The 230,686-nt window shown below is 46.1% G+C and carries 221 protein-coding genes, 4 tRNA genes, 1 pseudogene and 1 CRISPR repeat array (2 of these 227 only partly in view); of the genes and pseudogenes, 102 read left to right on the forward strand and 124 right to left on the reverse strand.

The features are described from left to right. From CAN90_RS03410 to CAN90_RS03445, 8 genes are all read right to left on the reverse strand, one after another. On the reverse strand, positions 1 to 1,201 hold the 5' portion of the coding sequence (locus tag CAN90_RS03410) for an ABC transporter ATP-binding protein (protein ID WP_085832431.1). The gene continues 341 nt to the left of window position 1, outside the view; the window shows 1,201 of its 1,542 coding nt (coding positions 1-1,201); it begins with the start codon at positions 1,199 to 1,201; the stop codon falls past the left edge of the window. 93 nt (positions 1,202 to 1,294) lie between these two features. Beyond that, complete coding sequence (locus CAN90_RS03415) at positions 1,295 to 2,383, reverse strand: BMP family lipoprotein (protein WP_085832432.1); 1,089 nt, start codon at positions 2,381 to 2,383, stop codon at positions 1,295 to 1,297. A gap of 143 nt (positions 2,384 to 2,526) precedes the next feature. Then, on the reverse strand, positions 2,527 to 3,237 hold the full coding sequence (gene deoD / locus CAN90_RS03420) for a purine-nucleoside phosphorylase (RefSeq protein WP_085832433.1): 711 nt from the start codon (positions 3,235 to 3,237) through the stop codon (positions 2,527 to 2,529). Between the two features lie 20 nt (positions 3,238 to 3,257). Further along, the gene (locus CAN90_RS03425) at positions 3,258 to 4,427 is read right to left on the reverse strand and encodes a phosphopentomutase (protein WP_085832434.1); all 1,170 of its coding nucleotides are present in this window, start codon (positions 4,425 to 4,427) and stop codon (positions 3,258 to 3,260) included. Positions 4,428 to 4,432: 5 nt separating this feature from the next. Then, complete coding sequence (locus CAN90_RS03430) at positions 4,433 to 5,431, reverse strand: LacI family DNA-binding transcriptional regulator (RefSeq protein WP_085832435.1); 999 nt, start codon at positions 5,429 to 5,431, stop codon at positions 4,433 to 4,435. A gap of 340 nt (positions 5,432 to 5,771) precedes the next feature. Further along, positions 5,772 to 6,608: a YjjW family glycine radical enzyme activase gene (locus CAN90_RS03435; protein WP_085832436.1), complete on the reverse strand. Its 837-nt coding sequence runs from the start codon at positions 6,606 to 6,608 to the stop codon at positions 5,772 to 5,774. Beyond that, a complete protein-coding gene (locus CAN90_RS03440; RefSeq protein ID WP_085832437.1) occupies positions 6,605 to 8,110 on the reverse strand; it encodes a YjjI family glycine radical enzyme in 1,506 nt (501 codons plus the stop codon). The genes CAN90_RS03435 and CAN90_RS03440 overlap by 4 nt, the downstream gene beginning before the upstream one ends. Before the next feature lie 71 nt (positions 8,111 to 8,181). Beyond that, entirely contained in the window at positions 8,182 to 8,889 is a 708-nt protein-coding gene (locus CAN90_RS03445) for a Crp/Fnr family transcriptional regulator (RefSeq protein WP_085832438.1), read from the reverse strand. Between the two features lie 319 nt (positions 8,890 to 9,208). Between CAN90_RS03445 and CAN90_RS03450 the strand changes: the two genes are divergently transcribed. Both CAN90_RS03450 and CAN90_RS03455 read left to right on the forward strand, forming a co-directional pair. Beyond that, entirely contained in the window at positions 9,209 to 10,291 is a 1,083-nt protein-coding gene (locus tag CAN90_RS03450; protein WP_085832439.1) for a PfkB family carbohydrate kinase, read from the forward strand. 67 nt (positions 10,292 to 10,358) lie between these two features. After that, positions 10,359 to 11,285, forward strand: coding sequence for a pseudouridine-5'-phosphate glycosidase (locus CAN90_RS03455; RefSeq protein WP_085832440.1), 927 nt, complete (start codon positions 10,359 to 10,361; stop codon positions 11,283 to 11,285). 69 nt (positions 11,286 to 11,354) lie between these two features. Here CAN90_RS03455 and CAN90_RS03460 read toward each other — a convergent pair whose 3' ends face one another. The 7 genes from CAN90_RS03460 to CAN90_RS03490 all read right to left on the reverse strand — a co-directional run bounded on the left by CAN90_RS03460 (position 11,355) and on the right by CAN90_RS03490 (position 15,649). After that, complete coding sequence (locus CAN90_RS03460; RefSeq protein WP_085832441.1) at positions 11,355 to 11,636, reverse strand: hypothetical protein; 282 nt, start codon at positions 11,634 to 11,636, stop codon at positions 11,355 to 11,357. Positions 11,637 to 11,650: 14 nt separating this feature from the next. Continuing rightward, the gene (locus CAN90_RS03465; RefSeq protein WP_085832442.1) at positions 11,651 to 11,869 is read right to left on the reverse strand and encodes a hypothetical protein; all 219 of its coding nucleotides are present in this window, start codon (positions 11,867 to 11,869) and stop codon (positions 11,651 to 11,653) included. A gap of 80 nt (positions 11,870 to 11,949) precedes the next feature. Next, positions 11,950 to 12,462: a hypothetical protein gene (locus CAN90_RS03470; protein WP_085832443.1), complete on the reverse strand. Its 513-nt coding sequence runs from the start codon at positions 12,460 to 12,462 to the stop codon at positions 11,950 to 11,952. Between the two features lie 143 nt (positions 12,463 to 12,605). Further along, positions 12,606 to 12,821 carry a hypothetical protein gene (locus CAN90_RS03475; RefSeq protein ID WP_085832444.1) on the reverse strand — a complete coding sequence of 72 codons (216 nt, stop codon included), beginning with the start codon at positions 12,819 to 12,821 and terminating at the stop codon, positions 12,606 to 12,608. A 12-nt stretch (positions 12,822 to 12,833) separates the two neighbouring features. Further along, entirely contained in the window at positions 12,834 to 13,703 is an 870-nt protein-coding gene (locus tag CAN90_RS03480) for a hypothetical protein (RefSeq protein ID WP_085832445.1), read from the reverse strand. A 138-nt stretch (positions 13,704 to 13,841) separates the two neighbouring features. Continuing rightward, positions 13,842 to 14,540: an early set domain-containing protein gene (locus CAN90_RS03485; protein ID WP_159450353.1), complete on the reverse strand. Its 699-nt coding sequence runs from the start codon at positions 14,538 to 14,540 to the stop codon at positions 13,842 to 13,844. Positions 14,541 to 14,995: 455 nt separating this feature from the next. Next, entirely contained in the window at positions 14,996 to 15,649 is a 654-nt protein-coding gene (locus CAN90_RS03490) for an HD-GYP domain-containing protein (RefSeq protein ID WP_242953563.1), read from the reverse strand. A gap of 154 nt (positions 15,650 to 15,803) precedes the next feature. Between CAN90_RS03490 and CAN90_RS03495 the strand changes: the two genes are divergently transcribed. The 4 genes from CAN90_RS03495 (at position 15,804) to CAN90_RS03510 (ending at position 19,889) form a co-directional block, all read left to right on the forward strand. Beyond that, the gene (locus CAN90_RS03495) at positions 15,804 to 16,148 is read left to right on the forward strand and encodes a helix-turn-helix domain-containing protein (RefSeq protein WP_085832447.1); all 345 of its coding nucleotides are present in this window, start codon (positions 15,804 to 15,806) and stop codon (positions 16,146 to 16,148) included. A 341-nt stretch (positions 16,149 to 16,489) separates the two neighbouring features. Next, positions 16,490 to 17,584 (forward strand): class II glutamine amidotransferase, encoded by a 1,095-nt coding sequence (locus CAN90_RS03500; protein ID WP_085832448.1) that lies wholly within the window; start codon positions 16,490 to 16,492, stop codon positions 17,582 to 17,584. Beyond that, positions 17,584 to 19,092, forward strand: coding sequence for a glutamate synthase-related protein (locus CAN90_RS03505; protein ID WP_085832449.1), 1,509 nt, complete (start codon positions 17,584 to 17,586; stop codon positions 19,090 to 19,092). Before CAN90_RS03500 ends, CAN90_RS03505 begins: the two co-directional genes overlap by 1 nt. 65 nt (positions 19,093 to 19,157) lie before the next feature. Next, positions 19,158 to 19,889, forward strand: a complete 732-nt coding sequence (locus CAN90_RS03510; RefSeq protein ID WP_085832450.1) for a GltB/FmdC/FwdC-like GXGXG domain-containing protein — start codon at positions 19,158 to 19,160, stop codon at positions 19,887 to 19,889. 114 nt (positions 19,890 to 20,003) lie between these two features. Here CAN90_RS03510 and CAN90_RS03515 read toward each other — a convergent pair whose 3' ends face one another. Further along, positions 20,004 to 20,402, reverse strand: a complete 399-nt coding sequence (locus tag CAN90_RS03515) for a (deoxy)nucleoside triphosphate pyrophosphohydrolase (protein ID WP_085832451.1) — start codon at positions 20,400 to 20,402, stop codon at positions 20,004 to 20,006. A 239-nt stretch (positions 20,403 to 20,641) separates the two neighbouring features. Here CAN90_RS03515 and CAN90_RS03520 point away from each other — a divergent pair, with 239 nt between their 5' ends. Further along, the gene (locus CAN90_RS03520) at positions 20,642 to 21,118 is read left to right on the forward strand and encodes an SAM-dependent methyltransferase (protein WP_085832452.1); all 477 of its coding nucleotides are present in this window, start codon (positions 20,642 to 20,644) and stop codon (positions 21,116 to 21,118) included. 234 nt (positions 21,119 to 21,352) lie between these two features. Here CAN90_RS03520 and CAN90_RS03525 read toward each other — a convergent pair whose 3' ends face one another. From CAN90_RS03525 to CAN90_RS03575, 11 genes are all read right to left on the reverse strand, one after another. Further along, entirely contained in the window at positions 21,353 to 22,627 is a 1,275-nt protein-coding gene (locus CAN90_RS03525) for a hypothetical protein (RefSeq protein ID WP_085832453.1), read from the reverse strand. Positions 22,628 to 22,713: 86 nt separating this feature from the next. Continuing rightward, positions 22,714 to 22,938: an acyl-CoA carboxylase biotin carboxyl carrier protein subunit gene (locus CAN90_RS03530; protein WP_085832454.1), complete on the reverse strand. Its 225-nt coding sequence runs from the start codon at positions 22,936 to 22,938 to the stop codon at positions 22,714 to 22,716. A 105-nt stretch (positions 22,939 to 23,043) separates the two neighbouring features. Continuing rightward, positions 23,044 to 24,420: an acetyl-CoA carboxylase biotin carboxylase subunit gene (accC, locus tag CAN90_RS03535; RefSeq protein WP_085832455.1), complete on the reverse strand. Its 1,377-nt coding sequence runs from the start codon at positions 24,418 to 24,420 to the stop codon at positions 23,044 to 23,046. Positions 24,421 to 24,453: 33 nt separating this feature from the next. Next, positions 24,454 to 25,821 carry a 5-oxoprolinase/urea amidolyase family protein gene (locus CAN90_RS03540; protein ID WP_085832456.1) on the reverse strand — a complete coding sequence of 456 codons (1,368 nt, stop codon included), beginning with the start codon at positions 25,819 to 25,821 and terminating at the stop codon, positions 24,454 to 24,456. Positions 25,822 to 25,857: 36 nt separating this feature from the next. Further along, a complete protein-coding gene (locus CAN90_RS03545; protein WP_085832457.1) occupies positions 25,858 to 26,811 on the reverse strand; it encodes a 5-oxoprolinase subunit C family protein in 954 nt (317 codons plus the stop codon). Continuing rightward, positions 26,808 to 27,548 carry a 5-oxoprolinase subunit PxpB gene (gene pxpB, locus CAN90_RS03550; protein WP_085832458.1) on the reverse strand — a complete coding sequence of 247 codons (741 nt, stop codon included), beginning with the start codon at positions 27,546 to 27,548 and terminating at the stop codon, positions 26,808 to 26,810. Before pxpB ends, CAN90_RS03545 begins: the two co-directional genes overlap by 4 nt. Before the next feature lie 17 nt (positions 27,549 to 27,565). Further along, positions 27,566 to 28,765 carry an NRAMP family divalent metal transporter gene (locus tag CAN90_RS03555; protein WP_085832459.1) on the reverse strand — a complete coding sequence of 400 codons (1,200 nt, stop codon included), beginning with the start codon at positions 28,763 to 28,765 and terminating at the stop codon, positions 27,566 to 27,568. Positions 28,766 to 28,789: 24 nt separating this feature from the next. Continuing rightward, complete coding sequence (locus CAN90_RS03560; protein ID WP_085832460.1) at positions 28,790 to 29,560, reverse strand: LamB/YcsF family protein; 771 nt, start codon at positions 29,558 to 29,560, stop codon at positions 28,790 to 28,792. Positions 29,561 to 29,830: 270 nt separating this feature from the next. Next, complete coding sequence (locus CAN90_RS03565) at positions 29,831 to 31,192, reverse strand: sigma-54-dependent transcriptional regulator (protein WP_085832461.1); 1,362 nt, start codon at positions 31,190 to 31,192, stop codon at positions 29,831 to 29,833. 24 nt (positions 31,193 to 31,216) lie between these two features. Then, entirely contained in the window at positions 31,217 to 32,833 is a 1,617-nt protein-coding gene (locus CAN90_RS03570; protein ID WP_085832462.1) for a sensor histidine kinase, read from the reverse strand. Continuing rightward, on the reverse strand, positions 32,811 to 34,295 hold the full coding sequence (locus CAN90_RS03575) for a sodium:solute symporter family protein (protein WP_085832463.1): 1,485 nt from the start codon (positions 34,293 to 34,295) through the stop codon (positions 32,811 to 32,813). The genes CAN90_RS03570 and CAN90_RS03575 overlap by 23 nt, the downstream gene beginning before the upstream one ends. 368 nt (positions 34,296 to 34,663) lie before the next feature. Between CAN90_RS03575 and rpoN the strand changes: the two genes are divergently transcribed. The 3 genes from rpoN to CAN90_RS03590 all read left to right on the forward strand — a co-directional run bounded on the left by rpoN (position 34,664) and on the right by CAN90_RS03590 (position 37,813). Beyond that, positions 34,664 to 36,010 carry an RNA polymerase factor sigma-54 gene (rpoN, locus tag CAN90_RS03580; protein ID WP_085832464.1) on the forward strand — a complete coding sequence of 449 codons (1,347 nt, stop codon included), beginning with the start codon at positions 34,664 to 34,666 and terminating at the stop codon, positions 36,008 to 36,010. Between the two features lie 156 nt (positions 36,011 to 36,166). Then, positions 36,167 to 36,508, forward strand: coding sequence for a DUF6176 family protein (locus CAN90_RS03585; protein ID WP_085832465.1), 342 nt, complete (start codon positions 36,167 to 36,169; stop codon positions 36,506 to 36,508). A gap of 201 nt (positions 36,509 to 36,709) precedes the next feature. Further along, entirely contained in the window at positions 36,710 to 37,813 is a 1,104-nt protein-coding gene (locus CAN90_RS03590) for a glycerol dehydrogenase (RefSeq protein WP_085832466.1), read from the forward strand. Positions 37,814 to 37,901: 88 nt separating this feature from the next. Here CAN90_RS03590 and CAN90_RS03595 read toward each other — a convergent pair whose 3' ends face one another. Then, the gene (locus CAN90_RS03595; protein WP_187138291.1) at positions 37,902 to 38,342 is read right to left on the reverse strand and encodes a DUF3842 family protein; all 441 of its coding nucleotides are present in this window, start codon (positions 38,340 to 38,342) and stop codon (positions 37,902 to 37,904) included. 381 nt (positions 38,343 to 38,723) lie between these two features. Here CAN90_RS03595 and larB point away from each other — a divergent pair, with 381 nt between their 5' ends. The 6 genes from larB (at position 38,724) to CAN90_RS03625 (ending at position 45,085) form a co-directional block, all read left to right on the forward strand. Continuing rightward, positions 38,724 to 39,491: a nickel pincer cofactor biosynthesis protein LarB gene (gene larB, locus CAN90_RS03600; RefSeq protein ID WP_085832467.1), complete on the forward strand. Its 768-nt coding sequence runs from the start codon at positions 38,724 to 38,726 to the stop codon at positions 39,489 to 39,491. A gap of 142 nt (positions 39,492 to 39,633) precedes the next feature. Then, positions 39,634 to 40,638 (forward strand): ABC transporter permease, encoded by a 1,005-nt coding sequence (locus CAN90_RS03605; RefSeq protein WP_085832468.1) that lies wholly within the window; start codon positions 39,634 to 39,636, stop codon positions 40,636 to 40,638. Beyond that, the gene (locus tag CAN90_RS03610; protein WP_085832469.1) at positions 40,626 to 41,531 is read left to right on the forward strand and encodes an ABC transporter permease; all 906 of its coding nucleotides are present in this window, start codon (positions 40,626 to 40,628) and stop codon (positions 41,529 to 41,531) included. The genes CAN90_RS03605 and CAN90_RS03610 overlap by 13 nt, the downstream gene beginning before the upstream one ends. A gap of 44 nt (positions 41,532 to 41,575) precedes the next feature. After that, a complete protein-coding gene (locus CAN90_RS03615; protein ID WP_085832470.1) occupies positions 41,576 to 43,171 on the forward strand; it encodes an ABC transporter substrate-binding protein in 1,596 nt (531 codons plus the stop codon). 16 nt (positions 43,172 to 43,187) lie between these two features. After that, positions 43,188 to 44,204, forward strand: coding sequence for an ABC transporter ATP-binding protein (locus CAN90_RS03620; protein ID WP_085832471.1), 1,017 nt, complete (start codon positions 43,188 to 43,190; stop codon positions 44,202 to 44,204). Beyond that, positions 44,201 to 45,085 carry an ATP-binding cassette domain-containing protein gene (locus CAN90_RS03625; RefSeq protein ID WP_085832472.1) on the forward strand — a complete coding sequence of 295 codons (885 nt, stop codon included), beginning with the start codon at positions 44,201 to 44,203 and terminating at the stop codon, positions 45,083 to 45,085. The genes CAN90_RS03620 and CAN90_RS03625 overlap by 4 nt, the downstream gene beginning before the upstream one ends. An 82-nt stretch (positions 45,086 to 45,167) precedes the next feature. On the opposite strand, the gene CAN90_RS03630 is transcribed toward CAN90_RS03625, so the two are convergent. Genes CAN90_RS03630 through CAN90_RS03640 form a run of 3 tightly spaced genes read right to left on the reverse strand, consistent with a single transcriptional unit; the run spans position 45,168 to position 48,699 of the window. After that, positions 45,168 to 46,547: a penicillin-binding transpeptidase domain-containing protein gene (locus CAN90_RS03630; protein ID WP_085832473.1), complete on the reverse strand. Its 1,380-nt coding sequence runs from the start codon at positions 46,545 to 46,547 to the stop codon at positions 45,168 to 45,170. After that, the gene (locus CAN90_RS03635; RefSeq protein ID WP_085832474.1) at positions 46,544 to 48,232 is read right to left on the reverse strand and encodes an FtsW/RodA/SpoVE family cell cycle protein; all 1,689 of its coding nucleotides are present in this window, start codon (positions 48,230 to 48,232) and stop codon (positions 46,544 to 46,546) included. The genes CAN90_RS03630 and CAN90_RS03635 overlap by 4 nt, the downstream gene beginning before the upstream one ends. A 41-nt stretch (positions 48,233 to 48,273) precedes the next feature. Next, a complete protein-coding gene (locus tag CAN90_RS03640) occupies positions 48,274 to 48,699 on the reverse strand; it encodes a PPC domain-containing DNA-binding protein (protein WP_085832475.1) in 426 nt (141 codons plus the stop codon). A 326-nt stretch (positions 48,700 to 49,025) separates the two neighbouring features. Here CAN90_RS03640 and CAN90_RS03645 point away from each other — a divergent pair, with 326 nt between their 5' ends. The 10 genes from CAN90_RS03645 to CAN90_RS03690 all read left to right on the forward strand — a co-directional run bounded on the left by CAN90_RS03645 (position 49,026) and on the right by CAN90_RS03690 (position 60,264). Beyond that, positions 49,026 to 50,444 (forward strand): sigma-54 interaction domain-containing protein, encoded by a 1,419-nt coding sequence (locus CAN90_RS03645; RefSeq protein ID WP_085832476.1) that lies wholly within the window; start codon positions 49,026 to 49,028, stop codon positions 50,442 to 50,444. A gap of 589 nt (positions 50,445 to 51,033) precedes the next feature. Continuing rightward, entirely contained in the window at positions 51,034 to 52,449 is a 1,416-nt protein-coding gene (locus CAN90_RS03650) for a hypothetical protein (RefSeq protein ID WP_085832477.1), read from the forward strand. 167 nt (positions 52,450 to 52,616) lie between these two features. Next, complete coding sequence (locus CAN90_RS03655; protein WP_085832478.1) at positions 52,617 to 54,065, forward strand: 4-hydroxyphenylacetate 3-hydroxylase family protein; 1,449 nt, start codon at positions 52,617 to 52,619, stop codon at positions 54,063 to 54,065. 79 nt (positions 54,066 to 54,144) lie between these two features. Next, positions 54,145 to 54,447 carry a NifU family protein gene (locus CAN90_RS03660; protein ID WP_085832479.1) on the forward strand — a complete coding sequence of 101 codons (303 nt, stop codon included), beginning with the start codon at positions 54,145 to 54,147 and terminating at the stop codon, positions 54,445 to 54,447. Positions 54,448 to 54,460: 13 nt separating this feature from the next. Then, a complete protein-coding gene (locus CAN90_RS03665) occupies positions 54,461 to 55,762 on the forward strand; it encodes an acetyl-CoA hydrolase/transferase family protein (protein WP_085832480.1) in 1,302 nt (433 codons plus the stop codon). A gap of 134 nt (positions 55,763 to 55,896) precedes the next feature. Then, a complete protein-coding gene (locus CAN90_RS03670) occupies positions 55,897 to 56,130 on the forward strand; it encodes an acyl carrier protein (protein WP_085832481.1) in 234 nt (77 codons plus the stop codon). A 2-nt stretch (positions 56,131 to 56,132) separates the two neighbouring features. Continuing rightward, positions 56,133 to 57,554 (forward strand): AMP-binding protein, encoded by a 1,422-nt coding sequence (locus CAN90_RS03675; protein WP_085832482.1) that lies wholly within the window; start codon positions 56,133 to 56,135, stop codon positions 57,552 to 57,554. Further along, entirely contained in the window at positions 57,511 to 58,632 is a 1,122-nt protein-coding gene (locus CAN90_RS03680) for a LuxE/PaaK family acyltransferase (protein ID WP_242953564.1), read from the forward strand. The genes CAN90_RS03675 and CAN90_RS03680 overlap by 44 nt, the downstream gene beginning before the upstream one ends. Continuing rightward, positions 58,616 to 59,812, forward strand: coding sequence for an acyl-CoA reductase (locus CAN90_RS03685; RefSeq protein WP_085832483.1), 1,197 nt, complete (start codon positions 58,616 to 58,618; stop codon positions 59,810 to 59,812). The genes CAN90_RS03680 and CAN90_RS03685 overlap by 17 nt, the downstream gene beginning before the upstream one ends. Before the next feature lie 56 nt (positions 59,813 to 59,868). Continuing rightward, a complete protein-coding gene (locus tag CAN90_RS03690) occupies positions 59,869 to 60,264 on the forward strand; it encodes a MaoC family dehydratase (RefSeq protein WP_085832484.1) in 396 nt (131 codons plus the stop codon). Between the two features lie 60 nt (positions 60,265 to 60,324). On the opposite strand, the gene CAN90_RS03695 is transcribed toward CAN90_RS03690, so the two are convergent. The 6 genes from CAN90_RS03695 to CAN90_RS03720 all read right to left on the reverse strand — a co-directional run bounded on the left by CAN90_RS03695 (position 60,325) and on the right by CAN90_RS03720 (position 68,300). After that, positions 60,325 to 61,332: an aromatic acid exporter family protein gene (locus CAN90_RS03695; protein WP_085832485.1), complete on the reverse strand. Its 1,008-nt coding sequence runs from the start codon at positions 61,330 to 61,332 to the stop codon at positions 60,325 to 60,327. Between the two features lie 248 nt (positions 61,333 to 61,580). Further along, positions 61,581 to 62,084, reverse strand: coding sequence for a chemotaxis protein CheW (locus tag CAN90_RS03700; RefSeq protein WP_085832486.1), 504 nt, complete (start codon positions 62,082 to 62,084; stop codon positions 61,581 to 61,583). Next, positions 62,081 to 63,796 (reverse strand): methyl-accepting chemotaxis protein, encoded by a 1,716-nt coding sequence (locus tag CAN90_RS03705; protein WP_085832487.1) that lies wholly within the window; start codon positions 63,794 to 63,796, stop codon positions 62,081 to 62,083. The genes CAN90_RS03700 and CAN90_RS03705 overlap by 4 nt, the downstream gene beginning before the upstream one ends. A gap of 387 nt (positions 63,797 to 64,183) precedes the next feature. Then, entirely contained in the window at positions 64,184 to 65,359 is a 1,176-nt protein-coding gene (locus CAN90_RS03710) for a tyrosine-type recombinase/integrase (RefSeq protein WP_085832488.1), read from the reverse strand. Between the two features lie 494 nt (positions 65,360 to 65,853). Beyond that, positions 65,854 to 67,332 (reverse strand): FAD-binding oxidoreductase, encoded by a 1,479-nt coding sequence (locus CAN90_RS03715; RefSeq protein ID WP_143750791.1) that lies wholly within the window; start codon positions 67,330 to 67,332, stop codon positions 65,854 to 65,856. A gap of 197 nt (positions 67,333 to 67,529) precedes the next feature. After that, on the reverse strand, positions 67,530 to 68,300 hold the full coding sequence (locus CAN90_RS03720) for an IclR family transcriptional regulator (RefSeq protein WP_085832489.1): 771 nt from the start codon (positions 68,298 to 68,300) through the stop codon (positions 67,530 to 67,532). A gap of 329 nt (positions 68,301 to 68,629) precedes the next feature. Here CAN90_RS03720 and CAN90_RS03725 point away from each other — a divergent pair, with 329 nt between their 5' ends. The 9 genes from CAN90_RS03725 (at position 68,630) to CAN90_RS03765 (ending at position 76,494) form a co-directional block, all read left to right on the forward strand. Next, positions 68,630 to 69,553 (forward strand): dihydrodipicolinate synthase family protein, encoded by a 924-nt coding sequence (locus tag CAN90_RS03725; protein WP_085832490.1) that lies wholly within the window; start codon positions 68,630 to 68,632, stop codon positions 69,551 to 69,553. 73 nt (positions 69,554 to 69,626) lie between these two features. Further along, on the forward strand, positions 69,627 to 70,940 hold the full coding sequence (locus tag CAN90_RS03730; RefSeq protein ID WP_085832491.1) for an ABC transporter substrate-binding protein: 1,314 nt from the start codon (positions 69,627 to 69,629) through the stop codon (positions 70,938 to 70,940). A gap of 85 nt (positions 70,941 to 71,025) precedes the next feature. Continuing rightward, positions 71,026 to 71,961, forward strand: coding sequence for a carbohydrate ABC transporter permease (locus CAN90_RS03735; protein ID WP_085832492.1), 936 nt, complete (start codon positions 71,026 to 71,028; stop codon positions 71,959 to 71,961). 3 nt (positions 71,962 to 71,964) lie between these two features. Beyond that, a complete protein-coding gene (locus CAN90_RS03740; RefSeq protein WP_085832493.1) occupies positions 71,965 to 72,798 on the forward strand; it encodes a carbohydrate ABC transporter permease in 834 nt (277 codons plus the stop codon). 6 nt (positions 72,799 to 72,804) lie between these two features. Further along, complete coding sequence (locus CAN90_RS03745; RefSeq protein WP_085832494.1) at positions 72,805 to 73,845, forward strand: sialidase family protein; 1,041 nt, start codon at positions 72,805 to 72,807, stop codon at positions 73,843 to 73,845. 12 nt (positions 73,846 to 73,857) lie between these two features. Continuing rightward, entirely contained in the window at positions 73,858 to 74,316 is a 459-nt protein-coding gene (locus CAN90_RS03750) for a NanQ anomerase/TabA/YiaL family protein (RefSeq protein ID WP_085832495.1), read from the forward strand. A 129-nt stretch (positions 74,317 to 74,445) separates the two neighbouring features. Then, a complete protein-coding gene (locus tag CAN90_RS03755) occupies positions 74,446 to 75,444 on the forward strand; it encodes a ribokinase (RefSeq protein WP_085832496.1) in 999 nt (332 codons plus the stop codon). A gap of 16 nt (positions 75,445 to 75,460) precedes the next feature. Next, positions 75,461 to 76,075: a KpsF/GutQ family sugar-phosphate isomerase gene (locus tag CAN90_RS03760; RefSeq protein ID WP_085832497.1), complete on the forward strand. Its 615-nt coding sequence runs from the start codon at positions 75,461 to 75,463 to the stop codon at positions 76,073 to 76,075. Positions 76,076 to 76,089: 14 nt separating this feature from the next. Continuing rightward, positions 76,090 to 76,494, forward strand: coding sequence for an RbsD/FucU family protein (locus tag CAN90_RS03765; protein ID WP_085832498.1), 405 nt, complete (start codon positions 76,090 to 76,092; stop codon positions 76,492 to 76,494). Positions 76,495 to 76,650: 156 nt separating this feature from the next. Here the strand turns inward: CAN90_RS03765 and CAN90_RS03770 are convergent, their stop codons facing one another. After that, a complete protein-coding gene (locus CAN90_RS03770) occupies positions 76,651 to 78,540 on the reverse strand; it encodes a collagen-like protein (protein WP_085832499.1) in 1,890 nt (629 codons plus the stop codon). Between the two features lie 334 nt (positions 78,541 to 78,874). On the opposite strand from CAN90_RS03770, the gene CAN90_RS13815 reads away from it, so the two are divergent. The 7 genes from CAN90_RS13815 to CAN90_RS03805 are packed head-to-tail and all read left to right on the forward strand — an operon-like array spanning position 78,875 to position 81,177. After that, positions 78,875 to 79,240 (forward strand): phage minor head protein, encoded by a 366-nt coding sequence (locus tag CAN90_RS13815; RefSeq protein WP_085832500.1) that lies wholly within the window; start codon positions 78,875 to 78,877, stop codon positions 79,238 to 79,240. Positions 79,241 to 79,284: 44 nt separating this feature from the next. Further along, the gene (locus tag CAN90_RS13820) at positions 79,285 to 79,470 is read left to right on the forward strand and encodes a ribonuclease domain-containing protein (RefSeq protein WP_242953565.1); all 186 of its coding nucleotides are present in this window, start codon (positions 79,285 to 79,287) and stop codon (positions 79,468 to 79,470) included. 14 nt (positions 79,471 to 79,484) lie between these two features. Beyond that, positions 79,485 to 79,778, forward strand: coding sequence for a barstar family protein (locus tag CAN90_RS03785; protein ID WP_085832502.1), 294 nt, complete (start codon positions 79,485 to 79,487; stop codon positions 79,776 to 79,778). A 58-nt stretch (positions 79,779 to 79,836) separates the two neighbouring features. Next, positions 79,837 to 80,130, forward strand: a complete 294-nt coding sequence (locus tag CAN90_RS03790; protein ID WP_143750792.1) for a barstar family protein — start codon at positions 79,837 to 79,839, stop codon at positions 80,128 to 80,130. Between the two features lie 55 nt (positions 80,131 to 80,185). Then, positions 80,186 to 80,479, forward strand: coding sequence for a barstar family protein (locus CAN90_RS03795; RefSeq protein WP_085832504.1), 294 nt, complete (start codon positions 80,186 to 80,188; stop codon positions 80,477 to 80,479). 55 nt (positions 80,480 to 80,534) lie between these two features. Continuing rightward, positions 80,535 to 80,828, forward strand: a complete 294-nt coding sequence (locus tag CAN90_RS03800) for a barstar family protein (protein WP_085832505.1) — start codon at positions 80,535 to 80,537, stop codon at positions 80,826 to 80,828. A 55-nt stretch (positions 80,829 to 80,883) separates the two neighbouring features. Next, entirely contained in the window at positions 80,884 to 81,177 is a 294-nt protein-coding gene (locus CAN90_RS03805) for a barstar family protein (RefSeq protein ID WP_159450354.1), read from the forward strand. A gap of 152 nt (positions 81,178 to 81,329) precedes the next feature. On the opposite strand, the gene CAN90_RS03810 is transcribed toward CAN90_RS03805, so the two are convergent. The 6 genes from CAN90_RS03810 to cysE form a co-directional block, all read right to left on the reverse strand. Beyond that, positions 81,330 to 81,414, reverse strand: a tRNA-Tyr gene (locus CAN90_RS03810). Positions 81,415 to 81,475: 61 nt separating this feature from the next. Further along, positions 81,476 to 81,551 (reverse strand) — tRNA-Thr (locus CAN90_RS03815). Positions 81,552 to 81,697: 146 nt separating this feature from the next. Then, the gene (locus CAN90_RS13680; protein WP_187138293.1) at positions 81,698 to 81,874 is read right to left on the reverse strand and encodes a hypothetical protein; all 177 of its coding nucleotides are present in this window, start codon (positions 81,872 to 81,874) and stop codon (positions 81,698 to 81,700) included. 86 nt (positions 81,875 to 81,960) lie between these two features. Continuing rightward, complete coding sequence (ybaK, locus tag CAN90_RS03820; RefSeq protein ID WP_085832507.1) at positions 81,961 to 82,440, reverse strand: Cys-tRNA(Pro) deacylase; 480 nt, start codon at positions 82,438 to 82,440, stop codon at positions 81,961 to 81,963. Positions 82,441 to 82,533: 93 nt separating this feature from the next. After that, positions 82,534 to 83,937: a cysteine--tRNA ligase gene (gene cysS, locus CAN90_RS03825; RefSeq protein ID WP_085832508.1), complete on the reverse strand. Its 1,404-nt coding sequence runs from the start codon at positions 83,935 to 83,937 to the stop codon at positions 82,534 to 82,536. A 69-nt stretch (positions 83,938 to 84,006) separates the two neighbouring features. Then, positions 84,007 to 84,678: a serine O-acetyltransferase gene (cysE, locus tag CAN90_RS03830; protein WP_085832509.1), complete on the reverse strand. Its 672-nt coding sequence runs from the start codon at positions 84,676 to 84,678 to the stop codon at positions 84,007 to 84,009. A 632-nt stretch (positions 84,679 to 85,310) separates the two neighbouring features. On the opposite strand from cysE, the gene CAN90_RS13440 reads away from it, so the two are divergent. Further along, the gene (locus CAN90_RS13440) at positions 85,311 to 85,562 is read left to right on the forward strand and encodes a hypothetical protein (protein WP_143750793.1); all 252 of its coding nucleotides are present in this window, start codon (positions 85,311 to 85,313) and stop codon (positions 85,560 to 85,562) included. A gap of 33 nt (positions 85,563 to 85,595) precedes the next feature. Here the strand turns inward: CAN90_RS13440 and CAN90_RS03840 are convergent, their stop codons facing one another. The 12 genes from CAN90_RS03840 to CAN90_RS03895 all read right to left on the reverse strand — a co-directional run bounded on the left by CAN90_RS03840 (position 85,596) and on the right by CAN90_RS03895 (position 98,148). Beyond that, the gene (locus CAN90_RS03840; RefSeq protein WP_085832511.1) at positions 85,596 to 86,333 is read right to left on the reverse strand and encodes a hypothetical protein; all 738 of its coding nucleotides are present in this window, start codon (positions 86,331 to 86,333) and stop codon (positions 85,596 to 85,598) included. A 237-nt stretch (positions 86,334 to 86,570) separates the two neighbouring features. Next, entirely contained in the window at positions 86,571 to 86,768 is a 198-nt protein-coding gene (locus CAN90_RS13445; RefSeq protein WP_143750794.1) for a hypothetical protein, read from the reverse strand. Positions 86,769 to 88,279: 1,511 nt separating this feature from the next. Further along, on the reverse strand, positions 88,280 to 88,642 hold the full coding sequence (locus CAN90_RS03850; protein WP_085832513.1) for a hypothetical protein: 363 nt from the start codon (positions 88,640 to 88,642) through the stop codon (positions 88,280 to 88,282). A 73-nt stretch (positions 88,643 to 88,715) separates the two neighbouring features. Beyond that, positions 88,716 to 89,303, reverse strand: coding sequence for a CDP-diacylglycerol--glycerol-3-phosphate 3-phosphatidyltransferase (gene pgsA, locus CAN90_RS03855; protein WP_085832514.1), 588 nt, complete (start codon positions 89,301 to 89,303; stop codon positions 88,716 to 88,718). After that, positions 89,300 to 90,637 carry a 30S ribosomal protein S12 methylthiotransferase RimO gene (gene rimO, locus CAN90_RS03860; protein ID WP_085832515.1) on the reverse strand — a complete coding sequence of 446 codons (1,338 nt, stop codon included), beginning with the start codon at positions 90,635 to 90,637 and terminating at the stop codon, positions 89,300 to 89,302. The genes pgsA and rimO overlap by 4 nt, the downstream gene beginning before the upstream one ends. Next, complete coding sequence (locus CAN90_RS03865; RefSeq protein ID WP_085832516.1) at positions 90,628 to 91,263, reverse strand: regulatory protein RecX; 636 nt, start codon at positions 91,261 to 91,263, stop codon at positions 90,628 to 90,630. The genes rimO and CAN90_RS03865 overlap by 10 nt, the downstream gene beginning before the upstream one ends. Next, entirely contained in the window at positions 91,263 to 92,402 is a 1,140-nt protein-coding gene (gene recA / locus CAN90_RS03870) for a recombinase RecA (RefSeq protein ID WP_085832517.1), read from the reverse strand. Before recA ends, CAN90_RS03865 begins: the two co-directional genes overlap by 1 nt. A 227-nt stretch (positions 92,403 to 92,629) precedes the next feature. Further along, complete coding sequence (prmC, locus tag CAN90_RS03875) at positions 92,630 to 93,484, reverse strand: peptide chain release factor N(5)-glutamine methyltransferase (RefSeq protein WP_085832518.1); 855 nt, start codon at positions 93,482 to 93,484, stop codon at positions 92,630 to 92,632. After that, positions 93,481 to 94,434, reverse strand: a complete 954-nt coding sequence (locus tag CAN90_RS03880) for a DUF1385 domain-containing protein (RefSeq protein WP_085832519.1) — start codon at positions 94,432 to 94,434, stop codon at positions 93,481 to 93,483. The genes prmC and CAN90_RS03880 overlap by 4 nt, the downstream gene beginning before the upstream one ends. Continuing rightward, on the reverse strand, positions 94,427 to 95,896 hold the full coding sequence (locus CAN90_RS03885) for a sensor histidine kinase (protein WP_085832520.1): 1,470 nt from the start codon (positions 95,894 to 95,896) through the stop codon (positions 94,427 to 94,429). Before CAN90_RS03885 ends, CAN90_RS03880 begins: the two co-directional genes overlap by 8 nt. A gap of 134 nt (positions 95,897 to 96,030) precedes the next feature. Next, positions 96,031 to 96,735, reverse strand: a complete 705-nt coding sequence (locus CAN90_RS03890) for a response regulator transcription factor (protein ID WP_085832521.1) — start codon at positions 96,733 to 96,735, stop codon at positions 96,031 to 96,033. A 24-nt stretch (positions 96,736 to 96,759) separates the two neighbouring features. Continuing rightward, positions 96,760 to 98,148, reverse strand: a complete 1,389-nt coding sequence (locus CAN90_RS03895; protein WP_085832522.1) for an FG-GAP repeat domain-containing protein — start codon at positions 98,146 to 98,148, stop codon at positions 96,760 to 96,762. Between the two features lie 457 nt (positions 98,149 to 98,605). Here CAN90_RS03895 and CAN90_RS03900 point away from each other — a divergent pair, with 457 nt between their 5' ends. The 6 genes from CAN90_RS03900 (at position 98,606) to CAN90_RS13685 (ending at position 105,472) form a co-directional block, all read left to right on the forward strand. Then, on the forward strand, positions 98,606 to 98,974 hold the full coding sequence (locus CAN90_RS03900) for an ArsR/SmtB family transcription factor (RefSeq protein ID WP_085832523.1): 369 nt from the start codon (positions 98,606 to 98,608) through the stop codon (positions 98,972 to 98,974). A gap of 27 nt (positions 98,975 to 99,001) precedes the next feature. Then, positions 99,002 to 101,335: a heavy metal translocating P-type ATPase gene (locus tag CAN90_RS03905; RefSeq protein WP_085832524.1), complete on the forward strand. Its 2,334-nt coding sequence runs from the start codon at positions 99,002 to 99,004 to the stop codon at positions 101,333 to 101,335. Positions 101,336 to 101,756: 421 nt separating this feature from the next. Next, positions 101,757 to 102,809 carry a lysylphosphatidylglycerol synthase transmembrane domain-containing protein gene (locus CAN90_RS03910; RefSeq protein ID WP_085832525.1) on the forward strand — a complete coding sequence of 351 codons (1,053 nt, stop codon included), beginning with the start codon at positions 101,757 to 101,759 and terminating at the stop codon, positions 102,807 to 102,809. A gap of 280 nt (positions 102,810 to 103,089) precedes the next feature. After that, positions 103,090 to 104,751 carry a DUF1538 domain-containing protein gene (locus CAN90_RS03915; protein ID WP_085832526.1) on the forward strand — a complete coding sequence of 554 codons (1,662 nt, stop codon included), beginning with the start codon at positions 103,090 to 103,092 and terminating at the stop codon, positions 104,749 to 104,751. Positions 104,752 to 104,800: 49 nt separating this feature from the next. Then, positions 104,801 to 105,133: a P-II family nitrogen regulator gene (locus tag CAN90_RS03920; protein ID WP_085832527.1), complete on the forward strand. Its 333-nt coding sequence runs from the start codon at positions 104,801 to 104,803 to the stop codon at positions 105,131 to 105,133. Between the two features lie 168 nt (positions 105,134 to 105,301). Further along, positions 105,302 to 105,472: a hypothetical protein gene (locus tag CAN90_RS13685; protein ID WP_187138294.1), complete on the forward strand. Its 171-nt coding sequence runs from the start codon at positions 105,302 to 105,304 to the stop codon at positions 105,470 to 105,472. Between the two features lie 52 nt (positions 105,473 to 105,524). On the opposite strand, the gene CAN90_RS03925 is transcribed toward CAN90_RS13685, so the two are convergent. Further along, positions 105,525 to 107,324 (reverse strand): methyl-accepting chemotaxis protein, encoded by a 1,800-nt coding sequence (locus tag CAN90_RS03925; RefSeq protein WP_242953566.1) that lies wholly within the window; start codon positions 107,322 to 107,324, stop codon positions 105,525 to 105,527. 376 nt (positions 107,325 to 107,700) lie between these two features. Between CAN90_RS03925 and sdaAB the strand changes: the two genes are divergently transcribed. From sdaAB to CAN90_RS03975, 10 genes are all read left to right on the forward strand, one after another. Continuing rightward, complete coding sequence (sdaAB, locus tag CAN90_RS03930) at positions 107,701 to 108,366, forward strand: L-serine ammonia-lyase, iron-sulfur-dependent subunit beta (RefSeq protein ID WP_085832529.1); 666 nt, start codon at positions 107,701 to 107,703, stop codon at positions 108,364 to 108,366. Positions 108,367 to 108,380: 14 nt separating this feature from the next. Beyond that, complete coding sequence (sdaAA, locus tag CAN90_RS03935) at positions 108,381 to 109,256, forward strand: L-serine ammonia-lyase, iron-sulfur-dependent, subunit alpha (protein ID WP_085832530.1); 876 nt, start codon at positions 108,381 to 108,383, stop codon at positions 109,254 to 109,256. Positions 109,257 to 109,528: 272 nt separating this feature from the next. After that, a complete protein-coding gene (locus CAN90_RS03940) occupies positions 109,529 to 111,055 on the forward strand; it encodes a spore germination protein (RefSeq protein WP_085832531.1) in 1,527 nt (508 codons plus the stop codon). A gap of 6 nt (positions 111,056 to 111,061) precedes the next feature. Next, entirely contained in the window at positions 111,062 to 112,255 is a 1,194-nt protein-coding gene (locus CAN90_RS03945; protein ID WP_085832532.1) for a Ger(x)C family spore germination protein, read from the forward strand. Between the two features lie 3 nt (positions 112,256 to 112,258). Then, complete coding sequence (locus CAN90_RS03950; protein ID WP_085832533.1) at positions 112,259 to 112,498, forward strand: hypothetical protein; 240 nt, start codon at positions 112,259 to 112,261, stop codon at positions 112,496 to 112,498. A 10-nt stretch (positions 112,499 to 112,508) separates the two neighbouring features. Beyond that, a complete protein-coding gene (locus CAN90_RS03955) occupies positions 112,509 to 113,645 on the forward strand; it encodes a GerAB/ArcD/ProY family transporter (RefSeq protein WP_085832534.1) in 1,137 nt (378 codons plus the stop codon). Between the two features lie 199 nt (positions 113,646 to 113,844). Then, complete coding sequence (locus CAN90_RS03960; protein WP_085832535.1) at positions 113,845 to 114,516, forward strand: response regulator transcription factor; 672 nt, start codon at positions 113,845 to 113,847, stop codon at positions 114,514 to 114,516. A 21-nt stretch (positions 114,517 to 114,537) separates the two neighbouring features. Next, complete coding sequence (locus tag CAN90_RS03965) at positions 114,538 to 115,530, forward strand: sensor histidine kinase (protein WP_085832536.1); 993 nt, start codon at positions 114,538 to 114,540, stop codon at positions 115,528 to 115,530. Positions 115,531 to 115,665: 135 nt separating this feature from the next. Continuing rightward, positions 115,666 to 116,430, forward strand: coding sequence for an ABC transporter ATP-binding protein (locus CAN90_RS03970; protein ID WP_085832537.1), 765 nt, complete (start codon positions 115,666 to 115,668; stop codon positions 116,428 to 116,430). Continuing rightward, complete coding sequence (locus CAN90_RS03975; RefSeq protein WP_085832538.1) at positions 116,427 to 118,451, forward strand: ABC transporter permease; 2,025 nt, start codon at positions 116,427 to 116,429, stop codon at positions 118,449 to 118,451. The genes CAN90_RS03970 and CAN90_RS03975 overlap by 4 nt, the downstream gene beginning before the upstream one ends. Positions 118,452 to 118,868: 417 nt before the next feature. On the opposite strand, the gene CAN90_RS03985 is transcribed toward CAN90_RS03975, so the two are convergent. From CAN90_RS03985 to CAN90_RS04025, 8 genes and pseudogenes are all read right to left on the reverse strand, one after another. After that, a complete protein-coding gene (locus CAN90_RS03985) occupies positions 118,869 to 119,687 on the reverse strand; it encodes an undecaprenyl-diphosphate phosphatase (RefSeq protein ID WP_085832540.1) in 819 nt (272 codons plus the stop codon). A 138-nt stretch (positions 119,688 to 119,825) separates the two neighbouring features. Then, positions 119,826 to 119,901 (reverse strand) — tRNA-Lys (locus CAN90_RS03990). A 184-nt stretch (positions 119,902 to 120,085) separates the two neighbouring features. Continuing rightward, positions 120,086 to 122,053, reverse strand: coding sequence for a methyl-accepting chemotaxis protein (locus CAN90_RS03995; protein ID WP_085832541.1), 1,968 nt, complete (start codon positions 122,051 to 122,053; stop codon positions 120,086 to 120,088). 307 nt (positions 122,054 to 122,360) lie between these two features. Continuing rightward, positions 122,361 to 122,624 carry a metal-sensing transcriptional repressor gene (locus CAN90_RS04000; protein WP_085832542.1) on the reverse strand — a complete coding sequence of 88 codons (264 nt, stop codon included), beginning with the start codon at positions 122,622 to 122,624 and terminating at the stop codon, positions 122,361 to 122,363. A gap of 21 nt (positions 122,625 to 122,645) precedes the next feature. Then, positions 122,646 to 125,193 (reverse strand): annotated as a pseudogene (locus CAN90_RS04010) (heavy metal translocating P-type ATPase). A gap of 1,084 nt (positions 125,194 to 126,277) precedes the next feature. Beyond that, positions 126,278 to 126,685 carry a bacteriohemerythrin gene (locus CAN90_RS04015; protein WP_085832545.1) on the reverse strand — a complete coding sequence of 136 codons (408 nt, stop codon included), beginning with the start codon at positions 126,683 to 126,685 and terminating at the stop codon, positions 126,278 to 126,280. A 91-nt stretch (positions 126,686 to 126,776) separates the two neighbouring features. Next, the gene (locus CAN90_RS04020; protein WP_085832546.1) at positions 126,777 to 127,253 is read right to left on the reverse strand and encodes a desulfoferrodoxin family protein; all 477 of its coding nucleotides are present in this window, start codon (positions 127,251 to 127,253) and stop codon (positions 126,777 to 126,779) included. Between the two features lie 272 nt (positions 127,254 to 127,525). After that, positions 127,526 to 128,401 (reverse strand): NAD(P)/FAD-dependent oxidoreductase, encoded by an 876-nt coding sequence (locus CAN90_RS04025; protein WP_085832547.1) that lies wholly within the window; start codon positions 128,399 to 128,401, stop codon positions 127,526 to 127,528. A 261-nt stretch (positions 128,402 to 128,662) separates the two neighbouring features. On the opposite strand from CAN90_RS04025, the gene ygiD reads away from it, so the two are divergent. From ygiD to CAN90_RS04040, 3 genes are read left to right on the forward strand one after another with little or no spacing between them, the layout of a single operon-like run. After that, entirely contained in the window at positions 128,663 to 129,436 is a 774-nt protein-coding gene (ygiD, locus tag CAN90_RS04030; protein WP_085832548.1) for a 4,5-DOPA-extradiol-dioxygenase, read from the forward strand. 47 nt (positions 129,437 to 129,483) lie between these two features. Further along, positions 129,484 to 130,038, forward strand: coding sequence for an NADPH-dependent FMN reductase (locus CAN90_RS04035; protein ID WP_085832549.1), 555 nt, complete (start codon positions 129,484 to 129,486; stop codon positions 130,036 to 130,038). A gap of 33 nt (positions 130,039 to 130,071) precedes the next feature. Continuing rightward, on the forward strand, positions 130,072 to 130,581 hold the full coding sequence (locus CAN90_RS04040; protein WP_085832550.1) for an HD domain-containing protein: 510 nt from the start codon (positions 130,072 to 130,074) through the stop codon (positions 130,579 to 130,581). 77 nt (positions 130,582 to 130,658) lie between these two features. On the opposite strand, the gene CAN90_RS04045 is transcribed toward CAN90_RS04040, so the two are convergent. Further along, positions 130,659 to 131,201, reverse strand: coding sequence for a glycosyl-4,4'-diaponeurosporenoate acyltransferase CrtO family protein (locus tag CAN90_RS04045; protein ID WP_085832551.1), 543 nt, complete (start codon positions 131,199 to 131,201; stop codon positions 130,659 to 130,661). A gap of 207 nt (positions 131,202 to 131,408) precedes the next feature. Here CAN90_RS04045 and CAN90_RS04050 point away from each other — a divergent pair, with 207 nt between their 5' ends. From CAN90_RS04050 to CAN90_RS04060, 3 genes are all read left to right on the forward strand, one after another. Then, positions 131,409 to 132,578: a cadherin-like beta sandwich domain-containing protein gene (locus CAN90_RS04050; protein WP_085832552.1), complete on the forward strand. Its 1,170-nt coding sequence runs from the start codon at positions 131,409 to 131,411 to the stop codon at positions 132,576 to 132,578. Positions 132,579 to 132,818: 240 nt separating this feature from the next. Next, positions 132,819 to 133,736 carry a LysR family transcriptional regulator gene (locus tag CAN90_RS04055; RefSeq protein ID WP_085832553.1) on the forward strand — a complete coding sequence of 306 codons (918 nt, stop codon included), beginning with the start codon at positions 132,819 to 132,821 and terminating at the stop codon, positions 133,734 to 133,736. 323 nt (positions 133,737 to 134,059) lie between these two features. Continuing rightward, the gene (locus CAN90_RS04060; RefSeq protein ID WP_085832554.1) at positions 134,060 to 136,147 is read left to right on the forward strand and encodes a glutamine synthetase III family protein; all 2,088 of its coding nucleotides are present in this window, start codon (positions 134,060 to 134,062) and stop codon (positions 136,145 to 136,147) included. A gap of 103 nt (positions 136,148 to 136,250) precedes the next feature. Here CAN90_RS04060 and CAN90_RS04065 read toward each other — a convergent pair whose 3' ends face one another. The 6 genes from CAN90_RS04065 to CAN90_RS04090 all read right to left on the reverse strand — a co-directional run bounded on the left by CAN90_RS04065 (position 136,251) and on the right by CAN90_RS04090 (position 142,392). Beyond that, on the reverse strand, positions 136,251 to 137,012 hold the full coding sequence (locus tag CAN90_RS04065; RefSeq protein WP_242953567.1) for an SDR family NAD(P)-dependent oxidoreductase: 762 nt from the start codon (positions 137,010 to 137,012) through the stop codon (positions 136,251 to 136,253). Between the two features lie 60 nt (positions 137,013 to 137,072). Then, positions 137,073 to 137,654: a Crp/Fnr family transcriptional regulator gene (locus CAN90_RS04070; RefSeq protein WP_085832556.1), complete on the reverse strand. Its 582-nt coding sequence runs from the start codon at positions 137,652 to 137,654 to the stop codon at positions 137,073 to 137,075. Positions 137,655 to 137,922: 268 nt separating this feature from the next. Next, a complete protein-coding gene (locus CAN90_RS04075; RefSeq protein WP_085832557.1) occupies positions 137,923 to 138,786 on the reverse strand; it encodes a carbohydrate ABC transporter permease in 864 nt (287 codons plus the stop codon). Beyond that, positions 138,783 to 139,769, reverse strand: a complete 987-nt coding sequence (locus tag CAN90_RS04080; RefSeq protein ID WP_085832558.1) for a carbohydrate ABC transporter permease — start codon at positions 139,767 to 139,769, stop codon at positions 138,783 to 138,785. The genes CAN90_RS04075 and CAN90_RS04080 overlap by 4 nt, the downstream gene beginning before the upstream one ends. A 119-nt stretch (positions 139,770 to 139,888) precedes the next feature. Then, positions 139,889 to 141,277, reverse strand: a complete 1,389-nt coding sequence (locus CAN90_RS04085) for an ABC transporter substrate-binding protein (RefSeq protein ID WP_085832559.1) — start codon at positions 141,275 to 141,277, stop codon at positions 139,889 to 139,891. 101 nt (positions 141,278 to 141,378) lie between these two features. Next, positions 141,379 to 142,392, reverse strand: a complete 1,014-nt coding sequence (locus tag CAN90_RS04090) for a LacI family DNA-binding transcriptional regulator (protein ID WP_085832560.1) — start codon at positions 142,390 to 142,392, stop codon at positions 141,379 to 141,381. Between the two features lie 515 nt (positions 142,393 to 142,907). Here CAN90_RS04090 and CAN90_RS04095 point away from each other — a divergent pair. The 4 genes from CAN90_RS04095 to CAN90_RS04110 all read left to right on the forward strand — a co-directional run bounded on the left by CAN90_RS04095 (position 142,908) and on the right by CAN90_RS04110 (position 149,010). Beyond that, a complete protein-coding gene (locus CAN90_RS04095) occupies positions 142,908 to 145,337 on the forward strand; it encodes a glycoside hydrolase family 94 protein (protein WP_085832561.1) in 2,430 nt (809 codons plus the stop codon). A gap of 63 nt (positions 145,338 to 145,400) precedes the next feature. Beyond that, on the forward strand, positions 145,401 to 146,726 hold the full coding sequence (locus CAN90_RS04100; protein ID WP_085832562.1) for a GH1 family beta-glucosidase: 1,326 nt from the start codon (positions 145,401 to 145,403) through the stop codon (positions 146,724 to 146,726). Positions 146,727 to 147,019: 293 nt separating this feature from the next. Continuing rightward, on the forward strand, positions 147,020 to 147,985 hold the full coding sequence (locus tag CAN90_RS04105) for a hypothetical protein (RefSeq protein WP_085832563.1): 966 nt from the start codon (positions 147,020 to 147,022) through the stop codon (positions 147,983 to 147,985). Positions 147,986 to 148,164: 179 nt separating this feature from the next. Then, the gene (locus tag CAN90_RS04110; RefSeq protein ID WP_085832564.1) at positions 148,165 to 149,010 is read left to right on the forward strand and encodes a transporter substrate-binding domain-containing protein; all 846 of its coding nucleotides are present in this window, start codon (positions 148,165 to 148,167) and stop codon (positions 149,008 to 149,010) included. A gap of 224 nt (positions 149,011 to 149,234) precedes the next feature. Here the strand turns inward: CAN90_RS04110 and CAN90_RS04115 are convergent, their stop codons facing one another. From CAN90_RS04115 to CAN90_RS04125, 3 genes are all read right to left on the reverse strand, one after another. Then, positions 149,235 to 150,191: a ComEC/Rec2 family competence protein gene (locus tag CAN90_RS04115; protein WP_085832565.1), complete on the reverse strand. Its 957-nt coding sequence runs from the start codon at positions 150,189 to 150,191 to the stop codon at positions 149,235 to 149,237. Positions 150,192 to 150,303: 112 nt separating this feature from the next. Beyond that, complete coding sequence (locus tag CAN90_RS04120; RefSeq protein ID WP_085832566.1) at positions 150,304 to 150,555, reverse strand: hypothetical protein; 252 nt, start codon at positions 150,553 to 150,555, stop codon at positions 150,304 to 150,306. Positions 150,556 to 150,639: 84 nt separating this feature from the next. Further along, positions 150,640 to 151,317: an ATP-binding cassette domain-containing protein gene (locus tag CAN90_RS04125; protein ID WP_085832567.1), complete on the reverse strand. Its 678-nt coding sequence runs from the start codon at positions 151,315 to 151,317 to the stop codon at positions 150,640 to 150,642. Positions 151,318 to 151,461: 144 nt separating this feature from the next. Here CAN90_RS04125 and CAN90_RS04130 point away from each other — a divergent pair, with 144 nt between their 5' ends. The 6 genes from CAN90_RS04130 to CAN90_RS04155 all read left to right on the forward strand — a co-directional run bounded on the left by CAN90_RS04130 (position 151,462) and on the right by CAN90_RS04155 (position 158,069). Beyond that, the gene (locus CAN90_RS04130; protein ID WP_085832568.1) at positions 151,462 to 152,973 is read left to right on the forward strand and encodes a phosphohexomutase domain-containing protein; all 1,512 of its coding nucleotides are present in this window, start codon (positions 151,462 to 151,464) and stop codon (positions 152,971 to 152,973) included. Positions 152,974 to 153,290: 317 nt separating this feature from the next. Continuing rightward, positions 153,291 to 153,740 (forward strand): stage V sporulation protein AC, encoded by a 450-nt coding sequence (gene spoVAC, locus CAN90_RS04135; protein ID WP_242953568.1) that lies wholly within the window; start codon positions 153,291 to 153,293, stop codon positions 153,738 to 153,740. Positions 153,741 to 153,755: 15 nt separating this feature from the next. Beyond that, positions 153,756 to 154,766, forward strand: coding sequence for a stage V sporulation protein AD (spoVAD, locus tag CAN90_RS04140; RefSeq protein WP_085832569.1), 1,011 nt, complete (start codon positions 153,756 to 153,758; stop codon positions 154,764 to 154,766). A gap of 276 nt (positions 154,767 to 155,042) precedes the next feature. Continuing rightward, positions 155,043 to 157,169 carry a 5'-nucleotidase C-terminal domain-containing protein gene (locus CAN90_RS04145; RefSeq protein ID WP_085832570.1) on the forward strand — a complete coding sequence of 709 codons (2,127 nt, stop codon included), beginning with the start codon at positions 155,043 to 155,045 and terminating at the stop codon, positions 157,167 to 157,169. Positions 157,170 to 157,435: 266 nt separating this feature from the next. Beyond that, a complete protein-coding gene (locus CAN90_RS13450; RefSeq protein ID WP_143750795.1) occupies positions 157,436 to 157,651 on the forward strand; it encodes a hypothetical protein in 216 nt (71 codons plus the stop codon). A gap of 97 nt (positions 157,652 to 157,748) precedes the next feature. Beyond that, complete coding sequence (locus tag CAN90_RS04155; RefSeq protein ID WP_085832572.1) at positions 157,749 to 158,069, forward strand: hypothetical protein; 321 nt, start codon at positions 157,749 to 157,751, stop codon at positions 158,067 to 158,069. A gap of 80 nt (positions 158,070 to 158,149) precedes the next feature. Here the strand turns inward: CAN90_RS04155 and CAN90_RS04160 are convergent, their stop codons facing one another. Next, positions 158,150 to 158,362 carry a helix-turn-helix domain-containing protein gene (locus CAN90_RS04160; RefSeq protein ID WP_085832573.1) on the reverse strand — a complete coding sequence of 71 codons (213 nt, stop codon included), beginning with the start codon at positions 158,360 to 158,362 and terminating at the stop codon, positions 158,150 to 158,152. A 401-nt stretch (positions 158,363 to 158,763) separates the two neighbouring features. On the opposite strand from CAN90_RS04160, the gene CAN90_RS04165 reads away from it, so the two are divergent. Then, positions 158,764 to 159,084 carry a hypothetical protein gene (locus CAN90_RS04165; RefSeq protein ID WP_085832574.1) on the forward strand — a complete coding sequence of 107 codons (321 nt, stop codon included), beginning with the start codon at positions 158,764 to 158,766 and terminating at the stop codon, positions 159,082 to 159,084. A 161-nt stretch (positions 159,085 to 159,245) separates the two neighbouring features. Further along, on the forward strand, positions 159,246 to 159,611 hold the full coding sequence (locus tag CAN90_RS04170; protein ID WP_085832575.1) for a hypothetical protein: 366 nt from the start codon (positions 159,246 to 159,248) through the stop codon (positions 159,609 to 159,611). 39 nt (positions 159,612 to 159,650) lie between these two features. Further along, a CRISPR array of direct repeats spans positions 159,651 to 161,165; the repeat unit is 33 nt; unit sequence ATTTCAATCCACGCCCCTCTCGCGAGGGGCGAC. Between the two features lie 173 nt (positions 161,166 to 161,338). Here the strand turns inward: CAN90_RS04170 and CAN90_RS04175 are convergent. The 3 genes from CAN90_RS04175 to serC form a co-directional block, all read right to left on the reverse strand. After that, entirely contained in the window at positions 161,339 to 162,358 is a 1,020-nt protein-coding gene (locus CAN90_RS04175) for a homoserine dehydrogenase (protein ID WP_085832576.1), read from the reverse strand. 186 nt (positions 162,359 to 162,544) lie between these two features. Further along, a complete protein-coding gene (locus tag CAN90_RS04180) occupies positions 162,545 to 163,708 on the reverse strand; it encodes a 3-phosphoglycerate dehydrogenase family protein (protein ID WP_085832824.1) in 1,164 nt (387 codons plus the stop codon). A 121-nt stretch (positions 163,709 to 163,829) separates the two neighbouring features. After that, positions 163,830 to 164,915 (reverse strand): 3-phosphoserine/phosphohydroxythreonine transaminase, encoded by a 1,086-nt coding sequence (gene serC / locus CAN90_RS04185; RefSeq protein ID WP_085832577.1) that lies wholly within the window; start codon positions 164,913 to 164,915, stop codon positions 163,830 to 163,832. Between the two features lie 472 nt (positions 164,916 to 165,387). Here serC and CAN90_RS04190 point away from each other — a divergent pair, with 472 nt between their 5' ends. From CAN90_RS04190 to ruvX, 7 genes are all read left to right on the forward strand, one after another. Further along, positions 165,388 to 166,005, forward strand: coding sequence for a YdcF family protein (locus tag CAN90_RS04190; RefSeq protein ID WP_242953569.1), 618 nt, complete (start codon positions 165,388 to 165,390; stop codon positions 166,003 to 166,005). A gap of 188 nt (positions 166,006 to 166,193) precedes the next feature. Continuing rightward, positions 166,194 to 167,471 (forward strand): dihydroorotase, encoded by a 1,278-nt coding sequence (locus CAN90_RS04195; protein ID WP_085832579.1) that lies wholly within the window; start codon positions 166,194 to 166,196, stop codon positions 167,469 to 167,471. A 120-nt stretch (positions 167,472 to 167,591) separates the two neighbouring features. Beyond that, the gene (gene pyrF / locus CAN90_RS04200; protein WP_085832580.1) at positions 167,592 to 168,521 is read left to right on the forward strand and encodes an orotidine-5'-phosphate decarboxylase; all 930 of its coding nucleotides are present in this window, start codon (positions 167,592 to 167,594) and stop codon (positions 168,519 to 168,521) included. Positions 168,522 to 168,526: 5 nt separating this feature from the next. Beyond that, positions 168,527 to 169,297: a dihydroorotate dehydrogenase electron transfer subunit gene (locus tag CAN90_RS04205; protein ID WP_085832581.1), complete on the forward strand. Its 771-nt coding sequence runs from the start codon at positions 168,527 to 168,529 to the stop codon at positions 169,295 to 169,297. A 3-nt stretch (positions 169,298 to 169,300) separates the two neighbouring features. Further along, positions 169,301 to 170,212, forward strand: coding sequence for a dihydroorotate dehydrogenase (locus CAN90_RS04210; RefSeq protein WP_085832582.1), 912 nt, complete (start codon positions 169,301 to 169,303; stop codon positions 170,210 to 170,212). 22 nt (positions 170,213 to 170,234) lie between these two features. Then, a complete protein-coding gene (locus tag CAN90_RS04215; protein WP_085832583.1) occupies positions 170,235 to 170,891 on the forward strand; it encodes a histidine phosphatase family protein in 657 nt (218 codons plus the stop codon). Positions 170,892 to 170,991: 100 nt separating this feature from the next. Then, complete coding sequence (gene ruvX, locus CAN90_RS04220) at positions 170,992 to 171,414, forward strand: Holliday junction resolvase RuvX (protein WP_085832584.1); 423 nt, start codon at positions 170,992 to 170,994, stop codon at positions 171,412 to 171,414. A 72-nt stretch (positions 171,415 to 171,486) separates the two neighbouring features. On the opposite strand, the gene hflX is transcribed toward ruvX, so the two are convergent. From hflX to CAN90_RS04310, 19 genes are all read right to left on the reverse strand, one after another. After that, positions 171,487 to 172,749, reverse strand: a complete 1,263-nt coding sequence (gene hflX, locus CAN90_RS04225; RefSeq protein WP_085832585.1) for a GTPase HflX — start codon at positions 172,747 to 172,749, stop codon at positions 171,487 to 171,489. Positions 172,750 to 172,841: 92 nt separating this feature from the next. After that, positions 172,842 to 173,315 (reverse strand): hypothetical protein, encoded by a 474-nt coding sequence (locus CAN90_RS04230; protein WP_085832586.1) that lies wholly within the window; start codon positions 173,313 to 173,315, stop codon positions 172,842 to 172,844. A 25-nt stretch (positions 173,316 to 173,340) separates the two neighbouring features. Further along, complete coding sequence (locus CAN90_RS04235; RefSeq protein WP_187138295.1) at positions 173,341 to 173,907, reverse strand: hypothetical protein; 567 nt, start codon at positions 173,905 to 173,907, stop codon at positions 173,341 to 173,343. Then, complete coding sequence (locus CAN90_RS04240) at positions 173,908 to 174,981, reverse strand: baseplate J/gp47 family protein (protein ID WP_085832587.1); 1,074 nt, start codon at positions 174,979 to 174,981, stop codon at positions 173,908 to 173,910. It abuts the gene before it with no gap. A gap of 1 nt (position 174,982) precedes the next feature. Next, the gene (locus CAN90_RS04245) at positions 174,983 to 175,342 is read right to left on the reverse strand and encodes a GPW/gp25 family protein (protein ID WP_085832588.1); all 360 of its coding nucleotides are present in this window, start codon (positions 175,340 to 175,342) and stop codon (positions 174,983 to 174,985) included. Next, positions 175,342 to 175,689 (reverse strand): phage baseplate assembly protein, encoded by a 348-nt coding sequence (locus CAN90_RS04250; protein ID WP_085832589.1) that lies wholly within the window; start codon positions 175,687 to 175,689, stop codon positions 175,342 to 175,344. Before CAN90_RS04250 ends, CAN90_RS04245 begins: the two co-directional genes overlap by 1 nt. Positions 175,690 to 175,705: 16 nt before the next feature. Next, positions 175,706 to 176,626, reverse strand: a complete 921-nt coding sequence (locus CAN90_RS04255; RefSeq protein WP_085832590.1) for a hypothetical protein — start codon at positions 176,624 to 176,626, stop codon at positions 175,706 to 175,708. Then, positions 176,623 to 177,147, reverse strand: a complete 525-nt coding sequence (locus CAN90_RS04260) for a LysM peptidoglycan-binding domain-containing protein (RefSeq protein ID WP_085832591.1) — start codon at positions 177,145 to 177,147, stop codon at positions 176,623 to 176,625. Before CAN90_RS04260 ends, CAN90_RS04255 begins: the two co-directional genes overlap by 4 nt. Continuing rightward, complete coding sequence (locus CAN90_RS13870) at positions 177,144 to 177,278, reverse strand: hypothetical protein (RefSeq protein WP_278335034.1); 135 nt, start codon at positions 177,276 to 177,278, stop codon at positions 177,144 to 177,146. Before CAN90_RS13870 ends, CAN90_RS04260 begins: the two co-directional genes overlap by 4 nt. Continuing rightward, positions 177,275 to 177,667, reverse strand: coding sequence for a hypothetical protein (locus tag CAN90_RS04265; RefSeq protein ID WP_085832592.1), 393 nt, complete (start codon positions 177,665 to 177,667; stop codon positions 177,275 to 177,277). Before CAN90_RS04265 ends, CAN90_RS13870 begins: the two co-directional genes overlap by 4 nt. 1 nt (position 177,668) lies before the next feature. Then, entirely contained in the window at positions 177,669 to 178,079 is a 411-nt protein-coding gene (locus tag CAN90_RS04270) for a hypothetical protein (protein ID WP_085832593.1), read from the reverse strand. Next, on the reverse strand, positions 178,066 to 178,422 hold the full coding sequence (locus CAN90_RS04275) for a hypothetical protein (RefSeq protein ID WP_085832594.1): 357 nt from the start codon (positions 178,420 to 178,422) through the stop codon (positions 178,066 to 178,068). The genes CAN90_RS04270 and CAN90_RS04275 overlap by 14 nt, the downstream gene beginning before the upstream one ends. Further along, the gene (locus CAN90_RS04280) at positions 178,419 to 178,775 is read right to left on the reverse strand and encodes a hypothetical protein (protein WP_085832595.1); all 357 of its coding nucleotides are present in this window, start codon (positions 178,773 to 178,775) and stop codon (positions 178,419 to 178,421) included. Before CAN90_RS04280 ends, CAN90_RS04275 begins: the two co-directional genes overlap by 4 nt. A gap of 17 nt (positions 178,776 to 178,792) precedes the next feature. Further along, entirely contained in the window at positions 178,793 to 179,803 is a 1,011-nt protein-coding gene (locus tag CAN90_RS04285; protein WP_085832596.1) for a phage major capsid protein, read from the reverse strand. Positions 179,804 to 179,823: 20 nt separating this feature from the next. Next, a complete protein-coding gene (locus CAN90_RS04290; protein WP_085832597.1) occupies positions 179,824 to 180,165 on the reverse strand; it encodes a hypothetical protein in 342 nt (113 codons plus the stop codon). A gap of 21 nt (positions 180,166 to 180,186) precedes the next feature. Next, positions 180,187 to 181,164, reverse strand: a complete 978-nt coding sequence (locus CAN90_RS04295) for a hypothetical protein (RefSeq protein WP_085832598.1) — start codon at positions 181,162 to 181,164, stop codon at positions 180,187 to 180,189. Further along, positions 181,161 to 182,324 carry a phage portal family protein gene (locus CAN90_RS04300; RefSeq protein WP_085832599.1) on the reverse strand — a complete coding sequence of 388 codons (1,164 nt, stop codon included), beginning with the start codon at positions 182,322 to 182,324 and terminating at the stop codon, positions 181,161 to 181,163. The genes CAN90_RS04295 and CAN90_RS04300 overlap by 4 nt, the downstream gene beginning before the upstream one ends. Further along, a complete protein-coding gene (locus CAN90_RS04305) occupies positions 182,311 to 183,585 on the reverse strand; it encodes a PBSX family phage terminase large subunit (protein WP_085832600.1) in 1,275 nt (424 codons plus the stop codon). Before CAN90_RS04305 ends, CAN90_RS04300 begins: the two co-directional genes overlap by 14 nt. Positions 183,586 to 183,587: 2 nt before the next feature. Continuing rightward, entirely contained in the window at positions 183,588 to 183,908 is a 321-nt protein-coding gene (locus CAN90_RS04310) for a hypothetical protein (protein ID WP_085832601.1), read from the reverse strand. A 347-nt stretch (positions 183,909 to 184,255) separates the two neighbouring features. On the opposite strand from CAN90_RS04310, the gene CAN90_RS04315 reads away from it, so the two are divergent. From CAN90_RS04315 to CAN90_RS04330, 4 genes are all read left to right on the forward strand, one after another. Further along, positions 184,256 to 184,636 (forward strand): GntR family transcriptional regulator, encoded by a 381-nt coding sequence (locus tag CAN90_RS04315; protein ID WP_085832602.1) that lies wholly within the window; start codon positions 184,256 to 184,258, stop codon positions 184,634 to 184,636. After that, entirely contained in the window at positions 184,633 to 185,493 is an 861-nt protein-coding gene (locus tag CAN90_RS04320) for an ABC transporter ATP-binding protein (RefSeq protein WP_085832603.1), read from the forward strand. The genes CAN90_RS04315 and CAN90_RS04320 overlap by 4 nt, the downstream gene beginning before the upstream one ends. Further along, complete coding sequence (locus CAN90_RS04325) at positions 185,490 to 186,128, forward strand: ABC-2 transporter permease (RefSeq protein ID WP_085832604.1); 639 nt, start codon at positions 185,490 to 185,492, stop codon at positions 186,126 to 186,128. The genes CAN90_RS04320 and CAN90_RS04325 overlap by 4 nt, the downstream gene beginning before the upstream one ends. A 404-nt stretch (positions 186,129 to 186,532) precedes the next feature. Beyond that, positions 186,533 to 188,380 (forward strand): methyl-accepting chemotaxis protein, encoded by a 1,848-nt coding sequence (locus CAN90_RS04330; RefSeq protein WP_085832605.1) that lies wholly within the window; start codon positions 186,533 to 186,535, stop codon positions 188,378 to 188,380. 197 nt (positions 188,381 to 188,577) lie between these two features. Here the strand turns inward: CAN90_RS04330 and CAN90_RS04335 are convergent, their stop codons facing one another. Genes CAN90_RS04335 through CAN90_RS04345 form a run of 3 tightly spaced genes read right to left on the reverse strand, consistent with a single transcriptional unit; the run spans position 188,578 to position 192,747 of the window. Then, complete coding sequence (locus tag CAN90_RS04335; RefSeq protein ID WP_085832606.1) at positions 188,578 to 190,488, reverse strand: trypsin-like peptidase domain-containing protein; 1,911 nt, start codon at positions 190,486 to 190,488, stop codon at positions 188,578 to 188,580. A gap of 22 nt (positions 190,489 to 190,510) precedes the next feature. Continuing rightward, positions 190,511 to 192,028, reverse strand: a complete 1,518-nt coding sequence (locus CAN90_RS04340) for a sensor histidine kinase (protein WP_085832607.1) — start codon at positions 192,026 to 192,028, stop codon at positions 190,511 to 190,513. Positions 192,029 to 192,057: 29 nt separating this feature from the next. Then, a complete protein-coding gene (locus CAN90_RS04345) occupies positions 192,058 to 192,747 on the reverse strand; it encodes a response regulator transcription factor (protein ID WP_085832608.1) in 690 nt (229 codons plus the stop codon). A gap of 357 nt (positions 192,748 to 193,104) precedes the next feature. On the opposite strand from CAN90_RS04345, the gene CAN90_RS04350 reads away from it, so the two are divergent. Together CAN90_RS04350 and CAN90_RS04355 are read left to right on the forward strand one after the other, a co-directional pair. Then, positions 193,105 to 193,527 carry a GtrA family protein gene (locus CAN90_RS04350; RefSeq protein WP_085832609.1) on the forward strand — a complete coding sequence of 141 codons (423 nt, stop codon included), beginning with the start codon at positions 193,105 to 193,107 and terminating at the stop codon, positions 193,525 to 193,527. A gap of 38 nt (positions 193,528 to 193,565) precedes the next feature. Continuing rightward, positions 193,566 to 194,942 carry a glycine--tRNA ligase gene (locus CAN90_RS04355; RefSeq protein ID WP_085832610.1) on the forward strand — a complete coding sequence of 459 codons (1,377 nt, stop codon included), beginning with the start codon at positions 193,566 to 193,568 and terminating at the stop codon, positions 194,940 to 194,942. A 68-nt stretch (positions 194,943 to 195,010) separates the two neighbouring features. On the opposite strand, the gene CAN90_RS04360 is transcribed toward CAN90_RS04355, so the two are convergent. The 4 genes from CAN90_RS04360 to nifJ form a co-directional block, all read right to left on the reverse strand. Further along, positions 195,011 to 195,538: a flavodoxin domain-containing protein gene (locus CAN90_RS04360; RefSeq protein ID WP_085832611.1), complete on the reverse strand. Its 528-nt coding sequence runs from the start codon at positions 195,536 to 195,538 to the stop codon at positions 195,011 to 195,013. Positions 195,539 to 195,555: 17 nt separating this feature from the next. After that, complete coding sequence (ymfI, locus tag CAN90_RS04365) at positions 195,556 to 196,314, reverse strand: elongation factor P 5-aminopentanone reductase (RefSeq protein ID WP_085832612.1); 759 nt, start codon at positions 196,312 to 196,314, stop codon at positions 195,556 to 195,558. 25 nt (positions 196,315 to 196,339) lie between these two features. Next, entirely contained in the window at positions 196,340 to 197,074 is a 735-nt protein-coding gene (locus CAN90_RS04370; RefSeq protein ID WP_085832826.1) for a 16S rRNA (uracil(1498)-N(3))-methyltransferase, read from the reverse strand. A 393-nt stretch (positions 197,075 to 197,467) separates the two neighbouring features. After that, a complete protein-coding gene (gene nifJ / locus CAN90_RS04375) occupies positions 197,468 to 201,025 on the reverse strand; it encodes a pyruvate:ferredoxin (flavodoxin) oxidoreductase (RefSeq protein WP_085832613.1) in 3,558 nt (1,185 codons plus the stop codon). Between the two features lie 430 nt (positions 201,026 to 201,455). On the opposite strand from nifJ, the gene CAN90_RS04380 reads away from it, so the two are divergent. After that, the gene (locus CAN90_RS04380) at positions 201,456 to 202,955 is read left to right on the forward strand and encodes a hemolysin family protein (RefSeq protein WP_085832614.1); all 1,500 of its coding nucleotides are present in this window, start codon (positions 201,456 to 201,458) and stop codon (positions 202,953 to 202,955) included. 52 nt (positions 202,956 to 203,007) lie between these two features. Here the strand turns inward: CAN90_RS04380 and CAN90_RS04385 are convergent, their stop codons facing one another. The 4 genes from CAN90_RS04385 to CAN90_RS04400 are packed head-to-tail and all read right to left on the reverse strand — an operon-like array spanning position 203,008 to position 206,591. Then, a complete protein-coding gene (locus CAN90_RS04385) occupies positions 203,008 to 203,232 on the reverse strand; it encodes a cobalt ABC transporter substrate-binding protein (protein WP_085832615.1) in 225 nt (74 codons plus the stop codon). Position 203,233: 1 nt separating this feature from the next. After that, a complete protein-coding gene (locus CAN90_RS04390) occupies positions 203,234 to 204,604 on the reverse strand; it encodes a TRAP transporter large permease subunit (protein ID WP_085832616.1) in 1,371 nt (456 codons plus the stop codon). 20 nt (positions 204,605 to 204,624) lie between these two features. Next, a complete protein-coding gene (locus CAN90_RS04395; RefSeq protein WP_085832617.1) occupies positions 204,625 to 205,596 on the reverse strand; it encodes a 2-hydroxyacid dehydrogenase in 972 nt (323 codons plus the stop codon). Continuing rightward, complete coding sequence (locus CAN90_RS04400) at positions 205,593 to 206,591, reverse strand: beta/alpha barrel domain-containing protein (protein ID WP_085832827.1); 999 nt, start codon at positions 206,589 to 206,591, stop codon at positions 205,593 to 205,595. Before CAN90_RS04400 ends, CAN90_RS04395 begins: the two co-directional genes overlap by 4 nt. 224 nt (positions 206,592 to 206,815) lie before the next feature. Here CAN90_RS04400 and CAN90_RS04405 point away from each other — a divergent pair, with 224 nt between their 5' ends. The 3 genes from CAN90_RS04405 (at position 206,816) to CAN90_RS04415 (ending at position 209,000) form a co-directional block, all read left to right on the forward strand. After that, positions 206,816 to 207,787 carry a LysR family transcriptional regulator gene (locus CAN90_RS04405; RefSeq protein ID WP_085832618.1) on the forward strand — a complete coding sequence of 324 codons (972 nt, stop codon included), beginning with the start codon at positions 206,816 to 206,818 and terminating at the stop codon, positions 207,785 to 207,787. 207 nt (positions 207,788 to 207,994) lie between these two features. Next, positions 207,995 to 208,339 carry a PadR family transcriptional regulator gene (locus CAN90_RS04410; protein ID WP_085832619.1) on the forward strand — a complete coding sequence of 115 codons (345 nt, stop codon included), beginning with the start codon at positions 207,995 to 207,997 and terminating at the stop codon, positions 208,337 to 208,339. Next, on the forward strand, positions 208,323 to 209,000 hold the full coding sequence (locus CAN90_RS04415) for a DUF1129 domain-containing protein (RefSeq protein ID WP_085832620.1): 678 nt from the start codon (positions 208,323 to 208,325) through the stop codon (positions 208,998 to 209,000). Before CAN90_RS04410 ends, CAN90_RS04415 begins: the two co-directional genes overlap by 17 nt. A gap of 64 nt (positions 209,001 to 209,064) precedes the next feature. Here CAN90_RS04415 and CAN90_RS04420 read toward each other — a convergent pair whose 3' ends face one another. Beyond that, on the reverse strand, positions 209,065 to 210,453 hold the full coding sequence (locus CAN90_RS04420) for a hypothetical protein (protein WP_085832621.1): 1,389 nt from the start codon (positions 210,451 to 210,453) through the stop codon (positions 209,065 to 209,067). 1,753 nt (positions 210,454 to 212,206) lie between these two features. Here CAN90_RS04420 and CAN90_RS04425 point away from each other — a divergent pair. Further along, the gene (locus CAN90_RS04425) at positions 212,207 to 212,455 is read left to right on the forward strand and encodes a hypothetical protein (RefSeq protein WP_085832622.1); all 249 of its coding nucleotides are present in this window, start codon (positions 212,207 to 212,209) and stop codon (positions 212,453 to 212,455) included. A 736-nt stretch (positions 212,456 to 213,191) separates the two neighbouring features. On the opposite strand, the gene asnB is transcribed toward CAN90_RS04425, so the two are convergent. The 7 genes from asnB to CAN90_RS04460 form a co-directional block, all read right to left on the reverse strand. After that, positions 213,192 to 215,060: an asparagine synthase (glutamine-hydrolyzing) gene (asnB, locus tag CAN90_RS04430; RefSeq protein ID WP_085832623.1), complete on the reverse strand. Its 1,869-nt coding sequence runs from the start codon at positions 215,058 to 215,060 to the stop codon at positions 213,192 to 213,194. 27 nt (positions 215,061 to 215,087) lie between these two features. After that, positions 215,088 to 215,720 carry a CpXC domain-containing protein gene (locus tag CAN90_RS04435; protein ID WP_085832624.1) on the reverse strand — a complete coding sequence of 211 codons (633 nt, stop codon included), beginning with the start codon at positions 215,718 to 215,720 and terminating at the stop codon, positions 215,088 to 215,090. 47 nt (positions 215,721 to 215,767) lie between these two features. Then, entirely contained in the window at positions 215,768 to 216,838 is a 1,071-nt protein-coding gene (gene mnmA / locus CAN90_RS04440) for a tRNA 2-thiouridine(34) synthase MnmA (RefSeq protein ID WP_085832625.1), read from the reverse strand. After that, entirely contained in the window at positions 216,835 to 217,350 is a 516-nt protein-coding gene (locus CAN90_RS04445; protein ID WP_085832626.1) for a flavodoxin family protein, read from the reverse strand. Before CAN90_RS04445 ends, mnmA begins: the two co-directional genes overlap by 4 nt. A gap of 12 nt (positions 217,351 to 217,362) precedes the next feature. After that, positions 217,363 to 217,893, reverse strand: coding sequence for a hypothetical protein (locus tag CAN90_RS04450; protein WP_085832627.1), 531 nt, complete (start codon positions 217,891 to 217,893; stop codon positions 217,363 to 217,365). 148 nt (positions 217,894 to 218,041) lie between these two features. Next, complete coding sequence (locus CAN90_RS04455; protein ID WP_085832628.1) at positions 218,042 to 218,506, reverse strand: ImmA/IrrE family metallo-endopeptidase; 465 nt, start codon at positions 218,504 to 218,506, stop codon at positions 218,042 to 218,044. Then, positions 218,487 to 218,879 (reverse strand): helix-turn-helix domain-containing protein, encoded by a 393-nt coding sequence (locus CAN90_RS04460; RefSeq protein WP_085832828.1) that lies wholly within the window; start codon positions 218,877 to 218,879, stop codon positions 218,487 to 218,489. The genes CAN90_RS04455 and CAN90_RS04460 overlap by 20 nt, the downstream gene beginning before the upstream one ends. A 322-nt stretch (positions 218,880 to 219,201) precedes the next feature. Between CAN90_RS04460 and CAN90_RS04465 the strand changes: the two genes are divergently transcribed. From CAN90_RS04465 to CAN90_RS04480, 4 genes are all read left to right on the forward strand, one after another. Next, complete coding sequence (locus tag CAN90_RS04465) at positions 219,202 to 219,414, forward strand: hypothetical protein (RefSeq protein WP_085832629.1); 213 nt, start codon at positions 219,202 to 219,204, stop codon at positions 219,412 to 219,414. Then, entirely contained in the window at positions 219,411 to 219,719 is a 309-nt protein-coding gene (locus tag CAN90_RS04470; protein ID WP_242953570.1) for an RNA polymerase sigma factor, read from the forward strand. Before CAN90_RS04465 ends, CAN90_RS04470 begins: the two co-directional genes overlap by 4 nt. Positions 219,720 to 219,801: 82 nt before the next feature. After that, a tRNA-Arg gene (locus tag CAN90_RS04475) sits at positions 219,802 to 219,878 on the forward strand. Between the two features lie 206 nt (positions 219,879 to 220,084). Then, the gene (locus CAN90_RS04480) at positions 220,085 to 221,038 is read left to right on the forward strand and encodes an ABC transporter substrate-binding protein (protein ID WP_085832631.1); all 954 of its coding nucleotides are present in this window, start codon (positions 220,085 to 220,087) and stop codon (positions 221,036 to 221,038) included. A 129-nt stretch (positions 221,039 to 221,167) separates the two neighbouring features. Here CAN90_RS04480 and CAN90_RS04485 read toward each other — a convergent pair whose 3' ends face one another. The 5 genes from CAN90_RS04485 to CAN90_RS04505 all read right to left on the reverse strand — a co-directional run bounded on the left by CAN90_RS04485 (position 221,168) and on the right by CAN90_RS04505 (position 225,499). Beyond that, complete coding sequence (locus tag CAN90_RS04485) at positions 221,168 to 222,538, reverse strand: sensor histidine kinase (protein WP_159450355.1); 1,371 nt, start codon at positions 222,536 to 222,538, stop codon at positions 221,168 to 221,170. Next, positions 222,529 to 223,188 (reverse strand): response regulator transcription factor, encoded by a 660-nt coding sequence (locus tag CAN90_RS04490; RefSeq protein WP_085832633.1) that lies wholly within the window; start codon positions 223,186 to 223,188, stop codon positions 222,529 to 222,531. Before CAN90_RS04490 ends, CAN90_RS04485 begins: the two co-directional genes overlap by 10 nt. A gap of 127 nt (positions 223,189 to 223,315) precedes the next feature. Beyond that, positions 223,316 to 224,074 carry a lantibiotic immunity ABC transporter MutG family permease subunit gene (locus CAN90_RS04495; protein WP_085832634.1) on the reverse strand — a complete coding sequence of 253 codons (759 nt, stop codon included), beginning with the start codon at positions 224,072 to 224,074 and terminating at the stop codon, positions 223,316 to 223,318. Between the two features lie 2 nt (positions 224,075 to 224,076). After that, the gene (locus CAN90_RS04500; RefSeq protein WP_085832635.1) at positions 224,077 to 224,799 is read right to left on the reverse strand and encodes a lantibiotic immunity ABC transporter MutE/EpiE family permease subunit; all 723 of its coding nucleotides are present in this window, start codon (positions 224,797 to 224,799) and stop codon (positions 224,077 to 224,079) included. Continuing rightward, on the reverse strand, positions 224,792 to 225,499 hold the full coding sequence (locus CAN90_RS04505) for a lantibiotic protection ABC transporter ATP-binding protein (RefSeq protein ID WP_085832636.1): 708 nt from the start codon (positions 225,497 to 225,499) through the stop codon (positions 224,792 to 224,794). Before CAN90_RS04505 ends, CAN90_RS04500 begins: the two co-directional genes overlap by 8 nt. A 434-nt stretch (positions 225,500 to 225,933) precedes the next feature. Between CAN90_RS04505 and CAN90_RS04510 the strand changes: the two genes are divergently transcribed. The 3 genes from CAN90_RS04510 (at position 225,934) to CAN90_RS04520 (ending at position 229,561) form a co-directional block, all read left to right on the forward strand. Then, positions 225,934 to 226,344, forward strand: coding sequence for an RrF2 family transcriptional regulator (locus tag CAN90_RS04510; RefSeq protein WP_085832637.1), 411 nt, complete (start codon positions 225,934 to 225,936; stop codon positions 226,342 to 226,344). Between the two features lie 68 nt (positions 226,345 to 226,412). Then, positions 226,413 to 228,323: an acyl-CoA dehydrogenase family protein gene (locus CAN90_RS04515; RefSeq protein ID WP_085832638.1), complete on the forward strand. Its 1,911-nt coding sequence runs from the start codon at positions 226,413 to 226,415 to the stop codon at positions 228,321 to 228,323. A gap of 17 nt (positions 228,324 to 228,340) precedes the next feature. Continuing rightward, the gene (locus CAN90_RS04520) at positions 228,341 to 229,561 is read left to right on the forward strand and encodes an FprA family A-type flavoprotein (RefSeq protein WP_085832639.1); all 1,221 of its coding nucleotides are present in this window, start codon (positions 228,341 to 228,343) and stop codon (positions 229,559 to 229,561) included. Between the two features lie 233 nt (positions 229,562 to 229,794). Here the strand turns inward: CAN90_RS04520 and CAN90_RS04525 are convergent, their stop codons facing one another. Next, a complete protein-coding gene (locus CAN90_RS04525) occupies positions 229,795 to 230,565 on the reverse strand; it encodes a DUF975 family protein (RefSeq protein ID WP_085832640.1) in 771 nt (256 codons plus the stop codon). 66 nt (positions 230,566 to 230,631) lie between these two features. Next, positions 230,632 to 230,686 carry the final stretch of a flotillin family protein gene (locus CAN90_RS04530; RefSeq protein ID WP_085832641.1) on the reverse strand. 1,373 nt of this gene lie beyond the right edge of the window, so the window shows 55 of its 1,428 coding nt (coding positions 1,374-1,428); its start codon lies beyond the right edge, outside the window — the gene reads right to left on this strand; the stop codon is at positions 230,632 to 230,634.

The raw sequence follows: 230,686 nt of genomic DNA on the forward strand, positions 1-230,686 counted from the left end.
CGCACCCCGCAGGGCGAATGTCGTAATCTTCTACCAAACGCTTTGCAAAGGCCGTGATTTTATCCAGCATTAGCATTCCGCGCTTGCTAAATTCATCGCTGCGGTATTTTTCAAGCACAGAGTTCTCTGCTACGGTGAACGGGAGAACCAGGCCGCGGCGCTGGCGGTCTTCATGTATGGTAGAAATTTTATGTTCAATGACGTTGCGGGGAGTGGTGTTCTGAATTTCGGCTCCATTTATGTTGATGGTTCCGCTTTCCACCTTCGTTAGGCAGGTAATTGCCTCTACCAGCTCTTTTTGACCATTTCCGTCAACACCGGCAATTCCGACAATCTCACCTCTGCGTACGCGAAGCGAAAGGTTCTTCACCGCTTCAAGCCCGCGTTCGTCCTTCACTGTCAGGTTTTGAATTTCAAATACAACGTCGCCGGGTTCTGCGGGTGTTTTATCTACCACCAGCTTTACCTGGTGTCCCACCATTTTTGTTGCAAGCTCTTCTTCGCTTACATCTGCCACGGGGAAGGTGTCGATATACTTACCACGGCGAATGATGGTGCAAACATCGGACGACGATTTAATTTCTTTTAGCTTATGGGTAATGATGATAATCGTTTTCCCATTGGCTGCTAAACCGCGCATAATTTCAATCAGCTCATGAATCTCCTGCGGAGTAAGCACCGCCGTTGGTTCATCCAGAATCAAAATGTCAGCACCGCGGTACAGCGCCTTTAGAATTTCAACACGCTGCTGCATACCAACCGAAATATCTTCAATTTTCGCGTCGGGGTCAACCTGAAGACCATATTCCTTTACAATCTTCACTACGTCCTCACGCGCTTTTTTCATGTCGAGTACACCAAACTGGTTGGTTACTTCCTTACCGAGAATAATGTTTTCGGTAACCGTAAAATTGTCTACCAGCATAAAGTGCTGGTGAACCATTCCGATTCCATGTGCAATGGCGTCGTTCGGGTTTTTAATGACGACTTTCTCGCCATTTAAGTAAATTTCTCCTGCTTCGGCCTGGTAAAGACCGTAAAGCACGTTCATGAGGGTACTTTTTCCGGCGCCGTTCTCGCCCAAAATAGCGTGAATAGAGCCTTTTTTCACCTCCAACTGCACCTGATCAAGGGCACAAAAGGAGCCAAACATTTTTACAATACCGTGCATCTGTACTGCATATTCCGGGCTGTATTCCATAGTAACTCTCCCCTAACCTTCCGTTTTCTTTTTTATGCGAAAGGCGCCCGAAGGGCGCCCCTCCATAAAAAAGTGTCTAGTCAGATGCAATTATTATTTCATGTCTTTCACGAAAGCATTGTAGTCCTTCTCACTTGCGGGAGGAACCAGCTTGCCTTCTTTAATCTGGTCTTGCAGAGCAGCAGCAGCCTTATAGGTATCCTCACCCATCAGCTTGTGCTCAGCGGGGATGCCAGCAGCATCTTCTTTTACACCCAGGCTGATTGTGGTGCCACCGGTCTTTTTGCCATCTTTAATTTCTTTGGAAACTTCTTCAACCGCTTTGTCAACCTTCTTGAGAGCGGAGGTCAAAACGTTTTCAGGAGCGAGGTAAGCCTGGTCTTTATCAACGCCGATTGCAAATTTCTTTGCTTCTTTAGCGGCTTCAATAACGCCGGTTCCAACGTTGCCCGCAGCATGGAATACGATGTCGCATCCGCCGGAGTACATTTTGGAAGCAATTGCTTTGCCCTTCGCAGAGTCGCTAAAGCTCTCCGCATACTGAGCAACGACTTCGATCTTCTTGTTCATCTCTTTTTCGCCATATTTAACGCCGGCCTTGTAGCCGTATTCAAACTGGTCGATAACGTCGCTCTTAATGCCGCCCACAAAGCCAACCTTGTTGGTCTTGGTGGTTTTTGCTGCAATGTAGCCAACGAGGAAGGAAGGCTCCTGTGCACGGAACACAACCGCAGTTACGTTTGCGGGAGTCTCTTTACCGTAATCGTTGTCAACAATTGCAAACTGAACATCTGCATTTGCTTTTGCAGCTGTTTTGATTGCATCACCCATTGCAAAGCCAACGCCCCAAATCAGGTTGTTGTTGTCATCCACTGCTTTGTCAAGGTTGGTTGCGTAGTCTGCATCCTGCTTGGATTCGGTGTAGCTGATGACTGCACCAGTGTCTGTCTTTAGTCTCTGCAAGCCTTCCCAAGAAAGCTGGTTGAAAGACTGGTCGTTTACACCGCCGGTATCGGTAACCATGGTGACCTTAAAATCTGCTTTTGCTGTGCTGGATGTCTCCGCAGCACCAGAGGGAGCAGCACTAGGCGTAGTGCTTGAGGACGGTTTTGCACCGCTTGAGCATGCTGTGGCTGAAAGAGCCATAGATGCTGCGAGTAAAATTGCGAGTACCTTTTTCATACATTTTCCTCCTGATAATTTTGAAATATGATATACCGCTAAAAAGCAGTATTTCTGGCTTTGAGGACGGGGGATGAGAACAACCGGAAGCTATACACTGCCTATTTGGGTAATGTATTCTGCTTTAAAAACCAAAGAAATAATTAGGCGAGTGCGAGTGCAATCTCCATCATTTGCGTAAAGCCTGTTTGGCGCTCCTCTGCCGGGAGGGATTCACCTGCAAGCGGGCGGTCTGAAATCGTAAGCAGACATAGGGCATTTTTCCCCGCACGAGCCGCATTCATGTATAACGCCGCAGCTTCCATTTCTACTGCAAGAATGCCCATTCTCTTCCAAGCGGGAAGAAAATCTTCATTATCGTCGTAAAACGTGTCGCTGGAGAGGACATTGCCAACCTTCATAGAGATTCCCAACTCTTCCGCCGCCTTTACCGCACGGCTTAACAGCCCAAAATCGGCAATGGGTGCATAGGTACCGGGAAGACGATATTGGTCGGCAAAGCTGGAGTTGGTGCAGGCACCCATCCCGGCTACCACATCGCGAAGCTGAACGGAATCATCCAGCCCACCAGCGGAACCAATGCGAATAATATTTTCTATTCCATAGAAGTTAAATAGCTCATAGGTGTAAATACCCACGGAAGGAATACCCATGCCACCACCCATTACGGAAACGGGGCGGCCTTTATAGGTACCGGTAAAACCAAGCATATTGCGAATTGTGTTAAAGCAGGTTACATTTTCCAGATACGTTTCTGCTATAAACTTTGCGCGAAGCGGGTCGCCCGGCATGAGAACGGTTTTGGCAATTTCGCCTTCCTTGGCGGCATTATGGGGCGTTGGTATGCTAGACATCTTTCGTTACCTCCTGTTTTTTATCTTACTATTTCATTCAGGCACGATTCGCCTGTAATACGCGGCTCAATGCCGAAATACTCCAGAATGGTTGCACCAATGTTGGCAAACGTAGGTCTTGTTCCCAAATTTGCGCCTGCCTTTACCTGCTTACCGGTAATGACCCACGGAATGTACTCACGGGAATGGTCGGTAGAGGGTGTGGCAGGGTCGCAGCCATGGTCTGCGGTAATCATGAGCAAATCATCCTCGCGCAGCCCGGCTAACAGCTCCGGTACTTTTTCATCAAAATAAGCAAGTGCCTTTGCATAGCCGTCTACATCGTTACGGTGGCCATATAGCATATCAAAATCCACCAAATTAATAAAGCAGAGGCCGTTAAAATCCTTTTGCAGGTAGCCAAGTGTACGTTCAATGCCGTCTGCATTGTTTTTCGTACCTATGGATTCGGTAATGCCTTTCCCCACAAAAATATCATTGATTTTGCCTACGGCGATTACATCAAAACCTTTTTCGCTAAGCTGGTCTAGCATGGTTGTGGCAGGCGGCTCCATTGAAAAGTCGTGCCGGTTCGAGGTACGCGAAAAGTTCGGGAACTCACCGATAAACGGGCGGGCAATCACACGGCCTACGCCATGCTCCCCCTGGAGCATTTCTCGCGCGATTTTGCAATAGCGATACAGTTCTTCTAGCGGTACAACCGATTCATGAGCCGCTATTTGGAACACACTGTCTGCGGACGTATACACGATTAAAGCGCCGGTTTCTACATGCTCTTTCCCGTAATCACGGATGACATCCGTGCCGGAATACGGCTTGTTGCAAATGACGCGGCGGCCCGTTTTCTCTTCGAATTCGCGAATCACATCTTCCGGGAAGCCCTCGGGATATGTGGGCAGGGGCTTGGGGGAATAAATACCGGAAATCTCCCAGTGACCGATTGTGGTATCTTTTCCTTTTGAAGCCTCCTGCAACCGGGCAAATGTTCCGGCAGGCGAGCTTTCCTTCGGCCAGCAATCTACGCCATCAATATTGAACAGGCCAAGCTTTTGCATGTTGGGCATATGAAAATACGAGCTGGTGGCACAGGCTGCCAGTGTATTGCTGCCCTCATCGCCGTATTCTGCTGCGTCCGGTTCTTCTCCAATACCACAGCTATCTAATACAATCAAAAACACCCGTTTGTTCATGATGATTATCCTTCTTTCCGTTTCGTTGTTTCCCGAATTTTCAGTGTGACCGGCAACATGTTTTCACGCTGTCTAATCGTACCATACTTTGTTTGCTCAACGATTAACTGCACACACAGCCGCCCGATCTCTTCAATTGGCTGAGCTACCGTGGTGAGTGTGGGAATCATCTGACGGCTTAAAAACACGTCATCGTAACCTACAATCATCACATCGTCTGGCACCTTGCGTTTTTGTTCATAAATTACTTTATAAAGAGCAAACGCTACAATGTCAGTGGAGGCCAGAATCCCATCCGTATCAGGATACCGCTCAAACAGCTCCCTCGCACTTTGAACCCCTTCGTCGTAGCTGTACCGGCTGCTCACAAATAGCGGCTCAATTCCGTGCTCTGTGCATACATCCACAAATCCGCGCGAACGCTGCAGACTGCTAGAGTATTGCAGCTGTCCTCGCATAAGCACCAGCTTTCTGCACCCACAATCAATCAGGTGCTGTGTAGCAAGCCGGGCACCGTTGTAATTGTCCGACTGAACGGAGGCAGTATATACCGATTCTGCATTTTTATCCATCACCACAATCGGAATGGGGCAATTGCGAATCTCTTCATCCAAATGCTCGTTGTTCGCGGTAATAATAATACCGTCTGCATTCATCCCAATCAGCATTTTAATATAAGACAATTCTTTCTCCGGGTTTTCATCGGAATTGCAGAGAATCATTTTATAGCCGTTTCGGTAAGCCTCGTCTTCAATGGCACGGCCTATTTCACTCAAAAAAATGTTTAAAATGCTTGGAACAATATAACCGATTAATCGGGAGGATTTTTTATAAAGGGAACGTGCAATCTCGTTGGGGTTATACCCTGTTTTGCGAATGGCTTCTTCCACCCGCCTCGTTTTCTCTTTGCTCACATTAGCCGTACCATTAATCACACGCGACACCGTTGCATTCGAAACACCGGCCATGCGGGCAATATCGCTGATATGAATCAAATTGCTCACCCAAAACCTTCTATGTAGTCAACTTTGATTTCTGTACGCTAACCATGATTACCAATTTCGCAATGCGGGACAAACAGTTTTTTCAAATGCCGTTTTTTGAAACCGGTTTCAATCTGTGGCCGCAAAAAGCCTTTTGTCCATATTATAAACTAAACTTACCGATTCGTAAATTAAAAAAGCAAAAATTTATATATTTTTTCTAAAAATTATAGAATGTTTGAAGAAAAATCCAGACATATGGTATTTTTTTCCGTTTGCTGACCCGCCCATAATGGAACGAGCGGGTCCTGCCCAACGGATCAAATTGCTATAAAACCATCTTAGAAATGGACATACACTTTTATTTAACTATAATATTTTGAAACCCAACAGAAGCAGCCAAATTAGCAAGCTCCTGCATTCGCTCCGGTGTTGGTGAGGAAAATGTGGCAAAGGAGCCCCTTACCCCATTGTTCCGGAAAGAAATCAACAGCAACCGCGTACTGCCGGTTAGTGGTCCAAGCAGCTCTGCGATACCGCAAATTGCCGCTTCGGCGTCCACATGCCCTTCTACATAAACAATGCGAACCTCCTCAAGCTTCCCACAAGAAGAGAGAAACACCAGGTTTTCTTTTACGGCCGCATTGTCGCCACGCGTAAGAGCCCGAAACACATCCGGTGACCAAGCCTTTACATCAAGCATCACGCCATCGCAAACCTTCATCAGCTCCGGGTACTGCGAGAACCGCACCGTACCGTTGCTGTCGCACAGGCACGTAAGTCCTTTTGCCCGAGCCAATGTAAACAGCTCCTGCAAAAAGTCCGGGTACAGCCCACACTCCCCGCCAGAAACCGTGATACCGCGAATAAACGGAATGTTTTTCTCCACTTCTTTCATGACGGCAGGAGCATCCATCCAGCGTATTTTGGGGGATGCGTTGCGTGGACAAACGCGAATGCAGGTATTGCAGTTTACACACTTTTCTGGATTCCACTCCACAACACCGTTCACAATCGAAAGCGCACCCTCGGGACACTGCGGCACGCAAACACCGCAGCTGTTGCAGAGGTTTTGTGTCTCCGGGTTATGGCAGTAGCCACACGCAATGTTGCATTTCTGCAAAAAAATGGAAGTTCGGCTGCCGGGGCCATCCACCGTACTAATGGGGATGATTTGGTTTACGGGCACCTTTGTCATGCCATTCGAACCTTTCTTTCTGCAAGGCGGTTCGTGGTGTAGCTTGGTGCACCAAGCTGAGTGGTATTTTGCAGAACCGCCTCATGCTTGTTAAATTTCTCCATTTCGCTCCGTTTTACAAGGTAGCCGGTGATACGAACCAGGTCTGTATCTGCCGAATAGAAGCTCATATATTGAACTCCCAAGGAAAACGCACCCTTTACTGCATCCAGCAATGCGGCTGGGTTCTGGTGAACATTGCTTGCTATTGGGAAAATATCGCCTACTCCAGAGGGGAAATAGTGATGGTAAAGCGAGCTGTGGCGCAGATGATCCGCGAAGGAATCTGGCTCATCTCCCACCGGGATGCGAACACCAGAGGTAATGCCGAGGTCTGTATCAAGCCCTACCTGTGCATGCAGTAAAAATTGGTCGTTTGTAATGGGAGAATACAGCGCTTTGCGCTGTGAAACAATCTCGTTAATGCGTTCCATAATGCGAACGCCGAGTTCGTCAGCCTCTTTATCGTGCCCATACTTTTTGCCCTTCGCCTGCATCAAGGCATTTACCGATTCTGCAAGCCCAGTAACACCGAACATCGGGAGGAAACGGTCTTTGGAGAGCAAACCTTCTTTGACTAGGAAGTTCGACTCAAAGAATCCGGATTCTTCCACAATAAAGCGGATGCGTTCATTGAGGTAATCTGCAATCAGGTTAAGGCACTCGGGCAAAAGCTCATTCATAAAATGCTCTTCATCTCTCGCCTCTTTTACCAATTCCGTAAGCGTCACGCGGGTAAGCGAATAGGCACCACCCTGCGTTGGCAGAATATTGTAGCAGCTTGCCACACCGTAACGGTCGCCAAACGGAGCCCTATTTGCCACATGATTGCAAATTGCCGGATTCGAACATGCCAATGAGCACTGAATTGCATATTCCATAAAGGAATCCGGCGTGATCGCCGGGTCATATTTAATCGTAAAGTTTGGTACTGTATTTTTTAGCTCCGACTCCACTTTCAGAATAAGACGGCCTGCACGTGTTTCTTCCGGCCCTAGGTTTGCATGGCAGAAGGAGTCTGTAATGGTGCGGTCCAAATACGTAAAGAACAAACGAAGCTTATCGCAAATTTGCTCATCCGTAAGGTCGCCGAGGAATGGATCCATCATTTTATCAAGGCTTCCTAAATAAACTGGGAAGTTTGTAATAGAAGGAACGTGGCGGTACAAAATCATCAAAGAGAAAATCAGTTCATCCAGCGTTTTCGGAGGACTCAGCTTTAAAAACTCGCTGCCCTGCTCCACAAACTTTTCATAATCGGGCAAAATATAGCGAGGCCGATACGGCGCTGCCCCTTCAAACAAATCGTTTATGGCTCCGGTTGCAAAAAAATGCTTGGTACGCTCCGGAATATTCAGTACATCCAGTGCGTTTTCAGCCGCTTTGGCAAGACCCATCAGCTTTTGTTCATGGGTCAGCTCACGGGAGGTGAGAGTTTTGTAGGTACTTTCCAGATTCATCATAAAAAATTCTCCTTTCCGATCATCAAAGTGCGGAAACGGTGCGCTTTTGCGGAAAGCCGCTTGGCACAGGGTTATTTCATAAGAAATGATTCCATCTCTTTTTTCAAAGCCTCATATTGTGAGGCCGTAATTTGTAATTTGCCATTTTTCACACTTACCAGATGCTTGCCTGCCAGTCTTGAAACGGCTCGGTTTACTGTGCGTACACTGTTCCCCGTTGTTTCGGCAATCTCCATACGGGTATAGGATAGGCGAATGGAGTCGGGCATATCCCCGCTTTTCTCATAAGCACGAATTAAAAATTGAACCACCTTGCCGTCTGAATCCAGAAAATGCAAATTGCGTTCATTGGCCGTTTGGTTAATGTAGCTATTTAAAATCCACCGTACATGCAGGAAAAACAGCTCTAGGTCACATCGCATCCACAAAAGATATACATCTGTTGGGAAAGCCACTAACCTGCACGGCGTTACTGCACGAACCTCGGCAATATAACGGGGAATTCCGCCTAATGCTTCATATTCGCCAAAAAAATCCGGTGCATCCGACTCGGTTAACATGTAGCGTGAGATGCGGGTTTGGTTCGTAACGACGGACACGCGGCCTTTCATGAGGTAATACACCATGTTGCTCGGGTCATCTTCATGAATGAGGCTTTCACCTGCGGAAAGGGTAACGGGGTACACTTGGCCGTCCGCCGGGTATTTCGCCAATATTTTGCGCAGTTCTTTGCGAAAAGGCTCGCTTTCTGCCTCGATATATTCGCTTACCTTCACCATGTCCCCTCCCTTCCCATTTAAAAAGTACTGCCTCAATGTGCAAATTGCAGCACTATTCTTTCTTTTAGAAGCGTTGCTTTAATTGTATTTTATATCAATAGAGCAGAGAAATAAAAGGACTCGTGTCCTCTTTTTAAAAATATAGCATAATTTCTACTGCGCATCTGCTATTTTGTGCAAATTAACGGTAATAATGCTTTTTTCTGGATTCCCTCATTTTGTTCTTGACAGTAAAGAGCTTTATTGATACACTAAAACTAATAAAGCATAAGCATAAGATTACGCCACTAAACAATTGATTATAAAGTGAAGTGATAACATGATAACAGAAAGAGAACGCCAAATTTTACAGTGGATTGAAAAGAACCCCACCATATCGCAGCAAGAGCTGGCAGATAAAGCGGGTATCTCTCGTTCGTCTGTTGCGGTGCACATTTCGAACCTGATGAAAAAAGGCAGAATTCTTGGTAAGAGCTATATTCTGCAAAAAACACCTTACGTGGTTGTCATTGGCGGAGCAAATATCGACATTGCCGGTAAGCCGTATTCCACTCTTGTACAGCGCGATTCAAACCCCGGGCGAGTCTCGCTCTCCCCTGGAGGCGTAGGAAGAAATATCGCACAGAATTTAGCGATGCTCGACGCTGAGGTAAAGCTGATTACCGCCCTTGGAGAAGATGCTTATGCAACGGAACTGGTCGGGAGCTGCCGAAGTGCGGGAATTGATATTACCGAATCCTTAACAGTACCGGGGGGCACTACCTCCACCTATGTTTTCATCACCAATGAACATGGGGATATGGAACTTGCAATCTCAGACATGAAGATTTACGAAAACCTGACGCCACAGTATTTAGAAAAGCGTTCAGACCTAATTAGCAATGCAGCGTTGTGTATTATAGATACCAACCTGTCTGCGGAGACCATTCGCTACATTGCGGAAACATTTCATGTGCCACTGTTCTGCGACCCGGTGTCTACCGCAAAGGCGACAAAGCTTTCGGGCCTACTGGGTAAATTCCACACGCTAAAACCAAACCTTTTGGAGGCAGAACTGCTCAGTGGTGTAAAGATTCATGATGAACGGTCTTTGGAGCAAGCGGCAAACGCACTGCTACAAACCGGGTTATCGCAAGTATTTATCTCGATGGGGCAAAACGGCGTTTATTGTGCAAACCAAGAGCAGCATGTCACCGTGCCGCCAATTCCCAGCGATATTGTAAACACCACAGGCGCCGGAGACAGCATGATGGCTGCGGTTGCTTGGGGCTGGCTACAAAACTTTTCAATGGAAGATTGTGCCCGTGCTGGTATGGCTGCGGCATCTATTTGTATTGAGAGTGTGGGCACCATTAGCCCGCAGATGAGCTGCGAAAACGTATTACAGAAAATGAAGAAATAAGTTATTAGATAAAACCGCTTTCGTTTCCCATTGAAAATACGAAAGCACTGCTGAAAGGAGTCACATTATGAATAACCTAAAAAAATATCTTGAAGTTTCCCCCGAGGTACAAGAGGCACTTGCAGCTAATAAGCCGGTTGTTGCTCTTGAGTCAACCATTATCTCTCACGGTATGCCTTACCCCCAGAACGTAGAAACCGCACTAAAGGTAGAGCAAATCATCCGTGATAACGGTGCCGTTCCCGCAACCGTTGCCATTATTGGCGGCAAGCTGCGTGCTGGCCTTTCGAAAGATGAGATTGATTACCTTGGCAAAAAAGGCCTTAGCGTAACGAAAGCCAGCCGCAGAGACCTTGCTGTACTGGCTGCGCGCGGTGAGGACGGCGCAACCACAGTTGCCGCGACAATGATTGTTGCCGCACTGGCTGGCATCTCCGTATTCGCAACCGGCGGCATTGGTGGCGTACACCGCGGAGCTGAAACAACCATGGATATTTCTGCCGACTTGGATGAACTGGCAATGACTCCAGTAATGGTCGTCTGCGCCGGCGCAAAATCCATTCTCGACATTGGTCTTACCATGGAATACCTTGAGACCAAGGGCGTGTCTGTTCTTGGCTACCAAACCGAAGAGCTGCCTGCATTCTATACCCGTAAAAGCGGCTTTAAAGTAGACTACCGTATTGATACTCCCACAGAGCTTGCAAAAATCTTCCAAGCCAAGGAAGATTTGAACATGAAGGGCGGCATGCTCGTAACAAACCCCATTCCGGAAGAATTCGCAATGGATCACGATTACATTTCGAAATCCATTGAAGATGCCTGCGAAGAGGCCGAGAAGCTTGGGATTAAAGGAAAAGAGACAACTCCCTTCCTGCTGGATAAAATCCAGAAAATCACCGGCGGCAAAAGCCTGGAGGCAAACATTCAGCTGGTGTTTAACAACGCCGCACTCGGCGCAAAAATTGCGGCTGAGCTTAGCAAATTAAAGTAAGCTTATTTACACGTAAGCTAGTATAAAAGGGCAGAGAAACAAATTTGTTTCTCTGCCCCTTTTTATACTTTACAATGTAACCAATATCTCTTTAGTAATAGCATAATCGTTTATTATTTTAATTAAATTATTACGATAAACAGCTTCCGCTGCATGAATATCTTTTCCGCCCTCGCCATCATCATATTCAGGAAATATGATGAAATTAGCATGATCCATTTTTTTAATAATATATTCGTTTCCTTCAAATTCACCGTTTCTAATATGATAAGATGTAATAAAGGCTATAATGTCATTATAAAGTTCTTGGGTGTTTATTTCGGATCGCAAAAAACTATTTAATACATCCATTTTAATTTTCCTCTCTACGTAACTGGATATGCACTTAGCATACCGCCATCATCTGATATAACAATTTTTATAAGTTGCTGACCTTTAGTACCAACCTTTTGTCCAGCATCAATAATGATTTCGTAACTTTGCTGTCCCTTTTTAGTCAACCCATTATCACTAATTGATTTTACTGTCCCATCTTTTATTGCCTTCTGCAAAATTTTCTCAGAATCACTTTTATTTTTCCCCAAGAATTTCGCACCATTTCCACCAGTATAAGATAAATGCTTAGGTTTAACGAAGGCTTTACTGATATCAAAGCCCTAACACATTAAGAAGGCAGGGAAACGGTTCGTTTCTCTGCCTTCTCTAGTTTTAAAACAATCCTTTTTCTTTTATACTTAAGAAACTCTCGTGGGTTTTTAACAAATTTGAATTCATTTGATTTTTTTATTGCAATAATCATCTGCTCTGCTATTGTCTCTATCACTTCGTTATTTTCAGATAAAAAAACTGCTTCATTTTTTTCAGCAAAATTAATAACTGAATTTAAAACATCAACATCAAGTGACATCAGACTGAATCGACCAGAAACATCTAATAGAGAACCATCTTGGTAGTATAATTCAATGCAATTTTCATCTGATAGTCCAAATAATCTTACATCTTTACTCCATCCCTTAGTTTGCGTTAAATGCTTAGATAAGTCAACAAGTGTAGATTCATTAATATCAAATCCTTTCCAAGAGGATATTTTCTCATTGTTAAAATTGATATTATCTAAATCACTTTTAAACAACTTGACCTTTGGTATTAATTTAAAATTAAATTGCCATATTGCCATTTCTAATTCTCTTTATTAAGTTTCCCCAAAACAAATCATTTGTTGTTTCATATCCCATATAAGGCAAATCCACTTTTTGAGAAGGAACCTCTTTTATCCCAAACTGTTTCGCTACCCTATTATGAATCCTGCAAATCTTGATTTTATGCTCTATTTAACCTTTCTTTGGCTTCACTTAATAAGCCATTAAGCCATTCTACTGGAATAATAAGGTCTTTATTCGTTGCATACCATTTCATCTCAAGACCATCTTCACCTTGCTTTATAACAGCAACGTCTTCATCATTGAACAATATTTCTACAATGAGATTGTAATCATCAAATGGATCATTTGCAAAATCTGCATTCCATCCGCTCATTCTTTTCACTCCTTATTTTGTAGGTGTATATTTCTCTAGAAACCCTATAAATGATTTTCCATCTGCTGAATATCTAACACCTGTTCCATCTGGCATACGAACATCTAAAACATCACCATATGCCTTGGTATTCCTCACAGCAGCAGTAGAATTGGGATTATCAAGTACTTGATTTAAATAATTAATTCCTTGCTCAGTATTCTTTGCAACATTACCAGTTACTTCACCAGTGAAAGTCCCTGCTCTTTGAGCGTTTCCAGCATGTTTCTGAAATGCTCTTCCAATTGGAGTTACTCCTCCTTTTCCAGGGGCACCTGCAACTTTAGTAAGTCCCTCTCTAGTTATTCCGGAAGGTAAAATGTCATTTATAGCTTTACCCGCTCCCTTAACAACACCGCCAACAGCCTTCTCTGCATCCTTTACCTGCTCTGCTGCTTTAACTCCATCCGTTACTATTCCGGCGGCTTTCATGCCCTTTGCTGCGGCGGAGGCATCCGCCACCGCTCCTATCCCTTTCGCCGCCAGACGGGTACCTGTACCTGCCGAACCGATGACTGGTACGAATGCCGCTCCAGAGATTGCTGCATTACTTATATCACCTTGCGCTAAATAAATCAAGGCATTTGCAGCGTCAGCTACCTCTCCATACACAGGTACAAATCCTGCTACGTCTAGCCCCGTGTGGATTTTCTCCACATTCTCTGCTGCCACAGCTTTTGCTTTTGTTACTGCTTCCGTTACTTGGCTCACCGCACTGGTGACGGCTTGTCCCACAGTAACAGCCGTAGACTGTATTGCTTTGCCGGAATCCGAGAATGAACTTTTTACCGTATCTACCACTTTACCTGCGGTTGCCATTGCAGAACTAACCGTATTTTTCACACCAGGAGGCCTTGCTTGTGCTTGTGTTCGTTCTTCTCTAGGAGTAGGACGAACTGTATGATCTCATTATTCTTGCCATAAACTTACGGACTCCTGATTATTTATTTCACTACATTATGTTTATGTAATGATTGCAAATTAATAAGAGCCCCCAAACACTCTGCCATTTGCCGCATATGTGGACGAATGGGACAAGGTATATTGATCCTCTAAAATATAACCGCCGTTTACAAATAGCTTTAGCGTCCACTGCCCCTCCGGGTAAACCTTATCCTGCTCCTGCAAGGGAAGCCAGAACCATAGGTATACGGGCTCATCCGGTGAATACTCGTCCTCAAACAGAATATTTTCCGAATAATCAAAAAATTGGCCATGAGCATCAAACCAGAGGGCACTAATGCAATGCAGCCCTTTAATATTGGTAAAGCTAAAACGCGTTACCAATTGCTTATCCATTCCCAAGTGAAATGTTTTTTTATTGATTGCCACCGGAAGCTCTGTTTGTACCGATGTAACCGCATAGCTTTCTATATTTAAAGAATACTGTTCATTGCTGTACAGCTGCTCTTCTTGCTCGTTAATAACGATTACCGACCAAAGCTCATCATACAAATGCGGCAGAAACACATTATTCTGCGGGTCATTGAGCATGAACTGCTCATTAATCAAGAATTTATAATAATGCTCGCCGGGAGGGAGTTCGGCTTCGGTCACCCAGCCACCCTGCTCCCGTTTCATCTCACCCGCTTTTTCATCATACCCGTTAAATGAGCCTAACACAGAGACACTTTGCACGCAGAGATAGGGGCTTTCTTGTAACGTAAACTTGATTTTCATAAAATCCCTTCTTCCATGTTTTTTAGGTAGCACTACTGTTTTACGATTGTTTGTATCCACTTCTCCTGAATACGACATTTTTCGCCAAGCTCACATGTATGTATTGAGCCATTTCCGCACAGACATTCCTTGTAAATCTAGTAAATATATCGAAAAAAAGAGAAAAATAATTAGAATTAAATGAGAAAATATAAAATAATTGATATTTATAATAACGATAGGGGTTATCAGTAAATCCGATAACCCCTATTTCTAATTTTTAAATGCCCTATTTGAATAAAAATTATTTGCAATTGTTGTTTACTAAAAATATAAAAAACTGCTAAGAACATTTCTTAGCAGTTTTTTTATATTGAAAAGTTGCGATTCATTTTCTTTTTTGTGCTCATTATGAAAGAAAACAATTCGTGCGACTGTTAGTTTAAGCAAACCCCCAGACCCGTTCCTGCTTGCTCTTAAGCATCATTCTGTACTAAGTGCATTTGGGACCAAACTGCTTTTTGAATGAAATCTCTATTATTTAGAAATAATTCTGATAGAACAGGGTCAAACTGTGTACCTGCACACCGTTCAATTTCATGAAACGCTTCATCTATGGAGCGCTTGAGGCGGTATGGTCGCCCGCTTATGATTGCATCGAAAGCATCACAAAGAGAGGTAATACGGGCCACGATTGGAATTTCTCTTCCTTGCAGCCCAAATGGGTACCCATGTCCATCCCAATGCTCGTGGTGGCTCAGTGCAGCCTCCACCGTAAGCTTAAAAAATCGTTCATCCTGAAAGCATACCGTATTTTGCTTTAGGCAGCTTAAAATATTCTTTCCATAAATCGGGTGCTGCTGTACAATCATTATCTCGTCTGGAGTAAGCTTCCCCGGTTTCTCTAAAATTGAGCTGTCTACCCAAAGCTTACCAATGTCGTGATAAAAGGCTGCACGACCAAACATGAGGCAGTCTTCCAATTCAACTTCCGGATACCGGTTTGATGTAATGCAAAAGCAAAACACTCTTGTAAAAAGCTCTACACGGCTCATGTGTGTAAACAAGCTATGGGGCATTTTCTGTAGTAAATGGTCAAGGGTTAACTGCGATGCTGGCGAATCATTCATTCTTGTCATCTCCATACTCAAGTTTACCGCCGCCGCTCCGGAATAATAATAATTAGTTATTAACTATTTAGTCTAACTGCCTTTTTAGACCATTATAGCACGGTCAAACTGCACATACAATACAAGTAACAAATATATTGGAGGTAAAGAGATTATGGTGGACTACCTTGATATTGGAAAGCGAATTCGTAAAACCCGAACCGCAAAAGGCATAACCCAGGAAAAATTAGCCGAGCTCATCTGCACCGGTACAACTCACGTCAGCCATATTGAAACAGGCAATACCATCCCCAGCCTTAAAACCTTTATTGCCATTGTAAATGCACTTGAGGTTTCACCTGATGAACTTCTTTGTGGGAATATTGACCAGTCAACTCACGTTTTTCAAAATGAAATAACGCTCATTACCAACGATTGCTCCCCAAAAGAGATTCGTGTGATTGCAGAAACGATTTCATCGTTAAAAACCTCAATGCGAAACACGTTTGGGAATTCTTAATTGATGTTTATGAGAATAAGATTTTGTTTCAATTCGTCCTTTCCTTATATAACCAGAATATATGTCCCTAACACTTTAACGTAATAAAACAATTGCAATAATCGATTTACACAATTGCATTTCCATTGTTTTAATTGTTTATAATTTGCACAATAACTTATTAAATAACTAAAAAAAATCAATTTCTATCACAAAAATGAAGTATTATATTCAATTTATTTCATTTTCGCCTTGACAACTACTATCTTATGGAATATGATGAGGTAGCTAATTTTGCAAGATTTATAATTCAATCATGCAATTTTTACATTTTCTTATTACAAGCCATAGGGGTTGATAACATGTTAAAAGAGGGTCAAATCCGGATTCCATCCGGCTGTGCAATTTCCGGAATTTTTTCACGCAACGGAACTAGAATTGCTGGAGATAAAATTATTCGTTCTATTGAAACCATGCGCGTACGAAGCAACGGGCTAGGTGGAGGGTTTGCGGCTTATGGTATTTACCCCGAACGTAAAGACTGCTATGCCCTCCATGTTTTCTTTGAAAATGAATCTGCAAAGGAAGAAGCAGAAAAGCTTTTGTTACAATATTTCGAAATTGTGGAATCGGAAAAAATCCCAACACGGCCTATTCCAGAGATTACAGACGCACCCATTATCTGGCGCTATTTTGCAGTTCCCTCCCCCCACTTCCTTCAAGATAAAGTGTTAGAAGAGAAGGAGCTCGTTGTAGAATGCGTGTTTCTAATAAATGCCAATATTGCAGGAGCGTATGTTTTCTCCTGCGGGAAGAACATGGGAGTTTTTAAAGCCGTAGGTTACCCGGAAGATGTAGGACGATATTACAAGCTGGAGGAGTACCAGGGCTATTCTTGGACTGCCCACGGGCGTTACCCCACAAACACTCCCGGTTGGTGGGGCGGTGCTCACCCCTTTGCGCTGCTGGACTATACCATTGTACATAATGGTGAAATTTCAAGCTATGACGCCAACCGGCGCTTTATTGAAATGTATGGCTATAAATGCTCCCTGTTGACCGACACGGAGGTCATTACCTACATGATTGATTACCTGCACCGCCGAAAAGGCCTAACCTTAACGGAACTGGCCGACGTAATTGCAGCCCCTTTCTGGGAAGAAATAGACCGTATGACGGAGGAACGCAAACGCTACCACACATCCCTGCGAAACATTTTTTCAGATTTATTAATTACCGGGCCTTTTTCCATTCTGCTTGGCTTTGAGGGCGGTATTATGGCACTCAATGACCGCCTAAAACTTCGCTCCCTCGTGGCGGCAGAAAAAGAGGATATGGTTTACATAGCCAGCGAGGAATGTGCCATCCGCGCGATTGAGCCGAATCTGGACCGCATTTTTGCTCCCAAATACGGTGAGCCCGTAATTTACACACTCAATAAGGAGGTGCAGTTGTAATGTCCGTCGATTTTATATACCCAGACTATACCGTTGTACGGGATAAGGACTTGTGCACCAACTGCCAGATTTGCGTAAAGCAATGTGGGCTGGGAGTACATACCTACGATGCGAAAAACAAGAGAATGAAAACTGACAGTACTAAGTGTATTAACTGCCAGCGGTGTGTGGCGTTCTGTCCTGTTCTGGCGTTAAAGGTGGTAAAGTCGGATAACACCTATAAACTCAATGACAACTGGACTCCCTCCGCAATTAATGAGGTCATTCAGCAGGCAAGCTCTGGCGGAATGCTGCTTTCTTCTATGGGAAACCCAAGGCACTTCCCCATTTACTGGGATAAAATACTCATTAATGCATCCCAGGTTACAAATCCATCCATTGATCCATTAAGAGAACCGATGGAAACACGTACCTTTTTGGGTAAGAGGCCAAACAAGCTGGAGCGCGATGAGCAAGGCCAGCTCAATTTTGAAAAAGCCCCGCCACACCTTACATTAGATGTTCCCATTCTGTTTGCGGGCATGAGCTACGGTGCAGTAAGCTACAACGTTCACCAAAGCTTAGCAAGAGCTGCCGAACAGCTTGGCACTTACTATAATACCGGCGAGGGTGGGCTGCACGAAAGCCTTTACAGATATGGCGGCAACACCATTGTTCAGGTGGCGTCCGGGCGCTTTGGTGTTCACAAGGACTACTTGGAAGCCGGAGCAGCAATTGAAATTAAGATTGGTCAGGGTGCAAAGCCGGGAATTGGTGGGCACCTCCCGGGCTACAAGGTAGGAAGCGAGGTTTCAAAAACCCGCATGATTCCCGAGGGTAGTGACGCAATTTCCCCTGCCCCTCACCACGATATTTACTCCATTGAAGACCTTCGACAGCTAGTTTATTCTTTAAAAGAAGCTACCGCTTATACAAAACCCATCATTGTAAAAATTGCGGCCGTGCACAACGTAGCCGCCATAGCAAGCGGCATTGCCCGAAGCGGTGCAGACATTATTGCGATTGATGGATTCCGTGGAGGCACCGGTGCCGCTCCCACACGTATACGCGATAATGTGGGCATTCCCATCGAGCTGGCAGTCGCCGCAGTAGATGACCGCCTGCGAGAAGAGCAGATTCGCAACAATGTTTCGCTGATTGTCTCAGGAGGTATTCGAAACTCCACCGACGTTCTAAAGGCCATTGCGCTGGGAGCAGATGCGGTGTACATCGCAACTCCTGCGCTCATTGCACTTGGCTGCCACATGTGCCGCAGCTGCCAAACGGGCAAATGCAACTGGGGTATTACAACCCAACAGCCCGATTTAGTAGAACGCCTGAACCCCGATGTTGGAACGCAGCGGCTGGTGAATCTGGTATCTGCTTGGCAGCACGAAATAATGGAAATGATGGGCGGCATGGGCATTAACTCCATTGAAGCTCTTAAGGGCAATCGCCTGATGCTCCGCGGTATTGGCTTAAACCAAAAAGAACTCGACATTCTTGGGATTAAGCATGCCGGAGAATAGACGATACAACGATTTATAAACACACACACATATTAGATAACTTGTTTTTACAGGAGGTGCAGGTTATGAGAATCAACGCAACCAACAATTTGAACTTCCGAGCTCTGAACGAGCAGATTCGGAACACCCAAGATAAAAACGTAATTATTGACAACTGCCTTGGGCAACGATTCATTGGCAGCGGTATGGGGCAGCGCAGGCTGACCATTAACGGCACACCCGGGAATGCCCTTGGTGCTTACCTGAACGGTGCGAACATTGAGGTAAACGGCAATGCACAGGATGCAACCGGTGACACCATGAACAACGGCTGCATCGTAATACACGGCAACTGCGGAGATGCGACCGGCTACGGTATGCGCGGCGGTGAGATTTATATTAAAGGTGATGTTGGCTTTCGAGCCGGTATTCATATGAAGGCTTACCAAGAAAATTGCCCCGTTATGGTGGTCGGCGGCAAAGCCGGCAGCTTCTTGGGGGAATACCAGGCGGGTGGTACCATTATCGTACTCGGCCTAAACGACGAAGAGAACGCACCGGTAGGAGCACAATGCTGCACCGGGATGCACGGAGGCTGCATTTTTTTGCGCTGCGATTCTCTTCCAGAAGATCTTCCCGCTCAGGTAGTTTCCAGAAAAGCAACCGCAATCGATTTTGACCACATTAACGAATACATTGAAAGCTTCTGCGAGCACTTTAGCGTGCAAAAAGAGCAAATCTTCGATAAGCCCTTCTACGTTTTGGAGCCCAATACAAACAACCCCTACCGCTCCATTTACACCACTTACTTGTCGTAATGGTGTTCCTCCTATTATACCGCCCCCCAACTCCTTTATAATTTGATATGAAAAGCTAGAAAGCCGCCCCTTTATGCCAAATGGCCAAGGGGCGGCTTTCTATTGCTATATAATTTAAAATTTATTTTTTTGATGAAGCTTTGTCAACCGCTCCAGTATTTCAACATCTGCCGGGCAAAATTCATACTGCGGTATTTCGTCTGTTGTAATCCAGCGCAGGTCGTTGTGTTCCAGCAGCTTTGGTACTCCGGATAAAATGACAGCGTGAAATAGCGTTAAATGAACACGAATATCTGGGTATTCGTGCGTTACCTCACAGAACACTCTGCCTGTTTGTATTGTTATCCCCAGTTCTTCCTTGCATTCCCGAACCAAGGCCTGCTCCTTTGTTTCACCCGCCTCTACCTTTCCCCCAACAAACTCCCACTGCAGAGGCCGTGTTTTATTTGCGGGGCGCTGGCAAATTAAAAAACGATCTCCTTCCCAAATCAGGGCAGCTACCACCTCTGTCATTCCTGTTCGCCTCCATATATTTCTTTTTTACTTCACCTATTCTCTGACGAAAGACTTTATTTGTCAAATTATAAATGTAATTCCCAGTGTTTCAATTCGTATGAACTCTATTCTAATTTCAAAAACTGAGCTAAAATTCATTCTAATATCGATTATAAAAAAAGCTTGAAGTATAAAAAAGCTCTGCTATACTGGTAATCACGGTACCGTAAAAATCAAATCAGATGAGGAGATTCTTTATGGAGTTTACAGTAAAACAGATTGGTGTTGCTCGCTGCGATAATCAGTATCATTATTGGATCGAGCTAGACCCGAACTATAAAAAAGCGATGACAGGGCTGGAGGGCTTTGAAAGCCTGAACATCTTCTGGTGGTTTGACCGTTGCGATAACGCGGAAAATCGGGCTGTTTTAACAGAAGAGCAACCTTACTCAAAAGGCCCTGCTGTGCTTGGTTCTTTCGCCACTCGCTCCCCGCAACGCCCTAACCCCATTGCGCTTACCTGCGCACAAGTAACGTATTTGGATATGGAAAAGGGAATCATTGGCCTCACTTATTTTGACGCGCTTGACCAAACTCCTATTTTGGACATTAAGCCCTATACCCCCAGCCTAGACCGAGTAGAGAATCCCGGTGTACCAGACTGGTGCGCACACTGGCCTAAAAATGTAGAAACCAGCGGTGATTTTGATTGGTCTGCTGAATTTAATTTTTAAATCAAATAGTCTATCTTTTAAACAGAGTAAGATTCAACAGTCTTGTTATATTTGGTTGAAAACAATTGCAAACAAACTCCCTTTCATCTTCAGCATATGATTTACTTTATAAGAGAAAAGTTTCTTATCACTATAAGAATCCAATCGCTCTTCCCCTCTTATGCTTTTACAAAAGTATTGAAATACTAGAGCACAAAGCAAAAGACCCGCGAAATATTCGCGGGTCTTTTGCTTTTATTGTTGTATAGGAAGATACATAATACGAGCACTAATATTGCTGGAGGCTCTTCCAGTTGCCAAATCGGCATACCAGAAGAACAGGCCGGGCCATGTCTTTTGGCACCAACGCCCACCAAACATGGAGCTTTGCCAGCCCTCAAATGTATTGTTTTGTTTAAAATAGTCTCCTACGGGGCCATCCTCCGTACCCTTTACCTCAGAGGTTAAGAACATAAAGTCACATTCTTCGCTGTAAGCAAACGCAGAGGTAAATCCATTTTCCTTACAAAGGGTAAATCCGGTATTCCGGTAGGGAGCGCCCTTATAATCATCTTGGTACTCTCCATCGCTCCACCAAACAGCATTGATTCCACTGCATTCAAAGTTTAGGCCGTCAACCAGCTTCCAAATATTGCCCCATAGGTTTTCTTCCCCGCGGTATGTAACCGAAGAGAAGCCGTCGTCAGCTCCACTGGAACCAGAGGTATTCCCTAGGTGTGCTGTACGCCCGGTTTTTTCTGCCCCATTTCCGCCTTCGCCCACCTCTTTATTCACGACACCTTTACCGATACCCTTTTTTGAGTCGAAGCTAGCATATTCTACTAGCATCAACAATTCAGTTGCATTGAGTGAGAGGCAATCGATGAGCTGCCAGCCCTCCCCGCGATTTGCCGCTAAAATGCGGGCGTTTGCACGGTTGAGCATTTGGCCGTCCGCACCGCTTACTGGCTTTGTACCTGCAATAGAGGACAAAGTAAGAGAAGAATTAGGAGCTGCTGTAAAAACGTTCTCATCCTCATAATAATAGGAAGCTTTCTCCTTGTCGTAGATACTGGCTTCATACGCACTGGCATACATAAAATTATATTCCACACCGCGCCGCAAAAAGCTTGGGTACACGCGAAAGCCCGGCTGCGCATACTCACTCACCCACCAGCGCGCCCTGCGAATATGATGCCCTTCGCCGCCCTCAATTGGCTCTAAAGCAACCGGCTCTACTTTGTAGTAGAATTTTGGCTGTTCCACCATAACCTGAACCGGTGTGCCTACCGGGTAGGTTTTGCCATTTTTTACAAGGGTTTTTGTTAGTGTGCCGGTCTCAGAATATCCTTCTTCACCATAATAGGCAACAACCGTACCGTCATCGGTCAGGTTACAGCGTTTTCTTCCACCGTACATGGGAATCGCATCAAAATCCGCTCCCGGTTTTTTGCCTACGGAAGCCCCCAAGCGCTGTGCCACACCTGTTGTAAAATCAAAATCCACACCATATGCAATACTTTGATTCATAATAACATACTCCTCCATACAATTTGTTTTTGTTAAGGCCCTGCGGTGCATCCGCAGGGCCTTAACTGTTAGCATAAACGAAACGGTTACCGAATTGTGAGGAGAGGATCACCGGCACCCACGGAATTATTTTTTTCTACACTGATTTTTTCTACCACACCGCTTGCAGGGGCAAGCAGCTCGTTCTCCATTTTCATAACTTCCAGCAGTATGACAGGCTGGCCTGCGGTAATGGAGTCACCCTCATGTACCATAACATCTAAAACTTTACCCGGGAAGTCTGCCTTCATAATTGTTGCTTCTGCACTCATTGTAAAATCTCCTTTTCATAATAAAGAATTGTCTTCTATTTAATGCTCTGAGAATCTTCTCGGCAGTATCTACTGCAAACCCGCTGTTAGATAGCGCAGCGGCTCTTAGAAAGTGCCCTTTGTAAGAAGCGCCGCAATGCTACTCTCAGATTCCAACGTGCAAATATCGTACTGTGCGCTTAAAAAAGCCTTGCTTTGCAGCAGCTTCATTTGAAATGCCGCGTTGGTATCTACACCAGTAACCGAAAACTCCCGAATTGCCTGCTGCATTTTTGCTGCGGCCTGTTCCCTTGTTGGGGCATAGGCAATCAGCTTTAGGAGCAGGTTATCGTAATACGGTGGAATAGAGTACCCCTCATAAACCGCAGTATCGAGTCGGATTCCACCACCACCCGGCAGCCGAAGATTCGACAGTGTACCCACTGAGGGTGCAAAGTTCTCTTCCGGCGTTTCTGCGTTAATCCGGCATTCAATGGCGTGTCCCTTGGGGTGCAAATCGCTTTGCACAAAGGGCAGCCGTTCTCCCTGCGCCACTCGAATCTGCCACTCTACCAAATCCACACCCCACACCAGCTCTGTAATGGGGTGTTCCACTTGAATGCGTGTGTTCATCTCCATAAAATAAAAGCTGCCGTTAGAATCGAGAAGGAATTCTACGGTTCCCACACCGGTATAGCCCACCTGCTGCGCGACACGCACAGCGGCTTTTCCCATTTTTTCACGAATCTCATCGGTTAGCACGATACTAGGAGAGGGGCATTCCTCGAGCACCTTCTGATGCCGCCTTTGCAAAGAGCAGTCGCGCTCCCCCAAATACACCGCATTGCCGAAGGAATCCGCCAGAATTTGCACCTCAACATGGCGAGGATTTAATAGCTTCTTTTCCAGATAAACATCTCCGCACCCAAAAAAGCGCAAGGCTTCTTCCCGTGTAATGGCAAGAGCCTCCGGCAGCTGGCCCACACAATCCACCTGCCGAATTCCCCGACCACCACCACCGGCACACGCCTTAATGAGAACCGGAAAGCCCATGCTCTGCGCACACGCTTCGGCTTCCCGCTGTTCCCGCACCACACCGGCAGAACCGGGAATTGTAGGCACGCCCGCAGCCGCAGCCGCGCTTTTTGCGTTTGCCTTATTTCCCAAGCTGCGAATCACTTCTGCCTTTGGGCCAATAAAGCAAATTCCTTGCTCTGCGCAACGTTCAGCGAATTCTGCATTTTCACTTAAGAATCCTACACCCGGGTGCACTGCCTCGGCTCCCGTTATTTTGCATGCAGATAAAATCGTATCCATATTCAAATAGCTTTTTGCAGACGGTGCCGGCCCCACACAAACCGACTTGTCTGCCAATGAAACATGCAGAGCGTTTTTATCTGCCTGCGAGTAGATGGCTACCGTGCCAAGCCCCAGCTCTGCGCATGCGCGTACAATTCGAACCGCAATTTCGCCCCGGTTCGCAATTAACACCTTTTTGAACATTCTTATCCCCCGCCACGCTGCCTGAAACAGCTCTTATTTCATTCGCAGAATTGGCTGACCGAATTCCACTGCCTGTTCGTTTTGTGCAATAATTTCAGAAATAATGCCGTCGCGATCGCTGACAATCTCATTCATATTCTTCATGGATTCAATCACAAACAGCGGGTCGCCTTTTTTTACGGCTGTTCCAACCTGAACAAAAGGCGGCTGCTCCGGCGAAGCAGAGGCATAAAACATTCCAACTAGCGGTGAGGTTACCACACTGTCTTGTACAGGCTCGCTAGACTCTTGCTGCGTTTTAGCGGCAGTCTCCGTACTGCCACCTTTCCCCAAATTGCTTTTCTCTAAATACAGTTCGCCCTGTAAGTTCGATACCCGCAGTACACCAATTTGAGTATTTTCAAACTCTTGCATCACCCGCAGTACATCCTTTAGGGACATCTGTATTTCTGCATTCTGTACCGGCAGCATGGTCTCTTCTGCATTTTTTAATCTTTCCTGATAGGTTTTCAATTCTTCCTGTGCCTCCTCCACACCAACTGCACGAAAGCAGATGGTATCTCCGGGTCTTGCCTGCGCCAGCCGGGGCAAATCTGCCGTTATCACTGTCGCAATTTTTGTGTATCCTCCGGTGGTCTGCCGATCCGCCATCATAATAATTGGCTGGCCGGAAGCGGGCACCTGAACCGCACCCATCACAATACCGTCAGAAATAATGTCTGCCCCCGCGCTTTGCTGAATCTGCGCTCCCTCCAGCCGGTAGCCCATGCGGTCACTTACAGGGGTTACCGTATACCTGTCACGAAGGAAGGTTTGAATTCCTTCCGGTGTAAACGCATTCTCCTGCGGTCCTAAAATCACACGCAGAAAAATTTGCTTTGGGAGGCTCGGTACCAGCTCGGTGCGCATTGCAAGTGCGGCAATGTTTCCACATTCCCCAAATGGCAGCTCATCCCCCGCACGCAAAGGCCGTCCCTCTAGACCGCCAATTTGCGCTTTGCAGCAGGTAGATTTGCTCCCCAGAACACCGGGAACGGCAATTCCGCCTGCAAAGGCGATATACAGCCGACAGCCCCGCTGCATTGGCTCAAAAGAGAGAACATCTCCCTCACTCACCAGAACGGATTGCCACATGGAAGCGGTACGCCCATTGATTTTCATTTCTGCCTCACCACCAGTCACTGCAATGAGGCAGCTACCCTGAAACCGAAGGCTTGGGGCGATGAGCGTTGCCTCCAGCACTGCTTCGTCCGGCTCGTTGCCCACAAGAAGATTGGCTACCCGAAAGCTGAAATCATCCATTGCTCCGGCGGGGGAAATTCCCGATTCCAGAAAACCTAGTCTGCCGGAATCCTGCACAGTGGTAAAAAGCCCCGGGGATAGTACAACTGCACTGTTCATCCTATGTTCCTCCTTCCCGCACTGCGGGAGAACGCGTCAGCCGTTTACTGGGCGGCGTGTTCTGGCAAATGCCTGGAGTTTTTCATGGAACACATGCAAAAGCTGCTGCGCTTCCTCTACACTTACCTGCTGAAAACGGATTTTCGTGCCAGCTTGTGCCTGCGCGAGTAACGGCAAATCCGCCGTCACCACAGTGGCGATTTTTGTGTACCCGCCGGTGGTCTGTCGGTCTGCCATCAAAATAATAGGCTGGCCGCTGCTAGGTACCTGAACCGCACCCATCACAATACCGTCAGACACAATATCTGCTCCTGCCTTATGGGCGATTTCCTCACCCTCCAAACGGTAGCCCATTCGGTCGTTTGCGGGGGTGACGAGGTACTCTGTATTCAAAAAGCTGGCGATGCCATCTGCCGTAAACAAGTCATCCTGAGGGCCAAGCACAACCCGCAGTGTAATTTGTGTGGAGAAATTCGGAATAAATTCCTCACTGGCGGCCCACACCTTTTCTTGCTCCGATGGCGCTTTGAGCGGTACCATATCATCCCGTTTGAGCATACGTCCTTCAAAACCACCCATCTGTGCTTTCATGTTGGTGGATTTACTGCCCATAATTACGGGTACATCCAGCCCTCCGGCAAAAGCAATATAAGCGCGGCACCCGCCCTGAATCATTGCAAAAGAGAGGCGGTCACCCTCTTTTACTGGGATTGTCTGCCACATGGGCACCGGCTGGTCGTTGAGCTTTGGCTGCATTGCAGCGCCCGTTACCGCGATTCGTGTGCTGCACTGGAATTCCAGTATTGGGCCCATCAGGGTTGCCTCAAGCACGGCTTCCTCCTGCGGGTTGTCTACCAAAATGTTAGCGGCACGATGGCTGTAGCTGTCCATTACGCCAGACACAGAAATACCCGACTGCAAAAATCCAAACCGGCCTGCATCCTGAACCGTAGTAAGGGCACCCGGTGAAATCACTTTTACTGCGTTCATGCTTTCGCCTCCTTTTTGGGGTACAGGCGATACTGGTACTTGCCCTCTGCCACCTGCTGCTCTATCTCACCATATTCCTGTTCACTAACGGGAACAAATTTCAGGTAATCTCCGGTACGGTACAAAATGGGAGGATTGCGCTGTGGGTCATACAACAGCACCGGTGTACGGCCAATCAGCTGCCAGCCGCCGGGGCTAGCGAGCGGGTAAATGCCTGTTTGCTGCCCGGCAATTCCTACCGAGCCGCTGTTAATTTTAGTACGTGGTGTTTTCAGGCGAGGGGTTGCGATTCGCTCATCCATACCGCCCAAATAGGGGAAGCCCGGGGCAAAGCCCAGCATGTAAATCAAATACTCCCGTGAGGAATGAATGCGAATCACTTCGTCGCGGCTCAGCCCGCTGTGTTGGCATACAAAATCCAAATCGGGGCCGTATTCTCCGCCATACAATGTTGGAATCTCCATCACATTTGGCTTTGGCAGCTCCATTTTTTCTAGGCTGCCCTCCAGCTTTTGCAGTGCTTCCAGCATTTTGCCGTATGGCACGGTAAGTGGGTCGTACTGCACCAAAAGGGAACGGTAGGTAGGTGTTAGAGATACTACACCCGGAAGCTCCGCTTTTTCTATTGCCAAATACATTCCTCGAACCCGTTCATTAATCTGCGGGGAGATTTCATTGCCGAATTCCACGACTAGTGCGGAATCCCCCGCGATGAGATACTTCGTCTGCGAATACATAAAAATCCTCCTGACGATTAAAATAAGCTGCCCAGTCCAACAACAGCGAAGTATGCAAATAGAATTGCAGATACAATGCCGGTCACGGTGAGCCAAATGGGATGATGGTACTCTTCGCCAACAATGTCTTTACGGTAAGCAGCAACCAAGCTGATGACCAATGCGAGCGGGAGAACCAGTGCGTTTAAGGCACCTGCAATAATCAGCAGAGTAGCCGGCTTGCCGAGCAGCAGCATAATCAGCATGGAGCAAGTAATAAACGCAATGGTTACTGCCTTATTGTGATTCGCGACTGTTTTGCTCAGCGATTTTACAAACGAAAGAGAGGTATACGATGCACCGATAATCGAGGTGATACCGGCAAAGAACAGCAGCAGACCGAAGAGACGGTAGCAGAACTCACCGCCGCCCTGCAAGAATGCATCGGCTGCCGGATTGGTTGGGTCGAGAGATACACCCTTTGTTACAACGCCAAGCACCAGCAGGAAAAGGAAGAACCGGCTGAATGCCGCAATTCCCAGTCCGCCGCAGGCACTGTTTACAATCCGCTTTTCATTCTCAATACCTACCACACCGCCATCAATGAGTCGGTGTGCACCAGAGAAGGTAATATAACCGCCAACTGTGCCGCCAACCAAAGTAAGAATGGAGGGGAACAAAGCCGGTACACCCGTGCTGGGTGCAAAGGTTTCTTTCAGTGCCATACCAACGGGAGGCTGAACGATAATCATTACAACCAGAATGATTATAATCTTCAGAACGCTTAGAATCTTTGCAATATTATCAACTGCAAGCTGCGCATTTTTTACGGAAAAAACGATGATGGCGATAATGCCTGCGATTATGTAACCAGCACGCAAATCTAAGCCAGCCATTGCATTGAGGCCAAGTGCCGCACCGCCAACGTTACCGATGTTAAACACCAGACCGCCTGCAAATACCAACAAGGCTAGAAAATAGCCAAGACCCGGGAGCAGCTTGTTCGCTACATCCTGTGCGCGCATGTTTGAAACGCACAGTACACGCCACACATTAATTTGAACGATGATAGATAACAACAGCGATGCAACTATGACAAATCCGAAGCTCCCGTGAAAATCGTTGACAAATTTCGCGGTTTGCGTTAAAAATCCCGGCCCCATGGCCGATGCCGCCATTAAGAACACGCCGCCAATGGCCTGACTGCGTTTGCTTTTGGTTTTGGTTTCCGCTTCCATTACTAGTCCTCCTAAACCCCTTTATTACTTTGTACAGGCACGCAGGTCGGCAATTTCAACGCCCTCTTTGGTCAGGCTTTCACGAATGTGTTTTACAAACTCAACCGCCTCTGCATTGTCGCCGTGTACACAAATGGACTGCGGTTTCAGTGAAATCTGCTCACCTGTGATTGCTGTTACCACATTGTCCTTCACCATGCCAACAATGCGCCGCACGCATTCGTCTACATCGTGAATCACCGCACCGGGGGTTCCTCTGGCCACAAGGCTGCCGTCTGCATTGTAGGCACGGTCTGCAAATACTTCACTGGCACAGGTAAGCCCTACCTGCTGTGCTGCCTCAAGCATTTTACTGCCGGAGAGCCCTAAGAAAATCAACTTCGGGTCTACCTCATAGACTGCTTCTGCCAGCGCCATAGCCAGCTTCATATCTTTTGCGGCCATATTGTAGAGCGCGCCATGCGGCTTTACATGTGCAAGCTCCACCCCACTCGAAACGCAAAACGCATTGAGGGCGCCAATCTGGTATTTCATGTAAGCCTTTGCCTCCGCAGGGGTTATGTTCATGTTTCGGCGCCCAAAGCCCATTAAATCTGGGAAGCCGGGGTGAGCACCCACGCTTACACCTTTTTCTTTTGCCATATGTACTGTTTTTTCCATTACACAAGGGTCACCGGCATGAAAACCGCACCCTACATTTGCGGAAGAGATATAGGCAATTACCTCTTCGTCACGGCCGATGGTATACGCGCCAAAGCTTTCTCCCAAATCGCAGTTTAAATCAATTCTGCTCATTTTCCTTTTCTCCTTTTCCAATTTGATGTGATAAGAACATCTGCCGCTAAAGTGTTAAAGCAATCTGCGTGCCAACCTGTTACTTTGCGTATTTTCCTGTATTTCTTTACTAATTCGTTATTGATTTAATAGGCAAAACAAAAAAGACCGTGCGAAACCGCACGGTCAACCTGTTCAAATTCGCACAGTGTGCGAATTTGAACCATTGCTTTATTGCTTTCAAAATGCCTAAAATTCTTAGATTTTTTAAATAATATGATTAAGAATAAGCTATTGCTCCAACCGGCGGCGCAGGGAGAAACGGCTGTACCCCAACAGCTTTGCCGCCTGCGAATAATTATCCCCGGTTCGCTTGAGTGCTTTTTCGATATAAGCCAGCTCCAGCCGCTCCAGCTCCTTCTGTAAATCAATTGGTTGGCTTAAATCTTGCATTGGCCAGCACTCCCCGCAGGAGGGCAACGGTGCCTGCAATGAACCGCTTTCCTCCAATAGCTGCCCGGTATGCTCCAGTACATCCCCATTGCAAAACAGCACGGCACGCTCGAGCACATTGCGAAGCTCACGCACATTCCCCTTCCAGGAATAGCCCATCAGCGTTTGCAAAAAGGCAGGTGAAATTTGCCGAATATTTTTCCCAAGCTTCTGGTTGAAAAAATCGAGGTAATAGTGGCACAGCGGTTCTATATCCTCCGGTCTTTCCCGCAGTGGTGCCAAATAAAGCTGAACCACATTGAGCCGAAAAAACAGGTCTGCACGAAATGCCTTTTCTTCAATGGCTTGTTCAAGCGGACGATTGGTTGCGGCAATCACCCGAACATTTACCTCTACATCACTCAAACCACCTACACGGCGAAATTTTCGATCCTCTAAAAAGGTAAGGAGCTTTGCCTGCATTGCCAATGGCATATCCCCGATTTCATCCAGAAACACGGTTCCCTCGTTTGCAAGCTCAAACAACCCTTTTTTTCGAGCTAAGGCTCCGGTAAAGGCGCCTTTCTCGTGCCCAAACAATTCACTTTCAAACAAATTTTCTGGAACGGCACTGCAATTAATTTTCACCAGCGGAAAATTACGGCGGGCGCTTTTTTGGTGAATCTGCGCCACGACTACACCCTTGCCGCTCCCGGTTTCGCCGCGCACCAAAAGGTCTACATTATCTTGTTTGCCGAGTAGCTCCACCTGCTTTTTCATCTGCTGCATTTGCGGGCTGATTCCAATGAAATCCGGCGGCTCTCCGGCGGAGAGCAACTCGAGCTTGCGGCGGCTTTTCAGCTGCTCTAATGCACGGCGAATCACAATGTCTATGGCGTCAATATCAAAGGGCTTTTGTACATAATCGTAAGCACCGCGCCGAATTGCCTGCACGGCCTGCGAAATGGAGCTATACGCTGTCATAATAATAATTTGAATGTCTTCATCCAGCTTTTTAATCGCTTCAATGTATTCAATCCCCAGTACATTACCCAGGCGATTGTCTAGCATTACCACATCCGGCCGGAACTGCTCTGCCAGCTGCAAGCCCTCTTCTATACTGCCGGCCTCCTGCGTATTGTACCCAAGGTCTGTTAGCCCCTCCCGCAGGGATATGCGAATGAGGTATTCATCATCTATAATTAAAATTTTGCTTTGCATGGGTTGTTACTTCCTCTCTTTGGGCTACCTGCGAAAGGTGATCTTTGCCTTTGTGCCTTGGCCGGGAATGCTGATGATCTCAAAAGCGGCATCGTTCTGCCGAAGAAGCCGAGACACAATGGAGAGCCCCATCCCGCCGTCACGGTTATTGTCTAGCTGAAATCCAGAGGATATACCCGGCCCATCATCAATGACCCACAGGTTGACCAATTCACCCTGTATTTCGGTCTTCATTTCAATTTCTCCCCCGTTTTTCATTGCCTTAATGCTGTTGTTTATCAGGTTTATCAGCACCTGCTTCATCGCGCTCTTATCCGCATATAAAACAACGTCTTTGGGTGACTCACACCGCAAAACGATATGGCTGTTCTCCGCAATTTTGGAGTAGAGCAGTAATATTTCTTCGAACAATTCTTCAATTGGGAGCAAATCCTTTTTCAGTTCTCTTTTCCTGCCCAGACTGCATAAATTTTCTACCAGCAGGTTAATGCGGTCTACTTCGCCTACAATGGTTTCGCACAGAACCCGGTCGTTCTCCTGCGTTACATGGCGCTCTACCACCTGCACCCCTACGCGTATTCCTGCCAATGGGTTTCGTATTTCATGAGCAAGCTCTGCGGCAAGCTTGCCCGTATAGATGAGCCTTTCATCCTGCACCGCCTGCTCTTCCATCCTCTTTCGGTAGGTAATATCGTCCACCGTGCAGAGTACCCCCCACGAATTCTGGCCTTCATCCATAAGCCGCCAAACACCCAGCTCTACATCCAGCCGTCGGTTTTCTTCGTCCGTTAGCTGAATGGGGTCGTAGAACACCTTCTGGCTGTCCAGCGATTCCTCCAAAATAGCAGAAAGAGTCTTGCCATCCTTTTGGAACTCCTCTTTCGCCAGCAAATTTTGTGCTCGGCTGTTGCTCAGCAAAATATTTCGGTGCTGGTCATACGCAATAACGGCAAGTGGCAAATTCTCCACAATGGTTTGGGTCAGCTTTTTCTCCCGCCGTAAATCTGCCATATAGCGCTGAAGATTCCCCAGCATCCCTTGGAATGCACGGGCAAGCTGCCCCAGCTCATCGCCACGGTTGGTAAATTCCACATCCACATCCCACAGCTCCTGCGGCTGCTCGCTTATCGTGCGGCAGGCATAGCTTAGCCTGCGGATGGGAGTCGAGATATTATCAGCAATTAAAATACTGGCTTGCAGCACCAAAATGAGCTGCGCTATGATTGCTAAAACAGTATATTTTTGTTCATGTAGCAATTCGCTGTCGAAAAGCTGCTGGTCAATCATATATGTGATGCTCCAGCCAAGGCGGTTATGCTTGCTCGAGTATAACACAGCACCCGTGCCTGCCTTTGCCCCGCCAATATAGTTGCCGTGCTGGTCCTCCAGCAAAATGTGAATGGGCGGCAGGTCTTTGTACTTTTCCCGAAGGCGGCTCTCCTGCCCCAAGCGCACGGAAGAATCAATATCAAACTCAATAAAAGAGATACTGCTCTCCGCCAGCCTTTGTTCCTTTGCTAGCTTTGTGCTTCGGCTTGTATCGTACAAAATCACACCAAAGAGAGCCGTAGAAAGCACACCCAAGAGGAGAAACGGAATCAATATTTTACGTTCAATATCAAAGATTGGCTTTCGAAGCATCTGCCTCTCCCCCTTTCCACGTAATACGAGATACAAGGAAAAAGCCCAGTGAAGACAAAACCGTTCCCGGGAATGCCGGGTGTACCGGTAAAACCTGACGGTAATAGAGAGGGTAAAATGCTGCAATTGCAGCTAAGCCCACGAGCAGCGCTGCCCAAGCCCCCTCCCGTGTTGCCTTGCGGTATAAAAATGCGCCGTACAGTGTGGGGAAAAAGATGACACCGAAAATCCCCCAAATATCTCCCCCGTAGGAGAGCAGGCTGGCAGGAGGGTGTGTAGAAAACAGCAGTGATAAGGTTCCGCCCAGCAGCACCCCAAGGCGTGTAAGTAGTATGGTGGTATATTCCCTTGGTGGTTTTGGGCACAAGGGTCGAATCACATCGTAAGCAAAAGAGGTTGAAAATAGCAATAGCTGCGAGTTTGCCGTTGAAACACATGCCCCAAGCACTGCAAATAAAAAGAAAGTATTAAGGGGTGTAAAAAGACTGTCGTTGAGTATATATACAACAATGTCATCTGCATTAGCAACCTCTGGCAGTGATGGGAACAGCACACGCATTCCCAAGCCAATGGTCAGTAAGAAAAAATAGAAGAGCGCAAGGTAGCACAACGCACTTTTTACCGTTTTACGTGCCGTGGGCTTGTCCTTTGCCGAAAGCATTCGCACCATATACTGCGGATTGCTGGCAAGCCCCAGCCCCCAGCCAAAGAACATGGTCGTACTCATTCGGGGAGTAAAGCGTTCTCCATCAAACAGCTGGAATAAATCACCCGGCTCGTTTGCCGCGGTACTGCCGCTGTGGGCAAAGCCCGAAATTTCACCGGCTTTATGAAAAAGCTCTAGCATGCCGCCGGATTTATCTACTACCAGATAATATACGCAGACCGTGCCTGCCGTAAGCAAAAGAACATGAGCCACATCGATTCGGGTTACCGCACGGTAGCCGCCAAAGGTGGAGTACAAAATAAAAAGATAAATCATTAAGGTTGCCACATGGTAGGGAATATGAAAAAGACCGGCTGCTACAAGACCAAACCCTTTAATATGTATGATGATATACAGCGTATAAGTGACCATCATCACCAGCGCAAAAAAGAACTGAAGCCACTTGGAGCCATATTTTTTGCCAATCAGCTCCGGAATGGTTAATACATCGTATTCATACAATCGGTCACTGATTTTGTACAAAAGGAACGCCCCAAAAAACCATGGGACAACGGAATACAACAGCGGTGCCAAGCCGCTTTCAAACACATTGCCCGTAAACCCCAGTACCGTGGCGGCAGAAACCCATGTTCCAATAAACGTAAGCGTTGTGCGAAAGAGGCTAAGCTTCCGATTCCCCAAGTAGAAATGTCGCAGTGTATCTTTTTGCTGCGTTCTGCTTTTCCCCACAATTAATAGAATAATGGAATAAAAGGCAAAACTCACCAGAAACAGTATTTCTTTATCCCAAATCACCACTTTTGTCCCCTTTGCTCTTGTTTTCCCTTTATTGCTGTATTCCAAGCCATTAATATAAGATAATAAAATGATTAATTTAAAACAAAAAACAAACATAGTAAAGGCGTTAACATGGCTTTATATTAGCACACCGAGTGAAAAAAGCAATGTAAAATTCATTTAACTATATAAAAAAGGGAACTGCTTTTGCAAGCAAAACAGCTTGGCAATGAGCTTCCTCGCTTTTATAAAAATAAGAAACAATCCCGAAGTTATACCAGAAGAGAATTGACTTCTTTTCAAACTAATGTATAATAAAATAGCAAAAATAAATGCTAGAATCAGTCGAATTTTGTAAATATAAACAAGGAAAGGGGGAACGGTTTATGAACTTTGGCAATGAACTTTCGATGGAGCAACGACAAATATTAACCCAAAAGCAAATGCAGTCGCTGCAAATTCTAACCTGTAACAATCAGGAGCTGGATGATTTACTCGCCAACGAATACGCCGAAAATCCAATGCTGGAGCATACCGCCCCCCAGCGAGACGATTTTTTTACAAACATAGATGCACTCTACGAAACCAACTCTTCCTTTCCGCAAGGCACGCCCTATGGCGAGGAGGAGGAAGAACCCAGAAAAAATGATATTCCCTGCGAACCGTCTGACCTCTTACAAAAAGAACTGATGATGCAGCTTAAACGAAACTGCTACACTGATGAAGAATGGCGGCTATTCCCTCTTTTAATTGATTGCCTTGACGACTCCGGCTTTTTCCCATGGGATACGGGTGAAATTGCGCTTTTGGCCCACTGCCCCGAACAAGTCATAAAAAAATGCCTGTGTGCCTTAAAACAGCTAGAGCCAATTGGGATTTTTTCAAAGGATCTTTCTGAATGCCTGCTGCGGCAGTTAGAGCAGCAGGGCTGTGAAGATACCGTTTTACTCGAGATGATTCGCGACTATCTTCCAGATGTTTTAAAGGGACAGTTGAGCAATGTTTCTCGTGCGCTGCATTTGAGCACGGCTACAGTGCGAAAATATTTGCTGCAAATTGGCAAGCTGAACCCCCGGCCAATTATGAATGCACAGGAGACGCAGACTGAGTATATTGTTCCAGACATCGTTGTAACCCGCAGGGGTGAGGAATGGCAGATTGCACTCAACGACAAATGGATGGGTCGCTACCAGCTAAATCAATATTACATTCACATGATGAAAAGCTCAGCGGACCGCGAGCTTAACGCATACTTTCGCAATCACCTAGAGCGTGCGCGGTTTTTGCTGCGCTGTGTGGAGCAACGTAAAACAACCATTTTAAGCATTACAACTGAAATAATTGCGCGGCAGCAGCCTTATTTTCGAAACCAAGGTGGGCTTACCGGAATGACCATGCAGCAAGTAGCAGAGTCACTGCAAATTCACCCCTCCACTGTTAGCCGAGCCATTCGGGGAAAGTACCTGCAATTTCAGTACGGTTCGGTGCGCGTAAAGGACTTATTCACCTCCAGCGGCAGTGAAACCCAAAAAGCCAAGGGGTCTTCGCTCAATGCGGTTCACGAGCAAATTCGGGAATTAATTGCGAGCGAAGATAAATCCGCTCCTTTCAGCGATCTTACTTTGGTTGCAGAGCTCGAGAAGCGGGGGATTCGCATTTCACGCAGAACCATTGCAAAATACCGCGGAGAGATGGGCATTCCCAATTCTGATCAGCGCCGCTATTTTACATAAACAAATCAAACTTTGAAAAGGCTTCTATTTGTAATGTTATAGAAGCCTTTTTTGTAATTCATTCTTAATTCTGCGCACAGTCCCCCTTGACTTCCCAATCATTAGAGGCTATGATTTTGTTAGATTAAACTAACTAACAGAAGGAGACGGTTTTAAATGGATATTATGCTATGCAAAGCGCGTGTAAAGCCCGGGAGAGAAGGTCTCGCAAAAGAGTGGATTGCGTTTCTCCTTGCCAATCAAGAGGAGGGAGAAAAAACGTTGAAAAATGAAAAAGAGCACCTTGAGATTTATTTTATGCAGAAAGAGCAGGAAGACACCTATTTGTACTTTTTTGTACTGGCGGAAGATTTGGAGTATGCGAGTCAAGTGGCACAGTCTAGCGGGAGCCCTCTGGACGCAAAGCACTTTGAGTACATGGCCGCCTGTGTTGACCCAGAGAATTATTCAATTATGAAGCCAGAGTTGGTGTTTGGTGATATGAGTGTTTTCTCCTAAAGAACATTTAACGTTATATTCTTTTTTGTTCGCTTAAGAATAGCAGCCAGGTACTTATTTCTAAAAATTGCATTTTATTTGTATAATATGCACATTTTATATCGGTTTTTGTTTGCTATTGACATCAATAACTAACGAGGGTACAATAATAAAAAGCAGTTTGATATTTTTCTGGCAAAATAAAATGAAGGAGGCTTTTTTATGGCTAATATTATCGGCAGCCCGGAGCGCTACATTCAAGGCAGAGGAGTTCTGAAAGAGCTATGTCAGCATGTGGAGCGTATTGGTAAAGCACCATTTATACTCGTGAGTGCTTCTGGCCAAAAGCGTGTGGAAGCACCCATTGCTGAAAGTGCAAAGGAACACAACACTCCCCTAACGTACGAAATATTCAACGGGGAATGCAGCCGTACCGAAATTAACCGCTTAATTAAGGCGTTTGAAGCATCCGGCAGTGATGTGGTCGTTGGCATTGGCGGCGGTAAAATACACGACACAGCCAAGGCGGTTGCCCACTACACCGGCTCACCAGTTGTGATTGTACCCACCATTGCGGCAACGGATGCACCGTGCAGTGCCCTTTCCGTCATATATACCGATGACGGTGTGTTCGAAGAATATTTGTTCCTGCCAAAGAGCCCCAACATTGTGCTGGTTGACATTGATATTATTAGTAAATCCCCTGCGAGGCTGCTGGTCTCTGGTATGGGTGACGCACTGGCAACCTACTATGAGGCGCGCGCCTGCAAACAGTCTGACGGCCCGAATTTCCTTGGCGGAAAATGCACCGTTACCTCCATGGCAATTGCAAGGCTCTGCTACGACACGCTTCTCGCAGACGGTTTAAAAGCGCTTCTTTCGGTACAAGCTGGCTCTTGCAGCAAAGCACTTGAAAATATTGTGGAGGCCAATACCTACCTTTCCGGTATCGGCTTTGAAAGCTGCGGTATTGCCGCTGCCCATGCCATTCATAACGGCTTTACCGCCATTGAGGAAACCCACCATTTTTACCACGGCGAGAAGGTAGCCATCGGTACGCTTTCGCAGCTGATGCTGGAAAATGCCACAAAGGAAGAGCTCGACGAGGTGTATGGCTTCTGCCTGGATGTAGGCTTGCCTACCACTCTCTCTGACCTTGGCATTACAGAGGTAAACCGTGATCAGCTCTTAAAAGTGGCGGAGCTTGCCTGTGCACCGAACGACACCATGGGCAATATGCCGTTTGCAGTCACCCCGCAGATGGTTTGCGATGCAATTATTGCGGCGGATGCGATGGGGCATTACTACAAAAACAAACGCGCATAAGACTTCTCTCTGCGCAATTTAACAGCAAAGAGGATGCTCTCTATTTTAATTATAGAGAACATCCTCTTTTTTATACTTAATTACAGTATTACTGCTCTTCTTCCAGCTTGCGAATTTCTTCCTCGTAGATTTGGGCGGCACATTCTAGGTAATATTTCAGGCTTTGCCTGCTTTTGTCTGCCAAACGAATGTTGCACTGGTGGGAGGGAACCAATATTTTCACTGCATCGCTCAACCCAACCGCCTCTGCCATTTTGGGAGTAAGCTCCCCTAACAGCCCGTTGGGCATTAAAACACCAATTGGCCCTGCCAATATGTGCACCTTAGCAATATTTACAGCAACCGCGTTTTCGCCGGTCGCTCCATCTGTCGCGCCGCCTTTCATCATATTGGCGGTAGCAACGGCATTGGTTCCCAATGCTAAAATAGCGACCTCCGGGCAAACCTGCCGAAAACGCTCAATTAAGGCTTTTCCAACTCCTCCGCCCTGACCATCAACCACGGCCACCCGTATTTTCTCTCGTTTCATGTTTCCCCCACCTTGCCGATTCTTTATCGCTTTGAGCAATTCTCATTTTACCTTAATACAGTTCCGCTGTATTTGTCAATCCCCCTGAGAACAACATCACACTTCTTTACTTGACCATACGTCGCCTCAACGGTATAATCAGTTAAGACAACTGTACGGTGCTTTGCAGCTTCGCTTCTAATAAAAACTAAGTCTTGAAGACTCTGTTCCGGCTCTGAAGAGCTAGGTATCGGTAGAAAGAAGCCAAGCACTTTGCTTTTACAGGTAGTACCAATTGAGATATTTTCAGTACAACAACGCCCTCTAAAAAAATCCTCGTTTGGGCGATATGTTGGTGACTAGCCCTTTTATTTTATTCCGTACCAGAAGGAGGTGCCTTTTATGGATTCAGCAAGAGATGTACTCTCCCTATTGCAGCAAGTTGCGGACAACAGCATTCGCCCGGAAGATGCTTTGCTAAAGCTTAAACTTTCCCCTTTTGAAGATTTAGGCTATGCCAAGGTAGACCATCACCGTGGTTTGCGGCAAGGGGTACCGGAGGTCATTTACGGGCAATCCAAAACGCCGGAGCAAATTGCTGGCATTTTAGCGGCATTAAAGGCACGCGGCTGCAAGAATATTTTAGTAACTCGTATCTCGCAAGAAACCGCAGGTTTTATCGCGCAGCAAGCGGAGATTACCTACCACCCTATGGCAAGACTAGCCGTGGCATTCCCTCAGGTAACGGAACAGTATGGTTCCATTGTGGTTGCTACCGGCGGCACAAGCGACATGGGCGTTGCGGAGGAAGCCGCCATAACCGCAGAGGCACTGGGGAATTCTGTTACGCGTATTTATGATGTTGGTGTGGCAGGGCTGCACCGGCTGCTTCGTAATTTAGAGCCATTTATGACGGCTCGTGCGGTGATTGCCGTAGCCGGTATGGAAGGCGCCCTTGCCAGTGTCATTGGCGGTTTGGTAGACTGCCCGGTCATTGCCGTGCCAACCAGTGTGGGTTACGGTGCTAGCTTTGGTGGAATGGCAGCACTGCTCTCTATGCTGAACTCTTGCGCTTCCGGCGTAAGCGTTGTAAATATAGACAACGGCTTTGGTGCTGGATATTTAGCAAGCCAAATTAACCATATGGGTGATTGGCATAAATCAGAGTAAATATATTCTTACAATGGTTGCAAAAGCAATTTAGAATCACTGTCTTTATTCGCACGAAAATATGTGACCAAAGGGTCGCTATAACGCCAGCAGGTGTTTTAGCGGCTTTTCTTTTTGGAAATACAATAAGGAGTACCCTTTTATGTTCGAGAATCAGGCACCTATTCTCCTTAAAAGAACATTCTCTCGCCTGCTGGGCTTCATTCTCACCATGCTCATTCTTTCTATCGTAGCCTTTGTTTTCGCTAGATGTGCACCGGGCGACCCTCTGCAATCCTTTTACGGCGACGCTGTGGAATCTATGAGCACACAGGAGCTGACCGCAGCCCGCACCCGCTTGGGGCTGGATGCTCCCCTTACCACGCAGTACATACGGTGGGTTGGCAATGCGCTCCAAGGGGATTTTGGTCTTTCCCTCAAATACAAAATGCCCGCAATGGCGGTTGTGTATCCTCTTTTGGGCAACACCTTGCTTTTGGGTGGTACCGCTTACCTGCTGGTGTTTTTACTGGCAACTTTGCTGGCAATTGCCTGCGCCCTGCATGAGGATACCTTTGCTGACCGCCTCATTTGCAGAATAGGAACGGCAGTGTACTATCTCCCTGCTTTCTGGCTGGGCGTGGTGTTCATTTTAATTTTCAGCGTTCAGCTTAAATGGCTCCCCAGCAGCGGTGCTTACGACATTGGCAAAGCGGGAGACATCCTCAACCGCATACAGCACCTAGTTTTGCCCGTATCCGTTTTAATCATCAGCCACCTTTGGTACTACGCCTATATGATACGAAACAAGCTGCTTGATGAGCTCCGACAGGATTACGTACTATTGGCAAAAGCAAAAGGTCTTACCAAACGGCAGATTGTGTGGAGGCATTGCCTTCGCAATGTGGCACCCACCATTGTAAGCATTATGGCAATCTCTATCCCCCACGTTCTAGGCGGTACCTATATTGCTGAGGCAGTTTTTCATTACCCCGGCATTGGTGCACTTTCTATTGATAGCGCGAAATACCACGATTATAACCTGCTTATGCTTTTGGTGCTGATTACCGGTGCAGTGGTATTTCTTAGCAGTATGGTAGCACAGGCAATCAATGAGAGAGTCGATCCCCGCATGAAAGAAACGGGGGTGTCCACATGGCAGAGGTAGATAAATCCGCATTTGGGGTAGTTGGTGCAAACTACAAAACCCACTTACCGCAAAGGCAGAAGCCAAAATTACAAAATAAGCTCCGTGGCAAACCAATCGTAGCAGCCGTACTCCTGCTGGCAATTACCGCAGGGTGTATATTTGCAAGTATTCTTGCAAACCACGACCCCTCCGGCTTTTATTTACAAAGCCTGAATCAGCCTCCCAACGCGGAGTTTTATTTTGGTACAGATTCTTTGGGTCGCGATATTTACTCTATGATTTGGTACGGGGGGCGTGTATCGCTCTCCATTGGGCTGATGAGCATGTGCATCATCTGCGCCATCGGTATTCCCTATGGCTGCATCAGCGGCTTAGCAACCACAAAAGTAGATGCCGTACTCATGCGTATTGTGGAAACCGCAAGCAGCATCCCTAATTTGTTAATGGTACTCTTACTGGTATCGGTTACCGGCAAGCAGAATGCCTTTACCCTCTCTGCCATCATTGGCATTACGGGTTGGTTCCCGCTGGCGAGAATTGTGCGCAGTGAGGTTCGGCAGATTCGCAGCAGTGAATATGTACTAGCCGCACGGTGTATGGGGGTACGCTTCCCACAAATAATGACACGGCATCTCATTCCGAACTTTGTATCTTCCATATTATTTGTGGTGATTTCGAGCATCAGCTCGAGCATATCGATGGAATCCACACTGAGCTTTCTCGGCCTTGGCTTACCGGTAGATGTCATTTCGTGGGGCAGTATGCTTTCCTTGGCAAACCGCGCATTGTTGCTAGGCACTTGGTGGGTAATTTTGATTCCCGGCATCTTTCTAATCGTCACCTTAAACTGTATTACAAGCCTTGGCAATTATTACCGAAAAGGAATCAACCAAAAGCACAGCAATCTTTAATCGTCTTATTTAAAAAACAATATAAATGACATTTGGAGGCAAACATGAACTTTTCAAAACGGGGTGTCTCACTGCTAGTAGCGTTCTCTTTGCTATTTTCTCTAGCCGCCTGCTCCGGTTCAAAAAGCGGCTCAAATTCCGCTTCCACTCCGGCCGCAAGCGACTCGCAGAATCTTTCTAACACCTTGGTGTATGCAGGGGAATCCGAAAGCACAATCAATCCACTTCTAAACAACCACGACGAGCTGCCAGACCTTATTTTTTCTGGACTTATGAAATACGATGGTAAAGGTACCCCTATTCCAGATTTAGCAAAAAGCGTTGATTACGATGAAGAAACCCTTACCTATACCTTTCACCTGCTCAATAACGTGAAGTGGCACGACGGCAAAGAGTTTACTGCCGAGGATGTTGTATACACCTATAATCTACTCACGAAAGACAAATCTCTTTCCTCAAGCCTAACCAGTAACTATGAAGACATTAATAGCGTAACTGCACCGAATACGACCACCGTTGTAATTCGCCTTAACAAATACAATGCTGCCATGCTCGACTATTTTACAATTGGAATTCTGCCAAAGCACCTGACTGAAGGCAAAGACATCAATACCATGCCCTTTAACCAGGCTCCCGTAGGAACCGGACGCTACAAATTCGTGCAGTGGGATACCGCCGGGGGAAGAATCATTTTACAGCGCAACGAAAGCTACTATGCCAAAATCCCGAATATTGAGCGAGTTGTTTATAAGACCGTCTCCGTAGAAAGCACGAAAGCCACCATGCTGCAATCAGGCGAAGCCGATTTAGCTTGGCTCAATGCAAAATATGCTGACACTTTCCGTGGGAAAGAAAAGTACAAGAATATTGACTTTAAAACCGCCGATTATCGCGGCATCTCTATGAACTTCGGCTCAAAGTTTTGGCAGGATAATAAAGATTCTGTTGGTGTACTGAATTACGCTATCGATAAAAATGCCATTGTAAATAGTGTGCTGGCAGGCCGCGGAACCGCTGCGTATAGCCCCATTCAGCAAAGCCGGTTTGGCGGCAACAAGACCGCCGACCTGTACCCTTACGACCTAAATGCGTTTGCAAAAGAGATGCAAACACTTGGCTGGGTAAAAGGAAATGACGGAATTTACGAACGCCGCGGCCAGAAATTCCATTTTACCGTTCAGGTACGTGATTATGAAGAAGAACGAGTGGATATTGCCAACCTATGTGCCAGCCAACTGAAAGCCGCCGGCGTAGAGATGGAGGTTGTACTCGTTACAAAGTTTGATTGGAAAGCCGGGTACAACGGCTTTTTGTCCGGATATGCCGCACAGTTTGACCCCGATATGTTCTACAAAAACTATGTGACGGGTGCCAGCGACAACACAATGAAATATTCAAACCCGGTAGTAGATACGTTATTGGCGCAGGGTCGCCATACCAAAGACGAAGCAGCGCGAAAGAAGATATACCAAGAGTTTGAATCCGCCTACGCACAGCAGCCCGGCGTTGTGTTAGTTGCATTTTTGGACGGCTGCTATGTCGGCATTGAGGGGCTAAACGGCCTTGACACAACACGCACCTTGGGGCACCACGCCGTGGGCGTACTGTGGAATATTGAGGAATGGACTCTGAAAAAGTGAGCAAAGAGGGCTACCGATGGAAACCGTACTGGAAGTATCAAACTATTCTCTCCATTTTCAAACACCGGAGGGTGACATAGAAGCTGTTAGGAACACTGGGTTTTCCCTGTTAAAAGGAGAGATACTTGCCATTGTAGGGGAATCTGGCTGTGGGAAAACGGTTTTGTGCAAATCACTGCTCAAGCTGCTGCCCAAAAACGCATATGTAAAGAGTGGGCAGGTTCTGCTTTGCGGGGAGGACATTACAGCATATTCTGACCGCAGAATGCGCCCCTTGCGAGGGCGGCAGATTTCGATGGTGTTTCAGGACCCCATGACAACTCTTAACCCTACAATTCCAGTTGGCAAGCAAATTGTGGAAGCAATCTTGGTGCATGAGAAAATAAGCAAAACAGCCGCAAAAGAAAAGGCCATCGCACTATTAAAACAGCTGGAAATTGACCAACCGGAGGAACGCTTTTTTATGCAGCCACATCTTCTCTCCGGTGGAATGCGCCAGCGGTGCGTGCTGGCTATCGCTCTTGCTTCACGCCCCAAGGTGCTAGTGGCGGACGAGCCGACCACTGCATTGGATGCAACCGTACAGACCAAAATACTAGACCTTTTAAAAACGGTGTGTAAACAGAATGATATTGCCTTACTTCTCATTTCACACGACCTAAGTGTTGCCGCACGAATTGTAGACCGCGTTGCTGTCATGTACGCCGGTAAGATTGTAGAAATCGGCACCGCCGAAGAGGTATTTTACGACCCCCGCCACCCTTACACTTGGGGGCTTCTTGGCTCACAGCCTGCGCTGGCAGTTAAGAGCAAGCAGCTTTACAGCATTCCCGGTGCTCCGCCCTCACTGCTCAATCCCCCTCCCGGAGATTTGTTTGCACCGCGCAACGAGTACGCATTGGCAATCGATTATGAGGAATCACCACCGCTGTTCCCGATCAGTGCCACACATTTTGCAGCCACTTGGCTTCTCCACCCCGAGGCGCCAAGCATTTTGCCACCTGCATTTATAAAGAGGAGGGAAAATCCATGAGCAAAGACCCTCTTTTGGAGCTTAAGCACGTGACACAGCATTTCCCTATTAGCAGAAGCCTTACGATCGAGGCTGTAAAGGATGTTAGCTTTTCAATCAATCCGGGGCAGATTGTTGGCCTTGTGGGCGAAAGCGGTGCCGGTAAGTCCACTCTTGCCCGCTCTATTATGGGGTTATACCGATTAACCAGCGGTGAGGTTTGGTTTCAAGGAGAAAACAGTTCGAACCCCAATACATACCGCAAGAACCGACGAAGCATCCACAAAAACATGCAGATGATTTTTCAGGATTCTGCCGCGGCTTTAAACCCGAGAATGACGGTTGTCCGTATTATTGCTGAACCGATGACCGCCTGCGGCTTATGCTCCGGCAAAGAGCTTTCCACCCGAATCATCACTTTGCTAGAGCAAGTAGGGCTCGATGAAAGCTTTTGCAATAAGCGGCCGAATGAATTATCAGGCGGGCAGCGGCAAAGGGTTGCAATAGCGCGTGCCATCAGCACAAATCCGCAGCTTCTGGTAGCGGATGAGCCCGTCGCTTCGCTGGATGTTTCGATACAGGCGCAAATACTTACTCTCTTTCAAGAGCTTCAGCGAGAATATGGCTTTGCCTTTTTGCTGATTGCCCACGACCTTTCCGTGATTCGTCTGCTTTGCAATACCGTTGGCGTGATGCGGCAGGGGCATTTATTGGAATTTGCCGAATGCGAGGAGTTATTCCAAGACCCACTGCATCCCTATACCAAAAGTTTGCTCTCTGCCATACCAACCGCAGACCCCATTCGAGAAAGAAGCCGCAAGGTGTTGGAGTTTGATTCTGGTAGCATTCCCGAGGCTGGCACATTTCACGAAGTAGTTAAAGGGCATTTTTTATATGAATGATTTTGCTTTTATTAAGATAAATAAAAAAACAAGAGAGCCGCAGATGTTTATCTGCGGCTCTCTATTGTCATGAGAAAGGCTGTTATAATGCTAACTTTTTCGCCTGAGTCATAATTGCTTTTGCAATTGGCCCTGCGGAGGTACGGCCATAATTACCCTCCTCCACTACAACAGCGAACGCATATGGCGTTTTGGGGTCTGAAGAAAAGCCAATCATCCAACCATTCGGTTTTTTGCCTCCCCCAACCTCTGCTGTGCCGGTTTTGGCGCATACGCTCATACCGGGAAACATATCATCGCCATAATCGCTTGTCACATTAAAGCGCATTAATTGTTGAAGAGTTTGTGCCGTAGAAGAATTGACAAGCGCAGTACCAAGCTGCGTTTTCCCTTGCTGCTGTGTCATTCCTAGGCTGTTTTTCACTTGCTGAATAAAATAGGGCTGTGTTGGCGTACCGTTGTTCGCAATGGCGCCCATCAGCAGCATCATGTGGTAAGGGTTTGTCATGTCGGTATGCTGGCCAATACCCGACCAAGCCAGCGCTTGCTTTTCGGCACCTTTTACCTCATATTTACTCTTTGAAGTATCCACTCCATCCACAGAAAAACTGCGGTTAAAACCCATGGTGTTGGCCTCGGCAGTCATTTTATCCTCACCAAGCTCCACCGCAAGCTGTGCAAATGCCACGTTGCAGGATTTTGCCAGTGCCTGCTTCACATTTACCGTTCCGTGCACACCGTCACAGGTTATTTTATTGCCGTTGATGGTAACGCTGCCCTTACACTGGAACGTTCTCGTATCCCAGTCAGAGAGGTTCTCGATCGCAGCAGCAGTGGTAATCACTTTAAAAATAGAACCGGGTGTATAGCTAGCGGAAAGAACCTTATTGAGGTAAGCACCATTGTACTTTGCATTTGTATCAATGTCTTTTGGTACATTGCCAGGGTCAAAATCTGGCTTACTTACCATCACCAGCATTTCACCGGTTTTATAATTGTACATTGCCACGGCACCGTTGCGGTTGCCAAGCTTATTGTACGCTGTTTTTGAAAGCTCGCTCGAAAGAGTGAGCGAAATATCGCTCCCTTGCTTTTTCCCGGTGGGCGAGGTAAGCCCCGTAATAGGGTTATAGCCTCCAATTTCGGTACGGAAGCGGTACTGTACCCCGGTTGAAATATACCCGTTTGTATCCCCTACGGCATGAAGCATCGAGCGGCGAATGGTTTCGTCACTACTATATACGCGCTTGCCGTTTTCACTTTTTGCAAGCACCACGCCTTTACGGTCGAGCACATCGCCTGCGGTGGTCAACTGGCTGTTGCCAGAAGCATATTTGTTAAACGGCTGCATGGCCCAAGAGCCGCCATCCAGCACAAAACCGTATAAGAACACGCCAAGCCCTGCAAAGAAGCCCAGTATCATCAAATAGAGAATTCCCGCTCTCCCTCCGGTCGTTTTCATGTGCTTCTCCTCCTTGCGGCATACGTCCGTTCATCCGATGCTTTGATGAACGCCAGCATACCCCATACAGAAACCATACTCGAACCACCTGCACTCAAAAACGGAAGAGTAACACCAGTAAGCGGGAGTACATCCGTTGCGCCAAAAATATTCAGTGCGGTTTGGAAGAGCAGCATGCCGGCTGCCGAACACGCCGCAATGGAATAAAAGGTAGAGCGGCTGCGGGTTGCCTCTAATTTGGTGTAAAGTGAAAGCATTACAATGCAAAGGGTAATCACAATAGCCAGCACTAACCCGAGCTCTTCGCTAATCATACCAAAGATAAGGTCGCTTGTACCGGCAAACACTTTTTTTAGGTGCCCTTGTCCCATTCCGGCACCAAACAAGCCTCCACTGGCGGTATAAGAAAGTACCCGTGTTTGTTGGTAACCGGTTCCATCTGAAAATTGCCATACATGCCGCCAAGCGGCAAATCGATCTGCTATATACGGTTTAAACTGCAAAATCATAAATGCGCCGAGTGCCGCAGCAGAGCAAGCCAAAATGATGGTTCTCAAGCTGCCAGAACGCATAAAAGAAATGAGTAAAAAGGTAATAAAAAAGATGGATGCCGTTCCAAAATCTTTCATTAAAAAGAGAGAACCGATGCAAATTCCGGAAAACACCAAGAATTCCGTTAAGTTCTTTGCAGTCTGTAAGCGGTCAAGAGTAGAAGCACCTGCAAATACAAACGCAATTTTGACAAATTCGGAGGGCTGAACGGTAATCGGCCCTATGCTAATCCAGTTTTTTGAACCATGAGCCGCCACACCAAACGCCAAGTTTACCGCAAAAAGAGCCACTGCGAACAAACCGATGGCTAGGCGCCACTTGGTGACACGATCTAAATCTCCCATAAAAGAAATCATCATGCAAAATAGCACCACACCACCTGCCATCGCCGCAAGCTGTGTGTAAGCCAGCTTGATGTCTGCTCCGGCAAGCAGCATAATCCCAATTCCACTGAGCAGAAAGCCGATGGTCTCCAGCTCAAAGCTAACATGGTGCCTTACCCGCATAAAATAAAAGTACAGGCTCCATTCCAGCACCGCAAGCAGGCCAAAGGGTATGAGCGGTTCAAAGGTATATGCGACACCGCCAAAGCAAAGCTGTGCAACCAGAAAAATCTGGATGAGAAAAACGGTGCTCATCAGACCAAACGGAGATGGCAGACTGCGGTTCCACTCTACCAGCTTATTTTTCTTTTTGATATCACTTTCCGTTACCCGCTTGAGCATTAACGCGGTGGAGCCCATTGCGATAACATCCCCCGGCATTACCGACAAGGTAGGTGCCGCCTTGGTTCCGTTTACAAAGGTGCCCGCTTTTGAGTTTGTATCGGTAATCAGCCAGCCTGCCTCCCGGCGCATAAGCACCGCGTGGTCACGACTTGCCGTATTATCTGGCAGAACAACATCGCAGCTCCGGCTTCGGCCAATCGAATTCTCCCAGTAAAGCACTGGTATTTTCGCATGTGTTGTCATTTCTTCTAACACAATGACCGGGTCTTCCCGCCGGCGTCCACGCCGCAGCGACACAAAGCAGCGCCACAGCACAATGAGAGACAGCAACGGTATCAGCACGCGCAATGCAAATAAAATTACAGTCAGCGCAGTTTCTAGAAATGCAAAAAATTGAGCCAGCAAACGAATCCCCCTTTCTTTACAGCCGAATCGGCAGCAATAAGCTAATTATGAAAATCGAACAGATTGAGACCAACTTCATCCGAAAAGGTTCGGTCTACCCTGCCATCGATACTATTTATCACCAATTCGCAGGTTGCGCTAACCATTGCCTGGTTGAGGTGCCCACCCACCACGCTACCGTCCTCACCACCTGCACTCATATGAAGGTGGCAGTAGAATTCATCGTTCATGGTATTTATGGTTCCCGTTAACGACACAATTTCATAGTTGCCGCAAAAATGATTCGCATCGTACTGCTTTTCGGCGGTTCGAAAAACACCCACTGTAAAGTCATTCACAGCTCCCAGCCCTTGAACGGTCGCGAGCTTAATATTTTCTTTTAAGGCAATTTCTCGAATTGCTGCAAGTATTTCTTCACCACGGTCAATTCTTGCCACAATGGCATCTTGAAATCGTTTATATTCCATTTCGTATGTCCTTTCCCGTTTACATCACCTATTTTTTCTCAGCATATGTGCTGAAAAATCCTTGTATACGGCTATTTCTCACATATTATACCCGGAAAATATGCGAAAGTAAATGAACAAAGCTTTTACAAAAGATAACGGTTTTGAAAGATTTTTAAACTTTCCTATTACAAACGTCCAGTACTCCAAAACTTTTTGCAGTATTTTCACAATGCAAACATGCCAAAAACAGATTTGATTTTACAGAAATATTTGTTATAATATCCATGTAGAATCAAGAAAATTCGTGAGTAAAACCGACCCGACTGCCGGACAAAGGAGGACATATGCAGAGAAAACCTGTGCATGTGCACAAAGCTACCAACTTCCCGGATGCCATGAACACAACCGACGCTCTAATCGCTATTCTGGAAAGCTCCTTTGATGGAATTTACATCACCGACGGACAGGCAAAAACCATATGGATCAACCATTCTTACGAAGTAATCTCTGGGTTACTAGAAGAGGATGTACTCGGAAAGAACATGCTGGAGCTAGAAAAATACGGGATAATTTCGCGCTCCGCTTCGCTCATCGCTCTTAAGAGTAAAAACACCATTACCATAGACCAAACCTTTCGTACCGGTAAGCGCGCCATTGTTACTAGCACTCCTGTATTTAACGAGCAGAATGAAGTGATTATGGTAGTTACCAATGTACGCGATATATCGGAGCTGTACAATTTAAAGGAACAACTCGCGCAAAAACAGGAGCAGGCACAACGATACGAGGGTGAAATAGAGGTTATTCGAAGACAGCTGATGCAAACGGGCAACATGGTGGTGGCCGATGCAAAAATGCTAAACCTACTGCGCATGGTTGGGCGTGCCGCCCTGCTCGATACACCCGTTTTGCTACTGGGTGAAACCGGAGTTGGCAAAGAGATGGTTGCCTCTTACCTACATAAAAAAAGCCCTCGGCGAGACGGCCCATTTATTAAAGTAAACTGCGGTGCAATCCCCGAGGCACTTGCAGAAAGCGAGCTGTTCGGTTATGAACGCGGTGCTTTTACTGGTGCAAACCGAGAAGGCAAAGCTGGTCTGTTTGAAATAGCGCATAAAGGCACTATTTTTTTAGACGAAGTCGGGGAATTGCCTGCAAACCTGCAAGTAAAGCTATTGCGTGTTTTGCAGGAACAGGAAATCATTCGTATTGGCAGCGGTAAGCCTACAAAAGTAGATGTACGGGTAGTAGCAGCAACCAACCGCAACGTAGAAGAAATGGTGAAAAGTGGAAAGCTGCGGGAAGACCTGTATTACCGCCTCAATGTGTTCCCGGTAAAGATTCCGCCTCTGCGCGAACGGCAGGACGATATTCCGAAGCTGGCGCAGAATATGCTAGATAATCTCAATAAAAAATACAACGAATCAAAATCACTGACCCAAAGTGCAGTAATCAGCTTACTGGAATACCACTGGCCCGGCAATGTACGTGAGCTCAAAAACGTGATGGAACGCTCGTTTATTATCAGCGAGGCAGATGAAATAGACAGTGCACACCTGATGCTGCAAAGCACCCGCCGATGTTCCACCTCGCTGGAGGGCGGCCAAGGCTTTGATTTGAAGGCTTATTTGCAGACCATTGAAAAAGAGTATATTGAAAAAGCCTATGAGAACAAAAAGAATGTACGGGCGGCAGCGCAAAGCCTGCATATGGACCCCGCCACCTATGTTCGCAAACGCCAAAAATACCAAGAAACAACTTAACTCTCTTTCATTATCTATTATTAAATTCTACTTTAAAAGAAAACTATAAAATACGTCATGATTGACTCTCAGGCAGCCAACCATGACGTATTTTTTATTTTTTAATATTAAATTGTAAAGCTCTGCACGTCCCCTAGTTTGTTTCAAAACCGCAATTTTGTTTTGAAATTGAAACTTAATTTATTAATATTTTTATATTTTTTGCAAAATAATTTGTTTTTATTATTTCATTTTTGTTTTATGTCATAAAAACATGCCTAAGTTAAAACTTGTCCCTTTGGCTAGGGTGTCGTTTTCTATTGTGAGAATGCTACAAGAAAACGGTCGAAATTGTTCGATTTAGAAAATAAAAAAATAAGCAAAATATTTTGCATCATATGGCACGGTAATTGCTTCCATATTATACCAGGTAGATTTATTGCAAGTCAGTTCTAACAATCAAAGGGAGGTTAGAGGGTAGAGTTTGATTCGGTTGCAAGGAGGGAAAGCATCGTGAAAGAAAAAGTACTTCTTCAGAGAAAAAAGCAAAACTCTGTGGCACATTTGATTTCACTTTGCAAGCGAAGAAATAAGTAAAGGAGAATGATTCATGGCATTACAAAGAGAATACGGCAAAGAGTGTCCTTACATACCGGCGGGTCCATTCAAAATTCGTTTACCTGGTGTACATTATAAGTTTGAAGTTGCGGATTACATTCAGGGGCTTTTAATGTGCGCTGTCTGTCTTGGTGCAGTTCCCATTCTTCAGCAGTATTTGGGCATGCCGTTTGGCGTTGCTCTAGCGATTGTTACCTTGAATGGAATTTTGTACTGCACTCATGTGCTGTTAGGTGACCCAGTTGTACCCGGTTGGGTTACACCGGCAATACCACTTTTACTGTTATACATCAGCCAGTTCCCTATGGGGCCGGAGCGCGTTCAGGCGCTGATTGCATTTGAACTAAGCTTAGGTCTTTTTGCCGCATTCCTGGGTATTACAGGGCTTGGCAAAAAAATCATTACACTTATCCCCAACTGTGTGCAGGCCGGCATTATCATTGGCGCCGGAATTGCGGCTGTGAATACTGTATTCGGCCAAACGGGCTATTTTACAAAGTACCCGATTTCTATCGTTATCTGCATTGGTCTAGCGTTTTGGATGCTCTTTTCTAACTTTTTTAAGAGCTTACGCCATAAAAACAAGTTTTTTCAGACCCTCTCCAATTTAGGAGTTTTGCCCTGCATTTTATTGGCAGTGGTGGTGGCTCCGCTCGTAGGGAAAACCGCTTGGCCCTCCATTCAGTGGGGATTTTCCGCTCCCGCCTTTGGGGAGCTGTGGGGTCACTGGACCTTTTGGTCCATCGGCTTCCCCTCAGCAAAAATGTTTATTCAGGCCATTCCAATGGTTTTCTCTGCCTATGTCATTTTGTTTGGTGAGATGATTCAGGCACAGGCCTTGCTGCAAGACGCATCTAAGGCCCGCCCAGATGAATTAATCGATTACAACCCCAACCGCTCCCATTTAATTTTTGGCCTGCGCAATTGCCTGATGGCTATCATTGGCCCAGACATTACCATGTGCGGCCCTCTTTGGGCGGCAATGCAGGTTGTGGTTTGCGATCGTTACACCCACGGTAAAAAATCGATGGATTCCATTTACGGCGGTACGGGGTCCTTCCGGTTTGGCACGTTAACCGGTTATTTTCTGCTGCCAATCGTAACGCTAGTTACCCCCATTTTAAACATTGCGCTGGCCTTAACTATGATGGTTCAGGGATATGTCTCCGTAAGAATCGGCATACTCAAAGCCCGTACCATGAACGATTTGGGTATTGCAGGCGTTATGGCAGCTGTGATTGTTGCAAGAGGTGCCGCATGGGGGCTTGCCGTTGGCATTGTGCTCAGCTTATTGGTACTGCTCGGAAATAAAAAAGAGTATGATGTTGATGTTTTTGCCCGCGACGAAGAAAAAGTGGAAGTTAAGGCCGCTGCGGAAGCCGAGCCCGAGCTGGTAGCTGCAAAATAATCATACACTTACTTTTTTCATAAACAGTTTTAACTATTCTTTTAATCAGCCGTTTCACAATACTCCAATAACTTGATATCACATAGACCAGCCTTCACAAAACCAGTTAAACCATTTGTCAGGAATCAATTCACATAATCATAATTTTTAGAAAGAAGGACTTTACCATGGCACTTATGACTGGAGAACAGTACATTGAAAGTATTCGCAAGCTGAACATGCAGATTTATATGTTTGGTGAGAAAATAGAGAATCCGGTAGATAACCCGATTCTACGACCCTCGCTAAACTCCGTTCGTATGACCTACGATTTGGCTCAGGACCCACAGTATGCAGATTTGATGACCGCAACATCAGTCATTACCGGCAACAAAATTAACCGTTTCTGCAATATTCACCACAGCACAGATGATTTGATTAAGAAAGTAAAAATGCAGCGTCTGCTTGGTCAAAAAACAGCCTCCTGCTTCCAGCGCTGTGTTGGTATGGATGCGTTTAACGCCCTTTACTCCACTACATACGAAACCGACCAACAGTACAAAACAAACTACTTTGAGAACTTTAAAAACTTTGTTGCCTATGTGGAAGAGCACGACTGGACCGTTGACGGCGCAATGACAGACCCTAAGGGTGACCGTGCTCTTGCTCCTCACGCACAGCCGGATGCCGACATGTACCTGCACGTAGTGGAGCGCCGCCCGGATGGTATTGTGGTTCGTGGCGCAAAAGCGCACCAAACCGGTATTATCAACTCGCAAGAGGTTATTGTTATGCCCACCATTGCGATGGGGCCGGACGATAAGGATTATGCGGTATCCTTTGCTGTACCAACCGATGCCGAGGGCATCCTCATGATTATCGGCCGCCAGAGCTGCGACACCCGCAAGCTGGAAGGCAGCGAGATGGATGTAGGCAACAGCGAATTCGGTGGTGTTGAGGCCCTTGTGGTATTCGACAACGTGTTTGTACCGAATGACCGCATCTTCCTCAATGGTGAGGTTGAGTTTGCCGGTATGCTCGTTGAGCGCTTTGCCGGTTACCACAGACAAAGCTACGGCGGCTGTAAGGTAGGCGTGGGCGACGTTCTCATCGGTGCTGCCGCTCTTGCCGCCGAATACAACGGTGTAGAGCGTGCCTCTGCCGTAAAGGATAAGCTCATTGAAATGGTGCACCTCAATGAAACACTGTTTGCCTGCGGCATTGCGTGCTCTGCAGAGGGCCAGCCCACTCCTTCCGGCAACTACCTGATTGACCTGCTGCTTGCTAACGTATGTAAGCAAAACGTTACCCGCTTCCCGTACGAGATTGTAAGACTTGCAGAAGACATTGCCGGCGGCCTCATGGTAACCGCTCCGTCTGAAAAAGACCTGCGTGACCCCGTTGTTGGCCCCTATGTAGACAAATACTTGCGTGGCACCGCAGCCGTTTCTACCGAAACCCGCCTGCGTGTTCTCCGCCTAATCGAAAACCTCTCTCTCGGCACAGCAGCTGTTGGCTACCGCACCGAATCCATGCATGGTGCTGGTTCTCCGCAGGCACAGCGTATTATGATTGCCCGCCAGGGGAACATTGGCGCGAAAAAGAAGCTTGCCAAAGCCATTGCACACATCGACTAATTACAAAGGTATGCCGGTCACATTCCGCTGCTCACTCCACTGGGCAGCGGAAACCGGTTTGCTTTATGAGGTGTTTTTTATGACCTTACTTTCCAAAATAGAACGCCTGCTGGATGAAGAAGTTCGCCCGCAGCTTGCCCTGCACCAAGGGAACATCTCCGTTGTCAGCCTTTCAAACGATGTGCTGACAGTTCGCCTGCTGGGCACCTGTGCAAACTGCCCCTCTGCCACTCTTACGACCGAAGAGCTCATTGCTTCTGCCGTACAAACCCGTTTTCCACAGGTACGGCGTGTTGTACTGGACGCCGGGGTGAGTGATTCTCTGCTAAATCAGGCACGGGAGTTTTTAAGCATTCGGCATGCCAGTGCAACAAATCAATAAGGAGTGACGTAACATGTCCTGGCAGGAACTGTACCAACAAAAGAAAATGACGGCAGAACAGGCCGTTTCTCATATTAAATCCGGCGACCGCGTGGTTGTGGCTCACGCCACCGGTGAACCCAGCGTATTGATTGACGCAATGGTAAAAAACGCTGCCACTTATGAAAATGTGGAAATTGTTCACATGGTAGCTATGGGGAAAGGCGAATACTGCCTACCCGAATACCAAAAGAATTTTCGCCATAACAGCCTGTTTTTAGGTGCCTCCACACGAGATGCCATCGCAAAAGGCCGCGGTGACTTTACGCCAGTTTATTTTTCACAAATCCCCGATCTTCTGCGCGAGGAGCTACACCCAAATGTGGCGTTACTTCACCTTTCTCCGCCAGATGAGCATGGCTATTGCAGCTATGGTGTATCGGTAGACTACACAAAGCCAGCTGCTGAAATTGCAGACACCCGCATTGCACAAATCAACCCCAACATGCCCCGCACTCTCGGCGACAGCTTCATTCATGTAAGAGAGCTGGACTGCATTGTTGAGGTAGATGCTCCCATTATTGAACTAGGGCAGGCAAAAATTGGCGATACGGAGCGTGCAATTGGTGAGCACTGCGCTTCACTGATTCAGGATGGCGACTGCTTGCAGCTTGGCATTGGTGCAATTCCCGATGCCGTTTTGCTCTTCCTCAAAGAAAAGAAAGATTTAGGAATTCACTCCGAGATGTTCTCTGACGGAGTGGTGGAACTGGTAGAAGCCGGTGTTATCACCAACCGCTGTAAAACACTGCACAAAGGGCAGTGCGTAGTTACATTTCTAATGGGTAGTAAACGCTTGTACGACTATGTAGACAACAACCCCTCCGTTGCAATGTACCCGGTGGATTACGTGAATAACCCCGCTGTTATCGCACAGAACGATAACCTAATTTCCATTAACTCCTGCATTCAGGTAGATCTGATGGGGCAGGTTGTTTCAGAATCAATTGGCCCTCGCCAGTTTTCCGGCGTAGGCGGTCAAGTGGATTTTGTGCGCGGGGCGAACCTCAGCCGTGGTGGCAAGAGCATCATGGCAATGCCGTCATCACTCGTAAAAAAGGATGGCACACGTGTGTCTAAAATCGTGCCACTAATTGACGCAGGAGCCGCCGTTACCACCTCTCGTTACGATGTAAACTACATCATAACTGAATATGGAGTTGCCAAGCTTAAGGGGAAGACCTTACGGGAACGTGCACTGGCACTCATTGAAATTGCACACCCAGATTTTCGTGAGGAATTGATGGAAGAGTTCCGTCACCGATTCGGAGTATAACTTTTAATAACGATACACTCTCCTACAACAGGTACACCGGAGGGGCTCCGGCCCCTCCTTTGTGCTACCCAAACAAACTCTCTTCATAATAGAGGAGAAACGCACTTACTACTGCCTTCTGGAGGAAAATAACCATGACACATTTGCAACAATACAACCACGTTTTTACAGAGTTATTCGGCGTTGCCGAAGAAGAGCTTAGTGCACTCATTTACCTGCGCGGTAAATGGGATTCCCTTCAACACATTGAAATGATTACCATGATGGAAGATACCTTCGACATCTCCATCAATTCGACTGACGTCATTCTCTTTAACAGCTACGAGAAAGGGAAAGAAATTTTGAGGAAATACGGCGTGGAGGTCTAACCATGTTTTTCCCACTGGAACAATACTCCCCAGAGCAGCCCGCTCTCGTTGAACCGAGCGGCTGCATACATACCTATTCGCAGTTAATTGCGAACGGAAAACATATTGCCAAGTGGCCGGTACAACGCTCACTCGTTTTATGCCTTACCAGCAACACCATTGCATTTACCACGGGCTATGTTGGGCTTTTGTCTGCAAAGGCGGTTCCTTTGCTGTTGGATGGTGAACTAAACCCCGAGCTATTGCAAAACCTAATTTCACTTTACCAGCCTGCCTACCTATGGGTTCCACAGAGTAAGGCAAAGACCTTTTCCGCATGCAAACCGATTGATACTCTTTCTGACTATATCCTACTGAAAACCGAATTCACGCCACACCAAGAGCTGAATCCGGAGCTTTCACTTCTATTAACCACTTCTGGCTCAACGGGTAGCCCTAAGCTGGTACGCCAAAGCGCAGGCAATATCCTCTCAAACGCTCAGGCAATTGCACAGTATTTGGAGCTCGACTCCACCTCTGAGCGCGCGATTCTAACATTGCCGCTGTATTACACCTTTGGCCTTTCTATTCTGCACAGCCACCTGCTTACAGGTGGTACCATCCTATTGAGTGATTATAGTGTGATTCAACAGGAGTTCTGGGAGTATTTTGAGCGTGAAAAAGCCACCAGCATCAGTGGTGTACCCATGACCTACGCGTTGCTGGAGCGTGCCGGATTTTTTGAACGCGAGCTGCCCAGCCTACGCTATTTTACACAAGCAGGCGGTAAGCTGCCACACCGCCTGCACCAAAAGTGTGCCGTGTATGCGCGGGAGCACGATAAGCGCTTTTATGCCATGTATGGCCAAACTGAGGCCACTGCCCGAATGAGCTACCTGCCTTGGCAGCGAGCTGAAGAAAAATGTGGCAGCATCGGTATCGCTATCCCCGGCGGCGCTTTCCGTCTACTTCAAGAAAACGGGGAGGAAATCACACAGAGCAATCAAGAGGGCGAGCTTGTATATGAGGGGCCAAACGTAACCCTAGGCTATGCAGAATGCCCACAAGATTTGGCACGCGAGGATGATTTTCACGGTGTACTGCATACCGGTGACCTCGCGATGCGAGATGCTGACGGTTATTACTATGTTACCGGCCGTAAAAAACGGATGGTAAAACTATTTGGCAGCCGCGTTAGCCTTGATGAATGCGAAAGACTGCTTCGAGAAAAGTTTAGCGGAGCAGAATTTGCATGTGTAGGAATAGACGACCATATTACGGTATTCATAGAAAGAACAGTTGATTACAATACACAGCCCATTCTTACGTATTTATCCAATACCCTTCGCTTCCCAGCCCGTGCTTTTCATGCAAGAGAAATAAAACAGATACCACGTACAGATGCGGGCAAAATTCTATATACCCACTTGGAGGAGCAGCTATGACAAAGGATGTGGAACGCTTGCTCGAATTCCCACCTTTCACGCTCCCACACAAGCGGTAAAGGAGTCCCTGTTTTTCCCTGCGGCATTGGAACTGACTCATTACCACAGTGCACACTGTGAACCATATGCGAACATGCTACAAGCACTCGATTTTAATCCGCAGGCTGTCACTCACACAGAGGAATTGCCCTTTCTGCCATCCGGAATATTTAAATCCATGAAATTAAGAAGCACGTCCGCTCAAGAGTACAGCCGTTCGCTTACTTCCTCCGGTACTACAAGCGTCCAACAGGTACATGTGGAATTAGACCGCGAAACCGCCGCTGACCAACAACGAGCCTTGGCACACATAGCCACCGATTTTATTGGCGAGGCACGCTTCCCCATGCTCATTATTGACCGTCCATCCGTACTTACTAGGGAGGGTGGGCTTTCTGCCCGTGCAGCCGGTGTTCTGGGATTTTCTATATTTGCTCGCCGGCGCGTGTTTGCCTTAAAGGAAGATTACACCCTGAACCTACCGCTTATCCGCACTTTTTTAGAGCAGGTAAACGGCGGTCCTTTTCTGTTATTTGGGTTCACTTTCATGGTTTGGAAGTACTTCTGCCAAGTACTTCGTGAGAACACGGAACATCTGGATTTTTCGTCCGGTACGCTTATTCACGGCGGTGGCTGGAAAAAGCTGCAAGAACAAGCCGTGCCACCCGGGGAATTCCACCGTGCACTAGAAGAATGCTGCGGACTGCACCATATTTACAATTATTACGGAATGGCAGAGCAAGCCGGTTCCGTATTCTTTCAGTGTGAAGCGGGTCGTTTCCATGCCAGTGAGTTTTCCGAAATATTTGTTCGGCGGGGAGAAGATTTTTCTTTGTGCCATGTAGAAGAACCCGGCATCCTCCAAGTTTTATCTTTACTGCCTCGCTCCTACCCCGGCCATAGCATATTAACAGAAGATGCTGCAACGTTTCTTGGTGTTGACAACTGCCCTTGCGGCAGACTAGGCCGTTGCTTTCAAATTCACGGACGCCTGCTACAAGCACAGCTTAGGGGGTGCAGTGATGTTTACGCAAGGTGAAAAAATCCTCACCGGGGAATTAGCCAGCTTAACGCAAGAAGTAACTCCACTCCCCATATTTGATGAGAACATTCTTCTATTTTTTAACGTATTGAGTCAACGACTGCGCCAAAATCCGGAGACGAAATCTTATCCCGATTTAACTGCATTTGCTTTTTGGTGCCGTATAAAAAACTTTCTTCACTTAAAAGAAAAATGGAGACAAGATGAATTGCGCCTTGGTCGCGGACTCACTTTCCATGTGTGCCCCGGCAACGTTCCCCTAAATTTCGCCTATTCACTCGCGGCAGGTCTGCTTGCCGGCTGCCCCTGTGTCGTTCGGCTATCATCACGGGATTTTCCTCAAGCAAAACTACTATACCGAGAAATGGATTCTCTGCTCCGCTCCGATTTTCATTCTCTCATTCCCTTTATTACCTGTTTTCAGTGTGAGCACGACCACCCCATTCTGGCACAGCTTTCTGAACAATGCCGTGTTCGTGTGTTATGGGGTGGGGACGAAGCCATTCGGCAAATCCGCCTCCTGCCTCTCTCCCCTCGCGCTTTGGAGCTTACCTTCCCCAGCCGATATTCCGTTTGCGCCATAGATGCCGCCGCCTTTTTAAATAACCCTCACCCGGAACAGCTCTGTGAGCGGTTTTATGCCGACGCTTTTTTTGCAGACCAATGGGCATGCACCTCTCCCCGCGCGTTGCTCTGGCTGGGAGAAACGACCGAAATAAAAGCCGCCCAATCCATTTTGTGGGAGCGGGTGGAAGAGCTCTGCCTGCAAAATGGAGAGTTTCTGCCCGTTCATGCCGTAAAAAAGCGTGAACATTTTTGCCGTATGGCTGCACAATATCCAGAAATGCGTCTGGCTGGAAAAAGCAACTATGCAGTACGGGTAACCACACCAAAGCTAACACCGAAGCTACTGGATTTATGGACGGGTGATGGTATGTTCCTGGAGGCTTCCTCCCATTCACTGGATGCCCTCTTGTCTATTTTAGGGGAACGCTGCCAAACCCTATGCTGCTATGGAATTCCCGCGGCAGTGCTGCGAGATTTTTTACTCCGCAACCGACCAATGGGCTGTGACCGCATTGTGCCATTGGGTAGCAGTATGCAGTTCTCTCTAAATTGGGATGGCATCGACCTCATTCGTTCCATGAGCCGGAGCATTGAAGTACTAAACGAATGAAAACCCTTTTTAATATAATGGCAGTCTAACTTGATGAATGGAAAGGAGGGTTTTTCTTGCGAACTCTAACGGTTGGGGATTCGGCACAGCGCAGTAAACGCTTTACAAAACAAGACCTGATTGATTACATACGCCTTACCGGCGACCAAAACCCTTTGCATAAAATGGAATCTGGTGAATGCCGCTTTGGTGCCCCCATTGTTCATGGGATGCTACTCGCAGGAGTTATTTCTGCCTTAATCGGCACACAGCTTCCTGGGCCAGGCAGTGTTTACGTTAGCCAAGAAATTCGGTTTATACGCCCGGTCTTTTGCGGAGATACGGTTACCGCTATCTGCCGCGTAACACAGCTTTACTCAGATACAAAGCAGGCTCGCTTACGAATCACCATGCGAAACCAAGAGGATAAGCTGGTGCTGTCTGGTTATGCCATTGTATTGCCACCGGCATAAACATGGATAGGGCACTCATCTTTTACTAGCGGTAAGAGATGAGTGCCCTTTTTATTGCGATTATTTACGTGTTTCTTTGTGATTCCAGTACCGCATCCTCTGCTCCTCGGTTAACGACTGCGCAAAGGTGCTTTTTAAAAGCAGAAAATGCTCCAATTCATTAAAAATATGAAGCAGTGCCGCGCGGTCTTCAAACTCATCACGTGTACGAGGCAGCTCGCTCGCCCGGAATTCCGCTCGAATTTCATTTGCATCGGTCAACAAAGCTGCCGCATTATTCGATTCTCCAAAGGAAGAAGAAATGCGCCGCAGAAACAACGAGATTCTTTCTGCCTGTGCGGGAGCACCGTTTAAGCGGAGCAAAGCAATTTGAATGCGGCGCAGCACCATACATTGGTTGGTGCGCATATCAAGGTATTCCACATAATAATTCAAATCGAGCGTTAAGGCGTTGTCTACCGCTCGATTTGCCTGCAAACGGGCTTTCTCCAGTAATTGCTCCAATTGCAAAAGTCTAGGCAGCTGCGTTATCGATTGGTTATCAATCGCATCTGCAATATCCTCAAGCACCCGACAGATTTCTGAATCGATTTCTTCCTGCATTTTTCGTACGGAATGAATCCCAACCGGTAAAAACAGGTTGAGCAAAATGCCAATACCCGTTCCAATGACCAAAAGCAGCAGTTCGTTCCCGATTAGCCAAGGGTTCATGGAACGCTCTACCCAATAGTGGGTAACCAGTACCGAGCACATTGCAATATCTGCCGCGGCAGAAACACTATGGCACAACGTAACAAATGCCAAAAGATAAACACCAAGCCCTGTTACGGTATAACCAAACAAACGGAAGCTGATATACGAAATTACAGTTGCCGCAATGAAAATGGGAATGCGCCGCCCGGCAGTCTTCAGCGTTTCTTTTTTTGTCTCTTGTAAACTGAGCAGTGTGATAATACCTGCCGCCGTGGGGTATTGCAGCCCCAAAATAAGAGCAATCCCAATGGCGGCACAGGCACCGGCGGTTGCCTTTACCGCCTTAGCAGCTGCTGATTTAACGATTGCGTTCAAGCGTATTTCCTCCCGTATTCCTGATTATCTTAGTTTAGAGTAATAAGCTATGGTAAAAGTATTATGGAATAATAAGTTCTATTATATAAGCGAAAAATTAAATTACAAGACATACTTACTGAACTTTTGGTGTTCTCTTAATTTATATAAAAAAGACACAAGCCCCACCCCATACAGTGTGAAAAAACAGCACTGCATGGAGCGGGGTTTTTAAAATGTGTTAATATAGGCTAGAAAGCTTTTGGTAATTACATCGGGCTCGTCTCCGGCGCATCATTTACCAGCTTTCCGGGGTGAACAAGCAACACTACTTTTTCCGTTTTATTTTCTTGCGACCCCATTCGGGCAATTCCGGTCAGGTAACAGTTAACTTTATCCTTACCCATTTGTGGCGGCGGTGAAATGCGTTCACTCACAATATTGGTAACCTCATCCACTTCATCCACAATAAGACCAAAGTCTTTCCCGCTCATATGGGTGATGATAATGCAGGTGCGCTCCGTATACTGCGCTTCCTGTTTGCCAATTCGAAGCCTTACGTCTATTACCGGTATAATCTGCCCTCTCAGGTTTATCACCCCTTTGGCATATTCCGGTTGTTCGGGCAGCTCGGTAATTTCTTGCATTCCAACAATCTGAACCACTTTATCAATTGAAATACCAAACAATTGCTTTTGTACCCAAAAGGTTAGATAACGCCCTTCCAGATCATCCTTATTTTGGTTTTCTTGTTCAAACGGTTCTTCTGTCATAAGAACAACTCTCCGTTCTGCGTAGGCATCCAATCTCTCGCGCCTGCCAGTTTGAACTTACCCACTTCACTTTGCAGGGCCTGAGCCTGCGTTGCCAGCTCTTCACTCGAAGCCGAGCTCTCTTCTGCGGTAGCCGCATTGGTCTGAATAACGGCAGATACCTGCGAGAGCCCATTGTTAATTTGCTCAATGGCAACCGCCTGTTCGGAGGAAGATGCTTCTATCTCACGAATGGATTGGTCTACCATCTGTGCTTTTTCTTCCACTGTAATCAAGATTTTCAGCGTTTCTTCTGCGAGTCGTTCTCCCTGCGAAACAGTGGAAACGGATTTTTGAATCAAATCTGTTGTTTGATTTGCTGCCTGAGCCGATTTTGCGGCCAGATTACGAACCTCATCCGCAACAACCGCAAAGCCCTTTCCGGCACTACCGGCACGTGCAGCCTCAACGGCAGCATTGAGAGCAAGAATATTGGTTTGGAAGGCAATGTCCTCCACCAGCTTTGTAATTCTTGAAATTTCTTGTGAAGAAGCGCCAATCTCGCGCATTGCCTGATTTAAATCCTGCATGTGCTTGTTGCCTTCCTGCACGCCGGCTCCGGCTTCCTGCACATAATCCATTGCTTTTTTCACGCTGATGGCATTTTGCTCTGCCTGCTGTGCTACACTCACAATAGAAGCATTCAGCTCCTCAACGGAGGCGGCCTGTTCGGTTGCACCGGATGACAAAGCCTGTGCCGCTGCGGAGACCTGCTCAGACCCAGTATTGACCTGATCAGCAGCCGCGCGAATGATCAAAAGCGTTGAGCTTAGGTCATCTTCAATTTTTTGCAATGAGAGCCCAAGCACGTCTTCATTGGAGCGAAGAGGCACCGACTGGGTGAAATCGCCGTTACTAATCAGCTCGGCTACTTTCACCTGCTTGCGAATGCCTTCGAGCATCTCCGTAAATGCGGCAGCGAGCACGCCTGTTTCATCCTTGGAGTTCACATCGCTCAGGTCAATATCGATACGACCCAAGGCAATATCGCCTGCGGCGTCTGCCACACGACCAATTGGCACACAAATACTTTGGGAGATTTTACGACCAAGAAGAATGGCACCAATGGCACCAACCAGATTCACAGCGATGAGTACGATTAACAATATCATCGCAATGGAGGTATTGGAATCGCTGGTGCGCTTGGCTTCTTCCATTCGAGCTTCCACCATTTTTTCATGGTTGCCATAAATGGTATTCATTTCATTCGTAATATCTACCATTGCATTTACTGCCCCGTCCCGGTCTCCGGCCTTTGCACTTGCGAAGGATTTTTCCAAAGCCGGAACAAATACCGTTTCAATTAGCTTCGAGGTTTCTTCATACATTTTAACAGACTCGGGCAGATACATGGTTTTTCTGTATTTCTCAATCGCAACATCATATTCTTTTTTCTCATTCAAATACTTTTGATAGTATTCATCCACTTTTTGGGCGTTACCCGCATAAATCATTCCGCCTCGCGCTTCAGAACGAATTAATGCCAAACTGCTGTTTGCATCGTAAATATCCTCAATAGGGGCAGTCTGCTCTTCGTACAAGTAGGTGTCCATATTATTGATTTGAATCATGCCATAGGCACCAACTGCGCCAACAACGACCATAAACACTACTATACTTAGAAAACCAGTGAGTAACTTTTGGGAAATATTCATATCCCTAAACCGTTTCATAAAATACAAGACCCTCCTGTGATGTTATTCTAAATTCTTTCTGTGCTCTTCCAGCGAAGACTTTACTGACTTGCCTCCCTCCTATAAATCGTCACCCTGCTGGGGAAAAGCTGCTCGCAAAAAGAAAATCTATTCTCTTGCAGTAGCAAATACTCTGCAAATAAAAACAACCATTCGATTTATCGCTGTCTACGACAAAATCTTCTACAGAAGAGCTATCATTGTAAAACAAATTTGATTATGATAATTGAAGGACTTCAACGAAGGCCTTTTTCATTCATTTGAATAATTAAATACAGCAAGAATATAATAATAATTAGCGTAATGATTTGCATGTTTGAGTCGCAGTTTATCTTAAACGGTGACCTTGTTCTAAATTCGCTCGATTCAGCTTACCGCATGTGAGGGAATGACGGTAGAATCGACGGCGAATACATTAGACCTCATATACGTGATGTGCATATCATTAAATTTTTCAATTGCGATTTTCTTTTGCTCCATTAACGAATGAGCGTACACATTTAATGTGATATTCACATTCGAATGCCCCAATATTTCGCTAAGTGTTTTAATATCCACTCCCAGTTCTAAAGCTCTTGTGGCAAAGGTATGGCGTATCGTATGAAATTTCCGGTCATTTACGCCTGCTTCAGCTAAAACCCTTTTATAAAGTCTTTGGTAAATACGGGGGTCAAAAGGAACTGGTCTACTACTTAAGACGTAAAAGTCTTCTTGGTTTATAAGGGCATTGTTTTCCTTGAGGCTATCCAGTAAAAAAGCTGGTAAGGGTATTTTTCTTAGTGAAGTTTCGCTCTTGGGTGTCCCCACATGAAGAATTGTTTTTTCATCACTCAACTCTTGGTTTTTAACTCGAGACACTGTGCGCGAAATAGAGACAACACCTGCTTCAAAATCGAAATCTCCCCACTTAAGACCGCATAACTCACCAAGCCGAATACCAGAGTAAAAACATAACGTTATACCCAAAAGACGCTTGTCTCTCGATTGATATATTATGTGTTCAATCAACCTTTGCTCTCTCATAGTAAAAACTTCAACCTTTTTACTGCTCTTTACCCTTGGAAGCGTAACAAATTCTGCAACCGCAGGAACGTGAGGAAACTCTTTATTAATTTCTTTTAAAGCAGTTTTAAGAATGGAAAGTATCTTCTTTCGGTACGTTGCAGAAAGAGCGCTATTACAGTTGATTTCTTCTACCAATCGTTTTATGGATTCTTCTGTAATTTGTGTGTTCGCATTCTGCTTAAAAAAAGGAATTACATATCTGTTGATACAGTAATAATAATTTTCGTATGTTGACGGTTTAAGTCGGGTTGTAATCTCTCCCGTAAGCCAAGCTTCAAATAAATCTGTCGCACATTTGGTATTAATTTCCTTCTTGATTTTCACTGTTTTATTTAATTCTCGGGTGTCTTTCATTTTTAAACGAACTTCTTTATAGGTCTTAGCGTATAAATAACGGTACTTTCCATCGGGTAAAATAACCCTTCCTTCCCATCTACCATCTTTACGCTTATAAATATTTTCTCCTTTTCGCGGCATTATAAAATGCTCCTTTCAAATATGACGTTTCTTGCTGACGGCGATTTTTTTTGCTTTTATCAAAAAAGGGCAACATTTTCATTAAAAATTATCTACAAATGGACGTGAAGGCTGTGTTTTTCGTCACATTGACAAGCAAAATAAGATAATATATAATAAAATTTGTCGTAGTATGTCAAAATAAGGAAGTCACCGTTTAAGATAAACTGCGACATTTTCGTGTCATATTTACAATATTCACGGCCGTAGTAGGGAAATGTTTTTAAAACGCTTTAATATTTCATGTTATTTTATTTGCTATAGTTGCTTTTTGCATTCTAAAGCTTGTGTGCTCATCCAACAAAAAGTGAATATTTTATATTCAAATAATCTCAGCATCAAAAACAAAATTCACGCGGTACAATTCGAGTATAAATTTTCATAATAAAAAGCGTTCCGATTTTCATATCGGAACGCTTTTCACTTTATTAATGCTTTTAACCGTACATATTAAATTAAAGCTCCGATTGAACATAGCGGAAGCCGCGGTAATTCGTGTTGGGCATTGGAATTTGTACGGTGTCATTTTTACCAAAGGGTGCGAACTGCTCCGCAGAAAAGACTGTATTCGCATAGCCGTCGTCCCACTGGGCAAGCCCCTGCGGGAAAGAAAACACATTGCACGGGTCATACTTTTTCTTAATCATTTTTAGCTCTGCAACATGCGGTCCATAATATTCGTTGAGGTAACAGCATAGGTCGGAATATGGGAAATTCACATACGAGCCTACCGTAAGGGGCTCCAAAATTGGCAGTCGGGCACGTATCCATTCCCTATTAACCAAAGCGTAGCGTTTCTCTTCCCAAATGGTTTGAAGCCACACAATATATTTGGCGTTCCGGTAGTAAAATGCCGTATCGTCTTCTCCTACTCTGGCTACTTGGCCACCCAAGGCATACATAGAGAACCCTGTGAAAACAGAACCTTGCGCTGGCTGCTGAATCAGGCTAACCAAGCTGCAAATTTCTTCCGGTGAATAAGAGCGATACACAAATCGGCTTACGGACTGAAAAATCTCAAAGCTTGGGTAAGCTTCTCCTATAATGGTAACCGCCTCTAAAAAGGTCATATATTGAATATTAAAGACAGCTCCCGGAATGGCCAGAAAATTTTGAACAAGCCGTGTCGCATCCGCTGCTTCTCCATAAAAAATCCCTCGTACCAGCATAGAAAGGCCATCCGCCTTTGAATTGTAGATTCTGGCGATTAGCGTTAACCGAGCGTCAGCACCATCAATCCAGTTTTGCCAAGTTTCTAAAAGCAGTGCCTGCGTATTGGCATTTACACCGAGATAATCGATTTCGATGAGTGTTACGAACTGCACAGGGGGAGGCAAACGAAACGTAACAGAAACCACTACGCCAAAGTTTCCTCCGCCGGCACCGCGCAGTGCCCAGAAAAGATCTTGGTTTGTTTGGGCATTTGCGGTAATGATTTCTCCCTGCGCATCCACGAGCTGTACTTCTACAATACTATCGCAGCCCAAGCCAAAAATGCGGCAAGAAAGCCCCCAGCCGCCCCCCAGTGAATAACCGCACACACCTACCGTGGGGCAGGTACCACCGGGGAAAGGGTACCCTCTGGATGCAACAAAATTGTATAGCTGCCCATTTGTAACACCCCCCTGAACCGTCACCGTTTGCTGCTGTTCATTCAGAGTGATTCCGTTCATTTCACTTACATCGATTACAAGCACCCAATCTCCGTTTGAGTACCCTTCGTAATTGTGGCCACCGTTTCGCATTCGAAGCGGAATCGAATTTTCTCTGGCCCACAGCACTGCACGAGATACCTCCTGTGCGGTACTGCAATAGTTGATTATGACCGGGAACTGCTGTATCGCACGGTTCCAGTCTTGCCTAGCGGCAGAATAGGAAGGATCACAAGGCGTAACAACTCGGCCGCCTAACCCTTGAAAACTCTCACTATTCACAGATACCCTCCTTTTCTTTTGTATTTCGATAAGCTGAAAAGGGTATTCTATACTATGTTGAAAAAGGGCGCCGCGTCTAAATGCGTATTTCTATAAAATAGCAGCTAAAAACACCCGGCAGAGGAGTTAGTTTTCTACTCCCCCGCCGGGTGTTTTATGATTTCTTTGTAATTTTAATTGTACACGCAACTAGACCTTTAAAGCCTGTGGCGAATTTGAAGTGCGTATTCTTGCAACAATTTTGCATATTCTACAATCTGCTGCTCGTTAAAGCGTAAAGATGGCCCTGTAAGGCTAATTGCCGCAATTACTTGGTTACGCTCATTGCAGATCGGTACACCAACGCATTTTATGCCATACTCATGCTCCATGTTGTCTACCGAATACCCAACGGTACGAATCTGATTGATTTCTTCACGAAAGCGCTGCGGGTCTGTAATCGTGTAAGGGGTAAACTCCTGTAAACCGGCCGCAATCACCTGCTCGGTCACAAATGGCTCCATACAGGAAAGAAGCGCCTTACCCAAACTGGTGCAGTACATGGGCGCCACCACACCCTTAATGGTACGAACCGACATTGCCCCTTTGGGGAACGCCGCACCAAGGTAGATGATGTTCGTTCCATAGGGAGTCGCCAAGAAAACGGTTTCGCCGGTTTGGTCCGTCAATTCCTCCATATACGGCCGAATCACACGGCCAAAAATATCTTCTTGGCTCAGTGCATTGCTCCATTCTAAAATCTTCAGCCCAAGGCGGTATTGGCTGGTTTTCGGGTTCTTTTCCACCACTCCACAGGATTCAAACGTACTCATAATATTGTACACGCTGCTCTTGAGCATTCCGCTCAGCTCAGCTAGCTCGCTAATTCCCCGTTCCGGATGGGCAGAACTGAAATAATCCAGCAGATTTACCGCCTTATACAGCGAACGTACCTTTACGCCATCGGGGTAAACATCTTCTTTTGGCATTTCATAATTCCTCCCAAATCATTCTAAACATTTCAACAACTTATCTGTTCTCTATTATAAAACTATATTCATTTATTATAAACAAACTTTTTAAAATGTCAATTCTATCTGTAAAAGAATAAAAACGATCTCTTCATGAAATAATTTAGTAAAACATTTATTAGATAAGTTAACTATTTTTACGAATTAATTTTAAAATTATCTTGACACATATGTAAAATTCGAGTAAAATCAAAAATAAGAGAACAACGTTCACTATTAATGAACGACGCTCTAGTTTTATCTAAACAAATATTAACTCATATTTCAGCTTGGAGGGACTATTGTCTATGAATACGAGCTTTGCATGCGGGGCATGGCCAACCATGATCACTCCGTTTCACCAAAATAATGAGATTGACTATGAAGCGCTCGGCGCTCTGGTTGACTGGTATATTGAGAACGGCGCAGCAGGATTATTTTCCACTTGCCAATCCAGCGAGATTTTCTACCTTTCTTTGGAAGAACGGGTAAAGCTTACTCAATTTGTAAAAGAGAGAGCCGCTGGCAGAGTACCGGTTATTGCCTCTGGGCACGTATCGTACGACTTAAACGACCAAGCCGTAGAACTCAACCGCATTGCAGAAACGGGCGTAGACGCTGTGATTCTGATCAGTAACCGCTTAGCTGCGGAAGGTGAAAGTGACGACATTTTTATAGAGCGCCTTGGTAAGTTGCTTGAGCAGCTGCCAAAAGACGTAAAGCTCGGCTTTTACGAGTGCCCGTTCCCGTACAAGCGATTGCTCACCCCCAAGGTTTTAAAATACTGCATTTCCACAGGGCGTTTCGCATTTTTAAAAGATACCTGCTGCGATATGGAGCAGATTCTCGAGAAGCTTGCAATTATAAAAGACAGTGGCATTTACTTGTTTAATGCCAACACCGCTACCTTGGTAGACAGTATGAAGGCAGGCGGCACTGGGTACAGCGGCGTAATGGCAAACTTTCAAATGAAGCTGTATTCTTGGCTGGTGAAACACTGGCAGGATGACCCCGAAACCACCGACTATGTGCAGGACATTTTAACGGTATGTTCCTACATCGAAATGAAAAACTACCCCGCAAATGCAAAATGCTACCTAAATATAATCGGCGTACCAATGGGAGAAGCCGCACGTAAGGGCAGGCAAAGTGTTCAGGACGCAACCGAGCGTTTAGAGCTATCTCAACTGGCTCACCTTACGAAAAGGCTGGAGGAAAAGCTTGGAATTTAGTTATTTGCAGTTGCTTTTAAAGAACTACGGGAGGAAAAATCAACTGTAAAAAATATTTGGGAGGAAAAAGAAAATGAAAAAAATCGTTGCCGTTTTGGCAAGCATCGCAATGGTTTCTTCTGTGTTTACCGGGTGCTCAGGTGGCGGACAGCCGTCCTCTGCTGCTGCGTCGGGAGAAACAAGCAAACCTGCTTCTACTGTAAGCATCAACTACTATGGCGGCTGGACGGGTGGAGACCTCGACAAAATGGGAGCTTTGGTTAAGAAATTTAACGAAAGCCAAAAAGAAGTTCAGGTTAACTTTACCTCTTTGCAGTGGTCACAAATGTTCACAAAGTTCTTGGCAGATTACCAGGCAGGTTCTACACCGGATGTCGTCGCTCTGCACTCTTTTGAACTCGGCCAGTTTGTAGATATGGGCGTTTTTGATGCGGATGCGATTAAAGGCCTGAACCTCAATTCCAGTGATTACATTAAAACTGGCTGGGATGGCACCATTCTAAACGACGTGCAGTATGGCGTACCGCTTGATATTAACATGCACGCACTGTACTACAACAAGGATTTGTTTAAAAAGGCTGGCATTGAAAAAGCTCCCACCAACAAAGAAGAGCTAATTGCGGCCGCACAGAAACTCACCATTGACGCCAATGGTAAGAATGCAACCGAAAGTGGATTTGATGCTGCAAACATTAAGCAGTTTGGTTTTGGCTTCTTGCAGAATCACCATGCGTTCTATCAGGCATTTGCTCTTATGAACCAGCAGGGCTACAACCCCTTCACCGCAGATATGAGCAAGGTTTCGCTTGACAGCGCAAAGACCTCCGCAGCATTCCAGTTCCTTGAGGATTTGGTTTATAAGTATAAGGTTACCCCCGCCGGTGAGAAATCTCCCATCGACGATTTTAAAGCAGGAACCGTTGCCATGGTAGTTGACGGCAACTGGCAGCTTTCCGGCGTTAACAGCGCTGCGAAATTTGATTGGGATACCGCCGCTTACCCGCAGATTTTTGGTGAGAAGGCTGTTTGGGGCGCTTCCGAGCTGCTCGCCATCCCCAAAAACAAAGATGCAGATAAAGTAAAAGCTGCTCAAACCTTTGTAAAATGGCTCTCCGACAACTCCGCAGAGTGGGCACTCTCCGGTCAGATTCCCTCCAACGTAAAAGCACAGCAGGCTGCTACAAAAATTAAGGGTATTGATGCCTTTAACAGTGAGTTGGATTATGTAAAATTCCTGCCTGCACACAAGAAATCCGTTAAGGTATTCTCCAGTGCTGCTCCTAGCCCGATTCTCACCGCGGCTCAAAACGCGATGCTGAACCACAAGGACCCGGCAGAGATTACAAAACAGCTTGAAAGCGACATTAATAAAGTTCTGGCAGGCTAACCTGGTTTCATCGGCGGGCATCCTCCAATAGGGCTGCCCGCCCTTTCATTACAATGTTGTTCCTCATCTAAGGAGTGATAAGCGTATGTCCAACAGACAAGCGAACACGGGCGTAATCGCCCCGAACCTGAATAGCCCTAAGAAACCAAAACCGCTCAAGGCCTCGCAGGGTAAAATAGCGGCTCTGTTTTTGCTGCCCTATTTAATTGTTTTCACGGTGTTCCGCCTTGGCCCCAGTATTGCTGGTATCTTCATCAGCTTCTGTAAGTGGGATCTCGCCGGTTCTTTGTCCTTTATTGGTCTGGACAATTTCAAGCGTATGATTACCGACGATAACTTTCATACCTCCATTATTAACACACTCGTCTTCTTTGTTCTCACATTGCCACCCCTTATCATCCTAAGCCTTTTGCTCGCCTCATTTTTTAATAAAAAAATGCACGGGCGCAATGTTGGCCGCGTTGTTGCGATTATTCCCTATGTTCTTATTCCGGCAGTTGTCGGTATTATTTGGAACTGGATGTATGACAACAATTTTGGTATTCTCAACTTTTACTTAAAGAAAATGGGAGGATCTGCGGTACACTGGCTAACGGATGAGCGCGTGGCACTTATTTCGGTTGCCGTTGTAATCATCTGGTCCTTTTTAGGATATAACACCATCTTGTTCCTGGCAGGTCTTCAGGGCATCCCCAAGGAGCTTTACGAGGCCTCTTTAATCGATGGTGCGACGCGTTTTCAAACCTTTCTAAAAATAACACTCCCTTTATTAAAGCCGACTACCTCCATGGTGGTTACACTTACCATGGTAAATACCGTACAGCTTTTCGACCAAATTTACGTAATGACTAACGGCGGCCCGGGTACCTCAACTCTAACTATGGTGCAGTACCTGTACACCTCTGCCTTCCAGAACTATGAAATGGGTTATGGCTCTGCCATTGAGGTTGCGGTTCTTGTCATCCTTGTCATTATGATTTTCATTCAGAATAAACTGCTAAAAGTTGAGGAAGGAGTGTAAGGAATGGAAAAAGGAATTAAACAGCTCCCAAAATACGTTTTACTACTGGTTATCTGCATTGTGTTTCTATTTCCTCTCGCGTGGGCACTGGCGTGCTCCATTAAGCCCGAGGCGGAAATCCTCAGCTACCCGCCCAAGTGGATTCCCGACACACTCACCTTCTCGAACTACACCACGGTGCTGGAGAAATACCCCTACCTCTCTTGGGGCATGAACAGCCTGATTACCGCCATTTTAGGAACTTTAATGATTCTTTTTCTATCCTCTCTGGCGGCGTATGCGCTTGGTCGTTTTGAGTTCCGAGGCCGCAAGTTTATTTTTGGTACAATTGTGACCATGCTTCTCATTCCCATTCAGGCTTACATGATTCCACTGTATTTAATGTGCGCAAAAATTCATTTGCTCAACACGTATGCTGCCATTATTTTCCCATCGGCGGCAAACGTGACTAGTATTTTTATTTTAACCAGTTTCTTCCGGGGTCTTCCCCGTGAGCTGGAGGAAGCCGCACGAATTGACGGATGCGGTGAATTCACCATCTTCTTAAAGATTATGCTGCCGCTGTCTAAGCCAGCGCTTTCTACCGTGACCATTTTAACCTTTATTGCAAACTGGAACAGCTTCTTGTGGCCGATGATTGCTATCCGCTCGGATAAAATGCTCACGCTCCCCGTTGGTATAGCACAGTTTATGGGCTCAGTAAACTCGAATGCCCAGTTCCAGTATGGCACCGCACTGGCGGCTTGCTGTATGGCAATTATTCCAACGATGATTGTATTCTTGCTATTACAGCGTTATTTTGTAGAGGGAATTGCAACGTCAGGTATTAAGGGGTAATGAAAAATGAATACAGCATCCGCCGGTTTTTTCCGGCATATTGAAAAAGAGAGCATATTAGGCGAAAATCCCCCTTTTAAGGCCTGCCATTCCTCTACTCTGGCGGTACTACCAAACGGCGACTTGTTCTGCGTTTGGTTTGCCGGCAGCCACGAGGGTGAGGATGACGTAGCCATTTGGGGTGCAAGGCGCACCGGCGGCAAATGGTTGGCTCCGCAGGTACTTCAGCAAAATGGGCTACCTCACTGGAACCCTGTATTATTTGTAAAGAAAGATGGCAGTGTCCTCTTATTCTATAAGGTAGGGCGCGAAATCGCCTCTTGGCAAACTTGGGTATGCGAATCGAACGACAACTGCCTTACGTGGTCTCCGGTACGGGAGCTTGTTCCCGGAGATGTAGGGGGCCGTGGCCCGGTACGAAACAAGCTGATTGTGCATTCCAGCGGGCGGTGGCTTGCTCCGGCATCTCTGGAAGACGGAGTTTGGCGCAGCTTTGCGGATTACTCGGATGATGACGGAAAAACATGGGTAAAAAGCAATGAGGTTTTTATTCCGTTGGAAAAAGTAGCCACCAAAAGCGAAACCTATCAAGAAATTCCGGTATCGGTGCAGTCCTTTGGTGGTCGTGGAGCCATACAGCCTACGCTGTGGGAATCTCAAGATGGAAATGTGCATATGCTCATGCGTACCTCCGAGGGCTACATTGCCCGAAGTGATTCGCAGGACGGCGGCAAAACCTGGTGCGAGGGCTACTCCACCAGTCTTCCGAATAACAACAGTGGAATCGACCTTGTAAAAGCGTATGACGGGCGACTCTTCCTCGTTTATAATCCGGTGGGCGAAAACTGGGGGCCACGGTTCCCACTGCGCCTTGCCTGCTCGCACGATGACGGACAAACCTGGGAAGATGTTTACACGCTCGAAGAAACGGAAGGCGAGTATTCCTACCCTTCCATTAACTGCAATGGTGATACTCTGTATGTTACTTATACGAATTGCCGTAAGGATATTTCTTTTTGGAGCTTACAGCTCAACAAACCAGAGTAAGGAAGCAAAGCTATGATTTTTGATACACGCAGCAATATAACCATGTACGGTGGGTATTCCCCGCTTTTTGACCTTGCGCTGGAATTTCTGAAACACACAAATTTAAGTGTACTTGAACCGGGTAAATACCCCATCCAAGGGGATTCTGTTTTCGCTTTGATTCAAGCTCCTGAAACAGCAAAAAGGCAAGAAAGACTTTGGGAATCTCACCAGCGTTATATCGATATTCAGTATTTAATCTCCGGTAACGAGTGGATTGGCTTTCAAAACACCGATTTACTCACCATAAAGGAACCGTATAGCACTGAGCGGGATATTGCATTTTATGAAGATAACGGCAAAGGTTTTTTTGTACCGCTGGTACCCGAAAGCTTTGTTGTTTGCTTCCCGCAGGATGCACACATGCCTTTGGCTTGTGAAAACACACCGGAGGCGATTAAAAAAGTAGTAATTAAAATATTAATACCGTAATCAGGCGAACGTTCGCGATTACAGAATTCCGCTTTCCTCCCTCACTCTCCGTGAGGGGAGAAAGCCTATTTTACAAAGAGCCGATTCATTGGATTGCGGCTAAAATTTCGAAAGAAGGAAGAGATCCATATGTCACGAAAACCAAAAATATTAGTCGTTGGCAGTTTTGTGATGGACCTTATCGTGAAATCCGAGCGTTTCCCCAACGCCGGTGAAACTGTTCTGGGGCTGGACTACCAAACAGCACCCGGCGGTAAGGGAGCAAATCAGGCCGTGCAGGCCGCTCTCCTCGGTGCCGATGTAACCATGGTCGGCAAGGTTGGCAACGACGACTTTGGCCGCCGTTTAATTGCCTCTTGCCAAGAGGCAGGCGTAAATACAGATTATGTAGGTAAGCATAGCACCGCTTGCTCTGCCATAGGCAATGTACAGCTTGAGGTTCAAAACGGAACCACACGCAATCGAATTATCGTTGTGTCCGGCGCGAATATGGAAATTAAGCCTGAGGACGTTGCTTTTTTAAAGGACATTATTGATAAATACGATATGGTCATTTTACAGCATGAAATCCCCATGCAAATCAATGAGCTGGTGGCAAAATACGCATACGACAAACAAGTTCCTGTTATGCTCAATTCCGCTCCCTCAGCCCCGCTTACCGACGAGATGTTATCCCGCTTGGCTTTCATCTCGCCAAACGAGCATGAAGCGGCAGATTTAACAGGAGTTCCCATTCGCAAGGATGGCAAGCAAGTAAATATGGAAGACGTAAAGAAGGCCGTAGAAGCCCTGCTGGCAAAAGGAATTCAAAACGTAGTGATAACCCTTGGCAATGCGGGTGCCGTAGTGGCAAACAAAGAGGAATTTATCTATGAGCCTTGCATTGATGTTGTAAAAGTACAAGACCCAACTGCGGCAGGAGATTCATTTGTGGGCGCATTCACCACCTCTTACTGCGCAGGGTTAAGCCTGAAAGATTCTCTGCATTTTGCAAACTACACGGCAACGCTTACCGTTTCGCGCATGGGCGCACAGCCCTCTTTGCCGAAGCTGGAGGAAGTAGTTGCCCTCATGCAGAGAGAAAATGATCTTACCTTCCCCCTGTCCGCTTTGGATGGCCTGAAATAGAGAGGAGAAAATTTCTATGATATCACAAGAAGCTCGCGAGGCGCTAAGCCAGTTCCAGCAAATCTCTACGGAAGAGATGGATCGCTTTATATTGTCGGTAACACCCGAAAGCCTAGAACAGGCAGCAGATTTAATCCTTAAGGCAAAAGAGAACGGTGGCCGCATGCACATTACTGGCATTGGCAAGCCTTCACATGTAGCGGCTTACATGGCTTCGCTTTTCTCCTCTACGGGCTGTCCCACCTATTACCTGCATGGCACCGAGGCCGTACATGGCTCTTGCGGCCAGCTTGTTGCTGGGGATGTTGTCATTTGCATTTCAAACAGCGGCGAAACTGCTGAGCTAAAATCCACCGTGACTGCCATTAAAAACAACGGCTGCCATGTGATTGCCGTAACTGGTAATCCGGAATCTTGGCTCGCAAGAGAAGCCGAAGCAATTCTTTTGGCAGGAGTAGCACAAGAGGGCGGCCCACTAAACCGTGCACCCCGCGCTTCCATTCTCGCTGAGATTTATGTGCTTCAGGCACTTAGCGTGTATTTGCAGGCTGTGCGTGGGCTAACGCCACAGGAATATGTAAAATGGCACCCGGGTGGAACCTTGGGTAATCTTCGCGAAAACGAGAAATAAGGGAGGCCTTTGGCATGTTGAAATCTGGCTGTATCCATCCCGACATTATGCGCGTTCTTTCTCTTTGTGGCCACGGAGACAAAATATTGATAGCAGACGGCAATTATCCGTTGGATGCCAAAAGTGGAGATGCAGAGAAAGTATACCTCGGTCTTACTGATGGTATTCCAACCGTTACCGATGTTTTAAAGACCTTACTAACCTGTATCAATATTGAAAAAGCAGAAGTAATGCTGCCCGGCTCCGGGGAACCGGAAATCTTTGGAGAATTTCGTACTATCCTCAACGGAATGGAGCTCGAGGGTATTGACCGCTTCGGCTTTTACGAGGCCTGCAAAGAGCCTGCGGTTCGCCTCGCAATCTCCACCGGAGAAAAGCGTATATTTGCAAATATATTAATAACGGTTGGCGTAGCTTAATACGATTTTATTATTCTCAAATATAACATAAAAAAGTGCACCCCAAAGCTTCCCGTGTATGATACCGGTAAGCCGAGGGGCGCACTTTTTTATTTTTATAGGATTAGGAGACGGTGATGCGATCTTGTTGCTTTAGCAAAAAACGAACCTAAATTATTAACTTAATAATATGGCGTTAAACTGCGCTCCTACACTTGGCGCGAGTGTTAGTGTTAATGGAGTCGCTGAATTGTTTCTAAGAGTTAACGTATCACCTGCGGCCAAGGTTAATATTGCGGTACCAGAAACTTCTCCAGTAGCTGTTAATGCTGGTATTGGGGTTGATGCATCTGCCGTACCATTTACAGCAATCGCAAGTGCAGAACCTACACCAGCAGTGATACTAACATAATAATCAATTTGATAAGAGCCAGCAGTTGGAACCGTTACTGTTGTTGTACCTGCAGTGTGAGTAATGCCAGATAGTGGCCCATTATTACTAAGTGGTACATCTGCACCTCCGGCGACAGTGGCATCTGCCAACGTTGCAAGTTGATAGGCGTATCCAAATGTTGTAACACCTGCGCCAGTGGGGCCTGTGGGGCCTGTCGGACCGGTATCGCCCGTTAGTCCGGTTGGCCCTGTGGGTCCTGTAGGACCGGTATCGCCTGTTAGTCCGGTTGGCCCTGTGGGGCCTGTCGGACCCGTATCGCCCGTTAGTCCGGTTGGCCCTGTGGGGCCTGTCGGACCCGTATCACCTGCCGGACCAGTTGGGCCAGTAGCACCTGCGGGGCCGGTTGCACCCGTATCACCTGCGGGGCCGGTTGGACCCGTATCGCCTGCTGGGCCGGTTGGACCTGTGGGGCCTGTCGGACCGGTATCGCCTGTTAGTCCGGTTGGCCCTGTGGGGCCTGTCGGACCGGTATCGCCTGTTAGTCCGGTTGGCCCTGTGGGGCCTGTCGGACCGGTTGCACCTGCCGCGCCCGTTAGTCCGGTTGGCCCTGTGGGGCCTGTAGGGCCGGTATCACCCGTTAGTCCGGTTGGCCCTGTGGGGCCTGTAGGACCGGTTGCACCTGCCGCACCGGTTAGACCCGTGGCACCTGTCGGGCCTGTGGGGCCGGTTGCACCTGCCGCGCCCGTTAGTCCGGTTGGCCCTGTGGGGCCTGTAGGACCCGTATCACCCGTTAGACCGGTTGGGCCTGTGGGGCCTGTAGGACCGGTATCGCCTGTTAGTCCGGTTGGGCCTGTGGGGCCCGTAGGACCAGTATCACCTGTTAGCCCGGTTGGACCCGTGGGGCCTGTAGGACCGGTGGCACCTGCCGCGCCCGTTAGTCCGGTTGGGCCTGTGGGGCCTGTAGGACCGGTATCGCCTGTTAGTCCGGTTGGGCCTGTGGGGCCTGTAGGGCCTGTTGCACCTGCTGCACCGGTTAGACCCGTGGCACCTGTCGGGCCTGTGGGGCCGGTTGCACCTGCCGCGCCAGTTAGACCAGTAGCACCCGTCGGGCCTGTGGGGCCGGTTGCACCTGCCGCACCGGTTAGACCAGTGGCACCTGTCGGGCCTGTGGGGCCGGTTGCACCTGCCGCGCCAGTTAGACCAGTAGCACCCGTCGGGCCTGTGGGGCCGGTTGCACCTGTGGGGCCTGTAGGACCAGTTGGACCAGTTGTGCCCTCCGTCCCAACGCCACTAAAAATCGTGATTGACGATTTCACCTGCACAGTGGAGGATAAGAAAATAGTGGATGAGCTACTATTTACCAATCGCACTTGTGCTGGAACAGTATCAAATTCCAGAATAGCAAATCCTACCGTCTCACCAGTTTTAATGGGGGAGTTGCCAATAACGGAACCTGAGGTAGCTTCAATAGAGAAAGCGATACTAGTCGCTGACGTAAATTGAGTTGCTACCCACCAATCAAATTTATATCTACCAGCCTCAAGAATGGTAATAACACCCGTAGCGTTGTTGTACAAAATACTCCCAGAGGAATATAAAGTAGTATCAAAAACTACAGGTGCTCCGCTAGAAATAGAACTCGCTGCCAAAAGACTCAATTGCATAGAAGCCATAAAGGAAACCTCTCTTTTTAAAAAACATACGTGTGATGCTATAAAGAAATTTATATACATTCACCGTAGTACAAACTATGCACGCTTGTACAGGTAGGTTCATTTTTCGCTTATGAATAAGCTCCCAAATCGCCTCTTTTATACGCTATCTTCTAGTGTAAATAAATCGGAGATTATGATGAAACTCAACAATAATATTGATTGGAATCCATGTTTTTTTATGATACACTTAAAATAAATAAAATAACTTTCCTTATTTCGTGCAAACATCCCTTGTGTTTTTCTCATTAATAGAGAGGATATAATTCCTTTCATTTAACGAGAGGTGAGAACTATGTATGTAAAAAAAGCATTTGGGTATGTATTGCCACAGGATTATGTTTCAGGTTTTTTCAAAGGACTTCTAGATACTTACGCCCCGCCTACAATCCAAAGTAATACTTGGAAGCATTGGGTAACTAAACCTGATGAAAAAAGATGTATACCCTGTGAAAATATGCACGGTAAAATATTCGATATGAATGATACCCCCTTACTGGAGCCACCATTACACAGGAACTGCCGCTGCACCATTCAAGCAATGCAAGCTGTATTAGCTGGATACGGAACAAAGGATGGAGAAAACGGGGCAGATTGGTGGGTGAAAAATTTTGGGCATTTACCAAGCTACTACATTTCAAAAAAAACACCTTACATTTAGGTTGGAGACTCGGGAGATCCCCTGCTAAATTTGCACCAGGAAAAATGATTGGAGGGGGAATTTATTCTAATCGCAATGGTCACTTACCACAAGCTCCCGGTCGTATCTGGTGGGAAGCCGATATTAATTATTATAGCGGTAGACGAAACATGCACCGCTTGCTCTGGTCAAACGACGGTCTACTGTTTGTTACCTACGACCACTATGAAACTTTTTTTGAGATTATTTAAAGGAGGATTTATTCATGAGCGAGAAAAAAGCAATTGTACTAGACCTAACCGGCTGTAAATATTTGGACGAGCTGCATGAACGGATTCGCATCGCATTTGATTTCCCCGAGTGGTACGGCAAAAACTGGAGTGCTTTCTGGGATTTCCTTAGGACTGAATGTGATGCAGAAATGGTTGAAATTGTTGGGGAATATACTCTATCAAAAGAATTTGAACCACATATACAGAAAATGCATGAGATACTACAAAGAAATAAAATGGAATGCCAAGAGTTCGGGTGGCATTTTGATTATAAAATTATCAGTTAATTTACCATTGATTTTTCTAATTATAACGTTCTTATTATTGAAAGAGGAGGATGTATTCATGAGCGAGAAAAAAACTATTGTACTAGATCTAACCGGCTGCAAAAATTTATGGGAGCTGCACGAACGGATTCGCATCGCTTTTGATTTCCCGGAGTGGTACGGAAAAAACTGGGATGCCTTTTGGGATCTTATGTGGAGTGATTGTGAAGCAGAAATGGTTGAAATTGTTGGAGAAAATACAGTGCAAGAAGAATTTTTACCAGAATTCGAATTAATGCACACTGTTTTATCAGATGTTAAAAAAGAACGGAAAGAATTCGGTTGGAGTTTTGATTATAAAATTATTAGCTAATTATTAAAAGTCCATCTGTCAATTACGTTATTTTGAATTTAAGAGGTGGTTTTTTGTGAATGAAAACAAAACAATTGTACTAGATTTAACTGACTGTAAAAATTTATGGGAACTGCACGAACGGATTCGAGTCGCGTTTGATTTTCCCGAGTGGTACGGCAAAAACTGGGATGCTTTCTGGGATCTTCTTTGGAGTGATTGTGAAGCGGAGATGGTTGAAATTATGGGAGAACATACCCTATCAAAAGAATTTTCATCTGAGATAAAAATCATGCATGAAGTATTGCAAGAAGGTAAAATCGAAAGTAAAAAGTATGGAGGGAATTTTGACTATAAAATCATTAGCTAACTATTAATACTCCATCTGTCTATTACGTTATTTGGATTTTAAGAGGTGGTTTTTTGTGAATGAAAACAACACAATTGTACTAGATTTAACTGACTGTAAAAATTTATGGGAACTGCACGAACGGATTCGAGTCGCGTTTGATTTTCCCGAGTGGTACGGCAAAAACTGGGATGCTTTTTGGGATCTTATGTGCACTGAATCCGATGCAGAAATAGTCGAAGTTGTAGGTGAGAATACATTACACAAAGAGTTTTCACCTGAATTAGAATTAATGCACACTGTTTTATCGGATCTCAAAATTGAAAATGCGAAATACGGTTGGAGTTTTGATTATAAAATTATTAGCTAATTATTAAAAGTCCATCTGTGAATTACGTTATTTTGATTTTAAGAGGTGGTTTCTTGTGAATGAAAACAAAACAATTGTACTAGATTTAACTGACTGCAAAAATTTATGGGAACTGCACGAACGGATTCGAGTCGCGTTTGATTTTCCCGAGTGGTACGGCAAAAACTGGGAAGCTTTTTGGGATCTTATGTGCACTGAATCCGATGCAGAAATAGTCGAAGTTATAGGTGAGTATACATTACACGAAGAGTTTTTACCTGAATTAGAATTAATGCACACTGTTTTATCGGATCTCAAAATTGAAAATGCGAAATACGGTTGGAGTTTTGATTATAGAATCATCAGCTAAAGCTGCATATATTTTTAAGTACCTAAAATAAAAATAGTATGGTTTATTTCAACTTTCCATTTTACTTTACAAACAGATTGCGTTTAAAATTGTTCAAAGCGTATTCTTTATATATAAATAAAAAGCAAGAGCATAATTGCTCTTGCTTTTTTTGGTGGAGGAGGGTGGATTCGAACCACCGAAACGAAACGTAACAGATTTACAGTCTGCCCCCTTTGGCCACTCGGGAACTCCTCCATATTTAACTTTCAAAAACAAGTCGCGGTAACTTGTCCGCTCTTGCTGAAACGCCGAAGCGTGGAGCTGGTGGACGGACTTGAACCCCCGACCTGCTGATTACAAATCAGCTGCTCTACCAACTGAGCTACACCAGCATGACTCAAAATTGAGCGCTTGAATAATATATCATTTTTATTAGATTTTGTCAATACAATTTCTGCAAAAAGTACGAAAAGAAGATCGAATTCCTATCTCTTTGCCGAATCCACACAATCCCTGAAAGAAAAACCAAGCCGTATCCCTACTTCGGCTTGGTTTCTTTCTGATTTTCCAATGCGCTGTCCATCAAACTTAAAAGCTCAATTTCGCTGCGAAACGCGCTTTCTTTCTCGCCCTCCAGCCAGTGCAGGTTGCCCTGCCAGGTAGAGGCTTTGCGGTACAGCACATCGACAACAAACGTTGCCTTATCCTCATTCATATTCTATTCTCTCCCGTTTTGCTCCCCTATTGAGAGCCCTATTCTACCTGCAATCATATAGAATTGTACCCGGTTTGTCAAATACATTATTTGCACAAGCTTGCAGTAGTGGCACCAATCAGCGCAATTAAATCTGCCGGAGCCAGCTCCACCTGCGTGCCAATTTTACCGCCGCTTACGATGATGGCAGGCAGCGCCATACAGGATTCGTCTATAACCGTGCGAAACTGCTTTTTCATGCCGATTGGGGAGCAGCCACCACGTATATAACCGGTAATGGCATTGATTTCATTCACATGAATCATCTCCACCGATTTTTCAGACACTGACTGTGCGGCGGCCTTTAAGTCAAGCTCCTGCTCAACCGGAATGACAAATACATAGAAGCTTTTACTTGCGCCACGTGTCACCAAGGTTTTAAACACCTGCTCCACCGGTTGATTCAGCTTATGTGCCACAGATACGCCATCAATGAGCCCGTCCTCATGCGAGTAGAAATAGAATTGATACGCAATTTTTTCTTTATCTAAAATGCGCATCACATTTGTTTTATGTTCCTTTGCCACTGTTTTACTCTTCCCTTCTTATCCAAGTAAAATCTGTATTATTACGGAAACGGACAGCCGTTATAACGGCTGTCCGCACTGCGAAAGGCAGAATTATTCTACAATTTTCCACTTAATTCCTTGGGGAGTATCTTCCAAAACAACGTGTCGCGCTTTGAGTTCATCTCGAATACGGTCAGCGGTTGCCCAATCCTTTGCCTGGCGAGCATCATTGCGCTGCTGAATCAACGCTTCAATTTCCTCATCAAGAGACTGGTCGTTTCTCTGGTATAAAAGTCCCAATACATCTGCAAGCTGCTCATACAAAGCCAATGCGGCATTGTAAAGCTCTTTGCTCTTCTCACCGGGAATTAAGTTGGTATTGATTTCACGCGCAAGGTCAAACAAGACCGAAATCGCATCTGCTGTGTTCAGGTCATCGTCCATGGCGGTGATAAAACGCTGGCGGAATGAATCGAGCGCATCTACCTGCTCCTGCTCACCATCCTTTAAGCCTTCAGGGGCATTATCACGTGCAAAGATGAGGTTATCTCGGCAATTATAAAGGCGGTCTAACGCCGCTTTGCACTGCTCAATGATTTCAACGCTATAATTAATGGGACTGCGATACTGTGACGAAACCATCAAGAAGCGAATCGGTTCGTAGCCATACACGTTTGCAACCTCACGAACGGTAAAGAAGTTGTTGAGGGATTTGCTCATCTTATGGTTATCTACATTAATATAGCCGTTGTGCATCCAGTAATGGGCAAATGGAACGCCGTTGCAGCATTCGCTTTGGGCAATCTCATTTTCATGGTGAGGGAAAATTAAATCCTGCCCACCGCAGTGAATGTCGATTGTCTCACCCAAAAAGTGACGCGCCATTGCTGAGCATTCAATATGCCAGCCGGGGCGGCCTTTGCCCCAAGGGGAATCCCAGCTGGGTTCGCCGGGCTTTGCGGACTTCCAGACAGCAAAATCCATGGCATCTTCTTTTACTTCATCCACGCTGATGCGCGCGCCAGCCTGCAAATCATCCAGAGGCTGGTGAGAAAGCTTACCGTATTCCTCAAATTTCTTTGTACGGAAGTAAACATCCCCGTTACCCGCGGCATAGGCATACCCTTTTTCCACAAGACTTTGAATAATCTGGAGAATATCTTCCATGCTTTCCGTCGCCAAAGGGTGCACCGTTGCAGGGCGCACATTCAGGCCGCTTGCATCGGTATTGTACTCCTCAATGTATTTGCGGGAGACCGTTAAATAATCGGAGCCTTCTTCGTTTGCTTTACGAATAATTTTATCGTCAATATCCGTAAAATTTTGAACAAAGGTAACCTTTAGGCCACGGTATTCCATATAACGGCGCAAAATATCAAACACACAAATAGGTCTGGCATTGCCGATATGAATAAAGTTGTATACGGTGGGGCCGCAGGCGTAAATTTTTGCTTCTCCCTCTTTTATGGGGATAAACTCTTCCTTTTGTCTTGTTAATGTATTGTATATTTTCATAGAAAACCTCCTACGCTGTTGCGCCGTCATTCTATTTTTATCTTAGTCTTTCTCAGACTTTTTCATTCATCATTTCTTTTTGAAACATTCTTTTTGGCAGGCTTCCATACGATTCAGCAGTTGTACCAGCTGTGCACTCATAGCCGTGCAGGCATCCTGCAAATCTGCCATCTCCTGCTGAACGGGGTCTGACACATGAATCTGATCCAAATCGTAGGGCTTCTCTCCGTTAATTCGGGCAACTTTGGCGGGAACACCTACTGCGGTTGCCCCCTCAGGCACTTCGCTGAGTACCACCGCACCGGCGGCAACACGCGCGTTATCTCCCACCTTAAACGGCCCAAGTATTTTTGCGCCGGAGCCAACCATTACATTATTACCTAGGGTTGGGTGGCGTTTTCCGTGGTCTTTTCCCGTACCACCTAACGTAACCCCTTGGTACAGTGTGCAGTAGTCGCCAATTTCGGCCGTTTCACCGATGACTACGCCCATACCATGGTCTATAAATAAGCCTTTGCCGATTGTTGCGGCAGGGTGAATCTCTACCCCGGTTTTATGACGGGCACGCTGAGAAATATATCTGGCAATCAGCTTCATATTATGGCGATAAAACCAATTCGCTTTTCGATAGGAACGCACAGCCCGAAAGCCCGAATACAGCAAGTAAACCTCTAACCGAGATCTTGCCGCAGGGTCACGTTCCAAAATCGAATCCAGCTCCGCTTTTAAATTTTTAAACATACCCGACTCCTCCATTATGGCATTACAATTTGGTAAAAGCAATAAAAGGGCAATAAAAAAACCTCTCGTCCCTCAATAGGGACGGAGGCGGCATCCGCGGTTCCACTCCGTTTTATCACTTAGCGGCGGGTAACGGCGCCGTGCCGAACAGAGATACTCAGTGCACTTTCGTGCCTGTTCCCCCTGCCTGCTCTCCGTTTTACGGAACACGGGCGCATTTTCCTCCGAACTCCCCGCAAAAAGCGCTTACAGCCGGTGGCGCTTTCTCTCTGGTGCGTTTGTTCCGGGTACTTCTCCCGTTTGCAGCATTTGAATACTATTGTATGCAACTTTGTCAAATTGTTGCCATAAATCAGTATACAACAAAGCTCTCAGCTTGTAAAGAGCTGGTGATTTTCCATTTTCTTTGGTTTAAATTTTCTATAAAGAAATATATCTTCTATTATTTTTGAATTTTGAATGATTTGCTCTCAATTACGATTTATTTGAGGATAAAAAATCATCAATTCTTGTTTTTACATATATGATTAGTATATTATTTAATTCTGCTGGCGCAGGGCTTACCCCTCGTGCTAAGGACTTTCACTTTTATTTGTTAATTCGTTGTTCTGTTGGTAAAAGAAGTGTTGCGCTTGGGCGCAAGGCTTCTGCTGGCACAGGGCTTTGCCCCTCGTGCCGGGGCGGGCACAACCTTTCACGAAAGGGTGAAAGGTTGCAAAGGCCCTTCTAGGGGAGAGTATCGATTCTCTCCCCTAGTACCCCTCTCAACGACCAAAGGCTCTGCCTTTGGAATCCGACTGAGCTCCAGCTCTGCATCTGCTTTCCGCACAGGAACAAGCCTTTGCGTGCAGATTGCAAGTAAGGTTTTGTCTTTCCGCCTGTAATAGTAGTAAATAGAACAATGCGATGAACTATATCTACGATTTAATAATTGGACTATTTTTTCTTTTGTGCCACTCTGCTAAATGAAACACAATACAAGCTAGCCCGCACAGAACTGCGCCTTCCATTAACGGAAAAGTATCTACACGCGCGACAAATTGCCATACCTCCGTACTCTCCAGCCAATCAGGACTTATATTAAACAATGTCTGAAAACAAGTGCTTAAAACAAGTTGAATGGAGCAAAGCAGAAAATAAGAGGATTTCTGCCACTTTGACTTTAACGAATTCCCATAAAGCAGTACGCATAATAAAATCGTGGTGAAAAGCATGGTAATTCCAAGTGCCGTAATAAAAGCGTCTAAGAAAAAAAATTCGTTTAGCCGGAACATCCACCCAACACAAAAGGCTGTCGATAAAATCACCATACTCCAAAGGAAACGATACACCCATGGCTGTAACATGATTTTTAACAATTTAGGGAATTTACGTGGAAAGGAGCCACGTGTTAAATAAATACACAACGCTGGGGCGATTAAAATATAGAGCTGCTTGAATTCTTCAGAGAAAACGGTCATCTCTACTTCATAAGGCAGCATCGCTCGAATCCCAGATAGCGCAAAAAAGACAAAAACAACCGGATAAAGTAGAATGATTGCTCCAAGAATTAAGAGTTTTTTTCGAGAAGAGAGTTTATAACGCTTTTTCTTCGCTAGTTTGTAACGTTTTTTCACTGGGGTAGTAGCTTGAATACTCAACTCATCTACTGGCACAATGATTTCCCTCCCATTTAAACAACTATCTTTCAATATATATTTATTATACCATACTATAATAATCTTTTCCTATATTTACTAATTCGAATAATAGCAATGGTCTGAATAATTATCTTGTAGATGTTTGCGCTACGGCGCAAGGTTTCTGCTGGCGCAGGGCTTTGCCCTCGTGCCATGTGCTATCTTTTTTTGATTTAGTAAAGGTCTTTGCTTTGTTTGGAAAGAAGAATTGCGCTAGGGCGCAAGATCTCTGCTGGCGCAGGGCTTGCCCCTCGTGCCGGGGCGGGCACCTACTTTCACGAAAGGGTGAAAGTAGGCAAAGGCCTTCCAAAGGGAGAGTATCGATTCTCTCCCTTTGGATTCCCTCTCAACGACCAAAGGCTCTGCCTTTGGAATCCGACTGAGCTCCCGCTCTGCATCTATTTTCCGCACAGGAACAAGCCTGTGCGTTGCAGACTGCAAGTAAGGTTTTGTTTTAACGCCCGTAAAAGTAGAAGTACCTTGCTACCTATCATGTCTTTGCGAGCGAACGAGAGCGCTCTAAAAATGACCGTCGACGGAAGATTGCAAACGGCTGATTATTTGTATTGGCAGAGGAGAGTGGGCATTTTTAATGGAGCGCCTTTACAGTAGATTCTGATTACTATCCCTGGGGGACGTTCCCCAAACGGATTCCAAAGGCAGAGCCTTTGGTGAGTCTTTCCGCCTTTTCTCCTCATCGAGAAAAGGCGAGCCTGCCCCGGCTTGAGGGGCGAACGAAAAGAAAGAAGAATCTTCCTACGGCGGAAGCCGCTATAAAAGCTTCTATTATAGATGATTTGTTATTTAAGTAGTTTTGCGCTTGGGCGCAAGGCTTTGCCCTCGTGCCATGTGCTATCTTTTTTTGATTTAGTAAAGGTCTCTGCTTTGTTTGGAAAGAAGAATTGCGCTACGGCGCAAGGTTTCTGCTGGCGCAGGGCTTTGCCCCTCGTGCCGGGGCGGGCACCTACTTTCACGAAAGGGTGAAAGTAGGCAAAGGCCTTCCAAAGGGAGAGTATCGATTCCCTGCCTTTGGAATCCGACTGAGCTCCCGCTCTGCATCTATTTTCCGCACAGGAAACAAGCCTGTGCGTTGCAGATTGTGCGTAAGATTTTGCTTTACGCTTATAAAGCCATCATCCAGAATTGTGGATAAAGACAAAAAAGAACGCCGTTCCAATGAAGGAACGGCGTGAGCCGCACGGGCGATTGTGCGGCGGCGTTATACTCTTACAGACAATAGCGCGGCGAAGCTGGGGGATTCTATTTATTCCTCCATATGCTCAGGGGTTCTTTCTTGTGCTCAGGGGTACTTGTGCTTGCTCACTTTTTTTCCTGGGAGTGGAAAGTGAATGTGTGTGCTCAGTGATGTTATTGTTAAAAATGCAATATTAAATCCCACAATCTTTCACGGCTTATCACTTTTGTGAACCGCCGTGAACCCCAGCTCCGCGTTGCCCTGTCTGTAAGGCAACAAAAAAGCGCTCGTCACGGATAGACCCTCCTCTTTCAGGGTCAGTTCCACAACAAGCGCTCATTCTATCAGTGCATCTCACAACCAGAACAGAAAATGTTCTTTTTTGTGTTCCCCTCGCTGTTTACAAGTGGGAACAAATGGGTTATAATTGTGAAGCAATCCGCAGCGTAAGCTGTTGTTATGGAGGACGTATCTCCGTAGCAGAGGGTGGGTGTTCCAGCACTCACCCTCGCTTTGCACTTATAAGTGCCTTACAAAATATATTAAACCACATTTTACCAAAAAACGCAATCATAAATTTTGATTTTGGGAAAAATCATCACATATTCTACTGTTTTGTCGGATTTTTAGAATCCGACTTTTTTATTCATTGATTACAGAACAAAAAAAGCGTTCTTCTTAAAGAGAAGAACGCTTTTTCATTAATATCATCTTGAACATTCAAATATTATCTATCTGTCCATGAATCGAACCGAGTTGATATGGAAGGGTCATAAAACGGACAATCAAAATCAATTAAAATATCCATAAGCAAATTCATATCATCTTCATTCATGCCATAGCAATCGAACCGTACTACCTGTGAAGTTGAAAAAATTTGAAAGGAACCATGTCCCACTTTTTCATAATTGTTTTTGTCATGAATAGTCCAGTCAGAAAAAGTGTAAGAAATTTTATTGAATATTTCATTTATTGGGAGAGTTTCAAGTTCATCGACAATTATACCGTCACAACAGGCCATTTCATATACTTTGCCATCATCATGAGTGACTCCTGCTTTATATTTCCAAAAATTCAAATCTACACTCATTTTACCCCTCCCAAAACTCTAAAAAATATCTAAACTCAAAAGCTTTCTTTTTTTAGAAGAAAGCTTTTCTTATTTATCCAGCTGTTTTCACGATATTCCAGTTTTGTTTTAAGTAAATAACACCCGAAAGTACCGAAAGGATGGTAGCCACCGCAATAAAGAGCTGACCCAGCACCAGAGCCATTTGCTCATTTATTCCAAACGGGTAAGATAACATTTCCATCGTTAGTTCAAGAGAATATTGCAGCAAAAGCACCACCAAAATTGCAATAATTTGGCTTATGGTTTTTGCCTTGCCCCAATTGTTTGCGGCAATGACTTGCCCTTTGTCTGCCGCAACGAGACGAATGGAGGTCACCATAAACTCGCGAGCGATAATCAGCAATACCAGCCACACATTGGCAAGGTGCAGCTCCACAAAGCAGACCAAGGCGGAAATGACCAGCACTTTGTCCGCAAGAGGGTCCATAAATTTCCCAAAGTCGGTAATCTGGTTGTTTTTGCGTGCCAGCTTTCCATCCAGATGGTCGGTATACGATGCCACTGCAAATAGAAGCAGTGCAATGAGGTAATGGTGCGGCAAGTTTGGATTTAGCAGGACTACCACAAAAAACGGAACCAATATTAAACGAAACATGGTCAGCTTGTTGGGCAGATTCATAGCAGTTCCTCCACTTCCCCAATTAAATCACACTCAATAAAGTTCGTGATTTTCACACGGGCAAACTGCCCGGGGTATGGCTTTTGTTCTTTGGCAAAGAAAAACACCTTGCCGTCAATCTCGGGCGCATCCTGTTCACTGCGGCCAAACCAACACTCCGCGTAACGGTCGTAACCTTCGGTCATGACCAAAACGGTGTCACCGATTCTCTTCTGACACTGCTCTTCCATAATGCGCATCTGCTGTTCCATGAGCAGATCGCGGCGGTGAAGCTTGACCTCATCTTCCACCTGATTCGGCATTTTCGCCGCGGCAGTTCCCTCTTCACGGGAATAGGCAAAACAGCCCATGCGGTGAAAGCGGATTTCTTTTACGAACTCGGCGAGCTCGGTAAAATCCTCCTCGGTTTCACCGGGGAAGCCGGTAATCAGCGTGGTTCGCAGCGTGATGCCCGGCACACGCTCCCGAATTTTATGCAGCAACGCCGTAATAGAGGCACGGTCGCCGCCGCGATACATGGATTTGAGCATTCTGCCAGACACATGCTGAAGCGGCAGGTCGATGTACTTTGCCACCTTTTCCTGCCGAGCCATCGTGTCCAAAAGCTCATCGGTAATATAATCTGGGTAACAGTATAGCAGACGAATCCAGCGTAAACCGTCGATTTCACACAGTTGGTCAAGCAGCTCTGGCAACGCTAAGCGACCGTAAAGGTCTTCCCCGTAGCGGCTGGTATCCTGCGCAATTAGAATCAGCTCTTTTGTGCCGTCTGCCGCAAGGCCCTTGGCCTCTTCCACAATGCTTTCCATGGGGCGGCTGCGGTAGCGCCCGCGAATCATGGGGATGGCGCAGTATGCACAGTGGCTGTCGCAGCCCTCAGCTACCTTAATATAAGACATGTAGCTGGGGGTGGAGTGCACACGCTCGCCATACAGGGGCAAACGGTTCTTCGGCGGGAAGGATTCAGGGTTTTGCCCCTCGAGTGTTTTACGGATGATGTCGGCAATCTCGGTATTGGCACCAATGCCGATAACCGCATCTGCCTCCGGCAGTTCTTTACGGATTTCTTCCTGATAACGCTCCGCCATGCAGCCGGTAACCACGATTGCGCGAATTTGACCCTCTTTTTTAAGCCTTGCCAGCTCCAGAATTTCATCGATGGACTCTTGCTTTGCGTCGTCGATAAAACCGCAGGTATTCACAATCGCTACATCGGCTAAAGCCGCGTCACCTACCAAAGAAAAACCCTCATTCTTGAGGGTTGCCATAATCATTTCTCCGTCTACTCTGTTTTTTGCACAGCCTAAGCTGACCATTCCCACTGTTATTGCCATATTTGCTCCTCATCCAATTCTATGGTTTCGTCCAGACAGCGCAGCGCCTGCCATATCTCCGGCAGGCGATACCCCATCCGCTGCAAAGCATTCACTGCCCTGCGCCGCTGTTTTTCATCCCTTGCGGCTAGGGGGTACTTCTTTTCTATTATCTGCTGTATTTTTTCTTCCGGCTCGGGTGCAAGCTCTTCAATAATCTCCTGTGCTAGAGCAGAGTCTAGGCCTTTGCGGCAAAGCTCTAACCGAGCACGTGACGAAGAAAAGCCCTTGCGGTTTAGCAGTTCACCCGCAAGCTGACGCCCGCAGGCAGCATCATCGAGCAGCCCCAGCTCTTCCATACGGTCAGCCGCCCATTTTGCGGCCTCTGCGGGGTAATCGCGGCGAAGCTTTTCTTCCAGCTCCCGTTTAAAGTGCGGCCGGTGTTCCAGCAAATACAATGCTTTTTCCTTTGCCCGCACCTCGCCCGATTCTTGGCAAAGGCGGTGCAGCTCTTCGTCGGAAAGCTCTGCGCCTACACGAATCCCCTCACGGTAAAGCAAGCCGGAATCAAGCTTCATTGCGGGTTCACCATCCAGCACCAACAGGGAAAGGCCCTTGCGGTGAGCACGGATTGCCGTAATTTGCATTAGTCATCCACCAGAATATCGATATTCGCCTTGGAGGATGCTCTTCCAGCCGGGGCGGGTTTCGCAGGTGCGGCTTCCTCCACCGGCTTTGCCACTTCCGTCGGCACGGAGGGTGCCGCTGGCTTTTTGGGAGAACCAGATGCCTTTGCGGGCAAGCGGTCGGCGTTATCGCGCAGCTTCTGCTCAATTTCAGCGCACAGCTCCGGGTTGCTCTTGAGGAACTCCTTGGAATTGTCGCGCCCTTGCCCCAAACGGGTTTCTCCATACGAGAACCAAGCGCCGCTCTTTTGCACAATGTCGAGCTTGGCGGCAAGGTCGAGCAGCTCACCCTCGCGGGAAATTCCCTGCCCATACATTACGTCGAACTCCGCCTCACGGAAGGGCGGTGCAATTTTGTTTTTAACCACCTTGGCACGGGTACGCGAGCCAATCTGCTCGGTTCCGTTCTTCAGGGTTTCGGTCTTACGAATATCGATACGCACGGATGCATAAAACTTGAGCGCACGGCCGCCGGGAGTTACCTCAGGGCTGCCATAAATAACGCCCACTTTTTCACGTAGCTGGTTAATAAAGATGGCGACGCAGTTCGATTTGGAAATTGCGCCCGCCAGCTTGCGCAATGCCTGCGACATTAAACGAGCCTGCAAGCCAACGTGAGAATCGCCCATATCTCCCTCAATTTCCGCACGGGGAACGAGAGCCGCAACGGAGTCGACCACGATAACATCAATCGCACCAGAGCGCACAAGCGCCTCAGTAATTTCAAGAGCCTGCTCGCCTGTATCTGGCTGAGAAACGAGAAGCGCGTCCACATCTACACCCAGGGCGCGCGCATAAATGGGGTCAAGCGCATGCTCTACGTCAATAAATGCGGCATAGCCACCGTTTTTCTGCCCCTGCGCAATGCAGTGCAGTGCCAGCGTGGTTTTACCGGAGGATTCCGGCCCATATACCTCTACAATTCGCCCTCTGGGTAAACCGCCGATTCCCAACGCCATATCCAACGAAAAAGAGCCGGTGGAGATTGCTTCCACCTGCATTGCCTGATTTTGACCCAAGCGCATAACGGCACCTTTGCCAAACTGTTTTTCGATTTGTGCCAATGCCGTATCCAGTGCCTTGCTTCTATCCACTGCCATGGGAAAACTCCTCCGCTCTCTATTTGAAATCGCCCAAATAATTGATAGCCTTAAAAACCGACCGCGGCGTAGCCACGCCGAAAGCGCAAATGCGCTTTCCCAAACGGCAGAGTTGTGCCGTTTGGGGTCGGTAAAATCTAAATTAATTATACTGTATTCGTACTATAAAATCAATGGATTTGGCGAAAAAATCGAACGAATGTTTTATTCTGTAATTCAATATCTTATTATTTACCGCGGTACACACCAGACACCACACGGTCAAAACCGTTAAAATCTTGGTGCACCTGCAAACGCATAAGGCCCGATTTGCGGAACAAAGCAGAAACTGCCTCGGCCTGTGTTTCTCCAATTTCCACAGCGACGATTCCTCCCTGCTTTAACCGAGGGAACCAAACGCTTGCGATGGAACGGTAAAAATCGAGACCATCACTTCCACCATCTAGCGCGGTGGGAGGCTCAGCTTGTACCTCCTTTTGCAAAAGAGGAAGCTCCGCCGAATCAATATAGGGCGGGTTCGACACAATGGCGTTCAAATCCACCAACTCGGGCGCGGAATCGCCTTGTGTAATATCGGCACGAACCGCGGTTACACGCTCTTCCCCGTATTGCTTCAGGTTCCTTTGCAAATACGAATATGCTTGCTCATACCATTCTAAACATGCAACCCGCGCATCACTGCGCAAGCGGGATAGCCCTAAGCCAACCGCACCCGTACCGGCGCACAAATCTGCCACACGCGGTGCGGGGTGCCCGCTTAGAAGCTCTGCCGCTGTGTAAACCAGCAGCTCGGTTTCTTCCCGCGGAATCAGCACGCCCTCGCCCACGGCAAGGCGCATGCCGAAGAATTCCCACTCTCCTAAAATATATTGGAGTGGGCGGCGGGAGCATCGCTGCACAATAGCATGAAAAAACGCCTCGGTTTGCTTTACCGGAGCTTCTTGTTCCCCGCGAAGCAAAAGGCCTTGACGATCCATCCCAAACGCGCAGCGAAACAAGCAAATGGCATCGAACGCAGGGCTGTCTATCCCCGCGCTTTGCAATCGATTTTTCCCCTCTTGATAGGCCTGTTGAAAGGTCATCTTACAATTCGGTCCTCTCCGTTTTCCGGAATGACTTCTTTCATTGCACTGATGGCAACCTCAATCATGGAGTCATCCGGCTCTTTGGTAGTCAGGCGCTGCATCCACATGCCCGGCGCCGAAATAATGCGAGTAAACAAATTATCGTATTTGCCGCACAGGCGAATTAACTCGTAGCCAACACCCATGAGCAGCGGTACGCACAATATTTTTGCCGCACTGCGGACAAAGGGGTTGGTAAACGGGATAAAGTAACCCGCGATAATGCCAAGCAGCAGCATAATCACCATAAAGCTCGTGCCGCAGCGCGGGTGAAAGCGTTGGTGGCGGCGAACATTTTCTACCGTAAGCTCTTCTTCATTTTCATAGCAAAAAATTGTTTTATGTTCTGCCCCGTGGTATTGAAACACGCGTTTAATATCCGGCAGGCTCGCGCAAAATGCAATGTACCCTATGAAAATCAAGATTCTTAAGAAGCCTTCAAACACCGAGCGCCATGAAGCAAGCCCCTCACCCCACAAATGCGCTTGCCCTTGGTTAAACAGCCACGTAGGGAGCCAGAAAAACAGCCCTACTGAAATAAGCACACCCAAAACCGCGCTGAGTGTCATAATCGCGTTCATGAGTTTGTCGCCAAACACGCGCTGCATCCATTGGTCAAATTTAGAGGGGGTTTCGTCATCCTCCAGACCCGATTTTTCGGCTGAAATACTTAGTGCCTTATAACCGACTACCAGCGCATCAATAAACCCTGCCACACCACGAATAATGGGTAAACGCAGCAGACTGTGGCGGTCCCGCAGGCGGTTTGTTGCAATTTCCTCCGTAGAAACGGTGTTGTCTGGCATTCGAACGGCCAAGGCGGTTTTAAATGGGCCTTGCATCATTACGCCCTCCATTACAGCCTGTCCGCCAATGCTTGTAATTAATTTTGTTTTTTCTCTAGCCATTTTGTTCGGAATTCCTTTCTTCCGTCGCAGCAGCCGGTTTTATTTCCGGCAGTGACTGCCTCAGTGTTGGGATGGTAATGGTAACTACGGTTCCCACATCCTCTTGGCTTTCCACTTGCAGGCGTCCATCATGCAGGCGCATGATTTCATCTGCAAGCGCCAGCCCTATGCCGGAGCCGCGCACCGTTTGATTTGCTTTGTAAAACTTCTTTTTCACATTGGGAAGATCCTTTGCTGAGATACCGCAGCCCGTATCGCTAATTACAACACGGATTTTACCATTGGTTTCTTCCGCGGTTACGGTAACGGTATCGCCTTCTTTTGTATATTTAAGAGCATTATCAATAATATTGACAAACACCTGGCGTAGGCGGTTAATGTCACCCAATACCGGAGTTAGCAAAGGGGGTTCTTCATACACCAGAAATTTACCCTCTGCCTGTGCACGGTCGGTAAACATATACACCGCTTCACCCAGCTCGGCAAGAATATCAATCTTGTCCATCATCAGGGTCATGCGGCCATTCTGCATGCGGGAGAAGTCGAGTAGCTCCTCAACAATCCCGGAAAGCCGCTCCGACTCACGGATGATAACGCCCATTCCTTTCTCATACGTATCGCGCTCTGCATCATCAATGCTCTGCAAGGTTTCCGCCCAGCCCTTAATGGCGGTAAGCGGAGTTCGCAGTTCATGCGAAACAGAAGAGATAAAATCATTTTTCATTTTTTCAGCCGTACCTAGCTCAACCGCCATGCGATTGACTGTTTCGCACAGCTCGCCAATCTCATCGTTCTGGCGGTTTTGAATGCGCGCATCAAAATCGCCCTGTGCAATTCGTTTTGCTGTAGCACTGATGAGCTTGATGGGGTCGACAATCGACTTGATAAAATAAGTGCTGGAAAACACGACAAATAGAATGACCAGAAAGCCCAGCGCCAAAAGAGCACCAACTATGGTTAAAATCTGCCGGTCTGCCTCCTCTAGGGATACGACATAGCGTATGCTGCCGAGGGGTGCTCCACTTTGACTGCGGATAACTCTGGTAACAGCCATCACCTTTTCACCGGAGGAAAGGCGGCCTTGCCACGTTCCGTAGTTCTCCCTGTTCTCCTGCGCCAGCTTTACATCTGGCATCACTTGGTCTTGGTCGGGTGGGAAACCCGTGGAGGTAACAAGAATGCGGCCAGTGGAGCTCAACACCATCATTTCCATCATCTGCTTGCTTGCAGAGTTTTGAACATAAGCACGCGCAACGGTGGAAAACTCCGTTGTGGTCTTGTTATTGTAGCCTGAAAAGAGGTTGGTAAGTTCATCAGAACGCCCGTTAATGGTTTGCTGAATACCATTATAAACATACCCCTGCACTACCAAAGAAAGAGAAAGGATTAATGCGGAAAGAACCAGAAGAATAATACCGAGGCTGTTGAGTAACCAGCGCCGAGTAATGCCCCAAATCTTCATTTTTCCGCTCTCCTTTCTTCGTTTTACTTCTGACTTAAAACCGCTGTTGCTAATCTGTTACAAACAGATTTGATTTTTCTTTAATTATAGGTGGTAAGAATGAAATTTTCGCCTTTCGGCTGTAAAACTCGCTCTTAGGCTTCCCACTTATAGCCCAGACCCCATACGGTTACAATGTGCTTGGGGTTCGACGGTTCATCCTCTATTTTCATTCGTAGACGGCGAATGTTCACGTCTACAATTTTTTCTTCCCCGTAATACGCGTCGCCCCATACATGCTTTAAAATATCAGAGCGATCGAGTGCTTTGCCGGGGTTTGAAAAGAAATACTCCATAATTTGAAATTCCACTTGCGTGAGTTCAATCGGTACGTTGTCCTTCATTAAAGCACGGTTGCGTAGATTCAGCGAGAAAATACCAGAACGAATCTCTTCCCGAAAATTGTTGCCGCTCCGCATTTCTGCCAGCGCTACGCGGCGGTACACAGCATCCACCCTTGCCACGAGTTCACTAGGGGAAAAAGGCTTTGTCACGTAATCGTCCGCACCCATCATTAGGCCGCTTACCTTATCCATCTCCTGCGTTTTGGCGGTGAGAAGAATAATGCCGATGGAACCACTTTTTTGGCGCAGCTCACGACAAACTGCGAGGCCATCATGCTGGCCGGGCATCATAATATCGAGTATGGCGAGGTCAAACATCCCATTTTCTTTTTCATACAAAGCCAAAGCATGGTCTCCATTCTCTGCCTCTGTTACATCGTAGCCTGCTCGCTTTAGATTAATAACAACAAATTCACGAATGGTCTGTTCATCTTCTGCAACCAATATTCTCTTCAAGGTCTCATTCCTCCTCTGCGTATTTTAATCTTGCGGTGCAATCAAATGAAAGCTGTTTGAAATATCGTTTATATTCGGTGCGAGCGGGTCATCCGGCTGCAAAACGGAGGCAGCGTAAACCGTTTCATTGCGTTCCGCAAGTTTGTAAAAACCGTTTGTTACCGCACCGGCAGCCCACTCCTGCTCCGTAAACTCCTGAATTTTGAGTAAGGCGGTGCCTATTGTTCCGGCAGCAGATTTATTTATCACATTGCTGGCTGCATTTTTGGCGGTATTACTAGCAGGGATCCACTTGTAAAACGTGAGCGAACGCGTTTCACGATCCACTTTTACCGTAAATTTAATTTCTCCATCGCGCCACATGTCAGGTACCAAAAACCAGTACCCACTCTTTTGATTAATGACCATGCTCATTACACGCTGCAACGTATTGTTCGAGCTTTCGAACCGGTACCAGTTGGTCATCGCACATGCTTCATCTGGCAACGGCAGGGAATAACTCGGGAGAGAAGTGACCACGGGGATTTCAATGAGTGTATCCCCATTCATATCTCGCGCTGTAATGTTGGTAGTTCGCTGTGTAAAATTGGCATTTTGTACACCGGAAGCAAAAAACGGTGATTGCAGTAGCTTCTTCTTTGCATCCCAAAACAAAACCTCCGTAATATAGTTGCCCCCGGCCTTCACACCGTCAAGCACTACACCATATTGAGAGGTGTTAATCATCCCTGCTGTAATAGAAGCGTATTTGGTAACGCCCGTATCCAAATGCGCAGAGCCAATGGTCTCAACCATATTATCCGTTACACGTAATAATCGGGCAATTGCACTTTGCTCCGGCGTTGAGACAGAAGCCGTAAAGATTTCGTCGTTGGTATCACCATCAAAATCCCGAACCTCCATTTCATTATAAGGCTGATTATAAGAAAGCTCGGTCATTTTACCGTCGTGGTACGAATAAATGCTGATGGATGAGGTTTGGTTGAGTACACTGCCCCACCCCACAATCACATCATCTACACCATCCCGGTTTACATCGCCAAAGCAAATCTTATCCACTTGAGTGGCGGGATTATTAAAAGAGCCTACCTCCGCCCAAGTTTCAGTGCCTCCGCGAATAAACGAAATGGTTATACCACCCTTTTGGTCGGTATTTTGGTACAGGGCAATGGCATCTTCTACACCGTCTCCCGTTAAATCCCACATTAAAATAGCCGAGCGGTAGTCCCCACGGCTTGGGTAGCTTAGCTTGAGCTGGTTATTTGTTTTCTTCTCCAGAACCTTATGAATTTGCTCTTTATTGCCGGTTGCACGCGGCGGGCGCATGAGCGTTTGAGGGTCTAGGCTAACCGAAGAACAGCCAGAGCACAGCAAAGCTAGGGCTATCATTACAGCAATCACCCGTTTCCTCATCTTTACACGTCCTTTCGTTGCAACCTACCAAGTAAAAATACTTTCTAATGATGTACCCAATCTAGCGGGGAATCATACTATAACTAATCTATAATTATACCATATTTTTATAGAATTCAAATTATTTCTATCTGTTTTACGCTAAAAAACACTTCATAAAAATACGAATGAAAGCAATGTACAAATGCGCTATAAATTGTATTTGTTAAGACTTACATGGTTCCATCATAAAACAGCAAGAAACTTTTTAATGAACCAGTCCATTTTCTCTTAGCCACATAGCTGGGGTTATTATAACATTTTGCCCTTAAAAAAAACAGTCCCCACTTTTTAGAAGAAACGTATTTCGCACCAGTAAAAAATTTCACTTTATTGTATTGACTTTTTCTTCATTTTTGCATACAATACATATGAACAGTTATTCATATGTTCATATGTGCAAAGGAGAATTCGTAAAATGGATGAAAGAATAGAAGAGTTAGACCATTGCGATTTAAGTGGTATACACCCAGAATCCATACAGCAAGCGAAAGAAAAAATGCCCAAAGAAGAGCACCTGCTTGACCTCGCTGATTTTTTCCGTATTTTCGGTGATTCTACAAGAGTTAAAATTGTATGCGCTCTTCTTTCCACTGAGCTTTGTGTATGCGACATTGCTGAGCTTTTGGAAATATCGCAGTCTGCAATTTCACACCAGCTTCGTGTTTTAAAGCAAGCTCGTTTGGTAAAAGCCCGCAGGGCTGGCAAAGTGATTTATTATTCTCTGGACGATGAGCATATTGAAGCGATTTTAAGTTTGGGTCTAACCCATATTAAAGAGAAATAACAAAGAAGGAAGGGTGGGAAATCATAAATGGCTACGAAGGAATTTGCGGTAGAAAACTTAGGCTGTGCGCACTGCGCGGCAGAAATTGAACACGAGGTAGGAAAGCTGGATGGCATTTCAGCCGCTTCACTCGATTTTGTATCAAAAACACTACGAGTTGAGCTATTAGACGAACAGCGGTTTCCAGAGCTTTCAACGAAGATGCAGGAAATCGCACAGGGTCACGAACCAGATATACGACTCACCGAACGCAAAGCGGCGCAGGCCGGCGAACGAATTTTATATTTAAAGGGCTTGGATTGCGCAGATTGCGCTGCAAAAATAGAGCGTCAGCTTCAAACTCTTAGTGGAATGCAGGAAGCACAGGTGAATTTTGCTGCACAACGAGTTCTGTTAAAGGCAGAGAATTCTGAAAAGCTGCCGGAATTAACCCGTGAAACCATACAGATTATTAAGAAAATGGAGCCGGATGTAACCGTAGCTTTTCGCGAAGAAGATACCGAGGGCGAAGAAGACGAAAAAAAGGAACGAATTTCTCGAATCCTTCTTGCGGTGGGCATAGCGCTCTTTGCAGTAGGTATGATTTTCCCCATGGCCGCCTTACCCTCATTTCTCCTCTATTTTGCAGCTTATCTATTAATTGGTGGCGAGATTCTTCTCATTGCCGTGCGTAATATTTTGCGTGGTCAGGTTTTTGATGAGAACTTCTTAATGTCTATTGCCACCATTGGTGCTTTTGCAATCGGCGAATTTCCCGAAGGTGTTGCCGTTATGCTGTTCTACCGTGTGGGGGAACTGTTTCAGGACATTGCAGTCAACCGTTCCCGCACCTCCATTAAAGCATTAATGGATATTCGCCCTGATTTTGCAAATCTAAAGCTTGGTGACGAGATACGCCGTGTTTCACCGGAAGAAGTTGGCGTTGGAGATTTGATTGTTGTAAAAACAGGCGAAAAAATTCCGCTCGATGGCGTTGTGGTGCAGGGCACCTCTTCGCTAGACACCTCCGCATTAACTGGTGAATCCTTACCAAGAGACGTACAGCCCGGTAGTCAGGTTCTCTCCGGTTCCATTAACCAAAGCGGTCTACTCACCATTGAGGTACAAAAGGAATTTGGAGATTCTACTGCCTCTCGTATTTTGGATTTGGTTCAGAATGCAAGCGGCAAAAAGGCCCCCACCGAAAACTTTATTACAAAATTTGCCCGCTATTATACACCAGTCGTGGTATTTGCGGCAATCGCATTGGCGCTCATTCCTCCTCTGGTTCTCCCCGGAGCTGACTTTAACACATGGATTTACCGTGCACTGGCATTTTTGGTTGTTTCTTGCCCTTGTGCACTGGTTATATCGATTCCACTTGGCTTCTTTGGTGGTATTGGAGCAGCTTCACGCCAAGGAATTTTAATCAAAGGCAGCAACTACTTGGAAGCACTCAACGGGCTAGACACCGTTGTGTTTGATAAAACCGGTACACTTACCAAGGGCAGCTTTACCGTAACAGATATTCTTCCCGCAAAAATAGAAAAGGATGAGCTTTTGCGTTATGCCGCTCTGGCAGAAAGCGCCTCCAACCACCCCATTGCTCAATCTATTGTAAAAGCATATGGTCAGTCCGTTGAAGACGGCAAGGAGATGGAACGCACCGAAATTGCCGGTCACGGCATTCGTGCAATCATTGACGGAAAAGTGGTTTTGGCTGGTAATAGCCGCCTTATGGAATCCGAAGGAATTCCATTTGAAGCAGTCTCTATTCCTGGTTCCCTTGTATATTTGGCTATCGACGGTGAATATGCCGGCTGCCTTGTGATTGCAGATGAAATTAAGGAAGACAGCAAGCACGCAGTGGAAGAGCTTCGCCGTACCGGAGTTCATACCATTGCCATGCTTACCGGTGACAGCCGTGCCGTAGGCGAACGTGTTGCCCAAAGCATTGGAATCGACACCGTATTCGCAGAGCTTCTGCCTGACCAGAAGGTGGAGCGCGTAGAACTGCTGGAGAGCAAAAAAGCGCCCGGCGGTAAGCTCGCCTTTGTGGGCGACGGCATTAACGATGCTCCGGTTCTCGCCCGTGCAGACATTGGCATTGCCATGGGCGGAATTGGCTCGGATGCTGCTATCGAAGCGGCAGATATTGTATTGATGACCGACGAGCTCTCAAAGCTACCCACCGCCGTTCGTATTGCTAAGAAAACCCGCAGTATTGTATGGCAAAACATTTGGTTTGCACTTGGTGTTAAGGGTATCATCCTCGTTCTTGCAGCGTTGGGCTATGCCTCTATGTGGGCGGCAGTGTTTGGCGATGTTGGCGTTGCATTAATTGCTGTTTTGAATGCAATGCGTGCCTTAAATACAAAATAATTATTTGATTAACCGCAGATTTTGGTGCGAACAGTGCAATACTACTTAGGTAGATTTGCATTTGTTTTACCGGAATCTGCGGATTTTTTTGCGTTTATATCGTTTTGTTCACAAGTATACACTTGTAAACTTTTCGTAATTCGGTAATACTAAATGTGCTTCTGCTCTCATTTTTTTCCATACAGAGCTTACTTACACTCGTTCTGCCCAAGGTTTTTATTGGCGATTGTCGAATTTAATGATATAATAAAACTTGTGTGTATTTTCAATAAATATTACTGCGGTATTGCAAATTGCCGGATATATCTTTGGGATAAAGCATGCGGCATAACTGGTTTTGCTCTATCGTCTCAAATAATTGGCATAACAAGGCCGGTTTGGTTCATATCAGCCAAACCAAGCGGGAAAGGAGGCTGGAAGTTTGCAAAGCTCACCTTCCAATCAACAACAAGCTGTAGACCCCAAGAGAGAAAAACAGAAAAAATGGTTTACCACCATTACTCTGATTTTATCAATTGGAGTTATCGTATATTTCATTTTAACGACCGATGGCATTAACACCTTAATGGAAATATCGAAGAATATAAAGGTGTGGTGGCTGTGGGTAGCCTTGCTTGCTGTAATGGTGCGCTATGCGATTGAGGGGTATGTACTCTACCTGTTATCGCACCATTTAGACCCATCGTGGACTTTTCGAAAATCCTTTACAGTTGGTATGGTAGGCTTTTTGTACAGCGCTCTCACTCCGTTTTCGGCCGGTGAACCTATGGAGATTTACACAATGGATCGCATGGGTATGAGCGCAGGCGCCTCCAGTGCAGTCATTGCGTTAAAGTCTTTAATCTACCAAATAGTAATGATGGTGTACTGTCTCTTCTTTATTGCAACTGAATTTCAATACTTTCAGGCAGTGCTCGATAATATTTTCCTCGTAATTATTTTAACCTTAGTCATTAACATGGCCATTATCGGGGTTATCCTTATCGTAATGCTAAATTCCCGCCTTACCCATAAACTCCTGCGTTTTTTGATGGCAGTGATTCTTCGCCTAAAATGGTGCAAGCACCCCAAACGCCTGTACCGTAAAATTCGCAATCAGCTTTATGCGTTCCATGACGGAGCCGCATTAATGGGGCGAAACACTGCTTTATATGTAAAATCTGGTCTACTCACTTTGGTTCAAATTACTTGTGCAAGTATTATTCCATATTTTATTCACCAAAGCTTTAATTTGCACGGGGCACCCTTTTACACCATGATGGCTGCCGATACCTTCGTTACCATGGCAGCAGCGTTTGTTCCACTACCGGGCTCTTCTGGCGGTGCGGAGGGTGGCTTCTACCTGTTTTTCCACGACATGTTCGGTGCTACCATCTTCCCGGCAATCTTACTGTGGCGTATTTTAGCATATTACAGCAGCATTGTATTCGGCTACCTGACCACTTTGGTTGCCGCAAAAAAGAACTGGATGTAAAATTACTTCCTTTTCAGACTCAATCCCCTCTATTCTGCTCCTGAAATGGAGAGTTTAGCGGGGTTTTTTACTCTATTTTTCTTAAAAAGATGTTATTTTGAAAACGATGTAGGAAAGAAAGGCTTTCCTCACTCTATAATCTATGTTATACTAGTTAAGTAACCTAACCATTTTTTGAGATTCCGGATCGGTCTTTTTTGCCACGCCAACCGACCCCTTTTCTTTCGCTGGCGGCCGAAAAAGACCCGATCTAAAAAATAGATGCGAAAGGAAGTAAGGAATGAGAGACATTTTAATTGACTCATTGAAGGAATCGACCCTATCTGTTTTGCCTATCTGCGCCATAGTTCTTGCCTTCTCATTTATACTGCCCTTAACCACCGTAGCTTTATTTTTAACCGGTGCGGTGCTTTTGGTTATTGGCCTAGGCATATTCACGCTTGGCTCTGACATGGCTATTCTCCCAATGGGAGAGGCAATTGGCTCTGAGCTGACGCGATCCAAAAAAATTGGGTGGATTGCCGGCGGCGGATTTCTAATTGGTGTGGTAGTTACCATTGCAGAGCCAGATTTGCAGGTACTTACAAAACAGGTTCCCGCTGTACCAGACGAGGTTTTGGTTGGTGCAGTCGCGTTTGGTGCAGGTGCCTTTCTGGTTCTGGCACTCATGCGCATTGTGTTTCAAATTAGTTTATCGCGCTTGTTCATCGTATCCTACGCTTTGGTGTTTTTAGTGGCAGGAATTTTTTCTCCTGATTTCTTAGCAGTAGCCTTTGATTCCGGCGGCGTAACCACCGGCCCCATCACCGTGCCGTTTATACTGGCACTTGGCATGGGTGTTTCTACTGTTCTTTCCAGTAAAAACAGTGAAGAAGATAGCTTTGGTCTGTGCGCGCTCTGCTCAATCGGCCCCATTATAACCGTTCTTATTTTGGGGATATTTTACGATTCCTCCTCCTCCGGATTTGCGTTTGAATCGCCTGCAGAGCTCGAAAATTTTGGTCAAATACCTGCGCTCTACGCAACGCAGTTTATTGAATCGTTAAAAGAGGTTATTACAGTTCTTCTGCCTATTTTAACTATCTTTATATTGTTCCAGATACTCCGATTAAAGCTTGCCCGTACCAAAATGATAAAAATTATGGTAGGTATTTTGTATACGATACTCGGGCTTTCTATTTTCTTAACCGGCGTTAACGTTGGCTTTATGCCCGTTGGTCGTTTTCTGGGCAGCCACATTGCTACTTTTACACATAATTGGATTTTGATTCCGCTTGCTGCTCTACTGGGCTTTTTCATTGTTACCGCAGAGCCTGCCGTGTATATTCTTAATAAACAGGTTGAGGATATTACCAGTGGTGCTATCTCACAACGTGTGATGCAGGTGGGGCTTTCGGTAGGTGTAAGCCTTGCGGTATGCCTTGCCATGCTACGAATCATGTTCCAAATTAATATTTGGTATTTCTTACTACCTTGCTATGCCATTGCGCTCATTCAAACGAAATTTACACCCAAAGTATTTACAGCCATTGCGTTCGACTCCGGCGGAGTTGCCGCGGGTACAATGGCAGGGGCGTTCCTTCTGCCCTTTGGTGTAGGTGTATGCGAAGCGCTCGGCGGTAACGTAATGACCGACGCTTTCGGTATGATCGCCATGATTGCCACTCTTCCCCTCATCACAATTCAGGGCATTGGCATACTGTTCCAGCATAAGAGCCGCAAGGCAGCTCTGCTCGAACCCCAGGTTTCCGATGCGCCCGATGATTTGATTATCGATATGGAGATTGGCAGCGATTCAGAGCCTGCACTTTTCGAAGTAAAACCGGAGCAAGAGCTTGCGCTGGTCGCATTCGACCCGCAAACAGAGCCTGAAGAAGACGAAGCTTTGCAAGAGGAACCGGAACAAGAAACGGTAAACTCAACGCAAGATGAAAACAAATAGACGACCCCCTTTCCGGGAAAAAACAATTTTACTGTTTAGGAGGTTCTCAATGGAACAACTTTTTGCACACAGCATGATACTAGTGATTGCTAACCAAGGCTTTTCCGCTGAAATTATGGAGGCTGCAAAGGCGGCTGGGGCAACCGGCGGTACGGTAATCCACGCCACCGGCTCTGGGCTTGAAAATTTAGAAACCTTTTTTGGCATGACGTTAAAGCCTGAAAAAGAGCTTATTCTAATTTTGACCCAGCAATCACTGAAAAACGGAATTATGCAGGCGGTTATGAAGGTACATGGCTCGGGGACAGATGCGGACGCATTTGTATTCTCACTGCCGGTCGACCAAGTGGTCGGCTTAACCTCTGCAAAAGAAAATAAGTAAAACCAGCCAAAAGGCCACTGTCTCCCGCTTAGGGAGCAGTGGCCTTTTTTTCTTTTCTGCTATTTTCAATGAAAAGCGATGTTTTATGGATTTTCCAACCGAATCTTTCATGATACAATAAAAGAGCATCTGGAAAAATTAGGAAATTCGGCGAGGAAGGGATAATGCATGAAACAGAAAGTGAATTTGCAATTGAAACTCATTAATCACACACTAAATAACATTGTAAAAAATCAAGCTTTGCTGTATCTCAAAATCGAAGAGCTGGACAAACGTCTGCAACAGCTCTCCGCGCTCGAGCGTCAAGCCGAAAAAATGAATGGTGAAGAGCAAAAATAAAAAGCTCCCCGGCAATTGATGCATGCCGGGGAACCGCTTTCACCTTTAATTATTAAAAATCAGTATAAAAATCTTCTCTTTCTGTGCCGAACGTACGAGATACTGGAGAATCCAACAAACGGAATTTATCCAGCTCGCGGTAAAGCAATTGAGCCTGCGAAGAAAGTTCTTCACTTGATGCGGAGCTTTCTTCTGCCGCCGCTGCATTGGATTGCACCACGTTTGAAATTTGCTCTAACCCATGCGTTATGCGCGAGATTTCTTGCGCCTGGTAAATACAAGCTTTTTCAATCTCAGTGACTGCCGCAGTTATGGCTTCTGCCTTTTCCACGCTGTCATCCACCATACTGGAGACGGTTTGCGTGAGTCTGGCGCCTTCTGAAATCGCAGTAATCGCACTTGCAATCAGCGTTCCCGTTTCTTTTACTGCCTGTGCCGTTTTGGATGCCAGCGACCCCACCTCTGCCGCAACTACGGCAAAGCCTTTACCAGCTGCACCTGCCCGAGCCGCTTCTATGGAAGCATTCAGCGCCAAAATATTGGTTTGCTGCGCAATGGATTCAATCAGGCTTGAAATTTCACCAATTTTCGAGGAAGTCTCTTTCACTTGCTCCATTGCTGCATTCAGGTTTGTCATTTGCTGCTTGGTTCGAGTCATGTCCTGCGCCACGAGTCCAACCTGACCCGAGACCTCCTGTGCACCGGCAGCATTCTCGTTTGCCGCTGCCTCTACCTTTTCAACGGAATCCGCAAGCTGCTCTACGGAGCTTGACTGCTCAGAAGCACCGGATGCCAGGGACTGCGAACTGGCAGAAACCTGGTCTGCACCGGCATTTACTTGTTCTGCCGAAAGGCTAATGGTGCGAAGCGTTTCATTGAGCGAGCTATATATGATTGCCAAAGACTCGCCAATTGGCTGAAAATCCCCTACATAAGTATACTCAACCTTTGCTCGCATATCTCCTTTTGAAATTTTATCCAAATGCTGGGTTACGTCGCCAATTACGCCGTTCATATTTTCAATCAAGGCTTTACAAGCGAAGGTCAGTCTTCCGGTTTCGTCTTGCGTTTCAACCAAATCGACTGGCGGGGTATGTACGTCACCCTCTGATAGCAACGAGAGCCGTTCGCTTACTAATTCAATGGGTTTTGTAAGCTTTGCTACCCAACGCAGCATAAAGAATAGGTTTAATGCACCCACCAATATACTCACTGCTATTAAAACTGCGGCATCCGTACGCTGTACCTTACGGTTTTGCGCCATACTGGTTTCAATATCATCGAAATAGTTACCGGTGCTAATATACCAGCCATATGGCTTATACAGCTCCGTGTAAGCTCTCTTTTTAAATACACCGTCTTGACCGGGCTTTGTGAAATAGTACTCTGTATACCCGCCGCCGTTATCACCAGCAGTAATTAGGTTGCGAATATAATAAATGCCCTGCTTGTCCTGCGAATCATACCGCATTTGACCCTGGTATTCTTTGTTCATATGCACCACACAGAGGCCATTTTTTTGGTCTGCCCACAAATAACCGTCACCATTGTTGTATCGGGTATCTCGCACAATGGTTTGTGCAATCTGTTTTGCCTGTTGCTCGGTTATCTCACCTGCTTCAAAGCGTTTGTTATTAGCCTCTAGAGCGCTTATTACGGTTTCAACCGCATTTTTCGCTTGCGTATCAAACGCCGATTTCTGTTGATTGTTTACTTGCCCAAACGCACCATCTAAGAAGAAAAAGGAAAGCCCCGACAACACGATAACTATTTCTAATAAAAGAATACCCACAAAACGTAAAATTCTATGCTTTAGCTGGATTGTCTTTTTCGAGCCAAATGGTTGTTTCATCAATTATTCCCTCCGCCTTTGTGTAATTCCCTATTTTCCAAATCGAGAAGCACAGAAGAAATAACAGTAAAAATAATACTCATTATCAGCTATTATTTATAGATTCCCTCGACTCCCATTAAAAATATCGCTATCTCACCACCACAAAAGATGAATACAGGGATATTCTGCCTAACTGGAAAATGTTGTCTTTAATCTCATTAATTATTATCGTTAACTTTATAAGATAATTTAGAACAGAGCAATGAAATTGTAAAATATATTTTAACTTACCCATTTATTTTATTTTTGGGGAAACAATAGCAATTGAAACTTCGCGCTTGAAATGCGGATTTACTGTGTAACAGCGATAATTCATACGAAATGAGGCTGTAAAATGGAATTGAGTATTTTTGAGGTGATTGGTCCTATTATGATTGGCTCCTCCAGCTCTCACACTGCCGGAGCGGCAAAGCTCGCGCGGATTGCTGGAGTAATAGCGGGTGAGCCATATGACCGAGTTACGTTTGGCCTGCACGGCTCCTTTGCAAAAACCTACCGCGGCCATGGAACAGACCGTGCCTTGGTTTTTGGCGCACTGGGGTATTACGAGGATGATGAGCGGCTTCCTAACTCATTTGAGCTGGCAAAAAAGGCGGGGCTTTCCTTCGAGTTTTATCAAACGGAATTAGAGGGCGCTCACGAAAACACCGCTATTCTTACCTTTTACCAGCAACATAAGCAAATTTGCCGTGTCATAGGTTCTTCCATTGGCGGTGCACAAATCATCATTACACAAATAGATGACTTCACTACCCACTATACCGCACAATTACCTGCATTAATATTGAGTTACCGAGACCGCCCGGGAGCCATTAGCAAAATAACCGGGATTTTAGCCGAATACGAAATAAACATTGCGCTTATGAAGGTAAGCCGCTCCCAAAAAGGCGGCACCGCGCTTTGTACCATTGAAACAGATCAGGCGATTCCACAGGAGGCGACACAGCAGTTGAGAGCCATACCGAATATTTTTCAGGTTCGTGCGATTAATCTGATTTGAGAGGGGAAAACGCGATGTACCGCACCGCAGAAGAGCTATTAACGCAGGCACAAAACAGAACGGTTCCCCTATGGCAAATCGTACTGGAAAATGAGATGGATTTAACCGAGAAAACAGAAGAAGTTGTATTTGAGCGATTGCTTCACACTTATGAGGTCATGGAGCGCTCTGCAACCAAAGCGCTAACTAACCCGCAGCATGCCATAGGCGGGTTAATCACTGGTGTAAGCCAAATTCAATATAACTACTCAAAAAAAGATGATTCGCTGTGCGGCTCCTGGATGAACCACTCGATGGCGATGGCTTTTTCAAGCAGCGAGGTAAATGCCTCAATGGGGAAAATCTGTGCCGCTCCCACTGCCGGGGCTTGCGGAATTTTGCCGGCAGTGCTGCTTTCTATTCGCAAAAAATATAATCTTACCGAACGGGAAACACTCTGTGGTCTCCTTACTGCGGCAGGCGTTGGAGCGGTAATTACCCGCAACGCGACGGTCGCGGGTGCAGAGGGCGGTTGCCAGGCAGAATGCGGTGTCGCCGCCGCAATGGCCTCTGCCGCCGCAGTAGAAATGCGCCATGGCTCACCGGAAGCCGCATTGCATTCCAGTTGCTTTTGCCTGATGAATGCAATGGGATTAGTCTGCGACCCGGTAGCGGGCTTGGTTCAAGTGCCCTGCGCACAACGCAATGCCTCCCAAACCGTGAATGCACTGCTCAGTGCAGATTGGGCACTGGCCGGCCAAAGAAGCGTCATCCCGCCCGATGAAGTAATTGGCGCTATGTACCATACGGGCAAAATGTTGCCTACACAGCTTCGAGAAACCGCACAGGGCGGCCTCGCTGCTACCTCCACAGCAAAAAGTATTTTTGAAGATATTTTTATTAAACACTGAAATCTACCGTTAAAAACCCACCTGCTTTGTGAACTGCACCCTTTTAGTTAGACAGTATAATCTACTTAAATAACTAAAGGGGTGCAATTTATTGTTTTATACAATAATTTTTTAAGATTTCAGCCTTCCTCTTCCATAATTGAACTTTAAAGCTAGCGTTTTAAGCAATCTTAAATTGCATATTTTTACATAATCATGGTGTAAGCAAGCCATAATAAGACCATTCTGTTGGATAAAAAACACAGGAAATAATTGCAGCAGGAATGGTTAAGATGAAACAAAACCCAAGTTCTTTAAAAGCGAAAATTGACTTCATCCAGCAGGAGTTGGGCAACAGTAAGGACCTTAACATCCAAAAAATGAATTTACCTGGAGGTTTGGGCAGCGCTCGCATTTGCCTGGTCTTTTATTGCAGCCTTACCGACAAAGAAAAGACTCGAGATATGAGCTTTGAAATAGACAAGCTTTCCCGTTCCATTAGAGGTATCGGCAACCGGATGGAAAGCTATTTTGAAATGCTGCAAAACACTCCCTTATGTGGCTCTACCGTAACCGTTGGAGAAAACCCCGAAGATATGCTGCAAGAGATTTTAGAGGGACACACTGTTATTCTATTGGAAGGTATTTCATCCTTTCTCTCATACAACACATACGGGCCAAAAGGCAGGTCAATTGAAGAACCAACCTCCCAGACCGTTATTCGCGGGCCAAAGGAAGGCTTTACGGAGCAGATTGAAAGCAATCTCTCTCAAATTCGGCGAAGAATTCGAAACAAGGCTCTGCGTGTGGAGTCGTATAAATTGGGCTCTGTTAGCAAAACCAACGTTGCACTGCTCTACATTGAAACCATTGCAAAGGAAAGCACCATACGAGAAGCAAGAAAGCGCCTGAATCAGATTCAAATTGATTCCATTCTCGAAAGTGAATATGTAGAAGAAATGATACGGGATAACCCGAGCTCCTTATTCCCAACTATTTATAATACCGAGCGACCGGACGCCGTTTGTGCCAGCCTGTTAGAAGGCAAAATTGCAATTATGGTTGATGGCACCCCATATGTTCTTACTGCCCCTACCACTTTCCTTGAATTTTTTGTCTCCAGCGAAGACCACTACCACCACCCGGCAGAAGCGGCTTTGTTCCGTTTTGTTCGGCTACTCTCCATGATTTTAACCGTGCTTGTACCCGGTTCTTATATCGCGCTCACCACGTTTGACCAAGAGCTAATTCCGACACCGCTCCTTTTAAATATTGCGGCACAGCGAGAGGGAGTACCCCTCCCCACCTTTATTGAGGCAATCTTAATGGAGATTACGTTTGAAGTTCTGCGAGAAGCTGGTATTCGCATGCCACGAGCGATCGGCCCTGCTATCTCCATTGTGGGTGCACTGGTTTTGGGGCAGGCTGCAGTGCAGGCCGGCTTTGTATCTGCTGCAATGGTAATTATTGTTTCGATTACCGCCATTGCGAGCTTCTGCATTCCAAATACTTCAATGGCAGATTCTTTGCGCATTATTCGCTTTATGTTTATGGTGTCTGCTGCTTTTATAGGGCTATATGGCATATTTATTTGCTTAATTGGTCTTGTACTTCACCTATGCAGCTTAAAATCGTTTGGTGTACCCTATATGGCACCACTGGCTCCAGTATTCCCGGGCAAGAATACGGATTCCGTTATACGCGCTCCCTTGTGGAAGAAAAGGCCATACCCCAGTATATTCAGCAAATTGGACTCACCAAGAAGCGCGTCTAACCAGCCGATGCAACAAGGCCAAACCCAAACTCCGGAAAGGAAATGACATCCCGTGAGAAAAAAAGCGTTTGCACTGTTTCTAATTGTCGTACTGATTCTGCCTTCCTTTACCGGCTGCTGGGATCGCTACGAATTAAATCAGCTTGGTTTTTCAACTGCATTGGGTTTTGATAAAGATTCAAAAGGCCAGTATCTGCTTACGATTCAAGTATTAAACCCAAAGGCCACGGCTACACAGCAGGGTACCAATGAGGCTCCCTTTGTTGTATATACGGAAACCGGGGACAACCTACTTGAAATCATTCGTAAAACAAGTACTCAGTCTCCCCGCAGAATTGTTGGTACTCATATGCAAACCATTATTTTTGGGGAAGAATTTGCTAGGGACGGCATCGCAGAGATTATTGATTTTATGCTGCGCCATTACCAAACTAGCTCAGAGCTTTTCTTTGGTGTTGCTAAAGACTGCACTGCCAATGAATTGCTCAATAATGTTACAAAATTAGAGAATGATCCTGCCGCTAATATCAATTCTAGCATACAAATTTCGCAAAAAATCTGGGGCTCTACAAACGAAATTAAATTAACCGAGCTAACCAACTGCGTTGTTGACCAGGGTTTGAATGCCGTTATCACCGGTATTTCTATGAACAGCGATAAACCAGAAAAAAATATGGATAATTTAAAAGAAACACAAAATGACCCGATTCAATTAGAAGATAACGCTGTTTTTTTGCTAGATAAAATGGTTGGCTGGCTCGATTTACCAGAGAGCTTTGGTTTTAATTATATTTACGGGAATTTTTCTAGTTCTGGTATGAAACTGGAAAATGATCAAATCGGTAAGTTAGCACTCAGTATTAAAAAGGCTGCTACCAAGCAAGAGGTAACGATAGAACAGGGTGTACCCAAAATGAAGGTTAAGATTCAGGTTTCAGCATCCATTCAAAGTATGGGAAGCAAGCTAGATATTTCTACGCAAGAAAATATTAGCCTAATTGAAACAATTGCCGCGAAAAAAATTGAAATGTATTGCCAAGCAGCCATGAAAAAAGCAAAATTTCTAAAAAGTGATATTTTCGGATTTGGGGATAAGATTCACCACGCTGACCCAAAACTGTGGAAGAGAATAAAAAGTGATTGGAACAATGTTGGTTTTGTCAATCTTCCGGTAGAATATGATATCAACGTAAAAATTTCAGGTTCAGACTCCATTAGCCAATATGTACTCTTTCAGGTGGATTAACGTATGAAACTAATTAGTATTTTTATCATGCTTGCCTTTGTTGGGTTCTATTCTTTTAAAGAGATACCGAAAATGCTGCGGGGCAGCATGTATAAAGAGCTGGTAATCTTTGCTGTGTTTATGCTAATTGGCCTGGTCTCAGGGATTTTTATATGCTTCGACATTCCCGTGTACAACCCCTCAGACAGTCTTACCATTCTGTTAACTCCGTTGGTTGAGCTCACAAAAAAGATTCTAGGGTAAGGGGTGACCTATGAGTAAAACAAAAGTTACAAATCACCAAATGCTCTCCCTCACAGCTTGCGCCACCTGCGGCTCTTCCGTGATAGTGGTGGGCTCGCCGGTAGCCGCTCTTTGCCAGCGGGACGGGTGGATTGCATCGCTTCTCTCTACAGCCATTGGTGCACTTTTTATTTTGCTGTATTATAAACTTGGGCAGCTTTTCCCCAACAGAAATTTAGTACAAATCTTCTTTGCCGTATTTGGCAAATGGGTTGGTGGTGTGATCACCGCTTATTTCATCATCTTCTGCCTGCACAGCGGCATTCAAATAACCGCATATATTGGTCAATTCATGAATACTGAATACCTGATTACTACGCCTGTATATGTGATTAATTTTATGATCATATTTCTTTTCGGTCTTGCTCTTCATTACGGGATAGAGACTACTGTGCGCTCCGCTGAAATTTTATTTCGGCTCGTTGTTTTAATTATGGCATTCCTATTTCTTGCGAATATTGGTAATATTCAATTTAATTATATTGTACCGGTAATGGAAAACGGGCTTTACCCCATTTTAAAAGGAACCTTGTATATCACCAGCTATCGCGTGTGGCCCCTTATTTTATTAACGATGATTTACCCCATTCACACCGAAAACAATTCTGCAACCCTAAAAAATATTTTTTATGGCTATCTATGTGGCTCAATCATTATGTTTTTTATAATGCTTTTGACCATGCTGGTATTGGGAAACCATGTAACGTATATTTCGGTGTATTCCACTTATTTTTTGGCCAAGCAAATCAACCTTGGCTTCTTGTCTCGCGTAGAGGGGTTAATCGTAGGTGCTTGGATTATTACCTTGTTTTACAAAGGGTTTTGCTACATTTATGCCGGAATTCAAGGCCTAGCCTATTCCCTGCATTTAAAAGATTACCGCAAAACAATAGCACCCATATTATTTACTACACTCATTTATTCGAATATTGTGTACCCAAGCAGTGCATACCTTGGCTTTTGGGATAAATATGTTTGGATACCTTATTCCTTTACCGCGGGGGCATTAATTCCCATCGCCATCATTGTGGTTTATTATATTGGAAAAAGCTTCTTTTCAGCAGATAACACAAGCATGGCACAAAGCCTGCCGAATTGTTCTGGGTGAGTCATTTTTATACGCAAACTCTGCAAAAAGCAGTGCACAAACAAGGGGCTTCCTTATTTGTGCATTGCTTTTCTACATATATATGGTAAGAATACAATTTAGCGCAGAAATGAGATAGCTAAATAGAGCCGTATAAAACGGGCTTGTCAATTCGATGTGGTAAGGGTAAAATAAAGAGCAGAGAAAGCAGGGTGATACCATGTACCGAATTTTAATTGTGGAAGATAATATGGGAATCGCAGCTTCCATGAAAAAACACATAGAAGCTTGGGGGCTGGAAGCACACTGTGTGGATGACTTTCAGCATGTTCTTACCACTTTCTCAGAATATAACCCTCACCTCGTTTTGCTGGACATTTCTCTGCCCTTTTTTAACGGCTACCATTGGTGCAGTGAAATTCGTCGTGTATCAAAGGTGCCCATTGTGTTTATTTCCTCCGCCTCTGAAAACATGAACATTGTAATGGCAATGAATATGGGTGGGGATGATTTTATCGCCAAGCCTTTCGATTTAACGGTTTTTATGGCAAAGGTGCAGGCAGTGCTTCGCCGTACCTACGATTTTTCGGGGCAGGTTTCTGTGCTGGAGCACCGCGGTGCATTACTCAACACCGCTGATGCAACCCTTACCTTTGAAGGCGAGCGCATTGACCTTACCAAAAACGATTACCGAATATTACAGGCGCTGATGGAACGCAAGGGCCAAGTAGTCAGTAGGGAGAAGCTGATGGAACGCCTTTGGGAAACCGACAGCTTTGTGGACGAAAACACGCTTACCGTTAACATGACCCGCCTGCGCAAAAAGCTGGATGCCGCCGGTTTACCCCATTTTATTACCACCAAAATTGGGATGGGCTACCTTGTGGAATAACGCACTGGAAAGGGAAAAACAATGAAATTATGGGGACACTACCTGCGGGAACACACAAGGCACATTCTTATCTTTTTCTTGTTTTCCTGCATTTTTATTCTCACGTTTGCGCTGTATTCCCTGCCGCTGGATGCTGTACTATACCCTGTGGCGATTTGCAGTGTTCTAGCACTGGTGTTTTTCATGATTGGCTTTCATTTTTATCGAATCAGGCATATCCAAATACAAGAGTTGGCGCACCGGGCAAATGTTTCTTTGGCTCCTCTTCATCACCCCAAAACACTTTTGGAAAAGGAGTACCAAGACATTCTTATTTCGTTATTCCAAGAGAAAAAAACAATTGAGAGCCAAATGCAAAACCGCTATACCGATTTAATCGAGTACTATACCGTTTGGGCGCACCAAATCAAAACGCCGATTGCCTCTATGCACCTAAGTTTGCAGGAGGATGACTCAGCATTTAGCCGGGAACTGACGGAAGGGCTTCGGGAAATTGAGCAATATGTAGAGATGGTGCTATGCTACCTACGGCTCGACTCCGCAGCTACCGATTATATGATTCAAAAATTGGATTTGGATTTGATTATACGGCAGGCTGTGCGTAAATTCGCCTCCCAATTCATTCGCCGCAAAATAAAACTGGAATATGAGTCTTGCAACTTTACGGTTTTAACTGATGAAAAATGGCTTCTCTTCGTACTGGAACAGGTAATTTCGAATGCAATTAAGTACTCCCGGGATGGCGGTACCGTCTTTATTAGGATGAATGATCCGGGGATTCTGAGTATCGGTGATTCCGGAATTGGCATTGCGCCGGAGGATTTACCCAGAATATTTGAAAAAGGCTATACAGGCTATAATGGGCACAGCGATAAAAAAGCCAGCGGGATCGGCCTATACCTTTGCCGCCGAATCTGCACGAATTTACGCCACCGCATTACGGCAAAATCGGCTCTTGGCAGGGGCACTGTAATCTTTTTGGATTTAAACAGAACTGAGCTGGATTTTGAGTAATTTATCATTTTTATTAAATTTATTTTAACCACCTTTCAAAAATGTAAGGAAAACGAGGGGAAATGTAAGCCGATGAAATGGCGGCCCATTTCTCCTTTTTGCTATAATAAGCCCATAACAAGGAGGAATGCAAACATGTCGATTCTCGAAGTTAACAACCTGAAAAAGGTTTACACCACCCGCTTTGGCGGCAATCAGGTGGAAGCGCTGAAAAATGTATCGTTCAGCGTGGAAAAGGGCGAATATGTAGCAATCATGGGTGAATCCGGTTCGGGTAAAACAACGCTTTTAAATATTTTGGCCGCACTTGATAAACCAACCAGCGGCTCCGTGCTTTTGGATGCTCGCGATTTTTCAAAAATAAAAGAATCCCAAATCGCAACCTTTCGCAGAGATAATCTTGGCTTTGTTTTTCAGGATTTTAACCTGCTCGATACGTTTTCACTGAAAGACAATATTTTTCTGCCTCTGGTTCTGGCCGGCACTCACTACCGCGAGATGGAGCAGCGGCTGCAACCAATTGCCAAGCAGCTTGGTATAGCAGAGCTACTAAATAAATACCCCTATGAGGTATCTGGCGGGCAAAAGCAGCGGGTTGCTGTAGCGCGTGCACTCATTACCAACCCGCGGTTAATTTTAGCGGATGAACCAACCGGTGCACTCGACTCAAAATCTACCGATGAGCTGCTCCACCTGTTCTCACAGATTAACCACGGCGGGCAAACCATATTAATGGTGACCCACTCCGTTAAAGCTGCCAGCCACGCAGGCCGCGTACTGTTCATTAAAGATGGTGAAGTATTCCACCAAATTTACCGCGGCTCAAGCAGCAACGAGACCATGTACCAAAAAATATCGGATACTCTTACCGTACTTGCGACAGGCGGTGACCACAAATGAAGCTCGGCTTTTACCCTCAATTAGCATGGACGGGTATGGAAAAAAACCGAAAGACCTACCTGCCCTACATTCTTACCTGCTCTGGTATGGTTATGATTCATTACCTCATTGGTTTTTTATCGAAGAATGAAAATATCTCTAATATTCAGGGAGGCAATACGCTTCAAACCATTTTAGGCTTTGGTACTGGGGTTATAGCTGTATTTGCACTCATTTTTCTCTTCTATACCAACTCATTTTTAATTCGTAGAAGAAAAAAAGAATTTGGTCTTTATAATATTTTGGGAATGGGCAAGAAAAATTTGATGCGCATTCTTTTATGGGAAAGCGCCGCAATTTTAGTAATTTCGCTTGCCTTTGGGCTCTTCTTCGGCATTCTATTCTCGAAGCTGACGGAGCTACTGCTTTTAAAAATGATGGGCAGTATGGTCAACTTTACTTTTTCCATAGAGGTCGGCTCGTTAATCACTACCGTCATCTTTTTTGTAGCAATTTATGCGCTGATTTTTCTCAATACGCTTCGTCAAATCCACGTTTCAAAGCCTATTGAACTTTTGCACAGTGAAACCGTAGGGGAACGCCCTCCAAAATCCAACTGGTTTTTGGCACTTCTCGGTATTATCATTCTAGCAGCTGCGTATTACATTGCAATAACAATACAAGAGCCCATCACCGCTTTGGTATGGTTCTTCGTAGCGGTTATTATGGTTATCGTTGCAAGCTACCTGCTGTTTATCGCTGGTTCAGTGGTTCTGTGCAAAATCCTTCAAAAAAATAAAAAATATTACTATCAGTCACGCCATTTTGTCTCTGTTTCTTCCATGATGTACCGCATGAAGCGAAATGGAGCAGGCCTTGCCTCTATCTGCATTTTATCTACCATGGTGCTCGTCATGCTGTCCTCCACCGTATGCCTGTTTGTGGGTTCGGAGAGTTCTCTGCGTGGTCGCTACCCCAGAGATATTGCAACCGAGACGTATACACTCGACGAAGCGCAAGCCACACAGGTTCATCAAATTACAAATTCAATTGTGAAGAAGCACAATTTGCAGCAAAATGACATACTAAATTACCGCTACCTTACCTTATCATCCGTTCTAGAGGGTGACAAAGTCATCCTTGACCCCAATTTAATGAACAATGCTTCGCTTTCAGACGTGGGAGCAATGCGCCAAGTATTTGTTCTTTCACTGGATGAATACAATCGCTTGGCCGGAGCAAAGGAGACACTGGAAAAAGACGAAATTCTACTTTACAACACAAAAGTGGAGTACAACCATGATACCCTTACTTTACACGACTCCATTAAAAAAATTAAGAAAAAGGTTCCTAAATTCCTGGATAACGGGTTGGATGCTGTAAAGATTTATCCCTCACTCTTCATTGTCGTACCGGACATGGAGTCTCAGCGTGTTTTATTTAAGAATGCGGCTGAAAAATACAAGGAAAGAAATATACAAACGGAGTACGAATATTACGGGTTTAATCTTGCTTGTGACGATAAGGAACAGACTGCCGTTCGAGATGAGATCGCAAAGGAAATTCGAAAGCTCCATGAGGCAGACGAGAATTTTGCCAGAGTAGCTGTGGAAAGCCTAGCCGTAAATCGTACCGATTTTTATGGAGTAAACGGTGGCCTGCTTTTCTTGGGTATTCTGCTTGGCATCGTGTTTATTCTTGCTGCTGTACTGATTATGTATTACAAGCAAATTTCGGAGGGTTATGAAGACCAAAACCGCTTTGAAATTATGCAAAAGGTTGGTATGACAAAAAGAGAGATTAAGAAGAGCATTAATTCGCAGGTGCTTACCGTGTTCTTCCTCCCCTTAATTGTAGCAGGAATTCATGTTATTTTTGCATTCCCAATGATATCAAAGCTACTCTTGCTGTTTGGTCTTTTTAATACCAAGCTGCTTATTCTTGTAACAATTATCAGTTTCTTTATCTTCGCCTTGTTCTACGTTTTTGTTTATGTGATTACTTCCCGAGCCTATTACGACATTGTAAGCGGCATAAGATAAATTAAAAAACTGCCCACATTCGAATTCGTTTTAAAAAAGCCTTCCTATTTAGGAAGGCTTTTTCGCTTATATATAGCAGTTTAAGATTAGACCGTTATTGGGGTGCTCGTTTGTTAAGTAATAGAATAGCGGCAAACAGAAAGGCCACTGAGTACAAGATGGTGATATGAAAGCCTTGCGTGGACCACGTAGGTAAGCCCATATAATGTAAGATAGTATCTCCAAGACAAAATTCAGAAAATGAAAACGAAAAAAAGAACGCTATTAGTATTAAAAAAACGGCTAGAACGCGGAATCCCTTTTTCGAAATGCACATGCGATGTCTCCTTTCATTTCGCTCTACTGAATTATGAATGGCAATCTTCTATCATGATAAAAAAAACAGCCCGCTTTTTTCAGGCAAGCCGTTTGCTATCATTAAAATAGAAAGGTAAGTATAATAAGCGCACCGAGTACGATTCGATACCAGCCAAACACCTTAAAATTGTGCTTCTTAATATAAAATGTTAAAAAGCGAATGGCAAGCAGTGAAACCACAAAAGCAACGAAGGTGCCTACAGAGAGCACTGTCAGCTCTAAATTCGTAGTGGGAAGACCCAGCTTCACAGTTTTTAGCAGGCTTGCTCCAAACATGACTGGAATGGCTAAGTAGAACGTAAACTCCGTTGCCGCCACACGGGAGGTACCGAGCAGCATTGCACCAATGATGGTTGCTCCTGAACGAGAGGTTCCGGGAATGAGAGCCAAAACCTGAAACAACCCAATAAAAAACGCAGTTTTATAATCAATTTGTGATACGTCGTTTATTTTAACCTTTGATTCGTTATGTTTGTTCTCTATGAGAATAAATAAGATACCGTACAGTACCAGCATCAAAGAAACGGTTTGGTAATTGTAGAACATTGCGTCGATTGGGTCATCCAGTAATAAACCCACCACCGCCGCGGGTAGGCATGCAACGATTATCCTCATCCAAAGAGCAGCAGTATCTTGCTCAATCAAATACTTTGCCTTACTTGAAAACGGCCATAGCTTCTTCCAGTAAAACACAATGACGGCAAGTATTGCCCCCAATTGTATTACAACAAAAAAGAGCTCTTTAAAAGTACTGGACGCATTTAGCTTCAAAAACTGGTCGACCAATATTAAGTGGCCGGTACTGCTAATGGGCAGCCATTCAGTAATTCCTTCAACAATTCCAAAAAAGATAGCCTTTATAATTTCTATTGTATACATATGCTTCTGAGCTCCGTTCTTTCATTTGAATGAAAAATAGCCCACCCTAAGGATGGACTCGCTCTATTCTCTAAAAATGGGCTAAAAACAAGAATAATATAAAATAACAGGGAAGATTACTCTTCCCTGTTATTTTACTGGTGAACCATCGGGGATTCGAACCCCGGACACCCTGATTAAAAGTCAGGTGCTCTGCCAGCTGAGCTAATGATTCATTTGTTCTTTAGAGAACTTGTATATTATAGCAATAGAAGCGAGGCTTGTCAACACAAAAAGGAATATTTTTTCATAGAAAGGCGTTTTCTCTCGAAAAACAGAATTCCAACACTGTATTTGCAGCATACACTCGGGAGGGGAACGCAACCCCGCCCGAGTTATTATGCTGTTTTTTATACATTTTACTCTATAATTTCGTAATTGCTTGCAGATGCTCCGCCTTTGGTGTGAAAACGCTTCATTAACTCCTTGAGCATCTCAGACTGGCCAGAGAGCTCTTCACTGGCAGCGGCACTCTCCTGTGCCGTTGCAGAGTTTGTTTGTGTAACAGACGAGATTTGCATCATGCCGCTATCAAGCTCCATAATCGCTTTTGCCTGCTCGTTGGAAGCCTCCGCAATGCGGTTAATCAGCGAATTGACTTCACTGGACTTTGCAACAATTTGGTCAAGTGACCTTGCGGTTTCTTCTGCAATTACCATACCCTTTTTCACAGAATCTATCGCTTTTTGAATCAGATTCGATGTTGTAGTGGTTGCCTGCGCACTCTTTGATGCCAAGCTGCGCACTTCGTCGGCGACCACTGCGAAGCCTTTACCGGCTGAGCCGGCTCTGGCGGCCTCTACGGCGGCATTTAGCGCCAAAATATTGGTCTGAGCGGCAATATCATCAATTACCTTAATAATATTCGAAATTTCATTTGCTGCATTGTCAATGTCCTGCATCGACTCGAGCATCTGGTTCATCTGCTCGTTACCCCGCTGTACAAACTGAATCGTCTCGTGAGAAATGCCCTCTACGGAAGTAGCGTGCGAGGCATTGTTCTTTACATGCTCTGAAACGTTCTGCAATGAGTTATTCAGGTTCTCTACCGTGCTTGCCTGCTCGGCCGAGTTTTGAGCCAGATTCTGCGCGCCGAGCGCCATTTCTTCTGCACCTGCATTTACCTGATAGGCCGCTTGCGAAATACCTTCAAATGTTTCATTCAGCGAATCTAAAATGCGGTTGAGAGAATCTTGAATTGGTGCAAAATCGCCACGGTATTCTACGCCGCTTTGTGCTGTTAAATTATTGCTGGCAATCTCGTTGAGCACATGAGAAATATCTTGTATATAGAGGCGAAGCTCTTTGATGGTATGCCCCAGGCCATTGGAGAAGCGCGCAATTTCATCGCGCCCTTTTACCTGCACTACCTCGGTTTGCAGGTCACCCTGAGCCAGCAGTTCAATTCTCTTGGTTGCTTCTTCAATTGGTTTTGCAAGCTTAGCAGCAAACATCAGCGAAGCTACCAGTGTGATGAGCTGAAGAACCACTGCAACACCAACATTAATTAAAATACTTTGGTACAGGCTCTGCATGACCTGATTAATCGGGCGTGAAATGGCGATAGACCATTGCTCGGGGCCATCCAAAGTCGTAAAGCTTACCTGCCTTTTTACTCCCTGATAAACTGTGTACTGAATACCGGTTTCCCCCGTCGTTGCTCGGCGGTAAAGCTCTGCAACGGGGGCTACGCTGCTATCTGTTTTTGATTTTTCTTCGTAATCAATGGGGTTTGCTACGGTATCTTTACTTGGGTGCAAAACGGTTTTCGCATCTTTACTAATTACAAAAGCATAACCGTTGTTATCTATTTTTATAGCCTCTAATAGGTTTGAAAAAGCATCGTATGTAATTTCACCATACACCACCTGCCCACCGGCGGCCGGCACTCCAATGGTAAGAGTAAGGTCGTCACTGCGGCGGCTTTTCACCGGGTTTGCTATGTAAGCAGAACCGTTTTTAGCCGATTCAAACCATTTCTCCTGCGACACATTCCCGTCTTGCTGCGTATTGCCTTGCGCATCTGCCAAAGCAAAGTACATAAAGCCGTCTCGGTATGCTTGGTCTTTTAAATACTGCTGCTTTGCCGCTGTATCCGTTGTATTCATTACCGAAGATTTCGCAACCTCAATGACCTCATTACGGTATTTACTCAGTTCAGAGCCAAGATATTGTTTATAAGATTCCGCCAAATAGGCGGAGGTCTGCTCAGCTTGCGTCATCGAATCCAAATACGCCATCCAGCAGGTTACACCAGTAGCCATAATGTTGGTGAACAGTACCAATATCATAATGAATAAATGTAGTTTTCTCTTTAATGATTTCACGGTTTTAACTCTCTCCCTTATCCGTTTTCGGCTCTTTTACAGGGCTCATGTGAATTTTACTCTTTCCAATTATATTATCGGTCGCTAACTGTCTTTTTTGATAAAAAAGAACCAATAAAATAAGAAATAAAATAGAAATTATTCGAGATAATACGATACTTGTAATATTGTGTAGATTTGCGAAACTTGCCGTATGTTTTCATAAATATTTATATGGATAATAAAGCCGTTACTAACAAAGCTTTTGTCTTTTCCCTTTTTCATATAAAAAGGCGGCTTTCTCCAGCAGGAGTAAGCCGCTTTTATCTTATTTTGAGAGCTTATCCATAACACCGATAATCTCATCAATCTTTTTCTGCTGTTCCTCGCTACCCAAAGCCTGACTTACGCAGCCGGTTAAATGTGCATGCAGTACGTCGCGATTAATGCTTCGCAGAATTGCTTGCGTAGCCATGAGCTGGTTTGAAATATCGATACAATAGCGATCTTCCTCCACCATGCGAATTAAACCATCCAACTGACCGCGCGCCGTTTTGAGCATACGCAACGTTTTTTCTCTATCTGCCTGCATTCTTACTACCTCCCTGAACGATTAGCCAAACAACCCTTTTTTCTCTTTGATAGAAACCATCTGGTACCCAGCGTCTTCTATAACCTTTGCAAATTCTTCATCTGGAATGTCACGGCTTAGGGTTACGGTGGCTTGCTTGTTTTTCAGGTTCACCTTCGCCTCTACGCCCTCCATTGCATTCAGGGCTTTCTCTGCTCTTCCCTGGCAGTGCTCGCAGTGCATTCCTTCAATTGTAATCAGTTTTTTCATAGTAGCGTTTCCTTTCTCATTTGTCAAATTTATGGTGGGGTTTAAAAAACTTGAGTCGCAGAGCATTCAATACAACACACACAGAGCTAAGGCTCATTGCTGCCGCCGCAAACATGGGGTTGAGCTTCCAGCCAAGCAATACATAGAACACACCGGCTGCCAGCGGAATACCAATGCTGTTATAAAAGAATGCCCAGAACAGATTTTCTTTAATATTACGGATGGTAGCGCGGCTGAGCTGAATGGCTGTAACCACGTCCATCAAATCGCTTTTCATGAGTACAATATCGGCGGATTCTATGGCAATGTCGGTTCCGGCACCAATAGCAATGCCAACATCGGCACGAGCCAGAGCAGGAGCATCGTTAATACCATCTCCAACCATCGCGACCCGTTTGCCGGAGGCCTGAATGGCACGAACCTCTTCTTCCTTATCTTGCGGGAGCACCTCAGCAACCACGCGGCCAATGTCGAGCTGCTTCCGGATGGCCTCGGCAGTGCGCTTGTTATCGCCGGTGAGCATCACCACATCAATGCCCATTGCCGTTAATTCCCTTACCGCCTGACGGCTGGTAGGTTTAATTACGTCTGCCACGGCAATTACGCCAAGAAGCTTACCACCCTTTGCAAAGAAGAGTGAGGTTTTACCTTGTTCTGAAAATTCCTCTGCCCTTTGCTGTAAAGCACTGGTATCTACGTTTTGCTCCTGCATCAATGCCAAGTTGCCAGCGGCATACGGTTCGCTGCCAATGCTGGTAAGAATCCCGCGGCCAGAAATCGCCTGAAAATCTCCAACAGGAGAAAGCTCAAAAGTAAGTTCCGCTGCCTTTTCCACAATTGCTTCTGCCAACGGGTGCTCGGAAGGCTTCTCAATAGAAGCCGCGGCAATGAGCAGCTCACGTTCGCTGATTCCCGCAGCAGGAACCATATCGGTTACACGGGGCTTGCCTTCTGTAATGGTTCCAGTTTTATCGAGTACCACAGCGCCAACGGTATGAGCCGTTTCAAGCGCTTCAGCTGATTTAATAAGAATACCATTTGATGCTCCCTTGCCCGTGCCAACCATAATTGCCACCGGTGTGGCAAGACCAAGCGCACAAGGGCATGAAATGACAAGCACTGCAATTGCAATGGAAAGTGCAAACTCAAATGACTGACCTAGTATCAGCCACACTACGGCGGCTAAGAGTGCTATACCGATGACCACCGGCACAAAAATACCGCTGATTTTATCTGCCATTTTGGCAATGGGTGCCTTGGAGGAGCTGGCTTCCTCAACCAGTGAAATAATCTGCGCCAGGGTTGTGTCGCCGCCCACTTTGTTGGCTTCCATTTTGAAAAAACCTGTTTTGTTTAGTGTGGCTGCAATTACGGAATCGCCAACTGTTTTCTCCACCGGGATACTTTCACCCGTGAGAGCAGACTGGTCAACCGCAGAGGAACCCTCGATAATCACACCATCTACCGGTATGCTTTTACCGGGGCGAATGAGCACAACGTCACCAACACGAACCTGCTCAACGGGAATCTCCACTTCTTTACCATCCCGAACAACCTCAGCTGTTTTCGGTGCTAAATCCATTAGTTTAGAAATCGCCTCTGAGGTCTTGCCTTTCGAGCGTGCCTCTAAATATTTACCGAGAGTAATCAGTGTTAAAATGGTACCGGCGGATTCAAAATACAAATCCATTAAATAATGGTCGGCGACCATCATATCACCCGTACCGAGCGCGTAGCCAATTTTATAGATTGCAAATATTCCATATGCAATTGCTGCTGTGGAACCAATTGCAATGAGTGAATCCATATTGGGCGAACGTTTAAACAGTGTTTTAAATCCAACCTGAAAGTATTTACGGTTTACATAAAGTATAGGGACTAAAAGCAGTAATTGCGTAAATGCAAAGGGGATTCCGTTTTCCGCACCATGAAACGCATTTTTCAGAAACAGCGGCACGGGCAAGCCGAACCACTCATTCAGCATGTGGTGCATGGCTAGGTACATGAGTGGAATCCAGAATGCAAAAGATACAATCAGGCGAGAGCGCATCGATTTTAGCTCTTCCTGTACTGGGTCTACTGTTTTCGTTGCTGACGGAGCTGCACCGTGTGTGAAAACACTGGCGCCGTAGCCCGCATCTTCTACTGCCGAAATGATACGGTTATCATCCAGCAAGCTTTCATCAAAATGAACTGTCATGCTGTTTGAAAGCAAGTTAACATTTACGTTTTCAATGCCCTCCAGCTTTTTTACGCTTTTCTCTACCGCAGCAGAGCAGGCGGAGCAGGTCATTCCTGTTACATTATATTTTTGATTCAAAGCCGACACCTCCCCACACCCCCTGTGGGGTGTATCTATACTCTACTGCAATCTTCATTGTTTGTCAAGGGTAACTATTTTTTCTTTTATTTAGCCTACCCGATTTTTAAGAATTCTATTTTTATAAATATTTCTTATGAGATTCTGCTGGCGCGTATTGTTTCGTTTTATCGATTACAAATTTAGAAATAGGCATGTTTCAATTACATGTTTTTGCGAGCGTACGAGAGCGCTCTAAAAATGACCGCCGACGGTAGATTGCAAATTGCTATCTGTTTGAGCTGGCAAAGGAGAGTGGGCATTTTTAATGGAGCGCCTTACCAGTAGCTTTCGTTTTCTGGTTTGGGGTCGTTTCCCAAACGGATTCCAAAGGCGGAGCCTTTGGTGAGTCTTTGGTGAGTCTTTGCGCCTTTTCTTCTCATCAAGAAAAGGCGAGCCTGCCCCGGCTTGAGGGGCGAATGAAAGAAAGAAGAAATTCGCTTTTGGGGCTTAGAAAGTTTTTGATATGTTATAGAAAAAGTTTTGCGCTACGGAGAAGGACATTCTGATAGCGCAAGGCTTTGCCCCTCATGCCGGGGCGGGCACTTGCCTTTGGAATCCGAGTGAGCTCCCGCTCTGCATCTATTTTTCCGCACAGGATGCAAATCTGTGCGTTGCAGATTGTTTGTAAGGTTTTGCTTGGCTGCACGTATATGGACGGAGTACCTAGCTTTCTTAATATGTCTCTGCGAGCCAACGAGAGCGCTCTAAAAATGACCGCTGACGTAAGATTGCAAATAGCTATCTGTTTGAACCAGCAAAGGAGAGTGGGCATTTTTAATGGAGTGCCTTACCAGTAGCTTTTGTTTTTTGGTTTGGGGTCGTTCCCCAAACGGGTTCCAAAGGCGGAGCCTTTGGTGAGTCTTTCCTCCTTTTCTTCTCATCAAGAAAAGGAGAGCCTGCCCCGGCTTGAGGGGCGAATAAAAGAAAGAAGAATTTCCCTGCGGCACTAGCCGCTTAAAATTTGCTATTATAAATGGCCTGTTATATAAGAAATTTTGAGTAAACTGAAAAGAAGCACCGGGTTACCCCGGTGCTTCTTCTCTTATTTTTGCTGTTCGCGAATGTACTTCGCCATCTTTAAATCTTCACGTTTAATGTGGTTCACAAGCCAGCCGCCAATTGCGGTATTTACCTTGGCTACCAGTGCAATGTTCGCACCACTTTTCTCTAGCTCTTGCTGAAGCTCACGAATAATTTTTTTGTACTCTTCATGGTATTTATGGTGCTTATCATATTCCGGGTAAGAATACTGAACCTGCAATTTCTCTTCATCCGAAAAATGCTTGTCTACATACTTACTCAAAAAGTCCAGAGTCTTGCCAATCTCTGCGCGACCCTGCCCCTTAGAGCAGGCCTCGAGCAGTGCATTGATTGCGTCAAAGAGCTGCTTATGCTGTGTGTCGATCATGCTGTTATTGGTGATTAAATCACTTGTTAATGTATAAGCCATTCCAAACACTCCCATATGTTCCGGTAAGGCTGACTTCCACAACCAGCCCAACCGGTAATTAATATATTAAGCAGTTACCAAATAAGATAATTTACAGTTCTGCCTTCCAAAGACCATGCAAATTACAGTAAGCGTACACCACTGCGTGTGAGCCCACTTTTTCACGGTATACAAAGTTACAGGGATTCCCTTCACAATTGGGAACAATCTCATCGTTTTCGCCTGCAAAAATTTCTTCGTTAGCCTCTGCCGGGTGGTAAACGAATTCTGCACAAGGCTTATCGCCCGGGTTTAGCTTCACAATTTCGAGCCGGTCGCCGTCTTCTAAGGCAATCCACTCAATATAATGTTCCGCGGCCATTGGGTGAGCCACTGAGCCAACCTCAACAATCAGGCGGCCGTTTTCCATACGTGCTACCGGTACATGCTTTTCCTGCGCGGCATCGGTCACATTAGCCTGCAGCTGCACCATTGGGTCGCCACAGCAAGTGAGTGTTCCCCCACCGGTACCGATGAGCGCCACCAAGTTACCACAATGCTTACACTGATAAAAAACAGCAGATTTCATATTTACACTCCTTATATTTTAGTAGAAACGGCTGCTTTGACCCTATGATTTGTGTTGCAAAAGATACTGCTCGCAGCCGTTTGTCTTACTCACATAGATATGCTTTTTTTTATTTCATATTATCTCTTTTTTTTAAAAAAGGCAAGGGCTTTCCGTAAACTCGATAGAATATTTAATAATTATTCTTATTTAAATAAGATTAATATTATGATAGTGATAAAAATACCGGTCTGGATTCCAGACCGGTACAAAACAATATGTGGGCTAGCAATTTACGCATTCACGGTTTTCGCCATTGCGCGTACAAATTTAATTGCTTCGGTTCCTGCCTTTGCGCCCTCGTACACTGCTTTTGAAACTTGCAGCAAACCACCGGTGCAATCACCAGCTGCGAAAAGACCCGGAATATTCGTCGCCATATTTTCATCGACTACAATTTTATTATTTTCTACCTCTGCCCCCAGTTTGCGGGCTAGGTCTGTACTGCCGGCTACACCAACTGCTACAAAGGCTCCCTCAGCCGATAAAGAGGTGCCATCCTCAAAACGGACACCGCTTAAGAAAGGATCGCCATCGAGCGACTGAATCTCTTTGGTGCATAACTGTATTCCCTCGGGAACGGAAGCCAGCATTTTTTTGCCATTGGTGAGAACGGTAACAGATTTTGATGTATGCAGCAACTCCAGTGCCTCATGTATAGCGTAATCTCCGTTACCCAAAACCACAACTTCTTTCCCACGGTAGAAAAAGCCGTCGCAAACTGCGCAATAGCTAACGCCATGACCCTCCAGCTCTTGCAAGCCGCGAATACGCGGTGCAGAACGGGTTGAACCGGTTGCCAGAATGAGTGCATCTGCCGGGTATTCACCGCGTGCGGTTTTTACCACCAAGCGCCCGTCATAAGAGATGCCAACGACTTCATCCTCCACCATTTGTGCACCTAGGCGCTGTGCCTGTTGCAGCCCGGTTTGCACCAGCTCCGGGCCGGTAATCGGTTCCGGGAAGCCATAAAAATTTTCTATTTTCTCCACTTTATCCAGTGTGCCGTTGTCTTTACCGATAATGGTTGTTTCCATTCCAGCTCGCAGGGTATAAAGAGCAGCCGAGATGCCAGCGGGCCCTCTTCCGACGATTACGATATTTGCCATAATTGAGCCTCTCCTTTTTTCTATTTTAATGTATCGAATTATCTTATTTAATACTAGTATATCATTTTTCGCAAAAAAAGTATCGTGACAAAGTTACAATTCGATTTCTCTCATGGAAACGTTCTAAACCATAGCCCTTACACAGCCAAAAAACGGTTAAAATCAACAGTGGTTTTCCTGCCAGATACAGTATATAATAAAGGCAAGCAAAAGGGAAAATTTGCCGTTTCTATATTTCGTGGTTTACAAGGAGGATACTAAATGCCTGAAAGAATGCCTGCGCTCTTTGTGGGACACGGCTCTCCAATGAACGCGGTGGAAAACAATCAGTATACAAAAAAATGGCAAGAAATAGGCCGCAGCCTTGCGCGCCCTCGCGCAATTCTAATGGTTTCGGCGCACTGGTATACCCACGACACTCGAATTATGGATACAAAAAGTCCCAGACTGGTGTACGATATGTATGGCTTCCCAGAGGAACTGTACCGAGTACAGTACCCCTCTCCCGGTTCCCCGGAACTAGCCAGCCGGGTACGAGAGTTACTTTCGGTGCCCGTTAAAACAGACAACAGTTGGGGAATTGACCACGGCGCATGGTCTGTGCTGCGTCACCTATTCCCGCAAGCCAATATACCGGTGGTGCAGCTCAGCATTGATGGCACTGCCGATGAACAAGTACATTTTGATATAGGTCGAGAGCTTGCCGCTCTTCGTGATGACGGAGTGATGATTATCGGCAGCGGGAATATTGTGCATAACCTGGCAAAAATTCAATGGCAGGCGGAGGGCGGCTTTTCTTGGGCCGAGGAATTTGACGGCTATATTCGGGACAAAATTGTAGCAAGAGAGTATACCGAAGTCGTTCATTACCAAAATGCAGGTTCTTGTGCCAAAATGGCATTTCCTATTCCCGACCATTTTTACCCGCTTTTGTATGTTTTGGGTGCCAGCAACAAAAACGACCAAATTACTGTTTTTAACGAAGATTGTCTATTAGGCTCACTGTCTATGACAAGCTACCTATTTCAGCCATAAATTTGCGGTGATTTTAAACCGCAAGGAATAATGAAAGGAGCATTTTTATGAACCCCATTAAAATTGTTGGATTTACCGGAAGCCTTCGCAAAGGCTCTTATAACCTCGCTGCGCTGCGCGCCGCGAAAGAATTACTTCCCAATGACGCCGAGCTGGAGATTTTAGACCTCTCTGCAATCCCATTTTTCAACGAGGACTTAGAAGGTGGGGAACTGCCTGCACCCGTTACCGACTTCATGAAAAAAATCACAGAGGCAGATGCATTGCTGATTGCTACACCGGAGTACAATTTTTCTATCCCTCCCGTACTCAAAAACGCATTAGACTGGGCTTCCCGTAATCCGGCCAGACTATTTTCCAACAAGCCAACCGCAATTATGAGTGCTTCTATGGGGCCGTTAGGTGGTGCCCGTGTGCAATACCATCTGCGTCAAGTTGGCGTTGTTCTGAATATGCGCATTATCAATCAGCCCGAAGTGTTTATTGCATCTGCACATGAAAAAGTAGACGCAGACGGTAATCTGGTTGACAAAGAGACCAGAGAGCACATTTCAGCTCTCACCAATAAGCTAATCGACTTAGTAAAAGCTCAAAAGGCCTAAACCAACGACGGAATCCATTGGAGAACACAGCCCATGCAACAGAGCAATCAGAATCAAAAAAAGAAGTCGAACAGCCTTCGTGTAAAGCTTACTGTACAGGAGCGTAAAGAATTTCAACAATACAGCCACCAATTGCTAAAGCACCCACAGGTGCAGCAAATGGAAGCGTATATTCAGCACGGTTCTGTTAGCTGCTTAGAGCACAGTGTGGCGGTTGCCGAGCTCAGCTTTTGGCTCTGCCGCAAGCTGGGAATTCGAGCAGATGTAAACAGCTTGGTGCGAGGCGCCCTGCTGCATGACTTTTTTCTATACGATTGGCATGATAAAGACCCCCACCGCTCCGGTTTGCATGGGTTCACTCACCCAAAGGCCGCACTGCGTAATGCAAATAAAGCGTTTCGGCTCAATAAACGTGAGCAGGACATTATTCTAAAGCATATGTGGCCGCTTACTCTGCGCAGCTGCCCCCGGTATCGGGAATCTGCGATTGTGTGCGCCGCCGACAAATGTTGTTCCTTTTGGGAGACCTTTTTCTGCCGCTGAGAAAGCGACACATCATAACCAAATAAAAAAAGCAGGCGGCAATAAACCGTCTGCTTTTTTCAATATCGTATTTCACATTAAGTGAGCGAGCGAACTGCCGCCTCTTTTCTGCGTGCCTCCAACCGGCGGGCACGTGCCTGTTCTTTTACAATTACCTGGCGCAGTGTTTGTATACGAAAGCGGTTGTAACGCTGTATGCACACGAACGGCAGGTTGCCAAGCAGAATGAGGGCTGAGAAAACAATTGCCATAATCAGCGAAGAGTTCATTACGAACACCACTACTACAAACATACAGTTTTTTAGGTGCATCCATTCGCCGCGGCAGGTTTCCAGCATAAACTCATCCAAATACTCCGGCGTTACACGAGATAAATGTTTTTTAGAAAAACCATCTTTCCCTATATATTGGGGTACACTGTCTTTCCATAAATGTATTTTTAAATTACTGCGGTACCAACGGCCGTTTTGCTCCCAACGGAATGCCTGGTAGCGATTTTTAGCCGGGTCAAAGGTCTGCTTCGACAATTTTACGCAAGCAAAAAACACCACGCAATGCCACATGGTGATTATCATTACATTCCATACAATTGCATGAGAAAGAGATGCGCTTTTGAACATAAATAATTCCTTCTTTAATTATAACAGTAGTGCCGTATTCTTACTTTCTATCATAAACTTTTTTCAAGAAATATTGTTAACAAATTATGAATGAAGCGTTTTTAAAAAACGCTTTTTGTAAGCATATTGCGGCTTAGCGATAGGGTATGGTAATATATAGAGAAGTGAATCATTCCCATATTTGCCTAAGGCGGTGAGGTACTCCTTATGAAAACCAAATGCCTGCTTATCATGATTGTATGCGCCGTTCTATTTTATTATCCCTACCATGCTTTTGCAGCGGCAACGGACTATTTTACAGCAGCCTTTTCCTCAGCGGCTGCTTACCCCGGTGAAACTGTGCGCATTACTCTTTCCACCCACGCAAGCACCCTCATGGAAAGCGAGCTGCCTGCCGCCTTTCGTACACAGGTTTCATACGACAGCACACGATTGCACCTTTTACGGGTAGAAACCACAGAGCAAATACAGAGCGGTGCATTTCAATATTATGATGATGGGGAATACGTAACGGGAGTCTATGCCTGCGATGGCCTTTCTGCTCCAAAACTCAACGGCGACTGCATCCGCTTTGTGTTTAGTGTTGCGGAGAATGCCGACCCCGGCACTACAAATGTTACCGTTCAGGTGGATCAAACCGCAGATTGGAACGAACGACTGCTCCCCCAATATGACCGGAACACAAATTTATCCTTTTTCATTAAGCCGGCTTTGTCTCAAAATGCAAGCCTGCAAAAGCTGGTTCCCTCTACCGGGAAGCTAAAACCCGAATTTTCACCGGATGTTGCTGAGTACGATTTACGAGTCGGAGCAGACATTAGCACGGTAAAATTCCAGGCAAATGCGGAGGACGGCGGTACAGTTCGAATTAATCGGCAAACCTTGCAACGGGCGGGGGAGACTACCGAAATCGTTGTGACCGTAACCGCTGAGGATAAAAAGAGCAAGTCACAATACTTAATTCGTGTGAACCGGGCTGAATCGCTTGGTTCTACCGACTCTGAAAGCAAGGCGGACAAGCTGCCATCTTCCTCTGTGTCTGGAAAACAAAGCTCCAGTAAGAATGCAGCTGAAAAAATTACCTCCTCACAGAAAAGCCGCAGTACAAGCTCTTCCAAATCTAGCAACAGCAAATCCGCATCATCCAAATCTACTAAAACAAGCGTAAAAAGCACCTCTTCCAAAAGTACTTCCTCTATGAAAGAAGATTTGGAAGAAAAAACAGAGCCAACTATGGTACACGCCAATGGCACCAGAAATCTTTATATTGTAGGCGGCCAATCTGACAGCCTGCCAATTTGGATAATGGCAATCTGCGTAATGGCTCTTACTACTCTTGTGGGGTATAACCTTTGGAACCGAAAAGGAAAGCAGTAAGTAGACCCATAAGTCTCATTACCAAGACATACTGAAAATAACTTTTTAAAAGGATTGCTCTCTATTCCACTTTTTATTCCTTATAAGGAACCGTTTTGCAGGATATTAGCAGCAAAGCTTAATAATAGCTAGAAAAACCGCCCTATTCCTCTTTTGTAGGAAAGGACGGCTTTTCTGTAACTACAGTAAAAACTTTACTGCTTTTTTTGTTAAACAAATTCACTATCGGAGGCATTAAAGATGATTAATCATAAGCAGATGGAAGCTTTGATGACGGTAGTATGCGAGGGCAATATTACGCGGGCGGCAAAAAAGCTATATATTTCGCAGCCCGCGCTAAGCCAAATGATACTTGGCATTGAACGCGAGCTGGGAACCCCTTTGTTTGACCGTAGTACCATCCCCATGCGGCTTACCTATGCAGGCGAAAAGTACTTGGCCGCTTGCAACCAAATACACCGCATTTATGATTCGGTCACACAACAAATTTCAGAAATTCACGATGGCAGCATTGGGCGCATCACACTGGGAATGTCGTTGCACCAAAGCATTATTATGACCCATCGCATTCTCCCCCGTTTTTTTGCGGTATACCCCAAATACGATTTAAAGCTAATAGAAATTCCCTCACATCACCTATCGGAAATGGTTCTTTCCGGCCAAGTGGATTTAGCAGTAGTGTACCGACCATTGCTCAGCGGGCTTACCTACAAGCCGGTAAATAAAGAAACTATTTATTTAGCAGTTCCTCCTTTCTTCTACAAAAGCATTCCTCACTACAATATTGGAGTAAATAGTAGGGCACTACATATAAATGACTTACAAAATGAACCCTTTATTCTTTTGAAAAAGGGGCATGGAATACGAACCATTGCAGACAGGTTATTTGAAAACAGTCACTACTCCCCTCGCATCCTGCTTGAAACGGAGAGCATTGAGGTAGCACACCAATTAACAAAAGAAAACTTGGGCTTTGCCTTTGTCCCATCCAGCATCATTCACTCCGACCATTTTCTAGATAAAAAAGGCGTGTATTTTCCCATTGCAGATGGTATCTCTCAACGAGAAATTTTTATTTGTTACCGCAAAGACAACTATCATTCTCCCGCACTGCATGCTTTAGTAGAAATTATTTCAGATACGGTGCAAATCTCGTAAACCACTTTTTCCTTTTACGAGCGTTCTATTTTGAGGGAGCAATTCCCTTACGAACATTTTCTAGCTCGTTGCATACAATGGCTGTAAAAATTAAAAGAACACCCTTTCATAAAGACCACTCCATGTCCCCTGTGTTATGTACCAAAAATCTGTTGTTACCCCGCATATTTTTCGTTTTTCTGGTAAATGCTTTTTTGTTATGGAGCATTGACAGCAGCAATTTCGTTTGCTATAATTACGTGTATAAAAACAGTAATGGCGCTGTAGGTTTCTTAGGATACCTGCAGCGTTTTTTCTATTTTAACTCAAAAGGAGGCAGCTATATGAGCAATATTCCTGAGATTTTTGGAAGCTTAGTATTTAATGAAGTTGTCATGAAAGACAGATTGCCGAAGGATACTTTTAAGGCATTAATGAAAACAAGAAATGAGGGCATTCCTCTTGACGCTCAAGTGGCGGAAGTAGTGGCAAACGCCATGAAAAGCTGGGCAATAGAAAAAGGCGCAACACACTACACCCATTGGTTCCAGCCTATGACTGGCATCACTGCCGGTAAGCATGACGGCTTCATTAACCCCGCCGGTGACGGCAAGGTCATTATGGAGTTTTCAGGCAAAGAGCTCATTCAGGGTGAACCGGATGCCTCCAGCTTCCCGAACGGCGGTATTCGCGCAACGTTTGAAGCGCGTGGCTACACCGCATGGGACCCAACCTCATACGCTTTTGTAAAGGATGGCTCTCTGTTTATTCCTACCGTATTCTGTTCTTACGGCGGAGAAGCATTGGATAAAAAAGCCCCTCTGCTGCGCTCCATTTCCGCTTTGAACAAAGAGGTTATCCGTGTGCTCAAGCTGTTTGGGTATAACGATGTAAAAAGCACAACCATCACCGTTGGCCCTGAGCAGGAATACTTCCTTGTACCAGAAGAGATGTTCCTCAAGAGAGAAGACCTAGTTTACACCGGCCGTACTTTGTTCGGTGCAAAGCCGCCGAAGGGTCAGGAGCTGGATGACCACTACTTTGGCGAGCTAAAGGTTACGGTTAGCGAGTTCATGAAAGAAATGGACGAAGAGCTTTGGAAGCTCGGCGTACTGAGCAAAACAAAGCATAACGAGGTTGCACCCGCACAGCATGAAATGGCTCCTATTTTCTCTGCTTGCAGCCTTGCAACTGACCAGAACCAGCTCACAATGGAAGTAATGAAAAAGGTTGCGGCACGTCATGGCCTTACCTGCTTGCTGCATGAAAAGCCGTTTGCTCGCATTAATGGCAGCGGTAAGCACAACAACTACTCCATTGCTACCGATACCGGCATGAACCTTTTGGATCCCGGTGATTCGCCAACCGAAAACGCACAGTTCCTTCTCTTCCTGACCGCGATTATAAAGGCGGTGGATGAGCACCAGGATTTGCTGCGCATTGCCGTTGCGGACGCAGGCAATGACCACCGCTTGGGTGGCAACGAAGCACCTCCCGCAATTGTTTCTGTATTTATCGGTGAAGAACTTGAAAATGTTCTTAATGCTATTGAGAATGGCACCGAATATAAGGCTAAGGGCCGCCGTTTTGTGAAAATTGGCGCAGATATTCTCCCTCCCATCCGTAAAGATTCTACGGACCGAAACCGTACCTCTCCCATGGCGTTTACCGGCAACAAGTTTGAGTTCCGTATGCAGGGTTCTTCCAGCTCAATTGGCTGTATCAACATTATGCTAAACACCATGATTGCAGATGTACTGTCCACCTTTGCCGATGAACTCGAGAAAGCAGAAAACTTTACCGATGCTTTGAACGAGCTGATTCGCAAAACACTCAAGGCACATAAGCGAATTGTGTTTAATGGCAACAACTACTCTGCGGAATGGGTTGAGGAAGCCGGCCGCCGTGGTCTGCTAAACTTGAGAAGCACTCCCGAAGCGCTGGCTTACTATCCCCGGAAAGAAAATGTGGAGCTGTTTGAACGCCAGGGCGTTTTAACAGAGACAGAGCTGAAATCTCGCTATGAAATCATTTTGGAGAAGTACATTAAGCAGGTGCACATTGAGGCCCTGACCATGCTCGAAATGATTCGCAAAGACATTCTGCCAGCCGTTAGCCACTACACCGGCGATTTGAGCGCACAGGCAATGAACAAGAAAAATCTTGGAATTGACTGCTCTTTGGAAAAGACTCAGATTGAGAAGCTTACTGCTCTTTCTGTAAAGCTGTATGATATGGTTGATAGCTTACAGGGTGCGGTGGATCATGAAGAGGAATCTGGCGATTACCTGAAAGAAGCGAAGTATTACCGTGAGGAAGTTCTTTCTCGCATGGAAGAAGCTCGCGCTATTGCAGATGAAATGGAGCTTTTGGTAGGAAGAACCTACTGGCCTTTCCCCACTTACGGCGAGCTGCTGTTTGGCGTAAAATAAGCATTCTCTTCTTGCTCTAAATTAGAGCCTGTAGATATGAAAAGCAAAAAGACTCCTGAGCCAGTTGGCTCAGGAGTCTTTTCTATTTATATTTTTTTACTTCTCATTTAGATTCTCTCTTGTTGTTTGCAACGCCCAACATTTTTATATTTGTTGGCAGTACCTGCATTGCTCGATTTGCAAAACCAGGTATTAATACAGACTTATTTTTCTTGAGATATTGGTAAGCCAATTGAGCCACTTTTTCTGCAGACATAGCGGTTCTTGGCATTGGTTTTCCCTCTCTGGCGAAAAAGTTTGTTCTTGTTGCACCCGGACACAGGGTACAAACGTGCACCCCGTGCTTTTGAGCCTCAAATCGCACCGCTTTACTATAACTTAGGAGAAATGCCTTACTCGCGAAATAAGTGGATGTAAACGGCCCCGGCTGAAATGCTCCTGTTGAAGATATATTTAATATGCTGCCTCGCTGTTTTTCATACATCGGGGGCAGAAACAATTTGCATAGCTTTACCGGAGTAACCATATTTAGAATCATCATCTTTTCATCGTTCTTCAAATCAATCTCTACTGTTTCTCCAGCTAAACCGAATCCAGCATTGTTTACCAATATGTCAATATTCATTTGCTCTGCTTGTATTTGAGAGTAGAGCTTTTCCGCCGCTTTTAATTGGGATAAATCTTGTTCAAATATTCGAATCGGGACATGAAACCTGTCTTGCAGTTTTTTCTGTGTGAGTAATAGGCGCTGATAATTGGATGAAACAATACTAACATGATATTGATTTGCGGCAAATACACAAGCAAGCTCATAACCTATGCCACTGGTACCACCTGTAATGAGTACATTTTTCAAAAAGACCACTCCTTCCCGTTATGCTCAGTATGACGGGAGGGAGTGATTTTGTCATTCACCTATGTTAATTCAGCTTTTGCTTTCTTTCCGAATGCGGCTTAACGAAGCTGCCCGTACCCCAATATAGGACGCGATATATTTTAAAGCAATTCTATTCTGTAATTGGGGGTTATCCTTACAAAAGGCAAGGTAACGCTCTTTTGCGTTTAATAGCATAAGTTCCTTGCACCTAAGCTCTTGATTCTCGATTTCATTCTGAAATAGATGGCTTACTATACTGCACAATTCTTTATCCATTTGTAAAATGTGTTCGATTATGGTATAAGGCAATTGAACGCAATTACAGTTCTCTAAACATTCAATGGTAAAGGTAGCAGAAGTGCCCGTACGGTAGCCTTGTGTTGAAAAGAAATCTTCTTCCGCACAAAAACATTTTGTAATATCATTTCCGTCACGGTCAATATAATATCCTCTCACAACACCCTTAATAAGATAATACAAATGGGATGCAGTATCACCTTCCCACAAGATAGTGTCTCCCATTGAGTAAGTGATGATTTTTGCATGATCATTTATGAGCGAAAATACATCTGTGCAAAACGAAACCTGTAATTTTTTCTCTAGATGCTCGGTCGCTTTCAATATCGTCATTTCTCTCACCTTATTCAAATATGAATTCAAAATAGAAAAAGCTTGGTTTACAGATTATTCTATCACATTCTTTATGCTCTGTCCGAAAAGATGTTTACGGCTTTCCTGAAAAAGTGTTCTGCTCTCTTTTTGAATTTTCTTCTTTTCCATCTTAGAATGGCCGTTGCAAAACAAAACAGGAAGGTTCGCGCCTGATGCGCAAACCTTCCTGTTTTTTTCCGGTGTGGGAAGACCGGAGCAATATTACATGATTGGAGGAAAAATCGAATTATCCTTTTACGCTGCCCAAAGCGACACCACGAACAATAAATTTGGAGAGACACAAGTAAACAACAATGACCGGGAAAATCGCCAGGGCAATGAGCAGGTAGACCTGCCCCATATCAAACTTCATAAAATCTGCGCTCCGCAATTGTGCAATTAGAATCGGCACGGTTTGTTTCTTCTTGCTGTCAAGAATCAAAGCCGGTAAAAAGTAATTGTTCCATGAGCTGACAAAGGTGAAGATTGCCTGCACGGCAATTGCCGGCTTCATCATCGGCAGAACAATTCGATTAAAGGCGTAGAACTCGCCCGCGCCGTCAATTCGCGCAGCTTCCACAATCTCAATTGGCAACGAGCTTCTCATGTACTGTATCATAAAGAAGAATACAATCGGTGAAGCAATCGCCGGGACCGTAAGAGGAATAAAAGAATTCTTAAGGCCCATGCTTGCCATCATGCGAACAAAGCCCAATGCTGTAACCTGTGTTGGCACCAGCATCACCATAATAATGAGCGAGAACGCAGCCTGATTCAACCGAAAACGGTACGCATGAATACCAAATGCCGTCATAGTTGAAAAATAGGTGGCAAAAACTGCTGCCAAACCGGCAACTATCAAGCTGTTCATCAGGCCATTTAATACCGGCAGGTTTGCATTTTTCATCAAATTATCAAAGTTGGCGCCAAGCGAACCGCCCACAATAAAGGAGAATCCTTTTTGAATATCTGGGTGGGAGCGAGTGGAGTTTACAAACAGAATATAAAATGAAAATAGTGAAAGAAAGGTCAAAAAAATCAGAATAAAATAGGCGAACCCACGGCGCATCCGCAAAAGCCCTAAATTCTCTCTTGCCGCGTTGTCTTTCATTTTTCTGCTCCTCCCTTCGCCGGTTTTTTATCACGAATGCTGAAATACACCAGTATGCTCAATGCGCCGGCTACTACAAACAGCAGAACCGAAACAGCACCTGCCATACCTACGTTTTCACTAAATAAATGCTTATTGAGGAACATAACCAGGGTCATGCTAGAACGGTTGGGGTTACCATTACCATTGGTTAAAATTTGCGGTACGTCGAACATTTGAATACCACCAATGAGAGAGGTAATCAAAACATACACCAAAATGGGGCGTATGAGCGGCATTGTTATTTTTTTAAATGACTGAAACGCCGTTGCTCCGTCTATTTCAGCCGCTTCAAATAAAGATGGATCAATTCCAAGTATTGCCGCCATTAACAAAATGGTCGTGTTACCATACCACATTAAAAAGTTCATAAGGGCAATGAGCCCACGGGTACTCCACGCATTTGCTAAAAAGCGGAACGGAGTTTCCATTCCCATAGACATTAAAATGCTGTTAACCGGACCCGAGTCGGAGAACAAGGTGAAAAACAGCATGGAAAACGCCGCAGCCATAATCAGGTTCGGCAGATAAATGACAGTTTTAAAAAAGCCGGTAGCGCGTAGGTGCAAACGAATGTCTGTAAACCAAGCCGCCAGCAAAAGCGAAAACACAATTTGTGGAACAAAGCCCATCAGCCAAATGATAGCTGTATTGCTCGCATACATATAAAGGTCTTTGTCAGAAAAAAGCGCCACATAATTATCAAAGCCTACAAAACGGGGGCCAACGTGGGTTAGGCCAACCCAGTAGCTTTCTAAAAAGCTGTTGTAAAAGGTTGAAACAAGAGGAGTCATTGTGAAAATAGCAAATGCGATGAAAAACGGGGCAATAAAGAAATAACCCCACTTGGAATAGTTCACGCCTTTTGCTCTTTTCTTCTGACGATTCTCAGGGGACTGTTGTGCAGAAGATTGATTGGGTTTTGTTAACGTGGTACCGGGCATGGAGCTTCACCTCAAATCCGGGGATTATAGCAGATGAGCCCCCAGGCTCAGGGAGCGGAGCAGTGAACCGCTCCCTGAAAAGGGGCACCTGGCAAAAAAAGTGAAAGAGTGTGAGAAAATTAGGAGGCTCGTTTTAAGTTCGGGTATTTTTCCATAATGGCTCGGTAGAAGTTATCCAAAGCCTGATCCTTTGATACGTTACCGTCAAAGTAATCTTTAAATGCTTTCTGGAATTCTTCTGTCATGCCCTGGTCGTATTTGGAGAGGTTTTTCATATTGATTTTGGGAGCCGCAGCGGCAAACAAAGCAATATGGTTCTGGCCGCCCAAGAAGGGAGATTTGTAATCGCTCTTCGCCAGCTCGCCCATAGCGGTCTGGTTATTGGTAAAGTCTTCGGTATCCAGTGTAATCTGCTTCATGGTGGCCTGGTCGCAGGTTAAGGTCTTCATAACATCGCGCACTATGTCAACGTTATCGGTTCCCTTTGCTCCGCAAATCCAGCTGCCGCCCCAGTAGTAGTTTGCAGGGCCTTGGCATACTGCGTAATCGCCGTAAATACCATTGCCTACTTCTTCCTTGCCGCCTTCCGCTACTGGTTTCGCCAAAGCGTTCTTCAGCAGTGTAAAGTTAATGCCCCATGTGGAGTAGAAGAAGCCAAACACCTTGCCGTTCGGGCCTTGGTCGGCCTGCCACTCTGGTGCCCACAAGGAAGTTTTATTGTTATAGCTCTTATCCGTAAATTCCTTTGTCTGGTCAACCCACTTCATCATAATGGGGTCAATGTGAATCGTATCTTTGTCGTCTACCCATTGCGAACTGATATTGTTCGAGAAGGTACGATAGGAATCGTCATAGCCGGAGAGCATTTTGTAGCCCTTATCATGTGCTGTTTTTGCAGTTGCATTAAACTTATCCCAATCGCTCAGCGCAAGCTGAACCTTCTCGGGGTCATCTGTTCCGAGAACGGCTTTGGCGATGGAACGGCGATACGCAAACAAACCGGGGGTTGCCTGCCAAGAAACGGCCTTGAGCTTGCCCTTGCTGTCTGTTGTAATGTCCTTGGTGTACTCAAACTGGTCTTTCATGTCTGCGTCAGTTAAACCAATATCCGCTTTTACGTCAAGCGTATAATCGGAATCGACATATTTGAGCGCGTTATCTGCCTCAATGAGGAAAATGTCAATCTTATCCGCAGCAGAATCCTGCATCTTCAGGTCGGCATCCAGCTTATTCTGGTAGGCGTTGTTTTCGCTTGGGGTAATTACCCACTCCACCTTGATGCCATCCGGCAGCTTGCCGGCGTCTTTATAGTACTTGTTAAAGCGCTCTTGGAACTCGGTGTTCCAACCATAAATGCGAAGGGTTTTAGCGGAATCTGTGCTCGCAGGTGCAGCGGACCCCGAAGGTGCTCCCGACGCAGCGGGCGTAGTGTTGCCGCCACAACCTGCCGCAGACACCAGCATTAATGATGCTAGCAGGGCGGCCGTAGCCTTCTGAATTTTCTTCATAACTTAAGCTCCTCCTTAAAATAATGCGTTTTTAAACCTTTATGAAAAGGGAAACTGACACAATAAAAGAGGGTATCGCTTTCCCTACAGCCGCCCGAGTGTTATTCCTCTAATTTTCGAACGGAGCTGCCGGGAATGAGCTGCCCTGCCACCATTACCTGCTGTGGTATGGCTAGCTTTGGCCGCTCAATGGACTCAATCAGGCGCGACGCGGCTTCACGGCCGAGCGCGCCGGTATCTTGCCGTAGGGTGGTTAGCCTTGGGCGAAGTACCTGTGAAAGATAAATGCCGTCGTAACCGGCAATGCTAATATCTTCTGGAATATGTAAACCATGCTTTTCAATCTCGTTCATTCCACCGATAAATGAAAAATCATCGGGGTAGAGAATGCAAGTTGGTCTATTGGGTAAATCGAGAAGCTCACGCGTTGCAATGCCGCTCGATTTGGGGTCATGGTACAACGCATCTTTTACATATTCTTCTGGAACATCAATGGAATGCTCCGCGCAGGTACGGTAAAAGCTTGCAAGTCGTTTTCTAGTTACTGAGGTATCTTCACCATGAATATAAGCAATTTTTTGGTGGCCACATTGGTATACATATTCTACTAAGTCGTGAATCCCCTGCACATTGTCTGACAAAATTGCAGTACGACCGTTAAATACATGGTCAATGGTAACCGTTGGAATTTCACTGTTTACCAGCTCAATCACCATTTCATCGGCAAAGTCCACACTGGCTATTACAACACCATCGCACCCGCGGTATTTGCAGTGTTCATAATAACTCATGGAAGCTGTGCCAATGTTGCGGCTAATAAAGGTGATGTCGTACCCCAGGCGCTCAGCCTCAACCTTAAAGCTTTCTAGCACGGCTGAAAAATACTCATGGGTTAAACCGCTGCAGGTTTTGTCTACAAACAAAACGCCCAGATTATTGGTTCTTTTTGTTTTTAGGGAGCGTGCCGCGGCATTGGGTAAGTAACCCATTTCACGGGCTACGCTGCGAATGTGTCTTCCGGTGCTCTCGCTAATATCTTTGTGCCCATTCAGCGCCTTGCTGACCGTCGCGCGGGAAACACCACATTTTTCGGAAATGTCCTTGATTGTAATCATAATTATGGATCCCTCCGCCTCAGATTCTGGATTCATTATAAAGGATTTTCAGAACCAGGGCAAATGGCAACTTAATCGATTTCTGAATTCATATTACCACTCATTACACATTTTTTCAATAGAAATTTGAAATTTATTTTATTATTTTTGTGATAATAGGGAAACAATAATAGGTTGTATCTGTGAAAAACCCCTTTAAAACCAACAAAACAGATGAAATATATGGAAAACCACGAATACGGTTTCGACTCGATTTTGTTATAATAAAATAGAAACAAGTCAAAAATTGTTGTAAAACGGAGATAATCTCTGGTTTTTTATTTTAGTATTGCTTTTTTAATCACGCCGACCTATAATAACAATATACTTAAACGATTTCGTAAATCTTACTCTCTTACCTATTGTTACACGCAGAAAATAATTTTTGACGCGGTAAAGATATGGTGTAGAAATGGAATCACTTTTTTGTAGCAATCAAGAGCAGTTTGAAAATGATGATACGAGGATGGAGCGCCATGAAATACGGATACTTTGACGACCGCGCCAGAGAATATGTGATACAGACTCCGGCTACTCCCCTACCGTGGATTAATTATTTGGGGAACGATGGCTTTTTTAGCCTGATCTCAAACACAGGCGGCGGGTATAGCTTTTTTCAGGACGCCAAGCTACGCCGAATCACCCGTTACCGCTACAACGAAGTACCCGCAGATATGGGTGGGCGGCGGTACTACATAAGAGACGGCGGCGATGTTTGGAGCCCCGCTTTTTTACCGTGCAAAACAGATTTAGACGATTACAAATGCCGCCACGGCCTCGGCTACACCACAATAGAGGGGCGCAGGCATGGCTTAAGCGCAGAGCTAACCTGTTTTGTTCCGCTGGGGAAGCCATGCGAAGTAAATCTTCTTACAATAGAAAATAAGTCAGACTCTGAAAAATCAGTTCAGCTATATAGTGCCACGGAATGGTGCCTGTGGAACGCAGTGGACGACGCGCAAAATTTTCAGCGCAATTTGAGCATTGGCGAGGTTGAGGTTGACGGCAGTGTTCTTTACCACAAAACAGAATACCGTGAGCGTAGAAACCACTATGCTTTTTATGGCGTAAACACTCCTCTCAGCGGGTTTGATACCGACCGCGATTCCTTCCTTGGCCGCTTCGGCACATGGGAATCTCCCGTTACCGTAAGAAACGGAACCAGCTTTAACAGCGTAGCCAGCGGTTGGTACCCCATAGCCTCTCACCGTATAGACCTTGTTTTGCAGCCCGGGGAATCGCGCGAACTCATTTTCGTATTGGGCTACGTAGAACTGCCTGCCGACGAAAAATGGGAAGCGCCCGGCGTAATTCAAAAAGCACCTGCAAAACGCTTAATGGAAGAATTCGCACGCCCAGAACAAGTACAGGTTGCTTTAAAGGAACTCGCAGAGTACTGGGAGTCCCTGTTAAGCCGTTTCCGCCTAGAAAGTAAAAACGATAAGCTAAACCGCATGGTTAACATATGGAACCAGTACCAGTGCATGGTTACCTTTAATATGAGCCGCAGTGCCAGTTATTTTGAGAGTGGTACCGGCCGCGGCATGGGCTTCCGTGATAGCTGCCAGGATTTGCTCGGCTTTGTGCACTTGATTCCCGACCGCGCACGCCAGCGCATACTGGATATTGCCGCCATTCAATTTGAGGACGGAAGTACCTACCACCAATATCAGCCACTTACAAAGCGAGGCAACGCCGACGCAGGAACCGGATTTAACGACGACCCGCTATGGCTGATTGCATGTGTTGCCGCCTACTTAAAAGAAACTGGAGACTCAAGCATATTAAATGAGCCAGTTCCATTTAATAACAAAGAAGGCTCTGAGCAACCCTTGTTTGAGCACTTGAGAAAGAGTGTAGCTTACACCTGCAACAACCTTGGCCCTCACGGCCTACCGCTGATTGGGCGCGCAGACTGGAACGACTGCCTGAACCTCAACTGCTTTTCCGAAGAACCGGGCGAAAGCTTTCAGACCACCCAGAACTTTGACAGCAAAACAGCAGAGAGCGTGCTGATTGCCGCTATGTTTGTAAAATATGGGCGCGAGTATGCAGAAATCTGCCGCCGTTTCGGCGACCCGGAAGAGCAAAAGGCAATTGAACAGCGTGTTTGCCAAATGGAAGCTGCCGTGTTGGAGTCCGGCTGGGACGGTGAATGGTTCCTGCGCGCTTACGACGCCGCAGGGCAAAAAGTAGGAAGCCGCGAATGCAGTGAGGGGAAAATATACATTGAGCCGCAAGGCTTCTGTGTGATGGCAGGAATCGGCGCCCGTCAGGGTCTTGCACCGCAGGCTCTGAAAAGCGCACGGGAGCTGCTCGGCAACCGTTTTGGCGTAGAGCTTCTCACCCCTTGTTATACAAGCTACCACAAAGAACTCGGTGAGATTACCAGCTACCCACCCGGATACAAAGAGAACGGAGCAATCTTCTGCCATAACAACCCATGGCTGAGCATTGCTCACACCGTACTGGAAGACGGCGAAAATGCGTTTGAAGTGTATCGCAAGACCTCCCCCGCATGGGTAGAGGAATTTAGTGAAATACACTGCACCGAGCCTTACGTTTACAGCCAGATGATTGCCGGGCGAAGCGCCAAGCGGTATGGCGAAGCTAAAAACAGCTGGCTGACCGGAACGGCTGCGTGGGCGTTTGTAAACATTAGTCAGGCCATTTTAGGGATTCACCCGGATTTTGACGGCCTACGGATTCACCCCTGCCTCCCCAAAGAAATGACCAGCTATCGGGTAACCCGCCGCTATCGCGGTACGGTATATCATATTTTGGTACGGCGGGCAGAGGAAGGCGAAATCCCCGGTGTTACAATGGATGGTAAGCCGATGAAAAACGGCTTAATTCCGCATAGAGAAGGCCTTACAAACTGCTCCATTGAGGCCATTATTCAGTAATAAACATTCGAACGCTTCATTTATAGATAGTAAGACTTAGCTTTTTGAATCAGTGAGGTGTCTATGGAATTTTCAAAGGACTTTGTTTGGGGAGCTGCCAGCTCCTCTTACCAAACAGAAGGGGACCGGGAGGGCCGAGGCGACAGCATTTGGGATGAATTCTGCGAACGCCCCGGTGCCATACGCAACGGTGAAACAGGAGAATTTGCGTGTGATGGCCTGCGGCGCTACCGTGAGGATGTACATCATTTAAAACAGCTTGGCCTTACTGCATATCGCTTCTCCATCTCTTGGCCACGTATTTTTCCGGAAGGACGCGGTGTGCCTAACCAAGAGGGACTCGCGTATTACGACCGTTTGATTGAACTTCTGCTCAAGGAAGGGATTGTTCCCCATGTAACACTTTACCATTGGGATCTCCCTCTTGCCTTGGAACGAGAAGGCGGCTGGCGCAACCGCGATACCGCTCTGGCTTTTGCAGATTTTGCCGGTTTTATGGCACAACATTTCTCAGACAGAGTACAGCATTATTGCACCTTAAATGAGCCGCAATGCTTTATTGGGCTTGGGTATGGCACGGGTGAGCACGCACCAGGGGCAACCCTAAAAGGCAGTGAGCTTTTCACCTGCGCAGCTAACGCTCTTTTGGCACACGGCCTTGCCGTGCAGGCCATACGAGAAGCAAGCACAAAATCAGTTCAAGTTGGCGCCGCCTCCACCGGTAAGCTATGCTACCCATTGCACAATACGGTTGAAAACCAGGCAGCCGCTGAAGCCGCCTCTTTTCAGATAGATGAAAATGAGTGGTGGTTCTCGCACACTTGGTTTTTGGATGCCATTCTACTCGGCTCTCTTCCACCTGCGATGCAAGCCTTAACAGACTGCATCCCTAGTGAGGATTGGGAAACCATTTGCCAGCCACTTGATTTCCTCGGAATCAATGTATATAACGGCATACAGGTAGATGAAAACGGGGACTATGTAGAGCGCATCACAGGGTACCCGCGAACCTCTCTTAAATGGCCCGTTACGCCACAGGTCATGCGCTATGGGCTTCGGTGGCTGTACCAACGCTACCACATGCCAATGTATATCACCGAGAATGGGCAGGCAAGCAACGACCGTATTTATTTGGATGGTAAAGTACACGATCTAGATCGAATCGATTTTCTCCACCGCTACCTGCTGGAGCTGCGGGATTGCTGTTCCGAGGGTGTACCCATTAAAGGGTACTTTCATTGGAGCCTTACTGATAACTTTGAATGGAATAACGGCTACGACGAGCGGATGGGTCTTATCTTTGTACATTACCCCACCCAACGTCGAATCCGGAAGGACTCCGCCGAGTGGTATGCCGGTATTGTTCAATCTAACGGGCGGCTATTATAACCTAAGCCCCAGTATCAATTTGCTCTCCTAATCTTCATTCTATATAAGTACCCTTCAAAGAACAAAGGGTCACTGCAAAGCCCCTGCGCGCAACGCTCCTTGCGCGCGGGGTTTTTGCCTGCCTTTTGCCAAAGCGAGCGATACATTATTTTCAAATCTTTGCTCTTATTATAGGAAAATAGTAGCTATTTCTATTGGCGTTCATGAAATCGCGCTTGTATTTTTTTCCGAATTTGTGCTATGATAAACCCAATTCCCTTTTTAGAATGATAATAACCGGAGGCTACTGTACCATGGATATAAGAAAGCACAAACGGAGTCGGCTTTTCTGTGCAGCCACAGCCGTTTTATTCAGTATGTCAGTTTTTTCGTTTACTGCGTTTGCCACCAACGAGGTTCCCTTGCAGGGCCAGCCAATCACCGACGGAACCACGTCGGCACAGCAGCAAACAATTGATGATGCGCCGCACCCACCAGATGTTTCGAGCAGTGCAAACGCACCCAGCAACGGCGGACAAGTTGACCCGGGAACGCCAAGCAGTAACGAAAGTTCCCAGCCCTCTTCTGTTCCAGAGGGACAAAACAGCAGCCACACGGGTGGAAATTCTGAAATAGATCCCGAAAGCAGCCATTCTGCTTCTGGCGGAACGCAAGAGAGCCAGATTCCCGAAGAGCCGGAAGACAACCAAAGCTCTTCCAAGCACTCCAACCAAGGGCAAGTCTCCTCGAAACCATCTGTTCCTGTTAAGCCCCCGGCCGGTGTAGCCTCCGCAAAACAAGACAGCCGCGCCCCCACCGATTTTACAAGTGATGATTTAAAGGGACTTCTTTCAGGTGCTGAAAATAGCCTCGCCAGTACAGATGGCTTTTTAAGAGAAGATACGCCCGCCAACACCTCTGCCTCCTCCGGTGGCACTTCAAACCTGCTGCTTGGCGGCATCGCTTTGATTTTAGCCGGTGTAGCAGGCGTGGTCTATTTTGTGTACCGCCAGTTTTTTCTTGGGAAAAGGCGCCCGACCCAGATGAGCGCAACAGGGCCGATTCCTGCAATCCCTGCAACAAAGCCCCTACCAAAGAAATCCACTCCTAGGCCAACTCCTTCTGGCACCTTGGAGCAGCAGGCACCGAGCACTTCGGAAGAGACCTCTCCCGGCCAATATACCGACATTAGCTCCGGTCGAACCAGCGGACCTGATTCCGACGGCTTCGACTGGGATCAGTTCTTCCACAACAACCCTCCGGATGATTCGACAAAATAATAGAAAATACTTCCAACTAGCAGTTAAAATTGTTTCTAATTCATGAACAGTATGTAAATAATTTTCATATACGCTTTACCTTTGGGTCTTTTTTGGGTAAAATAATTACAAATATGTTACACTAATGAAGAAGTTTTAACTTTTTCTAAAAAAGATAAACCAAAGAGGAGTACCTGATTATGAAAAAAGCACTTTCAGCCCTACTGCTGGTGTGTGCCATAGGATTCATGGGTGGCTGTTCCGGAGTCAGTTCGAGTTCCTCTTCCCCCACAGACCCCTCATGGAATGCAATACGTTCAAAAGACACATTGGTGGTAGGTGTGGAAGAGAACTTCCAGCCTCTGTCCTTTACCGATAAAGATGGAAACCTAACGGGTTTCTCCGTAGACAGTGCCCGTGAGGTTGCAAAAGAGCTGGGTGTAGCAGTTGAGTTTAAAACACTTGCTCCCGCCAGTGCCCAGCAATCGCTTAATAATGGCGAGATTGACTGCTTCTGGAGCAGTTACAGCAAGCCGACGCAACAAAGTGACACATCGAACCTTACCTTTGGCTATATGAAGAGTAACCAAGTTGTTTTCGCATTGGCAGATGGTCCGCTTAATAACCTAGCAGACCTGAAAGGCCAACGGGTTGGCGTTAAGGATGGCTCTGGCGGTCAGCAGGCGGTAGAAGCCTCCACTGCCTTCAAAGGCTGCCTTGCACAGCTTGGAACGTATCCAGACTACGCACAGGCCAAAAGCTCACTGGACAGTAAAAAGATTAGTGCTGTAATTATGGACGAGGTGTCCGCTGAGTATTACCTGAAAGAAGCACCCAAGCAGTACCGAATTCTTGGGCAAAACGACTCAGAGCCTGCAGAAGCGCTTGAAACCGGAAACTATTCGGTAGCATTCCGCAAAAATGACGAAAGCCTGACCATAAAGGTGCAGGAAGCACTCAATCAACTTTCGGAGAACGGCACTATTTCAAAGCTTTCAAAAAAATGGTTTGGAACAGATTTATCTGCCGCTTCTTCTACTCTATAAGTGGGACAAGCTATTGCCTTACTTCTAAATTGAAACTCGTTCAGCCCCTTTGTGCTTTGCACAAGGGGGCTTTCTATGTGTGAAACCTTCCTCTTTTATCAACAAGTCTTTCATGTTAAATCTGAAGAAAACTATGATACAGACAAAACTATAAGATAAAAAAATAAGCCAGCGCCGACTCCCGGCACTGGCTAGAATATATATGTGGCTTGATTTAAAACTTGTTACGATGCCGTTAGCAAGGAAGGAAGACCTGTTTTTACGTTTATATCCGTTCCATTACTGGTGATTAAAATTGTGCCCTGCTCATCGGTTCGAACAACATTTATCTTCGCTGCGTTTAAGCGGCTCATTACCTCTTTATGAGGGTGCCCGTAATCGTTGTTCTTGCCGCAAGAAATAATCGCGTATTTAGGCGCTACTGCTTTTAGAAAGTTAGCAGAGGTGGAGCTGTTACTACCGTGGTGGCCTACCTTCAACACATCGCTGCTCAATTTGCTGCCGAACTCTTGCAGCATCTCTTTTTCACTTTCCTTTTCCGCATCACCTGTAAATAAGAACGATTTCTTGCCAAAGGTTAGCTTTGCAACAATGGAGTAATTATTCAGGTCTTTGTAATTATCGTCAAGAGGAGCTAAAAACTCCAGCCGGGCATCTCCTTGGTCATACACCGTCATTCCCGCTTTGCTCTGCGTTAAACGCAGCCCCTTCTTTTCTACGGCATCCAGCATATTTTCATAAACTCGGGTGGTGGGTACCTGGCCGTCTGCCACCTTTGGCAAATAAATTTTGCCGATGTCCATCTGTTTAATGACCTGCGCCATCCCGCCAATATGGTCAGCGTGCGGGTGAGTGGCGATTAAATAATCAATTTTGTGTACGCCCAGCTGCTCTAAATAATCAAGAAGCTTACTGGAGCCCTCCGCCAGCCCGGCATCAATTAATATGTTTTCGCCGCTCGGTAATCGAATGAGCTCGCTGTCCCCTTGGCCTACATCCAAATAGTAAATAGAAACATTATTCGTTTCTTTTACAAAGTCGCCAGACGGAACATCAAACCCAACGGCATAACGGTCTGGGTCAGATGCAAAAATCCACGTTGCTATAATTAATATTACTGACGCAAAAAGCGCCGGGGTCGATACTTTTTTTCGCCGTGTGATAGGAAACAATCCTTTCAATAAAAAAGCCGCCCATATCGAGCGGCTCTTGCTTTTTTAGGTGGCTCCAATTGGCAGGAGATCCAATACAGCATACAAAAGCCCTTCCTATTTCGGGCCTATACCGGATGAATTAGGGTTTCTGGAACAGATTGTAACGGAACAGCAGGCTTTCATCCTCTGCGTTTTCGCATTCCAAAAACGCTTCCGCAATCTTGCCGCCCTCAATTAAATGGGTAAGACCCATCAATTGGGAAAGCTTACTGCGTAAATTCAGGCGGTCACCTTCTCGTGTTACCAGAAATACATTTCCCTTGCATTGCTCTAAAACACGAATAAAGCCGGGTACATCTAAATCATGCAATTCTAAAATTGATTTTCCCATAGAAAATCCCCCCGTTTCTAAGTAAGGGTAATCACCAAAATATCACTCATATTATAACAGTTTCCCCTTATTTGTCAACCGGACTTAAGAGCAGATTTCTACGACCTTACCGTCCTGTATTTGTATTTTTCGCATTGCCTGTGCTGCAATTTTATCATCATGCGTAATTAATATTACTGTCCTTCCCTCACGGTTCAGGCTTTTCAAAATCTCCATAACCTCTTGGCCGGATTGTGAATCTAAATTACCGGTTGGCTCATCCGCCAAAATAACCGGCGGGCGTGCCGCAATGGCTCTTGCAATGGCTACGCGCTGCTGCTGCCCACCGCTCATTTGCCCCGGCCGGTGGTAAAGGCGTTTTTCAAGTCCAACACGCACCAGTGCCTCGCGGCTTAGATTGCGGCGCTCTGTTTTGCGTAGTCCACGGTAAACAAGGGGTAGCTCCACATTCTCGAGTGCATCGAGCGTAGGAATCAGGTTAAAGCCCTGAAATACAAAACCAATTTCCGTATTGCGAATACGTGACAATCGATCTTCCGAAATTTTTGCTACATTCTCCCCATTTAAGTAATACTCCCCACATGTTGGCAAATCAAGGCATCCGAGCACATTCATGAGGGTTGATTTTCCACTGCCGGATGGCCCCACAATTGCAACAAACTCCCCTTGCTCAATTTTCAGATTTAAATCATCAAGCGCGCGAATTTCTTCCTCCCCGTTCCAATAGCGTTTTTCAATCCCTTCAATACGAATGAGTTCCATCATCATTCCTCCTTTATAATTCTGCGGGTGAAATAATCTCCCCAAAACAAGATTTACTTTCCCGCCGCTTTCCTCTATAATAGAGTTACATTTTACCCATTCATTACGGCGCAACCGCGCCCACGATAAAAGGAGCAGGATTTTATGCTGACAAAAGAGTGGAAGCAATTCAAAAGCGGCACCGACATACGCGGAGTTGCCAGTGAAGGCCCCGAGCAGGTAAACCTGACCGACGAAGTGATTGAGCGCATTTCATGCGGCTTTGCCTTATGGCTTACGGAGAAAACGAACAAGAAGCCAAGTGAGCTTTCCGTGGCGATAGGCCACGACTCCCGCATCTCTGCACCCCGCATTAGTGCGGCGGTGACCCGCGCTCTTACCGGCTGTGGCATACGTGTTCTCGACTGCGGCCTCGCTTCAACCCCCTCCATGTTTATGGCTACGTTAGACATCCCCTGCGACGGTGCAATTCAAATGACCGCCAGCCACCATCCATACAACCGAAATGGATTAAAGTTTTTTGTAAAAACTGGAGGTCTCGACGCTCCCGATATTGAAGCCTTATTGCTCTATGCGCAGGAAAACAAAGCCCCCGCAGCAGACAAGCCCGGCAGCGTGGAGCCGAGCGACCATATGAAGATTTATAGCGCTCACCTACGCAGCATCATTAAAAAGGGTGTGCAGGCAGAAAACTACGACCGCCCGCTGGAAGGCTTCCACATTGTTGTGGATGCAGGCAACGGCGCCGGTGGTTTTTACGCTTACGATGTGCTTGAGCCGCTTGGAGCCGACATTAATGGCAGCCAGTTCTTAGAGCCGGACGGAATGTTCCCAAACCATGTGCCAAACCCGGAAAACCAGCAAGCCATGGATTCTGTTTGCAGCGCGACCGTGCTCTCAGGAGCCGATTTAGGCGTTATATTTGATACGGACGTTGATCGCGGCGGCGCAGTAGACAGCCAAGGAACGGAAATCAACCGCAACCGTTTGGTGGCACTGGCTTCTGCAATCGCATTAGAGGGCAACGACGGCGGTACCGTTGTTACCGATTCCATCACCTCAGATGGCCTGAAGTACTATATCGAAAGCACTTTAGGTGGTGCGCATCACCGTTTTAAACGCGGATACAAAAACGTGATTAACGAGGCAATCCGCCTGAATAACGAGGGAATCAACTGCCCCTTGGCAATTGAAACCTCCGGCCATGCGGCAATGCGCGAAAACTATTTTCTGGATGACGGCGCTTACCTGGTGACTAAGATAATTATTAAGCTCGCTGTTCTTCGTAAAGAGGGCAAAACGCTCGAGAGCCTGCTCGAATCTTTGGCCGAGCCGAAAGAAGCAACGGAGATTCGCCTTCCAATTACCGAAGAAGCATTCCGCGAGTGTGGTGAAAAAGTACTTGCAGACTTGGAACAGTATGCAATGGAACAGGGCTGGCAAATTGCACCGGATAATCACGAGGGTCTAAGAGTCTCGTTTGGTAAGAACGAAGGTGAAGGCTGGTTTTTATTGCGTCTGAGCGTTCACGACCCCATCATGCCCTTAAACATTGAAAGTGATGCGGAAGGTGGCGTGGAAATCATCCGCCAAAAGCTTATTAAATTCCTTACCTCCTGCAATGGTTTGAATCTTTCGGCATTGTTGTCGAATTGATTTTCAAAGAATAAAAAAATATAAAATCCCGCGCTTGGTTAGCATGCCCGTGCGCGGGATTTTTTTGCATGTTCTTTGATGAAATTCTATGTTTTTATTGGTAATAAAAAAAGAGACAAATATTGCTCCCTAAAAGTTCTTTTTCACCCGAGTTTTCATTCCATCTCTATGTCTCTACAATAAAAAATTGAAAGAAAAAAAGATTTAGAAGTGAATCGTATTTCTTCCGCTCTCACGTTGTTACACTGCCAATTCGTATATTCTGCCCCGCTAAGGAAAAGATAGATGCGATAATGTTAAATAAAAGGGGATGAACTTTGTTGAAAAAAATAACAAAAGAAGAATACGCAAAAATGGCGGAAAAAGCATCGCCCCCTAGCCCTATATTGAAAAACTGCCTGATGGCTTTTTTAGTTGGTGGTGCCATTTGCACGTTTGGCCAGTTCCTCGTAAACTGGTTCCAAAATTCTGGGCTAGATTTAAAGGAAGCACGTGCGGCGGAATCCATTACATTAATTTTTCTAACCGCTCTCTTCACCGCTTTAAAAGTATACGATAATTTGGCAAAACACGCGGGTGCAGGTACTCTTGTACCCATTACTGGTTTTGCAAACTCCATGGTTTCGCCCGCTATGGAATTTAAACCAGAGGGCTACGTTTTGGGTATAGGAGCAAAAATGTTTGTGATTGCTGGGCCGGTCTTAGTATATGGAATTACCGCCTCGGTAATATATGGCGTAATTATTTTCTTATTTGGCTGGTACTGAGGGAGGGTTTCACACATGGCAGAACGAATCGGACGCTACACCTTGCAGATGATTCAACGCCCCACCATTGAAGGGTATGCCTCCGTAGTGGGTAAAAAAGAAATGCAAGGGCCGTTAAGCAGTTTTTTTGATTTATCGTTTGAAGACACCACCTTGGGTGAAAGCAGTTGGGAGAAAGCGGAGAGCCGCCTTCAAACAGAAGCCGTAAATTTGGCACTGCGTAAAGCCGGGGTGACCGCGAAAGATATGGATTACATTTTTGCTGGCGATTTAATCAACCAGTGTATGTCATCTACCTTCGGACTTCGCAGTTTGGATATTCCGTTTTTAGCGCAATTTGGCGCTTGCTCCACAATGGCTCAAACACTGGCGATGGCATCTATTTTTGTTGAGACAGGAGCAGCACGCAAGGCAGCAGCGGTTACTTCCTCTCATTTTTGCACCGCAGAAAGACAATTCCGCCTACCACTGGAATACGGCGGCCAGCGAACCCCTACCGCACAATGGACGGCAACCGCCTCCGGCTCCGTAATTGTTGGCACCAGTGGCAATGGTCCCTTTGTTTCTCATGTGACCATTGGGCGCATTGCAGACCTTGGTATTAAAGACGCAGCCAATATGGGAGCCGCAATGGCACCGGCTGCTGCTCAAACCATTTCAGACTTTTTGCAGGACACCGGTACCATGCCAAGAGATTATGACCTCATTTTAACGGGTGACCTCGCAGCAATCGGCACCAAGCTTCTGCGAGATATTATGGCAGATAACAACCTGGATATAACCGATGTACACAACGACTGCGGTTTAATGCTGTATGACCGTGAAAAGCAGGACGTTCACGCAGGCGGCTCCGGCTGCGGCTGCTCCGCTTCCGTGCTTTGTTCGGTTATTTTAAAACGGCTGCAAAGCCGTGAACTCAACAACGTACTTTTTGTTGCAACAGGAGCTTTAACCTCTACAACCTCGCAACAGCAGGGAGAAAGCGTTCCCGGCGTAGCGCATCTGGTGCATTTAACCTCTACGTAATTAGTAATGAATAAAAGAGCCACAGTTGCCTCACCAATCGAAGGCACTGTGGCTCTTGTTTTATTTTACAATGATTTTAAAAACATTTTATTGTATTTCAACAGAATCCGATTGCTTGTTTAGGTAAAATATGGTAATATACAACTGTTAAAGTATTTTTTAAAAAAACACCATTTATTGATTAATAAAAGCTCATATAAAACAAAAAGGGCTGTAACATACTTTTCATAATGGATGTACTGCCGGGTTCCGGCAAGAAAATAAAGGAGGTTCTATATGAAAAAGTTCTTTCCCAAAAAGCGCATGGCTCTTGTACTTTCCCTTGCCATGCTATTCACGTCCTTTGGCAGCATAGCGTATGCTGCCGAAACACCAAAAGAAGGTGACCAAGCAACCTTCCAGATTTTGTTTACGAGTGACACCCATGGCTCATTGACAACCTACAACTATGCCACGGGTAAATCCACAGTAGGCAGCTTCTCGCAAGTGGCTACCTTAATTGAAAAAGAAAAAGCAGCATTCAATGGAAGAACCTTTTTGGTGGACAATGGTGACACCATTCAGGGCAACGGCACTGGCTTCTTCATTAACAACGACAATTACAAGCCTTTCCCGTTAGTAAAAGCGATGCAAGACGTAGGCTACGAAATTATGGGCATGGGCAACCATGAATTCAATTTTGGTCAGGATGCTCTTAATAAGGCATACCAAGGCTTTACGGGAACCAAAATCTGCGGAAACGTTTTAAAGCAAGACGGTTCTCTTATGGATGGCTACTCCGCATACAGTATTAAAACGTTAGACAATGGCCTGCGCGTTGCTTTCATAGGCGCTGTTACCCCCAATATTGACCTTTGGGACACATCGAATTTGAAGAAAGCAGGCTTACATACCATCAGCGCATCCGACTCCGTTCGCAAATCGATTGATGAGCTGAAACAGAAGAACCTGGCAGACGTATTTGTTGCCGTTACCCATATGGGCGATACAGGCGAATACGGCAGAGAGGGTTCCGGCGCAGTAGATGTGGCGAAAAAGAACCCCGAGCTCGCCGTTATTTTGGGAGCCCATTACCACACCATCGTGGGTACTGCCGATAAACAGGTCGTGCTATCCAACAATGTAAAATTTATTGAGAATAAGAATGCCGGCGGCTCCTTGGGTAAAGTACAAATTACCGCTACCTATGAAAAGGGACAGTGGGTTGTGAAAAACAAGACCGCTACCGATGCAACAGCAGGCGTGAAAACAGATGTCATCGCTGTTACAAAGGATGTTCCTCTTAACGCAACGGTAGAGAACTCGATTAAAGCAGCAGACCAAGCAGCCAGAAATTACATCACCCAAACCGTAATTGGCAAGCTGGTTGGCGGCCCCCTTGTTCCCGAGCCAAAGATTAAGGGTACCTATGAGGGTTATTTAGGAGACACCGCTCTCATTGATTTAATTAATAACGTAATGTTCTATTACACCAAGGCAGACATTGCCGGCACAGCTCCTTTGGATGCAAACTCAAACCATGCCCCCGGCAATATTACCGTTGGCGGAGTCGTGCAAATTTACAAGTACGATAACAACACCCTGTATAAGCTGGGAATGACCGGCGAACAGGTAAAGCAGTGGATGGAATGGAGCTACAGCTATTTTGGCTCTACGGTAAACGGAGTGTTTAACAATAACGCTGCTGCCGTTAATCTGAAAACTGACCTTACCATTCCTACCGGCACCATGCAGGGCTACAACCAAGACCAGTTCTCTGGAATTAAGTATGAGGTAGACCTCACAAAGCCAGTTGGCCAACGAATTCGCATTCTTTCGATGGCAAACGGAGCGGCTTTCGACCCGAAAAAGGAATATGTGGTTGCTGCTAACAATTACCGCTCTACCACACAGCTTCTCACCACCTCAACCACAGGCGTATTTAAGCCCGGCCAAAAGACCGCAAGGCTAATCGCCTCCGATATTCAGGCACCGAACGGCTCCACCAGTATGATGGATTTAATCATTGACTACATTGGCAAGCAGCCGAACAAAACCATTTCAAACACCTGTGACAACAACTGGAAGTTTGTGAATTTGAATTGGGACCCGGCGTACCGAGCCAAGGCAATTGAGTATATCAATAATGGTGACATCGTAACCGATTTTAAAGTTCCTGTTACAAAGGCACAGGTTCAGAAAATCATGACACAAAAGGGAGATAAATTACCCGATATTTCTACCCTCCCCGCATCCACGGAAAAGGGTACCTATATTGTGAAAGATGGCGATAACTTAAGCAAAATTGCAAAGGATTTGCTTAATGACCCCACACAGTGGAAGAAAATTTACGATTTAAATAAGGGTACGATAAAAGACCCGAATCGTATTTACATTGGCCAAAAGCTTGTCATTCCAGAATAAGCAAATACACATTTGCGTTAAAAGATAGTACAGGTCGATGATTCTATCATCGGCCTGTACTATTAAATTAAAATATCCAACCGAATGTCAGCTGCAGTTACGGTTTAACCATATTTTTTAAATTAGAAAAGAGGCGTACCTTGGTGAGACTTCCTAAAATAGAGTCTTTATTTTTATTTACTCTTTTTCTTCAGCAAATTTTCGATTTTATAATGAGGAAGGCATACCTTCCATGGGACCCCACTCGCAGGTGGCTGGATTTTGGTATGGCGCTTTTTTATGTAATCTATTTTATTCTTATTTTCATTTGGCTATTGCGGCTCAATCAAGAAAAACCAGATTCAGCAGCAGCAGACACAAAGAGAAATCATCCGTATTTTGCGAAGAAAGCAATCTGCTACATTCTTCTTGTTGTCCTATTCGCATTTGGTATTGTAAGCCGAATGATGAGCTTTTTTGAATCGGGCGGCTTCAGCCTATAATTTTGCAAAGCTCAAATAAACGGAGCATACTCTTGTATCTTACGGTAAAATAGAACCAGTTTCATTCTATGACGATTTTAAGAAAGGAGTTGCACCCATGAGATACGAAAGAAAGCACCCTGTGTTTTTAGTAGTTTTATTAATGTTTGTAGCAATATTAGATTATTGGAGCCGGTCTTACTTTCCTCCCAATTTACCTCGTTGGTTTGATTTGGCTTTTACTGTTTTGTTCCTTAGCAGTTTCCTATATTTTTTATATAACTGGATACAAATGCGCAAATATTATAAAACCGAGGGAATTGATGTACCCGCCAAAACAAAAAATAAAGACGCTATTTTTGAAATGGTTTATGTCATACTACCTTTGTGTGCAGGCATTGTTCGATTTTCAGACTTTCTCGGAAAGTCAAACTTTTAAACAACATGATACGTCTTTTATAAAATAAACACTGGAGAATCTCTCATTTTTGCGTGAGAGATTCTCCAGTGTTTATTTATTTATGGGTAGGGCTTTCTTTCATCCGTTCTGCCAACCAAGTAATCTATGCTGGTGTGATAATACTGCGCAAGCTTTATGAGGATGGATAGGGGAATTTCTCTTTCACCACGTTCATATTTGGAATACAGCGATTGGTCACATAGTAAGTATTCTGCCACTTGTTTTTGAGTAAGGTCGTGGTCTTCCCGTAAATCACGAATTCGACTTTTCATTTTTATCACCAAGCTTAGTATACAAAAGGACATATCGTCCTATTGACATTGTGGACTATTTGTCCTAAAATATACTTGAGGTGATTGTATTGGCAGATTATAAAAAATGTATTTTACACTTTTCCATACAATAACGGATATTATGGAGCAACTAAAATATGTGCAATTAGAGACGGAACAACTCTTTCTTACAAGCTCAGAAAACCACCTGCAATTACTGCATACAATTTATCCGTCTAACGAGAAAACAGATTCCCCCTAAATTTATTCTTAGTAAAAGGCTGATATATGTCAGTCTTTTACCATTCTCAGTCCATACCTTACAATACTGTTCATTGACAACTGATTTTCAGAATGGTATGTTATTACTAACAAGATTTAGAAATGAAAGGGAATTTACCATGAAATATCGGGCAACTTTATACACTCGTATCTCTTGTGCAATTCTATTGATTCTGATGATCATTCGAAACCGAATTGAAATAACATATGCAAGCGGTGAGATTGTTCCCTTCTGGATTGAGTATTCTGACGTTGCTATCTTTATTACTTTTATGATTATCTTATTTGTTGACTGGAAGAGAATGCGACTTTTTTATCAAAACCAAGGGGGCGAAGAAGCAAAACAGAGTTATCGCAGGCAAGTCATTATTAACTGGATTGCCGTTGGTCTCTTTGCCATTTACATAATTGGTAAGCTGATGCGTATACTTTCTTTTTAACATAGAGCAAGATTTTTTTAGATTACTGAAGCAAACCATAACGCAAAGTAATGTTAACCACTTATCCCTGGAGAAATATTAATCAATATAAATCTTTTCTCTTTCCTTAAGTAATAGGCTTTTTTCTACTCCATTATACTTGGAGAAAAGGAGATGACACTTTGCAAGAAAAACAAATTGACGCACCGGAAGAACAAAAAGAATCCAATCTTTTTCTAAAAGTACTTGGGTATTCCGTGGTGCTGCTTGGTATTATAAAGGATTATATTTTCCCACAGGAGCTTGCTGCACACTGGTTTCACCTTTTGTTTGCCATTGCTTTTTTCTTAACCATGTGCGGCCTTGTGTATAGCATCGCTCAAAGGCTGCGTGAGCGGCGAGAAAAGGAAATTGAGCCCATACGCGAAATACGGCAAGAGCCATTGCCAAAGTTTGATTGGGATATTGCAGGTACTGCATTCTCTGCGGTTTTTTCTTTTATTCTAGCAGCAACATCCCTACTTAAGTTCTTACGATTAAGTTATTGATTATAAAAAGGCTGCCGCAATTTGCGACAGCCTTTCTTGATTGGAACCCACGCCCCTCTCGCGAGGGGCGACAGAGTATAGTTTGCGGTCACGCCGGTGGAAACAATTTCAATCCACGCCCCTCTCGCGAGGGGCGACGACGCTCTACCTCCATTACTAGTACACCATCCCAAATTTCAATCCACGCCCCTCGCATGAGGGGCGACTGCCAATTGAAGATATTTCAAGTGTTCCGGTTCAATTTCAATCCACGCCCCTCTCGCGAGGGGCGACGTAAGTGCTTGTGCGTCCAGCTCGTCCCAAATCATTTCAATCCACGCCCCTCTCGCGAGGGGCGACTTCCGCGTATTTTTTAGAGCCATCTACCTCGTTGTATTTCAATCCACGCCCCTCTCGCGAGGGGCGACCTGCTATCTGCATCAAACAGAGATATTATTTTTTATTTCAATCCACGCCCCTCTCGCGAGGGGCGACCGATGCTAAAAAAGCAACAGATACTCTCAAAAGCGATTTCAATCCACGCCCCTCTCGCGAGGGGCGACAGAGTATAGTTTGCGGTCACGCCGGTGGAAACAATTTCAATCCACGCCCCTCTCGCGAGGGGCGACTAAACTAAGCTCGTTTGGCAACGCAGAGTTTGAAATATTTCAATCCACGCCCCTCTCGCGAGGGGCGACTATTGGTATTTGTTGTTTACTTGGATAACTTTTTATTTCAATCCACGCCCCTCTCGCGAGGGGCGACATACTTGGAGACCAGCGCAGCGGCACAAACATTATTTCAATCCACGCCCCTCTCGCGAGGGGCGACGCAACACTCCATCTGCTGTATCAATTGTTAAAGACATTTCAATCCACGCCCCTCTCGCGAGGGGCGACTGCAAATACGATACCGACCATGTCATTGACGGTGTATTTCAATCCACGCCCCTCTCGCGAGGGGCGACACCGCTCCCTTATTGATGGATTTCTGCATTGCTTATTTCAATCCACGCCCCTCTCGCGAGGGGCGACTAAATACAGCGGCGCAAAAATCATTACGCCCATATTTCAATCCACGCCCCTCTCGCGAGGGGCGACTGTTCCAGAGATAATTGCCTAAATCTGCTAAATTAATTTCAATCCACGCCCCTCTCGCGAGGGGCGACTATAGCAAGTAATAAACTGCATGTAGAAAAAACTGATTTCAATCCACGCCCCTCTCGCGAGGGGCGACCCACAAATTAAAGCAAAGGCTATGCAGTGTAAAGCGATTTCAATCCACGCCCCTCTCGCGAGGGGCGACCGTGATGAACCCATTGCATGCAGCCAAGACACCAGATTTCAATCCACGCCCCTCTCGCGAGGGGCGACATTCGAGGTGCTCTGTTGCTTTCCCTCGATTGCATTTCAATCCACGCCCCTCTCGCGAGGGGCGACTGAAATGACACAACAAAACGTTGCGGACAAGCTAGATTTCAATCCACGCCCCTCTCGCGAGGGGCGACGTAGTAACTCTTTATGCTCTCGGCTTCTGACAACGATTTCAATCCACGCCCCTCTCGCGAGGGGCGACTGCAAAACAAACAATCCTAAGTTGTTCCTAAGAATTTTGCTTAGCTATTATATCCAATTATATTGCAACGGTGTGTAATTTACAAGCTTTCACTTGCATAATCAATGCAAATTATGTGTGCGAATCCCCCAGACTTTTTATGGTCGCTTAAGGTTCGCACAAGAAGTACACCCTTAACGGCTGTATATAGACACAATGTCCCTCAGAATGGAAGCGGCGGCGGCCGTAGTGCCCGAGGCCCCACCAATTAGCGTAAGGTCTCCCAGCGTATCCGACTCATATTTAACCGCTTTATTTTTGCCGTCTACACGGTAGAAGGGATGTTCTTCGCTTAACTTTTCGGGTGCCACCACCAATTGAAGCTCCTCCCCCTCTCGCTTCGCCCGGCCAATCAGCTTGTACCGTTTTCCCTCTGCCATCGCTATTTGAATGTCTTTTGGGGTGAGGTTCGCAATCCCCTGCATTTTAATATCGGCGAGTGTTTTATTTTCATTCATCACCACATTCGTCAGAATTAGCAGCTTAAAGGCGGTGTCCCAGCCGTCTACATCGAAGCTTGGGTTTGCCTCTGCTATTCCGCAGGCCTTTGCCTTTTCCAAGGCAGTTTCATAGGTACAGCCGGTTTCTTCCATCTCATTTAAAATATAGTTAGTCGTGCCGTTTAGCACACCCTCAATGGAGTAAACCGTAGACCCCGCCATATCAATGGTTCCTCCATTTACAGAGGGAAGCGCCCCGCCGCAGGTACAGCCGATGCCGAGCTTTACACCGTTCTCTCGCGCGGCCTGACTCAACTCCCGGTAGCCATGTACAATGGGGCCTTTATTCCCCGTTACCACATGGATTTTATTTTGCAGCGCTTTTAAAATGTAGCTTTTCGCTGGTTCTCCGGTTTCTTTATTCGTGCTTGTCAGCTCCACCAGTAAATCGATGTCCTTATTTTGCAGCAGAAGCTCTGGTGTGATATTCCGGTTCTCTTCCGTATCATCGATTTCTATGCTTTTGCCATCGTTTGAATCCGCCAGCAAGCGGGTACAATCCAACCCATTCGGGTTGTAAAGCCCCCGCTTTGAGCCCATGATGTATACCACGTCAAAAAAAAGACCCTGTTCCTGTAACACAGCTGCTTTCTCCACGAGCAGCTGAATAAAGGCCTTGCCAACACCGCCGTATCCTATTAACCCAATTCTCATCGTTTTTTCACACTCTCTGTTTATATAAATTAGTTAAAATGCCTATTCTTTATTATAGAAAAAACTGCTTTTTCGGTTTTGTCTTGTCACTGGGTTCCAGCGGCCACCAAAAAAGCAGTTTCAATCTTTACAGCTTTGCACTCTACATGCTTATTACGAAGCAGTTTGTGCTTTTACATATATGGATTAACGAATCACGCGCAAGCGAATGATTTCTTCCATTTGTCTCATTGGCTCCAGTGCGGCATCGTCCACGTCGCCGGTTACATCCAAAATCGTATAAGCATAATCGCCTCTCGATTTGCTCTGCATATCTTCAATATTAATGCCTGCGTTCGCCATCACGCCGGAGAAACGGCTGATGGTGTTACGCACATTGCGGTGGAACACGCAAATGCGAACCGCATGAGCACGAGGCATTGAAATGGAGGGCATGTTTACCGAATTGCGGATGTTGCCGTTCTCAAGGAAGTCTTTGAGCTCATCCACCGCCATACGAGCGCAGTTGTCTTCCGACTCGGGAGTAGAAGCGCCCAAGTGGGGGATTGCCAAAACATTTTCTACACCAATCAGCTCATCAGTCGGAAAATCGGTGGCATAAGCGGCAACTTTGCCAGACTTTAGTCCTTCCAGCACGGATGCTGTATCCACCAGTTCACCGCGTGCGAAGTTCAGAATGCGAACATCGTCCTTCATTTTCGCAATGGATTCTGCATTGACGAGGCCCTTGGTGTCTGGTGTAAGCGGAACGTGAACTGTCAGGTAGTCGCAATTTGCAAAAATTTCATCCAGAGTTCTGGCGTGGTGTACCCAGCGGGAAAGCCCCCAAGCTGCATCAACGGAAAGGTAAGGGTCATAGCCATATACTTCCATTCCGAGGCTTCGAGCGGCGTTAGCCACCAATATGCCGATTGCACCAAGGCCAATTACTCCAAGGCTCTTGCCCTTAATTTCGGGGCCGGCAAACTGGCTCTTTCCCTTTTCTACCAGCTTATTCACTTCACTGCCTTTGCCCTTGAGCGTTTTTGTCCACTCCAATGCAGCGGCAATTTTACGAGAGGTAAGAAACAGTGCTGCAATCGCCATCTCTTTTACGGCGTTGGCATTCGCACCGGGGGTATTAAACACCACGATTCCTTTTTCGCTGCATTTGTCTACCGGAATATTGTTCACGCCTGCACCCGCTCTGGCAACAGCCAGCAGCTCCTCAGGCAGCTCCATGTCGTGCATAGCGGCGGAGCGAACCAGAATACCCTGCGGGTTTTCTACGTTGCTACCGTACTCATAGTTTTGCCCAAGGCGGGAAAGCCCCTCTTCTGCAATATTATTTAAAGTTTTTACACGATACATTTTCATTAACCCTCTGTTCTTTCTTCATATTAATTTCATCCCTGCTTACCGGTGTTAATTGCCTCCCCTCCCAAAGGAAGAGGAGGCATACAATTACCGTTTTTCAGGAACAAGAAAGGGTTCAGGCATTGTTTTTCTCAAATTCCGCCATGAACTCCACAAGCTTTTCTACGCCCTCAATGGGCATCGCATTGTAAATGGAAGCACGCATGCCGCCAACGGAACGGTGGCCTTTCAGGTTTACAAAGCCTGCTGCCTCTGCTTCCTTTACAAATTTCTTATCCAACTCGTCGTCTCCGGTTACAAAGGGAACATTCATCAAAGAGCGATCCTCTTTGACTACTGTACCGCGGAACATTTTGGATTGGTCAAGGAAGCCATACAAAATGCCAGCTTTCTTCTCATTATGAGCTTTCATGCCCTCCAAAGAACCGAACTCACTCTTAATCCACTCCAGCACCAAGCCGCAAACATAAATCGAGTAGCAAGGCGGTGTGTTAAACAAAGAGTCATTATCCGCATGAATCTTATAATTGAACATGGTGGGAGTAAACTCCTTGGCATGACCAATCAAATCTTCCCGAACAATTACCATCGTAAGGCCAGCAGGGGCAACATTCTTTTGTGCGCCAGCTAACAGCAGGCCAAATTTTGAAACATCGATCGGCTCACTGAGGATGCAGGAAGAAATATCTGCAACCAGGGGTACGTTACCGGTATCCGGCAGCTCGGTATAGCGAGTACCATAAATGGTATTGTTCATGCAAATGTAAAAATAGTCTGCATCCGGCGTAAAGGTTTTGGGGTCAAGCTTCGGAATATAGCTGTAGGTTTTGTCTTTGGAAGAAGCCACAATGTGTGCCTCACCATAGCGGGATGCCTCTTCCTGTGCCTTTGCGGCCCATTGACCGGTAACCACAAAATCTGCCTTACCGCTGTTAACCATCAGGTTAAGGGGAACCATTGCAAACTGCGACCAGCCGCCGCCCTGCAAAAACAAAACTTTATAGTTCTCGGGAATGTTCATCAGCTCGCGAAGATTACTTTCCGCGGACTCGATAATTCCTTCAAAGATTTTAGATCGATGGGACATCTCCATAACAGACTGGCCGCTGCCCTGATAATCTAACATTTCATCTGCCGCACGGCGCAAAACCGCTTCCGGCAGGACGGAAGGACCCGCAGAAAAGTTATAAACGCGTTTCATAAATGAACCTCCAATTGGTTTATATAATAGTCTTTTTATTATAGACCTTTCCAAAAATCAAGTCAATTGTTTCAAACTAAAATCAGATGCCATATTGCCCGTATTTTACAGTAAAATTAAGGCTTTTTCTGGCACAAGTACCCGTTAATTATTTCTTCTATACCTGCTAAACTTTTCATTTTTTGCTTTGTTTGGTATACTTTAAATCATATTATAGAATTTGCTATTCCTCTAGAGAAATATGCAGGATTTTTTATTGCAGAATTCATTGAGCGTTTTCGCATACTATTGAGCTACCTTGTAAAACCACCTGTGAAAAGGAGAGATTATTATAAAAAGGCTTATATTGCTCTTTCCTGCTATCGGGCTTCTTTGGTTCCTTTGGCCTGTAAGTGTTGGCATTTGGAACATTGGGAATATTCTAGGAACTGCTCTTTGTATCTTCTTTTTATTATGGGGATTACTTTCACCATTGCTAAAGCACAAGGCCGAAATTACAGGGCACTTAAAAACATATCGTACCGGTACACGAATTCTTACCGTGCTGCTTGTTTCCGGGTTTTTATGGGCGGGCATTTTAACTGCACAAATGTATACTGCCGCGAACCGTAATCCCCCAAGCAACACCACGGCAATTGTGCTTGGCAGCCAAGTTCGCGGAGATGAGCCAAGCCTTGATTTATGGGCGAGAATTGGCGCGGCTGAGAAATACCTCAAAGAAAATCCCCAAGCCATTTGCATTGCAAGCGGTGGTAAAGGAAAGGGAGAGAACCGCAGTGAAGCCGTTGTAATACGGGAAAAGCTGATGGAACAGGGTATCTCTGCCGAACGCATTTTATTAGAGAGCCGCTCCAAATCTACGGAAGAAAACCTGCGCTATTCCGCAGAGCTACTAAAAGAACACGGTCTTTCTCCCCATGTTGCCATTGTTACCGACGAATACCACCAGCTTCGCGCCTCTTGGCTGGCGGAGCAAAAAGGCCTCACTCCCTATGCGGTAAGCGCCAAAAGCCCCCGAATCATTCTTTCAGCTATGTATACACGGGAGCTGCTCGCACTAACGGCAACATTGGTACTAGGCGAAAAATAGTTGGCACAATGGCAAAGAAGTTTTCGTAATTCAGTCGCTTTTTCAGAACACTTGCGTGGTTTACGGGTTCCTCCAAATCATGTATAATAAGGAAATAGAGACAAGCTTCTTGCCCCGCCATTGGTGGGGCAAGAACTGAATAACCGTATTTACATCAGTGGGAAATAAAAATCACAAGGAGGCGGAGTATGGCGGAACAGCTTCTCATCCGGGGTGCCCGGATTTTAAGCCCTGCAAACGGTATCGACCAAATCGGCGACCTTTTGGTGCAGGATGGTATTATCGCTAAAATTGGCGATAACCTTACGGAACCAAACGCCAGCATTATTGAGGCGCAAGGGTTGGTTGCCGCACCGGGACTGGTGGATATGCACGTTCACCTGCGTGACCCAGGCTTTACACAGAAAGAGGACATTCTCAGCGGGTGCCGCGCGGCTGCCGCAGGCGGCGTTACAAGCCTTTTGGCCATGCCGAACACCAACCCGGTAACCGACACGCCTGAGGTCGCGAAAGACATCCTCTCCCGTGCAGAACAAGCTGACGCACGCGTTTATGTAACAGCGGCTATCACCACGGGGCTGAGAAGTGAAGCTCTCACAGATTTGCCGGCACTCAAAGCGGCAGGAGTTACCGCTATTTCGGATGATGGTCGCCCGGTAACCGACACGCGCCTGATGGCCGAGGGAATGAAGCAGGCAGCACTACTTGGCATGCGAGTGGTTTCTCACTGCGAAGATTTATTCCTTGCTGCCGGAGGGTTGATGAACGAGGGGAATATCAGCCGCCAGCTTGGTGTGCCGGGTATCCCCGCCGCCGCCGAGGAATGCGGTACGGCGCGTGACATTGCTTTGGCGGAATCCTACGGAGTACCCATCCATATTTGCCATGTAAGCACGGCGGTTGCCGCCGCGATGATACGAGACGCAAAAAAACGCGGCGTACAGGTAACGGCAGAAACTGCCCCGCATTACTTCTCACTCACGGAAGAAGCACTGCTAACCCGAAGCGGCGATTTCCGCATGAATCCTCCGCTGCGCACGGAACAAGATTTGCATGCGATTCGTAAGGCACTGTGCGACGGTACCATCGATGCCATTGCAACCGACCACGCACCGCATACTCCGCAGGAGAAAGCGGACTTTCTCACTGCACCCAACGGTTCGATTGGTATGGAGACCTCTCTTGCCGTAGGAATCACCTACTTGGTTCAAACAGACCGCCTTACGCTTTCACAGCTGATTGAAAAAATGTCCGTAATACCGGCAAGGATTCTTGGAATCCCCGGCGGCATTTTACAGCAAGGCGCACCAGCAGATATCGTCCTATTTAACGAGACTGAACGCTTTACAGTAGACCCCAACACTCTGCACGGAAAAAGCCGCAACACGCCCTTTGCGGGAATGGAGCTTTCGGGCAAGGTAAAATATACCATTTGCCGTGGCAAAGTGGTGTATCAGGAGGCTTAACCCTCAAGCAGTAAACGAAACACCCCAAAGTCTTTCCGTTTTGAACGGCGATTCGTTGAAAGGCTAGAGAACGAATGCCGAGCCAATATAAACCGCTTATTACATTGGAGGAGGAGCCTTATGTCACTGGACACGCTGATTGAAAAGATTATTCAAAAGCAGAATCCCACCGTTGCGGGATTAGACCCCAAGCTGGAGTATATCCCTCATTTTATTCGAGAAGAATCCTATGCAAAATACGGCAAAACTTTGGAGGGCGCAGCCGATGCCGTGCTGCGCTTTAACTGCGCCCTCATTGATGAGCTGGCGCCGATTGTGCCTGCGATTAAGCCCCAATGTGCCTACTATGAAGCACTGGGCTGGCAGGGAATGCGCGCACTGGCTCAAACCATGGAATACGCTCGTGAGCGTGGCCTGTTTGTAATTACCGACGGAAAGCGCAACGACATTGGCACCACCATGCAGGCCTACGCAGACGCGCACCTTGGTAAAACAGAGGTAGATGGCGAAATGCTCACCCCCTTTGCCGGCGATGCGCTTACGGTAAACGCATACCTTGGCTCTGATGGAATTAAGCCCCTTTTGGGCATTTGCAAGCAAGAGGACAAAGGCATATTCGTATTGGTCAAAACCTCGAATCCCTCCTCTGGGGAATTGCAGGACCAGCTGCTGAAGAATGGCAAGCCGGTTTATTACCAGATGGGTGCAATGTGTGAGCAATGGGGCGAACTGCTGCCCGGCGCCTATGTATACTCCGGCGTAGGCGCAGTGGTTGGTGCAACCTACCCCGATCAGCTGCGTGAGCTGCGTATTGAGTTCCCCCACACCTTCTTTCTTGTGCCGGGCTACGGCGCACAGGGTGGCGGTGCAGACGATGTTGCCCCCGCGTTTGATGCCTCCGGTCTTGGCGCAGTGATAAACGCATCGCGCAGTATTCTGTGCGCTTGGCAAAAAGAAAATGCACCCGAGCAGGACTTTGCAAAAGCTGCCGCTCGTGAAGCGATTCGCATGCGCGACGCCATTACAGAGCGGATAGGGAGGATTGGTTAATACCTATGAAATACGATACCATGCAATGTGAAATTATCTATAAAAAACAGCCCGTACCCGGTGTTCACGACTGGATTGTGGATGCCGAGGATTTTGCCCGCGCGGCAAAGCCCGGGCAGTTTGTTCACGTGCTTGTTCCGGGTAAAACCCTGCGCCGCCCCATCTCTATTTGCGACATTGATGCAGAGAACGGAACCCTGCGCCTTGTTTTCCAAGAACGCGGTGAAGGTACGGAGCTGCTTGGCCAGAAGCACCTTGGCGATTTTATAGACCTTCTCGCCCCTCTTGGCACCGGTTTTACGCTTGGCGATACCAACCGCAGCGCTTTATTTGTGGGTGGCGGCATCGGCGTACCCCCTCTGCTTGCAGCGGCAAAGGAGTTTGGCAGCAACGCAACCGTGATTCTCGGCTTTCGAAATAAAGACAGCGTGATTTTAGCACGCGACTTTGCTTTGGCGGGCTGCCGGGTATTCATTGCAACCGACGACGGCAGCATGGGCTTTCACGGAACGGTAGCAGACTGCGCCCGCCAATATGCAGAGGAAACCGATGTTCTCTTTGCTTGTGGGCCAAAGCCGATGCTAAAAGCATTGAACGAGCTGGTGCAGGAGAAAAAGATACCTGCACAATTCTCTTTGGAAGAGCGGATGGCTTGCGGCGTGGGTGCCTGTCTTGGCTGTGCCTGTAAGATTAAGCGGGACGGCAAAGAGATGTATGGCCACGTGTGTAAGGACGGCCCGGTGTTCGACAGCCGGAGCATCGTGTGGGAGGAATAACGCATGGCAGATTTAAAGGTGACCATTGCCGGAGTTACATTTGAAAACCCGCTGATTGCGGCCTCTGGCACGTTTGGCTTCGGCCATGAATACCAAGAGTTTTTTCCACTCTCTACCCTTGGCGGTATTTCCTGCAAGGGAATCACGCTCAAAGAGCGAGCAGGTAACCCACCGGCTCGTATTGCAGAAACCCCCAGCGGGATGCTCAATGCCGTAGGGCTGCAAAACCCGGGAGTTCAGGCTTTCCTCGAGAAGGATTTGCCTTGGCTTTCCCAACAGGGCACACGCATTATTGCAAATATAGCCGGTAATACACCCGCCGAATACTGCGAAATGGCAGAGAGACTCTCCGACTCCGCCGTAGACATGATTGAGCTGAATATCTCGTGTCCGAACGTAAAAGAGGGTGGCGTGCACTTTGGCACCTCTTGCGCGGGCGTAGAAGAAATCACAGCGCAGGTGCGGCGTTATTGCAGAAAGCCGCTAATGGTGAAGCTTTCCCCCAATGTGGCGGATATTGGTGACATCGCGGCCGCTGCGGAAAGCGCCGGTGCAGATGCCATTTCCCTCATTAACACCTTAACCGGAATGCGGATCGATATTAAAAGCCGCCGCCCCATTCTGCACAACAATACAGGCGGGCTTTCCGGCCCGGCAGTGTTTCCGGTAGCGGTACGCATGGTTTGGCAGGCTGCCTCGCGCGTTCAAATTCCCGTGGTGGGTATGGGCGGCATCACCAGCTGGCAGGACGCCGTTGAAATGCTGTTGGCTGGCGCGAGTGCCCTGCAAATCGGCACGGTATTTTTTAGCGACCCCAAAGCGCCCCTGCATATTTTAAAGGGGCTGAACGAATATATGGAGCAAAACGGAATTTCTTCCGTTACCGAACTTACCGGTGGTGTAAAGCCCTGGTAACGACAATGAAAAGGAGCAGCGAATGACCAGAGTAATCTTAATCCGCCATTGTGAGGCGGAAGGAAACGTAAAACAGATTTTTCAGGGGCACACGGATGCTCCTATCACCGAAAACGGCCGTCGCCAGCTTGAACTGCTGGCTCTGCGCCTGCGCAACACACCCATTGATGTACTGTATTCCAGTCCGTTGGTACGCGCGTACCAAACTGCGGAAGCCGTAAACCAGTACCACAACCTGCCTATTTTACAGAATCCGGGCTTAATTGAGCTAAACGGCGGAGAATGGGAAGGGGTACCATGGATGGAGCTGCCAGAGAAATTCCCGGACATGGAGAAAATCTGGTGGAAAACACCTTACGAGTTCTCCCCCAAAGAGGGCGAAAGCATGCGAGAAATTTACGACCGTATCTGGAACACTGTGATAGAGCTAGTAAAAGAAAACCCGGGCAAAACCATTGCGGTCACCAGCCACGGCTGTGCCATCCGTAACTTCCTTTGCCGTGCACAGGGCTGGCCGATTGAACAACTGAACGACATGGACTGGAGCGATAATACCGCCGTAAGCATTATCGACTATGATGACGCACTACGTTCCACCATTGTTCTAAAGAACGATTCATCTCATTTACAGGGAGAAGCCTCCGTGATTAACCCGCGTGATTGGACGCGCAAAAAGTAACTACCCATCAGCGATTTTGTTACCGATTCATTGCGTAGCACTCTCCCAATGAGTCGATAAATCTGTACGTTTTAGCATATTAAGAAACGGAGGGCATGCCATGAAAATATTAGCAGTAGATTTAGGCAAGGCACGCACTGGCCTGGCTATATGCGACGAAGGCGAACGATTGGCCAGCCCGCTCACAGTGGTGCAGGAGCACAGCCAAGAACGGCTGTGCCTCGCCATTATAGAAGCCGCAAAGCAAAACGGAGCAAAGCTCTTGGTGATTGGCCTGCCCCGCAATATGGACGGCAGCGAAGGCGAAAGCGCGCAGAATGCCCGAGCAATTGGTGCAAAGCTTGAGCAGGAAAGCGGCATTCCGGTTGCATTCTGTGACGAGCGAGGCACCACAATTACGGCACACAATTACCTTAACGCAACCGACACGCGCGGCAAACGCCGCAAAGCGGTGGTGGACGCCGTAGCCGCAACCATTATATTAGAAAATTATTTAATGCTTCGCAAAAACCAAGCCAAATAAATCGTTTAAACAAAAAGAAAGACATCCAAAGGAACTTCGTTCTTTTGGATGTCTTTCTTTTTGCCATGTATTTTACGAAAGGTCTGGTTCCACCAAATAAGGGGTAAGCTGCTGCAATAGCTCCGGCCCTACCCTTGCTATAATTTTCAGCCCATTTTCCGTGTATTCTTCTTCCTGCAAAACGCCATCCTTGCGAACGCGAGCAGCTAATCCACTTTCTGAGAAAGGAAGTAATGCCTCAACCAGTACCGTGCGAACCGGCAGATTCCGCTCAATAGTATCAAGCAGTTGGTCAATTCCCGCTCCGGTAAAAGCACTAATACGAACCGCATTCCCAATCATGGGAACTGTGCCAAGCTCGGGAACTAAATCACATTTATTCAGTACCGGAATCATGGGGCGGTCCTTGCACCCCAAATCAGATAATAGAGTTCGAGTTACCTCAAGGTGTGTTTGCGCTTCTGGGCTTGATGCATCACATACATTCAAAATTAAATCCGCCAACGCTGCTTGTTCCAGTGTAGAACGGAACGCGTTAATTAAGTGGTGGGGCAGTCTGCGAACAAAACCAACGGTATCTATCAGCATTACGGTCACACCACTTGGCAACTTTAAAGCACGGGCGGTGGGGTCAAGCGTTGCAAACAATTGATCCTTTGCCAAAACGCCCGCCTGCGTTAGGTAATTCATGAGCGTGCTTTTACCAGCATTGGTGTAGCCGACCAGTGCAACCGTAATAACGCCATCCTTTTGGCGGCGGCGGTTAATCTGCTCGCGATGCTTCTCCACCTCATCGAGCTGTTCCTTTAGATTCTCAATCTTACGCCGAATGTGCCGGCGGTCTGTCTCCAGCTTGGTTTCACCAGGGCCGCGCGTACCAATACCGCCGCCTAAGCGAGACATCGCAATGCCCTTGCCGCTCAGCCGTGGCAGCAAATAGCGAAGCTGTGCAAGCTCAACCTGAAGCTTACCCTCCTTCGATTTTGCCCGAGCCGCAAATATATCTAAAATTAACATGGTGCGGTCAATCACTCGCACATTTGTTAGCGCTTCCAGGTTGCGGATTTGAGTAGGCGAAAGCTCACTGTCAAAAATAAGCAAATCCATTTCATTGTGCTTACAGTGTTCGGCAATATCATCTGCCATACCGGAGCCAACGCAGGTAGCCTTATCCGGCGATGGGCGCTTTTGCACCATGGAGCCAACCGGGTCTGCACCTGCGCTCCGCGTTAGCTCGTACAGCTCCGCCATTGAAGCCTGTACATCATAATCGCCAGTATCTACCGCCACCAAAAGCGCCCGCTCCGGGTGAATCTCATTTTCAAACAGTTCCATAAAAACTCCTATCCACAACCCGGAACTTAGACCACATCCGGGAACAATTTGTACCTTATCATAGTATAAAAATTACAGTTCGTCAATTGCCTTTAACGTACCGCTATATAAATATACTGCCCGTACAGCTTGTTCAGATTCATCTGAGCACCGCCCGCTTCCGGTGCGTTTTTACTCTGCTTTACGGTAACCTTTTTCCCGCTCATTGCAAGCCCGGCGGTACTGCCCCACTGCGTGGCTACGCCAGAGTTCACCACCGTATAACTGCTGGAGAAATTCGACTCCGTGATCGCCTTATCCTTTGCAAAAAGCAGGAAAAGCTTTGGCTCAAAATCGAGTGAGATGGAAGCTTCCTCCGTACCGGTACCCGTTCGGCTACCCACCACCACGCCTTCATTTAGCTTTTGGCGGTCTACGGTGGTTAAATGCTGCACTACATCCGCAAAATGCTCGCTAAGGATTGTGTCTAAAATTGTATTATCCTGCACAAAATCTTCGCGCCTTGGTTTATCGCTCTCTACCCAGCTATTTAGCCCCAGCTTGGGCGTTTTATTCGTAGATGGCACCCTGTTTCCCCTCCAGTTCCTTCCATTATTCCAGTTCTCGAATCTGCGCCCAGGTATAACCGGGATTTTCTAACTCCTGAAATGATTTTTCTGTATTATTTAGATAAGACCAAGTAACTTTTCCAAAATCAAATAGAATCTCTAAATGCGCAGGCAGAAGCTGCAAGGCCGCCTGCTTTAATCGGTACCGCGTAACCGATTGGTCAAGCACTTCACGGCAAAGCACATACAGCTTTTGTTCTTCCGGCACCTCAAAAAGCTCCGCACGAATACCGATACTAAGCAAAGCCTGCTCGAGACTTTGCTTAGTATTGTCATTTACGGTTACCGCCCCACGGTACAAAAGCATGCTGCGCCGGAGCCCCATCGGCAAATCGGCTCGTTCTGAACCAAAAGAAAGCTCTCGCATCGCAAGCCCTATACTCTGTGCGGTTGGAACAAACGCTTCCTGCGTTAGCTCCTCCAGAGCCTGATATGCTAAATCGAGCCCTGCTGCCGCAGCGGCAAGCTCCGCTTCCACACGACTGTTGCCGTCAAACCGGTAAAGCCGCAGCGGCTGTAATTTATGTTTCAGCGAATCCATTGCCCTCATTTATACCACGCTCCCCATTTGCTGAACATAAACGGGGTCCGGCACAGCGAGCTGTGAAATCTCCATCTTTTTGTCCTTGGTTAAGGTTTCGTCAAAACGGTAATTTCGAATCAGTCCAGTATCCATTAACCTCTTACCGATTTGAGCTAGTATGACCGATTCTCCAACCGAAAGCTGTTCAAAATAAGCTTCGATTTCTTGTATTGCCTGCGCAGTTGCGGCCGCAAGTGTACAGCCCGGTGCGGGGTCAATGTATAACGAGATCGGAAACGCTGCTAATTGCGCCGGCAAAACTGTCACGTTTACATTTATTTCACGCAAGTGATTCAGCTCTGCCTGTATATAAGTAAGAAGCTCTGTGGAGGGCGCGGCTCCCCGACCGGCAGCATAAATGGCAACCGTACCTGCGCCCTGCGCTCGGGGTACAACATTGGCAGATTGTATCCCGTCATACTGCACCACAAAGCTGCGGTAAAATTCCGCATTTGTTCCATTCGGCAATACCTCATAACTTTTTTGCAGGCGCTTGCGAAGCTCATCGTCACTTTCTTCATTGGTTCCACCGGTAAAAGCATTTGCGTTTTGAACGCTTTCTATGCCCGCCGGTGGGGTCAACAACAGCGTTACCGTATTCGCTGCTGTATTTGTGGCTCTGCCACCCTGCTGTGAAACGGCTGGCGCTTGTACTGTGCGGGAACCCGCCGTAAGTGTCACTGCTTTGGTTGTTTCAAAACGGAGACCACTTTCGCCAGAGACAGAGCATACCGTTCCTTCTGGAATCAAAACATCGTACGGCAATGTACTTGTGCGACCGAAAACCAGCGTGCCAGATGACGACACCGCGCTTTTACGGGTGATTCCGCGCTGAGCGGCGTGCATCTCTAGATACTCCCCCTGTGCCGTTTGGGGGAATATCTGCTTTTTTAGCCACTCTATTCCGCATAGCAGGGAATAAACCTCACCTGCTATTACCTTGATTCGAATTCCTAAATCAGAAGCATCGTCTGCCGAAAACCCCGCTAACCCCTCAAAGCTGATCTGCATTCTTTTTAATACGGAATCGTAGCTCTCCATTCTACCCCTCCTCGCCCGTTAGTTCCATTGTAATTGTTCCTATACCAAAGGAGGTAGAAAGCTCGATTGTCAGCCGTGCGCGGCGTGCACCAAGCGGCGTACACAGAACCTGCTCCACCGAAATCCCCGGTAGAGGTGCAAGAGCCTCTTCCACTAATTCACGCGCTCTGGCGTTCAAGTCGGGACCTGACAATACCAGCGTGTGCAATTTACTACCGAGAGCCGGGTCATAAGAAAAGCTTCCCCGCGGCACGGTAAGGCGAATGGTTGCTCTTTGCAACAGCTCTTCCTTCCCGCTGACCGAACGGGGCAGACCATTCTCACCAACCTCAAAATCTCCCTGTTCTAGCTTTGTATCCATTACGATTCCTCCACTTTGGCAAAGATCTGCCCATTTATAATAACGTCCCCACTGTTTTTCAGGCAGATACGTGCTCCCCCGGCAGAATACAATAGCAGTTCACCGGGCTCCAGCTCGCTGCTTTCCACAATGGTACCGGCACAAACGGATTGCTGCCCGCTACCAAGGATAACCGCCTTGGCACCCGCTGGTGGAAGATAGGCAATCCCCCAAGGTGCAGCAAGAGCAAGCTCACGGTACTCACTTTCTCCCTGTACTGCCACTTGAGCATTTTGCCCTCCTGTCACTTTACCAGAAAACACCTCGCCCGTCGTTTGGGATTCCACCATTTTTTCGGTAAGCCACATGCTATTCCCTCCTTACTCAGCCCGACTGCCGCAAGGTAACGCTGCAAACCATTCCCGCGGCATCCAATGAATACTTCACGCTCCACACCGTTAGGCTCTCCACGTGCCCAAAATAACGGTCGTTTATCTCTGCATTTCTCCCCGGCTGTATATTCAGCCACCCCGGTAATACCCAAGTGTATTCCAGTGACTTTCGCCTTGCATTATCAAGCACGTGTCTCCCGTCTGCTGTTTGAGATGTCCCCATACAGCGGCGCCGCCGAATACCATCGCGCAGGGCCTGTTCCTCTTTATAAGAAACCGTAAACCTACCATTTTGAGGGTTACGGGTGAGAACCTCACTGATTCTCTCATGCTCACGACGCGTTCTTGTTCGTGAAAGGCAGCCTTGCCCCAGCCCCAAATCGCCAAAAACAATAGGGGCTTCTTCCTCAATCTTTCCTATGGTAAATACATCGCCGTCCTGCATTGTGGGAACTGCATTCCAAGCCCGACGACAAAAACTTTCAAGTACCTGCCATTCACTCATTCCTTTTGTGACTGTGAAATCACCGATTTTCACAGCTCCATAGGGAACTTGGTACTGTGTAAACCCATAGGGGGCGGCATGGCGTGAAAACACCGTGGAGAACGGAGGGGAGTAATACATTTGCGGCACCGCTTCATTATCGAGTAGCAATGCGGCCATACTGCGCACCTCCACCCCTACAAAATCCCCTTTGGTGGAATGCCGCTCCTGCTGTACATCCAGCAGGCCATAAAAGATGATTTTTTCTCCATCCAAAACACGAAGACGATACAAGGGCGGCAGGTTACTCCATGAAAACTCCCCAACCAACTCGTCTGCCGGAGCACCCGCTCCCTTGGTTATATGAACGGAAAGCGGATTACCGAGTGAATACACTTTACCTGTTGCAGTAATTCCCTCAAACGTCACGGAATCACCAGCCTTTCCCCTTCTTGCAGGTAGTTTGGCCAGCGAATTTGAGGATTTTTCTCCAGAATCTGGTCAACTGTCACCGAGTATGCAGTGGCAATCCTCCACAAATCATCGCCCTCTGCACATTTATAGAGCTGTCCGGAGAGAAGATTTTCTTCCGCCTCGGCAATGCCGTCTTCCCAAAACACAAAGCGGTACCTTACCAAATCCGGTTCCGGGTTTCCAATCATTTCAAGTGATAGAAACCGAGCGTAAAATGGAGGAACATTTGGCAGGGTAAGCACAGAACGCTCGGTTTTCTCGAGCTGGGTATATAGCTTTTGAAACTGCGCGATACAGTTTGCACCGTAAAACTCACCCTCGCCCTCTACCACACGCTTTTGTACCCCATAATCCTGCAAAATGCTCCCGGCAAATGGTGCATGAAGCTCTTTTACCGCTCTGCGGCAAGTTACCGTTAGCTTTTCGGGGTTATGCGGCCAAACATACTCCCCATATTTCATTGGTTGCAACTTCATACCTGCTCACCCTCCAAAATTGGGTGCGGGTAACGGCGGTAATCGCGCTCCAACGCGCGGCTGATGCGCTCCGCTTCTTCTCTTTCCTGCACTGCGGTAGTATCAACTGCCGCGCTCAAATTCTGATTCATACCGCATCTTCCTCTCTTCGTCTTTTTCGGGCAGTGATGATTGCATGCTCCGCTAAGAAGCCATCCCCAGCTTCTGCCTGCTCGGTAAGCTCCAGCCACTCACACCCGTTGTACACAGTTCGTATGCCATCCTGCACAGTAACCAGCCTAAAATCGGTTAACTCCCATAGGGACGACCGATTTGTGCTACCGTTTGGAACGCTAAGCTGCGAAAGCTCTAGCCGATAAGAGGGCTCACGCTCCAGAAAGGCGACCGGCTCACCCTCACCAAAAGCGTATATCGGCTTGCGTTCTTTCACACACACGCATTTCACCGAGTTTGCAGCCGCTATTTTATTCCCATTCAGCTCAATCGAAACACTTTGGCGCTTGGGTAATAACAGCTCCATGTTAGCCCCTGCTTTCCTTACAATAAGCGGTCATACCTACCTCCGCATTCATCCGAAATGCTTCTGTTGTATCCGAATATTCCACCTTACCGCATGAAATGGTCTGCAAACACAACCCATTATCCCCAAACAGCAGTGCATCGCTAATGCGTGAGAATGCGTCCACACACGCATTGGCACCCATTTCCCGTGAAGCAGAAATCCAAAGGCTCACCGTAAGCTCAGCACGGCGCAGAGATTCATCCAGTGAAGCGGGAACAAAACGTACCGGCAGAATTTTAAGATAAGCGCTTACCCCCTCTGTTCTCCCCTTCCGCGTTTCCCATGCCCTTGAAAAACGAATATCTCGAAGGGTCTCCTTTTCCGTTAACTGGTGAAGCAGCTCCTGTTCCAACAAATCAAAATCCGCCATCTGTTTCCTCCCCCGGCAATTCCTTTAAAACCGCCCATAGATATAAAATTTGGTTTCCCACCTCAAAGCATTGTGCACGAATGACCTGGTAGCTTTTTTCGGAGCAGCTTAAAACCACTCCGCTCATTTGGTCTAACCGGCATTCCGGTGGACCAATGTAAGAAAAATGAGAATTATCAAAGTACCCCTCCGGCATCCAAACATCCTTCGGGGTAACCTTGTTTTTGTAATTCATCGCCTGAATGAGCGCATGCACTGTTTGTGTCTCAGCATTATCTGCGGTCACCGTTACATTACTACCATACTGCCGGAGCATTCGGCGAAGAAAGACAGACCGCCTCATGACTGCACCTGCTTAAAATAAAATTCAGTATCGCAGAGGTAAGGGGAGACCGCCCGCCGAGCCTCCTGCCACAGCCTGCGAGCTGCCTCCATTCCAGCAAGGCTTTTGGTTACACGTACCTCACCTGCTGAAACTTCACTTTCTACCCCACTGCTTTGCGCCACCGTATAGCGGTAAAAAGCCAGTGCACCAGCAGCTGCATTCAGCAAAGCCCCCGCACTTTCTTCCTCCCTAAGCACCTGTGCGCTCAGCTCCTGCATGGCCTCCTCACATAGCCCAAGCCACACCTGCGCCTCTTGCGGGGAAAGCCCCGAAAGGCAAAGAAAACGTTCTTGTATTGCTGGCAAATTCATCGGCTTTCCCTCCTTTCTTATTCTCCGGTATAGCTCACAGCTCTACTTGCGCCAGCAAATATTTTCGCAAACCCGGCAATCACACTAATCGAAGCACGCTCTAGCTGGCGGTCTATCAGTTTGTCCGAATCTGTTAGCACTTCACCGGCCTGTACCATCTCCAAGGCGCAGTTTTTATCAATACCAATCATGCGGTTACCGGAAAGTGACGGTACATGCAGAAGCTTTGCACCCAGTGGGGTGGCCAGCTTACCGGTACCCTGAAAATCCAACCCCGCTTTGGAATCCTGAAACTCCTTTAAGTTCAAAATATCTTCCACTGCTGGGGTCGATGCCAAAATGGTATTTAGCTCATAGGGCTGCAACGCACTCCACAAACCAATCACATTTTTATATGCCAACGCACCACTTACCTGCGTGACCGGTGCAGGGTTTGCATTACCGTCCCCATCAAGCAGAACATCGACAGCGTCCTCTAATTGAGCACGGGCAATATAGGCACCAATTTGCCGCAGAGTGACGGTAAACAAATCCAGCTTTTGAAAACGCAGTGCTTCATAGGAAGCAACCAACATGCGGCCGCGCTTGTGCAGGCGCACAAGATTCTCCTGTGTTTTCACTACTGTTTGAGGGATTTGTGCACCCTCGGCGACCGGCAAAAGTTCTTTTTCACGCGGTAATGGGTCCGATGTAATTGTGCGGTAATCCATCGAATTGATTTTAGTGACCGTCGCAACGATGGACGGCAGCAGGTCTGCCCGCTCCATCCCTTGGCGAACCGCACGAGATACATATTCGGGGAACAAAGCCGCGCTGTCACTGGTTTGGAAGAACTTTTCAACCGTATCAGAGCCGGCTCCTCCCACACGAATATCAAAGCGCTTTAGCTGACGCTGGTAAGCGTCCAGCCCGGCAAAGGGAGTTCCCTCATAATGAGTAGAGGGGTCGAGCTCCTCCAAGTTTTGGGTAAACGTTTTACCTGTACCGTACATTCCTTTTTCTAATTTTAGAGTATCGTAAAAAGCCATTTTATCTTCTCCCTTTCTGCTTACAGAATAATTCCGCATACGGCTGTCGCGGTATCTACATCCACTACCAAAAGCGATCTTCCGGTAGAATCCACTTTCACTTTTCCAGCCCCATCTCCGCTAAACGCTTGGTAACCCACTGCGGGCGCCGTACCGGAGTAGGGCACTTTCACATAGCCAGCTAGCTGAACAGCGGCAAATTCGCCGCGAACATTTCCTGCAATGCCGCAAAATAGCTTGCCCGCCGCACAGGGGGCAACCTTTCCGTTAACGCTCATCATCACCGGCATACCGGCTACAGTTCCTTGTGCCGCCTCAAAGGTAACCATCTTTTCTCCAAATCCATTTAGTTCTACTTTCATTTTGAATCCTCCCCTTTGTCGTTAAATTCGGAATACATCGTTCCTACCTGCTTCCTCAGCCACAGCTTCCCTCATCAGCTGCGGGCGCATGGGCATTGCATCGGTGGCCTTTTGCTTGAGAGACTTCTCGAGCAAAATCAGGTCATCTAGCTCCAAATTTTTTACTGCACGGCTCATTACGTCACAGGGAATTCCTGATTGATTGAGCGCACAAAGCCTTACAATACTTTTACTTACACTCTCACGGTACTGCCTGCCGCTTTCTGCAAGCGCTTTTAGCTCTACTATGTGTTTGGAGAGCACACCTGCCTGTTCCGACGTAAGTGTAACACCTTGCCCGGATTGTAACGCTTTCTGAATATGTTCCATCCCCAATTCACCCTCTCTTTCTGGTAAAAAGCCTTTGATTACTCCGGCTTGCCGCTGTGCCGGCACCGCAACAAACGACCATTCATAAGCGTCTGTCGGTTCATCTAATACCGTACAACAAATGCTATTATCATAGCTGTGTCCCTTAACGTGTGTACAAGTTTGACTTTTACGGTCAGCTCCACAAATGGAGCAGCGAGCTTTCCCAACGGCACAGCCAACGCTTACCTCTTTTTTTATTCCCGACTCCAGCTCCAGAATCAAATCGCTATTCTTCTTGGATTTGGGTAAATATGCCCTTGCCACCAGTCGTGTGTACGCTTCCCCCGCCTGTGTCTTTTTCTGCGCATCCGTCTCTATGTGCGTAGAAAAAATGCGTGCGGTTTGGTCGCCGCTTTTCATGCTATGGTCAAACAATCCGGTTTTCCCAAGAAAAAGCTTACCCAGCCGCTCTAAGGCGGAGATGGTAAACCGTTCAAAATCACGGTCAACCTCGTTATCGCATAGCACAACCGAAAATACATACAGCTCTTCAGGGGAGAACTCTCGCCTTGTATAGCGGCTTATACACTCTAACTCTTGTTCAGAAATCGCCGCCTCGGCACTTTTTAAAACATATCCCTCTCTCACGCTTTTCCCTCTCTCTCTTTTTGCACATCCCACTCCAGCTTTGCAGCCTGTGCGTCTTTCAGCCTTGCGCCCGCCAGGTCAACCGTATCCTGCAAGCTAATGTCTTCCCAAACAATTTCCATTTGCTCCGAATACCCATTCATCGCAAGCCATAAGCGGCATATTTTCTCGATTACCGGCTCCAATAGACGCCGGTAGCTCTCCAATTCGCTCGTGAGAAGATCCGACTGCTGGGAGGACATTCGCTCCGTAGACGACCACGAAAGCCCAAGCAAAAACGGCGGCACACCAAGCTTCGCAACAATCTGCTCCAAAAGCTGGCGAACTGGAATCTGGCTGTCCAAAATCTGGTTATCCGCGCCAATTACGCGAATACTTACATCACCAACAGCAACAAAATCGCTTACCCCAGCTCCCGGCTGCATGGCCCGGCTCCATTGCTCCGCAATCTGCCGGGCACGCTCCGCTCCGAAAGCGCGATCCCCCTCTCCGGAGGGTTTATAGGTAACTGCAAAACGGGCATTTCCCACTCGATCCCAGTTCACACCGATGGTGTGGTAAATTTTCATGAGAATTTCTCCCATAAACGGCAGACCCCTTAAAATCGATACTCCATGTACTTCGCCCGGCTGAGGGTTTAGTGCAGAAAACAGCAGCAAATCGGGGTTTCTTACCGGTACCAACTCACCGGACTGCCCACGAACACAAAGGCTCACCTCCAGAGGATTTTCTCCACGCTGAAGCTCCAAGTGATCCAGCTTTGCATTGTAAAGCCCCGCAATGTTAGAAGCATCTGTCCTCAATAAAATTTCACCCACAGCAGTACCATAAGTAAGCATTTGATCCAAATAAGTACTTAAAAATGCCTGAATACCGTTTTGCGCCATACCTACCGGAACATGCTTTAAAAAGGCATTCAATGCACGTTGAGCAGAAGAATCTGGGCAATCCACATAAAAGGTACCAATGAGCCTTACTGTTTTCTCCAGTGCAGCCGATATCAACGGAACCGACTCCCGTAGTGTGCCGTACAAGCGCTGTTCCCCACCGGAAAGCGGTGTACACCGGTTCCAGCTCCAGCCCGACTGCCACTCGGAACGCAAAGCCGTTTGTGCGGCGGGAACGGAATCCGCGCTCTTTTTTGTTTTAAACCAACCCATCGTATTCTCCTGTCCGGCGCGGTGCAGCTACCGCATAGCAGCCTGCCGCGTCTTGCTGTAATATCGTTGCGGTAAAATATCGAATGTCGTCCATGGCATGGTCGTTTTCCTTGATTGGGGTATCCTTAGTGTGATCGGAGCTCCAACGGTACAGTGAAAATTCCCGCATAGCATCTGGGCAGGTATCGCAAATGCGAATCTGCCCCTCCTTTAATGCAGCCGCAACCTGACGTATTCCGTCTACTACATCGTTTTTTGCCGGTACCACTGGGTAGCTCCCGTGCCGGCGAATCACCGCCATAAAGCTTGCCGCAGAAGGGTCGGCTACAACACATTCGATTCTTCGTGCTCCTGCAAGCTTACACAAACCGGTATAATGCTCCTCATCCGTTCGCTGAAAACCCTCCCGGCGGGAATCGTAGTAATACTCTGCCAGCCGATACCAACAGCCGTTCTGTTCCCCCCATAACCCAAAGGAGGAGGGGTTGACTGTGCCGTAATCACAAGAGATGATATACCGCTCAAACACACCGCTAGGCACGGGGCAAAATTGCTCCTGTGTCATAAAAGGGTACACAAGCCCCTCTGCCGCCACCCATTCTCCCAACACAAAGCGCCGAAAAAAAGTTCCGGAATACAGCCCGCGGTAACGCTCTAGCATTGCTTTTGAGAGGGACGGATTATCCTCCATTTGAAAATGAAGATACAAGGCTCTTTTTTGCGGTGCATTTACAATCCATTCGCGGTAAAACCAATGCTGTGGGTTCTCCGGATTACAGTTGAACCAAAAAGTTGAACCCTCAACCGAGCAGCGAGCCAGTGCCTGCTCTACAAATGAGCGGGGCATCAAAGCCACCTCATCAAACAACACCCCCGCCAGTGTCATCCCTTGTATGAGTGCACCGGAAGACTCATCCTTACCACCAAATAAATAGTAACGATTTTCTCTTCCGCAAGCTGCAATCGTCAGCATGTTTTCAGAGAGTTGCATCGTACATTCAAAACCGTTTTCCCGTAGCACCGGCATCAAAGGCACGACTAAATTCCGGCGCAGCGAACGAATGGTTTTTCCGCAAAGGGCAAAGGCTTGTCCATGAAAACGGGAAAGCGACCATGAAATAAAAGAGATACCAAGGCACATTGTTTTCCCGCTTCTTACCGCTCCGTCACAAATAACAGCACTGTACTGCTCATAAGGGCTACCCTTGCACCACCAGCTCAATGCCTGAAGCTGTTTTTTTGAAAACGGATGAAATGCCAAGCTTATTCCCCCTCAATAGAATCCGTCTGAAAGCAGCTTACACTTTGCTCTAACGCACGGTAAAAATCACCGGCCCCTTGTTTGCTTTCTTCACTAATCTGCTCAAGGCACTGCATCGCCTTTATGCGGTCAAAAAACTTAATCTCCATTCCCCCGCCCTTTGGGCGCTTAATCTCTGCAACATTAAATAAATCCAATTTACGTATTTCCATTCCATTAGGGTCATCGCAGCACATCAGCCACACCGCATCTGAAATACCACCAAACGCCAGCTTGTCGTACCCGCGCATAATCTTTCGTTTCGATTTATCGGTTTGTGTCATGTAAACTCCTTTCTCTCTTTATTTTCACTTTTTCGGTAAAACGTTTTTTTATCAAGAATTTATAGAGTGCTTTTTACTTTGTTGCGTCTTTTCCCACAATCTTTTACTTTCTCTACCAAAATTCGACTGCTTATGAATCCCCCCGACAAATTAAAAAAACTTTCTCCCGAAAGAGAAAGTTTTCTAAAATTATTTTATTTAACCCTAAAAAAGTCGTTTCCTATCACATAAGGTAAAATATTCAAGTAAATATACAATCTGTATTTTTTAAATTTGGGTTGACTTTTTTCTTTAAGCGAGTATACTGTACATATAGTGTATATACAGTATGACGAAAGGAGAGCTACGTGGATATTCTTATCAGCAACTCCGACAGCAGACCCATCTATGAGCAAATTACGCATCAAATTAAAAATCAAATTATCAATGGTGCGCTAAAAGAAGGGGACGCTTTACCATCCATGCGCGTTTTAGCAAAGGAACTGCGCATCAGCGTAATTACAACAAAACGGGCTTATGAAGATTTAGAACGGGATGGCTTTTTAATCACACGGGCAGGCAAAGGTAGTTTTGTTGCCGCACGAAATGTGAATGCTATTCAAGAGGAGCATCTGCGCCAAATGAAAGAGCACCTTTCAAAGGCAGTTCAGCTTGCGTTATTCGCTTCCATTTCACAGGAGCAGCTTTCCGACCTTCTCAACCGTTTATACAAAGGAGAATCTATATGAGCAATTTATTAGAGGTTCGTGGCTTAACAAAAACCTTTAAATCGTTTTCTCTACAGGACATCAGCTTTTCGGTTCCCGGCGGAAGCATTATGGGAATGGTAGGCGAAAACGGAGCCGGTAAAACCACTACCATTAAATTAATTTTAAACGAGATGCAATCGAACGGGGGAGAAATAAAGGTTTTCGGGCTCGATTTAAAAAAGCATGAGCGCAAAATTAAAGAGCAAATTGGTGTTGTATTCGACGACAGTTATTTCCCGGGTGATTTTAATTCTCACAACATAAGCAGTCTTTTAAAAAATTTCTTTCAAACTTGGGATGAACCATTATACCAATCATATTTAAAGGAATTCAATTTACCCAAAGATAAGAAGATAAAGGACTTTTCAAAAGGAATGCGGATGAAGCTCTCCATCGCCGCAGCATTGGCTCACCACCCCCGCCTACTGATTCTGGATGAAGCCACCAGTGGTCTTGACCCCGTAGTTCGCAGCGAAATACTCGATCTACTTCTGGATTTCATTCAAGACGAGGAACATGCTGTTCTATTTTCATCACATATCACGGCAGATTTAGAGCGAATCGCAGATTACGTTACCTTTGTTCATGATGGCAAGGTACTTCTCAGCGATTCAAAGGACGCAATTTTGGATTCCTACGGTGTTGTAAAGTGCAGTGCGCAAGACTTTGCGAAGCTTTCAAACAAGGAGTACCTCCGCAATCGTAAAAATTCCTTTGGCTGTGAGGCACTTGTCGCAAACCGTACGACTTTCCAAAAAGCACATCCCAGTCTAGTTGTTGATGCCGCCGGCATTGATGACATCATGGTTTTCTACGGAAAGGAGCATCACCAATGAAAGGCTTACTATTAAAAGACTTTATGATTTCAAAACGCAGTCTTACTTCCTTTGGCATTGTCCTACTTCTATTATTTGCTGCATCCTTGGCAATGCGTTCAAACCTCTCTTTACTCAATGGGGGACTCTTCTCCTTTATATCAATTTATTTTACAATTTTTTTATCTTTTAATCTATTTACGTATGATGAAACCTGCCACTGGAACATTTTTGCACTGTCGCTGCCAGTAAGCAAACGTGTGCTCGTTAGAGGGCGTTATGTTTTCCTGTCGCTCGTGCTGATTACCGCAGTAGGCATTTCCTTTCTATTTTATATCGCCTTTGGTTCTGTATTTAGTTTAGAAATATTACTACAAATAGCGGCCTCCATAATGGTTTCTCTTATACTAATTAGCTTTTTGCTTCCCCTAATTTATCATTTTGGTTCTCAAACTACAAGAACTCTGCTTATGGTAGTGTTTGCCTCATTCTTTCTGCTGGCATTTGTGTTACAAAATCTTCCCATAGCTCCCCCCTCCCTAAATGACCAAGCAGTGATTCTTCTTTGCTACGCCGCTTTTGGAATGTCTATTCTTTGTTTTCTTATATCCTACCTTGTTTCTTGCAAAATTGTAGAGAAAAAGGATTTTAATTAATGATATTTGCAGTATTAATAAAGTTGTTCCTTTTTTATACACTGTATTATCTTTTTCTTTAAGATTCTCAAAAATAATTATTTTTTTGCAAAACTGAATCAGCATCAAAAATCTTTTTATATAAGGGCATTTTTATAATTGAGCGGAATCGAAAACGATTCCGTTCTCTTTTTTGTCCACTATAGTATTAATTTTAAAAGTAAATATTGTAATTAATTACAAAAAGAAACGTTTTTTTTCGGCATGCTCTAGCCCTCATTCAGATTGACAGATTTCGACTAGTCTTATATAATTGACGCAGTCACAATATGGGAAAATTTTACATAAAAAATAAAAACATTGAGACCGAATAGAAACCAAGCTTCTATAAAGCTTGGTTAAAATTGTTGTTTTGGAGGGTCCCCATGAAAAATCTATCCATTCCTAAAAAATTGACAATAAGCTTTGCTTTAGTGGTCATCTTATTCAGTGGAATGATCGCATGCATTATCACGCTAGGTATGAAATCCATAGCAAGCTCCTTAAGCAACTTTTACCAAGGCCCCTACCAAACCGTTACTTCAGCGGAAGATTTAAGCAAGGCATTAAATGCCCAGCAAAAGTATTTACTTATGTATCTCACAAACGATGATAAAGACGCTATTGTCGGCTATCAATCAGAGCTACGCCGGTTAGATCTCTCCATGCAGTCCGACATCGCCATTTTAAAGAATAATCTTATTTTACAAGACAACCAAGATAAACTAAATCTGCTTATTTCAAACTCCACGAATTTGCAGAAGCTTAGCAACCAACTGCAAGAAATGTATAGCCGCGGTGAGATTGAAGAAGCAAAAAAGCTGTATTATTCCGATTTTATTACTACTGCGAACTCATCGCAAAGCTTATCCTACACGTTAAGCTCTTCCTCCAAATCGGTTGCAAACCAATTTTACATATCGGCAGGTAAAACAGAAAAGCAAACCTACCAAATCATTATGATTTTAAGCGGCATAATTTTATTAGCTGTTATTCTTATCTGCATTTACGTGGTACGCCTTATTACAAAGCCAATTAAACAAATTGAATCCGCCATGCTTCGCTTCTCGGAAGGGGAACTCGATGTGGATATTTCCTACACTTCTAAGGATGAGCTAGGTGTGCTTGCCAACAGTATGCGTGCTATGTCCAACAACTTAAAGGGATACATCGACAATATTTCTTATGTTTTAGGCACTATTTCTAAGGGAGATATGACCGTTTCGGTAGACATTGATTACAAGAATGACTTTGCACCCATCAAAGAGGCACTTACTACTATATTGGATTCACTCAACAGTACCCTTTCGCAAATTCACGATTCTGCAAATCAAGTCACCACAGGTGCAGAACAGGTATCCATCGGTGCTCAAACCCTTTCACAGGGAGCTACCGAGCAAGCCAGCTCCATTGAAGAGCTTGCCGCTACTCTTTGCGAAATCTCGGATAAAGTAAAGGCTAATTCCGACAATGCTCAAACTGCTAACGATAATGCAGAAAATACCGTCCGTGTAATTCAAGACGGAGACGCAATCATGCAGCAGCTGGTCGGCTCCATGTCTGAAATGGCGAGAACCTCTGCTGAGATTAATAAAATTATTAAAACAATTAACGATATTGCATTCCAGACCAATATTCTAGCTCTGAATGCAGCGGTTGAGGCCGCTCGCGCCGGTGCCGCTGGCAGAGGCTTCTCTGTTGTCGCGGAGGAAGTACGAAATCTGGCTAGCAAAAGTGCACAAGCCGCTGATAATACAACCGCTCTGGTAGAAAACACCCTGTCTGCCATACAGAACAGCACCAATTTGGTTGGTCAGGTTCGCAATTCTTTGGAAGAAATTTCAAAGAAAGCATCCATTACGACCAATGTCATACATGAAATAACGATCTCCTCACAAGAGCAAACCGTGGCAATTGATCAAGTAAACGAAGGTATCAATCTAATCTCTGGTGTTGTGCAAACCAACTCTGCAACTGCGGAACAAAGCGCGGCAGCCAGTGAAGAGCTTTCCGGTCAAGCGGAGACTATGCTCAGCTTGGTAAACGTATTCCAGCTCAAAGATGGCGATCGTACCTCCTTTTCCTCATTTGCATCAGAATACGATTTCCCTCAGGATAGTATCACGGAAAACAGTATGACTTACGATGACGGCCAGGAGTCCACCGATTTTGAAGAACCACTTCCACTGGAGGAAGAAGCTGAAGAAGAAAAAGAGCTTACCACTACACTCTAACATATTTTTATTTCATACATTTACTAAAGCCACCGGATTCTCCGGTGGCTTTTTTGTGTGAGCACTCTCTTATATAAAAATAGAAAAGATATTTATAAAGTACTAAAATCACAACTCATTTATTAACAGGCAATCTTTTAAATAAAATAGCAAAGTGAAGAAGAATTCAACTCCTCACTTTGCTCTTATTCATCTAATTATTTTACGTTTATGGTCTTTTGTGTATCACCGTTATCTGCTAAAAGTGTAACAGTCACGTCAAAGGTCTTCCCATCCTTACCAATCTTTCCAGGTCGATAAATACTAACCTCCATTTTTTCTCCTGCCTTGTGCAGACCAAGCTTTTGGTATAGCTCTGCCATGGTAGAAATCTGGTTTCCATCTACCTTTGTAATAATGTCTCCTACCTTTGCCTCTGTGCCGCTAAAAGCACTTTCGGAATCTATGGCAGCAATAATCACACCCTGCGGCCAACCTAGTTGCTGCTGAATACTAGACACCTGATTCGCACCAATACCCAAGCGTGCCCGCCCAGATACATACCCGTTTTGAATCAAGTCATCTACAATTTCCTTAGCACGTGCAATGGGGATGGAAAAGCCCATTCCCTCATAGCCTTCCGCCACCAGCTTCGAGGTATTAACCCCCACAACCTGCCCATACAGGTTTAATAGTGCTCCGCCAGAAGCCCCGGGGCTAATTGCTGTATCGGTCTGAATATACGTCATATTGGCTTTTTCGCTGTAACCCACCGAGCGATTCAAACCCGAAACTACACCCCGAGAGAGCGAGCTTGCAAAGGTCATTCCACCGGGGTTGCCAATTGCCAAAACCCAATCGCCCACCTCAAGCTTATCGGAATTACCAAAAGAAGCTACGGGCAAATTTTTGGCATCAATCTTTAGTACTGCCAAATCCGTTGTTTTATCAAAACCAACCACAGCGGCATTATACTGGGTATTATCATGCAGAATCACACGAAGCTTTTGGTGCTGCTTTGTGTCCTTAATTACATGCGAGTTGGTAATGATATACCCATCCTCACGGCAAATAATTCCGGAACCCGAGCTTGTGCCTTCTGGCATTTCGCAAACCACACCGATGATAGAGGGAGAAACCGCTTTATAAATCGCTTTAGCCGTGCTTTCGTCGCTTGCGGGAATTGGTAAAACCTTGATTCCAGCAAAGCGTGAGTCTGTAAGCACGCCAGTAGGTGGTGGCTCGGCTGTATCCGAAATCTGTGGAGAGGTTTCTGATTCCGGTGGCGCCTGTGACGGCTCTTGCGGAGCCTGTGAGGAACCAGTAGACTCTTCTGTTTGAGGGGAATAAGCAGTAAACAGGCTAATACTAAAGAAACCAAAAACAAAGATAGCTCCTAGCGCAATGAGCATTCCAATAAATAAACGGTAACCCTTACTACGCGGTGGTTTTGGAGTATATTCCGGTGGGTATCCCATTCCTCCACCAAATGGCGCATACACTCGCGGAGGCTGGTAGCCAAACGGCACCTGCCCTCCCTGCGGCGGATAAGGTGGGTACCCATAGGGCGGTGGGTAGGGTGGGTAACCAGCCGGCGGCGTCCACCCGTTTCGCGCATCCCCATAGGGGCTTTGCTCCGGATTTCTATCACGATTGGGGTCAGAGCCATTCGGGTGGTACGATGGCTGCTCTTGCACAGGCTGCCCGTACACAGAACCATATGGGTATTGGTTTTGCTGCGTTGTTTCCTCTTGCTTAGTACCAGCCTGCTCCCCTTTTGCGGCATCAGTCGGCGCAACGGGAGTTTCTTGTGGTGGATTCTCCTGAGATGGCTCCTCCAGCGTCGGCTCCTGCTCTAGTTCCTTATTGTCTTGCGCCATTTCTATCGCATTAGATGGCTCATCCCGTTCGACGTTCACAGAGGTACTTTCAGGTACTTCTTCACTTAATTGTCCATCCTCTTGCTTGGTACTCAACACGTCGTCTGGTATGCGGTCATTTTCTTCATCGCCCGCATCACCCAAGAATACCTCCCGAGAAAAACCCTCTGGTAAAGCATCCGGCCGCTGGGATTGCTCTGGCTTGTCGGCATCCCCCTCATCGGGTCTTTTCCAATCGAATTCGTCCATACTCAATCCCCCCGTAAATGATTTACCCCTTCGTGTCTTTTTTCTCTTTAGGGAGCTCCTTAAACGGCGCATCCTCCGCTTCCAGCTTTACCTGCTTCTCTTTGTTTTTCGGCAGCCAAAATTGGAACTCACAGTACTCATTTTCCACACTCGAAACTGAAATTTCGCCACCGTGCAGCCCAATAATGGTGCGAACAATATATAAACCCAGTCCCATTCCATTCTTATCATAACTGCGCGATTTATCCGTTTTATAAAAACGTTCAAAAATCATGTCTACTTCGTCGGGCGGGATTCCCGCTCCGCTATTTTTCACCCGCACAATATTACGGTCGGGTTTTTCATCCACATGAATTTCAAGGTACCCACCGGTATTGGTAAACTTTACGGCATTTTCAATCAGATTATACATTACTTGGTGTATCATATCCGGGTCGCCGTCCACAAACAAGCTCTCCGCATCCTCCAGCCCACGCACTTCCAAATGCTTGTCTTCAATCGCCTTTTCAAAAGACAAAAGGGCAGAAAGAATGGTATTGGTTAAATCAAATCGGCCGGGCCGCAGCTTTAACTCTCCATTGTCAATCCGAGAAAGGTCGAGCATCGTGCGAACCAAGCGAGAAAGGCGCTTAACCTCAGTTGAAACAATCTTCAGGTATTTCTCCTGCTGCTCCGGTGGAATTGTTCCATCCAATATACCATCAATAAACCCGGCAATGGTAGTCATCGGGGTTTTCAGCTCATGTGAAACGTTGGCAATAAAGTTTCGCCGCACCGTTTCACCAGACGCAAGGGAGGCCGCCATATTATTAAATGCCTGTGCAAGCTGGCCAATCTCGTCGTTGCTGCTAACCGGAACACGAACCGAAAAGTTCCCCTCACCAAAGCTATGCGCCGCCAAAGACATTTCATGCAAAGGTCGTACCAAACGATACGAAAATAACCATACCATCACAAAAGACAGCATAAAAACTACTGCCGCAGCAATGAGAAACATGCGAAGCGCCTCCGTGCGGTAAACCTGCAAGGAGTAGATGTTTGAGGCCGTAAAAACGGCTCCAATGGTTACAGCGTTTCCATTGTCACCAACCACCTGAATGGGTACACCTACAATGTAGTGTGGCTGCTGGTATAGCCCTTTCATCGTACCGGTACCTGTAAAACCGCCCTTTACCACCTGATTCATAATTTCCGTGTCCACAGCTCCGGCACCAACATCTCCACTGCCGGTATAAGCAGAGAGAAGGCGAACACCGTTTTTATCCGTTACAAAAATGTCCGCATCAATATTGACCGAAAATGCAGAGATGAATGCCTGCATTCGTTTGCCATCCACCATGTATTGGTTGTTTTGAATCATGATTACGCTTTCTGAGGCAACCGCTGCTACGCTCTGCGCATTTTTACTCAGAAGCTCTCGCTTTTCGTCCTGCCAGTAGCGCGAAATAAAGCTAATCATTACCACACCCAAAAAGATGAAGCTAACAAATATAATCAGCAGGGTAATTCTCAGGTACTTTTTAAACAGAGTTTTTTTCACTCCGGAAGACGCCCTTTCCTAACGACCATTTATTCCTTCACTTCAAACTTATAGCCTACGCCCCAAACGGTTTTCAAGGCCCATTTTTCAGAAACGCCCTCCAGCTTTTCGCGCAGCCGCTTTACATGAACGTCTACCGTACGGGAATCTCCATAATAGTCAAATCCCCACACCTCATCCAGCAATTGGTCACGAGTAAACACCCGGTTGGGGTTGCTGGCAAGGTGGTAAATCAGCTCCATTTCCTTGGGGGGCGTGTCCACCTGTGCTCCGTTTACACGCAGCTCATAGTTTGTAAGGTTAATCGAAAGCTTATCGAATTTAACTTCCTTTATAAGTTCATCGCTGTTTTTGCCTACACGGCGCAGCACCGCTTTAATACGAGCAACTACCTCTTTGGCTTCAAACGGTTTTACCACATAGTCGTCCGCTCCCAGCTCCAAGCCAAGTACCTTGTCAAACACTTCGCCCTTTGCCGTAAGCATAATAATGGGACATTGAGATTTCTTGCGGATTTCACGGCATACCTGCCATCCATCCAGCTCCGGCAGCATAATATCCAACAGCATTAAATCCGGGTTCTCTGCATCAAACAGGTCTACCGCTCTTTTGCCATCATTGGCGATTGCCACATGAAAGCCTTCCTTTTCCAAATACAGCCGAAGTAGCTCGCAGATGTTCTGGTCATCATCAACTACCATAATTTTTCCTGCCGCCATTTTAACCGTCCTCCCGTTCTGTCTATAATTAAAAAATAATTCTTGAATAAAGCGATGCCGCTTGTACGTATTGCTCTGCTCCATAACAAATGTTGTGTTGCCCGCAGAGTACAAACAAGCCTATTGCAGTTATTATACCAGTAATTATACTAAAATGGTCAATAAAAAGGATGAATATTTTTTAAAGCTTTCCCCGTGCAAAGCACCGCCGAGTGGGCACCAAACTACATTTTACAAAACCGTTGACAACGCTCTCTCGAATTCTTCTAAATAATCAAAATTTGCCGCAATTTCTATTGCAGGTTGGGCGTTACAATGGTACACTGTTATGTATGGCTTGCAGGAGGGGTTCCCGGTATGAATAAAGTGAAAAAGCTGTGGCGTTTACTCACCTCACCAGAGATGCTTTCGTATTTGGTATTCGGTGTTCTCACCACACTCATCAATATTTTTTTAGCCGGCCTTTTATACGATATACTGCATTGGAATCTTTACGTTGCCAACACCTTGGCTTGGCTCGTTTCCGTCTTGTTTGCCTTTTTTACCAATAAGCTATTTGTCTTTCAAAGCAAGAGCATGGCGTCGGCGGTACTCTTGCGTGAATCCATGTCCTTTTTGGGAGCACGCCTGTTCTCATTGGGTGTCGATACCCTCGGCATGGGGCTTTTGGTAGATTTACTGCACTGGAACTTCTGGGTGGCGAAAATTATCATGAACGTGATTGTCGTCATTCTGAATTACATTTTCAGCAAGCTGCTGATCTTTAACCAGAAAAAATAAAGGGCCGCAGCCAGCGTCCCGAACTTGGAGGAAGAAACATGCTTAATAACAGCGAAAAGACGATGGAAAAAATTGTTGGTCTGTGTAAAAACCGGGGATTTGTCTATTCCGGCTCCGAAATTTACGGTGGACTTTCCAACACATGGGATTACGGCCCGCTGGGAGTGGAATTTAAAAATAACGTAAAAGCGGCATGGCGCAAAAAATTTGTGCAGGAAAGCCCCTATAACGTAGGGCTTGATTCCGCTATTTTAATGAACCCGCAGGTATGGGTTGCTTCCGGCCATGTGGGTGGCTTCTCAGACCCACTTATGGATTGCCGCGACTGCCATACCCGCCACCGTGCTGACAAGCTGATTGAAGATAAAGGCGGCGATGCGAACGGTATGACCTTTGAGCAAATGTCCGACTATATTAAAGAGCACGACATCGCATGCCCCGACTGCGGCTCGAAGAATTTTACAGACATCCGCAAATTCAACCTGATGTTTAAAACCTTTCAGGGCGTAACCGAGGACGCAAAGAACGAAATCTTCCTGCGACCCGAAACCGCTCAGGGTATTTTCGTAAACTTTGTCAATATTCAGCGCACCACACGCCGTAAAATTCCTTTCGGTGTGGCACAAATCGGTAAATCGTTCCGTAATGAAATCACGCCCGGCAACTTTACGTTCCGTACCCGTGAATTCGAGCAGATGGAACTCGAGTTCTTCTGCAAGCCAGACACCGACCTCGACTGGTTCTATTACTGGAAAGACTTCTGCAAAAAGTGGCTCTTAGACCTTGGTCTTAAGGAAGAGAACATCCGCCTGCGTGACCACGAGAAAGAGGAGCTTTCTTTCTACTCCAAAGCCACAACAGACGTTGAGTTTCTATTCCCGTTTGGCTGGGGTGAGCTGTGGGGTATTGCAGATCGTACCGATTACGATTTAAAGCAGCACCAAACACACTCTGGTAAAGCACTGGATTATTTTGACCCCGAGAGTAACGAGCGCTATATTCCCTATGTTATTGAGCCCTCACTCGGCGCAGACCGCGTGACGCTAGCCTTCCTGTGCGACGCATACGACGAAGAAGAGCTCGGCGAGAACGACAGCCGTGTGGTTATGCACCTGCACCCGGCATTGGCTCCCTACAAAGCCGCTATTTTGCCGCTTTCTAAGAAGCTGAACGATAAGGCGCAGGAAGTTTTTGCAAAGCTCTCGAAGCACTTCATGGTCGATTACGATGATGCTGGTTCCATTGGTAAGCGTTACCGCCGTCAGGATGAAATTGGTACTCCGTTCTGCCTCACTTACGATTTTGAGAGTGAAGCCGATGGCTGTGTCACCATTCGTGACCGCGACACCATGCAGCAGGAGCGCGTCTCCATCGATAAGCTAGTAGAGTATATCGAAGCCAAAATCGAATTCTGATTATATTATAAAAAAGGCTCTGGCCGTTCTTATGAACGAACCAGAGCCTTTTTGCATTTTAAAGACCATCAGCACAAGCCTTTTACATATTCCACTAACGGGGCAATGGAAGCTTCATCCATAAAGTCGGCTGTCTTTCCATACGTTTCTAAAAAGAGTCGATCCTCGTCATTCCATTCTTCGGGCGCTTTCGGGTCAATCGTCATTTTCTTCATCATTGCCATCATGCCACGGTGTACGAGACTGAGGTCACTGTAATCGATTGCACCACGCAAATGGAATCGCTTTATTTTTTCTTTTTGCTCCGGGGTGAAATTACGATTTAAAATTTCTGTGTAATCCGTAGTCTCTGGGTTTGCCAGCCCTACCGTAAACACCACCAGTGTAGGACAAGGGTGTTTTAAAACCAAATCCACTCCAGCTACCCCGCCCGCATAGAGGCCACCGCCATAAATTACAATATCAAAGCTTTGCAAAGAACTTGGTGGTACTTCGGAGCGTTCAAAGAGTTCCGCCCCCAAATCCCTCGCAATCCACTGTGAATACTGTTTGGTCGAGCCATATTTAGACTGATAAATCACTGCAATCCGCTTCATCCAATTACCTCCTGTTTTTAACCAATCACCATACCACCGTTTACTCCCAGAACTTGACCAGTAATAAAGTCTGACCGGCTGTCTGCTAGAAAAAACACGGCTTCTGCAATATCGCAACACGTACCAAGTGCACCTAGCGGAGTTTCTTCGCAGAGCGATTCCAATGTCTCGGCAGGTAGAGCACCGTTCATTTCAGTGTCAATTACGCCAGGTGCTACACAATTCACCTGTATTCCGCAGGGGCCAACCTCCTTGGCTAGCGCACGAGTCATCCCAATAACAGCCGCTTTCGCTGCGGAATAATGCACCTCACAAGAGCCACCAATTTGCCCCCACATCGAGGAAACGTTCACTATCTTGCCACTGTGGCGGCGAATCATTCCTTGCAGTGCTCGGCGACTGCAATAAAATGCACCATCCACATGAATGGCAAACATCTTTCTCCAATCGTCATCCGTTAATTCGGTAAAAAGCTTTTGCTGCGCAATACCAGCATTATTAACAAGAACATCTATGCCCCCAAAGTGCGCCTCTGCCTCATCAAACATATTATCAACCTGTAAACGGTCGGCAACGTCCGCGCAAATGGTAAGTATTTTCTCGCCTGCTGCTACTCCAAGCTTATATTCCAGCTCCCGTGCAAGCTCTTTCGCATGCTTTTCGCTTTTATTATAGTTGATAACTACTTGGTAGCCTGCAAGGGCAAAATGGCGCGCAATCTCACTGCCAATTCCACGGGATGCCCCGGTAATGAGTACCGTTTTGCACTGTTCCAATTCATTCACCTCTCCGGTTTCTTCTTTATTCCATGTTTCCGGTCAACAGCATTAACGCAGACAGTGCCGCAACCGGAGCAGTTTCCGTACGAAAAATACGAGGCCCAAGCGTTGCAACTTCTGCGCCGCTTGCGCATGCCCGCTCCACTTCTTCCTCCGCAAATCCACCTTCTGGGCCAATAAAGAGTGAAATGGCATTCTCTGTACGAAGACCAAGGCTGCTCAGGCTCTTTCCGCCACCCTCATAAAAGAACAGGATTCTATCGCCTAGTGCAGTAGCTTGCTCCAATGCTTTTGTATAGAGAGTAATTGCAGTAACCTCCGGCACAATTCCCCTGCCGGACTGCTTGGCAGCCTCCAGCGCTATTTTCTGCCAGCGTTCAACCTTTTTGCGCGCCGCCTTTTCATCTGGGCGAGAAACACAACGCTCACTGAGAACGGGTACCACACGGCACGCACCGCACTCAACCGCCTTTTGTACCACAGAATCCATTTTATCTGCCTTTGGTAGGCATTGATACACCGTTACAAATACAGTTGGTTCACTGGCGCTTTTTTTCTTCTCTAGCACGCGCACCTGAGCACGAACCGATTCCGTTTGCAGCAATACACAACGGTAATCCATTCCTTTTCCATCACATAACGTCAGCTCTTCCCCCTCACGCATCCGTAGGGATTTGACAATATGCGCTCCATTCTCCCCATCCACCCAGGGCTCGTCCCCCAGTTCACAGGGAAAATCGATAAAAAATCTTGGCATGCTTTCACACTCTTTCTGGCCAGCGGCCCAACCTGTAAAATCAATGGTTTTATTATATTCCATACAAAAGAAGAAAGTCAAATCCGTTCCGTAAGTCGATGCTCGTTTCAATTACAGGGCAAAATTCATAGATTTTTTATGCGATATAAGAAAATAGCACTTTCTTTCTATATCACCAAAACTTGCTTTTCAAATAATTACTTTCACTCCGTTTTTATATCTATTGTAGGGAAAACATTGCAGATTTCGTTATCATAAGCTAACTAAAGTTGCTTTATTCTTCATTTCCCACATTTTATATAAAACCAAATCCCCCCGCCGGGCCCGGCGGGGGGATTCATATTCTACCGCAGCATTTGGTGCGGCAAGTATTTTCATCAAACCAGAAGTAAATTAGTCTTTTGCTCTTGCTTCCAGCTTTTCGTAGGTCTTCTTCGCATCTTCCTCAGCCTTATCGAACAGCTTCTCAGCACGCTCAGGGAACGCACGGGTCAGCGAGCTGTAACGAACTTCACCAAGAATAAAGTCACGGTAGCTCTCGGTGGGAGCCTTGCTGTCGAGCTGGAAGGGATTCTTACCTTCGTCTGCACGGCGGGGGTCAAAACGGTAGTTGTGCCAGTAGCCGGCTGCAACTGCCTTCTTCTCTTCTGCCTGTGCAACGGTCATGCCGCCCTTAATACCGTGGTTAATGCAGGGAGCATACGCAATGATGAGGGACGGGCCGTTGTAGCTCTCCGCCTCGTGGAAAGCCTTTAGGCACTGGTTGTAGTCTGCACCCATCGCAACATGAGCAACATATACATAGCCATAGGTCATGGCAATACCAGCCAAGTCCTTCTTCTTAATTGCCTTACCGGTTGCTGCAAACTGTGCTACAGAGCCAGTAGGAGTGGATTTCGACGCCTGACCGCCAGTGTTGGAGTAAACCTCGGTATCGAATACCAAAATGTTTACGTTCTCGCCGGAAGCGATAACATGATCCAAACCGCCGAAGCCAATGTCGTAAGCCCAGCCGTCACCACCGAAGATCCACATGGATTTCTTGCCGAGGTAATCGCTGTCATCGAGAATTAAGCCAGCCAGTCTTGCAAGCTCGCCGCCTGCGGACTTTGCCTTCTCCAACTCTACCAACAGAACATCAGCTGCCTTTTTATTCTCGCCGCTGTTCGGAAGAGTTTCGATATACTTCTGGCAGGCGTCCTTCAGTTCAGCGGATGCCTCATTGAGAGCCATAATATTCTCAACATAATCAATCAAGCGGTTGCGAACAGCCTTCTGGCCAAGAGCCATACCAAGGCCAAACTCAGCATTGTCCTCAAACAAGGAGTTCGCCCAAGCGGGGCCACGGCCCTGACGGTTAACGGTATAGGGAGTTGCCGGTGCGGAACCACCCCAAATGGAGGAGCAGCCGGTCGCATTCGCAATAAACATTCTATCGCCAAACAGCTGTGTTGCAAGCTTTGCATACGGTGTTTCACCGCAGCCTGCGCAAGCGCCAGAGAATTCAAGCAGCGGCTGAAGGAACTGGCTGCCCTTTACAGTGCTATCCTTAAACTTCTCATGCAGTTCCGGCTTCTCAGAGAGGGTTCTGCCGTATTCAAATACTTCAGCACCAGCAAGCTGAGTATCGATGGGCTTCAGAACCAGTGCCTTGTTGCCCTTCATACCCGGGCAAACCTGTGCGCAAGAACCGCAACCAGTGCAGTCGAGGGTAGAAACAGCAATGGTGAACTTCAGGCCCGGCAGACCATTTAGGTCTTTGGATTTTGTCTGTGCAGGTGCATTTGCCAACTCTTCGGGAGTCATGACGAGCGGGCGAATAACCGCATGCGGGCAAACATAGGAACAGAAGTTACACTGAATGCAGTTGTCGGGGTTCCACTCGGGAACATCAACCGCAATACCACGCTTCTCGTAAGCAGCACTGCCCTGCGGCACGGTACCGTCAGCATAATCCTTAAAGTTAGCAACCGTCAGCTTGCTGCCACGGAATGCATTAACGGGGTCAAGAATGTTCTTTACATAGCTAACCAGCTCAGGGCGGTCACCCTTAATTTCTTTGAGCTCGTCTGTGTCAGGCGCATTCTTCCAGCTCTCCGGAACTTTCACTTCTTTAAAGCCATCCACACCACGGTCAATTGCAGCATGGTTCATGGCAACAACCTTGTCACCTTTTTTGCTGTAAGACTTTGTCGCAGCAGCCTTCATGAATTCAACAGCCTGCTCAATCGGAATAATGTTCGCGATTTTAAAGAATGCAGATTGCAGAATGGTATTGATGCGGCCACCAAGACCAAGCTCTTTACCAATCTTAATACCATCAATGGTGTAGAAGTGAATATCGTTTTCAGCAATATATCTCTTCATTTTGCCGGGCAGGCGCTGCTCGAGCTCTGCTTCGTCCCACGGGCAGTTCAGCAGGAAGCTTCCGCCTTTTTTCAGGTCTTCCACAATATCATACTTGTCAATATAGGAAGGGTTATGGCAGGCAACAAAGTCAGCCTGAGAAATATAATAGGTAGATTTAATCGGCTTGTCACCAAAACGCAGGTGAGAAACGGTCAAACCGCCAGATTTCTTAGAATCGTAATCGAAGTAGCCCTGAGCAAACATATCGGTGTGGTCACCGATGATTTTAATGGAGTTCTTGTTGGCACCAACGGTACCATCTGCGCCAAGACCCCAGAACTTACAAGAATGAGTGCCCTTCGGAACGGTATTCACACGCTCTGCCAAAGGCAAAGAGAGGTGAGTCAGGTCATCCACAATGCCAATGGTGAAGCGCTTTTTCGGTGCTTCTGCCTGCATGTTGCGGTATACCGAAATAATATCATCGGGAGTAGTGTCCTTAGAACCCAAGCCATAACGGCCGGAATATACAGGAACAGTGGAGTAGTTGCTGTCTGCCAAAGCAGCAAGAACATCCAAGAACAAAGGCTCACCAATGGAGCCGGGCTCCTTGGTTCTGTCAAGCACAGAAATCTTTTTAACAGATTCCGGCATAACATCGAGCATATATTTTGCAACGAAGGGGCGGTACAAGTGAACCTTTACCAAACCAAGCTTTTCACCGGCGGCATTTAGGTAATCAATAACCTCTTCAATACAGTCGCAAACGGAACCCATGGCAACGATTACTTGTTCTGCCTCGGGGTGCCCATAATAGTTAAAGGGTTTGTAGTCTGTGCCAATCTTTGCATTGACTTGGTTCATGTAGTCAATCACCATTTCAGGCACAGCGTCATAGTACGGGTTGCTGGCTTCTCTAGCCTGGAAGAAGATGTCGCCGTTCTGTGCGGTACCACGCAGTACGGGGTGCTCCGGGTTTAAAGCACGGCGGCGGAATGAAGCCACAGCGTCTTTATCGAGCATATCATCCAGATCTTTGTAATCCCATGTAGCAACCTTCTGAATCTCATGAGAAGTACGGAAACCATCAAAGAAATGGAGGAATGGAACTCTGCCACGAATGGCAGCTAAGTGTGCAACCGCACCCAAATCCATAACCTCTTGCGGGTTATTGGAACACAACATGGCGAAACCGGTCTGGCGGCAGGCATAAATGTCAGAATGATCGCCAAAGATAGAAAGTGCATGAGTTGCAAGAGCACGCGCAGAAACGTGAATAACTGCGGGCAGAAGCTCACCGGCCATTTTGTACATGTTCGGAATCATCAAAAGCAGGCCTTGTGAAGCGGTATAAGTTGTCGTCAGCGCGCCTGCTGCCAAAGAGCCATGCACCGCACCGGCCGCACCAGCCTCAGACTGCATTTCCGTAACCTGAACCTCTCTGCCAAACAGATTTTTCAGCCCATTTGCGGCATACTTGTCCGTTTCGTCCGCCATCACCGAAGAAGGTGTGATCGGATAGATGGCAGCAACGTCCGTAAACGCATAGGATACATGCGCTGCGGCGGTGTTACCGTCTATGGTTTTTGTTTTTCTTGCCATGTAAAATTTCCTCCTTTAAGGATACAGAATTAGGAAGCGAGCATATCAATTTGCACAGCCCTATACCTTATCTGTGCCTTCGTTTATTCTATCATTTTTTTAATATAGTGTAAAGGTAAACGGTTCTGAATTTTGGCTTTTCAGTGTATTTTTCGAAAAAGCAATTATAGCACCTTTTTACTGTGTTTTTATTCGTTTTCCTTTCTCTATTTCTTATTTTCCCCCGTTTTGGCGGTAATCAGGGCAAAAAAGGCTTAACAACCAACTCTATATCCCTCGCGCAAACGCTAAACTGCGCGCACCCCTTGCTACGTGTTCTGGGGAAGTTTGACATGTTTGCTTTTGATACGATACAATAGAAAGCATATAACTCCATTGGGCCGTTCGGAATCGTACCGAACAAATTTCCAAATTGAAAGGGGAAAAATACATGCCTCCCGATCCCGCGGGCATACTTTCCGGCGCTCCCATGCTATTAAGCGTGCAGAACGCCGAAGCCGTTAACCCAGACTCGAATCCGTTTGTTTCATTGTTGATTCTATTCCTGCTTATTTTAGTCAACGCATTTTTTGCTGCTTCTGAAATTGCTATTATCACACTCAATGATAATAAGATTCGGCGTATGGCGGAAGACGGCGATAAGAAAGCGGAAAAAATTCTAAGGCTGACGGAAAACTCCAGCCGGTTTCTTTCTACCATCCAAATTGGTGTAACGCTGTCCGGTTTCTTAACCTCCGCATCGGCATCGCAAAGCTTTGCCGCGATTTTAGCGGAAAAACTGAGTTTTCTGCCTATTTCTACTTCTCTGCTGAACGGTATTTCCACCGTACTTATCACAATTATTCTCTCTTATTTCTCTCTGGTTCTGGGCGAACTGGTGCCGAAAAAGATTGCCATGCAAAAAGCCGAGGAGCTCAGCTTTCGCTTTATTGGCATCTTAAGCGCCACAGCATCCATTTTTAGTGTTTTTATCACTTTTCTTACGGTTTCCACCAACTTTGTGCTCAAGCTTTTGGGGCTCGACCCCAACTCCACAGAGGATACCGTTACGGAAGAAGAAATTCTAATGATGGTAGACGTTGGCGAAGAAAAGGGACTCATTGTTGGCAGTGCAAAGGACATGATTGAAAATATCTTTGATTTTGCAGATACCACAGTAGAAGAGATTATGACCCACCGTACCGATGTTGCCGCAATTGAAGACACCAGTAGCATCAGCGATGTAGTTGCACTGGCAATTGAAGAAGGGTATTCTCGTATTCCTGTTTTTCATGAGGATTTGGATACCATCCTTGGCATTATCTACGTGAAGGATTTACTCCAATACGTTGGCAGCGAAATCGATGGCGACGTAAAAATAACAGACCTGATGCGCCCCGCTTACTTTGTGCCGGAAACCAAACGCTGCACGCAGCTCTTTACGGAAATGACAGAGAAAAAAGTGCAGATTGCCGTTATTGTTGACGAATACGGCGGCACCTCGGGTATCATCTCTCTGGAAGATTTGCTGGAAGCTATTGTAGGCAATATTCAAGATGAATTCGACGATGAGGAAGAAGAAATCCGCCGCGTGAGCGACAATAGCTACACGGTGGAGGGCAGCACCTCAATCGATGAAATATCGGATCTGGTGGGTGTTGATTTGCCAGAAGGCGATTACGATACCATTGCGGGCTTGGTCGTTGAAAAGCTTGGCCGCATTCCTAAATTCGGCGAGCACCCTACCATTCACGTAAAAAACCTAACGTTAACTGTTCAGGAAGTGGAAGAAAACCGTATCGCCCGTTTACTGATTGTAAAAGACCTTACACTCCCCCCTCCGGGAGAAACCGGAGACAAAAAGGCTTTACCGCCAAAAGGGGATTCTAATTCTATAAAAGAGCACAGCCATCACCCGCATATCTCCTCTTTTATTGATACTGAACAATAAACTACTTTGCCCCGCGCTATTCGGCGCGGGGCATTTTTAGTTTCTATCCGTATCAATCTTCTTTTGCAGTTTTAGAGAGATAACTCAACACAAACGCAACCAACGCGGAGATAGAACAGAGAACACAAACTGGAGTTTGCAAGGAGCTCTTCGCCCAAATAGCCAGAGCACCATTCATGGTGATAACCGAAAAGAGCTGAATCGCAACCAAACATATGGCGGATGCGATAGATAGAATTAAAAACAACAGAAATATATTATTGACGATATTTTTCATGCTACATCAACCCCCCTATGATGGGTAAAATCCCCAATGCGACCAAAACGCCGACCAGAACAAGCGGAATTAAATAGTTGAAAATCAATGGCTTGAACATGACACTGACGTTTTCTACGCCTGCAATACTGCTGGAAATAAAAATGGGAGAGGACATTGGAGGGGAGCAGCCCTCGGTAGAAACAAACAGTAGGAACGCTACAACGGCAGTAACAGGGGGAACTCCCACAGCTACCATAGCAGTATAAGCTACCAAACCAAGGCTAACAGTAGTAGCAGTAGCATTTAGCGGACCAGCTACCAGTGCTACCACAAAACCAATGATAAGAATCATGGCAAACTTGGGCAGATTTAAGTTACCCAAAATCTCACTCAGGCCATCACCAAAACCAATCAGCGTCAAAGCAGAGCTTCCAGTCAGAGCGAATAAAGAAACCGCACCGCAAGAGCAAACAGTTTTAGAGGTGGAGGATAAGAGTGTTTTCCAGCCGTCCCAGGTTTTTGGCAATAGCTTTCGACCCAGAACTAAGCAAATGGACATAATCAACACCGGAACCCAGATAATGATATTAATCGCGTTCACGGCTTTCGACCCAAAGGAAGCCTGATTCTTCAACATTTCACCAACGGGGCCAATAGTCAAAACCAGTGGTATAACAATGCCCAAGAACATTAGTAACGATGTACCGCCTTTTTTAACCGCAACGCTTAATTTTTCAGCGTTGCTGTCCATAGCAGGAATCTTATGTTTCCATACATAGTAACGTACGACAAGCAAACGATAAACTAGAGCCCAAAACGCACCACACAGCAGGGGTACATACAAATCACCGTAGCTGACCGCTTGCGCGATGGGGGCAAAACTCAGCATCAGAAACAAAGAAGATGCCGCAGGGCCACAGATTCCAAGATCAGCATTGCCCGTATTAATGGTGGCAGCTGTCTCCTTCGGCCATCCAGACTCCAGCATCCACGGAACAGTGATAGAACCCACAGTTGCAGAGTTGGCGCTGCTTGCACTTGCCACCATTCCAAATAAGCCGCTGGCGCAGGTGGAAGCATAAGCGGGGCCGCCGCGAACACGCCCTAATAATGAATTCAAAATGTTAACCAAATGGTTGATGATTCCTGTTTTCTGCATAATAGAAGCCATTACCGTAAATAGAATAATAGCTGCCATTACATTTTCCTGTACCGCATCCGTAAAGCTGCTGGCCAGTGTCGCGGGAATCTGATTAATTCCGTTGAAAGCACAGGCGATGATCATTCCTAAGAACATCGCCTCCGCGATAGTGCGTTTTAAACCGAGATACCAAAACATTACAAACAGAATATAGACCACAAAGGCCCAAATTCCAATTCCAATACCCATAGATCAACCCTCCTCTTAAACTATTTCTTCTCAGAAGCAGAAAGCCACTCAGCGTTAACAACGTCACGCATTGTCCCTGTTTCTGCTAAAGATGTAATTTTATCGGCGATATAAGGAATCATCGCATCGACCAAATCAGCCGTAGTTCCGCCAACGTGAGGTGTTATAATCACATTAGCGCATTGCAACAACTGAGCTGTCGTTTCGGAATCTTCCTCCTCCACGCAATCCAGGCCCGCTCCGGCCAATTTGCCCTCGTTCAGAGCCTTTACCAAAGCAGCTTCGTCGATTAAACCGCCTCTGGCGGTATTCAGCAAACATGCTGACGGTTTCATCGCGGCAAGCTGTTCTGCGCCAATGATGTGGCGGGTGCTGTCCAGCAGGGGAACGTGAAGAGATATCAAATCTGAAGTAGACAGGAGCTCTTCCAGAGAAACAAAAGTCATATTGTTTTGCTTCTCCACTTCCTCCGGTAGGCGAAACGCATCGTAATATTGAACACTAGCACCCAGTGCCTGTGCCAATGCAGCTACACGGCGGCCAATATTTCCTCCGCCAATGAGCCCCACCTTTTTGTAATTAAGGGAGATGGAAGAGTCTGCAAACACTCCTCTGTCCCAGTTTCCAGCCTGCACATTACGGCTGTAACCCATTATTTTGCGGTTTAGCAGAATCATCAGGCCTAAGGCCAGTTCCGCTACGGCATAGGCATTGACGCCGGGCGTGTTTGCTACCATAACGCCGTGTTTCCCCGCTGCTTCAATATCTACCGAATCGTATCCGGCTCCCCAGCGAATTACCGCTTTTAGGTTTGGATTATTTGCGATGACAGCCTCTGGAGTTTTCAAAATACGAACGATAATGCACTCCGCGTCTGTCATAGTGTTATAATCATCCTGCGACAAAATCTGAGTCACGCGATGCTCCGGAAGGAGCGACTGAAAACGCTCCAAAGTTCCGGTGGAGTAAGGGCCTGCAAGTATCACATTCATGCTTTTTCCCCTTTCGCCTGAATGCGGGCAGCGGTTTCACGCATCAATTCCTCACTGGGATTTTTGCGATCGATGATAGAGGTTTCCACAATCAGCGGATACAACCCTACGTTGCATTCACCAGCAACCTTACGGAAGAGAGGCATAAAAGTAGAGTGAGCGCCACTATAACCCAAAATCAAATCTTTAGGTTTGATGGGGGTATGATATCCCTCTTTCTCCATTGCAGGGATCAACTCGCGATCTTCAAAATCCAGAAGCTGGTACAGATCAACTTCCTGTGCGGCACCTTTCATCTGCATTAATGCAACAGCAATCTCAGTCGGAAGATTTCCTGCGCTGCGAGCCATGCCCAACAGACCACAATCCAGCACATCAACACCATTTTCAAAAGCAGCCAAGGCGTTGGCCGTGCTCAATCCCAAATTATTGTGGCAATGGAAGCCAACCGGAATTTTAATGCGTTCTTTCAAAGCTTTCACATAAAGTCCAGAATCCTGTGGCAGCATAGTTCCAGCCGAATCCATAATGGTAATTTCATCTAAGCCGTGTGCCTCCAGACCGGCAGCCTCTTCGGCCAACTCTTCCGGGGTAAGAAGATAAGCTTTCATCAAAGAGTACCTTGCGGTAATACCATGCTTTTTTACATCCTCAATTACGTGGTAGGCTTTGGCTCCGTCGCCAGCATCCATACCAATTCGTAAAAAGGAACATCCCTTGTCTGCCGCCATTGCCACATTTTCCGGCTCATAGCGCTTGGCATTTAAAAACATGCCGATGTCTGCTTGTGACAGGTAAGGTTGGATTAAATCCAGATAGGCAGCATCGCTAATGGGAGCAGGGCTCCCCTTTTCTGTTGCTCCAAGTCCCTTAGCATTTCCCATCTCAATAATGTGAATGTTACTGCGGATTAGACCCTCAATCATTAATTTAGTCAGTTCCGGGGAAAACCCGTTTCCGACAACATTCGCGCCGTCACGCAGCGTACAGTCCATAATTTTCACAAAATCACTCCTCAATCAATTGAATTGATGTATTTTTTCGATATAATTAACATACTAGAAATTGCAGCAGAAGTGAAACACAAGTCTTTTTTGATTATCACAAAGAATTTTTGTGACTTTAAAGAAAATTCTGCATTTTGACAAATAAGAGGAAGTCGAGTATGCTGTTTTAAAGGGGTGACGGCAAAGTGCAAATCATTTAAGGAGGAAAAATTATGGACACCACCAGTCTTTATTATTTTACAGAGGCGGCAAAAGACCTTAACTTCACACAAACAGCAAATCGTTTGTTTGTGTCTCAGCAAAATTTGAGCAATCACATTGCAAGGCTGGAAATTCTTTTGGAGTGCAAGCTTTTTCAGCGAAAACCCAAGTTGGCTCTTACATATGAAGGGGAGCTTTTCCTCTCTTATGCCAAAGAAGTGGTCGCATCAGAAAGCAATATTGTAACAGTATTAAAGTCAATTCAAAATGAAGAGACGGGCGAATTGCGCATTGGAATGACAACACCCCGCGCGAGCATCATCATTCCAGAAATTATGGAGCAGTTTATCGAAGCCCACCCGGGTGTCCATATCAAGTTGTTTGACCAGCCCTCCTATCAGCTGGAGAAAATGCTCATTGATAATAAATTGGATTTTTGCATTGGAGTAATTTACTCAGAATACCCAGAGCTTCAATCAACGCATCTGCTAACAGATAAGGTTTATCTGTGCGTCTCTGACGTGCTACTGCGCAGCTGCTATGGCGAACAAGCAAACGAATTGCGAATGCAGGCGGAGCACGGTGCAAATATTGCCGATTTTTCCCGCCTTCCTGTGGTCATGCCTACAAGCAGTATTCCATTAAGCCGTGCGATTCTCTCCTGCTATGAAGAGTCCGGCAGCCAGCCTAATATCTTGCTGACTACTACCTACCCTCAGTTCTTTCACTCGCTCTACTTTAGTGGGATTGCCGCAGCCTTTTTGACGGAAATGATTCTGGACGATACCCTGCGCTACCAGCAGGAGGGAACCGAAAAGTTCCACACCTTTCCCCTGCTACTAAACGGGGACTTTTTATACCGGGACATTACACTTACCATCAACTGTCGCCGGTACTTGTCCAAACCGGCCAAGCATTTTATATCTTTAACACAAAATATGTTTTCCTCTATTTCACAAAAAAGAAGGACCGATAATAACTAATCATGGCTGCCAGCAAGAAAATTCACAGCAGCCCCATAGCTTTATATCAATTTGCGCTTTGAATGCCATAAAGGCAGTACAAAGCGCTTTTTATTTCTATCACTTTTTTCCATTTAACTAACAGCACTTGACAATTCATCTACTATGTAATACAATGTAGTTGCTACTTTGCATTACAAGATAGATAAGTCAGGAGGGAGCACCCGCATGATACCATCACAAATGCTGAAGGGTACGCTAGAGGGCTGTATTCTAAAAATTATAAGCCGGCGGCAAACCTACGGCTATGAAATATCGCAGGAGCTGCAACAATATGGATTTACCGACATTTCGGAGGGAACCATCTACCCACTTCTCCTGCGACTCGAAAAAAGTGGACTTATCACCGCAGAATACCGAGAGTCTACACTTGGCCCCCGCCGCAAATACTTTTCTTTATCCACAGAGGGTCAAGACGAGCTTAACGGATTTTACACAAACTGGAAAGAACTCGAGACGGCAGTAAATAACCTATTTCTGCATGGAGGGAATCAAAATGAATTTGAAATCTAAGCAGCTCAACCGCAGTAACAACAAACTTGATAAAAATTTATTTCCAGAATACGTTCCGGTAATGGTAGATATGGTCTGTTACCTACGTGCATCCCACTTATCGGAATATCATCAAGAGATTGTTCGGCAGGATTTGCTAGAGATGCTTCTCTCCGCACAAGAACGTGGCGACTCCATTGAATCGGTTATCGGTAACGATTATAAGACCTTCTGCGACGAGATTATCGCCAGCTTACCTGCGAGAACCGTTCCACAGCGGATATGCGGGGCACTCAGCACCTTTTTTCAATGTGCGGCAATTTTAAGTGTGATTGGTGTTCTATTTTCCAAGGATACCTACCGTATTATCCGTACCGCCTTTACCAATCAGCCTGTCGATTTTCTTATTTCTGTACCGATTAGCAGTGTGATTTCCTTTGCCTTGATTATTGCTTTTTCTGCTTTTATTGTTCAATCTATATGTAAAACCGTCTTTCAGACAGAAAAAAAGAGACTCGGTTTTGGAAAGGCATTTTTAATTGGTGTCGGAATTATGGCATTCTTCTTGCTCATCGCATGGTATGGGCAGGCAATTGCATTTACAGTATCTATTTGGTCAGCCTGTATTGCAATCCTTGTTATGTTCGCGCTGTACCTTTTTTTTGAACGATTTGAGGGATAAAAAATACGCCGAAACAAGTTTTACACTTGTTTCGGCGTTTCGTTTATTATAATTAAATAAAAACTCAAGAAGTAAAGAAACTCTGGTTGCGGGCGGCAACACCATTTTGTTTAACTCCGGCTGTCACCATAACCCGTATGGAGGAATGCACGCCGCGCACGGTAGAACTTACCGTTGTGGGGTCCGCACTTGCTCTCAGTGCGGTAATACGATAATACACATCCACCTGTCCGTCACTTCTTGCCACACGGCGAAGCTCCTTAACCGATGCAATATGAGCACGGCTGGAAGTCGTTTTCACTTCATCCGCAGAGGCTCCCGAAAGAGTCACCTTATAGTCATAAATATTACCCGGTGCAAACTGGTAGCTTACCGTGTCTATCATGACCCAGCCACGGTTTGACGGTGTAGGCGTTGGTGTAGAACCCGTTGTAACGGTTAAGGTATAGCTCGTAGTTGTTCCGTTTGAAGATTTCACAGTGAATACGGAGGTACCGGCTGAAATCCCCTGCACTTGGTATTGTGTTCCACCATTCACTGCTGTACCCGAACCCAATACTTGCGCCACACTGGGGTTACCAGAGGTCACGGTGAAGGTACCGGAGGTTGGTCTTTGAATGAAAATAGAAGCCGTGCCCCCTATACCAACAGTACCGGTGTAGCTGCTAAGCTGAACCGAATCTGTTGTACCAGAGCTGGAATTATTATTGCTATTCGGGTTTGAAAGCCCTAAGTTTGTGGGCGTAAATACATAAGAACCACCAGTAGTCACACTGATTTTAAACTCATCATCGTCATTTAATTTGTACCGAGAACCGGTCACATAAGAAAGCTTCGAGCCAGAAAGCTTATACAAATAGAATGAGTTTTTCTGGGCATTATCCAAATCGTAAAATACGGGGTAAGTTAGCTTTGTGTCATCCCCCTTATCCACCGGAAGAATAAGCGAAGTGTTCTTCGGCAGCTCACTTGTGTACTTCATCTGCAAAACGGCGCTGTTTACCGTAATGGGGTCAGATAGTGTAATAGTTGAAACCGAAGTCATTTTCAGCGCCAAATTAATATCGGCAGCTTTATCCATTTTACCGTTGGTAAATTCCCAAGCATATTCCTTGTCTCCGCCTTTGGAGTATATCTCAAAGGTAGCTTTTTTGCCGCTCTTTTCAATCGCCTGCAACGTGGATTTCGGCACCGTAATGGTACTAATATCCTGTACGGCCTTTGAGGTTGCGGACTCAAAGTTCAATTGTACCGTTACATTTTTTTTATCATTGGTCAGAATGTATTCAATTTCAGATAGCTTTGCAGCATCAAATTTAAAGCTGGTACCAGTAATATCTATGTCAACCGTTTGGTCGCTCGACGCAGCTGCAACTGTTTGTAGAGGCACCGCTGTCCATAACAGACCCATAGACAGCACCATCGCCATCCATTTTTTTCCTAATTTTCTCATCGGCTTTCGTTCCTCCTGCATTCTGCTCGAACAATCGAGCCGTTTTACTGTAGGTTGCCTAATTATCACAATTTCCCTTTATTTCCCTTTCATTATATATAAAATCTAACTATGCGTCAAGGCAACGAATGGATTCCCTTGGCTAAGTTATTGAATTTCTCTGGACCACTCCCTATGTTTTTTGCCCCGCCAAGTACGAGAGGCAAAGTCATAGCACAAAGCTACTAGATTCATAAAAACTAGTATAATAAGCCTTATTATAAATAAAAAAAGCCGGATTAAAAATCCGACGAAACAGAACAAAATTATTGATTATGTGATTTATTTTCCCATTTTTATATATTTATCTTGCATTATATGGTAAATAATGTTAATATTTATGTCGTAAGGTAATGTAAAAAGCAAAGCAGGAATGAGTGCTGCAACACCCACCCCCTGCTACGGAGACTACACCTCCATAACAACAGTTTTCACTGCGCTTTGCCACACAATTATAACCCATTATTTCCCTTTTGTATAGAGGGGACAGAAATGGGGCCTTTGGAATTATGATTGCGAAGCTCGGCAATGTGAGGACTGAAACCGATATGCAATGTATCGCTTGTTGTGGAGTACCCTTTTCAATGAGGGTTTCCGTGACAAGCGCTTTTTTATTGCCTTGCAGACAAAGGCAACGCGGAGCTGGGAATGGGTTGTTCATTTGGTGAAACGAAATCACCTAGATTAGATAGTGGGATAATTATTAAGTTCTATCGCAGTTTTTGAATCAGCAGATTTCCATTCCCCTGGAGAAAAGCAAAATTGCGAAAGAGTTCTCTTGAGCATATGGAGGATAGAACCCAGCTTCGCCGCGCTAATGTCTGTAAGCATGTAACGCCGCACCATCGCCCGTGCGGCTCACGCCGTTCCTTGATTGGAACGGCGTTCTTTTTTGCTCTTTTTTCATTGCTCTCGTCAACTAGTAGAAACATGCTCAGAAGCTAATTTCTTTTTTCATTTGTGAGCAGCAAATCAAAACGTAATTTGCAATCTGCAACGCGCAGGCTTGTTTCCTGTGCGGAAGATAGATGCAGAGCGGTAGCTCAGTCGGATTCCAAAGGCAGAGCCTTTGGTCGTTGAGAGGGGATCCAAGGGTTAGAATCGATACTCTCCCCTTGAAAGGCCTTTGCCTACTTTCACCCTTTCGTGAAAGTAGGTGCCCGCCCCGGCATGAGGGGCAAAGCCCTGCGCCAGCAGAATTCCTGCGCCCGAGCGCAAAAACCTCTTTTATGAACAAATCAATATCTCCCTAAATCAAAAGGATGAGTGAATATGGCACGAGGGGCAAAGCCTTGCGCAGCAAAAACTCTGCACCCAAACGCAAAACTCAAAAAAAGATTTATATAAAAATATTATAGCGGCTAGTGCCACAAATAATTTCTTCTTTCTTTTCATTCGCCCCTCAAGCCGGGGCAGGCTCGCCTTTTCTCGATGAGGAGAAAAGGCGGAAAGACTCACCAAAGGCTCTGCCTTTGGAATCCGTTTGGGAAACGACCCCAAACTAGAAAACAAAAGCTACTGTAAAGGCGCTCCATTAAAAATGCCCACTCTCCTAGCCATTATAAAAAATATGCAAAGTGATTCCGTCCGTCGACGGTCATTTTTAGAGCGCTCTCGTCCCCTCGCTGAAACAGGTTCGGTAGCTGATACTTCTTTTATTTAGAGCTGCAAAGCTGAACCTTCCGCACAATCTGCAACGCGCAGGCTTGTTCCTGTGCGGAAAGAAGATGCAGAGCGGGAGCTCACCCGGATTCCAAAGGCAGAGCCTTTGGTCGTTGAGAGGGAATCCAAAGGGAGAGAATCGATACTCTCCCTTTGGAAGGCCTTTGCAACCTTTCACCCTTTCGTGAAAGGTTGTGCCCGCCCCGGCATGAGGGGCAAGCCCTGCGCCAGCAGAATTCCTGCGCCCGAGCGCAAAACTTCTTATATAACAATATCTTTATTAAAGCAAGAGAAAGCATAGCATGAGAGGCAAGCCCTGCGCCAGCAGAAACCCTTGCGCCCAAGCGCAACACTTCTTTTACTAGCCAAACAAAAATTTTCTCTAAACTAAATAAAAAAGAGTCTAACAGATTTTAGAGCGGCTAGTGCCGCAGAAGATTTCTTCTTTCTTTCATTCGCCCCTCAAGCCGGGGCAGGCTCGCCTTTTCTCGATGAGGAGAAAAGGCGGAAAGACTCACCAAAGGCTCTGCCTTTGGATTCCGTTTGGGAAACGACCCCAAACTAGAAAACAAAAGCTACTGTAAAGGCGCTCCATTAAAAATGCCCACTCTCCTAGCTTTCTAAAAAAACAACATTCAGATTTCATCCGTCGGCGGTCATTTTTAGAGCGCTCTCGTCCCCTCGCTGAAACAGGTTCGGTAGCTGATACTTCTTTTATTTAGAGCTGCAAGGCTGAACATTACGCACAATCTGCAACGCACAGGCTTGTTCCTGTGCGGAAAACAGATGCAGAGCGGGGGCTCACCCGGATTCCAAAGGCAGAGCCTTTGGTCGTTGAGAGGGAATCCAAAGGGAGAGAATCGACACTCTCCCTTTGGAAGGCCTTTGCAACCTTTCACCCTTTCGTGAAAGGTTGTGCCCGCCCCGGCATGAGGGGCAAGCCCTGCGCCAGCGTAATACCTCACTACAGAACGCATATTAAGAATAAAAAATGAGAAGAGTCACAGAATCTTCTGCCTCTTCTCATTATAAAACAACTATTTAAAATTCGGCATGTCGCCTTCCTCGTGCTCCGCTCCCTCAAAATAAACCTGATACCACAGCAGGAACACAAACACCGTCCATATGCGGCGGCTGTAATCACGGCGGCCTTTAAAGTGGTCTTCCAAGTACCGCAAAAGCTCCTCTGTATGGAAGAACTGCTTTGCCAAATCGGAAGAAAACGCGTCTTTTACCACTTGGTAATACCGTTCATCTCTTAGCCACACACGAGTAGGAACCGGGAAGCCCAGCTTTTCTTTCTTCGCTGTACGAGCCGGAAGATGACGAAGTGCAGCCTGGCGCATCGCATATTTCGTGGTGTCATTTTTCAGGCGTAAACGCTTCGGAATAGACGATGCTACACGGAACACCTCTTTATCCAAAAACGGAACACGCAGCTCAAGCGAGTTAGCCATACTCATGCGGTCTGCCTTAAGCAGAATATCTCCTACCATCCAAAGATTCATGTCGAGATATTGCATGCGGGTCACATCATCCAAATCCTTTACGCGGTCGTAATACGGCTTTGTAAGGGTTTGGGGCTTTGTCGCAATCGAGGGGTCTTTGAGCAAACGCTTTTTATCCTCATACCCGAACATTTTGGCATTGCCAATAAAGCTTTGGTTTGTAGGCAATTCACCACGTGTAATAAAGCCTTGTCCCACAAAATGCCACGGCACCTTTTGCACAACACGGCGCAAAAATGTGCGAAGCCATTGTGGCAGCTTATGGTATTTCTCAAAAACATCCGGTTCATTGTAAACGGTGTAGCCACCAAAGAGCTCATCCGCTCCCTCGCCGGACAATACAACCTTTACATACTCACTCGCAAGCTTTGATACAAAAAACAGTGCAATGCAGGAGGGGTCCGCTAGAGGCTGATCCATATGGTACTGCACTTTTTTAATATTGCCCCAGAATTCTTCAGAGGTAATTAGCTTCTTATGGTGCTCAACGCCAATCTCTTTTGAAAGAGTTTCCGCAAAATCAATCTCATTGTACTTTTCGCCAAAATCAAACCCTACGGTAAAGGTTTTCTGCCCCGGGAAATACGTTGCCACGTAGCTGGAATCCACACCGCTAGACAGGAAGCAGCCTACCTCAACGTCGCTAATCTTATGGCATTCTACGGATTCCTCAAACACCTTCTCAATGCGGTCAATTGCTTCCTCTTCCGAGAGGGATTCATCCGGCTCAAAGCGCGGCTCCCAATAGCGGGTGGTCGTTACCTTACCGTCACGGTACCACAGGTAATGGGCGGGCAAAAGGCAAAACACGCCTTCAAAAAAGGTTTTCGGCGGCACGGCATATTGAAATGAGAGGTAATTGTTCAGCGTATCGTAATCTAGGCGCTTTTCAAACCCCGGGAACTCTAAAATGCTTTTAATCTCCGAGCCATACACAAAATGGTCGTTTACCGTTGTGTAATGCAGCGGCTTAATGCCAAAAAAATCTCTCGCAATAAACAGAGACTTATCTTTGGTGTTCCAGATTGCAAACGTGAACATTCCGCGCAGGCGGTTCAGCAACCCCTCCTGCCACTCTTCAAAGCCGTGAATCAACACTTCTGAATCTGTGTGTGTCGTAAACACATGGCCTTTTTCAATCAGCTCATCACGCAGCTTCTGGTAGTTGTAAATTTCACCGTTAAAGGTAAGCACCAGCGTTTTATCTTCGTTAAAAATCGGCTGGTCGCCCGTAGAAGACACATCGATAATACTCAGGCGGCGGAATCCCATTGAGATATCCTCCGTTTGAAAGGAGCCACTGCTGTCTGGCCCGCGGTGTGTAATCTTGTCGGTCATGCTTTTGAGCACGGCCTCTCTATCTATAATTTCGCCTGTAAATCCGCATACTCCACACATAACCTAATCCTTGAGTCCCTTCTCCGGTTATTGCTCCAGCAGCGTTCTGGCAAGTGCCAAATCCACCAACTGAAAGCCTGATTCCTGAAAATCTACCCGCTCTGCAGCGCGAAGCGATTTTTCATATACTTCTAGCCGAACCCCTTGGTATACCGGCTTCTCTTCGCCCCGAAGGAACATAGAAAAACCCAAGTAGTCCAGCTCTTCACTCATCGTTAAAAAAAATGTACGATCCACCCGTGTTTGCTGCTTGCTCTCTGTCAGCTCCTGTAAAGCGAGCTTCACCATCTCTAGAGCCACATCATTGAGTCCGCTTTCAAAAATCATTACCTTTTCTTTCAGCTCAGCAGGGGAAAGCACCAATCTTTTTTTCAATCCCGCTAATCCCGGGTGTCGTTGTTCCGCCTCAATTACCTGCTGGGTACGCCCCGAAGGTGATAAACAGATTAATAGCCCGCGCTCTTTATCGTGGTACAGGCATGGGTAAACCATCTGCGCCTGATAGTTACAGTCGGGGCATTCCCAGAAGAACAGAGTTTCATCCAACATGCGCTCCCGCTGTTCCGGGTCGGCAGAAGCGTCAATCTCAATCCACATATGGCTTTTGTTTACCGCCCCGCAACCGGGGCAGCTCAGCTCTTTGGTAATGCAGGCTGCCATTCTAACACCCCATTGCTTCTTATTCTAAAAGTTTGTACCAATTTTTCTTACTTTAATATGGTTCCGCCGCCAACCACCAAATTTTCTTGGTAAAATACCACCGCTTGTCCCGGTGTGACCGCACGCTGCGGTTCATCAAAAATCACGCGAACCTGTCCCTCGGCATCAGGCACCACCCGTGCCTGCGCCGGCATTGCTTGGTAGCGTACCTTTGCCTGCACCAACAGCTCGGTAGGCGGCTCATCAAACGCAATCCAATTCAGGTCGCCAGCCACCAGCTCTTTTGCGTACTGGCTGCCCTCTGGCCCAAGAATAATTCGGTTATATTCAGCATCAATTGCTGTCACATACATTGGCTGGGGGAAGCTAATACCAAGTCCCTTTCGCTGGCCCACGGTATAATGGGTAATTCCCTTATGCCGCCCTAGCACATTGCCCTGCGCATCTACAAAATCGCCCTCCGGCAGCTCTTTCCCAGTGTAGCGGCGAATAAACCCGGCATAATCTTTGTCTTCCACAAAACAAATTTCTTGGCTATCTGGCTTTTTCGCTACCGGCAGCTCTGCCTCCTGCGCCAAACGGCGCACCTCCGGCTTCTCCAGTTCACCAATGGGGAAAAGCGTGTGTGCAAGCTGTTCCTGCGTTAAGGAATACAGTGCATAGCTTTGGTCTTTCCCCGCAGGGGAACGGTACAAAAGCCACCGCCCTGCCTCATTTTGCCGCACAATGGCATAATGCCCAGTGGCAACGGCATCAAAACCAAGCTGTTTGGCACGGCGCAGCATTTCTTCAAATTTTAAATACCGGTTGCAGTTAATGCAGGGGTTTGGTGTACGCCCGGCCTGGTATTCCTTTGCAAATGGGTCAATAACATCGCGCTCAAACTCCTGCGTAAAATTCATGACCAAATGCTCAATCCCTAGCCGGTAGCAAACACGCCGCGCGTCATCTATGTCATCTAAAGAACAGCAGCCACCGTTCTGGCTGCTGCACATGTACTCATCTGGGCGAAGGCGCATGGTCATTCCCGTCACTTCATAGCCCTGCTTCTGCAGCAAAAGAGCAGCGACAGAGCTATCCACCCCGCCGCTCATTCCCAGCAGTATTTTTTTGCTCATTCTTTCTTTTCTCCGTCCTGTTCGCTGAGCTCCAGCTTGCCGTCACTTGTTAGGCGGAACGCTTTTCGCTCCGCCTTCACATCATAAATCAATTCTCGTGTTGCCTGCAAATCCAAAACCTGCGGGCAAACAGCCCCTGCCTGCTCAAGCTCTGTGCGCAACAGGTTGGCTGCCTCTCCGGCACCGCCGGCGTGGGTAATAAACCCATACACCGTTTTGCCGCTCAAATCGTATTCCCGAATAAAGTCGTTTACGGCAGGCGTAACATTACCCGCCCAAACTGGGGAAGCTACAACCAGAGTATCGTACTCTGAAATATCGGTATCAACAGGCAATATGTCGCCGCTCTTGCGCCGAATTGCGTCATACACGCCAAGCGTATATGCACCAATTAGGCCACGGCGGGCAATTTCCTTTAATTCCACAAAATCGGCGTCCAGCGATTTTGCCATACAGCCGCACAGCTTTTTTGTTTTCCCCGTTTGAGAAAAACAGACGATTAAAGGTTTCATGCCGGCACTCCCTTACTCTTCGCTGGGAGGAATCACACTGCCGTCTATATCGTCGGCGGCTTCACCAGTGGTTTGGGATTCTGTTACACGAAACTCATCATCGTATTCTGAGGCCGCGTGGGAATGGCTTCTTCCAACCCCATCAACTCGGTGCAGTTCACGTTCATCCTCATACAGGTCGTCATCGTAGCTGTCAAACTCCACATCGCGAGCCTGGCAAGCATAGCAATCCTCATAATCCTCGTACTCGTTGTAGTCGTCCTCTTCCTCGTCGGTAAGTTCCTCCAAACGAGTCAAAGCACGGTCCAACCGGCGGCGAGAATTTTCAAGTGACAAACAGTGGCGCTCTGTCTCTTCCAAGTCTTTGTCGCGCAGATTATTAAAATAGTATTTACCCAAAGCAATATACGCACGGTCAATGTTCTTTTCCTCACTGCGAACTACGGCCTTGATACGGTTAATCAGCGCACTCTTTCGGTTGGCTTCCACTACAAAATCAATCGCTTTTGTCACACTGGATGCGACGGAAGATAAAATTTTCATAGCTTCTCCTTTATCCGCTGCACCGTTTCGTTTGAATTGCCGGGAGTCCGGCCGAAACGGCAAATTTTTTCAATTGCTGCACTTATTATATCGCAAAAGGTCATGGAATAACAGAAAAATTTTGTGAATTTATTTTTTCAGAAGTATTTTAAGAGACCAATGCTTGGCTTTTCTCCATACAAAGGGTAACCACTCGCTCCGGAATACCCGAAAGCTGCGAAACACACTCTACTGTAAGGGGATGATACCACTCTCGCCAGTCTGGTAGTCTATCTCGCAACAAGAGGCATGCCGCGAAATAATCTGCCTGATTTTCAATTCTGGGAATACAAAAATTCGTAGTCTCACTTAGCTCAATCGCATTCGTTTTCCCGTGCAAAAGAACATGCCCCAGCTCGTGTGCGCAAATATAATCGTGCAGCTTGGGGGAAACGGCTAAATTAAGCACAATCGTAAAACGCTGCTGAAAACACAGGCAAAAGCCATTTACGCACTGGGGAAGCTCTTGCCACAGCACGGGGATGCCCAGGAGGTCGCACAGCTCAAACACGTCGCTGTTGCCATAGCGCAGCCGCAGTGAGCGAACCACCTGTTCAATCCTTTGATTCGTCATTTTCTCCCTCCTCCGGAATGGCAATTGCAGCCGCCACTCGGATTGCATTCACAATTTTTTCTCGGTCTGCCTCGGAAAGCGGTGTACCATTAAACATCAGCCCCTGCTGATTTTTTAGAATGTTGGTAAAGCGGTCTATTACAGAGTTCACCTCTTGCTCCTGCCCCGCCTGCGGCTCCTGCCGAAAACCCAAAAGAGTGTCGGTACTCACATGGAACATGCGTGCTAAGCGCGCTAGTAATTCGCTGTCCGGCTCACGCCGACCCTGCTCGTACATGCCCACAGCAGAAGCAGAAATGCCCAAGCGGGTTGCCAGCTGTGCTTGTGTAAGCCCATATTCTGTTCGCAATCGTTTCAATTCAGCCGAAAACATAACGCTCACCCATTCAAACCACTCCTACGAAGCCACCACAATCATACTTTCAATAATATGTACTTTTTCGGAGTTTTAATTGATGCTATTGTATCACACATTTCGTGTTTTATCAATCGATTTTAAAATTTATAACGCCTTCTTCACGGCATTGTCCCAACTATCACCCTGTGACATAATTATCGAACATTTGTTTAATAATTTGGTTGAATCACGGGTATGGCTATGTTATGATGTATTTGACAAGCCCCGGTAATTCATTCCACTCTGCCGTGCTTTGTCATTCAATCTACACGTTACGTGTATTTAAAGGAGAAATGACATGGATTATATGAGTTGGGGAGAAGAATATCTTACGGAAGCGAAAGAGCTAAAAAACAGAGTTGATTTTTTGCGTAATCAACGAAAAGAAGCCACGGCAAATGAAGCAAAAGATATGGATTTAAGAATCGCCATAATTTATTCTATGTATTTGGATTGCCGAGAAACCGGGAAACTGTTACAAAGCTACGCGAAAAGAGGTGGAAAGCTTTGAGGAATAAGCGCTTATCGTTAGACCAATTTACAGAAGGCCTTGCAGGATTTCAATTATATGCCCGGCAAGGGGAAAGTTCCGATACTGAGTACCACCGCATGCTACAAACACTTCGCAAGGCGATGGACGGCGAGCTCACAGACCGCCAGCGTGAATGCTTACAGCTTTGTTTCTTTGATGGCTTAACAGCTAGGCAGGCGGCAGATGAGCTTGCCATTCACGAGTCTACTGTAAGCAGGCACTTAAAAAAAGCACGCCAGCGCTTGGGGCGCGTGCTTTTATACTCATTTGACCGCCTGGAATAATATTGACAAATACCCTGCCCTGCTGTAAAATAAAACAGCTAGTTGCCCTGCGGGGCAGGGTTTCCATTACCATTTATCATTTGTCTCCGTAGCTCAGCTGGATAGAGCGTTCGCCTCCTAAGCGAAAGGCCGTGCGTTCAAATCGCGCCGGGGACGCCACAAAAACAGCCTGCAAACAAAAAAGTTTGCAGGCTGTTTTTGTGGCGTCTTGACAGCAATGATATAATAAGTTAGTTATAACTAATTGGACATTGAGATTAAATTTATGTGTACATCGAATTATACATGCATTAACTTAATCACACATGTAAAAACGCGAATGCAACTGTTAGTATTAACGAACACAGTGAAAAAGGAGAACTAAAATGTTTCAGAGAACAAAAAACAAAGGTATTATTGCGGTAATGCTCTCCATGACATTACTCTTTTCCGCATGCAATATGTCAACTGAAAAAACGGATGAAAAGAACAATCTATCCTCCCCAGCTTCCGTGAGTGAGGTTTCTAATTTGTCAGACACTAAAACAATTCATATGGAATATGGAGATGTCGAAATTCCAAAGAACCCTCAAAAAGTTATTATCGCTTATAACCAAGGTGATTTAATCGCTCTTGGCATCACCCCGGTAGGCGCTACCTTTAGCGAAGGTTCCGCATTTGAAGAATTAGCAAAAGATGTCACAATAATCGATGGATGGGAAGTTCATCCGGAAGAGCTTATGTCATTAAATCCTGACTTAATCATTTGGGGTAGCTATGATCAAAATAGTTATGCGACCTTATCTAAAATCGCACCTACTTTAGCAGATAACTTTTTTAGTATGAGCTATGATAAGCGCCTTCGCTTTTTCGGTGAAATATTTAATCGCGAAGAAAAAGCAGAAGAACTGATAAAATCATTTAATCAAAAACTAGCAGATTCCAAATCGAAATTAGCGAAAGCTGGGCTACAAAACAAGAGTATTGCTTGTGTTGAAGTATTTGGCGGCATGGTGCGCGCTTATGAAGCCGGACGAGGCGGTAATCTTGTTTATAATATGTTAGGTATTTCCGTTCCAGAAAAATTGTCAAGAGCATTTAAAGATGGCGCTGTGGACCTTTCATATGAAGTACTCCCAGAGTATATGGGCGATTATATACTGCTGAATACCGGAAAAGAAAGATTAGCTGATAACAAAGTGTGGGAAAACCTTCCCGCCGTAAAAGAAGGCAGGCTGATTCAGGCTTCATCCGATATGTTTTGGTTTAATGATATTCTTTCGTTATCTGCTCAAATCGACATTATTACGAATAAAATGTTGGAACCCACCCAATCATAAAACTGTTCGTGCACAAAAATACGCAAACGAATCTTACAACTAATTAAATAGATAAAAAATTCCAACAGCTGCAAGCTCTTTACAAATGTGCTTGCAGCTGTTCTTTTTTAAATTAACGAGACTTTTTTCTCAATTACTGCTACGCAATTCTAATGTGACACTTGCACCCGGCCCATCTTCGCGGTTGGCAATGATTAGCCTACCGCCATGTTTTTCTGCTGCAATTCTTGCAATATACAGCCCAAGTCCGTAATGCTTACCACTGCGCGCCGCTTGCTCCGTGTAAAATTGTTTGTCCGCATTTTTCAGCGCTTCTGCAGAAAATCCGGAACCTCTGTCCGCAACGGTAACAGATACGAAACCCTCTGCCCCTCCGGTTATTCCCAAGGTAATAAGAGAACCCTCTTGCGAATGCTCGACTGCATTATTTAACAGGTTAATTACCGCACTGCTAATTAGAAATCGGTCACCTGTAAAATTCTCCGGCATTTCTTTTGCTTGTAACACAAAATCAATATTCTTTGTCTTACAGAGTGCCATACCCTGCTTTTTCAATTCATTTACTAGCTCTGGAAGAGCAAACAGCTGCTGGTTGGTATTTTCAGCATCCTTTGAAAGTGATGCCGCAGAAATCAAAAGGCGGGTGTAATTCTCAATTTTATCTGCACTTGATTCAATGTATTTCAGCAATTCTTTGTCTTCGGCTTGCTTGGAACTCTCCAGCAATAATTCTGTATTCCCTTTAATCACCGTAAGCGGAGTTTTCAGGTCATGTGCGATGGCAGAGATCTGAAAATTTTTGCTCTGCTCCATATTCCACTGCTCTTTTAAAGACGTGGAAAGAGCGGTTTTTAAATCGTCAATGGAGAGAAGCACCGTGTTTAGTTCCCGTATTCGAGTAGGGTGAATTTCAAAATCCAAATCCTTTTGCCGAATGGCATCTGTTGCTTTGGTAAGGGGTGTCAGCTCTATTTTCAGGCGTTTGCTAAATTTTAGTGCGATGAGCACTGCAACTAACAGGAAACATAAAAAAAGAAAGAGTAACCCTGCCAACTCTGGATTCGGAACGACTTTGTGCATCTGTGGGTTTGCAAAATGCACAATAATGTCAAATTCAACAATTAGAAGGCTTCCGTCTGCCCGCAAAATACGCCGATATTGGTTCTGTGGCAGTTCTTCTTTGGCGGCAACAGCTCCCTTAATTTTTATGATCGCATTTTCAGGCATATCGGTTTGTAGCAACACATTTTCATCGTTAAAAAGTGCATAGGTGCAGGGGTATGGTACTTCAGCAGGCTCAAACGGCACACTTGTGGCAAGCTTGCTTTCACTACTCTGGAGTGCCCGCTCTGCATGGTTCGCCGTCAAAAGAATTCCTGTGTTCATTGCAAAATAAAAAATAGCAAACATAGCAAATACCAACAATAGCAAAATCAGCCAAAACCCCATTAAGTAACGTAAAAACAGCATTGATAGGGAGGACGCTTTCTTCACTTCCATGTATAGCCTACCCCCCATACCGTTTCAATGGGACAATTCCCGTACTTCGTAAACTTTGTGCGAATGTTCTTTACATGCACACGAATCGCCGCAATATCGCTTTGGGAATTAAAGCCCAATATTTGCTCCAGTAGATATTCCAGCGAAAATACCTGCCCCTTTCTGCGAGCTAGCAGCTCGCAGATTTCATATTCACTTTTGGTAAGCGGAAGAACTTGGTCGTCATAAAACACTTTTTTCTCAGATAAATCGAACCGCACCTTACCTAACAGCAGCGTTTGGTGGTGCTCCCGGTGCTCTCTTCGCAGGTGAGCCGATACACGGGCACGCAGCTCTGCAAGGCTAAATGGTTTTTTAATATAATCATCCGCTCCAATAGAAAGCCCATCTACAAGGTCCTGATCCATTGTTTTTGCAGTAATAAAAAGAATAGGCGCATCCACATTTTGTCGTATGTGTTTACAAAAGGAAAAGCCGTCGAGCTCCGGCATCATTACATCTAGCAAAATAAGGTCATAGACTTTTAAATCTTGGGGAGTCAGACCAACCGCGCTGTTTTTACAGGTAACGCAGTGCCCATCTCTTGTTAAGGCATTCTCAATCAGCTTGCAGATTCCCGCATCATCGTCAATTGCAATTATATTTGCCATTCTACCGCCTCCTTTGCACCTCTTTTATTATCATGACTTTTAAATCTATTGTATCATCTTTTTAAGTGTATATGTTTTTAGAGAATCAATTTATAATCAAAAAAGATATTAACAGGTGCATAAAAGTTCACTCTGTCCCGTCCTTTCTGCCCTCCCATCTGTTGCTCCATAAAAACAAAACAGATAACAATACAAGGCAATATACCGCAAAAACAGCCAAACTGGTTTTCACACCGGAGGCTTCCAAAAATGCAAGCCCCTTTGTATTTGCCTCCACCAAAATGGTGCAATAGCGAGTTGCCATACCCCACGGTAAAAAAGGCCAAATACCATCCCCCAGACCTGTAATCAGCAATGCCGAAAGCAAGCTGCCTATTAGCCCTAGGCCAAGCCCTATCCCTTTTCCTAAAGAAAAACTCAATAAATATTCCAAAAGGTACAACGGCATATTCCCTAAGAATAAGAGCAGGGCTGCCTGCCAAAAAAGTGACATGGGCAGTAAGGTATTCCCTGTTGCAGTAAATACAACTCCGAACCCACAAACAGCCACAACGCAGGCAAGAAGTCCAAATAACAATAATACGCTTAACTTGCTAAAATGCGGTGTTTGTCTCTTACCCGGCCAAGCAAGCATCAATTGAAATCCTCCGGCATTTAGCTCTTGTTCGCTGGCCATTACTACAATGATTCCAGTTAAAAACGGGAATACAAGCGCCAAAGCCTGTAAATAAGCTATCACTTTCAGAATCTCATCCCAACGCGACGTATTGTAATAGAGAAGAAAGATGCCCGCACCCAAAAGCGGGACCAGCAGGTGGATTGGCATAAGTGCGGAGTGTATAAATCGGTACGTATCTGACCGTAAATTACGAGTGAAAGTCTGCATGGTTATACCTCCTTTTTTTGGAACCACCTTGTCGTTACCACCGTAGCTAGCAGGAACAGCGTAATCGAAATCAACAAGCCCGGTACGATCACGCCCTTGTTTGTAAGCTCACTGCCTGCTTTTGCCCACAATCCATTTGGCAATACACCAATGATGGGGGTCATTAGGCGGGCTGGGATAGAAAAAGGGTTCCACCAAAGCTTCTCCGTTGCAAAAAATACTCCTACTCCCAAATTACACGCAAAACTAAGAAAGACAGCCGCAAAGGTTCCCAGTTTTTCGGTCACAAACATCCAAAGCGGAATCTGCCACGCAAAGGTAACAAAGAGCACCAGACTGCCCACTAACCCGGCAGCAACTGGAACTGTTTGCTCAAATACAAAGCCACCCAGTGCGGCACCTGCAAAAAAGAGCATGCAGGTAGCAAACAAATACATCGTTCCCAGTATAATTTGCGCCTGCCATAGCCTGCCTTTCTGTACGGCAATGCCAAACAAGCCATGTCTATTTTTTTGTTTCTCCCGTGCGGTCATAAATGCTGTAAACATGGTAAAGCTGCCAGGAAGTAAAATGGTGTACCACCAATTATAAGCACCGTTTTGAAGATTGGCGCCTCCCATTAAAAATACACCCATCAGAAGCGTCAGCAAAGGTGCTAGCCAAACAAAATTCGGCTGAAAGGTGTGTTTCTGTTTCAGCCATTCCGATTTAACGAAATTAAGCATTTTGTACACCCGCCTTTCTCACAACCTCCATAAACAGCTCCTCCAAATCCCCCTCGGCATCAATTTTATCCTCATACCAAAGTCGTCCGTTAGCAACAATTCCAATGTGATTGGCAATGTGTTGTACCTCAGACAAAATATGGCTCGAGAGAATTACCGTAATACCCTGTGCGGGAAATGAGCGAATCAGCTCCCGCAGCTCCTCAATGCCAATCGGGTCAAGACCATTGGTCGGCTCATCCAAAATAAGCAGCTTCGGGTGGTTCAATAGTGCCATGGCAATGCCCAGCCGTTGTTTCATGCCCATTGAAAAGTGACCCGCTTTCTTTTTACCGGTATTTGTTAGCCCCACTGTATGCAGCACTTCATCCATGCGGCTATCTGGCAAGCCATAAAGCAGGGTTCTAACCTTGAGATTCTCACGAGCAGTTAGGTTTTCATAAATGGGGGGTGATTCAATGAGTGCTCCAATATCCATCAGTGATTTGCGACTCCACGGCCTACCCTCAAAATAAATTTCACCCGATGTCGGCACAAGCATTCCTGTAAGAATTTTAAGCAAGGTGGATTTTCCCGCCCCGTTTGGTCCAAGAAGACCATACACCGAATTTTGCTCAACCGAGATTGAAATATTTTGATTTGCCGCTTGGCCCTTAAAATTCTTGCAAAGGTCTTTTGTTGTAAGTATATACTGCATCAAAAACGCTCCTTTTGTTTTCTTGCTATTAGCATAGCGAGCGTTTCTAAAGATTTTATAAGCTTTTCAAATATAAAAGCATCATTTAAATTTAATAGTTATATTACAAAAAAAATAGACAAATAACAAACGCGCATTGCCCAAATGGCAAGAAATGCCTGTTTATTATTCGATGAATGAAGTAAAAAAATATATAATTCAATTCTATATGTAGTTTAGTAAGACAACAAAAGGAAAGAGTGCAACGCATTTTTCAGCACCATTCCTGCAAATGGACAAGCTTTCCAACGTTATCTCGTTTCACAATTCTAAAAAATTTGTAATATTTGTATAAATTTTTTATTATATTTATCTTCAAAAACAGCTTTTTACTAAATTTAATCTTGACAAAATTTATCCAGTTTGCTAGAATGCAGACAGAAAGCGGAGGTGTCACATTGCTCATCACAAAAGAAACGGATTATGCACTGCGAATTCTGCGCGCTCTGGCAGACGGTAACCGCCAAACTGCCGCTGAGCTAGCAACAAATGAGCAGATTCCCCAACAGTTCGCCTACAAAATATTGAAAAAGCTGGAGAAAGCGGGCTTTCTTCAAATCACACGCGGAGCAGAAGGTGGCTGTTCCTTAACGGTAGACCTTAATTCTATTACGCTATACCAGCTAATTCGTGCTATGGAACGCGAGGCCGCTGTAAGCGCCTGCACCGAACCAGGTTACGAGTGTCCATGGCGAAAGGCGCACGGGGGTGAAATTTGCAAAGCACACGTTCAATTGGCACACATTCAAAAGGCCATTAACCGTGAGCTCAATTCACACACCTTGCAATCTATTTTATTTGGCAACTGACCTTCCCTCTCCATTTTTATTTGTAGCAAAAACCTAACGATAGATTAGTCGCAAAAGGAGGAAGCAATATGTTATTCAAGACCACACAGCAGCACGAGGAACTCCGGGCGAAGGTTCGGAATTTTGCAGAGGAAAAAGTAAAGCCCCTGGCCTTTCTGCTGGATAAGGAAAATGAGTTCCCCGATGAAGCAGTAGCCGAACTGGGGAAATTGGGACTGCTGGGCATCCCTTACCCCAAAGAGTGGGGCGGCCTGGGACTGGATATCATCAGCTATGCCATTGCAGTAGAAGAGCTCTCCCGTATTGATGGTGGCACCGGAGTGATTCTCTCTGCACATACCTCTTTAGGCACATGGCCCATATTTGCCTTTGGTAATGAGGCGCAAAAGAAAAAATACTTAATCCCGTTATGTAAGGGTGAAAAGCTCGGAGCCTTTGGGCTAACCGAAACTAACGCAGGCTCCGATGCAGGCGGAACAGAAACCACCGCGATTGACAAAGGTGATTATTACTTATTAAACGGCAGCAAAATCTTTATTACCAATGCCCCCAAGGCAGATGTTTACGTTGTATTCGCTGTCACCACTCCAGACATAGGTACGCACGGCATTTCGGCATTTATTGTTGAAAAGGGCTGGAAAGGCTTTGAGTTTGGTGACCATTACGATAAAATGGGCATTCGTTCCTCCTCTACTGCGGAATTAATTTTTAACGATGTGAAAGTACCCAAAGAGAACCTTCTCGGCAAAGAGGGGGACGGCTTTAAAATCGCCATGGCTACGCTGGACGGCGGCCGTATCGGCATTGCTTCGCAGGCGCTGGGAATTGCACAGGGTGCGTTTGACCAAGCGGTGGATTACGCAAAAGAACGCGTTCAGTTCGGTAAGCCCATTGGTTTTCAGCAGGCAATCTCCTTTAAAATTGCAGATATGGCAACCAAGCTGCGCTGTGCACGCTTCCTGGTTTACTCTTCCGCAGAAATGAAGGAGCACCACGAGCCTTACGGCATGGAATCCGCGATGGCAAAACAATATGCCTCCGACATTGCACTTGAGGTTACAAACGATGCGCTCCAAATTTTCGGCGGCACCGGCTACCTAAAGGGCATGGAAGTAGAGCGTATGTACCGCGATGCAAAAATTACGACCATTTACGAGGGTACCAACGAGATTCAGCGTATTGTGATTGCCTCTCATATTCTAGGCAAACCGCCAAAGAAAGCGGGCGGAGCCGATCGCCGTATGCAAAAACCCGCACCCATTACCGGTGTGCGTAAAAAAGTTCTTTTTCGAGAAGGCGACGCCAAAGAGCAGGTTCAGGCTTTGGCAGAGGCGCTCAAAAAGGATGGCTTCGACTTTACGGTCGGCATTGCACTTGATACCCCAATCGCTCGTGCGGAGCGCGTTGTTTCGGCGGGTAAGGGCATTGGGGAAAAGAAAAACATGAAGCTAATTGAAGTTTTGGCAAAGGCCGCAGGTGCTGCAATCGGCTCCTCCCGCCCAGTAGCGGAAACTCTCAAATACATTCCGCTCAACCGCTATGTGGGTATGTCCGGCCAAAAATTCACCGGCAACCTGTACATTGCGTGCGGTATTTCTGGTGCGACTCAGCACCTTAAGGGAATTAAAGACGCTTCCATTATTGTAGCAATCAATAAAAACGCAAATGCTCCTATCTTCAAAAACTGCGACTACGGTATTGTTGGCGACGTTAATGAGGTTCTTCCCTTGCTGGCGGAAGCTCTGGGCAACGGCGAAAAGCAACCCGCACCGCCCATGATTAAGATGAAGCGCCCGCAAATGCCCAAACCCCAGCCGATTGGCCCCCGTTACGTATGCTGTGGCTGTGGCTACGAGTATGTACCGGAGCTGGGTGACGAAGAGAGCGAAATTGCTCCCGGTACTTTGTTTGCAAAACTGCCGGAAGACTGGGTTTGCCCAGAGTGCGCCGAGCCCAAGGAACAGTTTATTGAGGCTTAATAGAGGGAGGTAAAACGATGTATTGCGTCAGAAATGTTACCGAAGATTTATATTGGGTAGGAGCCAATGACCACCGGCTCGCCCTGTTTGAAAATGCGTATCCCATCCCCAGAGGTGTTTCTTATAACTCTTACCTACTGTTGGATGAAAAAACTGTATTGTTCGATACCGTCGATTGGTGCTCCTGCCGCCAGCTGGTCGAAAATGCTCAGCATGTACTAAACGGCAGACCTCTCGATTACCTTGTCATCAATCACTTAGAGCCAGATCACGCCGCCTCTATTGATGAGATTCTGCTTCGCTGGCCAGATATTACTATCATCAGTAACGAAAAAGCCTTCATGCTGATGCGCCAGTTCGGCTTCCATGTGGATGAACACAAAATGGTAGAGGTGGCAGAGGGTGATACCTTTAGCTTCGGCAAGCACACCGTCACCTTTGTATTTGCTCCCATGGTTCACTGGCCGGAGGTTATGGTTACGTTCGATGTTACAAACGGTGTTCTGTTCTCTGCCGATGCGTTTGGTACCTTTGGCGCTCTGGACGGCAAACTGTTTGCAGACGAAGTGAATTTTGACCGAGACTGGCTTGACGATGCCCGCCGTTACCTTACCAACATTGTTGGTAAATATGGCCCGCACATCCAGCTTCTACTGAAAAAAGCAGGCGGCATACTAGACCAGATTAAAATCATCTGCCCGCTGCACGGTCCCGTTTGGCGTGAAGATTTAATGTACTTTATTCAAAAGTACGACACCTGGAGCCGTTATGCACCAGAAGAAAAAGGCGTTCTGGTGGTTTATGCCTCCATGTACGGCAACACCGAGTCTGCCGCGCAGGCACTGGCTGCCAAGCTTTGCGATAAAGGTATGACGAATATTGCATTATACGATGTTTCTTCTACCGATGTATCACAGCTTATTTCTGAATCCTTTAAATACAGCCATATTGTGCTTGCCTCCGTTACTTATAATCTGGGTATTTACCCAGCCATGCACAACTTCCTTCTTGATATGAAGGCATTGAACGTGCAAAAGCGTACGGTCGCCATTATTGAAAATGGCTCTTGGGCTTGCTGCTCCGGCGATTTAATGCACAAGTTCCTTACCGAAGAGATGAAGGATATGAACGTGCTCAATGAGCGAATCAGTATGGCCTCTTCTCTTGGAGCAGATAAGGTAGTAGAGCTGGATACGCTTGCAGATGCCATTTTAGATTCGATGAAGGAAGAAAACTAACCTATTACCCTGCGGTATCAACTGCCACTCCCTTGTTTTAATTGCTGCGCAGCGAAGCACGATGCTGACGTAAGCAGCTTGACTCCGCAGATTAAAAATTGCCGATTCCCCTGCTAGTACCCCTATATTGGCAGGAGGGTCGGTGATTTTTTTCGCAAATAGAGCCGGCGCAGCATTTGCTGCGCCGGCTCTATTTGCATTTTACTATTTTGTAAAGCTATAACACTAGCATGTTATAACCCAAGCTCTTCAGGCTGTACCATGCCAGTTTGAATCGCCCGGTCACGCAGGAAAAGATACAGCTCTGCAAAGGTTGCATACACATACACCATAATCATTACATTGCCCAAACGTACCACGATTTGACCAATCGTATTTATCACTGGTGAGACAAATAACCACATGTCAAAAAACGCGCCAACGAAAAGAAGAAGTATAAACCACCCAATAAATGAGAGCAAGAGCACAAAGATTGCGCCTTTTTCTCCGTCTGTCATCTTACGGCTAATCTCTCGCGCCCTCTTCCCTGAAAGGTTCGGGTTATCCGACAGCAAAAACGGTACCATATAGTATTCAAACGTCTTTATAATACCAGGAATGAGCAGCAAAAGCGACCACAAACCAATAAATAAATTGGTTATAAAACTTACCAAAATCACATTGCCGTATCCTCCACGGAATGCCATCAAAAAATCGGAGGGTTTACCTGCATTAAAGTGATTTCGAACAAAAAAGCCGCGCAGTCCCACGAAAATTGGCGTCAAAATCAAGATGCTAATCAAAAGATAAGTTAAGTTATAACCCAACGCCTGCCCGAAAGATGGCATTGGTGTACGACGGATAAATGCATTTATGATATCAGTATTGATTTTATCATACCCCGAAACATACCCAACAATAGCCGGTAATAACTCATAAGCTGCTACGAGCAAAAACGCTATCCAAAACTTTTTCCCGCGGATTGCGATTTTTGCGTTACTTTTTAATATCTCTCTGCTCCACATGCTTTATATTAACCCCTTTCCTATTTCATGCAACCATACCGTTAGTACCGCAAATTCACTCTACAATCAAGAAGGGGCTTGCGTATTCTCTTCCTCTTTTTCTTCTGGATTAGTCGGAATA

Origin of the sequence: Clostridium merdae (assembly GCF_900176635.1) — a bacterium.
In the GTDB taxonomy this organism is placed as follows: Bacteria; Bacillota; Clostridia; order Oscillospirales; family Acutalibacteraceae; genus Faecalispora; species Faecalispora merdae.

What these genes read in the sequence shown, in the direction of transcription:
- CAN90_RS03415 (WP_085832432.1), bottom strand. Translation starts at nt 2,383, where the DNA reads ATGAAAAAGGTACTCGCAATTTTACTCGCAGCATCTATGGCTCTTTCA.
- deoD (WP_085832433.1), bottom strand. Translation starts at nt 3,237, where the DNA reads ATGTCTAGCATACCAACGCCCCATAATGCCGCCAAGGAAGGCGAAATT.
- CAN90_RS03425 (WP_085832434.1), bottom strand. Translation starts at nt 4,427, where the DNA reads ATGAACAAACGGGTGTTTTTGATTGTATTAGATAGCTGTGGTATTGGA.
- CAN90_RS03435 (WP_085832436.1), bottom strand. Translation starts at nt 6,608, where the DNA reads ATGACAAAGGTGCCCGTAAACCAAATCATCCCCATTAGTACGGTGGAT.
- CAN90_RS03440 (WP_085832437.1), bottom strand. Translation starts at nt 8,110, where the DNA reads ATGATGAATCTGGAAAGTACCTACAAAACTCTCACCTCCCGTGAGCTG.
- CAN90_RS03445 (WP_085832438.1), bottom strand. Translation starts at nt 8,889, where the DNA reads ATGGTGAAGGTAAGCGAATATATCGAGGCAGAAAGCGAGCCTTTTCGC.
- CAN90_RS03450 (WP_085832439.1), top strand. Translation starts at nt 9,209, where the DNA reads ATGATAACAGAAAGAGAACGCCAAATTTTACAGTGGATTGAAAAGAAC.
- CAN90_RS03455 (WP_085832440.1), top strand. Translation starts at nt 10,359, where the DNA reads ATGAATAACCTAAAAAAATATCTTGAAGTTTCCCCCGAGGTACAAGAG.
- CAN90_RS03460 (WP_085832441.1), bottom strand. Translation starts at nt 11,636, where the DNA reads ATGGATGTATTAAATAGTTTTTTGCGATCCGAAATAAACACCCAAGAA.
- CAN90_RS03470 (WP_085832443.1), bottom strand. Translation starts at nt 12,462, where the DNA reads ATGGCAATATGGCAATTTAATTTTAAATTAATACCAAAGGTCAAGTTG.
- CAN90_RS03475 (WP_085832444.1), bottom strand. Translation starts at nt 12,821, where the DNA reads ATGAGCGGATGGAATGCAGATTTTGCAAATGATCCATTTGATGATTAC.
- CAN90_RS03485 (WP_159450353.1), bottom strand. Translation starts at nt 14,540, where the DNA reads ATGAAAATCAAGTTTACGTTACAAGAAAGCCCCTATCTCTGCGTGCAA.
- CAN90_RS03490 (WP_242953563.1), bottom strand. Translation starts at nt 15,649, where the DNA reads ATGAATGATTCGCCAGCATCGCAGTTAACCCTTGACCATTTACTACAG.
- CAN90_RS03495 (WP_085832447.1), top strand. Translation starts at nt 15,804, where the DNA reads ATGGTGGACTACCTTGATATTGGAAAGCGAATTCGTAAAACCCGAACC.
- CAN90_RS03500 (WP_085832448.1), top strand. Translation starts at nt 16,490, where the DNA reads ATGTTAAAAGAGGGTCAAATCCGGATTCCATCCGGCTGTGCAATTTCC.
- CAN90_RS03505 (WP_085832449.1), top strand. Translation starts at nt 17,584, where the DNA reads ATGTCCGTCGATTTTATATACCCAGACTATACCGTTGTACGGGATAAG.
- CAN90_RS03510 (WP_085832450.1), top strand. Translation starts at nt 19,158, where the DNA reads ATGAGAATCAACGCAACCAACAATTTGAACTTCCGAGCTCTGAACGAG.
- CAN90_RS03515 (WP_085832451.1), bottom strand. Translation starts at nt 20,402, where the DNA reads ATGACAGAGGTGGTAGCTGCCCTGATTTGGGAAGGAGATCGTTTTTTA.
- CAN90_RS03520 (WP_085832452.1), top strand. Translation starts at nt 20,642, where the DNA reads ATGGAGTTTACAGTAAAACAGATTGGTGTTGCTCGCTGCGATAATCAG.
- CAN90_RS03525 (WP_085832453.1), bottom strand. Translation starts at nt 22,627, where the DNA reads ATGAATCAAAGTATTGCATATGGTGTGGATTTTGATTTTACAACAGGT.
- CAN90_RS03530 (WP_085832454.1), bottom strand. Translation starts at nt 22,938, where the DNA reads ATGAGTGCAGAAGCAACAATTATGAAGGCAGACTTCCCGGGTAAAGTT.
- accC (WP_085832455.1), bottom strand. Translation starts at nt 24,420, where the DNA reads ATGTTCAAAAAGGTGTTAATTGCGAACCGGGGCGAAATTGCGGTTCGA.
- CAN90_RS03540 (WP_085832456.1), bottom strand. Translation starts at nt 25,821, where the DNA reads ATGAACAGTGCAGTTGTACTATCCCCGGGGCTTTTTACCACTGTGCAG.
- CAN90_RS03545 (WP_085832457.1), bottom strand. Translation starts at nt 26,811, where the DNA reads ATGAACGCAGTAAAAGTGATTTCACCGGGTGCCCTTACTACGGTTCAG.
- pxpB (WP_085832458.1), bottom strand. Translation starts at nt 27,548, where the DNA reads ATGTATTCGCAGACGAAGTATCTCATCGCGGGGGATTCCGCACTAGTC.
- CAN90_RS03555 (WP_085832459.1), bottom strand. Translation starts at nt 28,765, where the DNA reads ATGGAAGCGGAAACCAAAACCAAAAGCAAACGCAGTCAGGCCATTGGC.
- CAN90_RS03560 (WP_085832460.1), bottom strand. Translation starts at nt 29,560, where the DNA reads ATGAGCAGAATTGATTTAAACTGCGATTTGGGAGAAAGCTTTGGCGCG.
- CAN90_RS03565 (WP_085832461.1), bottom strand. Translation starts at nt 31,192, where the DNA reads ATGCAAAGCAAAATTTTAATTATAGATGATGAATACCTCATTCGCATA.
- CAN90_RS03570 (WP_085832462.1), bottom strand. Translation starts at nt 32,833, where the DNA reads ATGCTTCGAAAGCCAATCTTTGATATTGAACGTAAAATATTGATTCCG.
- rpoN (WP_085832464.1), top strand. Translation starts at nt 34,664, where the DNA reads ATGAACTTTGGCAATGAACTTTCGATGGAGCAACGACAAATATTAACC.
- CAN90_RS03585 (WP_085832465.1), top strand. Translation starts at nt 36,167, where the DNA reads ATGGATATTATGCTATGCAAAGCGCGTGTAAAGCCCGGGAGAGAAGGT.
- CAN90_RS03590 (WP_085832466.1), top strand. Translation starts at nt 36,710, where the DNA reads ATGGCTAATATTATCGGCAGCCCGGAGCGCTACATTCAAGGCAGAGGA.
- CAN90_RS03595 (WP_187138291.1), bottom strand. Translation starts at nt 38,342, where the DNA reads ATGAAACGAGAGAAAATACGGGTGGCCGTGGTTGATGGTCAGGGCGGA.
- larB (WP_085832467.1), top strand. Translation starts at nt 38,724, where the DNA reads ATGGATTCAGCAAGAGATGTACTCTCCCTATTGCAGCAAGTTGCGGAC.
- CAN90_RS03605 (WP_085832468.1), top strand. Translation starts at nt 39,634, where the DNA reads ATGTTCGAGAATCAGGCACCTATTCTCCTTAAAAGAACATTCTCTCGC.
- CAN90_RS03610 (WP_085832469.1), top strand. Translation starts at nt 40,626, where the DNA reads ATGGCAGAGGTAGATAAATCCGCATTTGGGGTAGTTGGTGCAAACTAC.
- CAN90_RS03615 (WP_085832470.1), top strand. Translation starts at nt 41,576, where the DNA reads ATGAACTTTTCAAAACGGGGTGTCTCACTGCTAGTAGCGTTCTCTTTG.
- CAN90_RS03620 (WP_085832471.1), top strand. Translation starts at nt 43,188, where the DNA reads ATGGAAACCGTACTGGAAGTATCAAACTATTCTCTCCATTTTCAAACA.
- CAN90_RS03625 (WP_085832472.1), top strand. Translation starts at nt 44,201, where the DNA reads ATGAGCAAAGACCCTCTTTTGGAGCTTAAGCACGTGACACAGCATTTC.
- CAN90_RS03630 (WP_085832473.1), bottom strand. Translation starts at nt 46,547, where the DNA reads ATGAAAACGACCGGAGGGAGAGCGGGAATTCTCTATTTGATGATACTG.
- CAN90_RS03640 (WP_085832475.1), bottom strand. Translation starts at nt 48,699, where the DNA reads ATGGAATATAAACGATTTCAAGATGCCATTGTGGCAAGAATTGACCGT.
- CAN90_RS03645 (WP_085832476.1), top strand. Translation starts at nt 49,026, where the DNA reads ATGCAGAGAAAACCTGTGCATGTGCACAAAGCTACCAACTTCCCGGAT.
- CAN90_RS03650 (WP_085832477.1), top strand. Translation starts at nt 51,034, where the DNA reads ATGGCATTACAAAGAGAATACGGCAAAGAGTGTCCTTACATACCGGCG.
- CAN90_RS03655 (WP_085832478.1), top strand. Translation starts at nt 52,617, where the DNA reads ATGGCACTTATGACTGGAGAACAGTACATTGAAAGTATTCGCAAGCTG.
- CAN90_RS03660 (WP_085832479.1), top strand. Translation starts at nt 54,145, where the DNA reads ATGACCTTACTTTCCAAAATAGAACGCCTGCTGGATGAAGAAGTTCGC.
- CAN90_RS03665 (WP_085832480.1), top strand. Translation starts at nt 54,461, where the DNA reads ATGTCCTGGCAGGAACTGTACCAACAAAAGAAAATGACGGCAGAACAG.
- CAN90_RS03670 (WP_085832481.1), top strand. Translation starts at nt 55,897, where the DNA reads ATGACACATTTGCAACAATACAACCACGTTTTTACAGAGTTATTCGGC.
- CAN90_RS03675 (WP_085832482.1), top strand. Translation starts at nt 56,133, where the DNA reads ATGTTTTTCCCACTGGAACAATACTCCCCAGAGCAGCCCGCTCTCGTT.
- CAN90_RS03680 (WP_242953564.1), top strand. Translation starts at nt 57,511, where the DNA reads ATGCGGGCAAAATTCTATATACCCACTTGGAGGAGCAGCTATGACAAA.
- CAN90_RS03685 (WP_085832483.1), top strand. Translation starts at nt 58,616, where the DNA reads ATGTTTACGCAAGGTGAAAAAATCCTCACCGGGGAATTAGCCAGCTTA.
- CAN90_RS03700 (WP_085832486.1), bottom strand. Translation starts at nt 62,084, where the DNA reads ATGACAGAAGAACCGTTTGAACAAGAAAACCAAAATAAGGATGATCTG.
- CAN90_RS03705 (WP_085832487.1), bottom strand. Translation starts at nt 63,796, where the DNA reads ATGAAACGGTTTAGGGATATGAATATTTCCCAAAAGTTACTCACTGGT.
- CAN90_RS03710 (WP_085832488.1), bottom strand. Translation starts at nt 65,359, where the DNA reads ATGCCGCGAAAAGGAGAAAATATTTATAAGCGTAAAGATGGTAGATGG.
- CAN90_RS03720 (WP_085832489.1), bottom strand. Translation starts at nt 68,300, where the DNA reads ATGCCAAAAGAAGATGTTTACCCCGATGGCGTAAAGGTACGTTCGCTG.
- CAN90_RS03725 (WP_085832490.1), top strand. Translation starts at nt 68,630, where the DNA reads ATGAATACGAGCTTTGCATGCGGGGCATGGCCAACCATGATCACTCCG.
- CAN90_RS03730 (WP_085832491.1), top strand. Translation starts at nt 69,627, where the DNA reads ATGAAAAAAATCGTTGCCGTTTTGGCAAGCATCGCAATGGTTTCTTCT.
- CAN90_RS03735 (WP_085832492.1), top strand. Translation starts at nt 71,026, where the DNA reads ATGTCCAACAGACAAGCGAACACGGGCGTAATCGCCCCGAACCTGAAT.
- CAN90_RS03740 (WP_085832493.1), top strand. Translation starts at nt 71,965, where the DNA reads ATGGAAAAAGGAATTAAACAGCTCCCAAAATACGTTTTACTACTGGTT.
- CAN90_RS03745 (WP_085832494.1), top strand. Translation starts at nt 72,805, where the DNA reads ATGAATACAGCATCCGCCGGTTTTTTCCGGCATATTGAAAAAGAGAGC.
- CAN90_RS03750 (WP_085832495.1), top strand. Translation starts at nt 73,858, where the DNA reads ATGATTTTTGATACACGCAGCAATATAACCATGTACGGTGGGTATTCC.
- CAN90_RS03755 (WP_085832496.1), top strand. Translation starts at nt 74,446, where the DNA reads ATGTCACGAAAACCAAAAATATTAGTCGTTGGCAGTTTTGTGATGGAC.
- CAN90_RS03760 (WP_085832497.1), top strand. Translation starts at nt 75,461, where the DNA reads ATGATATCACAAGAAGCTCGCGAGGCGCTAAGCCAGTTCCAGCAAATC.
- CAN90_RS03765 (WP_085832498.1), top strand. Translation starts at nt 76,090, where the DNA reads ATGTTGAAATCTGGCTGTATCCATCCCGACATTATGCGCGTTCTTTCT.
- CAN90_RS03770 (WP_085832499.1), bottom strand. Translation starts at nt 78,540, where the DNA reads ATGGCTTCTATGCAATTGAGTCTTTTGGCAGCGAGTTCTATTTCTAGC.
- CAN90_RS13815 (WP_085832500.1), top strand. Translation starts at nt 78,875, where the DNA reads ATGTATGTAAAAAAAGCATTTGGGTATGTATTGCCACAGGATTATGTT.
- CAN90_RS13820 (WP_242953565.1), top strand. Translation starts at nt 79,285, where the DNA reads ATGATTGGAGGGGGAATTTATTCTAATCGCAATGGTCACTTACCACAA.
- CAN90_RS03785 (WP_085832502.1), top strand. Translation starts at nt 79,485, where the DNA reads ATGAGCGAGAAAAAAGCAATTGTACTAGACCTAACCGGCTGTAAATAT.
- CAN90_RS03790 (WP_143750792.1), top strand. Translation starts at nt 79,837, where the DNA reads ATGAGCGAGAAAAAAACTATTGTACTAGATCTAACCGGCTGCAAAAAT.
- CAN90_RS13680 (WP_187138293.1), bottom strand. Translation starts at nt 81,874, where the DNA reads ATGAATGAGGATAAGGCAACGTTTGTTGTCGATGTGCTGTACCGCAAA.
- cysS (WP_085832508.1), bottom strand. Translation starts at nt 83,937, where the DNA reads ATGAAAATATACAATACATTAACAAGACAAAAGGAAGAGTTTATCCCC.
- cysE (WP_085832509.1), bottom strand. Translation starts at nt 84,678, where the DNA reads ATGTTTAAAAATTTAAAAGCGGAGCTGGATTCGATTTTGGAACGTGAC.
- CAN90_RS03850 (WP_085832513.1), bottom strand. Translation starts at nt 88,642, where the DNA reads ATGAGTGTAGATTTGAATTTTTGGAAATATAAAGCAGGAGTCACTCAT.
- pgsA (WP_085832514.1), bottom strand. Translation starts at nt 89,303, where the DNA reads ATGAATCTGCCCAACAAGCTGACCATGTTTCGTTTAATATTGGTTCCG.
- rimO (WP_085832515.1), bottom strand. Translation starts at nt 90,637, where the DNA reads ATGGCAATAACAGTGGGAATGGTCAGCTTAGGCTGTGCAAAAAACAGA.
- CAN90_RS03865 (WP_085832516.1), bottom strand. Translation starts at nt 91,263, where the DNA reads ATGCAAATTACGGCAATCCGTGCTCACCGCAAGGGCCTTTCCCTGTTG.
- recA (WP_085832517.1), bottom strand. Translation starts at nt 92,402, where the DNA reads ATGGCAGTGGATAGAAGCAAGGCACTGGATACGGCATTGGCACAAATC.
- prmC (WP_085832518.1), bottom strand. Translation starts at nt 93,484, where the DNA reads ATGACCTTTCAACAGGCCTATCAAGAGGGGAAAAATCGATTGCAAAGC.
- CAN90_RS03880 (WP_085832519.1), bottom strand. Translation starts at nt 94,434, where the DNA reads ATGGCTAGAGAAAAAACAAAATTAATTACAAGCATTGGCGGACAGGCT.
- CAN90_RS03885 (WP_085832520.1), bottom strand. Translation starts at nt 95,896, where the DNA reads ATGAAGATTTGGGGCATTACTCGGCGCTGGTTACTCAACAGCCTCGGT.
- CAN90_RS03895 (WP_085832522.1), bottom strand. Translation starts at nt 98,148, where the DNA reads ATGAGGAAACGGGTGATTGCTGTAATGATAGCCCTAGCTTTGCTGTGC.
- CAN90_RS03900 (WP_085832523.1), top strand. Translation starts at nt 98,606, where the DNA reads ATGGATGAAAGAATAGAAGAGTTAGACCATTGCGATTTAAGTGGTATA.
- CAN90_RS03905 (WP_085832524.1), top strand. Translation starts at nt 99,002, where the DNA reads ATGGCTACGAAGGAATTTGCGGTAGAAAACTTAGGCTGTGCGCACTGC.
- CAN90_RS03915 (WP_085832526.1), top strand. Translation starts at nt 103,090, where the DNA reads ATGAGAGACATTTTAATTGACTCATTGAAGGAATCGACCCTATCTGTT.
- CAN90_RS03920 (WP_085832527.1), top strand. Translation starts at nt 104,801, where the DNA reads ATGGAACAACTTTTTGCACACAGCATGATACTAGTGATTGCTAACCAA.
- CAN90_RS13685 (WP_187138294.1), top strand. Translation starts at nt 105,302, where the DNA reads ATGAAACAGAAAGTGAATTTGCAATTGAAACTCATTAATCACACACTA.
- CAN90_RS03925 (WP_242953566.1), bottom strand. Translation starts at nt 107,324, where the DNA reads ATGAAACAACCATTTGGCTCGAAAAAGACAATCCAGCTAAAGCATAGA.
- sdaAB (WP_085832529.1), top strand. Translation starts at nt 107,701, where the DNA reads ATGGAATTGAGTATTTTTGAGGTGATTGGTCCTATTATGATTGGCTCC.
- sdaAA (WP_085832530.1), top strand. Translation starts at nt 108,381, where the DNA reads ATGTACCGCACCGCAGAAGAGCTATTAACGCAGGCACAAAACAGAACG.
- CAN90_RS03940 (WP_085832531.1), top strand. Translation starts at nt 109,529, where the DNA reads ATGAAACAAAACCCAAGTTCTTTAAAAGCGAAAATTGACTTCATCCAG.
- CAN90_RS03950 (WP_085832533.1), top strand. Translation starts at nt 112,259, where the DNA reads ATGAAACTAATTAGTATTTTTATCATGCTTGCCTTTGTTGGGTTCTAT.
- CAN90_RS03955 (WP_085832534.1), top strand. Translation starts at nt 112,509, where the DNA reads ATGAGTAAAACAAAAGTTACAAATCACCAAATGCTCTCCCTCACAGCT.
- CAN90_RS03960 (WP_085832535.1), top strand. Translation starts at nt 113,845, where the DNA reads ATGTACCGAATTTTAATTGTGGAAGATAATATGGGAATCGCAGCTTCC.
- CAN90_RS03965 (WP_085832536.1), top strand. Translation starts at nt 114,538, where the DNA reads ATGAAATTATGGGGACACTACCTGCGGGAACACACAAGGCACATTCTT.
- CAN90_RS03970 (WP_085832537.1), top strand. Translation starts at nt 115,666, where the DNA reads ATGTCGATTCTCGAAGTTAACAACCTGAAAAAGGTTTACACCACCCGC.
- CAN90_RS03975 (WP_085832538.1), top strand. Translation starts at nt 116,427, where the DNA reads ATGAAGCTCGGCTTTTACCCTCAATTAGCATGGACGGGTATGGAAAAA.
- CAN90_RS03985 (WP_085832540.1), bottom strand. Translation starts at nt 119,687, where the DNA reads ATGTATACAATAGAAATTATAAAGGCTATCTTTTTTGGAATTGTTGAA.
- CAN90_RS04000 (WP_085832542.1), bottom strand. Translation starts at nt 122,624, where the DNA reads ATGCAGGCAGATAGAGAAAAAACGTTGCGTATGCTCAAAACGGCGCGC.
- CAN90_RS04015 (WP_085832545.1), bottom strand. Translation starts at nt 126,685, where the DNA reads ATGGCTTATACATTAACAAGTGATTTAATCACCAATAACAGCATGATC.
- CAN90_RS04020 (WP_085832546.1), bottom strand. Translation starts at nt 127,253, where the DNA reads ATGAAATCTGCTGTTTTTTATCAGTGTAAGCATTGTGGTAACTTGGTG.
- CAN90_RS04025 (WP_085832547.1), bottom strand. Translation starts at nt 128,401, where the DNA reads ATGGCAAATATCGTAATCGTCGGAAGAGGGCCCGCTGGCATCTCGGCT.
- ygiD (WP_085832548.1), top strand. Translation starts at nt 128,663, where the DNA reads ATGCCTGAAAGAATGCCTGCGCTCTTTGTGGGACACGGCTCTCCAATG.
- CAN90_RS04035 (WP_085832549.1), top strand. Translation starts at nt 129,484, where the DNA reads ATGAACCCCATTAAAATTGTTGGATTTACCGGAAGCCTTCGCAAAGGC.
- CAN90_RS04040 (WP_085832550.1), top strand. Translation starts at nt 130,072, where the DNA reads ATGCAACAGAGCAATCAGAATCAAAAAAAGAAGTCGAACAGCCTTCGT.
- CAN90_RS04045 (WP_085832551.1), bottom strand. Translation starts at nt 131,201, where the DNA reads ATGTTCAAAAGCGCATCTCTTTCTCATGCAATTGTATGGAATGTAATG.
- CAN90_RS04050 (WP_085832552.1), top strand. Translation starts at nt 131,409, where the DNA reads ATGAAAACCAAATGCCTGCTTATCATGATTGTATGCGCCGTTCTATTT.
- CAN90_RS04055 (WP_085832553.1), top strand. Translation starts at nt 132,819, where the DNA reads ATGATTAATCATAAGCAGATGGAAGCTTTGATGACGGTAGTATGCGAG.
- CAN90_RS04060 (WP_085832554.1), top strand. Translation starts at nt 134,060, where the DNA reads ATGAGCAATATTCCTGAGATTTTTGGAAGCTTAGTATTTAATGAAGTT.
- CAN90_RS04070 (WP_085832556.1), bottom strand. Translation starts at nt 137,654, where the DNA reads ATGACGATATTGAAAGCGACCGAGCATCTAGAGAAAAAATTACAGGTT.
- CAN90_RS04075 (WP_085832557.1), bottom strand. Translation starts at nt 138,786, where the DNA reads ATGAAAGACAACGCGGCAAGAGAGAATTTAGGGCTTTTGCGGATGCGC.
- CAN90_RS04080 (WP_085832558.1), bottom strand. Translation starts at nt 139,769, where the DNA reads ATGCCCGGTACCACGTTAACAAAACCCAATCAATCTTCTGCACAACAG.
- CAN90_RS04085 (WP_085832559.1), bottom strand. Translation starts at nt 141,277, where the DNA reads ATGAAGAAAATTCAGAAGGCTACGGCCGCCCTGCTAGCATCATTAATG.
- CAN90_RS04090 (WP_085832560.1), bottom strand. Translation starts at nt 142,392, where the DNA reads ATGATTACAATCAAGGACATTTCCGAAAAATGTGGTGTTTCCCGCGCG.
- CAN90_RS04095 (WP_085832561.1), top strand. Translation starts at nt 142,908, where the DNA reads ATGAAATACGGATACTTTGACGACCGCGCCAGAGAATATGTGATACAG.
- CAN90_RS04100 (WP_085832562.1), top strand. Translation starts at nt 145,401, where the DNA reads ATGGAATTTTCAAAGGACTTTGTTTGGGGAGCTGCCAGCTCCTCTTAC.
- CAN90_RS04105 (WP_085832563.1), top strand. Translation starts at nt 147,020, where the DNA reads ATGGATATAAGAAAGCACAAACGGAGTCGGCTTTTCTGTGCAGCCACA.
- CAN90_RS04110 (WP_085832564.1), top strand. Translation starts at nt 148,165, where the DNA reads ATGAAAAAAGCACTTTCAGCCCTACTGCTGGTGTGTGCCATAGGATTC.
- CAN90_RS04120 (WP_085832566.1), bottom strand. Translation starts at nt 150,555, where the DNA reads ATGGGAAAATCAATTTTAGAATTGCATGATTTAGATGTACCCGGCTTT.
- CAN90_RS04125 (WP_085832567.1), bottom strand. Translation starts at nt 151,317, where the DNA reads ATGGAACTCATTCGTATTGAAGGGATTGAAAAACGCTATTGGAACGGG.
- CAN90_RS04130 (WP_085832568.1), top strand. Translation starts at nt 151,462, where the DNA reads ATGCTGACAAAAGAGTGGAAGCAATTCAAAAGCGGCACCGACATACGC.
- spoVAD (WP_085832569.1), top strand. Translation starts at nt 153,756, where the DNA reads ATGGCAGAACGAATCGGACGCTACACCTTGCAGATGATTCAACGCCCC.
- CAN90_RS04145 (WP_085832570.1), top strand. Translation starts at nt 155,043, where the DNA reads ATGAAAAAGTTCTTTCCCAAAAAGCGCATGGCTCTTGTACTTTCCCTT.
- CAN90_RS13450 (WP_143750795.1), top strand. Translation starts at nt 157,436, where the DNA reads ATGGCGCTTTTTTATGTAATCTATTTTATTCTTATTTTCATTTGGCTA.
- CAN90_RS04155 (WP_085832572.1), top strand. Translation starts at nt 157,749, where the DNA reads ATGAGATACGAAAGAAAGCACCCTGTGTTTTTAGTAGTTTTATTAATG.
- CAN90_RS04160 (WP_085832573.1), bottom strand. Translation starts at nt 158,362, where the DNA reads ATGAAAAGTCGAATTCGTGATTTACGGGAAGACCACGACCTTACTCAA.
- CAN90_RS04165 (WP_085832574.1), top strand. Translation starts at nt 158,764, where the DNA reads ATGAAATATCGGGCAACTTTATACACTCGTATCTCTTGTGCAATTCTA.
- CAN90_RS04175 (WP_085832576.1), bottom strand. Translation starts at nt 162,358, where the DNA reads ATGAGAATTGGGTTAATAGGATACGGCGGTGTTGGCAAGGCCTTTATT.
- CAN90_RS04180 (WP_085832824.1), bottom strand. Translation starts at nt 163,708, where the DNA reads ATGTATCGTGTAAAAACTTTAAATAATATTGCAGAAGAGGGGCTTTCC.
- serC (WP_085832577.1), bottom strand. Translation starts at nt 164,915, where the DNA reads ATGAAACGCGTTTATAACTTTTCTGCGGGTCCTTCCGTCCTGCCGGAA.
- CAN90_RS04195 (WP_085832579.1), top strand. Translation starts at nt 166,194, where the DNA reads ATGGCGGAACAGCTTCTCATCCGGGGTGCCCGGATTTTAAGCCCTGCA.
- pyrF (WP_085832580.1), top strand. Translation starts at nt 167,592, where the DNA reads ATGTCACTGGACACGCTGATTGAAAAGATTATTCAAAAGCAGAATCCC.
- CAN90_RS04205 (WP_085832581.1), top strand. Translation starts at nt 168,527, where the DNA reads ATGAAATACGATACCATGCAATGTGAAATTATCTATAAAAAACAGCCC.
- CAN90_RS04210 (WP_085832582.1), top strand. Translation starts at nt 169,301, where the DNA reads ATGGCAGATTTAAAGGTGACCATTGCCGGAGTTACATTTGAAAACCCG.
- CAN90_RS04215 (WP_085832583.1), top strand. Translation starts at nt 170,235, where the DNA reads ATGACCAGAGTAATCTTAATCCGCCATTGTGAGGCGGAAGGAAACGTA.
- ruvX (WP_085832584.1), top strand. Translation starts at nt 170,992, where the DNA reads ATGAAAATATTAGCAGTAGATTTAGGCAAGGCACGCACTGGCCTGGCT.
- hflX (WP_085832585.1), bottom strand. Translation starts at nt 172,749, where the DNA reads ATGGAACTGTTTGAAAATGAGATTCACCCGGAGCGGGCGCTTTTGGTG.
- CAN90_RS04235 (WP_187138295.1), bottom strand. Translation starts at nt 173,907, where the DNA reads ATGAGGGCAATGGATTCGCTGAAACATAAATTACAGCCGCTGCGGCTT.
- CAN90_RS04240 (WP_085832587.1), bottom strand. Translation starts at nt 174,981, where the DNA reads ATGGAGAGCTACGATTCCGTATTAAAAAGAATGCAGATCAGCTTTGAG.
- CAN90_RS04245 (WP_085832588.1), bottom strand. Translation starts at nt 175,342, where the DNA reads ATGGATACAAAGCTAGAACAGGGAGATTTTGAGGTTGGTGAGAATGGT.
- CAN90_RS04250 (WP_085832589.1), bottom strand. Translation starts at nt 175,689, where the DNA reads ATGTGGCTTACCGAAAAAATGGTGGAATCCCAAACGACGGGCGAGGTG.
- CAN90_RS04260 (WP_085832591.1), bottom strand. Translation starts at nt 177,147, where the DNA reads ATGAAGTTGCAACCAATGAAATATGGGGAGTATGTTTGGCCGCATAAC.
- CAN90_RS13870 (WP_278335034.1), bottom strand. Translation starts at nt 177,278, where the DNA reads ATGAATCAGAATTTGAGCGCGGCAGTTGATACTACCGCAGTGCAGGAA.
- CAN90_RS04265 (WP_085832592.1), bottom strand. Translation starts at nt 177,667, where the DNA reads ATGGAGCTGTTATTACCCAAGCGCCAAAGTGTTTCGATTGAGCTGAAT.
- CAN90_RS04270 (WP_085832593.1), bottom strand. Translation starts at nt 178,079, where the DNA reads ATGGCGGATTTTGATTTGTTGGAACAGGAGCTGCTTCACCAGTTAACG.
- CAN90_RS04275 (WP_085832594.1), bottom strand. Translation starts at nt 178,422, where the DNA reads ATGAGGCGGTCTGTCTTTCTTCGCCGAATGCTCCGGCAGTATGGTAGT.
- CAN90_RS04280 (WP_085832595.1), bottom strand. Translation starts at nt 178,775, where the DNA reads ATGAATTTGCCAGCAATACAAGAACGTTTTCTTTGCCTTTCGGGGCTT.
- CAN90_RS04285 (WP_085832596.1), bottom strand. Translation starts at nt 179,803, where the DNA reads ATGGCTTTTTACGATACTCTAAAATTAGAAAAAGGAATGTACGGTACA.
- CAN90_RS04290 (WP_085832597.1), bottom strand. Translation starts at nt 180,165, where the DNA reads ATGAAAGTAGAACTAAATGGATTTGGAGAAAAGATGGTTACCTTTGAG.
- CAN90_RS04300 (WP_085832599.1), bottom strand. Translation starts at nt 182,324, where the DNA reads ATGGGTTGGTTTAAAACAAAAAAGAGCGCGGATTCCGTTCCCGCCGCA.
- CAN90_RS04310 (WP_085832601.1), bottom strand. Translation starts at nt 183,908, where the DNA reads ATGACACAAACCGATAAATCGAAACGAAAGATTATGCGCGGGTACGAC.
- CAN90_RS04320 (WP_085832603.1), top strand. Translation starts at nt 184,633, where the DNA reads ATGAGCAATTTATTAGAGGTTCGTGGCTTAACAAAAACCTTTAAATCG.
- CAN90_RS04325 (WP_085832604.1), top strand. Translation starts at nt 185,490, where the DNA reads ATGAAAGGCTTACTATTAAAAGACTTTATGATTTCAAAACGCAGTCTT.
- CAN90_RS04330 (WP_085832605.1), top strand. Translation starts at nt 186,533, where the DNA reads ATGAAAAATCTATCCATTCCTAAAAAATTGACAATAAGCTTTGCTTTA.
- CAN90_RS04335 (WP_085832606.1), bottom strand. Translation starts at nt 190,488, where the DNA reads ATGGACGAATTCGATTGGAAAAGACCCGATGAGGGGGATGCCGACAAG.
- CAN90_RS04345 (WP_085832608.1), bottom strand. Translation starts at nt 192,747, where the DNA reads ATGGCGGCAGGAAAAATTATGGTAGTTGATGATGACCAGAACATCTGC.
- CAN90_RS04350 (WP_085832609.1), top strand. Translation starts at nt 193,105, where the DNA reads ATGAATAAAGTGAAAAAGCTGTGGCGTTTACTCACCTCACCAGAGATG.
- CAN90_RS04355 (WP_085832610.1), top strand. Translation starts at nt 193,566, where the DNA reads ATGCTTAATAACAGCGAAAAGACGATGGAAAAAATTGTTGGTCTGTGT.
- CAN90_RS04360 (WP_085832611.1), bottom strand. Translation starts at nt 195,538, where the DNA reads ATGAAGCGGATTGCAGTGATTTATCAGTCTAAATATGGCTCGACCAAA.
- CAN90_RS04370 (WP_085832826.1), bottom strand. Translation starts at nt 197,074, where the DNA reads ATGCCAAGATTTTTTATCGATTTTCCCTGTGAACTGGGGGACGAGCCC.
- nifJ (WP_085832613.1), bottom strand. Translation starts at nt 201,025, where the DNA reads ATGGCAAGAAAAACAAAAACCATAGACGGTAACACCGCCGCAGCGCAT.
- CAN90_RS04380 (WP_085832614.1), top strand. Translation starts at nt 201,456, where the DNA reads ATGCCTCCCGATCCCGCGGGCATACTTTCCGGCGCTCCCATGCTATTA.
- CAN90_RS04385 (WP_085832615.1), bottom strand. Translation starts at nt 203,232, where the DNA reads ATGAAAAATATCGTCAATAATATATTTCTGTTGTTTTTAATTCTATCT.
- CAN90_RS04390 (WP_085832616.1), bottom strand. Translation starts at nt 204,604, where the DNA reads ATGGGTATTGGAATTGGAATTTGGGCCTTTGTGGTCTATATTCTGTTT.
- CAN90_RS04395 (WP_085832617.1), bottom strand. Translation starts at nt 205,596, where the DNA reads ATGAATGTGATACTTGCAGGCCCTTACTCCACCGGAACTTTGGAGCGT.
- CAN90_RS04400 (WP_085832827.1), bottom strand. Translation starts at nt 206,591, where the DNA reads ATGGACTGTACGCTGCGTGACGGCGCGAATGTTGTCGGAAACGGGTTT.
- CAN90_RS04405 (WP_085832618.1), top strand. Translation starts at nt 206,816, where the DNA reads ATGGACACCACCAGTCTTTATTATTTTACAGAGGCGGCAAAAGACCTT.
- CAN90_RS04410 (WP_085832619.1), top strand. Translation starts at nt 207,995, where the DNA reads ATGATACCATCACAAATGCTGAAGGGTACGCTAGAGGGCTGTATTCTA.
- CAN90_RS04415 (WP_085832620.1), top strand. Translation starts at nt 208,323, where the DNA reads ATGAATTTGAAATCTAAGCAGCTCAACCGCAGTAACAACAAACTTGAT.
- CAN90_RS04420 (WP_085832621.1), bottom strand. Translation starts at nt 210,453, where the DNA reads ATGAGAAAATTAGGAAAAAAATGGATGGCGATGGTGCTGTCTATGGGT.
- asnB (WP_085832623.1), bottom strand. Translation starts at nt 215,060, where the DNA reads ATGTGTGGAGTATGCGGATTTACAGGCGAAATTATAGATAGAGAGGCC.
- CAN90_RS04435 (WP_085832624.1), bottom strand. Translation starts at nt 215,720, where the DNA reads ATGGCAGCCTGCATTACCAAAGAGCTGAGCTGCCCCGGTTGCGGGGCG.
- mnmA (WP_085832625.1), bottom strand. Translation starts at nt 216,838, where the DNA reads ATGAGCAAAAAAATACTGCTGGGAATGAGCGGCGGGGTGGATAGCTCT.
- CAN90_RS04445 (WP_085832626.1), bottom strand. Translation starts at nt 217,350, where the DNA reads ATGAAACCTTTAATCGTCTGTTTTTCTCAAACGGGGAAAACAAAAAAG.
- CAN90_RS04450 (WP_085832627.1), bottom strand. Translation starts at nt 217,893, where the DNA reads ATGAAAATTTTATCTTCCGTCGCATCCAGTGTGACAAAAGCGATTGAT.
- CAN90_RS04455 (WP_085832628.1), bottom strand. Translation starts at nt 218,506, where the DNA reads ATGACGAATCAAAGGATTGAACAGGTGGTTCGCTCACTGCGGCTGCGC.
- CAN90_RS04460 (WP_085832828.1), bottom strand. Translation starts at nt 218,879, where the DNA reads ATGTTTTCGGCTGAATTGAAACGATTGCGAACAGAATATGGGCTTACA.
- CAN90_RS04465 (WP_085832629.1), top strand. Translation starts at nt 219,202, where the DNA reads ATGGATTATATGAGTTGGGGAGAAGAATATCTTACGGAAGCGAAAGAG.
- CAN90_RS04480 (WP_085832631.1), top strand. Translation starts at nt 220,085, where the DNA reads ATGTTTCAGAGAACAAAAAACAAAGGTATTATTGCGGTAATGCTCTCC.
- CAN90_RS04485 (WP_159450355.1), bottom strand. Translation starts at nt 222,538, where the DNA reads ATGGAAGTGAAGAAAGCGTCCTCCCTATCAATGCTGTTTTTACGTTAC.
- CAN90_RS04490 (WP_085832633.1), bottom strand. Translation starts at nt 223,188, where the DNA reads ATGGCAAATATAATTGCAATTGACGATGATGCGGGAATCTGCAAGCTG.
- CAN90_RS04495 (WP_085832634.1), bottom strand. Translation starts at nt 224,074, where the DNA reads ATGCAGACTTTCACTCGTAATTTACGGTCAGATACGTACCGATTTATA.
- CAN90_RS04500 (WP_085832635.1), bottom strand. Translation starts at nt 224,799, where the DNA reads ATGCTTAATTTCGTTAAATCGGAATGGCTGAAACAGAAACACACCTTT.
- CAN90_RS04515 (WP_085832638.1), top strand. Translation starts at nt 226,413, where the DNA reads ATGTTATTCAAGACCACACAGCAGCACGAGGAACTCCGGGCGAAGGTT.
- CAN90_RS04520 (WP_085832639.1), top strand. Translation starts at nt 228,341, where the DNA reads ATGTATTGCGTCAGAAATGTTACCGAAGATTTATATTGGGTAGGAGCC.
- CAN90_RS04525 (WP_085832640.1), bottom strand. Translation starts at nt 230,565, where the DNA reads ATGTGGAGCAGAGAGATATTAAAAAGTAACGCAAAAATCGCAATCCGC.